The organism is Streptomyces sp. NPDC053076, assembly GCF_044546845.1.
Classification (GTDB): Bacteria; Actinomycetota; Actinomycetes; order Streptomycetales; family Streptomycetaceae; genus Streptomyces.
Genome location: NZ_JBITZL010000002.1, coordinates 765,198 through 960,445, shown reverse-complemented (window position 1 = coordinate 960,445; position 195,248 = coordinate 765,198). Strand labels below are relative to the sequence as shown.

Sequence of the window (195,248 nt, the reverse complement as noted above, 5' to 3'; positions counted from 1 at the left end):
CCGGCTGAGCACCTTCGCGGCGAAAAAAGACCAAGCACCGCCCGATCACACCGGACCGGTTGGGGGGACGTCACGGCCGGAGGAGAGCCGGGGCCGCGCGGATCGTGGTGGGGCGGCTGGGGGCCGTCAGGGCGGGACAAGGTCAAGCGGCGGACGGGCCGGGTGGGGGCCGTTGCGGGCGGTGACGGGGCCGGGGGCGGTGGCGGGCGGTGGCGTCGGCTGACGGAAAAGTGTGGTTCGCCGGGGCCGCCGCCATATGATCCTGCTCCATGGGAGATGCCCGAATTGCCGTGGAACAGCGAGTCGAGGCTGAGCGGACGGGCGGACGGGCGCGGTGGTCCGCCGGGGCTTCCCGGAGGGCCGCCGCCTTCGCCGTCTGGTACCTGCGCACCGTCGCCTTCATCAACTTCCTCAGCGCGGTGTGGGTCTCGCTCGGCCAGGACGTGCGCCGGCACAACCAGGACGACTTCTTCACGCCGTACCTGCTGACGGCCGGCTTCGCCTCCGGTGTGTTCACCGCCTTCCTGGCTATCACCATGCGGCGCCGGAAACGGGCCGCGTGGATCCTCAACCTCGTGATGAGCGGCCTCTTCCTGGCCCTGTTCACGTTCGCCATGGCGTTCCCGGAGATCCGGCGGTACGGGCAGAACTGGATCTCCCTGGCGCTGACGGCCGCCTTCGTGGGCGCGCTGCTCGTCGGCCGCCGGGAGTTCTACGCCAAGGGCGACCGGTCCAACCCCCGGCTCGCGGCCACCGTGGCCGTCGGCGGCGGCCTGGCCGCGAGCCTGCTGGCCGGGGTGCTGGTGACGGTCACCAACCAGGCCCCGGACGCAGCCCGCTCCACGTTCGTGGAGCGCTGGCACTACGGCACCCTGCGCCTGGTCTCCGTCGCGGCCGAGGAGTCCCACTTCCCGGCGATCGCCCCGCCCAACTGGGCCAACGTCGCCGTCAACGTGCTCAGCACGGTCCTCGTCCTCGCCGTCCTCTACGCCGCCTTCCGCTCCCGGCGGGCCGTCGACCCGCTCACCGTGGACGACGAGAAGCGGCTGCGGGCGCTGCTGGAGCGGCACGGCGACCGCGACTCGCTCGGCTACTTCGCGCTGCGCCGGGAGAAGAGCGTGGTGTGGTCACCGACCGGGAAGGCCGCCGTCGCCTACCGCGTCGTCGGCGGGGTGAGCCTGGCGTCCGGGGATCCGCTCGGCGACCCGGAGGCATGGCCGGGGGCGATCGCGCCCTGGCTGGCCGAGGCGCGGGCGCACGGATGGATCCCTGCGGTGATGGGAGCGAGCGAGGAGGCCGGGACGGTGTACGCCCGGCACGGGCTGGACGCGCTGGAACTCGGGGACGAGGCGATCGTCGAGGTCTCCGAGTTCACCCTGGAGGGTCGGGCGATGCGCACCGTCCGGCAGGCGTACAACCGGGTGAGACGGGCCGGGTACGAGGTGCGCGTCCGGCGCCACGAGGACGTCCCGGCGGACCGGATGGCGTACCTCGTCGAGCGCGCCGACGACTGGCGGGACGGCGCCACCGAGCGCGGCTTCAGCATGGCGCTCGGCCGGCTCGGGGACCCCGAGGACGGCCGGTGCGTGATGCTGGAGTGCACGGACGCCGAGGGCCGGCTGCGAGCGCTGCTGTCCTTCGTGCCGTGGGGCCCGCACGGGCTGTCCCTGGACCTCATGCGACGGGACCGGGACTCCGACAACGGGCTGATGGAGTTCATGGTCATCGAGCTGCTGCGGCGGGCCCGCGAGATCGGGATCACGCAGGTCTCGCTGAACTTCGCGATGTTCAGGTCGGTCTTCGAACGTGGCGCGCGCCTCGGTGCCGGACCGGTGCTGAGGCTGTGGCGGTCGCTGCTCAGCTTCTTCTCCCGCTGGTGGCAGATCGAGTCGCTGTACCGCGCCAACGCAAAGTACCGGCCCATCTGGGAGCCGCGGTTCCTGCTCTTCGAGAAGAGCGCGGACCTGCCGCGCATCGGCCTCGCCTCGGCCCGCGCGGAGGGCTTCCTGGAGGCGCCGGGACTGCCGAAGTGGCTGCACCGCAGGCACCTGGACATGTCGATGACCGTACGGGGATGAGGAACGCTTGATGGGAACGCTCGCCCGCTGGGCCCGCGCCGAGTGGGGGCCGCTGTACGTCAGCGTGCGCGAGCCCCTGAGCCGACGGGGGCTGCCGGCGATCCCGATGACGGTCACGGCGGTCGCCCTGACGGCCCTCCTCCAGTACGTGCAGAACCAGCCGTGGGGCTACCGGCCCGTGCAGGACCTGGGCGCGGTACGGGCCGCGGACCCGCTGTGGCCGGCCCTGCTGCGCACCCCCCTGTCGCTGTTCGTGCCCGCGCTGGACCTGCCGGTGTGGGGGGCGTTGGCGCAGGTCCTGCTGGTGTTCGGGATCGCCGAACTGTGCCTGGGCTGGTGGCGGACGCTGGCCATCGCCTACGTCGCCACGCTCGCCGGGACCCTGTACGCGCGCCTCGGGATCACCCTCGGCCCGCATGCCCCGTTCGGGCTGCCGTGGACCGACGCGCAGGTGGTGGACACCGGCCCGTCGGCGGCGGTCGTGGGGCTCGCGGTGTTCGTGAGCTGGCGGTACGGCGCCTATGTGACGGCGGGCGCGGTGACCGCCGCGATGGTCGTCGAGGTGCTGCTGAAGGAGAACCTGGCGGGCAAGGAGCACCTGGCCGCGCTGATGGCCGTGGGGCTGCTGTGTCTGCTGGCGGCGCTACGGCACCGGAGCCGGAGCCGGCCCGGCCCCACCCGCTCTCACCGGTGGTCGGGCAGACGCGCCGGGCCGGGGTCGGGTTTGCCGCCGATCCAGTCCTGAACGGCACGGCGCGGCCGGGCCCAGCGGCGGTCGTGCCGGTAGGCGCGCAGGGCGGACTTGGCGCGGGCGCGGGGGCGGCGGCCGTAGAAACGGCGGGACCACAGAGAACCGGGGCGGGCGAGCCGGGCCGCGCCGACGAGCGCGACCAGCGGCACGATCACCCCGAACACCGCGATGCGGGCCTTGCCCTTGCTCAGGGCGATGAGGGAGAAGACGAAGTTGGCGGCGATGTTGGAGATGACCGTGCCGCGGTCGGCCAGCTCCTGCTGGGACAGGTCGTTGACCCCGAACGGGGCGAACCCGGCGAGCAGCAGGCCGACGAGGGCGGCGGTGAGCACGACGACCTCGACGCTCTTGCGGCCCTCCTCGCTCCAGTAGACGTCGTCGAGGTGCAGGAGCAGCGCGAACTCGTCCAGGACGAGACCCGCGCCCATGCCGAAGAGCACGGCCGAGAGGACCGCGGCGGCGCCGTGCCGGTCGCTGGCGACCGCGCCGAAGCCGCCGACGACGGTGAGGACGACCCCGGGGACGACGTGGTGGATGTGCAGCCCGCCCGCCTTGACGTTGCCGAACGGTCCCTTGCCGGCCCGGATCAGGCGGGTGATGACCCGGGTGACGACGAAGGTCACGACGAAGGCGCCTAGGGCGACCAGCAGCGGGAGCTTGCCCGGCTCGACGATGTTCCGCTCCCACCAGTGCCCCATATGCGCACCTTATCCCCGGGGGTGGGAGGGGGCCCGGGAACCGCCGGGTAACCTGCGCCGGTGCTCAAGTCCTCCCCTCACGACGGTTTCCGCTTCGCCTTCGGGACGCTCACCGTGCTGCCCGTCCGGGTGCACCGCTGGGACCGGGAGGCCGCGCGCGCCGGGATGCTGTGCGCCCCGGCGGCCGGACTGGCCGTCGGCGGCTGCGCGGCCGGGCTCGGCCTGCTGCTGCTCCTCCTCGGCGCCGGTCCGCTGCTCGCCGCGGTCGCCTCGGTCGCCGTACCCGCCGCGCTCACCCGCGGGCTGCATCTCGACGGGCTCGCCGACACCGCCGACGGGCTGGGCAGCGGCAAGCCCGCCGAGGACGCGCTCAGGATCATGAAGCAGTCGGACATCGGGCCGTTCGGGGTGCTCACCCTCGTCCTGGTGCTGCTGGCCCAGGTCGCCGTGCTGGCGCAGCTCTACGGCACCTCCTGGACGCGGGGTGCCGTGGCCGCCGTGGTCTCGGCGGTCGCGGCCCGGCTCGCGCTCACCCTGGCCGCCCGTGCCGGAGTGCCGGCCGCCCGGCCGGAAGGGCTGGGGGCGGCCGTGGCCGGGGTGGTGCCGAAGGCCGCCGCGCTGGGTCTGACGGCCGGTGCGGTGGTGGCGGGCGGTGCGGCGGGTGCCTGCCTCGGGGGGTACGACGGGGTGCGGACCGCTTGCGCGGTGGCCGCCGCCGTCGGTGTCGCCGAACTGCTGCTGCGCCGGTGTGTCCGCCGGTTCGGCGGGGTCACCGGGGACGTGTTCGGCGCGCTCGCGGAGGCCGCCGCGACCACCGCGCTCGTCCTGCTGTCGCTCGGCCGCTGACCGGCTGGGGCCGCCCCGGGGGTCTCCGTACCCCGGTGACGTGCGCCCTTGGGGTGGCCGAACCCCCGTGACGTGCCTTCCTGTCGATGACGTGCCCGTCTTCGCGGGTGGCGCGCCGGGGGTGCGGACCGGCCGCCGGGTGACGGTCCGTCGTGGCCGGTCGCGCAGTTCCCCGCGCCCCTTCCGGAGCGGCTCGTCCCCGCAATGCCCACCGGCCGCCGGGACACGCACCTTCACGGCCGGACACGCAGTTCCCCGCGCCCCTTCCCGACCGGCTCGTCCCCGCAATGCCCACCGGCCGCCGGGACACGCACCCTCGCGGCCGGACACGCAGTTCCCCGCGCCCCTTCCCGACCGGCTCGTCCCCGCAATGCCCACCGGCCGCCGGGACACGCACCCTCACGGCCGGACACGCAGTTCCCCGCGCCCCTTCCCGACCGGCTCGTCCCCGCAATGCCCACCGGCCGCCGGGACACGCACCCTCACGGCCGGTCGCGCAGTTCCCCGCGCCCCTTCCCGAGCGGTTCGCCCTCGGCGCGGTGCAGCGGCGGGGCGGAGTGTTCTCCGGGCTGTCGGCCTATGGCAGTTTCAGGGTGAGTGCCGTCTGGAGCAGGCCCGGCGTCGACCAGGCGGAGCGCTTGCCGGCGTAGGCCGTGCCGAACGTGGTCGTGCCCAGCACCTGCTGCTGCCTCGTTCCCTCCGGAGCGGTCACCGGGATCTTCGTCCCGGACGGGGCGGTGACCGTCACGGTGTCGCCGATCCGGTAGGCCGTGACCTTGCCGGCGTCGAGCCCGGCCTGCCACTTCGCCCGGTTCTGCAGCTCGGCGCCGATGGCGCTCTGACGCAGGTTGACGATCGGCGTGTCGTCGGCGAACAGGGCCTGATAGTCGGCCAGGACACGGTCCAGCACCGGATACAGGATGCGGTCCTCGGCCAGGTTGGACTGGTGGACGTAGTGGGGACGCGGGTCGTTGCCCAGCACGTGCCCGAGGTCGGTGTGCGCCTCGTTCGGCACGATGTGGTCCAGGTAGCCGGTGGCGGTGTCCAGCGGCTCGGCCAGACACGTGGAGGTCGGGTTGTCCTCGCAGATCCCGCTGCCGCCGTCCGCCTTGGACGTGTAGATCCAGTTGTACTCGTCGGCCATCTCGGCCTTGGTGCCGGCGTTGTAGTACACGTTCATCGGGTAACGCGGCACGGTGAGCGTGCTGCTGCCCACGGCCCGCTGCTCGGATTCGCGGGAGTTGTCCGAGGCGGTCCACTTCACGCCGTTCAGGGCGAGGGCGGGGCCGAGCTCGGGGTTGTCCTGCGGCTGCTGCGGCAGGGTCTTCAGGCCCGAGTGCTCTCCGGTGACCAGCTCGCCGCGGTCGACGGAGAGCCCGTGCAGCAGCGCCCAGTCGTAGTTGTCGGCGATCTCCCCGGAGATGTCGGAGCGGCTCACCCACTTGGTCGAGCCGTCGGCGTTCTTCACGCAGCTCCACGGCACGGTCGTCACGTCCTGGACGCAGCCGAGGAACAGGTGGGTGTAGGTGTGGTTGACCCAGCGGTACCTGGCCTTGTCCTTCAGCAGCTGGTCCGCCAGCGGGTCCTGGCCGCCGTTGTCGCTCTTCCACTCCTCGCCGGCGCCCGCGTTGAACACCATGTCCAGCGTGAAGCCGTGACTCTGCTGCCAGGAGGCCAGGTACTGGGCGTCGGCCGGGGTCATGCGGATCGGTGTCCCGGTGTCGTCACCGCCGCCCGCGCAGTCGATGTCGCCGGGGGTGCAGTTGCGCGCGGCGTCCCAGCGGGCGTCCGGCGCGAAGACGTCGTCGACGTGGACCGCGAAGTAGTTGCGGGCCTGTCCGAGGTGCACGCCCTGGGTCAGCCACTCGACCATGCCGCGGGCCAGCACCCGGAACTGCTGCTGGTACTGGTTGTAGGCGAAGGTCACCACCAGCTCGCGGCGGCCGTCGTGGGCGTACTCGCCGAGCAGGCTGCCGGTGCCGGTGCCGCCGGGCACGGGCGTGTCGGCATAGCTGGTGAAGCCGGTGCGGGGCTGGGCGACGTAGCCGTAGCTCTCGTCCACCGAGGGCGAGTTGTCCTCGAAGGAGAAGGAGCCCTTCAGGTAGCCGAAGGGTCCCGCCCGGCCGGCCGGGGTGACGTTCGCCGGGCGTCCGTCGAGCGGGCCGGCGTAGCCGTTGCTGTCGGTGTAGTCGAGCCCGACCTCGGGGTGGGCCCAGGTGTAGGCGTCGAGCTGCGGGATGCCGTACGTCCTCTCGTAGGTCTCCAGCGCCGCCTGCTCGGCCGAGCCCGCGCCGAACGGGGCCTCGTCCGGCAGGACCACACCCTGGAACTTCGCCCGCGGCCGGCCGCCGACGGTGTCGCTCAGAAAGGCGCTGGTGATCGCGGGCCGCCCGGAGTCGTCCAGGTCGACGGTGGTGTACGGGACGCCCTCGCTCTTCAGCTGGGCGGTGATCGCACCGACGGGGCCTATGCCGTCGTCGACGACCAGCACCCTGAGGTCGACGCGCGGCTCGGCCGCCGCCGACGCTTCCGGCGCGGCGAGCCCGAGTGTGATCAGCCCCGCTGCGGTGACGGTGACGCCGGCCGCTCTCCAGCGGCGTGCGCGGTGGGCCATGGCTGGTTCCTCCCCCAGAGGATTCCCCGTGGTGACTCCGCGGAGAATCAGTGGAAATCATGCGAACCGGTGGCTCAGCGGCACACCGGAACCCGACGAGTGTGACTCAGGTCACTGGTATGCAGGGGGAGAAATGGCCTCGACGCCACGCCCGGGTGAACGCCCGAAGGAATGAGCGAAGACACACACGCGCGTAGTCTCGTCCCGGGTGTTCGCCGACAGGGTGAGGGCCCCGGTTGCCACCTGTCCCCGGGCCTGGACCTAGGGTCGGCTCTCGGGCCCGGTCGACCCACCCCACATCGGCCACAGCAACTTCACATCGGAAGCGAGAACTCACCACCGTGACTGCTCTGACTCTCAGCACCTCCGCGGCGCCCGGCCTGCGAGCCGACGCGATCGTGATCGGTGTCGCCAAGGGTGCCCAGGGGCCCGTCGTCGCGCCGGGCGCCGAGGCCGTGGACAAGGCGTACGACGGCAAGCTGGCCGGCGTCCTGGAGACCCTCGGCGCCTCGGGTGCCGAGGGCGAGCTGACGAAGCTGCCCGCGCCGGCCGGCTTCAAGGCCCCGCTCGTAGTGGCGGTGGGCCTCGGCCCGAAGCCCGACGACAAGGACGAGGACGCCGGATTCGACGCCGAGGCGCTGCGCAGGGCCGCCGGCGTGGCCGCGCGCGCGCTCACCGGGTCCCGCAAGGCCGCGTTCGCGCTGCCCGTGGACGGCCCCGGCGCGATCGGCGCGATCGGCGAGGGCGTCCTGCTCGGCGCCTACTCCTTCGACACCTACAAGGGCAACGCCCAGGACGCCGGGAACGGCAAGGCCAAGAACGGCAGGGCGCCGCTGGCCGAGGCCACGCTGCTCGGCGGCAAGCCGCGCGACGCCGCCCACAAGGGCGCGGTCGCCCGCGCGACCGCGGTCGCCGAGGAGCTGAACCGCGCCCGCGACCTGATCAACATGCCGCCCAACGACCTCACCCCCGCCGTCTTCGCCGGGATCGCCCAGACCGCGGCCAAGGAGCACGGCCTCAAGATCCAGGTGCTCGACGACAAGGCCCTGGTCAAGGGCGGCTACGGCGGCATCCTCGGCGTCGGCGGCGGCTCGGCGGCCACCCCGCGCCTGGTGAAGCTGTCGTACAAGCACCCGAAGGCGGACAAGCACCTGGCCTTCGTCGGCAAGGGCATCACCTACGACTCGGGCGGCATCTCGCTGAAGCCCGCCGGTCACAACGAGACGATGAAGTGCGACATGAGCGGTGCCGCCGCCGTGTTCGCCGCGGTCGTCGCCGCCGCCCGTCTCGGCCTGGAGGTCAACGTCACCGGCTGGCTGGCGCTGGCCGAGAACATGCCGTCCGGCTCCGCCGTGCGCCCGGGTGACGTGCTGCGGATGTACAGCGGCAAGACGGTCGAGGTGCTCAACACCGACGCCGAGGGCCGGCTGGTCCTCGCCGACGCCCTGTGGGCGGCCTCGCAGGAGAACCCCGACGCGATCGTGGACGTCGCCACGCTGACCGGCGCGATGATGCTGGCGCTGGGCAGCCGGACGTTCGGCGTCATGGCCAACGACGACGCGTTCCGCTCCGCGGTCCACGAGGCGGCGGAGGAGGTCGGCGAGCCGGCCTGGCCGATGCCGCTGCCGGAGCACCTGCGCAAGGGCATGGATTCGTCCGTGGCCGACATCGCGAACATGGGCGAGCGGTGGGGCGGCGGGCTGGTCGCCGGCCTCTTCCTGCGCGAGTTCGTGGGCGACGGGATCACCTGGGCGCACCTGGACATCGCCGGCCCGGCGTTCAACGAGGGCGGCCCGTTCGGTTACACCCCCAAGGGCGGGACCGGCTCCGCGGTGCGCACGCTCGTCCGGCTGGCCGAGCTGACCGCCGAGGGTGACCTGGGCTGACGGCCGGCCGCCGGCCGGGTTCCGTCCGCCGCGGGACGACCGCAGGGGGCGTGGGGGCTGTTCGCGCGGTTCCCCGCCCCTTCGGGTCGCCCGCCGCCCGCCGTCCCCGCAGGTGAACCCCCGAGGGCCGGTCGCGCCCGCGCCGTGGAGCCGTCCGCGGCACCGCCCCGTGGTCCTCAGGGGCCGTCCAGTGGGGTGTCTCACACTCCATCCCGGCGTCTCGTCCGCCTCGAACAAGTGCAAAGATGGAGCCCGGCAGGACAGGGCCCCCACCGAAGGGCCGAAGCATCAAGCGGCCGGACACCAGCCGCCTGCCGGTCATCGCCGACCGGCGTACGGCGCACATGCATGGAGGAACGTGACGTGGCGAACGACGCCAGCACTGTTTTCGACCTAGTGATCCTCGGCGGTGGCAGCGGTGGTTACGCCGCGGCCCTGCGCGGGGCGCAGCTGGGCCTGGACGTCGCCCTGATCGAGAAGGGCAAGGTCGGCGGCACCTGCCTGCACAACGGCTGCATCCCCACCAAGGCCCTGCTGCACGCCGGCGAGATCGCCGACCAGGCCCGCGAGAGCGACCAGTTCGGTGTGAAGGCCACCTTCGAGGGCATCGACATGGCGGCCGTCCACAAGTACAAGGACGACGTGATCGCCGGCCTGTACAAGGGCCTGCAGGGTCTGATCGCCTCCCGCAAGGTCACCTACATCGAGGGTGAGGGCCGGCTGTCCTCCCCCACCTCCGTGGACGTGAACGGCCAGCGCATCCAGGGCCGCCACATCCTGCTGGCGACCGGCTCCGTGCCGAAGTCGCTGCCCGGCCTGGAGATCGACGGCAACCGCATCATCTCCTCCGACCACGCCCTCGTCCTGGACCGCGTGCCGAAGTCCGCGATCATCCTGGGCGGCGGTGTCATCGGCGTCGAGTTCGCCTCGGCGTGGAAGTCCTTCGGCGCGGACGTCACGGTCGTCGAGGGCCTGAAGCACCTCGTCCCGGTCGAGGACGAGAACTCCTCGAAGCTTCTCGAGCGCGCCTTCCGCAAGCGCGGCATCAAGTTCAGCCTGGGCACCTTCTTCCAGAAGGCCGAGTACACCCAGGACGGTGTGAAGGTCGTCCTGGCGGACGGCAAGGAGTTCGAGGCCGAGGTCCTGCTCGTCGCCGTCGGCCGCGGTCCGGTCTCCCAGGGCCTGGGCTACGAGGAGCAGGGCGTCGCGATGGACCGCGGCTACGTCCTCGTGGACGAGTACATGCGCACCAACGTCCCGACCATCTCCGCCGTCGGTGACCTCGTTCCCACGCTCCAGCTCGCGCACGTCGGCTTCGCCGAGGGCATCCTGGTGGCGGAGCGGCTGGCCGGTCTCAAGGTCGTTCCGATCGACTACGACGGTGTCCCGCGGGTGACGTACTGCCACCCGGAGGTCGCCTCCGTCGGCATCACGGAGGCCAAGGCCAAGGAGGTCTACGGCGCGGACAAGGTCGTCTCCATCAAGTTCCCGCTCGGTGGCAACGGCAAGAGCCGGATCCTGAAGACCGCGGGCGAGATCAAGCTCGTCCAGGTCAAGGACGGCGCCGTGGTCGGCGTCCACATGGTCGGCGACCGCATGGGCGAGCAGGTCGGCGAGGCTCAGCTGATCTACAACTGGGAGGCGCTGCCGTCGGAGGTGGCCCAGCTCATCCACGCCCACCCGACGCAGAACGAGGCGCTCGGGGAGGCCCACCTGGCGCTGGCCGGCAAGCCCCTCCACATGCACGACTGACGCCTTCCGTCTTCGGGCGCGACGACACAGACTTCCGCAATTCGTAAGGAGCAACCGAAACCATGGCGGTTTCCGTAACCCTTCCGGCGCTCGGCGAGAGCGTCACCGAGGGCACTGTCACCCGCTGGCTGAAGGCCGAGGGCGAGCGCGTCGAGGCCGACGAGCCGCTGCTGGAGGTGTCGACCGACAAGGTCGACACCGAGATCCCCTCGCCCGCCGCCGGTGTGCTGGCCTCCATCAAGGTCGCCGAGGACGAGACCGTCGAGGTCGGCGCCGAGCTGGCCGTGATCGACGACGGCAGCGGTGCCCCCGCGGCGGCCCCGGCTCCCGCCGAGGCCGAGGCCCCGGCCGAGGCTCCGGCCCCCGAGCCGGCCCCGCAGCAGGCCGCCCCCTCCACCGAGCAGGCCGCCCCCGCCCCGGCCCCGACCGCCGAGGCCGCCTCCGGCGGCGGTTCCGCCGAGGGCACGGACGTGGTCCTGCCCGCGCTCGGCGAGTCCGTCACCGAGGGCACCGTCACCCGCTGGCTGAAGTCGGTGGGCGACTCCGTCGAGGCCGACGAGCCGCTGCTCGAGGTCTCCACGGACAAGGTCGACACCGAGATCCCGGCGCCCACCGCCGGCGTCCTGCTGGAGATCGTGGTCGGCGAGGACGAGACCGCCGAGGTCGGTGCCAAGCTCGCCGTCATCGGCGCTCCGGGTGCCGCCCCGGCCGCCGCCCCGGCTCCGGCCGCCCCGGCCCCGGCTCCCGCCGCCGCCCCGGCCGCCCCGGCTCCCGCCCCGGCCCCGGCTCCCGCCCCGGCCCCGGCTCCTGCCCCGGCCGCCCAGGCTCCCGCCGCTCCGGCCGCGCCCGCCGCCGCCCCGGCACCGGTCCAGCCCGCGGCTCCGGCGCCCGCCCCGGCACCGGTGACCCCGGCCACCGCGCCGACCTCCCCGACCGCCACCCAGGCGACCGACGAGGGCGCGTACGTGACCCCGCTGGTGCGCAAGCTCGCCGCCGAGAACGGCGTCGACCTGGCCGGCGTCAAGGGCACCGGCGTCGGCGGTCGTATCCGCAAGCAGGACGTGCTCGCCGCCGCCGAGGCCGCGAAGGCCGCCACCGCCGCTCCGGCCCCGGCCGCCGCCGCTGCCCCGGCCGCCGCAAGGAAGGCCCCGGCGCTGGAGGTCTCCCCGCTGCGCGGCCAGACCGTGAAGATGCCCCGCATCCGCAAGGTCATCGGCGACAACATGGTCAAGGCGCTGCACGAGCAGGCCCAGCTGTCGTCGGTCGTCGAGGTCGACGTCACCCGCCTGATGAAGCTGCGTGCCCGGGCGAAGGACTCCTTCGCGGCTCGCGAGGGCGTCAAGCTCTCCCCGATGCCGTTCTTCGTCAAGGCCGCCGCACAGGCGCTGAAGGCCCACCCGGTCATCAACGCCAAGATCAACGAGGCCGAGGGCACGATCACCTACTTCGACTCCGAGAACGTCGGAATCGCGGTGGACTCCGAGAAGGGCCTGATGACCCCGGTCATCAAGCGCGCCGGCGACCTCAACATCGCGGGCATCGCGAAGGCCACGGCGGAGCTGGCGGGCAAGGTCCGCGCCAACAAGATCACCCCGGACGAGCTGTCCGGCGCGACCTTCACCATCTCCAACACCGGTTCGCGCGGCGCGCTGTTCGACACGATCATCGTGCCGCCGGGCCAGGTCGCGATCCTCGGCATCGGTGCCACGGTCAAGCGTCCGGCCGTCATCGAGACCGAGGAGGGCACGGTCATCGGCGTCCGCGACATGACCTACCTGACCCTCTCCTACGACCACCGGCTGGTCGACGGCGCCGACGCGGCCCGTTACCTGACGACGGTCAAGGCGATCCTGGAGGCGGGCGAGTTCGAGGTCGAGCTGGGTCTCTGACCCGGTCCGACGACCCCGGCGACGAGCCGGGTCCCGGCCCGAGACGTCCCTGAGGGGCAGACGGCACCCCGTCCGGAGCTTTCCGGGCGGGGTGTTCGTGTTTGTCTGGGTGCTCGGCGTGTAAGGCTCGTCTCACCTGCGCAAAAGCACACCCATGCGCCCTGCCCGCACAGCGAACCGGCCGTATTGTCTAAACGTCGACCCCGGGGGGCCCGCCCGTCGTCCGACCACCACCGATCAACGAGGCCCTACGGGCCGCTGCATAGGATTCCGAGCCTCTCCCTAAAGGAGCCCTCATGACCGCGCCCGTCGTCCACTCGCTGCGCGAGCAGATCCGCGAGCACATCGTGGAGGGAATCGTCAGCGGGCGCTGGCAGCCGGGCGAGCGCATCGTGGAGCGCCGGATCGCCACCGAGCTGGAGGTCAGCCAGACCCCGGTCCGCGAGGCCCTGCGTGAGCTGGAGTCCCTGCGGCTGATCGAGTCGGCCCCGAACAAGGGCGTCCGCGTGCGCAACCTGACCGCGGCCGACCTGGAGGAGAGCTACCCGGTCCGGGCCGGTCTTGAGGCGATCGCGGCCGAGCTGGCGGCGGAGCGTCTCGCGGAGGACTGCTCGGCGCTGGAGCCGCACGTCATGGCCCTGTACGAGGCCGACCGGAACGCGGACGGCACGGCCCAGGTGCGGCACACGGTCGGTTTCCACCGGGAGCTGGTCCGCGCGGCCCGCAACTCGGTGCTGCTGCACACCTGGGAAGGTCTCGGCATCGAGGTCTTCACGGCGCTGTCGATCCGCTGGCTGGGCACGGTCCAGCAGTCGTACGCGGAGGAGCACGAGGAACTCGTGCAGGCGTTCAAGCGGCGCGATCCGCGCATCCCCGAGCTGGTGAAGGCGCACGTCCTGGGCTGCGCTCCGCGGGCCTGACAGCACCCGAGCTCCCCTTCGCTCACCTGCGAAAACACGGCTGAACGACGTCACCCGGTGCCATCGCCCAGGGCACCGCGTGCCTACTTTCCTCAAATCAAGAGGTTTTCGCCCTCCACCCTTTGATCGATCATCGATCAGGGAGTTACAGTCACCGACGGACTTCCACCGAAGTCCCTGCCCTGTCCTGCCAAAGACCAAGGGCACCCCCGAACCCTTACCGATGAGGGAACCCCCTTCGACTGAGGAAGGCGGCGACATGACCGACCCCCACGCCATCCAGCCGAGCGCGCTCGACCAGCTCCCGGACCGCGACCCGGAGGAGACCGCCGAATGGCGGGCCTCCCTCGACGCCGTCGCACGGGAGGCAGGGCCGCACCGCGCCGCGTACCTGATGCGGCGCACGCTGGAGCGCGCCGAGGCGGGCGGCATCGCGCTGCCGAAGCTCCTCGAGACGGACTACGTCAACACCATCCCCACCTCCGCCGAGCCGGGCCTGCCCGGTGACCCGGCGATGGAAGCCCGGATCACGGCCTGGAACCGCTGGAACGCGGCCGCGATGGTGAGCCGCGGCGCGAAGCACGGCGTCGGCGGCCACATCGCCACCTTCGCCTCCGCGGCCTGGCTGTACGAGACCGGCTTCAACCACTTCTTCAAGGGCAAGGAGGGCGACGGCTCCGGCGACCAGCTGTACATCCAGGGCCACGCCTCCCCCGGCATCTACGCCCGTGCCTTCCTCGACGGCCGGCTCAACGAGCACCACCTGGACAACTTCCGCCAGGAGTCCGGCGGCAACGGCCTGCCGTCGTACCCGCACCCGCGCCGGCTGCCCTGGATGTGGGAGTTCCCCACCGTCTCCATGGGCCTCGGCCCGCTGTCGGCGATCTACCAGGCACGGTTCAACCGCTACCTGACCAACCGCAGCATCAAGGACGTCTCCGCCTCCCACGTCTGGGCCTTCCTGGGCGACGGCGAGATGGACGAGCCGGAGTCGACGGCGGCCCTCGCGCTCGCCGCCCGTGAGGAGCTGGACAACCTCACCTTCGTCATCAACTGCAACCTTCAGCGCCTCGACGGCCCGGTGCGCGCCAACTTCAAGATCGTGCAGGAGCTGGAGGCCCAGTTCCGCGGCGCGGGCTGGAACGTCATCAAGACGCTGTGGGGCACCGCCTGGGACGAGCTGTTCCAGCTGGACACCACCGGCGCGCTGGTACGCCGCCTGCGCGAGGTACCGGACGCGCAGATCCAGACGTACCAGACCCGCGGTGCCGCCTACATCCGCGAGGACTTCTTCGGCGCGGACCCGGCGCTCGCCGAGATGGCGAAGCTGCTGAGCGACGACAAGATCCTGGAGTGTTTCCACCTTTCGCGCGGTGGTCACGAGGCCCGCAAGGTCTACGCCGCGTACAAGGCCGCCGTCGAGCACAAGGGCGCGCCGACCGTGATCCTGGCCCAGACGGTCAAGGGCCACACCCTGGGCGAGGGCTTCGCGTCGAAGAACGCCAACCACCAGATGAAGAAGCTCTCGGTGGACGAGTTCAAGACGATGCGGGACCTGCTGGAGCTGCCGATCAAGGACAGCGACTTCATCGACGGTGTGGTCCCCTACGGCCACCCGGGCGCCGACTCCCCCGAGGTCCGCTACCTCCAGGAGCGCCGCGCGGCGCTCGGCGGCCCGGCCCCGGCCCGCCGTACCCACGCTCTGGCCCCGCTGCCGGCCCCGGCGGAGAAGGCGTTCGCCTCCTTCGACAAGGGCTCCGGCTCGCAGAACGTGGCCACCACCATGGCCTTCGTCCGCCTGATCAAGGACCTGGTCCGCGACAAGGAGACCGGCAAGCGCTGGGTGCCGATCGTCCCCGACGAGGCGCGCACCTTCGGCATGGAGTCGCTGTTCCCGTCGCTCGGGATCTACTCCCCCAAGGGCCAGACGTACGAGCCGGTCGACCGCGACCAGCTGATGTACTACAAGGAGGCCCAGAACGGCCAGATCCTCAACGAGGGGATCACCGAGGCCGGTTCGATGGCCGACTTCATCGCCGCGTCCACCGCGTACGCGACGCACGGCGAGGCGATGATCCCGTTCTACATCTTCTACTCGATGTTCGGCTGGCAGCGCACCGCCGACCAGATGTGGCAGCTCGGCGACCAGCTCGGCCGCGGCTTCCTCGTCGGCGCGACCGCCGGTCGTACCACCCTGACGGGTGAGGGCCTCCAGCACGCCGACGGCCACTCCCCGGTCATCGCCGCGACCAACCCGGCCGCGCTGACCTACGACCCGGCGTTCGCGTACGAGGTCGCGGCCATCGTCCGTGAGGGTCTGCGCCGGATGTACGGCGAGGCCAAGCCGGGCGAGGACCAGAACGTCTTCTACTACCTGACGGTCTACAACGAGCCGCTGCCGCAGCCGGCCAAGCCGCAGGGTCTCGGTATCGACGAGGGCATCGTCAAGGGCCTGTACCGCTTCAACACGGCGGAGTCGGCGGGCGTGTCCGCCCCGGCCAACGCCCCGCGCATCCAGCTGCTGGGTTCGGGTACGGCGATCCACTGGGCCCTCCAGGCGCAGCAGCTGCTCGCCGAGGAGTGGGGTGTGGCCGCCGACGTGTGGTCCGCCACCTCCTGGAGCGAGCTGCGCCGGGACGCGATGGACGCCGACGCCGCCCTGCTGCGCGGCGAGGAGCGCGTGCCGTTCGTCCGTCAGGCGCTCCAGGGCGCCGAGGGCCCGGTGCTGGCCGTCTCCGACTACATGCGGCAGGTCCCGGACCAGATCGCGCAGTGGGTCGAGCAGGACTGGTCCTCGCTGGGTGCCGACGGCTTCGGCCTGTCGGACACCCGTGAGGCCGCCCGCCGCTACTTCGGCGTCGACGCCCAGTCGATCGTCGTCGCGGCCCTGGCCCAGCTCGCCCGGCGCGGCGAGGTGAAGGCCACGGCGGTCAAGGAGGCCCGGGAGAAGTACGGCCTGTAACAGAGCGGTACGGGTTGCAGGAGAGCAGACCAATAGACCGATGAGGCCCCCGCCGGCGCGGGGGCCTCATTGCATGATGGCCGTATGCGTGCTGCCCGTCTGATCAAAATGGTGCTGCTGCTCCAGTCCCGGCCCGCCATGACCGCCGCCGAACTCGCGCGGGAGCTGGAGGTGTCGGAGCGGACCGTGACGCGGGACGCGCAGGCCCTGTCGGAGGCGGGGGTGCCGGTGTACGCCGACCGGGGGCGGGCCGGCGGGTACCGGCTGGTCGGCGGTTACCGGACGCGGCTCACCGGGCTGGCCAGGAGCGAGGCCGAGGCGCTGTTCCTGAGCGGGGTGCCGGGGGCGCTGCGGGAGATGGGGCTGGCGGACGTGGCCTCGGCGGCCCGGCTGAAGGTCTCCGCCGCGCTGCTGCCCTCGCTGCGGGACGCCCCGGACACGGCCGCCCAGCGGTTCCACCTGGACGCGCCCGCCTGGTTCCGGGAGCCGGAGACGCCGGCGCTGCTGCCGGTGCTCGCCGAGGCGGTGTGGGCGGACAGCCGTGTCCTCGCCCGTTACCGGCGCGAGGACCGTGAGGTGGAACGGCGGCTGGAACCGTACGGGCTCGTGCTGAAGGCGGGCGTCTGGTACCTGTGCGCGCGTGTGGCCGAAAGCGGCTCCTTCCGGACCTACCGGATCGACCGGTTCGGCGCCGCCGACGCCCTCGGAGAACCCTTCGACCGCGACCCCGACTTCGATCTGCCCGGCTTCTGGGCGGACCAGGCCGAGCGGTTCGCCCGGTCGATCCTGCGCGCCGAGGTCGTCCTGCGGCTCTCCCCGGACGGCCTGCGCCGGCTGCCGCACGCCGTCGATCCGCTCGGCGCGCGGGAGGCGCTGGACGGTGCGGGCGCGCCGGACGCCGAGGGCTGGGTGACGGTGACGCTGCCGGTGGAGTCGGAGGAGGTCGCGCACAGCCAGCTGACGGCGCTCGGGCCGGAGGCGGAGGTGCTGGCGCCCGCCCGGCTGCGGGAGCGGTTCGCGGCGGACGTGGCGCGGTCCGCCGCGCGGTACCGCCGCAGGGACGGCTGACGACGATCCGCCCGCCGTACTCCGCGTGCGCCCCACCGGCCGAGGCCCGATGCTGGTGCCGTGATGGACGAGACGGAGTTCTGGGAGCTGATCGACGCCACCCGCGAGGCCGCCGAGGGCGATCCCGAGGAGCAGGCCGACGTGCTGGTGGACCGGCTGCTGCAGCTGGACCCGGAGCTGGTCCTGGACTTCGCCCGTCATTTCGAGGCCCGCTACAACCGCGCCTACCGCTGGGATCTGTGGGGTGCCGCCTGGCTGCTGCTGGACGGGTGCAGCGACGACGCGTTCGACTTCTTCCGGTGCTGGCTGATCGGCCAGGGCCGGGAGGTCTACGAGGGTGCCCTGCACGACCCGGACGCGCTGGCCGACCTGCTCGGCGACTTCGACGAGGAGATCGACGGCGACGGTGAGGAGCTGGGGTACGCGGCGGACGAGGCGTACGAGCAGCTGACCGGGACCGTCGCGCCCGACCTGGGCATCGCCCCGGCGCGGGCCGAGCCGGAGGGCACACCGCTGGACCTGGAGAGCGACCGGACGCTGGCGCAGCGGTATCCCCGCCTGTGGGAGCGGTTCAAGACCTGACGCCGGGCCCCGGCCGCCGGTTCGTACGCGGCCGGTCGCCCGCGGGTGCCCGGGGAACCCCGCCGCCTGCGTTCGGTCCGTGCCGACTCATCCACGGCACGACCGCGGGAGCGGGGGCACGACCGTCGGGGCGGGGCTCGGGGCCGGCTGCGTGCGGCCTACGGCTTCCCCGCGCCCGCGGCCTTGTCGGCGCCCGACGGCTTCCCCGTGCCCGTCGGCTTCCCGGTGCCGGTCGGCTTCCCGGTGCCGGTCGGCTTCCCCGTGCCGCTCGGTTTCCCTGTGCCGCTCGGTTTCCCTGTGCCGCTCGGCTTCCCCGTGCCCGTCGGCTTCCCCGTGCCCGTCGGCTTCCCCGTGCCCGTCGGCTTCCCCGTGGCCGTGTGGTCCGGTGTGGGGGTTCGGCCCTGTAGCAGGGCGGCCCGTTCCCGGATCTTCGGGAGGCTGGCGGTGAGGGCCGATCCGGGGCAGTCGGTCCGGTAGCCGTCCTGGTGGCCGGCGAGGACGGGCAGGGTGGCGGCGGTGCCCGCCTTGTAGCGGCTGAGGCCGCTGCTGGAGACCAGCCGGGTACGGCCGCGGGGGTCGACGTCGGCCAGGCCGAGCTTCCAGGCGGCCACCGCGGCGATCGCGTCGGTCATGGCCCGGGGCACGGGGACGCCGGCGGTGAAGGTGCCGAGGGCGGCGATGCCGGCGGTGCGGTGGTTGAAGCCCTGGGCGTGGGCGCCGGTGACGGGCCGGTCGACGCCACCCGCGCGGCCCTCGTAGACGGTGCCGCAGCGGTCGACGACGAAGTTGTAGCCGATGTCGTCCCAGCCGCGGGTGCCGGTCTGGCCGGCGTACAGGTGGCGGATGATGCGGGGCGCCTCGGCGCACTGGTAGTCGTTGGGCGAGTCCGTGTGGTGGAGGAAGACGGCGACGACCTTGTCGTCGTAGCGCGGGGGCGGCTGGCTCTGTCCGGTGGTGCGGTCCAGCCACGCGGAGCGCGGCACGATGCGCGGCCGGGCGGCACGGTGGAGGGTGGGCGGCCGGGCCGCTGCGGCGGGACGGCCGTGGCCGGGCACGGTGGCCCGCTCGACGCCGCGGGCGCACAGCGCCAGCGCGACCACGGCCAGCGCCCCGGGCAGGCACCCGAGCAGCACGCGCGCTGCGCGGAGTGTCCGTGCGGTACGCGGCTTCCGGGCCTTCCGGGCTCTTCGGGCGACACGCATGATCCCACTCTCGGACCGTTGTGGTGTGCCCGCGATGTGCGCTGTGCCACCTGGTGGAACCATCGTCCCGGTCCGGGTCGTTTCTGGAGGGTACACACGTACGTGACCGGTTCCGCCTCCGGTGGGCGCGGCGGCGTGCGTGGCTGATCATCGGACCGGTCCCGTCCGTACTGAGGGGTCCGAGAGAAAGGCGGCTCCGTGGACCTGCTCGATCTGGTGCTTGCGCTGGTGGTCGTCGTCTACGCGGTGTCCGGGTACCGGCGCGGGCTGGTGGCCGGTTGTGTCTCGCTGGCCGGGTTCGTGGGCGGCGCGGTCGTCGGTGTGTGGGTGCTGCCGTGGGTCACGGGCCAGGTGGAGCGGGGTTCGGCGGCGGCGACAGTGCTCGCGGTGCTGACCGTGCTGGTGCCGGCGGCGGTGGGGCACGAGCTGGCGGGCAGGCTGGCGCTGCGGTTGCGCGGGGAGCTGGACCGGGGCCCGCTGCGGGTGGCGGACGGGGTAGGGGGCGCGGCGGCGAACTCGGTCGCGGTGCTGGTGGTGGCCTGGGTGGCGGCGAGTGTGCTGGCCGCTGCCCCGTCGGGGACCCTGACGACGGCGATACGGAACTCGGCTCTGCTGGGCGCGGTGCAGGAGGCGATGCCGCAGACCACGCCCGCGTGGTTCTCCCGGGCCACGTCGGCGCTCACCGAGGCGGGTTTCCCGCAGGTGTTCAATCCGTTCGAGAACGAGTCGACGGCCCGGGTGGCCCGGCCGACCGGTGACAGCGTCACCCCGGCGGCGACGAACGCGGCCAGGCTGAGCACGGTGAAGATCGAGGGCGCCGCGGGCGCCGAGGGCCGCGAGGGCAGCGGGTTCGTCTACGCGGCTCGGCACGTGATGACCAACGCCCACGTGGTGGCCGGCATCGACGACCCGAGCGTGCGCATCGGCGGGGTCGGGCGGTCGTACGAGGCCCGGGTGGTGCTCTTCGACCCGGACCGGGACGTGGCGGTGCTGTACGTGCCCGGGCTGCGCGCCCCGGTGCTGCGCTTCGACACCGCCGCGGTGCGCGGGGACTCGGCGGTGGTGGCGGGTTATCCGCAGGACGGGGGCCTGAACCTGCAGGCGGCGACGGTCGCGAACCGGGTGCGGGCGACCGGCCTGAACATCTACAACGACCGCACGGTCACCCGGGAGGTCTACTCGATCCGCTCCACGGTCCGGCCGGGCAACTCGGGCGGCCCGCTGCTGACCACGGGCGGCCGGGTGTTCGGGGTGGTCTTCGCCCGCTCCACCTCGGACGCCGAGACGGGGTACGCGCTGACGGCGGCCGAGGTCGCGGACGACGCGGCGCGCGCGGCCACGGCGACGGCGCCGGTGGGCACGGGCGAGCTGGTCGACGCCTAGGGCCGTCGTCCGGGGTCAGGCCGGCGCCAGGGCCCGTGACGGCGGCCGGATCCGGAGGGCGGGCCATGGGCGGGCGGGCCGGGGGTTCACACGCCGCGGCCCATGAGGACGTCGTCGACGTAGGCGCCGTCGAGGTGGAACTCCTCGGGCAGCACACCCTCGACGGCGAACCCCTCGGACTCGTACAGCTTGCGGGCCGGGGTGTTGTGCCCGAGGACGCGCAGGGTGAGGCGCCGCGCACCGCGCTCCCGTGCCTCCGCCACGGCGGCCCGGATCAGCGCGCGCCCGACGCCCCGCCCGCGCGCCCGCTCGGCGACGACGAAGCCCTGGATCGCCAGGACGTGCGCGTTCGAGGCGAGCGGGGTCGGGTGGGTGATGCGGACGTAGCCGAGCAGGCGCCCGTCGGCCACGGCGACGAGGTAGTCCGAGGGGCCGTGCCGTTCGTCGAAGAACGGCTCGTAGGGCGGCTCGGGCTCCGGCCCCACCGCGTGCAGGGTGGACCAGGCGGCCCGGTCGAGGAGGGCCAGTTCCCCGTCGTCCTCGGGGCGGGCGTGACGTATGGACAGCTCCGGCATGACGGTCACCCTACGGCGTACGGTCCGGGCGTCCCACCGGGTTTCCGACCGGCCCCACCGGCATGCTGGAGACCATGGAACGTTCACGCATCGCGGTGGCCGGCGCGTCCGGCCTCATCGGCAGCGCTCTGGTGCGGTCCCTGACCGCCGACGGGCACGAGGTGGTACGGCTGGTGCGCCGTGCGCCCCGGGGCCCGGACGAGGTGTGCTGGGACCCCGGGCGGCAGTACGTCGACGCGGCCGGGCTGGCCGGGTGTGACGTCGTGGTCAACCTGGCGGGGGCCGGGGTGGGCGACCGGCGCTGGACCCCGGAGTACAAGCGGCTGCTGCGGGACAGCCGGGTGCTGGGCACGGCCGCGCTCGCCGAGGCGGCGGTCTCGCTGCCCCGGCCGCCGCGGGCGTTCCTGAACGGCAGCGCGATCGGCTTCTACGGCGAGACCGGCGACCGGGTGGTGGACGAGGACGCGCCGCCGGGCGACGGCTTCCTGTCCCGGCTGTGCGTGGAGTGGGAGGAGGCGGCGGCACCCGTGGAGGAGGCGGGGGTGCGGACGGTGTTCCTGCGGACGGGGCTGGTGGTGGCCCGGGGCGGCGGGGCCTGGGGGCGGTTGTTCCCGCTGTTCCGGGCCGGGCTCGGTGGGCGGCTGGGCGACGGACGGCAGTACTGGTCGTACATCGCGCTGCACGACGAGGTCGCCGCGATCCGGCACCTCATCGACGGGGAGGCACTGTCGGGGCCGTTCAACCTGACGGCTCCACAGCCGCTGCCGAACCGTGAGATCACGGCGGCGATGGGGCGGGTGCTGCACCGGCCGACCGTGTTCGCGGTGCCCGCTCCGGCGCTGCGGACGGTGCTCGGGGAGATGGCCGGGGATGTGCTGGGCAGCCAGCGGGTGGTGCCGAAACGGCTGCTGGAGTCGGGGTTCCGGTTCGCGTTTCCGGGCATCGACGAGGCGATCGGTGCGGCGGGGTGAGCCGGATGACAACACCGGCGAACGAAAGTGACCGTATGCGACCTCCATGCGACCGTGCCCTGTCGGTGCGCGACTGTAGTTGACCGATCGTGGCCCTACCCTCGACGCGAACTCGGGTATTCCCGGGGCCAGTTGGGGGCATGACGTCTCCACCGGCCGCGCAACCACAGGAGGGGCCTCGTGCTTGAGCCCGCGTACCAGGTGGACGTCGTCATCGTCGGAGCCGGAATCGCCGGCCTCTCGGCGGCCCATCGGCTGACCAGCGCAGGAGTCACCACCGCGATCCTGGAGGCCGCCCCGTACGTCGGCGGACGCATGTCGACGGAGAAGGTCGACGGCTTCCGGCTCGACCGCATCGGACAACTGCTGTCCACCTCCTACCCCGAACTCCGGCTCACACCGGGCCTGGACGCCCTGACCGTGCGCCGCTTCGCACCAGGCGTCCTGCTGCACCGCGACGGGTGCACCCAGCGCGCGCTCCCGCCGGCGGTCGGCGGGAGCGCAAGGGGCGCACGGGGCGCACTCCATGTGGTGCGCGCTCTCGCGGGCGCCCCGAGGAGTGTGACGGCCGCGCCGGGGCGGGCAGCCGCTCCGGTCGGCGGCGCGGTGGACCAGGCCCGGCTGGGCGCCGCGCTCGGCCGGATCGCGGCCACGCCCGTCGAACGCATCCTGGCCCGTCCCGAGATGCCGGCCGCCCTGGCGCTCGCCCAGCGCGGGGTACCGGCGCGGACCATCGACGGCTTCCTGCGCCCGCTGCTCGCCGCGCTGCTGTGCGATCCGGAGCTGACCTCGTCCAGCCGGTGCGCCGACCTGGCGCTGCGCGCCTTCGCGAGCGGCCGGCTGTGCGTGCCGGAGGGCGGGGCGGAGATGCTGCCGGAGATGCTGGCGCGGGCGCTGCCACCGGGCACCGTGCACACCGGGGTACGGGTCACCTCCGTGTCCACCACCTCGGTGGCCACCGCCGAGCACGGGGAGATCCGCTGCCGGGCGGTGCTGCTGGCCACCGACGCGCGGGCCGCGGCGGAGCTGCTGCCGGGGCTGAGGGTGCCGGAGTTCCATCCGGTGACCGTGGTGCATCACACCACCGACGACCCCGCGGTGGCCTTCCCGACCGGTGCCTCGCTGCTGCTGGACGCCGACCGGGGCGGGCCCGTGGCGCACACGGCGGTGCTCAGCAACGTGGACCCGAGCCGGGCGCCGGCCGGCCGGGTGCTGATCTCCTCGACGGTGCTGGGCCCCCCACCGGAGGGCGTCGACACCGCCGTGCGCATCCACCTCTCGCGGCTCTACGGCACCTCGACGCGCCGCTGGGAGACGCTGGCCGTGCACCACACCCCGGAGGCGGTCCCGGCGATGCGCCCGCCGCACGACCTGCGCCGGCCGGTACGGCTGCTGGCCGGTCTGTACGTCTGCGGCGACCACCGGGACACCAGCACCGTGCAGGGCGCCCTGCACTCGGCCCACCGGGCGGCTTCGGCGATCCTCTGCGACCTGGGCGCGGCCGGCTCGCTCCACACCGCCGACCCGGCCCCCACGCTGCCGCGGGCGGCCTAGGCCGGGGCGGGTGCGGCGAGTTCGGCACCGCCGCGCCACCGCCGTGGTCACTCGCCGTCGCGGCGGAAACAGGCCGGCGATGACCGGTTTCCGCCGAGACGGCGCTCGGGCACGGCGGACACGACCGGCGGTGCCGGGCCGCACTCCGTCGCGGTCAGCCCAGCGCCGCGACCTTCTCCCGGTAGCCCCGCACCGGAGCCGCGTCCCGGTAGGGCTCCAGTCGACGCTCGAAGTCCCGCACGTACTCGATCGCGCGGGCGGACCGCATCTCGGCGGCCTGGCCCGCCGCCTCCGCGGCCAGCGCGCACGCCTGGTCGAGTTCGCCGAGGCCGAGCCGGGCGGTGGCGAGGACGACCCGGCAGAACAGGCGGCTGCGGGCGTAGCCGGCCGCCCGCAGCTGAAGGGCGCGCTCCGCGTGCTGCGCGGCGGCCCGGTACTGCTGGAGGTCCCGGTGGCAGTGCCCGAACTCGTCGGCGAGCTGCGCCTCGTCGAAGAAGGCGGCCCAGTACGGCACCTCGTCCCCGGGCCGGGCCGCCTCGAGCGCGCGCTCGGCCCGGACCAGCGCCGCGGTGCACGCCCGCACCTCACCCAGGACACCGTGGGCCCGTGCCTCGGACGCGTGCAGCAGCGCCTGGACGACGGGCGGGGCGCCGGTGCCGACGCCCTGCTGGGCGACCCGCGCCAGCTGCACGGCCTCCCTGCCGTGGCCGAGGTAGACGGCCTGGCGGCTCATGGTGACCAGGACGTAGGAGCCGTACGCCCGGTCGCCGGCCGCCTGGGCGAGCCGCAGGGCCTGCACGAAGTAGCGCTGTGCGAGCCCGTGCGCGGCGATGTCGTACGACGTCCAGCCCGCGAGCCGGGTCAGATCGGCGGCGGCGCCGAACAGCCGGCGACCGGTCTGCTCGTCGTAGCTGCCGCGGAGCATCGGCTCGCACTCGTGCTCCAGGTAGCGCACCAGCGCCTGGCGGGCGTGGCCGCCGCCGAAGCGGTCGTCGAGCGTGCGGAACAGCTCACCGACCGAGCGCAGCGCGGCGATGTCACCGCCGCTGACCCGGTGGCCGGGAACGCGCTCGGCGTGCCCGCGCACCCGGGGCACGGCCGGCACCCCCTGCCGCGGCTGGGACCTGGCCGCACCGGGCCGGCCCTGGGGCGGCACCCGGGGCGCCGGTTCGCGGGCCACCCGGTCGTCGGGCTTGCCGATCAGCCAGTCCCGGCTGGGCACGACCAGCCCCGCCGGGGTGAAGGCGATCTTGCGCAGCTCGGCGTGGCTGCCGGAGTCCTTGCGCCACAGCCCGCTGACGATGTCGACGGCCTCCTCCGGGCCGGCCGCGAACTCCAGACCGGCGTACACCGGCGCACAGGCGTCCAGGCCGAGGTCCTGGGCGGTGAGCCGGCGGCCGAGCCGACGGGTGAACACCTCGGCGATGAGGGCGGGCGTCGTACCCCGCGGCTGCTGTCCGCGCAGCCAGCGGGTGACGGAGGTCTTGTCGTATCTGAGGTCCAGCCCGTGCTCCAGGCCGAGCTGGTCGACGCGACGGGCCAGACCCGCGTTGGAGAACCCCGCTTCTGCGATGAGCGCGGCGAGCTGGCGGTTGGGGGTGCGCTGCGCGGGTCGGTCCGTCATCTGCGGTGCGGTCTCCTGCCTTCCGGGCCTGTCGACGTGCCCGGATTGCCTTTGAGCAGCCCTTATGGCCTCACGAACGGCGCGAATGTAGCGGAGAGTGAGCAGGTGATCGCACACTTCGCCGTGTATTCATCCGATCGTGTGAGGAACGCCCGCAGGGCTGACGTACTCCGGTCGGACGTACAGTGGCGTGGGCGCTTTACGTGCCTGACACACCGGTTCGCTGAGGGAGGCGCTTGCCGTGAGTGAGTTGCGGTTCGTCCGCATGGGGTTCGGTGCGGATGCCGTCGATTACCAGGTGGCCTGGGACGAGCAGCGCCGGGTGCACGCGGCCCGGTTCGCCGACGAGGCCCCCGACACGGTGATCCTTCTGGAGCACCCGCCGGTGTACACGGCGGGCCGGCGCACCGAGGACAGCGAGCGCCCGCTGGACGGCACCCCGGTCATCGACGTGGACCGCGGCGGCAAGATCACCTGGCACGGCCCGGGCCAGCTGGTGGGCTACCCGATCCAGAAACTGCCCCGCCCGGTGGACGTGGTCGCGCACGTGCGGCGGCTGGAGGAGGCGATCATCCGCGTCTGCGCCGAGTTCGGTCTGGAGACCAGCCGGGTCGAGGGCCGCAGCGGGGTGTGGGTTCTCGGCGACCCGGTCGAGCAGCGGCCGGCCTGGAGGTCCCCCGGGCCGGAGGCCGGGGGCGGGCTCTCCCTCGACCTCGACCTCGACCTCGACCCGCGGCTGACCGACGAGGAGTTCGACCCCCGCCTCAACGGCCCGGAGTACGCGCCCTCCAACGCCGGCCAGCGGCGCGAGGACCGCAAGATCGCCGCGATCGGCATCCGTGTCGCCAAGGGCGTCACGATGCACGGCTTCGCCCTCAACGTGAACCCGGACAACAAGTGGTTCGACCGGATCATCCCCTGCGGGATCCGGGACGCGGGTGTCGCCTCCCTCGCGGCCGAGCTGGGCCGGGACGTCACGATCGAGGAGGTCCTGCCGGTGATGGAGAAGCACCTGCGGGACGTCCTGGAGAACGCGGACCTCAAGCCCCGGCCGATCGAGAAGGCATCCGCCTGATCCGCCCGGCCGTCCGGGAATGCGCCCTGCGACCGTGAGGTCGGCCTCAGCGGCAGGGCGCGATGAGCACGGGCGTACTCTGGTGTACGCCGAAGAATCGAAGCTACAGGGAGCCGATGTGTCCGCAGTCGCACCCGACGGACGCAAGATGCTGCGCCTGGAGGTCCGCAACAGCCAGACCCCCATCGAGCGCAAGCCCGAGTGGATCAAGACCCGGGCGAAAATGGGTCCCGAGTACACGAAGATGCAGAACCTCGTGAAGAGCGAGGGCCTGCACACGGTCTGCCAGGAAGCCGGCTGTCCCAACATCTACGAGTGCTGGGAGGACCGCGAGGCGACCTTCCTCATCGGCGGCGACCAGTGCACCCGGCGCTGCGACTTCTGCCAGATCGACACCGGCAAGCCCGAGGCCCTCGACCGCGACGAGCCGCGCCGCGTGGGCGAGTCCGTGGTCACCATGGACCTGAACTACGCCACCATCACCGGCGTCGCCCGCGACGACCTGGCGGACGGCGGCGCCTGGCTGTACGCCGAGACCGTGCGCCAGATCCACCAGCAGACGGCGGACCGGGAGGGCGGCCGCACCAAGGTGGAGCTGCTGGCGCCCGACTTCAACGCGGTCCCCGAGCAGCTCGCCGAGGTCTTCTCCGCCCGTCCCGAGGTCTTCGCGCACAACGTCGAGACCGTGCCCCGGATCTTCAAGCGCATCCGTCCCGGCTTCCGCTACGAGCGTTCTTTGAAGGTCATCACCGAGGCCCGCGACTTCGGCCTGGTGACCAAGTCCAACCTGATCCTCGGCATGGGCGAGACCCGTGAGGAGGTCAGCGAGGCGCTCAAGCAGCTGCACGCCGCGGGCTGCGAGCTGATCACCATCACCCAGTACCTGCGCCCCTCCGTCCGGCACCACCCGGTCGAGCGCTGGGTGAAGCCGCAGGAGTTCGTGGAGCTGAAGGAGGAGGCCGAGCAGATCGGCTTCTCCGGTGTGATGTCCGGTCCGCTGGTCCGGTCGTCGTACCGCGCCGGGCGCCTCTACCGGATGGCGATCGAACAGCGTCATTCCGCCGCTCCGCGGCAGGACGACAGCCAAGTGGCCGCCCCGGCCGTGTGAACTCCCGCACAAGTAATTACTGGCCAGTAATGGCCGATCCGACGCGGTCCTGACCGTCCTCGCTGATGAGGCGGCCGTCAGGGCCGCGTCGGCGTTCCGGCTCCTCGCATCAAGCTTTCATCGGTGTTTGACCGGCCGGACATGCCCTGGTAACACCAATCAGTGACTCTGGTATCACACCCCGTATCTCCACCGCTCCGAGGGGGACCTCGATCATGCAGGCCGCGCCCGTTCGCGCCACCGCCATCCCGTCTTTCACCGACGCCCTCCGCGCCGTCGAATCCCTGCTGATGAGCGGCGGACAGCGCACCGCCCGCCGCAACGCCTGGACCTCCGTCCTGGAGGACCGCCGCCGTGCCAAGGACCGGGTCGAGACCCAGCGGGTCCTCGAACAGGCCGCCACCCGCCCGTGACGCCCGCCGTGCCGGGCACTGCCGTCGTACGCGCTCCCTGGGGCACGTAGACTTCGTGGCATGGCGAGGAAGGAACCCGCGGCGGACGCCGCGAATGCCGGGCGACTGAAGCAGATCGCCCTCACATACAAGATGACCCGCAAGGCCGACAAGATGATCGGCCTTGTACTCGCGGCCGTGGGCCTCGGCACCCTCGGTGTCTTCCTCGCGATCGGCTTTCTGCTCGGCCATCCGGTCTATCTGGGCATCTTCGGCCTGCTGGTCGCCCTGCTGGCGACGGCGGTCGTGTTCGGCCGCCGGGCCGAGCGGGCCGCCTTCGGGCAGATGGAGGGCCAGCCGGGTGCGGCCGCCGCGGTACTGGACAACGTCGGCCGGGGCTGGACGACCACTCCGGCGGTGGCGATGAACCGCAGCCAGGACGTGGTGCACCGGGCGGTCGGCAAGGCGGGCATCGTGCTGGTCGCCGAGGGCAACCCGAACCGGGTCAAGAGCCTGCTGGCCGCCGAGAAGAAGAAGATGAACCGCATCGTCGCGGACGTGCCGGTGCACGATCTGATCGTCGGCACCGGCGACGGCCAGGTCGAGCTGAAGAAGCTCCGCACGACCATGCTGAAGCTCCCGCGCGTGCTCACCGGCCCCCAGGTGACGGCCACCAACGACCGGCTGCGGGCCATGGGCGACCTGATGAGCAACATGCCACTGCCGAAGGGGCCCATGCCCAAGGGCATGAAGCTGCCGAAGGGCGGCCCGCGGGGCCGCTGAGCGATCCGCGGTGCCGCTGAGCGGTCCACCACGACACGGCCGAGCGCCCCTGCGGGGGCGCTTCGGCGTTTCCGGCCCCTCTGACACGCCGCCGAACGGAGTATCCAGCGGGTAATCAGCTCATGCACTCCTAGCCTTCGGAGTGTGACAAAACGCCATATTACGTACTTCACGTGCACCACGGTCCTCGCCGGTGCGTTCCTCGGCGCCACCCCGGCGTCGGCCGCCCACCAGACCCTCGTGGTGCGTCCGGGTGAGTCGATCCAGAAGGCGGTGAACGCCGCCCGGCCCGGAGACACCGTGCTCCTGCTGGCCGGCACCTACCGCGAGAGCGTCACGGTCAAGACGCCGGGACTGACCCTGCGCGGCATGGGCCGGAGAACCGTCGTCCAGCCGCCCGGCAAGACCAAGGCCGCGCCGCACGGGAAGAAGGGCTCCGTCACCTGCCACGAGGCCGGCAACGGCATCTGTGTGATCGGCGGGAAGAACAAGGCCGTCCCGGACGTCACCGTCGCCGACCTGAGGGTCACCGGCTTCCCCAAGACGGGCGTGTGGTCCATGGGCACCGACCGGCTGACCGTGGAGCGGGTGACCGCCGACGACAACGGCCAGTGGGGCATCGCCCAGGAGCACTCCACCCGCGGGGTGTTCCGGGGCGACACCGCCCGGGGCAACGGGGACGCGGGGCTGTTCCTCGCCAACAGCGTGAAGGCCGAGCAAGGCGCCCGCGACACCAAGGGCACGCTGGTCACGGGGAACCACCTGGAGAACAACCGGATCGGCCTCACCGTCCGCCGGCTGCGCAACCTCTCGGTCACGTACAACCACGTCAACGGCAACTGCGCGGGCGTGTTCGTCGTCGGCGACGAGAACAAGCCGAAGACGGGCGCGCTGACCGTCAGCCACAACATCGTCGAGCGGAACAACAAGTACTGCCCGAAGACCGCCCGGCTGCCCTACCTCCAGGGCTCGGGCATCGTCCTGACCGGCACCGAGAAGGCGCTGGTGACGTGGAACGCCGTCACCGGACATTCCGGCAGGTCCCCGCTGTCGGGCGGCATCGTCCTGTTCAAGAGCTTCGTGGGCGTCACGAGCGAGCGGAACCGGATCACCGGCAACTACCTCGGCGGCAACTCCCCCGCGGACCTCGTCAACCAGGAAGCCACCAAGAGCGGCAACGCCTTCGACGGCAACTCCTGCCGGGCCTCCAAGCCCGCGGGCCTGTGCTGACCGGACGGCCGTACTCGACCCACCCAAGGAAGGAAGACGGCACATGACCGCTCCATCCCCCGCGCTCTCGGCTCCGACGGAACCGGGCGCGCCCCCCTCTCCCCTGCCGTCGATGCGGCTGCGCGAGCTGGTGTTCGGGGCCGCCTGCGCCGCCGCCGTCCGCGCCGCCTCCCGGCTCGGCGTCGCCGACGCGCTCGGGGACGCCCCCATGACCGTGGACAGCCTGGCGACCGCGGTGCGCGCCGAGCCGAAGCCACTGCGCCGGCTGCTGCGCACCCTGTCCTGCTACGGCGTCTTCGCCGAGCGGCCCGACGGGACGTTCGCCCACACCGAGATGTCCCGGCTGCTGCGCGAGGACGACCCGAACAGCCTGCGTGACATCTCCCTGTGGTGCACCGAGCCCTGGACCTGGGACGCCTGGCCCAAGCTGGACCAGGCGGTGCGCACCGGCCGGAACGTCATCGAGGAGCTGTACGGCAAGGAGTTCTTCGTCTACCTGAACGAGGACGCCCCGGAGTCGGCCGACGTCTTCAACCGGGCGATGACGACGTCCAGCGAGCAGTCGGCGCGCGACGTCGCCGCTCTGCTGGACCTGTCCGCCAGCAGGTCGGTCGCGGACCTCGGCGGCGGGCAGGGGCACGTGGTGGCCTGCCTGCTGGACAAGTACCCGGCGATGCGGGGCTATCTGCTGGACCTGCCGCGGGTGGTGGAGAACGCCCTGCCGCGGCTGCGCGAGGGCGGCGACCTGGCCGACCGGGCGTACATCGTGCCGGGCGACATCCGCGAGGCCGTTCCGGTCGAGGCCGACGTCTACATCATCAAGAACATCCTGGAGTGGGACGACGAGTCCACCACCCGGCTGCTGCGCAACGTGGTCGAGGCGGGCGGACCCGGCGCCCGGGTCGTGGTGATCGAGAACCTCGTCGACGACACCCCGTCGATGCGGTTCAGCACCGCCATGGACCTGCTGCTGCTCCTGAACGTCGGCGGGGCCAAGCACACCACCGACAGCATGACCGGCCGGCTCGGCGCGGCGGGCCTGGAGGTCGGCGACGTCCGGCCGGTCAACCCCTACCTGCACGCGTTCGACTGCAAGGTCTCCGGGTGAGCGCACCCCCTTCGCAGCACACCGGTGCCGGGTCCGCGTCCGACGCGGGCCCGGCACCGGTGGTCCGGACGGGGGATCAGCCGCCGGCGTCGCGCTCCCACAGGTAGAAGCGCTGTGCCATGGCGTCCTTGGGGGACCGCCAGGTCTCCGGGTCGTACGCACTGACGTACGCCGACAGCCGCTCGCTGACCTCCGCGAACTCCGGGTGCGAGGTGACCTTGGCGATGGCCGGCCCGGGCTCGCGCTCGGACTCGATGAGGTGCATGTACACATCGCCGAACTGGAAGAGGCTGCGCCGGACGACACCGACGAGGTGCGGCAGCTCTCCCCGGTCGGACTCAGCGAACACCTTGGCGATGTCGGAGGCGGAGCCCGGGGCCATGCGGGCGACGATCAGGGCCTGGTGCACGGTCGTCTCCTGTCGTCCGGCTCAGTCGGCCAGGGCCGGGGCGGGCCGGTGGCCGGCTGCCGCCTTCTCGATCTTGTCCCGGATCAGGGCCATCTGGACCTTGGAGTTCTTGTTGATGTTGTCGGTCATCCAGTCGTCGTCGACGGGGGCGTCCGGCTTCATCTCGAAGTCCTGGGTCCAGACCATCCGGGTGCCGGCGGGGACCTCCTCGTAGCGCCAGTGGATGTTCATGTGGGCGAAGGGGCCGGTCTCCACCCGGCGCGCCTTGACGGTGAGGGACTCGCGGTGCGGCTCACGCTCGGAGACCCAGCTCCAGACGGTGCCGTTCTCGTCCGGGTGCATGGTCAGCCGGAACGTCGTCTTCTCGCCCTCCCGCTTGAGGACCTCCACCGACGCGTACTCGCTGAACAGCTGCGGCCAGCGCTCCAGGTCGTTGGTCATGTCCCAGACCAGGTCCAGCGGGGCGGCGATGGTGATCTCGTTCTGGGTGTGTCCTGCCATCTCAGGCTCCTGCCATCAGGGTGGTGTTGACGAGGTTGAGGAACTGCTGCGGCGTCTTGCAGCGCTCCGCGTCGACCGGCATCGGGGTGCCGTGCGTGTTCTCCAGCTCGCCGACGATGCCGAGCAGGCCCAGCGAGTCGACGCCGAGGACGTCGAAACCGGTCTCCGGCTTGTCGATGAGCTGCTGTGGGCTGACGGTGACCCCGGCAGCCTTCTTCATCAGTGCGGCGAGTTCTTCCACGGTGATCTGAGGCATGTGCCTTCCTCCTTTGCTGTACTCACTGCGCGGTGCCGCGTCGCAGCACCAGCGCCGAGTTCGACCCCATGAGTCCGCGGCTGAGGACCAGTGCCGTCCGCAGTTCGGCGACGCGGGCGCGGCCCGTCACGAGGTCGAGTTCGTGGCAGACGTCGAAGACGTTCGGCGTCGGCGGGATCAGGCCGTGCTCCATCGCCAGCACGGCCGCCGCGGTGTCCAGCACGGGGGCCGCGCAGTAGCCGCGGCCGATCCCGGTCTTCGGGGCGGTGACCGGCACCCGGGTGCCGTGCTCGCCGAGGGCGTCGGCGAGCGCCAGGGCCTCGGCCCGGTCCGCCTCCGGTACCCCGAGGGCGTCGGCGAAGACGACGTCGATCTCGTCGGGGGCGCAGCCGGCCTCCCGCAGTGCCTGCCGGATGGCCTGGGCGAGGCCCGCCCGGGAGTCCGTCCAGCGGGAGGCGCCGGTGAAGGTGGCCCCGTGACCCGCCACGACGGCCCGGATGGCGGCGCCGCGCTCCCGCGCGGCGTCCGCCGCCTCCACGACGAGCATCGCGCCGCCCTCGGCCGGCACGAACCCGCACGCCCCGTCCGTGAACGGGCGGTAGGCCCGGGCCGGGTCGTCCTCGTGGCTCAGCTCCGGGTATCCGAGCTGGCAGACCATCGAGTACGGCGCGAGCGGCGCCTCGGTGGAGCCGGCCACGATCACGTCGGTGCCGCGCCGCACCGCCCGCGCCGCGTGGGCGAGGGCGTCCAGGCCGCCGGCCTCGTCGGAGGCGACCACCGAGCAGGGCCCCTTGAAGCCACGGCGGATGGACACCTGGCCGGTGCTCGCGGCGTAGAACCAGGCGATGGACTGGTACGGCCCGACGAACCGGCTGCCCTTGCCCCACAGTTGCTGCAGTTCGCGCTGGCCGAACTCACCGCCGCCGGAGCCGGCGGCGGTGACCACGCCGATGGAGTACGGCGCGTCGGGGATGCTGGCCTGCCCGAGCCGGGCGTCGTCCAGCGCGAAGTCGGCCGCGGCCATGGCGTAGTGCGTGAACCGGTCGGTCTGGACGAGGAAGCGCTCCTCGATCGTCGCCGCCGGGTCGAAGGCGCGGACCTCACCGGCCACCTTGAGGGGAAGGTGCTCGCAGCCCTCGCGGGTGACCCGGTCGAGGACGCTGAGGCCCTCCTGGGTCGCCTTCCAGAAGGTGTCGGTGCTGGTGCCGTTGGGCGCGACCACCCCGATGCCGGTGACGGCCGCTTGCCGGTCCTTCGGTTCGCTCATCGTGTCCTCACTCCCTCGGCCGGGTCAGGATCACCGCGGACTGGAAGCCGCCGAATCCGCTGCCCACGGACAGCACGCTGGCCAGCTTCCGTTCGCGGGCCACGCGCGGGACGTAGTCCAGGTCGCACTCGGGGTCGGGGATCTCGTAGTTCGCGGTCGGTGGTACGACCTGCTTGGTGAGGGCCAGCACACAGGCGACCAGTTCGATGGCGCCGATCGCCCCGAGGGAGTGCCCCACCATGGACTTGATGGAGCTCATCGGGGTGTCGTAGGCGTGGTGGCCGAGCGCCCGCTTCACGGCCGCCGTCTCGTGCCGGTCGTTCTGCCGGGTGCCGGAGCCGTGCGCGTTGACGTAGTCGATCGCCGTCGGGTCGAGCCGCGCCTGGTCCAGGGCGTTCTCGACGGCTCGCGCCATCTCCAGGCCCTCCTTGGTCAGACCGGTCATGTGGTAGGCGTTGCCGAAGGTGGCGTAGCCGCCGAACTCGCAGTACACGTGGGCACCGCGGGCCCGGGCGTGCTCCAGTTCCTCCAGGACGAGCACCGCGCCGCCCTCGCCCATGACGAAGCCGTCACGGTTGTTGTCGAAGGGCCGGGAGGCGTGTGCGGGGTCGTCGTTGTTCGGCGACGTGGCCTTGATCGCGTCGAAGCAGGCCATGGTGATCGGGGATATCGGAGAGTCCGAGGCACCCGCGATGCATATGTCCGCCCGGCCTTCCTGGACGGTGTGGAAGGCGTATCCGACGGCGTCCAGTCCCGAGGTGCAGCCCGTGGACACGGTCTGCACCGGACCCTGGGCGCCGAAACGTTCCGCCACCGCGGAGGCCACGGTGCTCGGCGAGAACGCCCGGTGCAGCTGGGGCTCCGCCCCGGCCGGGTCCACGTCCCAGCGCTGACCGCGATGGCTGACCAGGACGTAGTCGTGCTCCAGACGGGTGGTGCCGCCGACGGCGGTGCCCAGGGAGACACCGACCCGCCAGGGGTCCTCGCCGGCGAGGTCGAGACCGGAGTCCTTGACCGCCTCCTCGCCGGCGACCAGGGCGAACTGTATGTACCGGTCCGCCCGCTGGACCTGCTCGGCGTCCAGGCCGTGCGCGGCGGGGTCGAAGTCGCATTCGGCGGCGATCCGGGACCTGAGCCCGGCCGGGTCGAAGAACGTGATGCCCCGCGTCGCGGTACGGCCTTCGGCGAGCAGGTCCCAGAACGCCGGTACGCCGATCCCGCCCGGGGCGACGACACCTATGCCGGTGACCGCCACGCGCCGGTTCATGAGCGGACCTGTTCCCGCTCGGCCGGCTCCGCGGCGACGGCGGCGCACCCCGTCTCCTCCGTGTCCACGTGGCCGAGGGCCGGCCGCGGGGCCAGCGGACCCAGGTGGAAGACGATCCGCGCCTCCACGTTGCCGACGTTGCGGAAACGGTGCCGCATGTTCATGGGGATCATCAGCCCCTGCTCGGGCCGCAGCGGGTGCGGCTTCCCGTCCAGGTCCACCTCCAGCTGGCCGCAGACGACATAGACGAACTCCTCGGAGTACGGGTGGTAGTGCTCACCGATGCGGTCGCCGGGCCGCACGATGGCGACACCCATGAATCCGCTGGTGGAGCCCACCGTCGCCGGGGTGAGCATGGCGCGCAGATCCCCGCCGCGCCGGGTGTTGGGCTCGACCTCGCTGAGGTCCACGATCTTCGGAAGGGGTTGGATCACGGCGTTCCTCCGTTGGTGTGCTGGGCCGACCGGGGTCAGGCGTCGGGTGAACGGCGGTCGGTGACGAGGTCCATGCCGACGGGCTCGCCGTCCAGCAGGGCGCTCAGCGCGGCCTGCCGTCCGGGCTCCGGCAGGACGGCGTTCCCGCCCGCGCCGGGCCGTACGTCGATCAGCCGTACGACGACGTCGTCACGGTGGAAGATCGTGCTGCGCAGGACCGGGCTGTCCGGGTCGTCGGCCGCCGCCTCGTCCTGCTGGGCGAGCAGCTCCGCCAGCCGCATCCCGCAGTCCGGCCGGGCCGGGTAGTACAGGGCCTGCCGCTCGCCCTCGGTGAGTTCGTCCGCGGTGAGGTGGTGCACGGCGGGCAGCGCCGCCCGGGTGAAGAACACCCGTGCGGACTCCTGGTCGTTGAGGTCCCGCTCCTGCTCCAGATACGGGTTGATGGCCTCCTCGACGGCCCGCACCTCGGGCTGCTGGGAGACGTGCCGCAGCGCCGCGAGCAGGTCGCCGCGCACCTCGATGGCCCGCACCACCCGGTTGCCGTGCATGAAAAGGGAGGTGCGGCACAGCCGGGTGGTCTCGTCGACCCGCGCCTGCGGCGAGGCGTAGTCGGCGAGGATCCGCGCGACCTCCCGCTCGCTGCCCGGTTTGACCGTGAAGGTCAGCGCGTGCCGGATCACGCCGTCGCCGATCCGCGGGGACGCCTGGAGCCGGCGGCGCGACGCGGAGTCGGCGGCCTCCTCGCCGCCCGTCTCACGGACGATGTGGAAGCGCAGCGACCGGGTGTCCCGGACGCAGGAGTGCAGCGGTTCCACCATCCGCACGTGCTCCTCGCTGTTCACCCAGGTGAGGAACGGCGGGGCGCTCTCCCACTCGCTCGTGATGAGCCATTGGGAGGGGTTCTCGATCGACTGGCACAGCTGGTCGCTGACGTGGCCGGGTACCTGAGCCACCTGGTTGCACAGCTGCTCGTACGCCTCCAGGAACTGCTGCTGGGCACCGTCGTAGACGTCCACGAGGAGGACGACCCGGAGGCGGGAGCCGTCGAACACGGACTGGGAGACCCGTTTCGACTGGCGCGTCAACTGGTCCGAAAGCTTTTCCGACATGGTGGTCATGCTGCGCACATCTCCTTCACGGGGGCAGAGGCGAACGCCGGCGGCCGAATGACGCGACGTCAGCGCTTCTTGATCCTGTGCCTCTTCCCCCGGTGCGCGCGACTCGCGTGAACCACGTGGGTGATTGCGCACGCGAAAGCTCTCCCAGAGGGCACAGAAACACCAATGCGCCCCACATCCCGACCTCTGCCCCTGGAGCCCTGATGCAGCAGAAAGCCGATCACCAGGTGCCCGTCCTCGTCGTGGGCGGCTCTCTGGTGGGCCTGTCCCTCTCCCTGTTCCTGGGCCGTCTCGGCGTACCGCACATGCTCGTCGAGCGGCATTCGGGGACCTCGATCCACCCGCGTGGCCGCGGTAACAACCTGCGCACGATGGAGCTGTTCCGGGTGGCCGGCATCGAGCCGGACATCAAGGCGGCGGCGTCGCTGCTCGCGGACAACCACGGCATCCTCCAGACCCCCACCCTGGTCGGCGACGCCGGCGAATGGCTGTTCAGGCACATCGACCCGGGCGGCGGACTCGCCAGGTTCAGCCCCACGGCGTGGTGTCTGTGCAGCCAGAACGACCTCGAGCCGGTCCTCCTGAACGGGGCCCGCGCGCTCGGCGGCGACCTGCGCTACTTCCACGAGATGGAGTCCTTCTCCCAGGACCCCGAAGGAGTGACGGCGTTCGTCCGCGACCGTGACAGCGACGAGCTGTACACCGTCCGGGCGGACTACCTGGTCGCCTGCGACGGCCCGCGCAGCCCCGTCCGGCGCCGGCTCGGCATCGGGCAGAGCGGCCACGGCGACCTCTTCGCGAACGTGAGCATCACCTTCCGCTCCAAGCTGCTCGCCGAGACCGTGGGCGACCGGCACTTCATCTGCTGCTACCTCACCAGCCCCGAGGCCGACGGTGCCCTGCTGCCGGTCGACAACAAGGAGCACTGGGTCTTCCACGCCCCCTGGCACCCGGAACACGGCGAGACGCTGGAGGAGTTCACCGAGGAACGGCTCCAGCGGCACATCCGGCTGGCGGTCGGCGTCCCCGACCTCGACGTCGAGGTCACCGGCAAGGCGTCCTGGCGTGCCGCGGAGCGCGTCGCCGAGCGGTACACGGCCGGCCGGGTCCTGCTCGCCGGCGACTCGGCGCACGAGATGTCCCCGACCGGCGCCTTCGGTTCGAACACCGGCATCCAGGACGCCCACAACCTGGCCTGGAAGCTGGCCGCCGTCCTCGACGGCTGGGCCGGCCCCGACCTGCTGGAGACCTACGACACCGAGCGCCGGCCGGTCGCCCTGGCCACCAGCGCCCGCGCCTCGGCCCGCTCCGTGGAGCACAGCCACCCCGGCTTCGCCCCGACCCCGGGCGTCGGCGCCGGGCCGCGCAGCGGCATCCTCCCCGTCGTCCTGTGCTACCGCTACCTGGAGGGCGCCGTCCTGGGTGCCGACCCCGCGCAGCCGGTCGTACCGGACGGCGTACGGCTGACCGGGGACCCGGGCAGCCGGGCCCCGCACCTGTGGCTGCGCCGGGCGGGCGAGCGGCTCTCCACGATCGACCTCTACGAGCGGTCACTGGTGCTGCTCAGCGACGCGGAATCGGCCGCGGGCAGGGCCTGGCACGCCGCCGCCCGGCACATCGCCGGCACGGACGGAGTCCGGCTGGAGGCGTACCGGATCGGTGCGGGGGCGGACGCCGACCTGACGTACGACGGCGACGGACCCGCGGGCGGCGGCGAGGGACCCGCGGGCGGCGGGGACTGGGCGGCCGTCCACGGCACGACGGCCGACGGGGCGGTGCTGGTACGGCCGGACGGGTTCGTGGCCTGGCGCGCCACGGACGCGGCGGCGGATCCGGAGGCCGAGCTGCGGGAGGTCCTGGAGACGGTGCTGTGCCGGCGCTGAGAGCGGCATGAAAACACGCAGGCCACTCGCACCGGGCGGTGCGGGCGGCCTGCGTGCCGTACGGCGGAACGTCAGATGCGGACCTCGACCGTCTTCGCGAGCCGGTCGTGCAGGCCGCGGCCGTCGCGGTCCCAGATCAGGGCCGGGACGGCGAGGAAGAACAGGACCGTGCGCAGGAGGGCGCGCGGGGGGCTGACGCGACCGGTCTCCAGCGCGACCACCCGCAGCCCGAAGAGGCGCTTACCCGGAGTGAAGCCGACCGTGCCCAGGGTGAGGACCAGCAGGACGAACAGAACGAGCGGCGCCCACACCTGGGCCGCGTCGTGGTAGCTGTCCGCGATGAGGCCGTATGCGATCAGCAGGCAGAGCCCCCAGTCCACGGCCAGTGCGCCGATCCGCCGGCCGGGCCGGGCGATCGAGTTCGGCCCCTCCTCGGGGAGGCCGAGCTGCTCGCCCCGGTATCCGAAGTCGGCGCCCGCCTCTTCCATGGCCGCGCGGGGCCCGGAGAGCCACGATCCGATTGCCTGCCTGTTGTCCACGCGTCCACGGTACTGTGCCCGGTTTCGGGCACTACGCGCAGGGGTGTGTCGGGGCTACGGTGGACAGGTGGCCGGTTAACTTCTGCGAAACAAACGGGTCACGCCCGAGAAATCACCCGTCCCTAGGGTCGAGACCAGCGTGTGCCACCGCACTGGCCGCACGAACGATCTACCACCCCGGCGTCGACGGTCGGGAGTAGGAGGAGCTGGATGTTCCAGAACGCCGACGAGGCCAAGAAGTTCATCGCGGACGAGGACGTCAAGTTCGTCGACGTCCGGTTCTGCGACCTGCCGGGCGTCATGCAGCACTTCACGGTGCCCGTTGAGGCGTTCGACCCGGACGAGGAGCTGGCCTTCGACGGATCGTCGATCCGCGGTTTCCAGGCCATCCACGAGTCCGACATGGCTCTGCGTGCCGACCTGTCCACCGCCCGTGTGGACCCGTTCCGGCGCGACAAGACCCTCAACGTCAACTTCTTCATCCACGACCCGATCACGGGCGAGCAGTACTCCCGTGACCCGCGCAACGTGGCGAAGAAGGCCGAGGCGTACCTCGCGTCGACCGGCATCGCCGACACGGCGTACTTCGGCCCCGAGGCCGAGTTCTACGTCTTCGACAGCGTCCGCTTCGCCACCTCGGCGAACGAGTCCTTCTACCACATCGACTCCGAGGCCGGCGCCTGGAACACCGGCGCCCTGGAGAACAACCGTGGGTACAAGGTCCGCTACAAGGGCGGTTACTTCCCGGTCCCGCCGGTCGACCACTTCGCCGATCTGCGCGCCGAGATCTCCCTCGAGCTGGACAAGCAGGGCCTGAAGGTCGAGCGCCAGCACCACGAGGTGGGCACCGCCGGGCAGGCGGAGATCAACTACAAGTTCAACACCCTGCTCGCCGCCGCCGACGACCTGCAGCTCTTCAAGTACATCGTGAAGAACGTCGCCTGGCGCAACGGCAAGACGGCGACCTTCATGCCGAAGCCGATCTTCGGCGACAACGGCTCGGGCATGCACGTGCACCAGTCGCTGTGGAGCAACGGCGACCCGCTGTTCTACGACGAGGCCGGTTACGCGGGCCTGTCGGACATGGCCCGCTACTACATCGGCGGCATCCTCAAGCACGCCCCGTCGCTGCTGGCCTTCACCAACCCGACGGTGAACTCGTACCACCGTCTGGTGCCGGGCTTCGAGGCGCCGATCAACCTGGTGTACTCGCAGCGCAACCGCTCGGCCGCGATGCGTATCCCGATCACCGGCTCGAACCCGAAGGCCAAGCGCGTCGAGTTCCGTGCCCCGGACTCCTCCGGCAACCCGTACCTGGCCTTCTCCGCCCTGCTCCTCGCGGGCCTGGACGGCATCAAGAACAAGATCGAGCCGGCCGAGCCGATCGACAAGGACCTGTACGAGCTGGCTCCCGAGGAGCACGCCAACGTCGCCCAGGTCCCGACCTCGCTGAACGCCGTTCTCGACGCCCTCGAGGCCGACCACGAGTTCCTCCTCCAGGGAGACGTCTTCACGTCCGACCTGATCGAGACGTGGATCGACTTCAAGCGCACCAACGAGATCGCCCCGCTCCAGCTGCGCCCGCACCCGCACGAGTTCGAGCTGTACTTCGACGTGTGATATCGCCCCAGGTCAGAGCGGATTTCCGCTCTCCTGGGCCGACTGTGGGCCGTCGGCCGGCTTTCCCAGCACGGGAGAGCCGGCCGACGGCTTTCCGGCTCCGGCTTCCGGGGCCGGCGCAAGCTGACCGGGCACTGCCGCCAGGCCCTCGGCTGTCGGATCGGGCCCGTCCGCGGGCCGTCCCTCGACATGTGCCGGACGCCCCGAAGCGCCGCCGGGGCCCCGCCGTGGCCCTGGGAGCGGCGGGGCCTCTGCCCTCTGCCGTGCCGGCTCTCCGGTGGCGCCGTGGGGGCGGCGATCACGCGGTGAGCCGTGCCGTCCTGGATGGCGGTGACATCGTGTAACTTGCAGATCCGGACACGCGGAGGGGCGTCGGCCCCACGCCGGCGGCCGAGGGGGAGAGCACATGAGCGGGCTTCGGCGGTTCATCGTCGTCATGCTGTTCGAGGGCGTCGATCTGCTGGACGTCACCGGGCCGCCGGAGGTGTTCGCCCTGCTGCGGCGGGAGACCGACGACGAGACCGGTTACGAGGTGGTCCTGGCCGCCGAGACCATGGATCCCGTCACCACCGCCGCCGGCGTCCGCGTCCTGCCCGACCTCACCTTCGCGGAGGCGTCCCGGAGGGCGATCGACACCCTGCTGGTGCCCGGGTCGGTCGACGTCGACGAGCAGCGCCGGGTGCACGCCCTGACCGATCCGGCCGTCGTCGGCTGGGTGAAGACCCTCGCCGGCCGGACCCGGCGCATCGCCTCCGTGTGCGTGGGCGCCCATCTGCTCGCCGCCGCCGGTCTGCTGGACGGCAGGCGGGCCACCACCCACTGGTCGACCGCGCAGCAGCTCGCCGCCGACCATCCCTCGGTCGAGGTCGACGCCGACCCGATCTTCATCCGCGACGGCGGGGTGTGGACCGGCGCGGGCATCACCGCCTGCCTGGATCTGTCCCTCGCGCTCGTCGCCGAGGACTTCGGGGAGGCCGTCGCACTGCGGGTCGCCCGCCAGCTGGTCATGTACCTGAAGCGGCCGAGCGGGCAGAGCCAGTTCAGCGTGCCCGTCGAGCCCGTCTCCACCACCCGGCGCATGGCGGAACTGCGCCACTTCGTCACCGAGCACATCGCCGGGCCACTGACCGTCGCCGACCTGGCCGGGCACGCCCATGTCAGCGAGCGCCAGCTCACCCGGATCTTCAAGACGGAACTCGGGATGACCCCGGCCGCCTACATCGAGGCGGCCCGCGTCGAGGTGGCCCGGAACCGGCTGGAGACCTCGGACGACACCCTGGAACGGGTCGCGTCCGCGTGCGGGTTCGGCACCTCCGACACGCTCATCCGGGCGTTCCGCCGCAAACTCGGCACCACGCCCACGGAGTACCGCAGCCGTTTCCGCCGCTCCGGCTGACCGGCTCCCCCCTGTGCAACCTTTCCCGCTTCCCAGACTTCCTATTGTCGGGGGATCATCCTCCCGGACCGTGTCGGACGAGAGAGGTTGAACGGGGATGTCGCAACAGGACGACTGGGAGCGCGAGTTCGATCACCGATGGGCGAACTCGGCCGAGCACAAGGAGCCCTCCGCCCGGGCCCGGATGCTCGCCGCCCGCTGGAAGGAGAACCCGCCGGAGCCGGCGCCCTTCCGTGCCGACCCGGACCGGTTCGCGCCGCGCCGGTCGTCATGGGTGTCGACGACCGTGGTACTCGGCTGCGTGGCCGTGGTGATCGTGCTGCTGGGATACGCCCAGATGCGTTCCCCGTACTAGTCACCGGGGCCGTTCACCGCCGGGGGCGTTCGATCGACGGGGCGGCCGGGCGCCTGGGCAGGGACACGAGCAGGAGGCGGGCGGCCGTCGCGCTGCTCGGTGATCCCGACGAACGGCTGCGCGGGCGGGCGGTGCCGGTGGTGCGCGGTGCGCTGCTGTGGGGGGGGCGGAACCGGGCGGAGCCGGCGGTCGCCGCGTTGCTCGACCGGGGCCGTGCCCTGCTGGGCTGATCCGCGGCGGTCCGCCGGTGGCGCACCTGTCTTTTGCCGCACCTGTCTTTTGCCGCTCCTGGGGCCGTTCGGAACCACTTCATGGGGACCGGCAGGTGCACACTGGACAGCGGGACGAGTGCCTGACTGGGGTGATGCAAGATGCAGAGCCGGTTCCGGAGCGATCGGCGGCTGACCGTGCGCATGGGTCTCACGCTGTTCCTGCTCGGGCTGCTGTACGTGGGCTTCGTCGCCGCCCTGATCGTGCTGCTGAAGTCCTGGTTGCTGGTCGTCGTCCTGATCGGGGCGATGTTCGTGGCGCAGTTCTGGTTCTCCGACAAGATCGCCATGTTCGCGATGCACGGCCGGGTGGTGGAGCGCGAGGAGTACCCCGAGCTGCACGCGGTCGTCGACCGGCTGTGCGCGATCGCCGACATGCCCAAGCCGGTGGTCGCCGTGTCCCGGATGGACATGCCGAACGCGTTCGCGACCGGGCGCGATCCCGACCACGCCGTGGTCTGTGTGACCACCGGTCTGCTGCGGCGGCTGGAGCCGGCGGAGCTGGAGGGCGTCCTCGCGCACGAGCTGTCGCACGTGGCGCACAAGGACGTCGCCGTGATCACGATCGCGTCCTTCCTCGGGGTGATCGCCGGACTGATCGTGCGGTTCGCCCTGTACTCGCAGATCTTCGGCGGGCGCAGGGACCAGAACACCGCCGCCGTCTTCGCCGTCGTGCTGGGCGTCTCGGCGGCCGTGTACGCGATCAGCTTCCTGCTGATCCGGGCCCTGTCCCGGTACCGGGAGCTGGCGGCCGACCGCGCGGCGGCGCACCTGACCGGCCGGCCCTCGGCGCTGGCGGCGGCGCTCACCAAGGTCTCCGGGGAGATCGCCCGCATCCCGACCAAGGACCTGCGTACGGCGCAGGCGTTCAACGCGTTCTACTTCACCCCGGCGACCGGCCGGGAGCCCGGCATCGAGCGCTTCTTCTCCACCCACCCGAGCCTGGAGCAGCGGCTGGAGCAGCTGGGCCGGATCTCGGCGGAACTGGGTGAGGCCGCCGCCCCCGGCAAGGCGGGTTGACCGGTGGGGCTGCTGGACATCCTGCTGGGCCGTACCAAACCGGTCGCGCCCGATCTGGACCGGCTGTTCGCACTGCCGTCGGCGGCGGTGACGCTGGAGGCGGCGGCCGGCTTCACCCCGACCGGCGGCGGGGCGGTGTGCTTCGCCACGGTGGAGGGCGCGGCCTTCGAGCAGACGCACCGTGAGGTGCAGGCACTGCTGGACGCGGACGCCGACCGCACCGGCCCGCCGGTGGAGCTGCGCCGGGACGGCTACGGCTACTCCTGGCTGGTGTCCCAGCGCTCCCCCGACCAGCTGCCCCAGCTGGTCAACGACCTGCACGCGGTGAACAGCTCACTGGAGCTCAACGGCTTCGGTCCTCAACTGCTGTGCTCCCTGGCCTCTTTCACGGACGGCACCGGCCGGAGACTGGCGCTCGTGTACCTCTACAAGCGCGGCACCTTCTATCCGTTCGCCCCGCTGCCCGGTGCCACCGAGCGGCGGGACACCGCGCTGGAGTTGCAGCTGAGCTCGGCGCTCGGTGACGACCTGCGGATCGAGCAGGACCTGGGCCGCTGGTTCCCGGTGTGGGACGCCCCCGGCCTGTGACGGCCGGGGGCGTCCCGCTCAGCGTGCCTTCTCCCGCTGCTGCCGGCGGCCCTCGAAGGGCCGCTCGCGGCGGTAGCGGCGCTCCCACTTGGCCTGCCGGTCCCGGCGCTCCCGGTACGCCCGGTAGCTGTCGGGCGGGGTGCCGGGGGCGGCGGGCGGGGTCGGGCCGGGCGCGTCACGCCCCTGCGTCGCGTACAGGTACAGCAGCGCGACGGCGGCGAGCCACCAGAGATGGTCTCCGATTCCGAGGATCACCAGGACGAGGGTCCCGGTCGCGAGAATGCCACGCATGACGGACCTCCGTGGGGTGAGTGGGGTGAGGGAGAAGAGGCGCGGTGTCTGTTTCGCCTCCGTTCGCTCAGCGTAGGGAGGGTGTGACCGCCGGTGCATCCTGTTTTCCGGCCCGCGGGGCGGCCGTGAGTGAATGACCCGCATGGACGAACTCACCGGTTTTGCTCACACGTACGACGGCGAACGGCTCAGCGGGGCGAGCACCGGCCCGGCCGGCCGGGCCACGGCGGTGCTGCTGCACGGCGCGGGCAACGGCAGCAAGGAACGGCTCCTGCCGTTCCTCACCGACTTCGCCGCCCAGGGCTGCCGGGCCCTGGCGTTCGACTTCTCCGGGCACGGCGACAGCACGGGCGCGCTCGCGGAGCTGAGCCTGCGCCGGCGCTACGAGCAGGCGGTGGCGGTGCTCGACGCGCACGCCCCGGCGGACGATCCGCTGGTGCTGGTCGGCTTCAGCATGAGCGGCCAGACGGTCGCGGACCTGGTCCGCCACTACGGGCGGCGGGTGGCGGCGGTGGGCCTGTGCGCGCCCGCCGTCTACGCGCCCGAGGCGTGGGAGGTCCCGTTCGGCACCGGCGAGGGCCGCTTCTCCGAGCTGATCCGCACCCCCGACAGCTGGCGGCGCTCCCCCGCCCTGGAGGCGCTCCGGTCGTACGGGGGCCGGGCGGTGCTGGCGGTGCCGGGCAACGACACGGTCATCCCGCCGGCGGTGACGGAGGCCGTGCAGGAGGCGCTGTCGGCCCGCGGCCGGCCGACGTGCTTCGAACTCCCGGAGGCGGACCACTTCCTGGGCCTGTGGTTCCGTGACCACGCCGAGGACCGGCGGGCGTTCGTGACGGCGCTGCTGGGCGGGCAGCTCCCGGCGCAGGCCCCTGCTGTCAGTGGCATCGGCGACCATACCGGCAAGGCATCGTGAGTCGTGGGGAGGCCGGCATGACGGACGGACGGCGGCACATCGACACGGCGGAGCGGCGGGCCCGGCTGGGTCTGCGGCACCGCCTCGCGGGTACGGCGCGGGCGGCGACGCCCGAGGAGGTCGCGGCCTCCCTGGTGGCCCTGCACGGCACGGACCCGGCGACGGTGCACCTGGCGGTCGGCGCCCGGCTGGCCGACCCCGCGAAGGCGGTGCCGGAGACGGAACGGGCGCTGTACGAGGACGGCACCCTGGTGCGGATGCACGGCATGCGGCACACGGTGTTCGTGTTCCCCGCGGAGCTGACGGCCGTCGTCCACGCCTCGACGGGTCTGGCGGTGGCCGCCCGCGAGCGCGCGAGCCTGGTCAAGGACATGGCGAGCGCGGGAGCCCCGGACGCGGCCTGGCTGGCGGAGGTGGAGGAGGCGACGCTCGCCGCGCTGGTCCGGCGCGGTCAGGCGACGGCGGCGGAGCTGGCGGTGGACGAACCGCGCCTGCGCGAGCAGTTCGTGTACGCGGCCGGGAAGAGCTACGAGGGCGTCCACACGGTCTCGACGCGCCTGCTGCGCGTACTGGGCGTGGAGGGCAAGGTGGTGCGGGGCCGGCCGCTCGGCTCCTGGACGTCCAGCCAGTTCCGCTGGGCACCGGCGCCCGCCCACCCCGGGCTGGACGTGGCCGAGGCCCAGGCCGGTCTGCTCGGCCGCTGGCTGCGGGTGTGCGGCCCGGCGACCGAGGCGGACCTGAAGTGGTGGACCGGCTGGCGGGTGACGGAGGTCCGCCGGGCGCTGTCCGCGATCGGCGCCCAGGAGGTCGCCCTGGACGAGGGCACGGGGTATGTCGCCGAGGGGGACACGGCGCCGGTGCGGGCCCCCGCGGAACCCTGGGCGGCGTTGCTGCCCGCTCTGGACCCGACGGCCATGGCCTGGCAGCAGCGCGACTGGTACCTGGACCCGGCGCTGCGTCCGCTGCTCTTCGACCGCAGCGGCAACGTGGGCCCGACGGTGTGGTGGAACGGCCGGGTGGTGGGCGGCTGGGCCCAGCGCGCGGACGGCGAGATCGTCTGGCGGATCCCGGAGGAGAGCGTCCGCCGGGAGGCCGCGGCCGAGGTCGCCGCGGAGGCCGGGCGGCTGGGCGGCGCGCTGGGTACGGCCCGGGTCACGCCGCGCTTCCGGACGCCGCTGGAGCGGGAGTTGACGGCATGACGGTGCCGGGTGCCCCGCCCGGGCGGCAGGGCACCCGGCACCCGGCCCACTCAGCGCGAGTAACGCATCAGCGCCCGCACCATGTGGCAGGTGGTGTCGGACGGGGGCCGCATCCCGATCCGCTCGGCCGCGCCGTGGATCGTCTCGTTCCCGGCCTGGTTCGGCAGGTAGACCCCGGAGTCGAGCAGGGCTATGGCGAGGCGCATGGCCTTCAGGCGCCGGTTGTGCGAGACGTACCACTCGCGCGGCCGTCCGGCCGGCAGCGGTCGCTTCACCACGGGCTCGTAGGGCGAGTCGAACAGCACGGAACGGTTGGCGGTGGACTGGGTGGGCAACGGCTTCGGCTTCAGAGCGGCAGCGGGCACGGGCATCCTCCTGTCGCGGGCAGGACGGACACCGGAGGCCCGGCGCCCACCCTCGAACACTGCTTCCAGTCTACCGGTGGGCACTGACAATCGGGGGTCCGCGGGAGCGGGCAAAACCCCAGGTGGGATCAGGAATTGGCACCTCGTCACAGGCGATGAGGATGAGGCTGCCGAGGTGTCGTGAATTCGAACAAGGGCAATGCCGCGTACGGTGTTCCACATGGAGATCTGGATCAACCCCGCCTGTTCCAAGTGCCGCAGCGCGATCAGCCTGCTCGACGCCGAGGGGGCCGAATACACCGTCCGGCGGTATCTGGAGGACGTGCCGAGCGCGGACGAGATCAGGGCCGTGCTCGACCGGCTGAACCTCGAACCGTGGGACATCACGCGCACCCAGGAGGCGGTCGCCAAGGAGCTGGGGCTCAAGGAGTGGCCGCGGGACGAGGGCGCCCGGGACCGGTGGATCACCGCGCTCGCCGAGCACCCCAAGCTGATCCAGCGCCCGATCATCACGGCGGACGACGGCACGACGCTGGTCGCCCGCAGCGAGGACGCCGTACGCGAGGCCATCTCCCGCAACAAGAGCTGACCTTTCGTCACTTTCAGTGTGGCGCAGGTTACTTCAGCGGCAGCCGTGACCACTGAGTAATCCCGTTCGGTATCTCGTACATAGCGACGTACGCTCCCCTACCTCTTCAGGAGGCGCGCATGTCGCGCAGGCGAACTCTCGGCACGAAGAAGAAGATCGCGCTGCTCGTCAGTGCCGCGGCGGTGGCGGGCGGCGGGGCCTTCGCCCTGGCGGCCACCTCGAACGCCGCGCAGAGCCCGCAGAACGGCAGGACACTGTCCGCGGACTCGACGGTCTGCCAGGGTCTGGCCACCGCCCTCGGCAACAACCAGAAGTTCATCGAGGGGCAGAAGGCGAATCCGGACGCGCAGTCGGCGGCCCGGATCGCCAACCGCGAGGCGGTCATCCAGCAGATCAAGGTCCAGCAGAAGGCGGCCGGCTGCACCGTTGGGGAGTCGGCTCAGGACTCCCAGGCGGGGCAGGGCGGCGACGCCCAGCAAGGGGCCGAGGCGTCGGGCGGCGCCCAGCAGAGCGCGCAGCCTTCGCAGACCGGTGCCGCCGGAGCCGGCGGGGGCGGCGCGGCGGCCTCCGGCCAGCAGGTGTGCAAGGGCTCCACCGTGACGCTCTCGGGCGAGGGCGGCGCCCCGGCGGCGTCCAGCAACCAGTTCCCGGCGGGGACGACCCTGAAGGTGACCAACCTGGACAACAACAAGTCCACCACGGTGAAGGTGACGTCCGTCTCCGGCAGCTGCGTCCTGCTCAACAACGCCGCCTTCGAACAGGTCCGGGAACCGGGCAAGTTCCTCATCCGGCGCGCGGTGATCGAGAAGGTGGGGTGAGGCTCGGGAAACCGGCAGGGAATCCATGAGGCGGCGGGCCAGGGCGTCCGGCGCCGCCTGGGGCAGCGTGTGGTGCCAAGACATCCGGCACGTCGGCACTCTCCCCGCGCGGCAGCAGGCCGGCGGCCCGCCGCACCACCTCGGTGGGGTCATGGGTGCTGCTGTTCGCGGCCACGGACAGCAGCACCGCGCGCCCGCGGTCCGCACCGCGCGTCCACCACGGGTACGCCGCCTTGGACCCGGCGAGATGCCGGGCCGGGTCCAGGAGGAACAGGCGGCGCACCCGGTCGGGCGTGCGGTGCGGACCGCCGGCCGGTGAAGACAGCGGTCGTGGGAGTCGGCTCCGGGCGTGCGGTGCGGACCGCGGGCGTGCGGTGCGGATCGCGGGTGCGGTGCGGACTGGCGGGCGGTCCAGGCGTCGCAGGGGTGCCCGCCGACGTCGGCCACGGTGAGCCGACGCCGTCCAGGACGGCGTCCAGCCGGTCGGCCCGGCCGGCGACCGCTACGGGGGTGGCGGTCGCCGGCCGGGACGCGGCCCGCTCATACCCCGCCCGGCGGCGCGGCGCCATGTGACTCGCCGCACAGAACGGCCAGGTAACACGGGGTTCACATACGAGCAATGATCGGGAAACGGCCTGTTGACAGGCTGCCCGGCAGATCGAGCGGCTCCCCAGTGCCGCAGCGCCGCGGCACCCACGCAGTCGGGTGCGCCGACCCACCCCCTAAGGATGTGGCCCCCGTGACCTTCAAGGCTGAGTACATCTGGATCGACGGCACCGCGCCGACGGCCAAGCTCCGTTCCAAGACGAAGATCATCACGGGTTCCGACGCCGGTCTCGACACGCTCCCGGTCTGGGGCTTCGACGGCTCCTCCACCAACCAGGCCGAGGGCCACGCCTCGGACCGCGTGCTCAAGCCGGTCTTCACCTGCCCGGACCCGATCCGCGGCGGCGACGACATCCTGGTGCTGTGCGAGGTCCTCGACATCGACATGACCCCGCACCGGTCCAACACGCGTGCCGCGTTGGCCGAGGTCGCCGAGCGGTTCGCCGCCCAGGAGCCGATCTTCGGCATCGAGCAGGAGTACACCTTCTTCGACGGCTCGCGTCCGCTGGGCTTCCCCGAGAACGGCTTCCCGGCCCCGCAGGGCGGCTACTACTGCGGTGTCGGCTCCGACGAGATCTTCGGCCGTGACGTCGTCGAGGCCCACCTGGACAACTGCCTGAAGGCGGGCCTCGGCATCTCCGGCATCAACGCCGAGGTCATGCCCGGCCAGTGGGAGTTCCAGGTCGGCCCGCTCGCCCCGCTGGAGGTCTCCGACCAGCTGTGGGTGGCCCGCTGGCTGCTGTACCGCACCGCCGAGGACTTCGGCGTCTCCGCCACGCTCGACCCGAAGCCGGTGAAGGGCGACTGGAACGGCGCGGGCGCGCACACCAACTTCTCCACCAAGGCCATGCGCGAGGGCTACGACGCGATCATCACCGCGTGCGAGTCGCTCGGTGAGGGCTCCAAGCCGCTGGACCACGTCAAGAACTACGGCGCCGGCATCGACGAGCGCCTGACGGGCCTGCACGAGACCGCCCCGTGGGACGAGTACTCCTACGGCGTCTCCGACCGTGGCGCCTCGGTCCGCATCCCGTGGCAGGTCGAGAAGGACGGCAAGGGCTACATCGAGGACCGCCGCCCGAACGCCAACGTCGACCCGTACGTGGTGACCCGCCTGCTGGTGGACACCTGCTGCGCCGCGCTGGAGAAGGCCGGCCAGGTCTGATCCGCAGAGCTTCACCGAGGGGCGCCCGCCGTCACGGCGGGCGCCCCTCGCTGCGTGTCGTGCACCGCCGTGGAGACCGACGCAGCGAAGCCCTCCGTACGCGCCGCCCCCCTCCGGCGAACTGCCCGACAGAGCCCCGCTGTCCGGATACCGAGACGGCCCGCAGATCGCGCCGGACCCCCGACAGGCCGCTGACCAGGGCAGAAAGCCGAGTTGCCGGGGACGGGCCACAGGGGTGTCACACCCGGGATGCGTCCAAGCAGTGAGAGAAGTCTCCTGCGCGCCGCGCGCCTCTGCTTCAATGGGCCCATGGCCGGCTTCCAGCAGATCACCGCGACGGGTCGTTACGACCTTCAGCCGTTCTGGCCTTCCCGTCAGCACCACGACTTCGACCGGGTGTGTTGCCGCGCGACGAACGCGCGGGCCCTCTAAAGCCGTACACCCCGGCCTTCGGCCAGCGCGAAACGACGTACGTCCTCCGGCGCGCCCGACCACGAATCGCGGCCGTCGCCCTGCCCGACGAACTCCTCGCGCGAAAGAGCTGACCTCACATGGCGACCACCCGTACCCTCTCCACCGCCACCCTGCCCACCCCCGTCCCGCACGGCACGCGGCACCGACTGCGTGCCGTCGACCGGGACGAGGTGGCCGACGTCACCGACCTGCTGCCGCCGGGCGCCACTTGGCTGCCCGCGCCGCAGCACACCCTGCCCACCCTGCCGGGACAGCCGCCGATGGTCGGCTATCTGGTGCTGGTCCCGGCCGACCAGCGGCCCCCCTTCCTGCCGGTCGCGGTCCCCGACCGGCCGGAGACCGGGACCGGCCCCGGCACCGACCCGCTGGTGCGGATCGACCCCGTGCGGCGCGCCGCCAGCGTCGACGGCCACGAACTCGACCTCACCTACCTGGAGTTCGAGCTGCTCGCCCACCTGGTGGCACACCCGCACCGGGTGCACACCCGCGACCAGCTGGTCACCACGGTGTGGGGCTACGGCCATGTCGGCGACGGCCGCACCGTCGACGTGCACATCGCCCGGCTGCGCCGCAAGCTGGGCGCCCAGCACCGCCAGACGATCCAGACGGTGCGCCGGGTCGGCTACAAGTACATCCCGCCCGTCGGCCGCTGACCTCCGGCTCTGCCCTCGGCAGAGTCCGTGCCGGTCCGCGCCCGCGGCGGGCAGGATCACCGGCATGAGACTTCTGGTGCTGGGCGGTACGGAGTTCGTGGGGCGGGCCGTCGTGGAGGCCGCGCTCGGACGCGGCTGGGAGGTGACCGTCTTCCACCGGGGACGGCACCGGCCCCCGCCCGGGGTGCGGTCGTTGCACGGCGACCGCACCGCGCCCGGCGGTCTCGCCGCGCTGGCGGCGGACGGCGGCGAATGGGACGCCGTGGCCGACACCTGGTCGGCCGCCCCGCGCGCGGTCCACGAGGCGGCCCGGCTGCTGCGCGGCCGGGCCGGGCGGTACGCGTACGTCTCCAGCCGGTCGGTGTACGCCTGGCCGTGGCCGCGCGGGGGCGCGCAGGACGCCGCGCTGGTCGAGGGCGCCGCCGACGCCGAGGCCACGGACTACGCGCGGGACAAGCGCGGCGGCGAACTGGCCGCCGTCGGGGCCTTCGGTGCGGCGCGCTCGCTGCTGGTCCGGGCCGGGCTGATCCTCGGCCCGTACGAGAACGTCGGCCGGCTGCCCTGGTGGCTGACCCGGATCGCCCGCGGCGGCCCGGTCCTGGCCCCCGGCCCGAGCGAGCTGCCGCTCCAGTACATCGACGTGCGCGATCTCGCCGACTGGCTGCTCGGCGCGGTGGAGCGCGGCCTGAGCGGGCCGTACGACCTGGTGAGTCCGCCCGGCCACACCACCATGGGCGAGCTGCTCCGGGCGTGCCTGCGGGTCACCGGCGCGGACGCGGAACTGCGCTGGACCGCCCCGGAGGTGATCCTGGACGCCGGGATCGAGCCGTGGACCGAGCTTCCGGTGTGGGTGCCGCCGGGCGGCGAGATGTACGACTCCGTGCACGGCGCGGACGTGTCGCGGGCGCTCGCGACGGGGCTGGTGTGCCGGCCGGCGGGCGAGACCGTCGCGGACACCTGGCGGTGGCTGACGGGGATCGGCGGCGTGGCTCCCCGGCGGCCGGACCGCACCGGCAAGGGGCTGGACCCCGAGGTGGAGGCGGAGGTGCTGGCCGGGGCCCGGGGTGTAGCTGACACCACCCTCCACAAGGGGGCCTCGGACGACTGACTCGCGCGGGGGTGTCGGCAAGACTGGCGGCATGAACAGCGATACGACGAGAGACGATTTCCGCACCGTGGCCAGGGAAGCCCTGCTGGCCGCCGTGCAGGGCCTGGTGCTGGCCATCGTGGTGCTGCCCTGCGGCGTGGCGTTTCTCGTACTGACCCTCGTCTCCGTCGCCTTCGTCCCGCTCGGCATCGGGCTCGTCACGACTCCGCCGGTCCTCACCGCCGTACGGGCCCTGGCGGACGCCCGCAGGAGGCTCGCCGCGCAGTGGTGCGGGATACGGATCCCGGCGGTGTACCGGCCGGTGCCCCCGGGCGCCGGCCCCTGGACGCGCACCGTCACCCTGCTCCGGGACCCGCAGGTCCGGCGGGACGTGCTCTGGCTGCCGGTGGACATGACCGCGGGCTTCTTCACCGCGCTGCTGCCGGCCCTGCTGGTGTTCTACCCGGTCCAGGGGATCATGCTGGCCGCCGGAGTGTGGCGGGCCTATGTGCATCAGCCGGGCGACACCTACTGGTACGCCTTCGTGCCCGTGACCGGCCAGGCGACGGCCTTCGGCGCCGCCGCGCTCGGCGCAGCGGTCCTCGCCGTCGCCTGGCGCGTCACCCCTCGCCTGCTGACCACACACTTCCGGCTCACGCGGGCCGTGCTCGGCGGCGACGCCGAACTCGCCGAACGGGTCCGGGTGCTGACCGAGACCCGGCAGGAGGCCGTGGACACCTCGGCCGCCGAACTGCGCCGGATCGAACGGGACCTGCACGACGGCGCGCAGGCCCGGCTGGTCGCCATGGGCATGGACCTCGGCACCGTCGAGATGCTGGTCGAACGGGACCCGGCGCAGGCGAAGAAGCTGATCGCCCAGGCCCGCAAGAACTCCGCCGAGGCCCTGGAGGAGCTGCGCGACCTGGTGCGCGGCATCCATCCGCCGGTCCTCGCCGAACGCGGTCTCGGTGACGCCGTACGGGCGTTGGCGTTGCGCCTGCCGCTGCCCACGGAGGTGGTAGTGGAGCTGCCCGGCCGTGCGGAAGCGCCCGTCGAGTCGGCCGCCTACTTCGCGGTCAGCGAGGTGCTGACCAACGCCGTCAAACACTCCGGCGCCGAACGGGTCTGGGTCGACGTGCACCACACCGACGGCCGGCTGCGGATCAGCGTCACCGACAACGGCAGGGGCGGCGCCCTGGTCGGCGCCGGGTCGGGCCTCGCCGGGGTCGAGCGCCGGCTCGGTACATTCGACGGCGTCCTGGCCGTCAGCAGCCCCGCCGGCGGCCCCACCATGGTGACCATGGAGATCCCGTGCGTGTTGTCCTAGCCGAAGACCTCTTCCTGCTGCGCGACGGGCTGGTGAGGATGCTGGACGCCTTCGGCTTCGAGATCGCGGCCGCCGTCGAGTCGGGCCCCGAACTCACCCGCGCCCTGGCAGAGTTGAACCCCGATGTGGCCGTGGTCGACGTACGTCTGCCGCCCACGCACACCGACGAGGGCCTGCAGTGCGCGCTCGCGGCCCGCCGGGCGCGGCCCGGGCTGCCGGTGCTGGTCCTCTCCCAGCACGTGGAGCAGCTGTACGCGCGCGAACTGCTCGCCGACGGCGACGGCGGGATCGGCTATCTGCTGAAGGACCGGGTGTTCGACGCGGAGCAGTTCATCGACGCCGTACGACGGGTGGCGGCGGGTGGTACGGCGATGGACCCGCAGGTGATCCAGCAGCTGCTGTCCCGGCGGTCGGTGGACGACCGGCCGCTCGGCCGTCTCACCCCGCGCGAGCGGGAGGTGCTGGAGCTGATGGCGCAGGGCCGGTCCAACGCGGGCATCGCGGCACAGCTGGTGGTGACGGAGCGGGCGATCGCCAAGCACACCTCCAACATCTTCGCCAAACTGGGTCTGGAGGTGTCGGACGACGACAACCGGCGCGTCCTGGCGGTGATCGCCTACCTCGACCGCGACCGCTGAGCTGCCAACTCGCCTGTTTCCGCAAGTAATTTGTGAAACCTGTGAACACCTCTGGGGCGGCGTCCGTATGAATGGGCGCCGCTTCACTCCTGTCGGGCGCCTCGATGCTGCCCCGCAAGGAAGTCAGAGGAGTTCCATGGGACGCAACACACGAAAACGCCGTACGCCGCTGGCCACCAAGGCCATAGCCGCATCGGCGGCCCTAGCGCTCGGTGGGGGCGGGCTGATCTGGGCGAACTTCTACGCCTCGGCACACGAGTCGAACCACCAGACGTGGGGAGGCAACCAGACGAAGGCCGCGACGGCGCAGGTCGCGACCATTTCCTGCCCGGACGTCGGCCAGAAGCTGACGAACGTGCCCGGCCCGGCCCGCCAGGGCGTGGCGACGGAGCTGGCGAACCTCGACAAGCAGATCACCGAGGCATACACCCGGCTCGCCTCGACGCGTGACACGCAGGCCAAGGACCCGAGCTTCGTGCAGAACGCGATCGTCGGCCCGCTCAAGGAGAAGCGGTCGGCGACGATCGACCGGATCCGGATCGACATCCAGCGGGTCGGCGGCTCCTTCGACAACGCGCTGAAGCAGCTCGCCGCCTGTACGACGCAGGCCGCCAACCAGACCAACGCCGGCGGCCAGCAGAACAACGGCGGCCAGCAACAGAACGGTGGCCAGCAGCAGAACGGTGGCCAGCAGAACAACGGCGGCCAGCAGCAGGGCGGCCAGCAGCAGGGCAACAACGGCCAGCAGGGCAACATCGGCGGGCAGGCCGGCAACGGCCCGGTCGCGGCCGACTACGTGGACATCACCAAGGTCGCGCCGAACGTCCAGGGCAAGCCGCGCCGGCTCCGCAACGCCTCGACGGGTACGTTCACCACGCGCTGCGGTGTGAACGCCAACAAGAACCACAACACGGACAACGTGATCGTGGCGCCCGGCGTGGCCAACGGCGCGCACCACCTGCACGACTACACCGGCAACCAGAAGGTCAACGCCTTCTCCAGCAACCAGACGTTCCTGCAGGGCGGCACCAGCTGCCAGAACCGCAGCGACCTGTCGTCGTACTACTGGCCGGTCGTCCGCGTCCAGGACGGCACGCAGGACTTCGACCAGAACGCAGACGGCGGTGGCAAGGAAGGCAACGTCGGCAAGATCCTGACCCCGGTCCAGGCGGAGATCAAGTACGTCGGCAGCCCGGCGAGCAAGGTCGTCGCGATGCCCCAGTTCCTGCGCATCATCACCGGTGACGCCAAGACCACCACCAACGGTCTGGCCAACGCCAACGCGCACTGGAGCTGCACCGGCTTCGAGAACAAGGTCCAGCTGACCGAGCAGTACCCGATCTGCCCGCAGGGCAGCAAGGTGGTGCGCTCGTTCGCCTTCCAGAGCTGCTGGGACGGGCAGAACATCGACAGCGCCAACCACCGCACGCACGTCGCCTTCGCCGACCCGGCAAGCGGTGTCTGCCCGAACGGCTTCAGGGCGATCCCGCAGCTGACGATGCGGCTCGTATACAACATCACGCCGCCGACCGTCCAGAACGGCCAGCTGAAGAACGCCTTCGCCGTGGACGGGTTCCCCGAACAGCTGCACAAGCCGGCCACGGACCACGACGACTTCATCAGCGTCACGAAGAACGGCCTGGCCAACAAGATCGCCAACTGCATCAACCGCGGTCAGAACTGCGCCTGACCCCGTAACCGGGGCAGGACAGAAGGCCGGTGACGAATCCCCCTCCCGTCACCGGCCTTCGCCGCGCCCGCAGACCGTACGCACGCGCCGTACCCGCGAACCGCGCCCGGCGTGCGTCCGTAAGCCGCGCCCAGCGTGCGTCCGTGAACCGCGCCCAGCGTGTGCCCGCGAGCCGGGTCTGACGTGTGCCCGCGAGCCGGCGTACACGCCGCGCCCGCGAGCCGTGTGTACGACGGTGTCAGCCGCTGTGCGCGTGATGGTCGGCGCCGGCCTCCAGATCGCCGCCGAGCGTGCCGCGCAGCGCCTTGACCACACCGTCCTCGCCGACGGCGACCCACTTGCGGCCGACCAGGTAGTGACCGCCGTAGTCCTTCGCGTCGTTGATCCACTCGCGCTGGCCGCGGTCGGTGGCGAAGGTGGCGAGGATGAACTTGCCGTCGCCGTTGCGGCAGATGGCCTGGCGGATCTCGTCGGCGTCGGTCTGCATGTTCGGCCGGCACTTCACCTCGGCGGCCAGCCGCTCCAGGCTGCCGGTCGCGGTGGGCGGCACCGAATCGGTGTCCCCGCCCGCGCCGCAGCCCGCGAGCGTCACGATGGCCGCGGCGCCGAGCAGCAGTCCTGTCAACCTCATCTGTTCCTCCGGTCCTGGTGTGCCAAGCATGCCCCAGCTCCTTCGGATACGGCTCCCGCCCGCGCTGCGCTCAAATCCGCTGCACAGACGCGCACGGGTGTGCGAGGGTGACCCGATGAACCAGAGCTGGGAAGATCGCGTGGCCGCCGCCTGGGCCACTTTCGGCGACTATCCGGAAGAGCGCGCGCACGAGTTCCGCGCGCTGATCGACGCCCTCGCCTCCGAGGTGCCGGACGACAGCCCGCTGGGCTCCTTCGAGCGGGCCTGCGCCTGGGACTCGACCGGGCACTCGGACAAGGCGGTGCCGCTGTACCGGGAGGCGCTGGAGCGGGGCCTGAGCGACCTGAGCCGGTACAAGGGGCGCCGGGCCAAGATCCAGTTGTCGAGTTCGCTGCGCAACATCGGGCAGGCGGAGGAGGGCGTCAAGCTCCTCACGCCCGAACTGGTGGCGCCCTCGGACGAGTTGGACGACGCGGTCCGGGCATGCCTCGCGCTGTGCCTGTCCAGCCTCGGCCGCGACCGCGAGGGCCTGGCGCTCGTGCTCGGCGCGCTGGCACCCCATCTGCCGCGCTACCAGCGGTCGATGGCCAACTACGCGCGCGCCCTGGTCGAGCCGGAGGCGTGAACCACTCGCCCGGCGGTGACCAAGTCACGGCCGGCTCGTTCTCCCGGGCGTGCCGTCACAGGATGTAGCCCACCGTCACGCACCCGTCTCCGGCCCGGTCGACGTCGAGCAGGCCGAGGCCGCGCTCGTCGAGCACTACCCCCGGCTGGCCCGGCTCGCCTATCTGGTGCTCCCGCCGGGCCTCGGCCGCAGCCGCCGCGTGCTGACCGCACACGCCCTCGTCCAGCGCGCCCTGCCCCGGGGCCGCCGGCAGGCGCCCGCCATCTTGGCCCAGTCCCTGGGCCGGGAGGCCGACCCCGGGTACGCCTACCTGCGCGAGCGGGTCCTGCGCACGGCTCTGGAGGCGGCGCGTCGCCGCAAGGGACGGCCCCGGCTCTCCCAGCTGCCGCCGCTGCTGCCCCAGGTGTGGGGTCTGCGACTGTTCCCGCGCTCGGGCGGGGCCGACGAACTCGCGCTGGATCAGCGGCTGTCCGCCCTGTCCGGACCGGCCCGCGCCGCCTACGTCCTGCGCGACCTGGAGGAACTGTCCGACGCGGGCGTCCGCGAACTCCTGGAGAACGCCGGGGTGGCCGACCCCGGCGGCGCGCTGGCCTCGGCGAACAGCGTGCCCGCACAGCCGGGTCTGCTCACCTCCGCCGAGTTCGACCCGTGTTCGCTGCAGGCCCGGCCCACCGATCTGATGCGTCGCCGTCAGCACACCAAGGCCGCCCTCGCCGCCGCCGTCGCGCTCGCGGTGTGCGGCGCGCTGGTCGCCCTGCCGGGCGGCGGCTGGGGCCCCGACGGCGCCGCCGCGCCCGTCTACGCCGAGAACCCGGCGGCCGAGGCCGCCCTCGACCCCGGCAGGCTGACCCGGGTCTCCCCCACCGCCTGGCGGACCTCGGCGCGTACCGACTTCGCCGTGTGGCCCGCGCGCGGCCCGCTCACCGACGACAAGGCCCTGCTGCGCCGCGCCCTCGCCGTCTGGGCCCGCCCCGGACAACAGGTCCGGGTCTCGGCGACCCCCGGCACCCAGACCGGCGGCCCGGCCGGTCCGCCCCAGCTGCTGTACGCGGGTGAGGTGGACGCCGCCCATGTGGTGATCCTCTACGACGGCCTGCGCATCGCCCGGTACGCCGAGCCGAAGAGCGGCACGCAGGGGGCGGCCCTGGACTTCGCCCGGATCGACGGCGCGACGGACGCCGGGGCGAGCGCGCTGGTGCTGGACCGCTCCGACGGCAACGTCCGCTATCTGCTCGCCCCCTGGGTGACGAAGGCGGCTCAGCGGGACCTGGCGAAGCCGGACTCGGCGGCCACACCGCTCACCCTCGCCGGCGGTGTCACCGCTCCGTTGGCCAGTTCCGCCATGCGGCCGGGCACCTGCACCTCGTGGACCGCGCTCCAGCTGACCGACGCCTCCGGGACCCGGCTCGCCACCGACCTCGGCGAGCTGGTCCCGGCCCACCTCACGGCCGGCCGTCCCGGCTCGCCCGACGAGGCGTCCGGCGCGGAGGGGCTGCGCACCTGGGCCCCGTTCGCCTGCTCCCTGGCGGCCGAGCGCTCGGCGGGCGTCAGCAGCGTCAACGCCTGGACCTACGCCGAGCAGCCGCTGCCCGACGGCAGCGGATCCGGCGCGTGGGTGTGCACCCGGGCGGAGACCTGGCGCGGTGCCGGCACGCTCACGCTGGCCCAGTTCCGCACGCCGGGCGGGGCGGTCGGGACGGCCGTCGCCAAGGCCACGGACGTGCCGGCCTGCGGGCCGCGTGCCCCCCAGGTGCTGGCCGGGGTGCTGTGGAAGTCGGCGGCCGGGAGCTGGTACCTGCTGGCGGCGGGCGGCTCGGACACGGCCTCGATCCGGGCCACGGGCGGGGTCACGGCGTCCGGGCAGGGGCCGCTGCTGGCGGTCCGGGCCAGGCAGGGGGTACGGGCCGACCTCACGGGCACCCTGGCGGACGGACGGAAGGTCAGCGGCCTGCGGTAGCAGTTGTTGACGTCCGCGTAAACAAGCTGCGCCCGAGGGCTTCTCAGGCGTCTTACCCGCCAGTACATTGACGCCATGTCTCATAAGCAGCCTCGGCCGGTGGAGTACGAGCGCATCGCGCTCAAGGCCCGCAACGTGTCCTTCTCGTGGGAGGCCACGCCGCTGCACTGGGTGCCCGGCGATCCGTTCACCACGCACACCATCAACGTGCTGCACCTGCTGCTGCCCGCCGGTGAGCGGTGGTTCGTGCACGTGTACAAGCAGGCGCTGCCGCTGATCCGGGACGACCGGCTCCGCGAGGACGTCGTCGGGTTCATCGGCCAGGAGGCCATGCACTCCCAGGCCCACGACGAGGTGCTGCCGCACCTGCGCGAGCAGGGTCTCGACCCGACGCCGTACACCGCCCAGGTCGACTGGTTCTTCGAGAAGCTGCTCGGTGACCGCACCCTGCCGCCGGGCCGGGCCCGCCGCTGGTGGCTGCTGGAGCGACTGGCCCTCATCGCGGCCATCGAGCACTACACCGCGTTCCTCGGCGACTGGGTGCTCAACGCCGCCGAGCTGGACCGGCGCGGCGCCGACCCGACCATGCTGGACCTGCTGCGCTGGCACGGCGCCGAGGAGGTCGAGCACCGGTCCGTGGCCTTCGACCTGTTCCAGCACGTCGACGGCGGCTACCGGCGCCGGGTGCGCACCTGGGCGACGGCCTTCTCGGCCCTGGTGTTCCTGTGGCAGCGCGGCATCCGTTTCTTCCTGGAGAACGACCCGACCCTCACCGACGCCAAGGGCTCCCTCAAGGACTTCTATCTGCGCGGCCGGCAGGGCACGCTGCCCGCCACCGGGGACATGCTGAAGTCCATCCCGCGCTACCTCGGCCGCGCCTACCACCCCTCCCAGGAGTGCTCCACCGTCCAGGCCGTGGCGTATCTGGCCGGCTCCCCGGCCGCGCTCGCCGCCGAGAAGAGGGAGGCGGCGTGACACCGAAGCTGCGGACCGTCGCCCTCGTCGGGGGCGTCGCCCTGCTCACCCGGCGGGCCCTGCGCCGCCGCGTCCGGCGCTCCCCGCTGTGGCCGTTGCCCGCCCTGGACCCGCCGGTCTCCGGCCGGCCGCGTTCGCGGGCCCTGAAGCTGCTGGTCACCGCCCACGAGACGATCGCCGACGACGTCGTGCGACTCCGCCTGGAAGGGCCCGCGCTGCCGCGCTGGGAGCCGGGGGCCCACCTCGACCTGGTGCTGCCGTCGGGGCTCGTGCGGCAGTACTCCCTGTGCGGGGACCCCGAGGACACCGCCGCCTACACGGTCGCCACGCGGCTCGTGGCGGACGGCCGGGGCGGCTCCCGCGAGGTGCACGAGCAGCTCGCCGAGGGCATGGAGCTGGAGGTGCGCGGCCCCCGCAACCGCTTCCCGCTGGTCGACGCGCCCGCGTACGTGTTCGTCGCCGGCGGCATCGGCATCACCCCGGTCCTGCCGATGCTGCGGGCCCTGCCGGAGGGCACCGAGTGGCGGCTGCTGTACGGCGGGCGGACGCGGGCGTCGATGCCGTTCCTCAAGGAGGTGCGGGCTCTGGCCGGAGACCGGCTGACCGTGGTGGCCGAGGACGAGGACGGGCGGCCGGACCTGGCCACCCTGTTCGCTCACACGGCAGCGGGAACGGCGGTGTACTGCTGCGGTCCGGAGGGCCTGATGGCGGCCGTGGAGGAGGCGCTGCCCGAGGGTGCCACCCTGCACCTGGAGCGGTTCGCCCCGCGCACCGGCGCGGACGGTGACACGGAGTTCGAGCTGGAACTGCGTCGTAGCGGACACACGTTGACGGTGCCGCCCGACTCCACGGTCCTGGCCGCCGTACGCCGTGCGCTGCCGGACACCGCGTACTCCTGCGAACAGGGTTTCTGCGGGACCTGCCAACAGCGGGTGCTGGCCGGGGAGGTCGATCACCGGGACGAGCTGCTGACGGACGCGGAACGGCACGACTCCATGCTGATCTGCGTCTCCCGGGCCCGGAACGATCGCCTGGTGCTCGACATGTGAACACAGGCGGCCGAATCCGATCGGTAAGGTGTTCGTATGAGTACCGGGGTTCGCCGCAGGATGGGCGTCGAGGAGCGGCGGCAGCAGTTGATCGGTGTCGCTCTCGACCTGTTCAGCCGACGCTCGCCCGACGAGGTCTCCATCGACGAGATAGCCACGGCGGCGGGCATCTCGCGCCCGCTCGTCTACCACTACTTTCCGGGCAAACTCAGTCTCTACGAAGCCGCGTTGAAGCGTGCCTCGGAGGATCTCGCGAGCCGTTTCACCGAGCCGCACGAGGGCCCGCTCGGGGCCCGGCTGCTGCGTGTGATGCGCCGCTTCTTCGACTTCGTGGACGACCACGGCCCCGGTTTCTCGGCGCTGATGCGCGGCGGCCCGGCCGTGTCCGCGGACGGAGCGGGCTCGCAGGATCATGTCTCGGCCACCCATGCGCTGATCGACTCCGTACGGCAGGCCGCCTACGAACAGATGCTGTCGCACCTGGGGGTGACCGAGGCGTCACCGCGTCTGGAGCTGGTGATCCGCTCGTGGATCTCGCTCGTCGAGTCCACGGCGCTGATCTGGCTGGACGGCCGGCGCATCCCGCGCGCCGAGCTGGAGGTCCAGCTCGTGCACGACTTCGCCGCGCTGGCCGCCGTCAGCGCCGCCTACGACGCGGACATGGCCGAACTGCTGCGCACCATGGTCAAGGACGAACCGGCCGACGGCCCCTTCGGGGAACTGGTCGGCCGGCTCATCGCCCTGGGTTCCTAACGGTCGAACTTCCGGTACGACGGGTCGAGGTCGCGGACCTCGGCGGAGGCGTGCAGGGTGCGGGCCGCGTCCGCCACATGCCCGCGGAGCAGCTCCAGGGCCGTCTCCGCGAGCTTCGCCTTCGTCTCCTCGCTCCGCCCGGCGAGGAGCCCGATCGTCACGTGCACGACGGTGTGCCCGCGCGCCCCGGGGTCCTCGTACCCGAACGCCGTGTACGCGCTCGGCCGGAACTGCGTCTTGCATGCCTCCGGCTTCGCCGCCGCGATCTCCACGGTCGCCTCGTGCAGCGCCCGCGCGAAGCCCTCGCGGTCGAAGGCTTTCTCCATGGTGTCGGAGTAATCGATGGTGATCTGCGGCATGCGCACTCCCGTTCTACGGCAACGGCCTCACCCTAGTTCTTCGCCCGGGTGAACACCGCCGCCGTCCGCGCCGGCACGGTGAACGTGCCCGAGCCGGCCGTGTAGGCGGAGGTCTTCACCACCGGGTCCGAACCCGTCGCCTGCACCGGGTGCAGCCGGTAGTGGGTGCCGGCCAGGCCGTCGATCCTCTGCTCCTGCTGCCGCGGGGTGGCGTTGAGGACCACGACCAGGTCACCCAGCTTCATGGTGATCACGCCGGGTGTCTCGTCCTGCCCGGACAGCGGGAAGGAGAGCCGGTCCTGCACCTGGGCGGCCGTACCGAGCGAGAACGCCCCCTCGGCCGTGCGGATCCTCAGCAGGTCCTGGTACGCGGCCGAGGCGCCGGTGATCTGCGGGCAGCCGACCTCGACCGAGCCCAGCAGCGGCTTGGCGTAGTCCCACTTGGACCGGTTGTCGGCCGCCGGGGGCAGCCCGCGCCCGAAACCGTTGCCGTCGGCGCAGTTCCAGTGGATGGCGTTGAACCAGTCACCGCTGTCGAAGGAGTTGCGGTCGAGGGACTTCGAGCGCAACAGGTCGGTGCCCGCCTGGGAGAGGGAGGGCCCCTGCGAGAGGACGGCCGTGGCCATCGCCAGGACCTGCATCCGGGCCCGGTCGGCTGCGGACGTGTCCTTCGGGAGCTTGTAGGCGAGGGCGTCGAACAGCGACTCGTTGTCGTGCGCGTCCACGTAGGCGAGGGCGTCGCCGGGCGCGTCCGCGTAACCGGCGGGCGAGCCGTTGTAGTCCACCTCGGCGCCCGTCACCTCCTTGCCGCCGGTGTCCGTGAAGCGGAACTTCGCGAGGTTGCCGGTCAGACCGACCTTGATCAGGTCCTGGTAGTGCAGCAGCCGGGCCTTCTGCTCCGCGGACGTGCCGTTCGCCGTCGAACCGTTGGGGTCGGTGTACAGGCCGGACGCGAAGCCCTGGACGCCGGGGTCGGTGTCGAAGGGGCCGCCGCCGCGCACCGCGTCGCGGGCGCGGTCGGAGAAGGTGGCGATGCCGGTGCCGGCCATGTTCGCCTGTGTGGCCTGCACGAACCGGGCGTCGTCCGCGACCTCGCCGAAGTTCCAGCCCTCGCCGTACAGGATGATCTTCTTGCCGTCGACGCCGTCCTTCTGCACGGTCAGTGCGTCCAGGGCCTTGCGCACGGCCAGGATGTTGGCCTTCGGGTGGTGGCCCATGAGATCGAAGCGGAACCCATCGACCTTGTACTGCCTGGCCCAGGTGACGAGGGAGTCCACGACCAGCTTGCCCATCATCGCGTTCTCCGGCGCGGTGTTGGCACAGCAGGTGCTGCTCGCCACCGAGCCGTCGGCGAGGAGCCGCTGGTAGTAGCCGGGCACGATCCTGTCGAGCACGGAGGTGTCCGCCTGGCCGCTCGCCGCGGTGTGGTTGTAGACGACGTCCATGACGACCCGCAGACCGTCCTGGTTCAGCGCCTGGACCATCTTGCGGAACTCCACGGTGCGGGCCGTGCCGTCGGGGTCGGTGGCGTAGGAGCCCTCGGGCACCGTGTAGTGGTACGGGTCGTAGCCCCAGTTGTAGGCGTCCTTCGCGGCGATCTTCGCCGCGCACTCCTGCTGCTTGTCGGAGTCGGCCGGGTAGGAGGCCAGCGGGCAGCCGGTTCTCGCCTGGTCGGCCTTCTTCTCGGGGATGGTGGCGATGTCGAAGGCCGGCAGGAGGTGCACGTACGACGTCCCGGACTTCGCCAGCGCCTTCAGGTGCCGGGAGCCGTCACTGTCCCTGTCGGTGAAGGCCAGATAGGTGCCCGGGTGCTTCGCGGTGCGGTCCTCGACCGAGAAGTCCCGGATGTGCAGCTCCTGGATCTGCGCGTCCTTCAGCGGTACGGCCCTGGGCTTGCGCAGCGCCGACCAGCCGCCCGGAGCGAGGGACTTGTCGTTCAGGTCGACGACGAGGCTGCGCTCGGAGTTCGCGGTCAGGGCGACCGAGTACGGGTCGGTGACCTCGTTGGTGACCATCTTGCGGACGCTGGGCGCCCAGACCCGCACGACGTACCGGTACGGCTTGCCCTTCCAGGACGCGGGTCCGGTGACGGACCAGACGCCGGTGGTGGCGTCGCGGTGCATGGCGACGATACGGCCGTCGAGGTCGAGCTGCACGGACCGGGCCGTGGGTGCCCAGACGGCGAGGGTGGGCCTGCCGTCGTGGAAGACCGGGCCGAGCGCGGCCTCCGTCGCACCCGGGTAGAGGTCGTCCAGCACGCCCGCGGTCTGCACGCCGGTCGCGGCGAGCACCGCCCCGTTCGCCGCCCGTTGCGAGGCGACCAGCTGGCCCCGGAGCGCAGTGCGCACCCGGTCCCGGTCGCGCGGGTCCACGGACCAGGCGGTGTAGTCCTTCAGATGCGGGAACTTCGCCTTCTGGGCGTCGGTGAGGGTGGTCTTCGCCAGACGCAGCCAGCGCTCGTCGTCGCTGGTCAGCGAGGAGTCCCTGGTGGCGATGGAGCCGTCCTCGGAGTACAGCAGCTGGGTGGAGGCGGCGCCGTCGACGCCGTTCCAGGCGACGGTGTCCCGGTCGATCCAGACCGCCTTGGAGGTGGTCAGGTCGAGGGCGGCCGCACTGCCCGCCGGCTGCGGAAGCAGGTACTTCTCCTGGCCGTTCAACAGCCACACCTCGTAGCCGTTCGCCTTGAGGTCCAGGGACTGGTCGACCGGGAGATCCTTGTCGTCGCCCTTGTGGAGGATGTAGCTGAGGCTGGTGGCACCCTCGGTGAGGGGTACCTCGAAGACCGCGCCATAGGCATCAGTCTTCACCGGCTTCAGGGGGTTCGACCAGTCGGTGGGGTGCGCGGCACCCGTCCAGACGTGCAGGCCCCAGCCGTCGTAGTCCCCGTCGGCACGGTGGTAGTGGATGACCGCCCTGGTCGTGTCCTGGGCGGGACGGTCGGGCCTTTCCGTGAGGACGTCGGCCTTGCCCTGCTCGATCCACACCTCACCCGTCCGGGTGACGTCGATGGACCGGTCGGCGGAGACGTCCTTGTCGCCGTCCTTGTCGATGACCAGGAAGCCGACGCTCGAGGCACCGGGCTTGAGCTTGACGTAGGCGAAGGCGCCGTAGGCGTCCCGGCCGGTGAAGGGGTGACTGGCCGGCCAGTCGGTGGCCTCGCCGTCGGCGAGGTCGCCCCAGGCGTACAGGCCCCAGTCGGCGTAGTCGCCGTCGGTGCGCTTGTAGTGCACGATCGCGTAGTCGCGGGAGGAGGCCGTGGGGACCTCTTCGGCGGGCGGGGTGCCGGTGGTGCTGCTCGCCGTGGCGCTCGCGGTGTGCCCGGCCGAGTCGATCACCACGGCCTTGTAGCGCAGGGCGGTGCCGGCCGGCACGTCCTTGCCGATGGTCTGGGTGACCTTGTAGGGGGCGTGGTCGGCGGAGCCGAGGACGCGCCACCTGCCGTTGCCGACCTGGGCGGCGAACACCACGCGGTTGAGCTGACCGTGCTCGACACCGGCCGTGACGTCCACGGTCCCGGTGGCTCCCGCGGCCGGCGCCTTCAGGGTGAGGGACGGCTCGGCGGCGGGCTCGGCGAGGGCACCGGACGCCTGGTAGACGACGGCGGTGCCGGCCGGGACGGTGAGGGTGATCTCGCGGTCGCCGTCGGACGTCACGGAGCCGGTGGCCCCGTGGATCCCCCGGTACGACATGTCCGCCGAGCCGGTCGGGAAGGTCGCCGTCTTCGGCTCGCCCGCGTTGTTGAACGCGACGACGTACTCCTGGCCGGTTTCGGCGTCCGTACGGGTGAAGGCGTAGACGCCGGCGCCGTCGGCGGCGTACCGCTCCGTCTGGACGCCGTCCGTGAGGGCCGGGTTGGCCTTGCGGAGCCTGGAGAGGGCGGCGATCTCCCGGTAGAGCGGTGCCTTCGGGTCGTAGGCGGCGCTCGCGTGGGTGCGACCGGTGCCGATCTCGTCGTCGTCCAGGTAGTCGGCGACCTTCGAGGCGAACATGGTCTGGCGGGCGTCCTTGTCGCCGCCGGAGCCGGTGAAGCCCTGCTCGTCGCCGTAGTAGACGACCGGGTTGCCGCGGCTGAGGAACATCAGCTCGTTGGCGAGCCGGTCCTTGGCCAGGATCTCGGCGTCGGTGGCCTTGGGGTTGTCCTGCTTCAGGAAGTACCCGATGCGGCCCATGTCGTGGTTGCCGAGGAAGGTGACCTGCTCGTACGCGTTGGCCTTGTCGGTCGTGTACCTGTAGTCGTCACCGAGGACGCCCGCCAGTTTCCTCGCGCTGCCGCCCTGGGAGGCGTAGGCGCGGGCCGCGTCCTGGAAGGGGAAGTCGAGGGTGGCGTCGAGCCTGCCCTGGGTGACGTACGGGGAGGTGACCGAGGTGTCGGCGGAGTACACCTCGCCGAACATGAAGAAGTTCTTCCGGCCGTGCGCGGCGGCGTACTTGTCCAGCGCCGTGGCCCACCGGGTCCAGAACTCCATGTTCACGTGCTTGACGGTGTCGATCCGGAAGCCGTCGACATCGAAGTCCCGCACCCAGCGCTGGTAGATCCTCTCCATGCCGGTGACGACCTCGGGACGCTCGGTCCACAGGTCGTCCAGCCCGGAGAAGTCGCCGTAGGTGGCGGACTCGCCGGCGTAGGTCGAGTCGCCCCGGTTGTGGTACATGGCCGGGTCGTCGAGCCAGGCGGGGACCTTGTCGTGGCTGGTGGCCCGTGGCGTGCGCGGGAAGGAGCCGGCGTCGACGGCCGGGAACCTCTTCCCGCCGGCCGCGTAGCCGGCGTCGTCGAAGGGCCGTCCGTCCTCGGTCAGATAGGGGAAGGCGCCCTTGGAGAGGTAGTCGTAGGACTTCTCCTCGTAGTCGACGACGTCGGCGGTGTGGTTGGTGATGACGTCGAAGAAGACCTTCATGCCCTTGGCGTGCGCCCGGGAGATGAGGGTGGAGAGGTCCTGGTTGGTGCCGAAGTGCGGGTCGACCTGGGTGAAGTCGGTGATCCAGTAACCGTGGTAGCCGGCCGAGGCGTTGGCGCCGGAGCCCTGCACCGGGCGGTTCTTGAAGATCGGCGCCATCCAGATGGCCGTGGTGCCGAGCCCCTTGATGTAGTCCAGCTTCTTCGTCAGGCCCTTCAGGTCGCCGCCCTGGTAGAACCCCTTGTCGGTGGGGTCGTAGCCGGTACTGAGGCGCGAGCCGGTCAGGCCGCCCCGGTCGTTGGACCTGTCCCCGTTGGCGAAACGATCCGGCATGACGAAGTAGAACTGCTCGCGGGTGTCGTCGTGCCGGGCGGGCTGGGCCGCGAGGACCGCGTCCGACGGGGGTGCGGGCGGGGTGGCCGCCCGGGCGGCCAGTGGCTGGACCACTGCGGCGGCGAGGGCGACGGCGGTGACGGCCGCTGCCCGTCTGACGTGGGCGGTACGGCGCCTGCGGGGCGCCGGCCATCTGGGTATCACAGGCGGGAACTCCTTGCGATTACGGCTCATTCGGGTCCGACCCCTACGCCCGCGGCACGGCTGCGCTGCCGGGCGCCCGCGCGACCGTACCGCCGGCGAAAGGTTTACAGCAAGACTTGTGAAACCTGAAGAAAGAGGTTTCACATATCGTGGGCAGCCGTGCTCAGCAGCTCGACTTGCCGGCGTAGAGCGCCAGGGCCGTGTCGGCGCCCAGGGTGGCGGTGAACTGACCGCTGGAGTTCACGCTCACCGGGGTGTTGTTCTGGACGTTGCAGTACGTGCCGGCGGGGAGGGACGTCTGGTACGTCCGGGTCATGCTGCCCGACTCGTGGTTGATGGCCACGTATCCCTTGCCGCCGCGGCCGAAGGCGATCCAGTCGTTGCCGTTGTCCCACCAGTTGGTGACCGCCTGGCCGCGGGTGGCGTTGCGGAAGGCCACCATGGATGTGATCTCCGGCCAGGCGTGCTGGCATTTCCAGCCGTCCTGCCAGCACGCGGGGACCGTGCCCCCGTCGGGCGGGCCGGCGTCGGCGTCCGTCCACTCGTAGCCGGAGTTGATGTCGGGGGAGCCGTAGGGCCAGGCCAGCATGAAGACGTTGGCCAGGGTGTAGTTCGCGCCGGACTTGTAGTTCAGCGTGCTGCCGTTGCGCTCGGTGTCGTGGTTGTCCACGAAGACGCCCGCGGCCGAGCTGCTCAGGTAGCCCCAGCCCTCACCGTAGTTGGCCAGGTAGGCCAGCTTCTCGCCGGTGAAGACGCGCTTGAGGTCGTAGGCGTACCGGAACTCCTGGACGTCTCCGTTGCCGGTGTACTCGGAGGGCTGGACGGCCTCGCCCGCGCCGTAGATGACCTCCTGCTTCCAGTAGACGGAGGGGCTGGTCAGGCGGCTCTTGACGGCGGCCAGGTCCTCGGCCGGGATGTGTTTGGCCGCGTCGATGCGGAAGCCGTCCACGCCGAGGGCGAGGAGGTCGTTCAGGTAGCCGGCGACCGTCTTGCGGACGTACTCCTCACCGGTGTCCAGGTCGGCCAGACCGACGAGTTCGCAGTGCTGGACGTTCCAGCGGTCGGAGTAGTTCGTCACCTGGGAGGTGCAGTCGTCGAAGTCGTGGCTCGAATACAGGGCGGGGTAGTCGTACTTCGTGTACGACGAGCCGCCGGTGCCCGTGCCCGATCCCGCGGCCATGTGGTTGACGACGGTGTCGACGACGACCTTCACACCGGCCGCGTGGCAGGTGTTCACCATGTTACGGAACGCCGTGCGGTCGCCGAGGCGGCCCGCGATCCGGTACGACACCGGCTGGTACGACGTCCACCACTGCGCGCCCTGTATGTGTTCGGCAGGCGGGGAGACCTGCACGTACCCATAGCCGGCGGGGCCGAGGGTGCCGGCGCACTCCTTGGCCACCGAGTCGTACTTCCACTCGAAGAGGACGGCGGTGACGTCCTTGACGCCGGGCGGGGAGGCCGCGGCGGTGGTCGGGTTCATGCCAACCAGAGCGGCGGTCGTGAGGGCGACCGCCGTGGGGAGGATTCTGCGTGCCATGTGGGGTTCCTTCGACGTTGAAGGCAAAGGGACCGCTGAAGGCGCTTGCTGCAATGTTTCAGCAAACTTGCGGTGACGCAGATGTTAAAGGCCCGCTGTCCGAAAGACAGCGGGCCGTTGTGAAGTTGATGCAAGAACTTTCAGCTGGGCCGTCAGGCGAGCTTCGTCCACCACACGGTGGTGTCGGCCGGCACCTTCGCCTCGCCGTCGGCCTCGGTCACCTCGCCGCTGGTGAGCAGGACGCGGCCGTACGCCGGTGTGGTCACCGACTCCCCGGTGGTGTTCGCGACGCACACGAACTCGCCCCGCCGGAAGGCCACGACGCCCTCGGGCGCCCGCAGCCACTCCACGGCGTCGCCCGCGCCCAGGTCCGGCTGGGACCGGCGCACGCGCAGCGCCGAGCGGTACAGCTCCAGCGTCGAGCCGGGGGTCCCCGTCTGCGCCTCCACGCTCAGCCCGGCCCAGGCCGGCGGCTGGGGCAGCCAGCTGCCCCCGCTGCCGAAGCCGTACGAACTGCCCGTGCGGGTCCATGGGATCGGCACCCGGCAGCCGTCCCGGAAGCCGTCCTGGCCGGCGCCCCGGAAGTACGCCGGGTCCTGGCGCACCTCGTCGGGCAGGTCCACGACGTCCGGCAGGCCCAGTTCCTCACCCTGGTAGATGTACGCCGAGCCGGGCAGGGCGAGCATCAGCAGGGTGGCCGCCCGGGCGCGGCGCAGGCCCAGTTCGCGGTCGCCGGCCGTGCGGATCTGGGTGCCCAGGCCGGGCGGGTTGGCGAAGCGGGTGGCGTGCCGGGTGACGTCGTGGTTGGACAGCACCCAGGTGGCGGGGGCGCCCACCGGACGCATCGCCTCCAGCGTGCGGTCGATGACCGTGCGCAGCTCCTTCGCGTCCCACTCCGTGCTCAGGTACTGGAAGTTGAACGCCTGGTGCAGTTCGTCCGGGCGGACGTAGTTGGCGGTGCGCTCGACGGTCGGGGTCCATGCCTCCGCGACGAAGATCCGCCCGCCCGTCTCCCACCACCGCCCTTCCGCCGAAGGGCCTTCGGGCCCCCTCCGGTCCGCGTACTCGTCGAGGATCGTCCGCCACTGCCGGTAGATGTCGTGCACACCGTCCTGGTCGAAGAACGGCATGACATCGTTGCCCAGCAGCTTGAGCTGGTCGTGGTCGCCGAGGTCGGGCAGGCCCTCCGCCTTCACCAGGCCGTGGGCGACGTCGATGCGGAAGCCGTCCACACCCATGTCCAGCCAGAAGCGCAGGATGGAACGGAACTCGTCGCCGACGGCCGGGTGGTCCCAGTTGAAGTCGGGCTGCTCGGGGGCGAAGAGATGCAGGTACCACTCGCCGGGCGTGCCGTCCGGCTCGGTCACCCGGGTCCAGGCCGGGCCACCGAAGATCGACTCCCAGTCGTTGGGCGGGAGTTCGCCGTCCTTCCCGTTGCCGGGGCGGAAGTGGTAGCGCTCCCGGAGCGGGGATCCGGGGCCCTCGGCGAGGGCTCGCTTGAACCACTCGTGCTGGTCGGAGGAGTGGTTGGGCACGAGGTCGACGATGACCCGCAGGCCGTGCGTGTGGGCGTCGCGGATGAGCGCGTCCGCGTCCAGCAGGGAGCCGAACATGGGGTCGACGGCCCGGTAGTCGGCGACGTCGTAGCCGGCGTCGGCCTGCGGGGAGGCGTAGAAGGGGCTCAGCCACACGGCGTCGACGCCGAGGTCGCGCAGATAGGGCAGGCGGGAGCGTACGCCTTCCAGGTCGCCCATGCCGTCGCCGTTGCTGTCGGCGAAACTGCGCGGGTAGACCTGGTAGATGACCGCGTCCCGCCACCAGTCGCGGCGGTCGGCGACGGTGGCGACGGAGAAGTGGCGGGCCGGTGCGGCGGAGTGCTGCTGGCTCATGGCGTCCTTGATACGTGACTGGGGCATGGTGGACGGACGGTGGTGCGGCGACGGGCCGGGCGGGGCGGAGACGGGTGCGAGGCGGGCCGCGGTGACAGCGGGGTCGGATGGACACCGCGGCCCGCCTACCCGCGCGGTGAGGCGCGCGGGAGTCCTGTCCCGGCGGGCGGTCAGCCCTTGGTGCCGCCGGCGGTGAGGCCGGTGACGAGGTTCTTCTGCACGAGGTAGAAGAACACGGTCACGGGTATCGCGATCAGCACCGCGGTGGCGGCCATGTAGTTCCACTGGGCGTCGTGCTCGCTGACGTAGGTCTGCAGGCCGACGGCGAAGGTGTACTTGGAGTCGTCCAGCAGGAAGGTGGTCGCGAAGGCGACCTCGCCGACGGCGGTGATGAAGTTGTAGAAGGCGGCCACGGCCAGGCCCGGGCGGGCCAGCGGCAGGATGAGCCGGAAGAAGGTGCCGAAGGGGCTGAGCCCGTCCACCCGTCCGGCCTCGTCGATCTCGAAGGGGATGGTGTCGAAGTACCCCTTGAGCAGCCAGGCGCTGTACGGCACGGCGGTGGAGCAGTTGATGATGATCAGCGACCAGTACGTGTCGATGAGACCGAGGTCGCTGAAGATCTCGTACATCGGCACGATCAGGATGGCGATCGGGAACGCCTGCGTGAGCAGCAGGACCCACATCAGCTGCTTGTAGCCGGGGAAGCGCATGCGGGAGACCGCGTAGCCGGTGGTGGCGGCGACGAAGACACCGATGAAGGTGGTGCCGAGGGCCACGATCATCGTCGACTTGAACCAGTCGAAGAACCCGGTGTGCTCCAGCACGAAGCTGTAGTTGGAGAAGGTCAGCTTGCCCGCGATCTCACCCGGGTGGAGGTAGTCCTCCTTGTCCGGGCCGAGGGACAGGTAGCACAGCCAGGCCACCGGGGCCAGGGCGATGAGGCTCGCGACGACGAGGCCGCCGTGCAGCAGGGCGGCGCCGAGCGGGCCGCGCTCGCCGCGCCGGCGCACGCGGCGCCGGGGCTCGCCGCCCGGGGCGGGGGCCGGTGCGGCGTCGGTCTTGTCCAGGGTCGTGGTGCTCATGGCGGCTCCTGCGGCGTCAGACGGCGAGCTGGTCATTGCGCTTCAGCCAGCGGAAGTAGAAGGAGGTGAAGACGGTCAGGATCGACAGCAGCAGCACGCCGTAGGCGGCGGACTGGGCGAAGTCGCGCGGCTGCTGGCCGAAGCCCAGCGCGTAGGCCCAGGTGACGAGGATCTGGGCGTCGGGGGCGGAGTTCTTGCCGAACAGCAGGAAGATGATGACGAACTGGTTGAAGGTCCAGATGATGCCGAGCAGCACGACGGTGGAGCTGACCGAGCGCAGACCGGGCAGGGTGACGTGCCGGAAGCGCTGCCAGGCGCTGGCGCCGTCCATCTCCGCGGCCTCGTAGAGCGTGGAGTCGATGGACTGCAGGCCGCCGAGCAGGGACAGCATCATGAACGGCACACCGCACCAGGTGTTCACCATGATCGCGGCGAACCGCTGCCAGAAGGTGTCCTCCAGCCACTCCGGCTGGGGCAGGTGGAGCGCGCCGAGGAGCTGGTTGAACACGCCGGAGTCGGCGAGCATGATCCGCCAGGAGAAGACGGTGACGAAGGTCGGCACGGCCCAGGGCAGCACGAGCAGCAGCCGGTAGACGGTACGGCCGCGCAGCCTCTGGTTGAGCATGAGCGCCAGGCCCAGGCCGATGGAGTAGTGCAGGGCCACGCAGGCGGCCGTCCAGACGACGGTCCACAGGAAGTGCGACCAGAACCGGTCGTAGGCCGTCGGGCCGAACAGGATGTCCTGGTAGTTGTCCAGGCCGATGAACGTGTAGGTGGCGTCGATGTGGTTGACGCCGATCGTGCGCGCCGAGTTGAGGCTGTTGGCGTCGGTGAGGGTGAGGTAGAGGCCCCGCACCAGCGGATAGCCCACGAGGACGCCGAGCACGACGACCACCGGGGCGATCATCGCGTAGGCGTACCAGTATTTCTGGAGGCCGTTCTTGATGCGCTGCCCCAGCCCGGGCCGAGGCGCGCGGTCACCGCGGCGCTTGCCGGTCGCGCGGTCGATGGCGACTGTCATGGTTCGACACCTTCAAAGGATCAAGGAGTTGGGCTGGGCGCAGGCGGTGGCCGCCGGATCCCTCCCCCTTCTCATACAGGGAGGATCCGACGGCCACGCGGGCTCACTTGCTGAAGTCCTGCACGAGCTTGGAGATCGCCAGCTCGGCGTTGCCCAGGCCCTTGTCCAGCGACTCCTTGCCGCTGGCGACCTTGGGCAGCTCGGTGTCGAGCGGACCCCACAGGGAGCTGTACTCGGGCAGCGCCGGGCGGGGCTGGGCGGCGGACAGGACACCCTGGTAGCCGGCGATGCCGGGGTCGGCCTTGACCTTCGCGGTGTAGGCGTCGGAGCGGGTGGGCAGGGTGGAGTTCTTCAGGGCGATGGTCTCCTGGGCCTGCGCCGAGGTCATGAACTTCACGAACTTCAGGGCCGCGTCCTGGTGGGCCTTGTCGGAGCCGGCGTAGACCGAGAGGTTGTGGCCGCCGGTGGGGGCGCCCGCCTTGCCGGTGGAGCCGGCCGGGACGGTGGCGATGCCGAGGTTGTTCTTGTCCTTGAAGGCGCTGCCCTTGTAGAAGTTCGTGATCTCCCAGGGTCCCTGGAGGATCGCGGCGACCTTGCCGTTGACGAACGCGTCCTGGATGTGGGCGTAGGCGTCGGCGGTGGCGTCGGCCTTGTGCAGGCCCTTGCCGGAGAACAGGCTCAGCCAGGTGCCGTAGCCCTTCTTGGCGGCGGCGGAGTTCACGGTGATCTTCTTGGCACCGGCGTCGACGGTGTCGGTGCCCTCGCCGTAGAGGAAGCTCTGGGCGTAGTACGCCTGGGTGGAGCCCCAGTAACCGTCGACCTCGGCCTTGCCCTTGATCTTGGCGGCGTCGGCCCTCAGCTCGTCCCAGGTCTTGGGGGCCTCGGTGATGCCGGCCTTCTTGAACAGGGCCTTGTTGTAGACCAGGGCGAGGGTGTCGGTGACCAGCGGGACGCCGTAGGTCTTGCCCTCGTACTGGGCCTGCTTGATCAGGTTCGGCTCGAACTTGGCCTGGTCGGCGAGGGCCTCGGTGCCGTCCAGGGGCAGGAAGAAGCCCTTCTTGGCGAAGGCCGGGGTCCAGCCGACCTCGGAGCGCAGCACGTCCGGTGCGCCCTTGGCGCCGGCCGCGGTGTCGAACTTGTTCTGCGCCTGGTCGAAGGGGACGTCGACGTACTTGACCTTGATGTCCTTGTTGGCGGCCTCGAACTGCTGGACCAGGGCCTTGTACGTCGGCGCCTCGTTGGTGGCGTTGGAGGTGTCCCACCAGGTGATGGTGACCGGGCCGTCCGACTTCCCGCTGTCGCTGTCGCTCCCGTTGCACGCCGTCGCCGTCAGGGCGAGGGACGCCACCAGCGCGGAGGCCGCTATGCCACGCCGCATGAGTTCTCCTTGAGGGTTAAGCCCGAGTGGTACAGAAGGCGGTCCCGTCCGCCCCTGCGAACTTGCCGACTGCGCCGTTGCCGCGGCCGGGCGACCAGGAACGTAACAGCGATGTAAGCGCCGCGAAAGACCTTGCAGAAAAAAAGTGCAAGAGGACACGATGGTTACCCGGCCGTGACCGGCCGTCGACCGCCGCGCAACCCGTTGATGCAGGGGTTGAGCGGCGAAGACGACACTTGTGCAAGACTCTGCAAGCTCTTGCCAGCGTGAATCCGAGGGAGCGCGATGACGCAGCAACCCACGGCAGGCCGTGCGCCCGCCCGTGCCCGGCGACCGGCCGGTGTGCAAGGGGAGATACGACCGGTACAGTCCAGTGGCGTGACCACACGGCTAGCCGACATCGCTGCGCAGGCGGGGGTGAGTGAAGCGACGGTCAGCCGGGTCCTCAACGGGAAACCGGGCGTCGCCGCCACCACCCGCCAGTCCGTGCTCGCCGCACTGGACGTACTGGGCTACGAGCGCCCGGTACGGCTGCGGCAGCGCAGCGAGGGCCTGGTGGGACTGATCACGCCGGAGCTGGAGAACCCGATATTCCCCGCCCTGGCCCAGGTCATCGGCCAGGCGCTGACCCGCCAGGGCTACACGCCGGTGCTCGCCACGCAGACCCCGGGCGGGTCGACCGAGGACGAGCTGACCGAGATGCTGGTGGACCGTGGGGTCGCCGGGATCATCTACGTCTCCGGACTGCACGCGGACACCACCGCCGACATGCAGCGCTACGAGCGGCTGCGGGCGCAGGGCGTGCCGTTCGTGCTGGTGGACGGGTTCTCGCCGAAGGTGCAGGCGCCGTTCATCTCCCCCGACGACCGGGCGGCGATGGCGCTCGCGGTGACGCATCTGGCGTCGCTGGGGCACACCAGGATCGGGCTCGCGCTCGGGCCCAGGCGGTTCGTACCCGTGCAGCGCAAGATCGAGGGTTTCGTCCGGGCGATGCAGGACCAGCTGGGGCTGGCCGCGGACACCGTCGAGACCGAGCTGGTCCAGCACTCGCTGTACACGCTGGAGGGCGGGCAGGCCGCGGCGACCGCGCTGATCGAGCGCGACTGCACGGCGGTGGTCTGCGCCAGCGACATGATGGCGCTGGGCGCGATACGGGCGGCCCGGCAGCGGGGCCTGGAAGTGCCCCGGGACGTGTCGGTGGTCGGGTTCGACGACTCCCCGCTCATCGCCTTCACCGACCCGCCGCTGACCACGGTCCGCAAGCCGGTCCCGGCGATGGGGCAGGCGGCGGTGCGCACGCTGCTGGAGGAGATCGGCGGGACACCGGCGCCGCACAGCGAATTCGTGTTCATGCCGGAGCTGGTGGTACGCGGTTCCACCGCTTCCGCGCCGAATGTCCTCCGTACGTCGTAGAAGGTGCGCTGCGGACCCAACCTTGGGATGATCGGCCGAAGAAGCCTTTTCTGGCAGACTCTGTACCTATGAGTGACTCGACCGTGACAGAGCCGGAAGGTCGCGAGGAGGTGGCCGTTCCGCGGGCCGTCACGGGCGAGGGCAGACAGGGTCCGCTGGGCCGGCTGCGACGCCCGCGGCGGCCCCGGCTGTGGTTCGAGATCCTTCTGATCGCGGTGAGTTACTGGACGTACTCGCTGACCCGCAACGCCGTCCCGGAGCAGCGGGCCGCGGCGCTGCGCAACGCGGACTGGATCTGGCGCGTCGAGCACGCGCTGGGCGTCGGCGTCGAGCAGTCGGTCAACCACGCCGTGAACTCGGTGAATTGGCTCATCGTAGGGATGAACTACTACTACGCCACACTGCACTTCGTCATCACGCTCGGTGTGCTGGTGTGGCTGTACCGGTGGCATCCCGGCCGGTACGCGGCGACCCGGCTGGTGCTGTTCGCGACCACGGGCGTGGCCCTGCTCGGTTACTATCTGTTCCCGCTCGCGCCGCCCCGGCTGATGGGCGGCGGGTATTTCGTGGACACCGTGTCGGCGCACCACACGTGGGGCTCGATGGCCTCCGGGGACCTCAAGCACATGTCGAACCAGTACGCGGCGATGCCGTCGATGCACATCGGCTGGTCGCTGTGGTGCGGGCTGACGATCTTCGCGCTGGCGTCGGTGCCCTGGGCGCGGGTGCTGGGGCTGCTGTACCCGGCGGCCACCCTCCTGGTGATCGTTGCCACGGCCAACCACTTCTGGCTGGACGCGGTGGGCGGCGCGCTCTGCATCGGCTTCGGGTTCGCGCTGGCCCGGGCCTGGTACGGCAGCCGGCCGTACGCGCTGCCCCGGCTGGTCCCGGCGCCCGCCGGCCGGCCGCTCGCGTCCGCTCAGTCCGCGTAGAACAGCTCCTCCACGACCGCGCGCGCCCTGCGGGCGGTACGACGGTAGGCGTCCAGCATGTCCCCGGCGTGCCCGGCGCCGTAGCCCAGGTAGCGGCCGACGGCGGCCAGCTCGCGCGGCTCGGTGGGGAAGGTGTCCCCGGCCCGGCCGCGCACCAGCATGACCGCGTTGCGCACCCGGGTGGCCAGCACCCACGCCTCGTCCAGGGTCTCCGTGTGCTCGGCGGACAGCAGCCCGGCCTCGCGGGCGGCGGCCAGGGCCTGACGGGTGCGGGTGGTGCGCAGGCCCGCCTCGCGGTGGCCGTGGCGCAGCTGGAGCAGCTGGACGGTCCACTCGACGTCGGACAGGCCGCCGGGGCCGAGCTTGGTGTGCAGCTTGGGGTCGGCGCCGCGTGGCAGCCGCTCGGACTCCATCCGGGCCTTCAGCCGGCGGATCTCGCGGACCGACTCGTCCGTGAGACCGGCGGCCGGATGGCGCAGGGGGTCGATCAGCTCGATGAAGCGCCGGCCCAGGTCCTCGTCGCCGGCCACCGGCTCGGCCCGCAGCAGCGCCTGGGACTCCCAGACCAGGGACCAGCGGCGGTAGTACGCCTCGTACGACTTCAGGGTGCGCACCAGCGGGCCCGTCTTGCCCTCGGGGCGCAGGTCGGCGTCGATGAGCAGCGGCGGGTCGGCGCTGGGCAGCTGGAGCAGCCGGCGCATCTCGGCGACGACCTTGTTGGCGGCGGCTGACGCCTCGTGCTCGTCCACGCCGTCCTGGGGCTCGTGCACGAAAAGGACGTCGGCGTCGGAGCCGTAGCCCAGCTCGTGTCCGCCGAAGCGGCCCATCCCGATGATCGCGAACCGGGTGGGCAGGGTGTCGCCCCAGCCGTCCCGGACGACCGCGCTCAGGGTGCCGGCGAGGGTGGCCTTGGTGAGGTCGGAGACGGCCGCGCCGACCCGGTCCACCAGGGCGCCCTGGTCGGCCTCGGCGGGGTTGGTCTCGGTGCCGTAGGAGCCGACGATGTCGGCGGCCGCGGTGCGGAACAGCTCGCGGCGGCGCACGCCACGGGCCGCGGTGACGCCCTGCGCGGCGCTCCCCGCCCGGCCCACGGCCGCCACGATCTCCTGCTCCAGGGCGGTGCGCGAGCGCGGTGCGAGACCGCCGCCGTCGCCGTCGCCCAGCAGGGCCACCGCCTCGGGGGCACGCATCAGCAGGTCCGGGGCGAGGCGGCCCGCCGACAGGACGCGGGCGAGGTTCTCCGCCGCCGCGCCCTCGTCGCGCAGCAGCCGCAGATACCAGGGGGTCTTGCCGAGCGCGTCGGAGACCTTGCGGAAGTTCAGCAGGCCGGCGTCCGGGTCGGCGGAGTCGGCGAACCAGCCGAGGAGGACCGGGAGCAGGGTGCGCTGGATGGCCGCCTTGCGGGTCACGCCGGAGGCCAGGGCCTCCAGGTGGCGCAGGGCGGCGGCCGGGTCGGCGTAACCGAGCGCCACCATGCGTTCGCGGGCCGCCTCGGGGCTCAGCCGGGCCTCGCCCGGGGCGAGCTGGGCGACCGCGTCGAGGAGCGGGCGGTAGAAGAGCTTCTCGTGCAGCCGGCGTACGACGCCGGTGTGCCGCCGCCACTCGCGGTTCAGGCCGTCCACCGGGTCGGTGCGCAGCCCCAGGGAGCGGCCGAGGCGGCGCTGGTCCGCCTCCGCCTCGGGGACGAGGTGGGTGCGGCGCAGGCGGAACAGCTGGATGCGGTGCTCCAGGGAGCGCAGGAAGCGGTACGCCTCGGCCAGGCGGGCCGCGTCCTCACGGCCGACGTAGCCGCCGGCGGCGAGGGCCTGGAGAGCGTCCAGGGTGCTGCCGCTGCGCAGGGCGGCGTCGGTGCGGCCGTGCACCAACTGGAGGAGCTGGACGGCGAATTCGACGTCCCGGAGGCCGCCGGGGCCGAGTTTGAGTTCGCGGTCGATCTCGGCTGCGGGGATGTTCTCCACCACACGGCGGCGCATCTTCTGGACGTCCGTCACGAAGTTCTCGCGTTCGGCCGCCTTCCAGACCAGGGGTTCGAGCGCGTCGATGTACGCCCGGCCGAGGTCCGCGTCGCCGGCCACCGGCCGGGCCTTGAGGAGGGCCTGGAACTCCCAGGTCTTCGCCCAGCGTTGGTAGTAGGCGAGGTGGCTGCTGAGGGTGCGGACGAGCGGGCCGTTGCGGCCCTCGGGGCGGAGGTTGGCGTCCACCGGCCAGATGGAGCCCTCGACGGTCGTCTCGGAGCAGATCCGCATCAGGTGCGAGGCCAGTCTCGTCGCGGATCCGAGTGCTTTGGGTTCGGGGGTGCCTTCGGTCGGTTCCGCCACGAAGATCACGTCCACGTCCGAGACGTAGTTCAGCTCGTGGCCGCCGCACTTGCCCATCGCGATCACCGCGAGGCGGCAGGCGGCGGCGTCCTCGGGGGCGTCGCGTTCGGCGAGGGCCAGGGCCGCGCGGAGGGTGGCGGTGGCCAGGTCGGCGAGTTCCGCGGCGGTCTCGGCGACGTCCGTGGTGCCGCAGACGTCGCGGGCGGCGATGGAGAGCAGGCAGCGGCGGTAGGCGACGCGGAGGGAGATCGGGTCGGTGGCCTCGGCCAGGCCGCGTTCGAACTCCGCGACGCCCGGGTGGAGGTCGTGCGGCTCGTAGGTGACCAGGGCCTGCCAGTCACTGGGGTGGCGGGCCAGGTGGTCGGCGAGGGCGGTGGAGGCGCCGAGGATGCCGAGGAGGCGGTCGCGCAGGGGCTTGGCCGCGATGAGGGTGTCCAGCAGTTCGCGGTGGGCGGTGGGGCCGTCCTGGGCCTCCAGGAGCCGGGCCAGGCCCAGCAGGGCGAGGTCGGGGTCGGCGGTGGCGCCCAGGGCTTCCAGGAGGACCGGGTCGTCGCGGACGGGGGCCAGCTCGGGGCCGTCGAGCAGGCGCTCGGCGGCGGAGGGGTCGGTGAAGCCGTGTCGCAGCAGACGGGTGAAGGTACTGCTCCTGCGCCCCGGCGTCATCTCCGTGGCCTCCCCTCGGGTGCTCGGGTGTCCTGGCCAGAGCCTAACCGGAGAGGCCGGGTGCGGCTTCGCCCGCCGGTGGGTGCGGGCCCTTGTGGTCTGCCCCGGCGGCCGTCCCCCCGGGTACGCGGTGGCTGTGGTGCGTGTCTGTCCCGCCGTGCCCGGGTACGGGCCGCCCCGGGCTCGGGTCGGGCGGGGGCGGGGCCGGCGTCTGCGGTGCTTCGGCCGGGCCGCCGTCACCGACCTGTCCGGACGGCACGCCTGGTGACCTGAATCCCCGCTTCAGGCCACTAGTTCTGCTCGGCCCGTTCCGTCTGGCGAGGGTGGCCGGTCGCGGCCGCGTACGCGCCGGTCAGCCAGAGCGCCACGGCCAGGAGGGCGGCCGAGGTGGCGGAAGCCGGGTGCAGGGACCAGGCCCAGGGCTGCGGGGTGTTGTCGCTGCGCACGCCGATGAGCAGCGTCGGCCCGAACATGCCCAGTGGCAGCAGCCAGGCGAGACCGCTGCCGAACAGGCGGGCGCTGATCATGGCGAGGCCGAGGTAGCCGACGACGTTGCGGGCGGCCGAGACGGTCACCTCCCGCGTGGCGCCGGCGAGCAGCGGAAGCGCGCTCAGGGCCAGCGCCAGGACGAGCAGTCCCACCAGGTACACGGCCCGGTGACGCCGCATCGGCTGGGCGGACGTCCGCTCCAGGTCGGCCATGGGCGAGAAGAGGGTGGTGGCCAGGATCACGGCGTAGGCGAGCGGTACGACCTCGGCCACCGGGACGCTGAAGTCGACCAGGTACCGGAACTGCGGCAGGGCCACGCGCTGCCCGGCGAACGCGGTGGCCGCCAGGGCGACGAGCAGGGCCGGCCCGACGGCCCGGGGCAGGCCCCGGCAGCGCAGAAAGGCGACGGCGGCGCTGTGCCGGGGGCTGCGTACCGGGCTCATGCGAGGTGACTCCACAGGATCCGCCGCGGGGTTCACCGCGGAAGCGGGGGTACGGGCTCGCAGGCGCGGATCCGCTTGGCCGCCTGCTCGATCCAGGCGTCCTGTGCGGCACGCGGGGCGCTGGTGACCCGGGTGAGGGCGCGGCCGAACTTCTCGCCGAAGTAGTCGCCGGGCGCACCGACGCGGTCACGTACGACGGCCTCGAAGAGGAAGGTGTCGGGGTAGCCGCCGATCTCCTGGAGGATGTGGGGCGCGCAGTCCGGCGACGTGGGCTGGGGCAGCGCCGCGGCGAACATGGCGGCGGTCAGGTCGGCCTGACTCTCGGCCGGCGACATCACGGACAGTGCGGCGGTGTCGCCCGCCGGACGCTTCAGGCCGTCGGCGTAGAAGCGGCGGTTGAACCCGTCCAGCGAGCCGAGCCGCGAGTCCACGGTCCGCACCGCGGCGCGCGCCTGCGGCAGGAGGTGGCGGTCCTCGGGCCACAGGCACAACGTGGTGCCACCGCTGCCGGCGCAGAGCGGATGCGCGGGCTGCGCCTTGCGGACCGCCCAGTACGAGTCGGGTGCGGGGGTGCGGAACGCCACGAGGGTGCCGCCGGCGACCAGGGCGACGAGGGCGAGCGCCCCCAGGGCCACGGGCCGCGGCGTGAGGGCCGCGCGGCGCCGCAGCGCGGGCAGCGCGAGCAGCAGCAGGCCGAGGGGCAGACACCAGGCGACCGCGGTGAGCATGCGGGTGGTGTTCGGCTCGAACTCCGAGCTCCAGAACTCGTCGATGGCCGGGAACAGCTTGTCGAGGGCGGTGCCGGGCACGAACGCGACGACGACGAAGAGGCCGTACCAGAGGATTCCGGCGAAGGGCGCGATCACCCGCGACGGGAGCGCCGAGCCGATGGCGACCCCGAGGGCGATCTGCAGGCCCATCATGCTCGCGCCGAGCAGCAGCGGTGTCCACGCGGGTTCGGTGACGTCACTGACCGCCGCCGTGCGCGAGAAGGCGATGACGACGAACAGGACGTAGGCGATCAGGGCCCACAGCCATGCCGCGAGCCACAGCAGCAAAGCCTGTGACCATCCGTCCCTGGCGGCGGTGTCGGCCCAGGGGCGGGTGCGGTGGCGGAAGGCACGGCCCGCTCCCCAGGCGCCCGCCGCGCTCATCACCGAGCCCATGACGATCACCGAGAAGAGCTGGACCTGGAGGCTGGTCTGGGTCCACCAGCCGATCCAGTCGCTGTCGCCGGGGCTCTCGGCCGTGAAGTAGTAGACGCCGACGGCTCCCATGAGGGCGGCGGCCCACTTGGCCTCTCCCCGCCGCATCTCGGTCAGCAGGATGCGCATCAGATCGCCGCCGCTTCCGTGCCGGCCAGGTGCAGGTAGCCGGCTTCCACGGCCGTACCGTCGACTTCGGTGTCCCCGGCGCCGGGGTCCGCGGGGGACGCGTCGCGGGCCGGCAGGGCGCACAGTTCGGCGACCGTACCGGTGAAGCGGACCGTGCCGTCGAGCAGGACGGCGACCCGGTCGCACACGTGCGCGACGTCCTCGGCCAGGTGGGTGCTCATGACGACGGCGCAGCGGTCGCCCAACTCCCTGATGAGGCTTCGGAAGCCGACCCGCTGGGCCGGGTCGAGTCCGACCGTCGGCTCGTCGAGGAGGACCAGGGAGGGTTCGTTCACCATGGCCTGGGCGATGCCGACGCGGCGCAGCATGCCGCCGGACAGCGCACCCATCCTGCGGCCGGCGTGCTGGTCCATCTGCACCAGGCGGAGGGCTTCGACGGCCCGTTGCCGTCGCCGGGCGGCCGGGACCTTGCGCAGCCATGCCGCGTACTCGGTGAACTCGAGGACGGTGAAGCGGGGGTAGAAGCCGAAGGACTGCGGGAGCACTCCGGTCCGCTGCCTGAGCCGTTGCACGCGGGCCCGTCCCGTCGCCTGCTCCCCCAGGAGGGTGACGGTCCCGGACCTGGGCGTGCGAGCCGTGCTCAGCAGCGACAGCAACGTGCTCTTCCCCGCTCCGTTGGGACCGAGCAGACCGGTGACCCCGGGGGGGAAGGCGAGGGAGACATCGTCGAGGGCGATCGTCGTTCCGTACCGCACGGTGACGCCCGCGACCGCCGCGACCGGCTGGGAGCCGGTCGCGGCGGTGCTGTGGTGAGTGGTCACGTGGTTCCTGAGTTCGGATCAGTTTTCGGCGCTGGCGTAACCATAGGCCCGGCTGCCGGGGATACCGGCCCAGCTGGCCTTGGTGTAGTACTTGCCGCCGGTGCTCGTGCCCTTGTACGAGCCGCAGCCGTAGCCCTGCTTGTAGCTGCGGGACGTGCTGGCGATCTGCGGGTCGGGGCGCAGGCTCTTGTCCTGGTAGATGTAGACGCTGAAGGTCCTGGTGTCGTTCACCGGTACGTCGCCGCACGGCTTGGCGTGGCCGCTGCCGCTGCCCTTCCAGCGGTCGCCGTCCTCCGCGCTGCCCGCGGTGGCGATGGAGAACGGAAGCCTACTGGTGTTGATCTCGGCCGCGACCGCGGTCACCGCGGGTACGCCGATGGCGACGGCGGTCAGCGTCCCCACGACCGCGAGCTTGCGCTTCCCCGTAAGGCTCTTACGCATGAATCCCCCTGAGAACAGGCTTACTTGGTCGATGACCACCCTAGGCGGAAGACCTGACGGATCGCTCGCCAATTAGTTCGACTATGCCAATGATCACCTTTACTGCGGGGTCCTTGCGGATGCGCTATGGATGCGTCTGAGCCAGCAGATCGGTCATCGTCCCCGCCGCCTTGACCGCCGCGTCGGCGCAGCAGTTGTTGAAGAGCAGGTGGACTTCCTTGGTCCGCGCGGCCAGTGGCCGGATGCGGGGCAGCCACTCGGCGAGTTCCCGCTCGGTGTAGGCGTGCCGGAAGCGCTCCTCCTTCGTGCCCGTTCGCCAGAGCGGGCTGCGGCCGTGGAAGCGGACCACGGCCAGGTGGGGAGTGGTGACGGGGGCCTGCTGCAGGCCCTCGTGGGTGTCCGTGGCCACGGCCGTGGCGTCCAGGTCCGTGAGGAAGGACGCCGTGCGGTCGCTCTCCCACCAGGCGGGGTTGCGGAACTCCACGGCGAACGGCCAGTCGTGGGCGCGTTCCCGGGCGGTGCGGATGAAGGACTCGGCCCGCGGACCCGGCGTGAGGGAGGGCGGGTACTGGAAGAGGAGGGTGCCCAGGCGGCCGGCGTCCCGGAGGGGGGTCAGGGCTTCGGCGTAGCGGCTCCAGATCTCGGCGCGCAGGGTCTCGTCCCGGGGGTGGCCGCGGAGGTCCGGGGGGAGCGCGGCGGGGCGGGTGGGGTGACCGGTGAGGAGGGAGAACGCCTTGACGTCGAAGCGGAAACCGGGGGGCGTGCGGTCCGCCCAGAGGGCTGTGGTGCGGGCGGTGGGCAGGGCGTAGTACGGGGAGTCGGCTTCCGCCAGCGGGAACCGGGTCGCGTAGTGGCGCAGACGCTTTTCCGCGTCACGGTGGCCGGGTGGGTACCAGCCGCTGCGGAGCAGCGCCGGGTCGGTCCAGCCGCAGGTGCCGATGAGGATGTCCGCCATGGGAGCGCCAGTACCCGCCGTTCATCCGGTCTTCACCCGTGAGGTTGGCCGCCGTGGGCCACGGGAATATTGGCGTGAGCATGCTCTGTCCGCACCGCCAGCCGTCCATCCCATCCCGGAGGTTGATGTGTCCGGCAGTTCCGTGTTCCGCCGTGCCCGTACCGTCGTGGCGTCCGCGGCGGCCCTCGCCGCGGCCGCGGTCGGGCTGTGGACCGGGCTCGGCCAGGAGTCCGCGCACGCCGCGGGCGCCGTCCCCAGCCCGGACCACGTGGTCGTCGTGGTCTTCGAGAACCATGCGTACAGCCAGGTCATCGGGTCCTCCAGCGCGCCGTACATCAACTCGCTGAAGGCAGGCGGCGCCAATCTGACCCAGTCGTACGCCGAGACCCACCCGAGCCAGCCCAACTACTTCGCGATGTTCTCCGGTTCCACGCAGGGCATCACCGACGACAGCTGCTACACCCCGGGCTTCTCCTCGGCGCCCAACCTCGCGTCCGAGCTGATCGCCGCCGGCCGCAGCTGGGCCAGCTACAACGAGACCCTGCCCAGCCAGGGGTCCACGACCTGTAGCAGCGGCACGTACGCGCGCAAGCACAACCCCTGGTTCGGGTTCAGCAACGTGCCGACGTCGAGCGCCAAGACCTTCGCGCAGTTCCCGACGGACTACTCGACGCTGCCGAAGCTGTCGTACGTGGTACCGAACCTGTGCAGCGACATGCACGACTGCTCGGTGTCCAGCGGTGACACCTGGCTGAAGAACAACCTGGGCGCCTACGCGACCTGGGCCAAGACCCACAACAGCCTGCTCGTCGTCACCTTCGACGAGGACAACCGGCTGAGCGGGAACAAGATCCCCACCGTGTTCTACGGGCAGCCCGTGGCCGCCGGGTCCAGCTCCGCCACCACGTACAACCACTACGACCTGCTGCGCACCCTGGAGGACACCCAGGGCCTGACCACGCACGCGGGCAACGCGGCCGCCGCCAAGGACATCACCGGCATCTGGGCGTCCTGACGTGTACGTAGCGGACAGCCGTGCCAGTACGTCCGCTCCCGGTTCCGCCCGGCCGCAGGCCGGGCGGAACCGTGCCGCGGTCGCGCCGACCGTCCTCGCGCTGGGGGCGGTGAGCCTGGTCACCGACGTGTCGTCGGAGATGGTCACGGCGGTGCTGCCGCTGTACCTGGTGACCGGACTCGGCCTGTCCCCCCTGGGCTTCGGACTGCTGGACGGCATCTACAACGGTTTCTCGGCCCTCGTACGCCTCGTCGGCGGGCACCTCGCCGACCGGGGCGGCGGGCGGCACAAGTGGGTCGCCGGGCTGGGGTACGGCGTCTCGGCCGTGTGCAAGCCCCTGTTGCTGATGGCGCACTCGCTCACCCCGATCGGGTTGGTGCTCGCCGCCGACCGCACGGGCAAGGGCCTGCGGACGGCTCCGCGCGACGCGCTGATCTCCCTGTCCAGCACACCGGAGACACGGGGGCGCGCCTTCGGAGTGCACCGGGCGATGGACACGGCCGGGGCCCTGCTGGGGCCACTGGCGGCGTTCCTGATCCTGCGGGCCACCGTGGACGGCTACGACGCGGTGTTCACCGTGAGCTTCTGCGTGGCCGTGCTGGGCGTGCTGGTGCTCGTGCTCTTCGTGCCGGGCGGGCGCGCTACGGCGGCCGTGGCTCAGCGGCCGACCCTGCGGGCGGCGGTGGGGCTGCTGCGCGGCCGGGACCTGCGCCGGATCACCGTCTGCGCGCTGCTGCTGGGTCTCGCCACGGTCAGCGACTCCTTCGTCTACCTGCTCCTCCAGCGCCGCCTGGGCGTCCCCGACCGCTGGTTCGCGCTGCTGCCCCTGGGCACGGCCGCCGCGTTCCTGCTGCTGGCCGTGCCGCTCGGCCGGCTCGCGGACCGGGTGGGCCGGTGGACGGTGTTCCTGGCCGGGCACGGCGCCCTGCTCCTCGCCTATCTCCTGCTGCTGACCTCGTGGCACGGCGCGGGTCTGCCGTACCTCGTCCTCGCCCTGCACGGCGCCTTCTACGCGGCGACCGACGGGGTGCTGATGGCGGCGGCCTCGGACAGCGTGCCGGAGGCGCTGCGCTCGTCGGGGCTGGCCGTCGTGCAGACGGGGCAGGCGCTGACCCGGTTCGCCTGCTCGCTGCTGTTCGGCGCCGCCTGGACGGTGTGGGGCGACCGGGCGGCGCTGGCCGGGGCGGCGGCGGCGCTGGCCGTGTGCGCCGCCTTCTCCCTCACGCTGCGCCCGAAGGGAACGGTTCCGGCATGACCGTACGCAACCGTGTCCTGATCCTGGTGGCGGCCGTCGCCGTGCTGGCGGCGGTCGCGCTGGCGTCCGTGCTGCACGCCTCCGCGCGGGCGGACCGCCGCAACCACACGCAGGCGGGCGGCCCACGGGTCACCTCCGGCGCGGTGACGCTGAACGGGTCAGGTCGCCTGGTGTTCCGGAACATGGCCTGGGGACCGCACCGCGACGAGCTGACGAGCGTCCCGGCCGCCGACCCGGCCGCGCCGCGTACCGCCTCGGGCGTCAAGTGCCTGCGGTTCTACGCCGCTTCGGGAACCGGGGTGTGCCTTCAGGCCGTGCACGGGCCGGTCTCGGACACCTATCGCGCGCTGATCCTGGACGCGCGCCTGCACACCGTGGACCGCTACGACGTGCCGGGCATCCCGTCCCGGGCGCGGGTCTCCCCCACCGGACACCTCGCCGCCTGGACCGCGTTCGTGGGCGGTGACTCGTACGCCGGTACGAACTTCTCCACGCGGGCGGCCATCGTGGACACCCGCAGCGGGAAACTCATCCCGTCCCTGGAGACCTTCCGGATCGTCAAGGACGGGCATCCGTACCGGGCGGCGGACGCCAACTTCTGGGGCGTGACGTTCGCGGCGGACGACCGCACGTTCTACGCGACGCTGGCGACCGGGGGGCGCACGTACCTGGTCCGCGGCGATCTGCGCCGCCGTACGGTCACCACGCTGCACACCAATGTGGAGTGCCCGTCCCTGTCGCCCGACGGCACCCGGATCGCGTACAAGAAGCGGGTCGCGGGGCTGCCGAAGGACGCGCCCTGGCGGCTGTACGTCCTGGACCTGCGGACCATGCGGGAGACCCCGCTCGCCGAGCCGCGCAGCGTGGACGACCAGGCGGTGTGGAAGGACGCGCACACGGTCGTGTACGCGCTGCCCGGGGACTACGGCGCCGATCTGTACGAGGTCCCGGCGGACGGGTCGGGGCAGCCGCGCCGGATCAGCCCGGCCGCGGTGTCCCCGGCGTACCTGTCCTGAGGTCCGCCACTCAGGTGCAGACCAGCAGCGCCGACGAGGGCAGTTCGGCGGCGCCTCGCACGCGGTCGCGGCCGGCCGTGACGCGGACGAGGCGCAGCCCGGGCAGGGCCGCGAGCGGCGCTACGTCGATGTCTCCTTCCGCGCTCATGTCCCCGGTGAGCGTGCACTCGGCCACGGCGGGGAACGCCCGGGGCAGCCGGTGCACCGCCGCCTGCAGCGTCCGCTCGCCGCCGCCACCGAACAGGGTGAGCGAGGTGACGTGCGCCAGGACCGTGGCCGGCGGCAGTGTCTCCAGCGAGGAGGCGTCGAGCGCGATGTCCCGCAGAGCGGGCATCCGGCCGAGCTCCTCCCAGTCCTCGGCCGAGGCCGGGTTCGACGCGGAGTTGAGGCCGAGCGTCCGCAGGGTGCGCAGACCGGCCAGACCCCGCAGGCCGTTCGCCGGCCTCATCCCGCCCTCCAGCCACAGTCCGCGCAGCGAGCCCGCGGGCAGGTCTTCCGCGGACCACACCGCGCCTGGACGGCCGCGAAGCGTCGCAATGCCCAGTTGCGGCAGCCGGGACAGCGGGCGCAGGTCGAGATCGGGCCCCGAGCACGTCAGGGAGAGGACTTCCAGCGGGAGTCCGGCGAGCGCGGACAGATCCGCCAGCGCCGGGCAGTCCTCGACGACGAGCAGCCTCAGGTCCCGCTGCCCGGCCAGGAAGCCCAGATCGCGCGCGGCGGCGCTGGCGAGGATCAGCTCGGTGAGCCTGTTGCGGGAGGTGTACGCGACGACGGCCTCCAGGGAGACGCCGGTGCGCAGGTCCAGGCGGTCCGGCCGCAGCCCCAGACGGTCCAGCTCCCGCATCTGCGCGTCGGACTGGATCGTGTGGTCGAGCCCCGCCGGATCGAGGCGCGCGATGACCTCGTCGGCGTACCGGGTGCAGTCGAAACGCGGCCATGCCCACATGAGCTGGGCGCGGACGGCCTGGTACGGGTGGCCGGCGAACCGGGCCAGGAAGGGCAGAGCGGCGTCGGACTTGACGTGGGAAGCGGCGACGACCACGTGGAAGGCGGCCTCGTCGCTCAGCTTCTCCGGCTCGGGCAGCAGGCCGAGGATCAGCGGCCCCACCTCCGCCAGGGCTCGGGCCTCCTCCGGGCTCTCCGGCGGGATGAGCGTGGCGGTGCGCTGTTCCACGGCCTCCCGGACGGACGGCGCCAGGGAAGTGGCGTGCTCCAGGCAGGCGGCCGCGAGCAGGTAGACGCGCGCCTGGGTGCGTTTGTCGGAGGCCCTGTCACCGAGAGCCAGCAGGGCCTGGAAGAGGGTCTCCCGTTCGCGGGGGCGGGCCAGCGCCACGGCCATGCCGATGACGTCCTCCCACTGGTCGTCGGCCGCGTGGCCGGCGAGCAGGCCGAAGTCGTTCTCCTCCACGGCGGCCCGGGCACCCAGGAAGTCCTGGAAGGTGCGGTGGACGAAGTCCACGCTGCCGGGGACCGGTTCGCGCAGCAGGCCGCTCCGGTTGAGGAAGTAGGCGAAGACGGCCGACGCGTCGCCGAGGGCCGCCGCCTCGGCGACCGCGGGCAGGGCCCGGCCGATGATGGTCTCGGCGCGTGACCGGTCCATCTCCGTGCGGCCGTTCTTGATGAGCCAGTAGGCGAGCCGCTGCAACAGGTCGAGCTGCGGTTCCTCCCTCAGATCCGGTACGTCCATGTCGCGTTCGCGGTCGCGGCGGCTCAGCAGCATCGACAGCGCGGCCTCGTAGAGGTCCTTGCGGCCCTGCGGAAGGTAGCCGTGCCGGTCGCGGTGCAGTGCGCAGATCAACCCGCACATCAGGGGGTTGGTCGCCAGCCGGCCCAGGTCCGGTTTGGTGCGGATGGCCGTCAGGAGCTGCCGCTCGTACCGGTCGTCACCGGCGTCGCCGTCGGTGCCGACGCGTGCGGCCCGGTGCCACCGCTCGACGAAGGTCGCGATGTCGGCGGGGCTCATCGGGGACAGCGTCAGCTCCGTGAAGCCTTCCTCGGCGAGCCAGTTCTCGGCCACGGCGGGCGGCCGGGAGGTGACCAGCCAGCGGTTGCCGCCGTCGTAGGTCTCGACCAGGTCCCGCAGCCAGGTGCGGGTGCGTTCGCGTTCGGCGTCGGGGACCTCGTCGATGCCGTCGACCAGGATGAGGCCCCGGCCCGCGGTGAGGACGCGGTGCTCCCATCCGGCGGGCTGGCTGCCGGCCAGCGGGCTGCCGACGGCGGCCAGGAAGTCCTTCGGCGCGGGCAACGCCTCTCCGTGCCGGGTGAGGGTGCGCAGCGGCAGGACGAACGGTATCCGGTCCTGGAGGTACGCCGCGTGCTCGGGGACGTCGTGCCGGGCGGCCGTGACGGCCAGCCACTGCACCAGGGTGCTCTTCCCCGAACCGGCCTCGCCGCGCAGCAGGATGCGGGGGCTGTCGGCCAGTGCCTGGTCGGCGGGCCGGTGGTCGGGCGCTTCGGACGGCAGCCGGTCGGGGATGCCGTGGACTGCGGTGGCGGCGGCCACGGCGTCGCGGTACGACGCCGTCATCAGCAGTCGGCGCGCCCTGTCCGGCGGCAACCGGTCCCCTGTCGTGCGAGCGCTGTTCGTGTCGCCGTGGACACCGCGGGGGTCCGGCGGCGTCAGGACATTGTCGGGGGTCAGGTCGGAGTGGGTCGGCAGGGCTTCGATGAGCCACCGGCTCGCCACGCGGTAGGCGGTCTCCGGCGACGTCGCCTCCAGACTCAGGTACGCGACGTCCAGCGGCCATCGTCTCGGCGTGTGGTTGAGGTCGAGGCCGTAGATGGTGAGCTTGCCGTGCTTCTTGGCCACGTGCGGGAGGTATTCCCGCTCGAAGGCGGCGTCCTCGCCCCCGGGCGGCGGGGTGCGCCGGACCAGCTCGTCGACCTTGGCGGTGAGCGAGTCGAGCGCGCGTGTCTGCTCGACCAGCGTGTGGGCGACGAAGGTCGAGCGCTGGGTGAAGAAGTGCAGGATGTGCAGGCACGCCGAGTCGAGCAGGCGCTCGTGGAAGTGGGCCGCGTCCGCGGAGAGTTCCCGCTCGGGGTGGCGGGCGGCGCGCCGGAGTTCACCGGCGAAGGCCCGGTGGCCGAGGCGCACGGCGTCGAGGTCGGTGAGGGTGAGGTCGCCGAGAGCGCGCAGAGTGCGGAAGAGGGCTTCGGTGACGGCGTCCCGCTCGTCGTCGGCGATCGCCGGTTCGCCGCTGCGCAGGGCCTGCTCGACCAGCTTGGCGGCGAGGCCACGGAGGTCGGACGCGGTGAGGCGGCGTTTCTCGCCCGTGAAGGAGACGTATCCGGAGAGCCGGATCGGTTTGTCGACCAGGCCGGCGCCGGGACCTTCGGTGACGAACAGCTTCCTTACCAGGGGGCCGATGACGGCCGACGCGAGGCGGGTTCCGATGGTTGCGGGTTCCACTTGTCCCCTTCTCGCTGCGACTTCCCGTCGTCTCGGTGATCGTAGGCGTCCCGGTCGCGGCCGGGTGCCGGTTCGGGTCAACGCGGCAACCGGGTTTTCCGTCGTCGCGGTGGTTTGCCGTCGCCGCTCCCCGGCGGCCCGGCCGGCCGCCCCGAGACTTTCCGGGGCGGTGGCCGGATGGCCGCCGGGAAAGGGCGAGGGTACGGATGGCCGACAGCAGGATTCTGGTCGCGGTACCGCAGCATCCGCGCGCCGAGGGCGCCGGGGCCGAGCAGCTGCGGAAGATCCGGGAGGCGGTGGAGGCGGACGGCTTCGGGGTGCGCTGGGCGGTCACCGCCGGGGACGCGGACGCGGTGCTGCGGACCGAGGCGGGCCTGGCGGCGGCCCTGGTCGCCTGGGACCTGCCCGGAGACGGGGCCCGGCGCGGCGGTGACGGTCCCGGGGCCGCGCTCGCCCCGCCGGCCGGCGGCGTCGGGGCGGAACCGGGCGGGGCCGCCGTACTGCGCCGGATCGGGCGGCGCTTCCGGGATCTGCCGGTGTTCCTGGTCATGGCCGAGGAAGGCGTACGGGAGCTGCCGCTGTGGGTGTCGGAGACGGTCGTCGGGTACGTGTGGCCGCTGGAGGACACCCCGGGTTTCATCGCGGGCCGGATCACCAGCGCCGCCCGCGCCTACCGGGAGGACGTGCTGCCGCCGTTCTTCCGGGCGCTGCGCCGCTTCCACGACGCCCACGAGTACTCCTGGCACACCCCCGCCCACTCCGGTGGCGTGGCCTTCCTCAAGTCGCCCGCGGGGCGCGCCTTCCACGACTACTTCGGCGAGCGGCTGCTGCGCTCCGACCTGTCGATCTCGGTGGAGGCACTGGGCTCGCTGTTCGAGCACACCGGCCCGATCGGCGAGGCCGAACGCAACGCGGCCCGCGTGTTCGGCGCCGACCTCACGTACTTCGTGCTGCACGGCGACTCCACCTGCAACCGGCTGGTGGGCCACTTCAGCGTCACCCGGGACGAACTGGCGCTGGTGGACCGCAACTGCCACAAGTCGGTGCTGCACGGGCTGGTGGTCTCCGGGGCCCGGCCCGTCTACCTGGTGCCCACGCGCAACGGCTACGGTCTCGCCGGGCCGCTGCCCCCGGCCGAACTGGCGGCGGAGTCGGTCGCGGCCCGGATCGCCGCGCACCCGCTCGCCGAGGGCGCCGTGTCGCGGGATCCCCAGTACGCGGTGTTCACCAACTCCACCTACGACGGCCTGTGTTACGCAGCCGTACCGGCCGCGAGGGCACTCGCGGCCAGCACCCCCCGGGTGCACTTCGACGAGGCGTGGTTCGCGTACGCCCGCTTCCATCCGCTGTACCGGGGCCGCTACGGCATGTCGGTGGACGCGGACGCCTTCCCCGGCCCGGACCGGCCGACGGTCTTCGCGACCCAGTCCACGCACAAGCTGCTGGCCGCGCTGTCCCAGTCGGCGATGGTGCACGTACGGCCGGCACCCCGGGCACCCGTGGAGCACGACCGCTTCAACGAGGCGCTGATGATGCACGGCACCACCTCGCCCCTCTACCCGATGATCGCCTCGCTGGACGTGGCGACGGCCATGATGGACGGGCCGCAGGGCGAGTGGCTGCTGGACGAGGCGGTGACCGAGGCGATCCGCTTCCGGCAGGAGATGGTGCGGCTGGGGCGGCGGGTGGCGAGCGCCGGGGACCGGCCGCCGTGGTTCTTCGGCGTCTGGCAGCCGGAGGAGGTCACCGACCCGGCGACGGGCGAACGGCTGTCCTTCGCGGACGCCCCGCCCGAGCTGCTGCGCACCGAGCAGTCCTGCTGGCTGCTGGAGCCGGGCGCCGCCTGGCACGGCTTCCCCGGGCTGACCGAGGGCCACTGCATGCTGGACCCGGTCAAGGTCACGCTGACCTGCCCGGGCATCACCGCCACCGGGGAGATGGCCGAGGAGGGCATCCCGGCCCGCGTCCTCACCGCGTATCTGGCCACCCGGAACATCGTGGTCGAGAAGACCGACAGCTACACCACGCTGATCCTGTTCTCCATGGGCATCACCAAGGGCAAGTGGGGCACGCTGCTGGACGCCCTGATGGACTTCAAGGCCCTGTACGACTCCGACGCCCCGCTGGACCGGGTCCTGCCCGAGGCGGTGGCCGCGCACCCTCGCCGCTACGCCGGCCTGACCCTGCGCGAACTGTGCCGGCAGATGCACGACCAGCTGCGCTCGGCCCGCCTGGTGGACCTCCTGGACACCGCGTTCCAGCAGCTCCCGGAGCCGGTCTTCCCGCCCCAGCACTGCTACCAGCGGCTGGTGCGGGGCGGCACGGAACGCATCCGCATCGCCGACGCGGCGCACCGGGTGGCGGCGGCGATGGTCACGGTCACCCCGCCCGGCATCCCGGTCCTCATGCCGGGCGAGTCCACCGGCATCCCCCACGGTCCCCTCCTGCGCTACCTCACCGCCCTGGAGACCTTCGACCGCCGCTTCCCCGGCTTCCGCAGCGAGACCCACGGCGTGACGATCGACGAGGACACGGGTGACTACGAGATCGAGGTGCTGCGCCGGGAGTGACCCGGGTTCCGGCCGGCGTCCTCTCAGGCCGAGAACGCGTCGCCTAATATCCCAACAAACGTGTTAAACACGGACAAATGGCCACTCGAAGCGGGACGGACGGCCCCGTGCGGTGCCCGGCGCGGGCTCGCGGCCCACGCCGGCGGCGCACGCGCGGGACCACACGCGAACCCATCCGACGAGGAGAAGTCGCCGATGAGTGAGTCCATACAGACCGGCACCGGGGCCACCGGGGAGAAGGTCATGACGGAGGCCACCGCGACCGCCGGCCAGGCCAAGCAGGCGGCGACCGAGGTCGCCGGGACCGCGGCGGAACAGACCAGGGCGGTCGTAGGAGAGGCGCGGCAGCAGGTGGGGACCGTCATCGACCAGGTATGCAGCCGTGTGGCGGACGAGGCCGAGGGACAGACCAGGCGTGCGGCCGACGCGCTGCGGCAGTGGTCGCAGGACCTGTCCGGGATCGCCGAGAACGCCCAGCAGGACTCCCCGGCCCGCAGTCTGGCGGCCCAGGCAGCCGACAAGGGCCACCGGGCCGCCGACTATCTGGAGAAGCAGGGGGCCCAGGGCGTCGTCTCCGACCTCCAGCAGTTCGCGCGTCGGCGTCCCGGCGCCTTCCTGGGCGGCGCGCTGCTGGCCGGACTCGCGGTGGGACGCCTGGCGAAGGCGGCGGGGACCGCCTCCCGGTCCGATGGATCCGGGCGGGAGCAGGCCGCAGCCCGGCCGGAGCGAGCGGTGACGAACGCGGCGGCTCCCGAGGCACTGCCGCCCACCGCCGCGGAGCCCGAGCCCGGGACCTCCGCGCAGCCGTTCCCCGCGTCCACCGCGGCGCCCGCCTCGGCAACACCGCCGACACCGCCCGTCGTTCCCCCGGCGGCGCCCGCCCCCGGAACCCCCGCGCAGACACCGCCGGCGCCCCCCGAGCCCGGCACGGGAGCGGCGGTGCCGCCACCACCGCAGGTCCCGCCGGTCGTCGGCACGCCGCCGGAGGACACCCCGGGCCGGACCTCCCCGGAGGTGTGAGATGTCCACCGCCTCGCCCACGCCCGGCGTGCCCCGGCCGCCGGAGCGGGACGCCTCCGTGGGACAGCTCCTGTCCGAGGTGACCTCGGACCTGCAGACGCTCTTCCGTCAGGAGGTGAAGCTGGCCAAAGCCGAGATCAGGGAGGAGGGGACCCGAGCGGGCAAGGCCGCCGGCATGTACGGCGGAGCCGGGTTCGCCGGCTACATGGTCCTGCTGTTCCTGTCGCTGGCCGCCGTGCTCGGCCTGTCCAACGTGCTGGACGGGGGATGGGCCGCCCTCATCGTCGCCGCGGTGTGGGCGGTCGTCGCGGCCGTGCTCTACCAGCGGGGCCGGGACCGGATGCGCGCCGTCTCCCCGAAACCCGAGCGAACCGTCGAGACCTTGAAGGAGAACGCGGAATGGGCACGTCACCCGACCAGGTGAGGGCTGAGATCGAGGCCACGCGCGACCGGCTGTCCTCGGACGTGGACCGGCTCGCCGACCGGACCAGTCCCCGGCGCGTGGTCCGCCGTCGCACGCAGCGCATGCGTGGCGCGGTGTCCGGCATCCGTGAGCGGGTCATGGGCAGCGCGTCCCAGAGCGCGCAGAGCGTGACGGACACCGCGCAGTCGGCGGCCGGCTCGCTGCAGGAGGGCACCGGACGCGCGGTCGACGCCGCACGCGACGCGGCCGGCGAGGCGGGGCAGGCCGTCCAGCGGGCGCCCGAGCTGGCCCGGAGCCAGACGCGGGGCAACCCGCTGGCCGCCGGGCTGATCGCCTTCGGCGTCGGCGCCCTGGCGTCCTCGCTGCTGCCTGCGACGCAGGCCGAGCAGCAGGCGGCGTCCGATCTTCTGCAGAGCGAAGCCATGGAACCGGTCAAGCAGGCCGCCGTCGAGTCCGCGCAGAACCTGAAGGAAGGCGCCCGGGAGGTGGCGCAGAACGCGGCCTCGGAGATACAGGACAGCGCGGCCCAGGCGGCCCGTGTCACCCAGGAGGAGGCGCGCGACCGGACCGGCGAGGTCGCCGAGCAAGCACGTGAGTCCGGCCGGCATCTGACGGACGAGACGCCCTGAGGACGGGTCACGGCGCTGCCCGGCACGGCAGCGCCCCGGGGCCACGGAGGCGCGGGGCGCTGCCGGCAGGGTGTCCGGGCGGACGGTCAGCGACTGAAGATCATGATCAGGACGACGGTCGCCACCCCGCTGACGAGCACCGAGCCGAGGCATCCGATCCGGTTGCCGAAGAAGAAGAACACGCGTCCCCGGTACCCCGATCCGCCCGGACCGCCGCCTACAGCACCGGCAGGTTCTTGCGCAGCTCGAACGCGGTGACCTCGGAGCGGTACTCGTGCCATTCGGCGCGCTTGTTGCGCAGGAAGAAGTCGAAGACGTGCTCGCCGAGGGTTTCGGCGACCAGGTCGCTGCGCTCCATCAGGGTCAGGGCCTCACCGAGGTTCTGCGGGAGGGGCTCGATGCCCATCGCGCGGCGTTCGGCGTCGGAGAGGGCCCAGACGTCGTCCTCGGCGCCCGGCGGGAGTTCGTAGCCCTCCTCGATGCCCTTCAGGCCGGCGGCCAGCAGGACGGCGTAGGCCAGGTACGGGTTCGTGCCGGCGTCGATGGAGCGGACCTCCACCCGGGCGGAGCCGGTCTTGCCGGGCTTGTACATCGGGACGCGGACCAGGGCGCTGCGGTTGTTGTGGCCCCAGCAGATGTACGAGGGGGCCTCGCCGCCGGCGCCGGCCGTGCGCTCGGAGCCGCCCCAGATGCGCTTGTAGGAGTTCACCCACTGGTTGGTGACCGCGGAGATCTCGGCGGCGTGCTTGAGCAGGCCCGCGATGAAGGAGCGGCCGACCTTGGAGAGCTGGTACTCGGCGCCGGACTCGTAGAACGCGTTGCGGTCGCCCTCGAAGAGGGACAGGTGGGTGTGCATGCCGGAGCCGGGGTGCTCGGAGAAAGGCTTCGGCATGAATGTCGCCTGGACGCCCTGTTCCAGTGCCACCTGCTTCATGACCAGGCGGAAGGTCATGATGTTGTCGGCCGTGGAGAGCGCGTCGGCGTACCGCAGGTCGATCTCCTGCTGGCCGGGGGCGCCCTCGTGGTGGGAGAACTCCACCGAGATGCCCATCGACTCCAGCATGGTGATCGCCTGGCGGCGGAAGTCCATGCCGACGTTGGTCGGGGTGTGGTCGAAGTAGCCCGAGTTGTCGGCGGGGGTCGGGCGGGTGCCGTCCAGCGGGCGGTCCTTCAGCAGGAAGAACTCGATCTCCGGGTGGGTGTAGAAGGTGAAGCCCAGGTCGGAGGTGCGGGCGAGGGCCCGCTTGAGGACATAGCGCGGGTCGGCGAAGGAGGGGGAGCCGTCCGGCATGAGGATGTCGCAGAACATGCGGGCGGTGCCGGGGGTCTCGGCGCGCCACGGCAGGACCTGGAAGGTGGAGGGGTCCGGCTTGGCGATCATGTCGGACTCGTAGACCCGGGCGAAGCCCTCGATGGCGGACCCGTCGAAGCCGATGCCCTCGTCGAAAGCCTGCTCCAGTTCGGCCGGGGCCACGGCGACGGACTTCAGGAAGCCCAGCACGTCCGTGAACCACAGGCGTACGAACCGGATGTCACGCTCCTCCAAGGTCCGGAGCACGAACTCCTGCTGCTTGTCCATCTTCCGCTTCCCCATCCTTGCTGGTCAGGCCGCCTGTCCCTGGCAACACGGGAGACGGTCGGGCACCTGAGCATCCCACCACAACACCATTTCACGCGCGTTGCGGACCTTGATCGCCCGAGCGTCCGCGTGCTGAACGCCTCTCGTACGGCAGGTGTACTGCGCTCTCGCCCCATCTTGCCTGCTCGCACTGGCATCCGTCATGGGCGGACCGGCCGCACCCCCCTGCCCTCCAGCGTCGAACGTTCATCCGAATAACTGTTCCCTTCCGCGCCGCGCCGGAGCCGCCGGCGTCCGCGCCCACCCCACGGCGGCCACGCCCACGCCCACGCCCACGCCCACGCCCACGCCCACGCCCACGCCCACGCCCACGCCCACGCCCACGGGGACGAGCCGAGCGAAATCCCGACGGTTCCCCGCGCCTCCCCTACGGAAGCGCCTCCCTCTCCCCTTACGATCAGCTGGCCTCACCTTCCACATCCACGCCCCTTTCCTCAGAAGGACACCTCATGGGTTCCGGCAACAACAGCAGCACCGAGGCGCGCAAGGCGCGCATAGAGGAGATGCGGCGCTCCGAGCGCGCCAAGGAACGCCGTAACCGGATCCTCGTCATCGCCGCCAGCGTGGTGGTCGTCGCCGGTCTCGTCGTCGGCGGCGTGGTCCTGGTGAACTCGCAGACGGACGAGGACAAGAAGGACACGGCCGCGAGTGACGACGGCAAGGGCTCCGGGGACTCCGGGGGCTTCACCACCGGCAAGGACGGGGTGAAGACCTGGTCGGGCAAGCTGTCCCGGACGCATGTGACGGCCAAGGTGTCGTACCCGATGCACCCGCCGGTCGGCGGCAACCACAACCCGGTCTGGCTGAACTGCAACGGCGACGTCTACACCGAGCCGGTCCAGGACGAGAACGCCGTGCACGCGCTGGAGCACGGCGCGGTCTGGGTGACGTACACCGGCAAGGCGCAGAAGGCCGACGTCGACGCGCTCGCGGCGAAGGTGAAGAAGACGCCGTACTCGCTGATGAGCCCGTACGAGAACCAGGACGCCCCGCTGATCCTGTCGGCCTGGGGCCACCAGGTGGCGGTGAAGAGCGCGAAGGATCCGGAAGTGGACAAGTTCTTCGCCACCTACGTGCAGGGCCGGCAGACGCCCGAGCCGGGCGCCTCGTGCACCGGCGGGGTCATGAAGTGACCCGGCGGTACGTCGGCTGGGTCGCCGGGTCGGCGGCGGCGGTGCTCGTCGCCGCCGGCGCGATCACCTACGCGGTCGCCGAGGAGTCCGGCGGACCGGCCACGAAGACACCGGGCGCGGAGTCGGCCGACGCCGGCTTCGCGCGGGACATGTCCGTCCACCACCAGCAGGCCGTCGAGATGTCGTACATCGTGCGGGACCGCACGAAGAACGAGGAGGTGCGGCGGCTCGCGTACGACATCGCGCAGACGCAGGCCAACCAGCGCGGCATGATGCTGGGCTGGCTCGACCTGTGGGAGCTGCCGAAGGTGTCGGCCGAGCCGCCGATGACCTGGATGGGCATGCGCGACATGGCCTCCGGCAAGGACGGCGCGCTGATGCCGGGCATGGCGACCGACACCGAGCTGAGGAAGCTGCAGTCGCTGAACGGCAAGCAGGCGGAGATCCTCTACCTCCAGCTCATGACGGCCCATCACAAGGGGGGCATCCACATGGCCGAGGGCTGTGTCGCCAAGTGCACCGTCGACGTGGAGAAGCGACTCGCGCAGGGCATGGTCGACGCGCAGCAGTCGGAGGTCGAGCTGATGGCCGGGATGCTCAAGGAGCGGGGTGCGCAACCCCGTCCTTGACCAGGCGCCAGGCCGTTCCGTTACGCGACCGTGAGGAATGAAAGCCGCAATTCACCCTGTCTGACCGCCACTTGAGCTTCTCTTGACTTTTACGTTCCCCTGGCATGAACGGTTCATCGAAAGAGTGGCCCCCGTCGTGTGATCCATTCGCCGGCCGAACCGCCGCGGGCCTGCGCGCAGATCGCATGACGTACCAGCCACTACATGCATGCGAACCGCATCGCAGGGGGTTCTATGAGATCCAACCGCGCCACCATGCGCGCAGGTGTGAGCATGGCAGCGACACTGCCCATGATCGCCGGCGCGCTGGCGCTGGGCATACCCGCGGCACACGCCGCGGACAGCCCCGCCCGTGACGTACTGAAGGGCAGCAAGCCGCTCTGGGCCACGGCCAAGGCGGACAAGGGGGCGACCTCCGACAGCGCCCAGGTCAAGGCCCGCGTCTACCTGGCCGGCAAGGACGCGGCCGGGCTCGCGGCCTACGCCAAGGCCGTGTCCGACCCGAGCTCGCCGCTGTACGGCAAGTACCTGAGCGCCAAGAAGGTGCAGGCCCGCTTCGGCGCCACCGAGGCCCAGGTCGCCGCGGTCAAGTCCTGGCTGAAGTCGGCCGGTCTGACCGTCACCGAGGTCACCCCGCACTACGTCTCCGTCTCCGGTGACGTGGCCGCCGCCGAGAAGGCGTTCGGCACCCAGCTGCACAACTTCGCCAAGGGCTCGAAGACGTACCGCGCCCCGGCGCGGACCGCGTCCGTGCCGGCCGCCCTGCGGGGCGCCGTCCTGACCGTCACCGGCCTGGACAACGCCCCGCACAAGGCCAACCACGACGACCAGCTGCCGCCGCCGGACGCCGTGTTCAGGAACGCCGGGCCGTTCTCCTCGTACTACGGCTCGAACGTCGCGACCACGCTGCCGGACGCCTACGGCCAGAAGATCCCGTACGCGGTCAAGGGCTACACCGGCAAGCAGCTGCGCGCCGCCTACGGCGCGGGCGAGTACACCGGCAAGAAGGTCCGGATCGCGATCACGGACGCCTACGCCTCGCCCACCATCGCCTTCGACGCGGGCACCTACGCGAAGAAGCACGGCGACGCGGCCTGGAAGACCGGCCAGCTGCACCAGGTGCTGCCGAAGAACTACACCAGGACCGAGGAGTGCGGCGCGGCCGGCTGGTACGGCGAGGAGACCCTCGACGTCCAGGCCGTGCACGCGGTCGCGCCGGCCGCGGACGTCACGTACGTGGGCGCGGCCTCCTGCTACGACGACGACCTGCTGGACTCCCTCAGCAAGATCGTCGACAACCACCTGGCCGACATCGTCTCCAACTCCTGGGGCGACATCGAGGCCAACCAGACGCCGGACCTCGCGGCCGCCTACGACCAGGTCTTCCAGCTGGGCGCGGTGCAGGGCATCGGCTTCTACTTCTCCTCCGGTGACGACGGCGACCAGGCCGCGGCCTCCGGTGCCAAGCAGGTCGACACCCCGGCCAACTCGGCGTGGGTGACCGCGGTCGGCGGCACCTCGCTGGCCGTCGGCAAGGGCGACACGTACCAGTGGGAGACCGGCTGGGGCACCGAGAAGGCGACCCTGTCGGCCGACGGCAAGAGCTGGGCCGGCTTCCCCGGCGCGTTCACCTCGGGCGCGGGTGGCGGCACCAGCAAGACGGTCGCCGCGCCGTACTACCAGAAGGGCGTCGTCCCGGACACGCTCGCCAAGGCCAACAACGCCGCCGGCAACCGCGTCGTCCCGGACATCGCGGCCATCGCCGACCCGAACACCGGCTTCCTGGTCGGCCAGACCCAGACCTTCCCCGACGGCACGGAGAAGTACAGCGAGTACCGCATCGGCGGCACCTCGCTGGCCGCTCCGGTGATCGCGGCGGTCCAGGCCCTGGCCCAGGAGGCGCGCGGCGGCAAGGCGCTCGGCTTCGCCAACCCGGCGATCTACGCCAAGTACGGCAAGCAGGGCGTCTACCACGACGTCACGGACAACCCGACCGGCTCCGGCCTCGCGGTCGCCCGCGTGGACTTCGCCAACGGCCTCGACGCCTCCGGCGGCCTGCTGTACTCGGTCCGCAGCCTCGGCAAGGACAGCTCGCTGTCCGCGGTGAAGGGCTACGACGACGTGACGGGCGTGGGCTCACCGGCCAACGGCTACGTGCAGTCGTACGCCAAGAAGCACTGACGCACTGACGCTCCGCTGAGCGGTGAGGGGGCGTGGGGTCCAGGTGACCTCACGCCCCTTCGCATGACCGGACCAGTTCGTCTCCCGCACGACCGGGCCAGTCCGTCCCCCGCACGACCGGCTCAGCCCGTCCGCACGACCGGCTCAGCCCGTCCCCCGCACGACCAGGTCAGTTCGTCCCGCGCCGCCGGCGGTCCAGCACGAGGAACGCCAGCAGGCCGGCCGCGACCAACAGGGCGCCGCCGACCAGGAACGGCACCGGGGTGTACTCGTCGGTGCAGCTCAGCCCGGTCGCCGTGGTGCGGCACACGCTCCCGGGGCCGCCCCGGTTCAGGTAGGCGAGGTAGAAGAGGGGCAGGGCCAGGCCCGCGAGAGACCCGACCACGGCGGTCCGGTGCCCCTTACGGAACAGGAACACGGCGGCCGGCGCGGCCAGAACCACCAGGACCACGCCGACCGACAGCAGAGCGGCCAGCCCCAGGGCGAGACACCCGCCGACCGCGAGCCATGCCAGGAACCAGCCCCACTCGGGACTGCGTCGCTCCTGGGCCGGGACGATACTGCTTTGCACGGTGCCTCCCATGGAAGGTGAGACTGCGCGAGCTGTCGATGTGATCACCGTACACCTCGCTTCCCTCCGCACCCGGCACCGCCCAAGTCGGGTATTCCTACAGGGACTTGAGCGAGGCGATAAAGGGAGCCCAGGCGGTGAGGGTGAGGATGAGGGCGGGGCCGTCGGGAGCCTTGGAGTCCCGGACGGGGACGAGACCGGGGAGGTTGTCGGCGACTTCGACACAGTGGCCGCCGTCACCGTTGCTGTAGCTCGACTTGCGCCAGAGGGCTGCGCCGGGGAAGTCGTGCGCCACTTCGACGCAGTCGCCGCCACCCGCGTTGCCGTAGCTGCTCTTGAACCAGAGCGCGTCACTCAAATCGATCCGGCTGCTTGCCACTTCGGCAATCCTCTGACGCTGACTTGATCATGGCCAGGGACGCCTTAGGCGATAGCGCGACGGCCCTGAGCTGATCGTACGACCAGCGGTACTGCGCCACGAGTGCCGGATCTTCGATGGTGTCACCGCTGTGCAGCGCCTCCGTAGAGAAGAGCGGCGCGCAGCCACCGACCGCCGCGCCCTCCGCTCGCCGTGTCGGTTCAGCGGCGCAGCGCCTGCGACTCCTCCGGTACGTGCGAGGTGACCACCCGGCCCGCCGACGGAGTCTCCCGGCGGCGGTCGACCGCGTAGGCCACGCTCGCCACGCCCAGGCCCAGTACCGCCAGGGCCGCGCCCGCGAGGGCCGGGGACGTCGGGCCGAGGCCCGCCGCGAGGGTCAGGCCGCCGATCCAGGCGCCGCCGGCGTTGGCCATGTTGAAGGCCGCCTGGTTGGCCGAGGAGGCGAGGGAGGGAGCCGCCGCGGCCTTCTCCATCACCATCAGCTGGAGCGGGGAGCCGGTGATGAACGCGGCCATGCCGAGGAGGGCCACCGCCAGGGCCGCGCTCCACTCCGCGCGCATGAGGAGGGGGAAGAACGCCAGGACCGCCGCCAGGGCGGCCAGGCCGCCGAAGAGGGTGCCGCGCAGGGAGTGGTCCGCGAGGCGCCCGCCCAGGAGGTTGCCCGCGGTGGCACCGACGCCGAACAGCGCCAGGAGCAGGGTCACGTTCGTCTCGGCGAAGCCGGCCGCGTCCGTCAGCATCGGCGTCACGTAGCTGTACGCCGCGAAGAGCGCGCCGAAGCCCGCCACCGTGGTGCCCAGGGCCAGCCAGACCGGCAGCGACGTCAGGGCGGCCAGTTCGCCGCGCAGGCCCGTCGAGGACGCCGCGTGCTCGCGGTCCCGCGGGATGAGGAGGGCGAGCGAGGCGATCGCGGCCAGGCCGATCGCGCTCACGGCGAGGAACGTCGCCCGCCAGCCGAGGTGCTGCCCCATGAGGGTGGCGGCGGGCACGCCGGCGATGTTGGCGACGGTCAGGCCGAGGAACATCAGGGACACCGAGCGGGCCTTGCGCTCCGGCGGGACCATCGCCGTGGCGACGACCGCGCCCACGCCGAAGAAGGCGCCGTGCGGCAGACCGCTGAGGAAGCGTGCGGCCAGCAGGGAGCCGTTGCCGGGGGCGAGCGCGGAGAGTGCGTTGCCCACCACGAACAGGCCCATGAGGGCCATCAGGACCGTGCGGCGGGACATGCGCGCGGTCACGGCGGCCAGCAGCGGGGCGCCGATGACGACACCCAGCGCGTACGCCGAGACCAGGTGCCCGGCGCTGGGGATCGAGATGTGCAGGTCGTCCGCGACGTCGGGGAGCAGCCCCATCATCACGAACTCGGTCGTGCCGATGCCGAAGGCGCCCACGGCGAGGGCGAGCAGGGCCAGGGGCATGAAGGACCTTTCAGAGCGGAGTGCCGTACAGGTTCGAGTCTCGCAGTAAGTTCCCGTACGGAACAAATGCTCTCAGGCCCAGAATTCCAGCGGATCAAGAAGCTGTGTCGAGCTTCACACGGGCCGCCACCGGCAGGTGGTCGCTGTTCGTGCGCGGGAGCGTCCAGGAACTCTCCGGCTCGACGCCCTTGACCATGATCTGGTCGATCCGCGCCATCGGGAACGACGCCGGCCAGCTGAAGCCGAATCCGCTGCCCGCCGCGCCCTGCGTGGAGCGCAGCTGCGAGGTGACGCCGTTGAGCGAGCGGTCGTTCATCGTGCCGTTGAGGTCGCCGAGCAGGACCACGCGCCCCAAAGTCTCGTGGGCGATCGCCTCACCGAGCGCGTCGGCGCTCTTGTCCCGCTGGCGGGCGGTGAAGCCGGCCTCCATCTTGACCCGCACCGAGGGCATGTGCGCGACGTAGACCGCGACCGGGCCCCGCGGGGTCGTCACGGTGGCGCGCATCGCCCGCTTCCAGCCCAGCTTGATGTCGACGGCGCGGACGTCGGTCATCGGGTACTTGCTCCACAGACCGACCGTGCCGACCACCGCGTGGTACTGGTACGTCGGCCCGAGCGCCTTCTCGTAGACCGGGACGGAGGAGGCGGGCAGTTCCTCCAGGGCCAGCAGGTCGGCGCCGGAACCGGCCACGTCCTCGGCGGTCGCGGCCGGGTCGGGATTGTCGGCGTTGACGTTGTGGGTGGCCACCATGAGGTCGCCGCCGCTGCCCGACTTGTCGGTCAGCAGTCCGCCGAAGAGGTTCAGCCACACGATCGCCGGGAGCAGGACGGCGATGAGCGCGGTCGCCGACTTCCGGACCAGACCGAGCACCAGCAGTACCGGGATGGCCAGGCCCACCCAGGGCAGAAACGTCTCGGTGAGACTGCCGAGGTTGCCCACCCGGTTCGGGATGTGCGCGTGGACGAGCATCACCAGGGCGAGCAGCAGGGCCAGCACGGCGAGGACGAGGCCGCGGCGCCAGACGCGCGGATCGCCCCGCCAGCCGGAGAACGCGCGGTGCGCGAGACGCCGGAGCCGGGACCCCGGTCGCTCGGGCCCCGAGCCGCCGTCCGCCGTCTCCGTCCTGTACGCCTGCTGCGCCATACCGTCTGCCTCACTGCCTGCCGTGCACACCGTTCGTCCCCCGTTCACTTCCGACCCTAGGGGATGATCGGCTCCGTTCCCCGCCGTCCCATGACGGCCGTACGGAAGACGAGGACGAGCGAGCCGGGGCCGGGAGTTCCGGTTACCCCCGGGGCGGACGGGGTCTGTGACGAAACGCGCACATTAGTGCTGCGGGACTGTCGAACTGACGGGCCGTAGGCCGGCCAGGACGGTGTCGACGATGTCCTCGGCCAGACCCTCGGGCAGGTCGGCGTCGGGACGCAGTACGGAGCGGACGAGGACCGGACCGACGAACAGGTCGTTGGCCAGTTCCACGTCGACGTCCGGCCGGAGTTCACCGTTGAGCTGCCCGCGGCGCAGCACGTCGAGGACGAGGTCGCGCCGGGGCGCTATGACGTTCTCGTGGTACGCCGCCCAGATCCTGGGGTTGGACTTCATCTGGGCGTGCACGTTGTGCAGAAGCGCCGAGGAACGGCTGGCCAGTCCGCGCTGGCGCAGGTTCTCCAGCAGGACGAGGAGGTCGTCGCGCATGGACGTGCCGGGGAGTTCGGGTTCGGGTGGCTCGGCCGCGCGGACCACGTCGACGAAGAGTTCCTCCTTGCCGCTCCAGCGGCGGTAGATGGTGGCCTTGCCGACCCCGGCGGTGCGGGCGATGCGCTCGATGGAGAGCTCGGCGAGGGGCACGCCCTCCTCCATGAGCTTCATCACGCCCTCCAGGATGGCGCGTTCCGCGGCTTCGCTGCGCGGCCGTCCTCGCGCGGGTGTGTCCGGCCGTGGTCGGCTGTCGGCAAGGCTCACGTGAGTTCCGTCCTCTCGATGTCCTGCGGGGATTGTCCCGCAGTCGCCTCCCTCCCCCGTGGAACCGTTCGTCGAATCAGTCCGCCGCCGTGATCAACTCCGGCTCCCTCTCGCCGTCCTGACCGGCGGGCGGCCTGCCCGGCAGGAACAGCGCGGTCACCACGGCGCCGATCAGCGCGACGCCCGTCCCGCACAGGGCGGTGACGTGCATGGCGTGCAGGAACGCGTCGTTGGCGGGGGCCACCAGGGCCCTGCCCTGTGGGCCGAGCTTCTCGGCGACGCCGAGCGTGGCCTCGATGGACTCGGCGGCGGTGTCCCGCAGGCCGGGCGGCAGCAGGCCGAGCTCGCCCTCGATGCCGTTGCGGTAGGAGGTGGCGAGGACCGAGCCGAGGACGGCGATGCCCAGGGCGCCGCCGACCTGGCGGAAGGTGTTGCTGAGCGCGGAGGCGGAGCCGGCCTTCTCACGGGGCAGCGCCTGCATGATGACGACGGAGGTCGGCGTCATGATGTGCGCCATGCCGGTGCCCATGAGGAAGAAGACGACCTCCAGCAGCCAGATCGGCGTGTCGGCCTCGAAGGTGGCGAACGCGGCCAGCGTGGCGGCGATCAGCACCAGGCCGCCGGTGGTGGTGGCCCTGTTGCCGAACCGGTCGACCAGCAGCCGGGCGCGCGGCGCGAAGATCAGCTGGGCGGCGGCGAGCGGCAGCATCAGCACACCGGACTCCAGCGGGGAGTAGCCGCGCACGCTCTGGGTGTAGAAGACGCCGAAGAAGGTGACGCCCATCAGCGCGAAGAAGACCAGCGCGATGGCGCTCATGGCGGCCGAGAAGACCTTGTTCTTGAAGTAGGAGACGTCGAGCGAGGGGTGGTCGCTGCGCTTCTCGAAGACGACGAAGCCGGCCAGGACGACGACACCGGCGACGATCGTGCCCAGCACCTTGAGGTCGGTGAAGTCGGCCAGCTCACCGCCCTTGATGATGCCGTAGACCAGCAGCACCAGACCGACGACGGACAGGACCACGCCGATGGGGTCGAGGCGGCCGGGACGCGGGTCGCGGGAGTCGGGCACCAGCCAGGTCATCAGCACGAGCGCGACGATCACGATGGGCACGTTGATGAGGAAGACCGAGCCCCACCAGAAGTGGTCGAGGAGCGCGCCACCGGTGATCGGGCCGATGGCGATGGCGAGGCCGACGCCGCCGGCCCAGATGCCGATGGCCTTGGGCTGCTCCTCGCGCTCGAAGACGTTCATGAGGACGGCGAGGGTGGCGGGCATGACGAAGGCGGCACCGAGGGCCATCAGCGCGCGGAAGGCGATCAGCTGGCCCGGGGAGCCGGACTCGGCGGCGAGCGCCGAGCCGATGCCGAACAGGGCGATGCCGCCGAGCAGCACCTTCTTGCGGCCGAGCCGGTCGCCGACCAGTCCGGCGGTGAACAGCAGGCCGGCGAAGACGAGTGTGTAGGAGTTGATCGCCCACTCGATCTCGCTCTGGGTGGCGCCGAGACCGGTCGGGGCCGGGGTCGCGATGGTCTTGATGGCGACGTTCAGGATCGAGTTGTCGAGCACCACGATGAGCAGGCTCAGCATCAGGACGCCGAGAATCGCCCAGCGCCGCCGGTGCACCGCTTCGGGTATTCGGGAGGCAGGGACGGAACGTGTCATGCGTCCGAGGCTACGATCATTTCGATACGGTACCGTCTCGTATCTTATTTCTTTTACCAAGGTCTTACACAGCCGGGCCCCGGCAGGGGCGGGTACCAGCCATGGGCGGGGATCACAGGGGGTCCCCCTGGCCCTGGTCGGCACGAGGTGCCACCATGGAGGCGATCCGGGGACGCCGTCAGGGCGCCTCGAGATGACTGAAGGAGCCGTTGCCATGACGCAGCTTTCGGCTGCCCAGAACAAGCCTTCCGACGGCAGCAAGGCGCTGTACGGGGGGAAGGGCACCCGCCGCATCACGGTCCGCGACATCACCCTCGCCAAGGAACGCGGCGAGAAGTGGCCCATGCTCACCGCCTACGACGCGATGACCGCGTCCGTCTTCGACGAGGCCGGCATCCCGGTGATCCTGGTCGGCGACTCGGCGGGCAACTGCCACCTCGGGTACGAGACCACCGTGCCCGTCACCCTCGACGAGATGACCATGCTCTCGGCGGCCGTCGTCCGCGGTACGACCCGCTCCCTGATCGTCGGCGACCTGCCCTTCGGCTCCTACCAGGAGGGTCCGGTGCAGGCACTGCGCTCGGCGACCCGGCTGGTGAAGGAGGCCGGGGTCGGCGCGGTCAAGCTGGAGGGCGGCGAGCGCTCGCACGAGCAGATCCGGCTGCTGGTGGAGTCCGGTATCCCGGTGATGGCCCACATCGGCCTGACCCCGCAGTCCGTCAACGCGATGGGCTACCGCGTGCAGGGCCGCGGCGAGGAGGCCGCGCAGCAGCTGCTGCGGGACGCGAAGGCCGTGCAGGACGCGGGCGCGTTCGCGGTGGTGCTGGAGCTGGTGCCGGCGGAGCTGGCGGCCGAGGTGACCCGGGTGCTGCACATCCCGACTGTCGGTATCGGCGCCGGGCCGGAGACGGACGCGCAGGTGCTGGTGTGGACCGACATGCTGGGGCTGACGTCCGGCCGGGTGCCGAAGTTCGTCAAGAAGTACGCGAACCTGCGTGAGGTCATGGGCAACGCGGTGAAGGAGTTCGCGGAGGACGTCGTCGGCGGGAACTTCCCGCTGGAGGAGCACTCCGTCCACTAGACCACCCCCGGCACACCCGGCAGCCCCGCTGATCTTCCCCCGTCAGCGGGGCTGCCGCTTTCGCGGGCCGGGGCGCGGCCAGGATGCGCGGGACCGAAGTGCTCTTGGGACTCGCGGGCCGAGGCGCCTGCCGGGGACCACGGACCGCGGAGGCTGCCGGGGATCCCCGGCCGAGGTGCTCCCGGGTACGCGGGCAGGGGCGCTGTCGGGGATCTGTCGGTGGTGTCGGCGGCCTGTCGGTCGTTTGTCGGTGGGCCCTGGCATTGTCGTCGGCATGACACGCATCGACGACACCCCCGCCGGCGGACGCTCCGCCGTGACCGTACGGGGGCTGGTCAAGCACTACGGCGAGACCAAGGCACTGGACGGTGTCGACCTGGACGTGCGCGAGGGCACCGTGATGGGTGTGCTCGGGCCGAACGGCGCCGGCAAGACCACCCTCGTACGGATCCTGTCCACCCTGATCACCCCGGACGCGGGCCAGGCCACCGTCGCCGGGTACGACGTCGTACGCCAGCCCCGGCAGCTGCGCCGGGTCATAGGACTCACCGGCCAGTACGCCTCGGTGGACGAGAAGCTCCCGGGCTGGGAGAACCTGTACCTGATCGGCCGGCTGCTGGACCTGTCCCGCAAGGACGCCCGGGCCCGCGCCGACGAGCTGCTGGAGCGGTTCTCGCTGACGGAGGCCGCCCGGCGCCCGGCGAGCACCTACTCCGGCGGTATGCGGCGCCGGCTGGACCTGGCCGCCTCCATGATCGGCCGGCCGGCCGTGCTGTACCTGGACGAACCGACCACCGGCCTCGACCCGCGCACCCGCAACGAGGTGTGGGACGAGGTGAAGGCGATGGTCGGCGACGGCGTCACCGTGCTGCTCACCACCCAGTACATGGAGGAGGCCGAGCAGCTCGCCACCGAACTGACCGTGGTGGACCGGGGCAAGGTCATCGCCAAGGGCGGCATCGAGGAGCTGAAGGCCCGCGTCGGCGGGCGCACGCTGCGGGTGCGGCCGGTCGACCCGCTGGAGCTGCGCCCGCTCGCCGGGATGCTGGACGAGCTGGGCATCACCGGGCTCGCGGCCACCACCGTGGACACCCGGAGCGGGACCCTGCTGGTGCCGATCCTGAGCGACGAGCAGCTGACCGCCGTGGTCGGCGCGGTCACCGCGCGCGGCATCACGGTCTCCTCCATCACCACCGAACTGCCCAGCCTGGACGAGGTGTTCCTGTCCCTCACCGGCCACCGCGCCAGTGCTCCGCAGGACACCGTGCCCGCCGACGACCGCCAGGAGGTCGCCGTATGAGTTCCGCCACCCTGTCCCCGGCCGCCGCGAAGGCCGACACGCCGATCTCGGTCCGGGCCCATCTGCGGCACACCGGCGCGCTGATCCGCCGCAACCTGCTGTGGATCCGGCAGGACCCGGAGTCGATGTTCGACGCCATCCTGTTCCCGGTCATCTTCACCCTGCTGTTCGTGTACGTCTTCGGCGGCTCCATCGGGCAGTCGCTGGGCGGCGGCCAGGACCAGTACGTGCAGTACGTGATCCCCGGCCTGCTGGCCATGATGGGCATGAACATGGCCCAGGGCGTGGGCACCGGCTTCAACACGGACTTCAACTCCGGTGTGATGGACCGCTTCCGCTCGCTGCCCATCGGGCGCGGCTCGGTGCTCTTCGCGAAGATCGCGGTGGAGCTGCTGCGCATGCTGTTCGCGACCCTGGTGCTGCTGGTGGTCGCCCTGCTCGTGGGCTACGACGTGCACAGCTGGAGCGGTCTGGTGGCCTCCGTGGCGCTGTCCGCGGTCTTCGGCTCGGCGCTGATGTGGGTGTTCCTGACCCTCGGCGTGGTGATGAAGAGCGCCCAGTCGGTGCAGGCGATGGGCTTCCTGGTGCTGATGCCGCTCCAGTTCGGTTCGTCGATCTTCGCGCCGACCGCGTCGATGCCGGGCTGGCTCCAGGCGTTCACCGACTACAACCCGCTCTCCGCGCTGGCCGACAGCGCGCGCGGGCTGATGGAGGGCGGCGCGGTCGCCCGCCCGCTGTGGGTGACGCTGATCTGGTCGGTGGGACTCACCGCGATCATGGCGCCGGTCGCCGTCCACAAGTTCCGCACCAAGAGCTGACCGTACGCGTCGGATCAGACCAGGGCGGTGGCCTCCGCGAAGGAGAGGCCACCGCCCTCGGTGTACGCGGCCGCGTAGCCGGGTCCGTCGAGGCTCTCGCGGATCCGGGCCTCGGTCAGGTCGAACATCCGGCGCTCCATGCCGGAGTACACATGGCCGGGCGGCAGCAGAGCCTCGGCGGCGGCCAGGCAGCGGGCGGCGTCGGCGGCGCGGCCGTCGACGCGGGCCAGGGCCGTCGCCGCCACGGTGAGGCAGATGGAGTCCAGGTGCGGGATGATCGCCCGGGACAGCGGATCGGTGGCCAGCTCCAGCGCCCTGCGCGTGCGGGTCAGCGCCTCCTCGGTCCGCTCCTCCAGAGCGTCGACGAACGCCTCCTGGATGACGAGCAGGGCGTCGAAGACGACGAAGTGCGCGATCCGGAACTCCTCGCGCAGCAACCGCAGTTGCTCGCGGGCCTCGCCGGTACGGCCGGTGAGGGCGAGCCAGGAGGACAGGAAGAGCCGGGCGGCGGGCATCGCCTCGCTGTGCGTGCCCTGCTGGTCGGCGATGACCTCACGCAGCATCCGCTCGCCGCGCTCGGTGTCGCCCGCCTCCATCAGCACGCTGCCCAGGCGCGAGCGCAGGACGGCCACCTGGGCGCGGGCGCCGAGCCGTTCGGCGTGCTCGATGGCGGCCCGGTAGTCGGCGGCGGCCTCCCGGTAGGCGCCCTTGCGTTCACGGGCCTCGCCGCGCGCGGACAGCGCCTCGGCGGTCCCCCACGCGTCGCCGATCCGGCGGAAGATCTCCAGCGCCTCGTCGGCGTCCCGGGCGGCGTCGCCGGCCCAGGCGGTGCGGTTGGCCAGCAGGTTGGCGCGCATCTGGAGGGCGCCGGCCAGCTCCCACTCGTAGCCCGGGGTGGCCCGGCAGGTCCGTACGGCGGCCTCGACGATGGGCCGCAGGCGGTCCGCACCGCCCGTCAGCATCTCGGCGAAGAACCACAGCATGCCCGGGGCCCGGCAGACCTGGGGCAGACCGGGCTCGTACACCTGCGTCACGACACGCAGCTTCGCCTTCGCCTCCGGGGTCTGCCAGGACTCCAGGTCGGTGTCCATGACCGCGAGATGGCTGAGGTGGACACCGCGCCGCGCCTCCAGCAGCACCTCGCCCCGGTACGGCGGCGGGGCGGCGTTCAAACGCTGCCACACCGGTCGGGCCCGGCGGACCGGCTCGGCGAACGGGTCGGGGCCGAGCGCCATCACCTCCTGGCACCAGGTGCGCACCTCGGTCTCCTGGTTGCGCATCTGCCAGAACCACTGGAGGGACAGCACCAGGCACAGTGCCTCCGACTCGTCGCGCACGGCGACGGCGTGGCGCAGGGCGGTGCGCAGGTTCTCGTACTCCAGCTGGAGCCGGTCGATGGCGGCACGCTGTTCGGGGCCGCGCAGCAACGGGTCGGTGGTGCGGGCGAGTTCGCGGTAGTACGACAGGTGGGCGCGCTGGGCGGCGGCCCGGTGCCCGGTCTCCGCCAGCCGTTCGGCGGCGTACTCGGCGACCGTCTCCAGCAGCCGGTAGCGCATTCCGCCGTCGGCGGCCGGGGCCGCGACCACCAGGGACTTGTCGACCAGGGAGCCGAGCGCGTCCAGGGCGACGGGCCCGCACACGGCCTCGGCGGCGGCCAGGTCGCAGCCGCCGGCGAAGACCGACAGCCGGGCGAGGACGTCCCGTTCGTCGGCGTCCAGCAGGTCCCAGGACCAGTCCACGACGGCTCTGAGGGTCTGCTGGCGGGGCAGCACGGTCCGGCTGCCGGAGGTGAGCAGCCGGAAGCGGTCGTCCAGCCGGTCGGCTATCTGCCGGGGTGACAGCATGCGCAGCCGGGCCGCCGCCAGCTCGATGGCGAGCGGGAGCCCGTCCAGGCGGCGGCAGATCTCGGCGCACGCCTCGGGGTCGTCGTCGGTCCGGAAGCCGGGGCGGGCCGCCGCGCCACGGTCGGCGAGCAGCCGGAGCGCGACCGGCTCGGGCAGCGGCTCCACGGGCCGCACCAGCTCCCCCGGCACCCCGAGCGGTTCGCGGCTGGTGGCGAGGACGGTCAGCTCCGGGCAGCGGGCCAGCAGGCCCTCGGTGAGCCGGGCGGCGGCGTCGACGACGTGCTCGCAGTTGTCCAGGATGATCAGCATCCGGCGCCGGGCGCAGTGCTCCACGAGCCGTTCGAGGGGGTCGCCGTGCCGGTCGGCGACCGCGCGGATGGTCTCCACGCCGGCGCCGTGCAGCACCGTCTCGCGGGCGCCGATCGCGGTGAGCACGGCCTGCGGTACGGCGTCCGGGTCGTCCACGGGGGCCAGCTCGGCGAGCCACACCCCGTCCCGGAGGGTGTGCCGTACCGCCTCGGCGGCCTCCTGGGACAGCCGGGTCTTGCCGGCGCCGCCGGGCCCGAGCAGGGTGACCAGCCGGGCCCCGGCGAGATCGGCGCCGATGGCCCGGATGTCGGCTTCCCGGCCGACGAAGGAGGTGAGCCGGGCGGGCAGGTTGCCCGGTCGCGTCGCGGGCCGGGGGCTCGCCGGTTCCTCCCGCAGCAGCTCGGCGTGCAGGGCGCGCAGCTCGGGCCCGGGGGCGGAGCCGAGCCGGTCCGCGAGCAGGTGTCGTACGTCCTCGTAGGCGGCGAGCGCCTGGGCCGGACGGCCGGCGTCGCGCAGGGCGCGCAGCCGCAGTGCCTGGAGTGGTTCGTCCAGCGGGTGGTCGTCGCACAGGGCGGTCAGTTCGGGCAGTGCTTGCTCGGCCTGGCCGAGGGCGAGGGCGGCGGTGTGCCGGGCGCGCAGGGCGTCGAGGCGGCGGGTCTCCCAGCGGGCCGCCTCGGCGGTGCGGTCGGGCAGGTCGGCGAGGGCGGGCCCGTGCCACAGGGCGAGGGCGTCGTCGAGGACGGCGGCGGCCTTGGCCGGGTCACCGTCGGCGAGGGCGGCGAGGCCGTCGCCGGCCAGCCGCTCGAAGCGGATGACGTCGACGTCGTCGGGTGCGGCGGTGAGCCGGTAGCCGCCGTCGGCGGAGGCGACGGCGGAGGCGCCGAGGGCCCGCCGGAGCCGGCCGACGAGCGCCTGGAGCGCGCCGGTGGCGTCGGCGGGCGGGTCGGCGCCCCACACCTCGTCCACCAGCAGGGCCGCCGGCACCGGCCGGCCGGCCCGGAGGGCGAGCACGCTCAGCAGGGCACGCAGGCGCGCCCCGCCGACCGGGACGGTCGTGCCGTCGGGGCGGATTGCCTGGGTGGTGCCGAGCAGCCGATAACGCACGGGGTCCATTGTCTCCGGAGGGATCAGCGGGGGTCACGGGACTGGCGCGGTGTGCCGTCCGGGACGTCCAGGGTGACGAGGGCGCCGACGGCGCGGCGGACCCGGAAGGGCACCTGCCGCGGCGGCGGCTCCTCGTCCTCGAACGCGTCGAACCACTTCGGGCAGCCGTCGACGGACTCCAGGGTATGCGCGCCGGGCACCATCTCCAGGCGGCGCCCCGCAGCCATGAGGACCACCTCCCCGGGTTCCGCGGGGGGCGGCTCGACGGCGCGCGGATCGTGGTGGGCCAGGTACTCCTGGTGCACCAGGTCGATGCCGCGGACCCGGCCGGCGGTCCGGTGGTCGGGTCCGCCGTGGTTCTCCACCCACGCCCCGGCACCGTAGTACTCGCCCTGCGGGGCCGCGGCGTCGACGGCGACCAGCCGCCAGCCGACCTCGTCGCCGACGGCGAACGGTGTGCCGCAGCACTCCATCTGCCAGTGCTCGTAGAACACCCTCGTCCGTGCCATTCCCCCACCCTCCTGGAACCGGACGGCCACCGCGAGACGTTTTCCCCTCGTGTCGGCGGCCGGTACGGTCGCAGTTCCCGACCATCCCGGCCGTACAGGAGTCCGACCATGACCACCGCCACCACCCGTCACGGCGACCGCCAGGTCAGTCCCGTGTTCGTCGGCATCCTCGCCGTGACGGCGGTGACCGGCTGGGCCACCTGGTCCGGGTTCGCCGCGCAGCCGGGCATCGCGGTGTTCCTGTTCGTGACGGCGGCCTGGATCGTCTCCCTGTGTCTGCACGAGTACGCGCACGCGCGCACCGCCCTGCACGGCGGGGACATCACGGTCGGCGCGAAGGGCTATCTCACGCTGAATCCGCTGAAGTACACGCACGCGCTGCTGAGCATCGTGCTCCCGGTGCTTTTCGTGATCATGGGCGGGATCGGTCTGCCCGGCGGCGCGGTGTTCATCGAGCGGAACCGGATCAAGGGCCGCTGGCGGCACAGCCTGATCTCGGCGGCGGGCCCGCTGACGAACGTGCTGTTCGCCGCGGTGTGCACGGCCCCGTTCTGGCTGCACGCCCTGGACGGCGTGCCCGCGGACTTCCGGTTCGCGCTGGCGTTCCTGGCGCTGCTCCAGGTGACGGCGGCGATCCTGAACTTCCTGCCGGTGCCGGGCCTGGACGGCTACGGCGTGATCGAGCCGTGGCTGTCGTACAAGGTGAAGCGGCAGGTGGAGCCGTTCGCCCCGTTCGGGCTGCTGTTCGTGTTCGCGCTGCTGTGGCTGCCCGCCGTCAACGGCGCCTTCTTCGACGTGATCGACGCGATCATGCGCGCGCTGAACGTGGACTACTTCTCGCAGTACTGCGGACAGGACCTGTACCGGTTCTGGCAGGGCGCCAACGAGTACTGCTCGGTCAGCCCGTGACGGATCCGCTCCGGGTGACCTTGGCCCGCTTCACGTAGTACCAGGTCATGTTGGACGACAGACCGGCCAGCAGCACCCAGACGATCCCCAGCCAGCTGCCCTGGGCGAAGGAGACGACCGCCGCGGCGACGGCGAGCACGCAGACGGCGAGGGTGTACAGGGCGATGCGGGGCATGGGGCTCGGCTCCTTGCGGGGGGACACTGCTACGAGAACCAGTGTCCCCCATGGCCCCCGCGTGGCTCACACGTCGGTGACGCGCAGCCCGGCGTGTGCCTTGTACCGGCGGTTGACGGAGATCAGGTTCGCGACCAGCGACTCGACCTGGTGGGCGTTGCGCAGGCGGCCCGCGAAGACGCCGCGCATACCGGGGATGCGCCCGGCCAGCGCCTGCACGATCTCCACGTCGGCGCGCTCCTCGCCGAGCACCATCACATCGGTGTCGATCTGCTCGATCTCGGGATCCTGGAGCAGGACGGCCGACAGGTGGTGGAAGGCGGCGGTGACCCGGGAGTCCGGCAGCAGGGCGGCGGCCTGCTCGGCGGCGCTGCCCTCCTCCGGCTTGAGGGCGTAGGCGCCCTTCTTGTCGAAGCCGAGCGGGTTGACGCAGTCCACGACGAGCTTGCCGGCCAGGTCCTCGCGCAGGGACTTCAGGGTGTCGCCGTGGCCGTCCCACGGTACGGCGACGATCACGATGTCGCTGCGGCGCGCGGTCTCGGCGTTGTCGGCGCCCTCGACGCCGTGGCCGAGTTCACCGGCGGCGGCCCGCGCGCGCTCGGCGGCCCGGGAGCCGATGATCACCTTCTGGCCGGCCCTGGCGAGCCGGTAGGCGAGGCCCTTGCCCTGCGGTCCGGTGCCGCCGAGCACGCCGACGACGTACCCGGAGACGTCGGGCAGGTCCCAGGGGTCCTTGGCGGGGGCCTTCTGTGCGCTGTCGGTAGAGGTCATGGCCCGACTCTACGTCCGTGACCGTCAGGGCACCGGCTCAGGTCAGCCGGTGCACGGGCACCCGGCGGAAGGTGATCGTCTCGTAGGTGCCGAAGTCGCCCGTCTCGTACAGCAGTCCGACCGTGTGCGGGTCGACGCGGACGAGGTCGGAGTAGGCGGCGGGCAGCCCGTCGACGGTGAACGCCGTGCGCCAGGTGGTGCCGCCGTCGCCGGAGGCGCGGATCGTCATCAGGGCGCGGGCGGCGGGGTCGGCCGGGGCGGAGAAGAGGAGCACGTCGGGGGCGCGGAGCTGGAGCACGGAGGCTTCGCAGACCGGCGCGGTCAGCCCGGCCTGCGGCCGGAAGGGCTTCACGAGTGTCCTGCCGCCGTCCGTGGAGTGGGCGTCGGCCCGGTTGCCGGGGGACGGCGAGTCGTTGCGGGTGTTCAGGTAGACGCGCCCGTCGGGGAGTTCGGCGGCGGTGGTCTCGTTGACGTTGACGTAGCCGTCGGTGTTCTCGTCCAGGTAGCCGAGGTACCAGGTCTCGCCGTGGTCGTCGCTGAGCAGGCAGTGCCCGCTGTTGTACCTGGCCTCGGCGCCGGTGTCGGTGCCGGTGGGCGGCACGGTGTGGTTGGCCGGGACGAGGACGCGGCCGGAGGAGAGCTGGAGGGCGTGGCCCGGTGCGGTGGCGTACCATCGCCAGCCGGGCTTCTTCACCTGCGCGGTGATCTCCTTCGGCGCGGACCAGCTGAGTCCGTCGTCGTCGCTGTGCTGCACCCAGACGCGGCGGCCGTCGGCGTCCTTGACCTGTCCGCGCAGGATGGCGGCTTCGGTGGCCAAGGCGGCGGCCCGGATGTGCACGAGCAGGATCCGGCCGGTGTCGAGGACGACGGGGGCGGGATTGCCGGCCAGGTTCGCCCCGTTGCTCGCGGCGACCTGGAGCGGGCCCCAGGTACGGCCGCCGTCCGTGGACCGCTTCTGCACGATGTCGATGTGCCCGTGGTCGGCCGCGGAGTCGGCCCGGCCCTCGCAGAAGGCGAGCAGTGTGCCGGGCCTGGGGGCGACGACCGCGGGGATGCGGAAACTGGCGTATCCCTCGTGGCCCGCGCGGAAGGGAACGGTCACGTCGGTCATCGGGCGGCTCCTCACGACCTGTGGCTGGGCCGAGACCATCCCCACGTCGGGCGAATTCGAGGTGAACTGCGGGTCACGACTGGCCGGTTGCGGCAGGATGCGGTCGCATGGACGCCGTACGGGTCGCATGGCTGAGGGAAGTGCTCGCCGGGACGGAGTGGCTGGGTGCCACCCGGAGGTTCGCGGGGGTGCTGCGCGGCTCGGTGGTGGCGCACGGGGGCGGGCTGCTGCTGGTGGGCACGCCCGAGTACGAGCCCTGGCACCTGGCGGCACACCTGGTGGACGAGGCGGCCTGGTCGGGCACGCCCGAGCTGGCGCCGACTCTGGTACGGCATCACGCGCGCCGCTCCGATCCCGCGCATCTGGCGGTCGGGCCGGGCCGGATCGCGGCGGCGCGGCGCGGGGAGACCCTGCTGGTCGTGGCGCCCGAGGAGCCGGCGCCGCTGCTGGAACGGGTCCACTCGGCGCGGCGGGCCGGGGTGACGGTGCTGGCCCTGGGCGCCGGCGGCGAGCTGGCCGCCATGGCGCACGACACGCTGGCGGTGCCGGACGGGGCGGAGCTGGACCTGGACACCGTGCAGCACCTGGTGAGCGCGGCGGCGGGCGAGAACGCGGGCTCGCCGAGGGTGCGACGGGGTTTCCGGGACCGGCTGTCCAGGCTGGCCGAAGCACTGATGGCACCGCCGCCGGCCCCTTGGTGACCTCGCCCGCGGGTGGCGCACGTCCACCGTGCCACACCGCCCGGAGGGACGAGCACGCGGTGCGATGCGCGAGCGGCGCGCCGCGGTCCGGGGCTCAGCGGCCTGGGGCTCAGCGGCAGGGGTCCGGTCAGCGGCCTGAGGCTCAGCGGCAGGGGTCCGGTCAGGTGTCTTCGGTGTCGCCGCCCGCGGGGGCGTCGTGCCAGCGCGGGTCGTTCTCCCACTGGAGGTTGCGCTCGGCGGCGGTCTCCATCGCGTGCCGGGCCTCGTCCGGGGAGGTGTACGGCCCGAAACGGTCCTTGCCCGGGCAGTCCGGGCCCTCCTCGACCTTCTTGTGTTCCAGGCAGTAGTACCACTCACCGGGCTTGCCGACGGTGCGCTTCTTGAACAAGGCCATGGGACAGCTCCTCTCGCCACCGACATGTTCCCCCATGTCCGCTGGATAGACTCGCTGGCATGTCTGGCCAGTCGCTGCTCGTACCAGGGGAGCTGTCCCCCATCCGTTCGGTTCCCGGAAACATCCGCCGCCCCGAGTACGTCGGCAAGCCCGCGCCGTCGCCGTACACCGGGCCGGAGGTGCAGAACCCCGAGACCATCGAGGCGATGCGGATCGCCGGCCGTATCGCCGCGCGGGCGATGGCGGAGGCCGCGAAGATCATCGCGCCCGGGGTCACCACGGACCGGCTGGACAAGGTCGCCCACGACTACATGTGCGACCACGGCGCCTACCCGTCCACGCTCGGCTACCGGGGCTTCCCGAAGTCGCTGTGCACCTCGGTCAACGAGGTCATCTGCCACGGCATCCCGGACTCGACGGTCCTCCGGGACGGTGACATCGTCAACCTGGACGTGACGGCGTACATCGGCGGGGTGCACGGCGACAACAACGCCACCTATCTGGTGGGTGACGTGGACGAGGAGTCGCGGCTGCTGGTGGAGCGCACCCGCGAGTCCCTCGACCGGGCGATCAAGGCCGTGAAGCCCGGCCGGCAGATCAATGTCATCGGCCGGGTCATCGAGTCGTACGCCAAGCGCTTCGGCTACGGCGTCGTCCGTGACTTCACCGGCCACGGCATCAGCTCGTCGTTCCACTCCGGGCTGATCGTCCCGCACTACGACAGTCCGCACGCGACGACGGTCATGCAGCCGGGCATGACGTTCACGATCGAGCCGATGCTGACGCTGGGCACCCACGAGTACGACATGTGGGAGGACGGCTGGACGGTCGTGACGAAGGACCGCCGGCGGACCGCGCAGTTCGAGCACACGCTGGTGGTGACGGACTCCGGCGCGGAGATCCTGACCCTCCCCTGATCCCCTCCCGGCCGCCCGGGCCCGCTCCCTGACGGGGGCGGGCTTTCTCTTGTACGCTTTTACCGACAGGCTGTCGGCAAAGTTGCCGACACGAGGTCGGCAAGGGCGTTGACTCAGGTGACGCTTTCCTTAAAGGACGGGCTCATGGACTCCTTCTCGTCCCTCATCCGGACCGCTTCGCACGAGCAGCACAGACAGGCGGAGACGTCGGCGTTCATGAGCGACCTGCTCGGCGGCCGGCTCGGCGTGGACGCCTACGCGCGCTACACCGAACAACTGTGGTTCGTCTACGACGCGCTCGAGAGCACGGCCGGGCGACTGGCGGAGGATCCGGTGGCCGGGCCGTTCATCCGGCCGGAGCTGTTCCGGCTGGCCGCGCTGGAGCGGGACCTGGCGCATCTGCGGGGACCGGACTGGCGGGCGGGGCTGACCGCCCTGCCCGCGGCCCGGGTCTACGCGGACCGGGTGCGGGAGTGCGCCGAGCGCTGGCCCGGCGGTTACGTCGCCCACCACTACACCCGCTACCTCGGCGACCTCTCCGGCGGCCAGATCATCCGGGACACGGCGGAGAGGACGTGGGGCTTCGCGAGGAAGGGCGACGGGGTCCGCTTCTACGTCTTCGAGCGGATCACCAACCCGGCCGCGTTCAAGCGGGATTACCGGGAGCTGCTGGACGGCATCGGCGCCGACGAGCTGGAGCGGCAGCGGATCGTCAGCGAGTGCAAGCGCGCGTTCGCCCTGAACACGGACGTCTTCCGCGCACTGGGCGAGGAGTTCCCGCTGAGCGCCTAGCGTTCGAGGATCACCCGGCCGCCGACCTCCACCCAGCCGTGCGGCTGCGGCGCGGTGAGGATCTGGGAGCCCCGGCCCTGGGTGATGTTGAGGGCCCGGCCCAGCCGGTCGGTGAGCAGCAGGGCCGCCGCGCCCGTGGCCTCGTCCTCGTCGATGCCGTCGTCACGGCCGGGGAAGGCACGCGCGCGGACGCGTCCGGCCGCCTCGTCCTCCCAGGCCCAGGCGTACATCCAGTCTCCGGACGGCGGCGCCGCCAGCGCGTCCACCTCGGCGGCGCTCGCGTACTGGCGCAGGGTGCGTGGCGGCACCCACTCCGCGCGGGCCTCGATCCAGCTGAACTCGCCGTCCAGCCGGGCCCCGACGACGCCGGCGGGCGTGACCAGTTCGGGCACGTCGAGCAGCCATGCCGTCCCGACGCAGGGGTGACCGGCGAAGGGCAGGCGCAGGGTGGGGGTGTAGATGTCGATCACGCCGCGCTCGGGGTCGTCCACGAACACGGTCTCGCTGAAGCCGAGTTTTGCCGCGAGCGCCTGCCGGTCGCTCCGCTCGGGCAGCACCGAACCGTCCCGGACGACACCCAGTTCGTTGCCGTAGCCGCCGTCCGGCCCGCAGAAGACGCGCAGTACGTCGTAGTCAGTCACCCGGGAATTGAAACATCGCGGCCCGCGCCGGACCGCAGCGCCGCCGGACACTCCCGGAGGGCGGAGGTGCACGAGCATCCGGTGGAGGCCCGGACGGGCGCGCCCGGGGTGCGGATGGAACGGCCTTGACTCCTGCTTTGCCGTCCCGTGACATCTGCTGGTGGGCATCGTGATCAAGCCGTGCCTGTGGTCGTTCCGTGAGAGCTGAATCACGAACCCCGCGGGTACGGGTGAGGTAAGCCTCATGTAAGTTAGGGCAGCCTCACTACCTCATGAGATCCGCTTGGAGCCTGCATGCGAGCCGCCCGACTCACCGTCACCGCCGCCGTCGCCACGGCAGCCCTGACCGCTCTGACGGCCTGCACCGCGAAGAGCGACGCCAAGGACGGCGACGCCATCCAGGTCACGGCCGCCGACTCCACGTGCGAGACCTCCGCGAAGTCCGTGCCGGCCGGCCAGGTCACGCTGAAGATCGAGAACAAGGGCTCGAAGGCCACCGAGGTCGAGATCCTCTTCCCGGACGACCGGATCGTCTCCGAGAAGGAGAACATCGGCCCGGGCACCAAGTACACGCTCACCGCCGAGGTGAAGGCCGGCTCCTACGAGATCGCCTGCCGCCCCGGCATGAAGGGCCACGGCGTCCGGCAGAAGCTCACCGTGAGCGGCACCGGTACGGCCGCCAAGCGGAACCCGAAGCTGGACCAGGCGGTCGCGGACTACCGTCAGTACGCCCAGGACCAGGCCGACGCCACCGTGCCGCTCACCGAGACGTTCGCCAAGGCGATCAAGGCCGGCGACCTCGACGCCGCCAGGAAGGCGTACGCCCCCTCCCGCCTCGGCTGGGAGCGCACCGAGCCGGTCGCCGAGTCCTTCGGCGACATCGACCCCAAGACGGACCTGCGCGCCGACGGCCTGGAGAAGGGCCAGAAGTGGACCGGCTGGCACCGGCTGGAGAAGGCCCTCTGGCAGGACAAGAAGATCGGCGCCGAGGAGAAGGCCCTCGCCGACCAGCTGGTGAGCGACCTGAAGGACTGGCAGAAGCGGGTCGGCAAGGCCGAGATCACCCCGACCTTCATGGCCAACGGCGCCAAGGAACTGCTCGACGAGGTCGCCACCGGCAAGGTCACCGGTGAGGAGGACCGCTACTCGCACACCGACCTGGCCGACTTCAAGGGCAACGTCGAGGGCGCGCAGAAGGCGTACGAGCTGCTGAAGCCGGTCGCCGCGAAGAACGACCCGGCGCTGGCCAAGGAGCTGGACAAGCAGTTCACGGCGGTGAACACCCTGCTCGACAAGTACCGCTCGGACACGACGTCCTACGACTTCGTCTCCTACGACAAGGTCACCAAGGAACAGCGCAAGGAACTGTCGGACGCGGTGAACGCGCTCGCCGAGCCGCTGTCCAAGTTGGCCGCCACGGTCGCGAAGTAACGCGGAGGGCAGGACGATGACCGAGAACCAGGGGACCGCTCCCTCCCGCCGGGCGCTGATCGGCTGGGGCGGGGCCGGGCTCGCGCTCGGTGCCGCCGCGGCCGGTGGCGCGGTGGCGATGACCAGGACGGGCGACGACATGGACCCGGCCGCCGCCGAGTCGGGTGGCGCCGTCGAGTTCCACGGCGTCCACCAGGCGGGCATCGCCACGCCCGTCCAGGACCGGCTGCACTTCGCGGCGTTCGACGTCAAGACCGACGACCGGGCCGAGTTCGTGCAGCTGCTGAAGGACTGGACGGCGGCGGCCCGGCGGATGACCGCCGGGAAGGCGGTCGGTGACGGCGCGTACGGCGGACTCGCCGAGGCGCCACCGGACGACACCGGTGAGGCGCTGGGCCTCAAGCCCTCGCGGCTGACCCTCACCATCGGGTTCGGGCCCTCGTTCTTCGAGAAGTTCGGCCTGCGCGACCGGCGGCCGGCGGCCCTCGCCGACCTGCCGCAGTTCCCCGGCGACAACCTGGACAGGTCCCGCACCGGCGGCGACCTGTGCGTCCAGGCTTGCGCCGACGACCCGCAGGTCGCCGTGCACGCCATCCGCAACCTGGCCCGGATCGGCTTCGGCAAGGTCGCCATCCGCTGGTCGCAGCTCGGCTTCGGCAAGACCTCCTCGACCACCCCGGACGCGCAGACCCCGCGCAACCTCATGGGCTTCAAGGACGGCACCCGCAACATCGCGGGCACCGAGACCGACCGGCTGAACAAGTTCGTGTGGGTCGGCGACGGTGACGGCGACGCCGGGACGGCCTGGATGACCGGGGGGTCGTACCTGGTCGCCCGGCGCATCCGGATGAACATCGAGACCTGGGACCGCACCTCGTTGCAGGAGCAGGAGGACGTGTTCGGCCGGGACAAGCGCGAGGGCGCCCCGGTCGGCAAGGCCAAGGAGCACGACCAGCCGTTCCTGAAGGCGATGAAGCCGGACGCGCACGTGCGGCTGGCGCACCCCGACTCCAACGGCGGGGTCACCATCCTGCGCCGGGGCTACTCCTTCACCGACGGCACCGACGGCCTGGGCCGGCTCGACGCGGGCCTGTTCTTCCTCGCCTACCAGCGGGACGTACGCAAGGGCTTCATCCCGTTGCAGCGCAAGCTGTCGGCGCAGGACGCGCTCAACGAGTACATCCAGCACGTGGGTTCGGCGGTCTTCGCGGTACCCCCGGGCGTCCGGGACTCCGGCGACTGGTGGGGCCGCACGCTGTTCTCGAAGGAGGCGTAGCCCGTGTTCTCCAACTACCTGATCGGCCTGCGCGAGGGGCTCGAGGCGTCGCTCGTCGTCTGCATCCTGATCGCCTACCTGGTCAAGACCGGCCGCAGGGACGCCCTGAAGCCGATCTGGACCGGCGTCGGTATCGCGATCGCCATCGCCATGGGCTTCGGCTGCGCCCTGGAGTTCGGCTCCCAGGAGATGACGTTCCAGGCGCAGGAGGCGCTCGGCGGCTCCCTGTCCATCCTCGCCGTGGGCCTGGTGACCTGGATGGTGTTCTGGATGCGGCGCACCGCCCGGCACCTGAAGGCGGAGCTGCACGGCAAGCTGGACGCGGCCCTCGCGCTGGGCACGGGCGCACTGGTCGCCACCGCGTTCCTCGCCGTCGGCCGGGAGGGCCTGGAGACCGCGCTGTTCGTGTGGGCGTCGGTGCACGCCGCCTCCGACGGCACCCCGCGCCCGCTGGTCGGGGTCGCCCTCGGCCTCGCCACGGCCGTTCTCCTCGGCTGGCTGTTCTACCGGGGCGCGTTGCGGATCAACCTCGCCAAGTTCTTCACCTGGACCGGCGGCATGCTGGTCGTGGTCGCGGCGGGCGTGCTCGCGTACGGCTTCCACGACCTCCAGGAGGCCGACTGGGTTCCCGGCCTGACCGACCTCGCCTTCGACATCAGCGGCGTCATCCCGCCGGACAGCTGGTACGGCACCCTGCTGAAGGGCGTCTTCAACTTCCAGCCGGATCCGACGGTCATCCAGATCACGGTGTGGGCGCTGTACCTGGTCCCGGTGCTCGCGCTGTTCCTCTCCCCGGTAGGGTTCGCCTCCGGGAAGGGGAAGGTGAAGGAGCCCGATGACCACGGAACGCAGCCGTCGACGGCTTCGCAGGCGTGAGCGAAACGCCCTCATAGCTGCCTCGCTGACCGCTTTGTCGGTGACGGCGAGCGGATGCGTGGTGGTGCACGGAGAGCGTGCGGTGCTCCCCGCCGCCACGCGGGCCGAGGCCGTCAAGGCGCTCACCGCGTTCACGGACGCGTACAACAAGGCCGACAAGACCTACGACAGCTCCGTGGACGCGCCCTACGTCACCGGCGCCCTCGCCGACATCGACTCCGCCCGGCTCAGGGCCGGGCACGTCAACAGCCCGTCCGGGAACGCGAACCACACCCCGCTGACGCTGACGGACGTACACATCACGATCCCCAAGAAGGCGGGCTGGCCCCGCTGGTTCGTCGCCGACGCCAAGGGCAACAAGGGCGGCGACTTCCGCTGGGTGCTGGTGTTCACCCGGGGCGACCTCGGCGAGCGGTGGCAGGTGGCGTATCTGACGCTCATGGCGCCGGGGGCGGTACCGGAGTTCACGACGGACAAGGACGGCTGGGCCGAGGCCGTACCGGCCGATTCCGCACAGCTGGCCGTCCCGCCCGAGGAGTTGAGCCGGCAGTACACGGCCTACCTGAAGAGCGGCGGCAAGGGCTTCGCGGACAACGGCAACACCAGCGGCCTGCGCGCGGATCGCAGCAAGGCGGCCAAAAGGCCCGGTCTGGTGCGGCAGTTCATCGACGCGCCGCTCACCCACGGCGACTACGCGCCGCTAGCGCTGCGCACCAGGGACGGCGGGGCGCTGGTGTTCTTCACCACGCACCACTACGAGAAGCAGACCGCCGCGACGGGCACCTCGGTACCGGCACCGAACAAGGACGTGCAGGCCCTGACCAAGGGCGAGGTGAAGCAGTCCCTGACACTGGAGTCGATCGCCAACCAGGCGGCCCTGGACCCGGCGCCGGGCAGCGGTCCGGTGCGGGTGCTGGCGCGCGTCCAGGGACTCACGGCCGCCCAGGGCGAGTGACCGCCGGCCGGCCTCAGTGGCGCGGCGGCCAGGCCGCGCCGGGCTGGTCGGCCTGCGCGCCGGCGTACCGGGCGCAGGCGTCGGTGAGCGTCTCCAGCAGGGTCAGCGGTTCGGGCAGCGGATGCTCGGGGCCGCGCACCCAGCGCACCCGCTGGTCGTCGCCGGGGAGCCGGGCGGGCGGTACGAGGACGTAGGACCCGCGGCAGTGCCAGCGCAGGCCGGGATGCTCGTCCATCGTCTCGGGGTGGCAGTCCAGTTCGCAGGGCCACCACTCGTCCTCGTCCTCGGGGGTGCCCCGGGTGAGGGTGAAGAACAGCATGCGGCCGTCGTCGCTCTCGGCGACCGGCCCGACCTCCACACCGGAGCCGAGCAGCCGGTCCAGGGCCTCGCTGCCGGCCTTCAGGGGCACGTCGAGGACGTCGTGCATCATCCCGGTGGCGGTGATGAAGTTGGCCTCCGGCTGGTGCCGGGCCCAGCGCTCGATCTGGGCGTGGTCGGTGGTCGACTGCGTCTGCCAGGCGAACGAGACCGGGTGCCGGGCCGGGGTGGGGCAGCCGACGCGGTCGCAGGAGCAGCGGTAGCCCGGCGCGGGGTGCGCGGCGGGGGCGAGCGGCAGGCCCGCGTCGGCGGCGGCGAGCAGCAGGGCCTCACGGCCGCCGTCGTCGGCGGCGGTCTCCTTCGGCCGGCGTCCGCGCAGCCATTGGGAGAGTTTGCCCTGCCGGCCGCTCCGGCCCCCGAACGTCGCGCTCATCTATCCCCTCGGGTTGGTGGTCGCCTCGCTGGTGTGCGGCCAGCATGCCTCATCGTCCCATCTTCGCGTGCTCCGGGGGGCCGCGGGACGGTTCAGGCGGAACCGGACGAGACGATCCTCACAGCCACCGAGCGCGGCCGGCCGAGGCCGGGCGGGACGTCAGCGCGGTGCGAGTCCGTGCAGGGCGTAGTCGACCAAGGTGTCCGTGTAGTCGTACGAGATCGGCCCGGTGCGTTGCAGCCAGCGCTGGGCGAGCGGCGAGACGAACAGCTCCAGCGCGATCCGGGGATCCACCTCCGGGCGTACGTCCCCGGCGCCCTGGGCGGAGCGCAACCGTTCGACGTACAGCTGAAGCTGCGGTTCGAGGAGCTTGCTCACGAATTCGCGGCCGAGCTGTTCGTTGACCAGCCCTTCCGCGGCCAGTGCCCGCGAGGGCACCTCGAAGCGCGGGTCGAGCAGCTCGTCCACGGTGGCCCGCAGGACCGCCTTGAGGTCGGCGGCCAGGTCACCGCTGTCCGGGATGGCGTACGGCTCCTGCCCCGCCGACCGGGCCACCTGCTCCCCGCGGTCCAGGAACGCCTCCAGCAGCACGTCCGCCTTGGACGACCACCACCGGTAGATGGTCTGTTTGCCGACCCCGGCCCGGGCGGCGATGCCCTCGACGGTGGTCTTGGGGTAGCCGACCTCGCCGACCAGGGCGAGGGCTGCGTCATAGATCGCCCGGCGGGACTTCTCGCTGCGGCGGGTGGCGTCGGGGGCGGGCTTGTCGACCATGGGGTCGAAAGTAACAAGCGGCGACAGCGGCTACGACACGGAGCCGTGCGGCGGCCAGGCGTCGCCCCAGTCGGCGTCCCGGGCGGCCTTGTACAGGTCGCCGTGGCGCTTGGTCACCGTCGTGCGGCGCAGCTGCTCCTCGGCCTCGCACAGATCGAGCAGCACCTGGCCCTTGCGGATCTGCGGGCGCCGGACCACCCGGGCGGGGGCCGGCTCGGCGGGCAGCCGGGTGGCGGCGACGTAGGAGAACTTCTCGTCCTCGTACGCCAGCGAGCCGCCCTTGACCTGGCGGTGCAGGGAGGAGCGGCCGACCCGGGCGGAGAAGTGGCACCAGTCCGTGCCGGGCACGATGGGGCAGGCGGCGCTGTGCGGGCAGGGAGCGGCGATCCGGAATCCGGCCCCGATCAGCCGGTCGCGGGCCTCGATGACGCGGTCGTAGCCGGCCGGGGTGCCGGCCTCGACGATGACGACGGCCTGCGCGGCGCCGGCGGCGGCGTCGACGAGGGCGGCCCGGTCGGCCGGGGAGAGCTCGTTGAGGACGTACGACACCGTGACCAGGTCGGTGGCGTCCAGGGTGAGGTCCGCGCCGATCCGGGCGCGCTGCCAGCGGGCGTCCCGCAGGTCCGGGTTGGCGGTGGCGATCTCCCGGCCGAGGGCGAGGGCGGGTTCGGCCCAGTCCAGCACGGTGACGCCGCGCTCGCCGGGCCAGGTGGCCGTGACGGCCCAGGTGGCGGCGCCGGTGCCGCCGCCGACGTCGACGTGGCTGCCGGGCGTCCAGCCGGGGACGGCCTCGGCGAACGCCTCCAGCGCGGAGCGGACCGCCTCGAAGGTGGCGGGCATGCGGTAGGCGGCGTACGCGGCGACGTCGGCGCGGTCACGGAGGATCGGCGCGTGGGTGGGGGTGGCTCCGCGGTAGTTGGCGATGAGCCGGTCCACGGCGGCGGTCATCTCCTTGGGGGGAAGACCGTCGAGCAGCTCGGCGAGTGCGGTGCGGAGGGGGTCGTTCACCCGGTGATTCTATGGCGCCGCGCGCCGGTACCGGCCCGCCCGGACGCGGTCCCCGGATCACCACCCTCACCACCGACCGCGCCTTCGGCTGACGCGGGCCCCGAGCACCACCCTCGCCGCCCAAGCACCACCCTCGCCGCCCACCGCACCCCGGCTGACGCGGGCCCCCGATCACCGCCCCCACCGCCGACCGCACCTTCGGCTGACGCGGGTCTCAGACCACCGCCCGTGCCAGCCTCGTCGCCAGCCGCGCCCTCGGCCCGCTGTCGGGCGTCCGGCGTCTCGGGTGGACGGTGTTGGCCAGCAGGATCAGGAAGGTGTCCGTCGCCGGGTCCAGCACCAGGGAGGTGCCGGTGAAGCCGGTGTGGCCCGCCGCGCCGCGGCCCGCCAGCTCGCCCATGAACCACGGCTGGTCCAGGGCGAAGCCCAGGCCGGGCGGGGTGAACAGCAGTTCCACGAAGTCGGGGCCGAGGATGCGCGCGGGGCCGTAGGAGCCGCCGCAGAGCAGGGCGCGGCAGAACACGGCGAGGTCGGGCGCGGTGGAGAACAGACCCGCGTGGCCGGCGACGCCGCCGAGCGCCCAGGCGTTCTCGTCGTGGACCACGCCCCGCAGCATGCCCCGGTCGGCCTTGGCCCACGGCCGCCGCTGGTCCTCGGTGGCCGCGGCGCCGGGGCAGGGCCCGAAGGCGGTGTCGGTCATGCCGAGCGGCCGGGTGATGCCGTCCTGGACGAGCACGTCGAGTGCGCGCCCGGTGCTGCGCTCCAGCACGAACTGGAGCAGAAGCAGGTTCAGGTCCGAGTACACGCGGTGGCCCGGCTCGGTGGCCGGTGACTCGGCGCGCAGCAGTCTCAGCCGGGCGGCGTCGTCCGGGCAGTCGTACAGCGGGAGTTCGGGGCGCAGCCCGGAGGTGTGGGTGAGCAGCTGCCGTACCGTGACGCGGTGCGCGGCGGCGGCGTAGAAATCGGGCAGGTAGTCGCCGACGCGGGCGTCCATGCCGAGGGTGCCGCGCTCGATCTGCTGCACGGCGGCGACGGACGTGAACAGCTTGGTGAGCGAGGCCAGGTCGAAGGGGGTGCCGACGGTGGCCGGGACCCGGGCGGCGGGTGGCAGTTCGACGCCGGTGCCGGTCTCGGGGTCGTAGGAGGCGTAGCGCACCGCCCAGCCCGCGGCCTCGGCCACGGCGATCACGGGTCCGCGGCCGGCCAGCACGACGGCGCCGGGCGCCCAGGGGCGGTCACCGGCGGTGAGGGCGTGCACCTCGGCGACCAGGTGTCCGAGCTCGACGGGGTCGAGCCCGGCCCGTTCCGGTGTGCCGGCGCGCAGTCTCGGTGCGCTCAGCTCTCGTCTCCCTCCGAGCCCGCACGGGTGGTCCCCCGTGTCGTCCAGGGACGGCACAGTCCCACGAAGCACGCCGCCGCGACCAGTGCTCCGGCCAGTTGGACGACGGCCATGGGGACGGCGGTGTGCTCTCCGGCGACACCGACGAGCGGGGAGGCGACCGCGCCGACGAGGAAGGAGGTGGTGCCGAGCAGCGCGGAGGCGGAGCCGGCGGCGTGCCGGGTGCGCAGCAGGGCGAGGGACTGGGCGTTGGGGAGCGTGATGCCCATGGCGGACATCAGCACGAACAGGGCGGCGGCGACCGGGGGGAGGCCGACCTCGCCGAAGGCGCCCGCGGACAGCAGCAGCAGGGCGGTCGCCGCGAGCACGATCACCGCAAGGCCGACCGCGAGGACCTTGTCCAGGCTCACCCGGCCCACCAGCACCTTGCCGTTGACCTGCCCCGCGATCATCAGGCCGACGGAGTTGACGCCGAACAGCAGGCTGAAGGTCTGCGGGGAGGCGCCGTAGATCTCCTGGATCACGAACGGTGAGGCGGATATGTAGGCGAAGAGCGCGGCGAAGGCGAAGCCGCCGGCCAGCGTGTAGCCGGTGAAGGGCAGGTCGGCGAGGAGGCCGCGCATCGCGTGCAGGGCCTGGCCGACTCCGCCGCCGTGCCGGTCGGCGGGCGGCAGCGTCTCGGGCAGTCGCCGCCAGACGACGGCGGCGAGCAGGGCTCCGACGACGGTGAGGACCACGAACACGCCCCGCCAGTCCGTCACCCGGAGGATCTGTCCGCCGATCAGCGGGGCCACGATCGGGGCGACCCCGGAGATCAGCATGAGGGTGGAGAAGAAGCGGGCCATGGCCACGCCGTCGTACAGGTCGCGTACGACGGCCCGGGCGATGACGATGCCGGCCGCTCCGGCGAGGCCCTGGGCCAGCCGGAAGGCGACCAGCGTCTCGACGTTCGGTGCGACGGCGCACAGGGCGGTGGCGAGGATGTAGACGGCGAGGCCGGCCAGGAGCGGGCGGCGCCGGCCCCAGCGGTCGCTCATGGGGCCCACGACCAGCTGCCCGAGCGCCATGCCGGCCAGGCAGGCGGTGAGGGTGAGCTGGACGGTGGCGGCGGGGGCGTGCAGGGAGCGGGTGACCTCCGGCAGGGACGGGAGGTACATGTCCATGGCGAGAGGGGGCGTGGCGGTGAGGCCGCCGAGCACGAGGGTGACGAGCAGGCCGGCACGGCGGGTGCCGGCCTGGTGCCGGGCGGTGGACGGGTGTTCCGTCTCCGGTGTCGGTGCCGCCGCGTGCTCGGGCATGTGTCCCTCCCTCTCGTGCTGAACAGGCACCTATGCTCTCAGCTCGTACACACTGCCGAGGCACACATGAGCGAGGGCGGGGCGGCGATGGCGGAGCGGAACGTGCGGTGGGGGATCCTGGCGACCGGCGGGATCGCGGCGGCGTTCGCCGCGGACCTCGTCGATCTGCCGGACGCGGAGATCGTGGCGGTGGCCTCACGGCGGCGGGAGTCGGCGGAGGCGTTCGCGGACCGGTTCGGGGCGGAGCGGGCGTACGGCGACTGGGAGTCGCTGGCGGCGGACGAGGACGTCGACGTCGTGTACGTGGCCACTCCGCACGTGGCGCACCGGGCGGCGGCCGGGCTGTGTCTGGAGGCGGGGCGCAACGTGCTGTGCGAGAAGCCGTTCACGCTGAACCTGCGCGAGGCGGAGCAGCTCGTCGCGCTGGCCCGGGAGAACGGCCGCTTCCTGATGGAGGCGATGTGGATGTACTGCAATCCGCTGGTCCGGCGGCTGAAGGCGCTGGTGGCGGACGGGGCGATCGGCGAGGTGCGGACCGTGCACGCCGACTTCGGGCTGGCCGGCCCCTTCCCGGCGGCGCACCGGCTGCGGGACCGGGCGCTGGGCGGCGGCGCGCTGCTGGACCTGGGGGTGTATCCGGTGTCGTTCGCGCAGCTGCTGCTGGGCGAGCCGGACGCCGTCGCCGCGAGTGCGGTGCTGTCTCCGGAGGGCGTCGACCTCCAGACCGGTGCCCTGCTGTCCTGGGAGAGCGGCGCGCTGGCCTCGGTGCACTGCTCGATCGTCGGCGGTACGGCGGTCACCGCTTCGGTCACCGGTTCGCGCGGCCGGATCGACGTCCCGGCGGGCTTCTTCCACCCCGACCGGTTCGTGCTGCACCGGGACGGCCGGGAGCCCGAGGAGTTCGCCGCCGACCCGGCCGACGGGCCGCGGACCAGCCTCCGGCACGAGGCGCTGGAGGTGATGCGGGCGCTGCGGGCGGGTGAGAAGGAGTCGCCGCTGGTGCCGCTGGAGGGCACGCTCGCGGTGATGCGCACGCTGGACGCGGTGCGGGAGCGGGTCGGGGTGCGCTATCCCGGGGAAGAGCCGACCGCGGTCACCGGATAACCGTATGGCGGACATCGGATTCCGCATGACGGACTGCGCGCCTAGGCTGCGGAACCATGACTGACAGGCAATCGAAGATCGCGGTGGTCACCGGCGCCGGCTCCGGCATCGGGCGGGCCGTCGCCGTGGAGCTGCTGCGCCACGGCTGGTCGGTGGCGCTGGCGGGCCGGCGCACCGAGACGCTGGCGGAGACGGCGGCCCTGGTTCCGGAGGCCGCCTCGCTCGCCGTGCGCACCGACGTGTCCCGGCCCGAGGACGTGGCGGCGCTGTTCGCGGCGACCGTGGAACGGTTCGGCCGGGTGGACCTGCTGTTCAACAACGCGGGCACGTTCGGTCCGGGCGGGGTGCCCGTGGAGGACCTGCCGTACGACGCCTGGCGGCATGTGGTGGACACCAACCTCAACGGGGCGTTCCTGTGTGCCCAGGCGGCCTACCGGCGGATGAAGGAGCAGGACCCGCAGGGCGGCCGGATCATCAACAACGGTTCCATCTCGGCCCACGCGCCCCGCCCGCACTCGGTCGCCTACACCGCGACCAAGCACGCGCTGACCGGTCTGACCAAGTCGCTGTCCCTGGACGGGCGGCCGTACCGCATCGCGGTCGGCCAGCTCGACATCGGCAACGCGGCAACCGACATGACGACCCGGATGCAGACCGGCGCGCTCCAGGCGAACGGGGAGGTAACCCCGGAACCGGTGATGGACGTGGCCGATGTGGCGCGCACGGTACGGCACATGGCCGAGTTGCCGCTGGAGGCGAACGTGCAGTTCGCGACGGTATTGGCGACGACGATGCCCTACATCGGGCGAGGTTGAGCCGCACCCCTCCACGCGCACAAGCGGAATACCGACATCCGCGGTATTGCGACCGGTCGCGGGCGTATGCTCAACTTTCCTCCACGAGAGCTTCACAGTTGGAGCACGGGAGTTCCGCAGCCACTCCGAGGGGGGAGGCGGCAGCCGTTCCACCGGACCGGGGTCGGGGGCGCCTCGCGGCGACGACCGCGAGCCGCACGCCGGTGGGTGGAACGGCCGCCGCACACATCACCGACGGCCACGACCGCGGGCGCGAAGCGGCGGATGGAACGGCGCCGCACCCGACGCCGGCAGCCACGAATGCGGGCGGCGAAGCGGTACATGGAACGACCGCCACACCCGACGCCCGCAGCCACCACCGCAAACGCGAAGCGGTACATGGAACGACCGCCACACCCGACGCCCACAGCCACCACCGCAAACGCGAAGCGGTACATGGAACGACCGCCACACCCGACACCCGCAGCCACCACCGCGAACGCGAAGCGGTACATGGAACGACCACCGCACCCGACGCCCACAGCCACCACCGCGAACGCGAAGCGGCGGATCGCACGAGCGCCGTACCCGGCGCCCGTCCGCTCAGCTCCGGTCGCCGGTCCCGTCCTCGCCCTCGCCCTCGCCGCCGGGCGTCGTCCGTGCCGTGCGCCGGCGCAGGGCCCAAACCCCGGCACCCAGCAGGGCGACCGCCCCGGCCGCGCCCTCCGCCAGATGCCATGGCGAGCCGCCCCCGGCCGCGGAGCCGGGCGCGCCGGCCGACGCGCGCGCGGCCTTCCGCGCGGCCGCCGTGCCCGAGCGCGCCCCACCCGCACTGATCGGTTCGACCAGCGTGCCCACCGCCTGGGCCGAACGCCCGTGGGTGAAGCCCCAGTCGAGCAGCGCGGCGGTCTGCTCGTAGACGGTGTTGCCGCCGGCGTCGGGGTGCATCACGGTGACCAGGAGCGTGCGCCCGCCCCGGGTGGCCGCGCCGGTGAAGGTGTTGCCGGCGTGGCTGGTGTAGCCGTTCTTCACGCCGATCAGGCCGTCGTACGTCTTCAGGCCCCACGCCCCGGTCAGCAGCCGGTCGGTGTTCTGGATCTGGAAGGTCTTCCTGCCGCCCGCCGGGAAGTCGGCGGTCCGCATGCCGCAGTAGCCGCGGAACTCGGCGTCCTTCAGGCCGTGTCGGGCGAAGAGCGTGAGGTCGTACGCCGAGGAGAGCTGCCCCTTGTGGTCGAAGCCGTCGGGGCTGACCACATGGGTGTCGAGGGCCCGCAGGTCCTCGGCCTTGGCCTGCATCTCGGCAACCGTCCTGGCGATGCCGCCGTTCATGTGGGACAGCACGTGCACAGCGTCGTTGCCGGAGCGCAGGAACACGCCCTGCCACAACTGCTCGACCGTGTAGGTGATACCCGGCTTGATGCCGACGAGGCTGGAGCCCGCCGGGACGTCGGCGAGGTCCGCGTCGGTGACCCGGTACCGCTCGGCCCGGCCGAACTTCTTCAGGACGGTGTCCGCGAACAGCATCTTCAGCGTGGACGCGGGCGCGAGCCGCCGGTGCGCAGCGAAGGAGGCGAGTACCTCCCCGCTCGCGCAGTCGGCGACCAGCCATGAGCGGGCCGTCAGCTTCTGGGGCAGTCCGGAGGCACCACGCACCTGGACACCGCTGCGGGCCAGACGCTCGCCGCCGACGACAGTCGTCGCGGCGGCCTCGGTGGCCGTGGACAGGGGAAGCGCGGCGACCGCCAGCCCGAGGGCGGCACGCCGGCTGAGCCGGGAACATTCACGCACCCGGGGACCGTACACCGCGTCGAGCAGGGGTTTCGCGAGCGAAGGCGCGGAACGGCAGGGAATTTGCCGCGTCATGAAAATCCGATGAGTCCTCCCCGGTTTCACCACCCGCGGACATCAAGGACCTTCTGCGGGCGGGAGGTTCGGCGCTGCCCTGAGGGGACCTGCCGGCCCCCACGCTCCGACGCCGGGAGTCGAAGCCTGCGCGAACGCCCGCCCCGGGGGCCTGGTCGACCGGTTCACGCCTGTCCGGTCTCGAACCGCGAGATCCGCCCGTCGTCCTCGACGGTGAAGGACCACCTCGTACGCATCTCGCCCCAGGTGTCGTTGCGGTAGCGCGCCAGCAGGGTACGGCCGCCGTCGGACTCGTTGTCGACGTCCATGTGCCCGCGGGAGGAGAAGATCTCCCGGTCGATCCACTCGGCGAGGTCCCGGTCGGAACCGTCGTCGGCCATGGTCGCATCCGGCGCGAGCAGGGCCATGAGGCTTTCGCGGTCGTGGGAGTTGACGGCGTGGACGAAGGCCCGTACGGCCGGATCGCTGAGCCTGGTCGGCTGAATCGTCATGGCGCCAGGCTCACACCGCTTCTCCCGGGCCGCCACCCGAACGGCGGCCGGGACGGGCCGGGTGGCCCCATCGGTGCGAGGGTGGGCCACGAGAGGGACCTGTCCGCCTGTCTGCCGGGAGTCACCGTGAGCTGTTACGACCGACGCGATCTGGGCCTGCTGCTGCTCCGGCTGAGCACCGGCGGGATACTGGCGGCCCACGGCGCGCAGAAGCTGTTCGGCTGGTTCGGCGGGCACGGCCTGGAGGGCACCGGCCAGTTCATGGAGTCCGTCGGCTACGCGCCCGGCAGGGCGAGCGCCACAGCGGCGGGTCTGGCGGAGGCGGGCGGCGGCGCGCTGCTGACGCTGGGCCTCGCGACCCCGGCGGCGGGCGCGGCGGCGGCCGGCGCGATGGCGGGGGCGGCGACGGTGCACGCGCCCAACGGCTTCTTCGCCCAGGAGGGCGGCTACGAGCACGCGGCGAGCCTGGGTCTGGCGGCGGTCGGCCTCGCCGTCGCCGGCCCGGGCCGGCTCTCCCTCGACCATGCCCTCGGGCACGTCTTCGACCGCGGCTGGATGGTCCCGGCCGCCCTCGGTGTGACGGCGGCGGCGACGGCCGTGGTGGTGGGGGCGCGCAACCGGCGGGTGCGGCGGCAGACGGCGGGCGAGCAGGAGGCACTGTTCGAGGAGTGAGTGTCTTTGCTGGGCGGAGACTTAAGCGGCAGACGAGTCGGGCTGTACGCCGGGGAGAGCTACCGCAACGCCATGACCTGCGCAAACGCGCAGGGAGGGCGCTTCTGTGGCTACCTTGATGGGTACGTGAGGAGACGCCCCCGCCCCGGAGCGGCCCGGACGGGGGCTTCGTCGTTCTCAGGGTTCAGACGGTCTGCTCGATGCGCTCGAAGATGTCCGAGTCCGTCTCCTGCTGCCAGGTCGGCAGGTCATCCCAGTCGGCGACGTATCCAGGCTTCGGGTCCTCGAAATGCTTGAACATCTGGGCGGTCCAGCAGATCGCGACGAAGCGGCCCTTCTGCTCGCGGGTGAGCCGTGTGGCGTGCCCTGCGCTGATCCCGATGAAGTCACGCACCTGTCCGTATACTGCGGCGGCAGCCTCGCGCTCCCACTCGGGCGTCTCGTCCCACGGAGTGACGTAGCCGGGCTTCGGCTCACCGGGGTAGTGCTTGTTCACACCGGCGATCCATGCCTCGCGGAAGATCCGACCGTCACTCATGCACGTGTCCCTCTCGTCATGCGGTGCGCGAAAGCGCCGCGATTCGGTGATCCAGATCCGAGACTCGACCATCGGACATGAGCGGAGCAAGACGCCCCCGAAGTCCGTCCAGCTTCTTGCCGATGAATCCCGAGTTCGACCGGTCGGCCAGACCAAGCACTGCCTCCGCGTACTGCACGACCTGATCGATGTCACCCCGGTGGGCCCCGAGGACGGCAAGGTCGCTCAGTACGGCGGCGCGACGGCGCAGGGACAGCGGTTGGGCGAGGGCTGCGGTGAGGGCATCTTCCGCGAGGTCGGGACGGCCGAGCTGGAGGTAGCAGGCCCCTCGTTCCTCGGGGAGGCGGGAACCGTCGAAGCGGAGCCAGCCGCCGTTGTGGGAGTGGCCGTCGAGGGAGTGCACCTTCTCGGCTTCGTCTAGGGCCCGGACGCAGCCGTCGATGTCGCCCATGGCCGCGCACACCTGGGCCTGGACGGCGGCGACCCAGTGGCGGGTGGACAGTGCACTGTCGCCCCGCCGGGCGATCCGGGAGGCCACCGCCAGCAGGGGCTGGGCAGCGGGCGCACGGCGCGCGTACAGCTCGACGTAGGCGTGGCGGGTCATGGCACAGGCCCAGAGGTCGTGGTCACCACCAGCATGAGCAGCGTTGGCAGCCAGCGTGTAGCACTGGGCGGCGTCGGTGTACCGGTTGGCGTCGAAGAAGAGTTCGCCGGCGAGCTGGTAGAGGTCGGCCGTCATCGTGCACAGCGGGGCCCGGTCCGCTGCGGTACGCGCCTCGGCCAGGCCCTTCGTCAGGACGTCGAGCTGCTTGCGGACCGCCGGGAAGACGGTCGGCTTGGAGTCCGAGAGAGTGAAGACCTGCCACAGGCTGCGGTGTAGCTCCTCCCCTGTCTCCAGCAGCGCCGCCACTGTGTGTCCTCGCGGAGCCTCGTCCGACCCGGGCAGGGTGACCAGCGCACCCGTGACGGCGAGCAGGCCCAGGACATCGCGGCGCTTCATATCGTCATCATCACCATGGAAGAGGGGTGGGTTGTCAGGAAGCACGGCGGTTTCGGCTGGCTGTTCTTCGAAGAGAAGCCCTTCCAGCTCGGAGAGGGTGGCTCCTAACAGGCTGGCGATCTTGGGCCGTTGGTGCGGTTGTGGGGTGGCGCGGCCACTTTCCCAACGAACCACGGTGGACGCGGCCACCGTAAGCGCTTCTGCGAATTCCTCCTGAGAGTAACCCTTTGCCACCCGCCGCTCGGCAAAGCGCCTACGCCTTAAAGCCATCGGACTCCCCTCACGAAGAGCGCCTTCCTCACTCGCAACACCCGACGCCCGGAAAACGCCTGGGCAATGCGCGGGGTCCGCTCTGGAAGACGGTAACGGATCGCCGTTCACTGGTCACACACCGCTCGGAGGTTGAAGGACCCCCCAGGCGGCTCCCCTAAGACAACGGGCCGCGCGCCCCGTCCCGTCCAGGCTGCGACCAGCTGCTGCCCCATCAGAGAGGAGCGACCGCGTGACAACCTCCGAACTGCCCCGCAGGAACCCTGGCGCCAGCGGCCGTACGTACACGCCGTCGGAGCCCCAACCGGGTGCGCCGAGCCGGGCTCTGCGGGTACGGGCGGCCAGCGGCTGGGAGAAGTTCATGCGCCGCAGCGAGACGCGGCAGGAGACGGAGACGTGAACCCGGTCGGGCCCGACGGCTACGAGCAGCACCCGCTCCTGAACACGAACGTCCGCGACGTCGCCTCGCGCGGGGAGGGCGTTCTCGTCGCCGTCACGCACGAGCTCCACAGCCACGGCACTGTCCGGGTCGCGCACATCCGGCCCGAGAGTGGCGTCGAGTGGACGACCGCGGCCGACAACATCCAGGCGGCTCGCCCCTGAGGCCGTGTCCACGGATCGCCGTCCGCACCGTACCGGCGCGGGCGGAGAACAGTGCCGGATCCCTCCCCACCCCCAGCTCAGGGAGAGCCAGGGGGAGAACAGCCAGCTCTGCCCCCGTAGGAGCAGACGTTCAAGCCCCGCTCACCCCTATCAGGCCCTTGCCTGCGGGGACGTCCCGCGTCTGGGTGAGCGACTTCCTGCGCCACTCCACTTTCAACCCAAGGAGTCCCATGACCGCCTCCGTCGCATTCCCCGCCCCCACGCGGCCGTGGGGTGTGGGCCGACTCGCGCCCTACCCGACGACCATCCGCCGGCCCCACGCCACGGTCGCCATCGACGCCACGACGCAACTCGGGGTGTTCCGCGACCGCGCCGGCCAGGTGGTCGAGATGGGCAAGCACGGCACCAGCTCCGGAACCGAGACCTCCACGACGACGAACTCGGACTCCAAGAACGATCAGGGTCACGATCAGGACAGCAGCCAGGACTGATGACCATGACCGAGGAGAGGCCGGTTCTGGTGGCCACCGAGGCGGACGACATCACCGCCGACATGGTGATCACCGAGCTCAACCGGCGCGATGTGCCGGTGGTCCGGTTCAACCTCGCCGACATCGGCGAGGGCCTTACGGTCTCGGCTCGGTTCGGCACCTGCCCGGCCCCTGTGGTCGGGCAGGTGCGCACCCCGTCGAGAACCGCCGACCTGACCCGCGTCCGATCGGTGTACTGGCGCCGCCCGGAGTGGCCGTCGTTCCCCCACCTGTCCCCGGACGACTCCCGTTTCGCGGCGGCGCAGGTCCGCTACGGGCTCGGGGGCACGCTCTATGCCTTGGACGGCCCGCTCTGGGTCAACCACCCGTTACGCATCGCCGCGGCCGACTACAAACCCGCTCAGCTCGCCCTCGCCCAGCAGCTCGGCTTCACCGTCCCGTCCGCCCTCGTCACCAACGACCCCGCCGAGGCACGCGAGTTCATCCGCACTCAAGGAGACACGATCTTCAAGACGCTGCGGTGGACCCGGTACGCGCGCGACGGCGTGCCGGTGACCGGTTGGGCCGACCCCGTCACCGCCGACGAGATCGACGACAGCGTTCGCATCACCCCGCACCTGTTCCAGGCCCGCGTGGACAAGGTCGCCGACCTCCGCGTCCTGATCGTGGGCCCGCACACCTTCGCCGTACGTATCGACTCCGAACTGCTGGACTGGCGCAAGGACTACAGCGTCCTGACATACACCGTCGAACACCTCCCCGACAGCGTGGACAAGGCACTGCACGCCTACCTGGACCGTCTGGAGCTGGTATCGGGGAGCTTCGACCTCGCGGTGGACCGGGCGGGGGTCTACTGGTGGCTGGAGCTGAACCCCAACGGACAGTGGGGGTGGCTGGAGAAGGAGATCGGCCTCCCGATGTCCGCCGCCTTCGCCGACCTACTCGTGCAAGGAGACCGCCGATGACCGACCCGGCATCCGAGCAGCGCCGCATGGTGGCCGTGCTCGCGAACAAGGGCGTCCTGAAGTCCCCCTGGCTGCGCGGGGCCGTCGAGACCATCCCCCGCGAGCGGTTCCTCCATCCTGGAGTCTTCCTCGACGAGGGGCGGACCTGGCGGCCCGTCACCGCCCTCGGTACCGCCCCGGACGAGTGGCTGAAGATCGCGTACAGCGTCGACACCCTCACCACCCAGCTCGACGGCCACCTCACCGCCGACCGGGCCAGCGAACCCGTCGTGGGCGTGCCCACGTCGTCCTCGACCGACCCGACCACCGTCATCGGCATGATGGAGGCCCTGGACCTCACGGCGGGACACCGCGTCCTGGAGATCGGCACGGGCACCGGCTACTCCACGGCTCTGATGTGCCACTACCTCGGCGAGGACAACGTCACCACGGTCGAGGTCGACTCGCAGGTGGCGGCACGCGCCGATGCCGCCCTGGAATCCGTCGGCTACTCGACGTGGACGGTGACGGGCGACGGGCTTCTCGGCCATCCGCACCGGGCACCGTACGACCGGGTCATCGCCACCTGCGCGGTGCGTCGCATCCCGTACACATGGGTCCGGCAGACGAAGCCCGGTGGCATCGTCCTCAGCACGGTCGGCTCCTGGCCCTGGGGAACCGGTCTCGCAAAGGTCACCGTTGGCGATAACGGCACCGCCGAGGGTGCGATCATCGGACGCTCCTCCTTCATGCAGGCGCGGTCCCAGGCAGTGACCCCCTTGGCCGGCGACCTCTCTGCCCGCACCGCCTACGCAGACAGTAAGCGGCCCGCGCTGGTGTCTCCCCTCGTCCTAGAGGAGTGGATGCCCGCATTCCTCGCGCAGCTCGCCGCACCCGGTGCGCAGTTCGTCCGCGGCGCCCGCAGCGACGGCTCGCCCTTGCGGTACCTCTTCGATCCGGAGCGAGAATCGTTCGTCGAGTTCATCTCCGACGGCGAGAGCTGGACCGTCCGCCAAGGCGGCCCCGTGGCCCTGTGGGACGACATCGAACGCTCCCTTGTCGCCTGGCAGAACGCCGGGGCTCCGGATATCGATGCGGTGCGACTCCGCGTCACCGACCAGTCCCACGTGTACTGGATCGACGACTGCCCGTCGCTGCGCTTGGAACACCGGCTCGCCTGAACCGCTACCCTCCGAGGGAGCCGCCCCCCAGCCCGTAGGAAGCACGATGGACGACGAACCGCTCTCCGAATGGGTCAAGCGCCGTGACATGAAGATGGGACAGCTCCGCGCGGCCCCTCTCGTCCCTGGCGAAGGCCTGCAGGGGGCGCATCTGAATCCTGACGCACCCCGCGTGATCGAGCGATGGAACGGGCACATCTGGGAGTTCTACGGCTGCGCGGTGAACCTCGCCGAGGCACAGCGCATCCTGTACCCCGATAACAAGGTCGCCCCAGCCTCGGGGTCGGCGCCGAAGCTCGGTCCCGGAACCGGCAGGCACCGGAAGCCTCAGACACCGCGATAGTCCCGGCAACGAGTAATAGTCAGAACATCAATGGATCACTCGGGAAGGTACGCCCTTCGCGTCCTCCCCGGACCCGATCCACAGGTCTTGAGCATTGCTCCCCGGCAACGAGCTTCATCCGCAATCCAGAAAGATCCCCGGCCAGGAGAAACACGTGACCAGGGGTCTTTCCCACCGCGCCGACAGCCGACTCGAGCCAAACGCATCTGAAAATCGCTTCCGCCTAATGGCGGACGAACGCCACAATGACGCCCGTGAGCGACGACGTATCTCGGGACCTCTGGGCACAGAGGGTCTACCTGACCTGGCTGGCACGCGATGCCGCTATGCACTGGCAGCTCTGGAAGCCCTGGTCGAGCTCGCCCGAAGTGCTCCGGTACCGCCGACCGCTTGGATCTGCTTCGAGGACCTCCTCAGCTTCACCGGCAAGGTTTCCAGGATGTTGTGGCCCGTTAAGAAGAAAGGCAAGGGGCAGACCGACGAAGGCTTGCGGTGGCGGAAGGCCCGGGGCGCATATCTGCGAGATGCACTCGCCGTGGAGGACGAGTCTCCTTTGGCGGCTCGGGAGGTTCGAAACGGTAGCGAACACTTTGATGAGCGCCTGGACGAATGGATCGTCCACCTTCCCCGCCCAACACTTGAGGATCTGCAGGCTGGCGCTGTAACGGGGTTCCCTGCGCCTCCCATGCGTCTTGTCGATGCGCAGGCGGGGACGATTGCGGTGGACGGGGCCACGCTGGACCTGAAGGCCATGGATGAGGAGCTTCACCGCATTCTGGCCAGAATCGAGGAGCTTGAGCCTTCTGTGGCCGCGTTGCCGAATCCCGAGCTGGCCGCAGCATTGGCCAGCCTTTCGCCCGTCCCACTCATCCCGTTTGACGCTCCGGCCCAAAAGTTTGACGGTATCGAAGCGTGGCTGGACGAGCGCAAGCGGACCGATTCGCCGCCACAAGATCGCCGCCCAGAACCTGGAGAAACACAGGCGTAGCCATAAAGAGTGAGCACGCCGCTCGCTGCGCCGCAAAAGGCCCGGGCCAGGTAAGCACCTGCCCGGGCTCCCCGACGCCACGAGGCATGGCTACCTTCGTGGCTACGTACGTAGTCGCACGGTCCCGTTTGAACCGGTGCGGACCAGGGTCCAGCGAGACCCGCCCATACATCGAAAAAAGCCTCTGCCCTGCGTTTTTACTGGTCAGAAGCCCTAAGCGGCAGACGAGTCGGGCTGTACGCCGGGTTCTGTTCCCCGGTGTCCTCGCGGACGCCGGGGCGACGGCCATCCATCTAGGGCCGGCGTTGCCGCCGGCCTCGTGCGGTCTACCCGCGGACTCGGGCGGGCAGCCCTCGAACGTCCGCGCAGGGCGCTTTTCACGGCGCCCCTCTTGACCTTGCTCCGGGTGGGGTTTACCTAGCTGCCCAGGTCACCCTGGGCACTGGTGGTCTCTTACACCACCGTTTCACCCTTACCGAGAGCCGTCCTCTTCAAAAGAGCACAGCCTCGGCGGTCTGCTTTCTGTGGCACTGTCCCGCGGGTCACCCCGGGTGGCCGTTAGCCACCACCCTGCCCTGTGGAGCCCGGACGTTCCTCGGGAAGCCCCCTAGGGGGACTCCACGCGGCCGTCCGCCCGGCTCGTCTGCCGTGCCGACCATGGTACCGGGCGATCGGCTCGCCGTGGACCGGCGGCCGTGGCCAGGACCGAGCCGGTCAGGATGAGCGCGAAGGCGGCCAGCACCGTGGGGGTCAGCGGCTCGGACAGGAACAGTGCGCCCGCGGCGACCGCCACCGCCGGATTGACGTAGGTGATCACCGTGGCCCGGGTGGGACCGGCCTCCCTGATCAGCTCCAGGAACGCCACGAAGGCCACGGCGGTGCAGACCACGCCCAGCCCGGCGAGCGCGGCCAGCACGGTGGGCGAGGGCAGCGCGGACGGGCGGGTCAGGGCGGCGGCGGGGGCGTAGACCAGGGCGGCCAGGGTCAGGCAGGCGGTCGTCAGGTGGAGGGACGGGACCTCCTTGAGATGGCGGGCCGCGATCAGCGGGGCGGTGGCGTAGCCCAGGATCGTCAGCAGGACCTCCGCCAGCGAACGCGCGTCTCCGCCGGTCAGGTGCGGAAGGGTGAGGACGGCCACGCCGGCGAGGCCCAGCGACAGGCCCGCCACCCGGCGGACGCCGAGTTGTTCCGTGTCGCCCAGGAACCGGGCCAGGACCACGCCGACGATCGGCACCCCGGCGATCAGCAGGCCCGCCGTCGAGCTGGACAGGTGCCGTTCGGCGTCGGTGAGGGTGAACCAGGGGATCATGATCTCCAGGACCGCGAAGGCCAGCAGGGGACGCCAGTGGGTCCGTATCGCCGTGCCGAAGCCGCCTTGGCGCAGGGCGAACGGGAGCAGCAGGAGCGCGCCGAGCGCACACCGCGTGAACACCACCACCGGCGGGGACACCGCGTCCACCGCCACCTTGATCATCAGATAGGGGATGCCCCAGACCACTCCCATCAGGGAGAACAGGAACCAGCCGCGTGCAGTCATGCGGCCGAGTGTCTGCCTCCCGGTCCCGGGCTGTCTTGAACGCTGTTGCGATAGGCCGCGGGGGTCACCCCGAGCACCCGGCGGAACCAGCGGGTCAGGTGCGCCTGGTCGGCGAAGCCGACGAGGGGGGCCACCTCGGCGGGGCGCAGGCCGCTCTCCAGCAGGGCCCGCGCCTTGGCCACCCGGTGCTGGGCGAGCCAGGCGTAGGGGGGTATGCCCATCGTCGTCCGGAAGGCGCGCAGCAGCTGGTAGCGGGAGAGGCCGAGGTCGGTGGCGAGCAGGGCGAGGGACGGCGGGTCGGTGAGTTCGTCGGCGAGGCGGTCGCGGACCGTGCGGGCCACGGCGCCGGCGCCGGGGACGCGGCCGGGGGCCGGTCTCGCGGTGGAGTGGCGCTGGGCGAGGGCGGTCAGCAGCCAGGGCAGGACGGACTCGGCCTGCAGGGCGTCGGGGCAGGCGCTCAGTTCCGTGTGGGCGGTGCGCAGGGCCGCGGCCAGCGCGGGGTCGTCGAGGAGGGGTTCGCGGAAGTGCGGCAGGCCGCCGAGGGTGCCGTCGGCCAGCAGGGACGGCTCGGCGTACAGGGCCCGGTAGGCGTAGCCGTCGGTGGTGTTCCCGGGGCCGCCGGTGTGCATCTCGCCGGGTTCGAGGACGACGATCCGGCCCGGGCCGGTGCGGATGTGGCCGCCCCGGTAGTCGATGATCTCGGAGCCGCCGACGCAGACCCCGATGGTGTACTCGTCGTGGGCGTGCGGGGCGTAGACGTGCCGGCGGAAGCTCGCGGTGAGCAGGTCGAGCGGGGGCCCGCAGCGGCCCAGTCTGGCCCGTGTCCACCGTGCCTGCTCCCCCATGGGCCTGTCCCTCCGCCGTACACCCGTCAGCGATGCAACACCGGAAGGCCCCGCTTCCATGCCGCGTCCAGGTCGGCGTCAGCCGTCATGGGTCACCGTGTGGGGAGCCGCTCGACGCTGCCGCGACGTCGGCGTCCGAGCTCGACGGGCACCTGGTCCGGGGGCGTCGGTCCGGAGCGCCGGCAGCGGCTCGCTGCCGCGACGTCGGCGTCCGAGCTCGACGGGCACCTGGTCCGGCAGGGGGCGTCGGTCCGGGAGCGCCGGCAGCGGCTGGGTGCACTCCTGGACGCCGACGGGCCGGCCGCCGACGACTCCGCCTTCCTCGTCCGGGCCCTCGCCCGGTGACGCGGAGCTCGCGGCGGGCGGACGGCGAGCGCGGGCCGGGGCCGGGTGGGCGGTACGCCGTACCCTGGCGCGGAGGTCTACGTAAGGAGTACGTGTTGCTGGTCCTGCTGCCGCCCTCCGAAGGCAAGGCGAACTCGGGCGAGGGTGCCCCGCTGGAGCTTCGGTCGCTGTCCCTGCCGGGGCTCACCGCCGCGCGGGAGGCCGTGCTCGGGGAGTTGGTGGAGCTGTGCTCCGGCGACGAGGAGAAGGCCCGTGAGGTGCTCGGGCTGAGCGAGGGCCTGCGGGGCGAGGTCGCGAAGAACGCCGGGCTGCGCACGGCCGCCGCCCGCCCCGCCGGGGAGATCTACACCGGTGTCCTCTACGACGCCCTGGGCCTGGGCACGCTGGACGCGGACGCGCGGCGGCGCGCGGCGGACTCGCTGCTGGTGTTCTCCGGACTGTGGGGCGCCGTGCCGGTGACGGACCGGATCCCCTCCTACCGCTGCTCGATGGGCGTGAAGCTGCCGGGGCTGGGCGCGCTGGCCGGGCACTGGCGGGCACCGATGGCCGAGGTGCTGCCGGAGGCGGCCGGGGCGGGGCTGGTCCTGGACCTGCGGTCCTCGGCGTACGCGGCGGCCTGGCGGCCGAAGGGCGAGGTGGCCGGGCGGACGGCGACGGTACGGGTGCTGCACGCGCCGACCCGGAAGGTCGTCAGCCACTTCAACAAGGCGACCAAGGGCCGGATCGTCCGCAGCCTGCTGACCGCCGGGGCCGTGCCGGAGGATCCCGCCGAGCTGGTGGCGGCGCTGCGGGACCTGGGGTACGCCGTGGAGGCGGAGGCGCCCGGGAAGGCGGGCAAGGCGTGGGCGCTGGATGTGCTGGTGGAGGAGATCCACTAGGCCACCCCCGCTCGCGTTGCAGCATATGCAACGCCCATTGCGCGTGATGCAGCCGCTGGGCACGATGAGGGCATGACCCCGCCGCTGCCCTCCTCCTCGGCTGCCTCCGTCCTGGATCTCGCCCCCGTCGTGCCCGTCGTGGTGCTCGCCGACGCCGCCGACGCCGTACCGCTCGCGCGGGCACTGGTGGCGGGCGGGCTGCCGGCGATCGAGGTGACCCTGCGGACCCCGGCCGCGCTGGACGCGATCCGGGCGATCACCGCCGAGGTCCCGCAGGCCGTGGTCGGGGCGGGCACCGTGCTCACCCCGGAACAGGTGGAGGCGTGCACGGCGGCCGGGGCGGGATTCCTGGTCAGCCCGGGCTGGACCGAGGTGCTGCTGGAGGCGATGCGCGGTGCCGGGGTGCCGTTCCTGCCGGGGGTGTCGACCACCTCGGAGGTCGTGGCGCTGCTGGAGCGCGGGGTACGGGAGATGAAGTTCTTCCCGGCGCAGGCGGCGGGCGGTACGCCGTATTTGAGGTCGCTGGCCGGGCCGTTGCCGCAGGCCCGCTTCTGTCCGACCGGCGGGATCGGCCGGGCCACCGCGCCGGAGTATCTGGCCCTGCCCAACGTCGGCTGCGTCGGCGGCAGCTGGATGGTCCCGGCGGACGCGGTGGCCGCCGGGGACTGGGGCCGGGTCGAGGAGCTGGCGCGGACCGCGGCCGGACTCAGGGACGCAGATGGGACGTGTCGTTGAACAGCCGTACGCTCGCGTTGCCGTCCGCGTAGTACGCCACCGCCGACAGGGAGGCCGCCGAGAGTTCCATGCGGAACAGCGACTCGGGCGGGGCGCCGAGGGCGAGCCGCACGAAGGTCTTGATCGGGGTGACGTGGGTGACCAGCAGGACCGTGCGGCCCGCGTGGGCCGCGACCAGCTCGTCCCGGGTGGCGGCGATCCGGGCGGCCGTCTCGGCGAAGCTCTCGCCGCCGCCGGTGGGGCGGGCCTGCGGGTCGGCGAGCCAGGCGTTCAGGTCCTCCGGGTGGCGCTCGCGGACCTCGCCGAAGGTCAGGCCCTCCCAGGCGCCGAAGTCCGTCTCGCGCAGGCCGTCTTCGACCGTGACGTCCAGGCCCAGGCGGGCGGCGACGATGCCGGCGGTCTCGCGGGTGCGGGCGAGCGGGGAGGCCAGGACGGTCTGAATGGTGCCGCGCCTGGCCAGAGCCTCGGCCACGCGCTGGGCCTGCGCACGGCCGGCGTCGGACAGGGAGGGGTCGGTGCCGCCGCTGCCGGAGAAGCGCTTCTGGGGGGTGAGCGGGGTTTCACCGTGGCGGAGGAGCACGAAGGTGGCGGGGGCGCCGAGGTCGGGGGCGGCGCTCCAGCCGGGACGCTGCTCGCGGGAGGCGGCCAGGGGTGCTTCCCCACCGGAACCGGAGGGCGCCTGCCCACCGGAGACGGACGGGCGCTGCTCATCGGAGACCGACGGGCCCCGCTCACCGGAGACCGACGGGCCCTGCTCACCGGAGACGGGCAGGCCCTGCTCACCGGGGACCGACGGGCCCTGCTCACCGGGGGCCGAGGGGCGCTGCTCACCGGGGGCCGAGGGGCGCTGCTCACCGGGGGCCGAGGGGCGCTGCTCACCGGAGACGGGCAGGCGCTGCTCGTCGTCAGCCGGCGTCGTCTGCTGGGCGGGCGCCGGCCCGGCGGAGCGGCCTTCCGCAGCCGCGTCGCCCTTCACCAGTGCCGCCCGCACCCGCGCCGCACCCGCCGTCGCGTCCCCGGGCGGGCCCGAGGGCTCCGGTACGGCGGACGGGGTGTCCAGGTCGGCCCGGGACGACGAGGGCGACCACTGCCGCCCCTTCGCCCCCGCGTCCATCGCCTCGTTGGCCAGGCGGTCCGCGTGCTTGTTGCGGTCGCGGGGGATCCACTCGTAGGTGACCCGATCCGGCGGGAAGACCGACCTGGCCTGGGTGGCCAGCGGCTTCATGCCGGGGTGTTTGATCTTCCAGCGGCCCGACATCTGCTCGACGACGAGCTTGGAGTCCATACGCACGTGGACCGACGCGGACGGGTCGAGGGCGTGGGCGGCACGCAGACCGGCCAGCAGGCCGCGGTACTCGGCGACGTTGTTCGTGGCGACGCCGATGTACTCGGCCGCCTCCGCCAGCGTCTCCCCCGTCGCCGCGTCACTCACCACGGCGCCGTAGCCCGCCGGCCCCGGGTTGCCCCGGGACCCGCCGTCGGCCTCGACGATGAACTCCCTCACCCCTGAAGCCCCTTACAGACCCGACTCCGCCGTGCGCACCAGGATGCGGCGGCAGTTCTCGCAGCGGACCACCGTGTCCGGCGCCGCAGTGCGGATCTCGTTCAGCTCGGTGATGGCCAGCTCCTGCCGGCAGCCCTGGCAGGTGCGGGCGTACAGCTTGGCCGCGCCGATGCCGCCCTGCTGCCCGCGCAGCTTGTCGTAGAGCTTGAGCAGGTCCGCGGGGACGGACCCGGCGACGATCTCGCGCTCCTTGGTCACCGACGCGGCCTCGGCGTCGATCTCACCGAAGGCCGTGTCCCGGCGTCCGGTGGCGTCGTCGATCTTCGACTGCACGGAGGAGACCCGCTCGGTCAGCTCGCTCACCCGCTCCTGCGCGGACTCGCGGCGCTCCATGACCTCCAGGACCACGTCCTCCAGGTCGCCCTGCCGCTTGGCGAGGGAGGCGATCTCGTGCTGGAGGTTGGACAGGTCCTTCGGCGAGGTGACCGCGCCGGAGTCCAGCCGCTGCTGGTCGCGGGCGGCGCGCTGGCGCACCTGGTCCACGTCCTGCTCGGCCTTGGTCTGCTCGCGGGCGGTGTCGCTCTCCTCGGTCTGCGCGGCCACCAGCAGGTCGCGCAGCTGCGTGAGGTCCTTGGTCAGCGACTCGATCTCGGCGTGCTCGGGCAGGGACCTCCGCTTGTGCGCGAGCTGCTGCAGGCGGACGTCGAGGGCCTGGACGTCGAGGAGTCGGATCTGGTCGGCGGGCGCGGCGTTCAGTTGGGGGCTCCCGTTAGCTAGAGGTGGTGATGGACGCCGCGTGGGCGGTCCAGGGGTCGGTGACCGTCTTGGAGACGTGGACGCGCAGGTCCCAGCCATGGCGGTCGGAGATCTCGTCGAGCTGGCTCGCGGCCAGCTCGCACCAGGGCCACTCGGTGGCCCAGTGCGCCGCGTCGAGCAGCGCGAGGGGACTGTGGGCCACCGCTTCCGAGGCAGGGTGGTGGCGCAGGTCGGCGGTGAGGAAGGCGTCGACGCCGGCCGCACGGACCTGGTCGAAGAGGCTGTCGCCGGAACCGCCGCTGACGGCGACCGTCCGGACGACGGCCTCGGGGTCGCCGGCCACCCGGATGCCCTGCGCGGTGGCGGGCAGCCGCTCGGCGGCGCGGGCGGCCAGTTCGCGGACGGTGAGCGGGTGGTCCAGTTCGCAGACGCGTCCGAGGCCCCGGCACCCGTGCGGATCGGTGGGGTCCGGCACGAGGGGTCGTAGGACCCGGAGGTCCAGCGCCCCGGCGAGCGCGTCGGAGACTCCCGGGTCGGCGGTGTCGGCGTTGGTGTGGGCGACGTGCAGCGCGATGTCGTTCTTGATCAGCGTGTGCACGACGCGGCCCTTGAAGTGCGTGGCCGCGACCGTGGTCGTACCGCGCAGATAGAGCGGGTGGTGGGTGACCAGCAGGTCGGCGCCGAGCTTCACCGCCTCGTCGACGATCTCCTGGACGGGGTCGACGGCGAACAGGACCCGGGTGACCTCCTGGTCGGGGTCGCCCACGACCGTGCCGACCGCGTCCCAGGACTCGGCCCGCTCGGCGGGCCACAGGGTCTCCAGCGCGGCGATGACTTCAGACAGACGGGGCACGGGGCAAGGCTACCTGGCTGTTCGACGGGGCTGTACCGCATGCGTCCGCTCTGTCCCCGCTCAGCACAGACGCCCCGGTTTCTTCAGGTGAATCGCTTCTGCGCCACCCGTACGTGTGAAGCGGCCGCCGGTGGATCCCACCCTTGCGCGTGCGAAAACTAACTTCGTCGCCGGAGGTGACCGAACGATGACGGCCTGTGCGATCGAACCCCCGTCGACGGGCGCGGAGGACGGCGGGACGAGGTGCGCCATCACGGCGGACGGTACGTACGCCGCCCGGCTCGCGCCGGCCGGTGACTCCTGGTTCCCGGAGCGCTGGACCCTGGACGGCCCCGAGCCGTACGCCGTGCCGCTGCCGGGCAACCAGCCGGAGGAGCCGGGCACCGGGGTGCAGCCGATGGGTGACGGCAGGGTGCTGATCCACCGGCTGGTGGCCGAGCGGCACGCCTTCTCGCTGCTGTACCCGACCGGCCCCGGCACCGGCGAACTGCCGCTGGGCGCGGTGGAGTGCCCCGAGCCCGGCACCCGGCTCGCGCTGCTGCCGCCGGCACCGGGGGGCATGCGGGCGTACGCCCTCGCCGTCGGCCCGCGCTCCAGCGTGGTGTGGCTGGTGGCGGGCGGGGCGTTCGGTCCGGAGCGGCTCGCCGAGGTGCCGGGGCGCTGCTCGGGCGGGGTCTGGCTGGACCGCGGCGGACGGCTGCTCGCGCTCGACCGGGAGCTGGGCGGGCACACCAAGACGGTGGTGGTGGACCTGGAGCGCGCCGGCGAGGTCTCGCCGCTGCTCCAGATCGCGGACGGCAGCGACGACCGGCTGCTGCTCGCCGACCCCGACAGCGGACTGCTGCTGATCTCCTCGGACGCGCCCTCCCCCGGGCAGGAACGATTGGGCTGGGGAGTGCTCGGCAGCACCCTGCCGGTGCGGTTCCCCCAGTGCCTGCGGCTGCCGGAGTGCGCGGTGACGCCGTTCGCGATCCAGCCGGGGCAGGTGCTGACGCCGGAGAACTGCGCGGTGGCGCTGCGCGTGGACGGGGCGTTGGGCACCTGGGTGGGCATCTGGCGGCCGGCCGAGCGGCAGGTCCGGCACCTGCCCGCGCCGCAGGGTTGGCTGGCGGGGGCCGGGCTGTGGACGGAGGACGGCGTGCTGCGGCTGCCGTACGCGACGGAGGTGACTCCGTGCGGTGTGGCGGCTCTGACGGCACCGCGGACCGGGCCGCCGGAGCAGGCCCGAGGGACGGCGGAACCGGAGCCCGCGGCGGTGGAACCGGAGCCCGCGGCGGCGGTGGCGACCCGTCCGGTGCCGTTGCAACAGGCGCCTCTGGGACGTCTTGTAACGAAGTAGTGGCGGTTGGCGTGTGCGCCTGGATTCGGCCCGTCGCGCGCCGGTTAAAATCGCCCGGCTGTACGAAAGATCATGTTGACGGGGTGAATACGTCCGATGAGCGACACCAGCACAACTGAACAGTTGTCTGCCGACTCCTACGAGACCGTCGGCCACGGCCGGCACCGGGGCCCGCTCTCGGCCCAGGAGAGCGAGACGGTTCCGCACGGCCGGCACCGCAAGCCGGTCCACGAGTCGGCCGAGGCGGCTGCCTGACGGCAGTGCGGAAGAGGGGGCGCCCGAACGGGAGCCCCCTCTTTTCTGTTCCAGCGGTGCGCACCGTTTCCTCCGTCAGCCCTCCCGCCGCCCCTGTGGGTTCACCCGCGCCTGAGTCCCAGCACCTCCGCCGCCGCGAAGGTCTCCCCCGGCGGCCGGTCCGCGTAGTGCGGGGTGAGCAGGGCGTCGAGTTCGTCGTACGTGAAGGTGTCCTGCTCGCTGTCGAACCTGGCCCGCACCCGGGGCCGTTCGACGATCGCGACCATGCCGCCGTGCACGACGAGCAGCTGGCCGTTGACCTGGGCGGCGGCCGGCGAGGCCAGATAGCCGACGAGGGGGGCGACATGCTCGGGGGCGAGCGGGTCCAGACCCTCGTCCGGTCGCCCGAAGCCCGCGAAGACGTCCTCGGTCATCCGGGTCCGGGCGCGCGGGCAGATGGCGTTGGCCGTGACGCCGTACTTGGCGAGGGCGAGGGCGGTGGAGGTGGTCAGGCCGACGACTCCGCCTTTCGCCGCCGCGTAGTTGGGCTGGCCGGCGGACCCGGCGAGGAACGCCTCCGAGGAGGTGTTCACGATCCGCCCGTACACCGCCGCCCCGGCCGCCTTGGACCGCTCCCGCCAGTGCGCGGCGGCGAAGCGGGTGGTGTTGAAGTGTCCCTTGAGGTGGACGCGGATCACCGAGTCCCACTCGTCCTCCGCCATGGAGAAGACCATGCGGTCGCGCAGGATGCCGGCGTTGTTGACGAGGATGTCCAGCTTTCCGAACTCGGCGACGGCCAGGTGGACGAGTTCACCGGCCTGTGTGAAGTCGGCGATGTCTCCGCAGTGCGCGAGGGCCTCGCCGCCGGCCGCGCGGATCTCCTCCGCGACCTGCTCCGCGGGCCCCGCCGACGCTTCGCCCGACCCGTCCCGGCCCGGTCGCCCCTGGTCGTTGACGACGACGGCCGCGCCGAGCCGGGCGAGTTCCAGGGCCTCGGCCCGGCCGAGGCCGCGTCCGGCGCCGGTGACGATCGCGGAGAGTCCCTCCAGTGGCAGTGACATGGGCCCGTCCTCAGATCTCGATGCAGGTACGCAGGGCGGTCCCGGTGCGCATCTGGTCCAGCGCGTCGTTGATCTCCGCGAGCGGCACCTGGTGGGTGATCAGGCCGGCCAGGTCGACCCGGCCGGCCCGCCACAGGGCGATCGTGCGCTCGTAGGAGCGCAGTATGTCGCCGCCGCCGTACATGGACGGCAGGATCCGCTTCTCGTCGAAGAACAGCTCGAACATGTTGAGCCGGAGGAAGTCGTCCATGGCGCCGGCGCCGACCACGACGAGGGTGCCGCCGCGCCGGGTGTTCTCGTAGGCGGTGCGGGCGGTGGCGGACCTGCCGACGACCTCGAAGACGTAGTCGAAGCCCTCACCGCCGGTGACCTGCTGCCTGGCGTCGGCCAGTTCCTCCGGTGAGACGGCCTTGGTGGCACCGAACTTCAGGGCGGACTCGCGCCGGGAGGCCACCGGGTCCACGGCCACGATCTCGGCGGCGCCCTTCAGCCGCGCCCCTTGGACGGCCGAGATGCCGACGCCCCCGCAGCCGATCACGGCGACCGAGGAACCGGGCGCCACGTCAGCGGTGTTGAGGGCGGCACCGAGACCGGTGGTCACCCCGCAGCCGATCAGCGCGGCGATGTCGAAGGGCACGTCCTCGGGGAGGGGCACGGCGCAGCCCGCGTCGACCACCACCTCCTCGGCGAAGGTGCCGGTGCCCGCGAAGCCGAAGAGGTCGCCGCGGGTGCGCCGGAAGTTGGGGGTGCCCGCGTTCATGAATCCGGCCAGGCACAGCTGGGTCTGCCCGCGGGTGCAGGCCGGACAGGCCCCGCAGGCCGGCAGCCAGCACAGGACGACCCGGTCACCGGGTTTCACGTGCCGTACGCCGTCCCCGACTTCGAGGATCTCACCGGCACCCTCGTGGCCGGGCACGAAGGGGGCCGGCTGGGGCAGCACCCCGCTCATCGCGGACAGGTCGGAGTGGCACAGGCCGGTGGCGCGTACCCGGATCCTGACCTTGCCGGGGCCGAAGCCCACCGCCTCGACGTCGTCGAGGACCTCCAGCTTTTCCTGACCGGTCTCGTGCAGTACGGCTGCGCGCATGGTGCGGCTCCCCTCGGAGGCTGTTTCCGGCGTGCTGTCAGGAGTGCTGAACGACGGTGTCGGCGAGCACCGGAGCGTCGTCCCGCTCCACGGCACTCACCGTGACCCGCACCCGCCCCTGCTCGCGCCACATGCACACGCGCAGGGTCTCCCCCGGGTACACGACCCCGGCGAACCGGGTGCCGTAGCCGCGGACCCGGGTCACGTCACCGCCGAGCAGGGTGTCCACGACCGCCTTGAGCGTGATGCCGTAGGTGCACAGCCCGTGCAGGATGGGCCGTTCGAAGCCGGCGCGCTTGGCGAAGTCGGGGTCGGCGTGCAGTGGGTTCCAGTCGCCGGAGAGCCGGTAGAGCAGGGCCTGGTCCTCGTCGACCGGGCACTCGACGGTCCGGTCGGGATCGCCGGTGGGCGGGTCGGTGGCGCGGCTGGGGCCGCGGTCGCCGCCCCAGCCGCCCTCCCCCCGTACGAAGATCTGGGCGTCGTTGGTCCACAGCGGGCCCTCGGCGTCGGCGACCTCGGTGCGCATGACCAGGACGGCCGCCTTGCCCTTGTCGTACACGGCGGCGATGCGGCCGGTGGCGGTGGCGGTGCCCGCCGCCGGGATGGGGCGGTGGAGGCGGAGGGTCTGCCCGCCGTGCAGGACGCGCGCCAGGTCGACCTCGACCCCCGGCATGGACAGCCCGCTGATCACTCCGGGCGAGCCGTTGCCCGCGACGGTGGCGAAGCTCGGCAGGACGTGCAGCCGGGACTCCAGCGTGTAGCGCAGCTCGTCGGGGTCGGTGGCGGGCCGGCCGGCTCCGATGCCGAGGTGGTAGAGCAGCACGTCCTTGTGGGTCCAGGTGATCTCGCCGGTCCGGGGTTCGGCCGCGAGGGCCTTCGCTGCGTCGATGGGCATGGGGCTCCTGAAACAGTGACGGCGAAAGACCCCGGCGCGGACGTCCGCACCGTCGGCCGCACCGGGGTCGCTGCGGGCCGTTCTAGAACGCGTTCCAGTCCGGCGCCCTCTGTATAGCCGAGCACTCCGCAGTTGTGAAGGCTCCTGACGCCGCGTCAGCCGAGGACGGCACCCGTGACATTCGTACTGCCCGGATCCGTACATGCGCATCTGCCGGAGCGGGGGTCCGGCTCCGTAATGTTCGGTTCGTACGCTGCGCGGTCGAACCGCCGCGGGGCGGAGACCGGCTGATCGGGGGAGACAAGGACATGACGGGGCGAGACAGACTTCGGTGCCAGGTGCGGAACTGGCAGGCGGCACGGCGCGAGTGGAAGGCGGAGCACGAGCGTTTCAAGGCCGCGCGGCGGGCCGCCGGGGGGAAGCACGGGTTCGCGGACGTCGACCATCCGGGGCCGCCCCCGACCGGCTTCGCCCTGCTGCCCTGGCTGCTGATGGGCCTGGGGTCCTTCTCCAACCTGCTCCAGGGCCGGACCCCGAACCCGTGGGTCGGTGGTCTGGGCCTGCTCGTCTTCAACTCCCTGTACATCTACGTCACCTTCCGCTCCTTCGACCGGGCCAAGCGCGGGTCGGTGTCCACCCGGGTGGCGCTGGGCCTGCTCGGCCTGGTGACGACGGGACTCGCCCTCGGGTACGGCGGCAACTGGCTGATGTTCTTCCCGCTGCTGGGCCTCGCCGCCGGTGCCACCCTGCGCGGGCCGTGGCTGGGCCGTGTCGGCCTGCTGCTCACGGCTTACGCGGGGGCCGTCTCCTGGGTGCGCGGCGGCTGGGACGACGCATCGAACATCGCCTACGCCACCTTCCTGTCCAGCATGGTGACCGCCGCGATCCTCGGCCTGTCCGAGGCCGTCCGGGAACTGCGGGCCGCCCGCGAGGAGCTGGCCCGGCGCGCGGTGGAGAAGGAGCGGCTGCGGTTCTCCCGCGACCTGCACGACCTGCTGGGGCACACGCTGTCCGTGGTCGTGGTGAAGTCGGAGGCGGCCCGCCGGCTGGCCCCGCGCGACATGGACGCGGCGCTGGCCCAGATCTCGGACATCGAGTCGGTGGGCCGGCAGGCGCTCACCGAGATCCGCGAGGCGGTGACCGGCTACCGCGAGGGCAGCCTGGCCACCGAGCTGACCCGGGCCCGGTCGGCGCTGTCCGCGGCGAGCGTGGAACCGGTGTTCCGCCAGTCCGGGACGCCGCTCGACCCGCAGACCGAGGCGCTGCTCGGCTGGGTGGTGCGCGAGTCGGTCACCAACGTGGTCCGGCACAGCCGCGCGAGCCGCTGCGAGATCACCGTGGAGGGATTCGCCGAACGGGTCCGGCTGACGGTCGCGGACGACGGCACGGCAACCGGCACGGGCGCCCGCGGGGGCGTCGGCGGCACCGGGCTGAAGGGGCTGACCGAGCGCCTCGCGGCCGCGGGCGGCTCCCTCACGGCCGGCCCGGCGCCACGCGGCGGCTTCACGGTCACCGCCGACCTTCCGGTCACCGCCGACCTTCCGGTCGGCGTCGACGAGCGGGCAGCGGCGACTACGGCACCCAGGGCGCGCTGACCGCCCAGCTGACGTCGTTCGGCCAGGACGCGAGGGAGCCGCCGCCCGGGTGTGGCGCAGCGCAGGAGCCGCAGGACTCGAAGGGGCCGCAGGAGCCGCAGGAGCCGCAGGAGCCGCAGGACTCGAAGGGGCCGCAGGAGCCGCAGGAGCCGCAGGACTCGAAGGGGCCGCAGGAGCCGCAGGAGCCGCAGGAGCCGCAGGCGGGACCGCGGCGGACGGTCCAGGGTTTTCTCGAAGTCTCGAGATCTCGAAGGGCGGACGCGATTGTTCGGGCGCCGTAAGAAACCGTCACGCCCCGCCGCACCGGGCCATGCCGAGTCTTTGACCGACGGGTGTCGGCGCGGTGAGCGTCAGCCGGAAGCCCTGCCGGATCCGGGGCCGGCCGGAGGTGGCGCGCGCGGTCGCCGCCGTAATCTGAGGCCATGAACGAGATGTCCCGGGGCCGTCGGCCCGCCAAGTGCATCCGGGTACTGCTCGCCGAGGACCAGGGCATGATGCGCGGCGCCCTCGCCCTGTTACTCGGCATGGAGGAGGACATCGAGGTCGTGGCCCAGCTGGGCTCGGGGGACGGCATCGTGGACGCCGTGCTCGCGCACCGGCCGGACGTGGCCCTGCTGGACATCGAACTGCCGGGCAGGAGCGGACTGGACGCCGCGGCCGAGCTGCGCGTCCAGGCGCCCTACTGCCGGGTGCTGATCCTCACCACCTTCGGCCGGCCGGGCTATCTGCGCCGGGCCATGGAGGCAGGTGCGGCCGGCTTCCTCGTCAAGGACGGACCGGTGGAGGAACTGGCCGCGGCGATCCGGCGTGTGCTCACCGGCGAGACCGTCGTCGACCCGGCGCTGGCCGCCGCCGCGCTCAGTGCCGGGCCGAATCCGCTGACGGCCCGGGAGTGCGAGGTGCTGAAGGCGTCGGTGGACGGGGCGACCGTCGCCGACATCGCCGGCAGGCTCCATCTGTCCGAGTCCACCGTCCGCAACTACCTCTCCTCGGCGATCGGCAAGACCGGCACCCGCAACCGGGCCGAGGCGGTGCGGGAGGCCCGTCAGCAGGGGTGGCTGTGAGCGGGGCCGCCCCCGCGGCGGGTCACTTCGTCACCTCGGCCTCCTTGAGGGCCGTCCCTTCCGGGGCGACGCACACGAACCAGTTCCCTCCCGGGTAGCCGGCCACCGGGCGGATCAGCGAGCTGCCGTGGTGGGCGGCGGGCGCGCGGCCCTCCGGCACGGCCACGGTGGATCTGCCGTCCTTCCAGCGGCAGGTGACCTCCCGGGCGGTCTTCGCCACATGACCGACCACCAGCCGGAAGGGGCCCTTGGCGTCGGCCTCCTCCAGGTTGACGGCGGCTGCCTGGAGATCGGTGCCCGAGAGACGGTCGATCCGCTTGGTCGTGTCGAACATGACCACCACAGGATGGTCGTCGCCGTAGGACCGGACGGAGAAGAACGACGTCTTGCCGACCAGGTCGGCGGCCTTGTCCACCGCCGGCCCCAGACCCATTCGCCGCATGGCGTCGAACTGCCGGTCCGCCTCCCGCGCGTCACGCGGCGCGCCCCACACCTGGACCCGGACCTCCCACTCCTTGCCGTGCTCGGTCCCCCGCGCCAGCTCCGTCTGCTGCGGGTCGTACACATGCCGCTCCTCGGCGGACGCCGGTCCGGGCGCCATCGGCGCCACCCGGTCCCCGTGCTCCCCGGGCAGCCCGGCAAACGCCAGCGTCACCCCCGTGGACCCCGCCAGCACCAGGGTCGTGGCCGCCGCCACCGCCCAGCGCCGCGCCCGCCGGCGCCGGCCGCCGCGCACGACGGCCTGGACCGGGGCTATACCGATCTCGGCCTCGTCCGCCGCGTGCGCGAGCAGGAGCGCGATGTCCGTCTGCGTCATGTCGTGGTTCTCCCGGTCCCCGCTCATCACTTCCGCCCTCCGTGCGTCACCGTCTCCGCCAGTTCCGGTATGGCGCGGAGTTTCGCGATCCCCTTGGCCGTGTTGCTCTTCACCGTGCCGACCGAGCAGCCCATGGCCTCCGCCGCCTGGGTCTCCGTCAGGTCCTCCCAGTAGCGCAGGACGACCGCCGCCCGCTGGCGCGGTGGCAGTTGCGCGAGCGCCGTCAGCAGGGCACCGCGGTCATCGGCCTGGGCGATCCGGTCGCCCGTGTCGGCCCTCTCGCGCACCAGGCCGGAGTCGTCCTTCGGCGCCAGGAACTCCCGGAGCTTCCTGCGATGTCTGCGCGCATGCGCGTTGATCATCACGCGCCGTACGTACGCCTCCGGATCGTCGGCCGCACCTACCCGGCGCCAGGCCACATAGACCTGTTCGAGCGTCGACTGGACCAGGTCCTCGGCCGCGTGCTGCTCCCCCGTGAGGAGAAATGCCGTACGCATCAGCCGCGGCCAGCGGCCGACCACGAAGCTCTGGAACTCCTCGTTCCGAGTCTGCTTCCCGTCCCCCATGGGCACCTCCTAGATGTCTGAAGGAGGCCATGAGGCACCCGGACCGTTGCCTCGATCGGCGGAACCCGACAGATTCTTCTCCTGGGGTGCTCGGTCCTCGGTCCTCGGGTGCTCGAGTCCTCGGGTCCTCGAGTCCTCGGGTCCTCGGGTTCGGCTACACCGCCCGCAGCACCGTCACCACCGCCGCGCCACCCAGGCCGATGTTGTGCGCGAGCCCCACCCGGGCGCCCGGCACCTGCCGCTCCCCCGCCTCGCCGCGCAGCTGCCACACCAGCTCGGCGGTCTGCGCCAGCCCGGTCGCGCCCAGCGGATGGCCCTTGGAGATCAGCCCGCCGGACGGGTTCACCACCCACCGGCCGCCGTACGTCGTCGCACCCGACTCGGCCAGCCCGCCCGACTCCCCCGGCGCGCACATGCCGAGCGCCTCGTACGTCAGCAGCTCGTTGACGGAGAAGCAGTCGTGCAGCTCGATCACGTCGACGTCCTCGACGCCGAGCCCGGCCCGCTCGTACGCCTGCCGGGCCGCCGCCCGGGACAGCGGCTGTCCCACGACGTCGACGCAGGAGCCGGAGGCGAAGGACTCCTCGGTGTCGGTGGTCATGGCCTGTCCGGCGATCTCGGCCAGACCGGTCAGGGACCGCTGCTGCGCGAACCGCTCCGAGACGACCACGGCCGCCGCGGCGCCGTCCGAGGTGGGCGAGCACTGGAGCTTGGTGAGCGGGTGGTGCACCGTGCGTGCGGCGAGGATGTCCTCGACGTCGTACACGTCCCGGAACTGGGCGTAGGGGTTGTGCGCGGAGTGCCGGTGGTTCTTGGCGGCGACCGCGGCGAGCTGCGCCTCGGTGGTGCCGTACTTCTCCATGTGCTCGCGGGCGGCGGCGGCGAAGATCTGCGCGGTCGGCGGGGCCGCCGCGAAGCCGTGCCGGGCGGCCATGATCCCGTAGTGCCGGGCGACGGGGGACGCGGCGAAGTCCCCTCCGCCGGCCCCGCCGCCGAGCGCGCCCTTCTTCATCCTCTCGAAGCCCAGCGCCAGCACGCAGTCGCAGGCGCCGCCCTCGACGAGCTGGCGGGCCAGCATCAGGGCGGTGGCACCGGTCGCGCAGTTGTTGTTGACGTTGTAGACGGGGACGCCGGTCAGGCCGAGTTCGTAGACGGCGCGCTGACCGGCGGTGGAGGGCTGGAAGCAGTAGCCGATGGGAACCTGTTCCACATCCTCGTACGCGATCCCGGCGTCGGCGAGCGCCGCACCGCCCGCCTCCCGCACCATGTCCCAGTACTGCCATTCACGCGTCTCGGGCTTCTCGAACCTGGTCATTCCGACCCCGGCCACATAGGACTTCATGGCCCGTCAGATTAGAACGTGTTCCACCAAGGCGCCAGGCTCCTGACGCCGCATCAGAAACCCATGGATGGGTCAAGGATTCATTAGAGGCCCGAAGCAACGGAATAGTTGCCTGTGCATACGAGGTTTACCCGGCACTTATGACACGCGGAAGGCCTCACTCCATGACAGACACGACGACCGAACAGCCCACCCGCACAGCGGGCGGCGCGGTGGTCCCGGTGCTCGCCTTCGCGGGCATCGTCGTCGCGGTGATGCAGACGCTGCTCGTGCCGGTCATCAAGGACCTGCCGCAGCTGCTGGACACCGCCCCGAGCAACGCCACCTGGGTCCTCACCTCGACCCTGCTGTCGGGCGCCGTGGCCACCCCGATCATGGGCCGGCTCGGCGACCTCTACGGCAAGCGGCGCATGCTCATCCTGAGTCTCGCCGTGATGGTGGGTGGTGCCCTGGTCAGCGCGCTCACCAGCCAGCTCCTCACCATGATCGTGGGCCGGACCCTGCAGGGCTTCGCCATGGGCGCGATCCCGCTGGGCATCGGCCTGATGCGGGACATGCTGCCGCGCGAGCGGCTCGGCTCAGCCATGGCCCTGATGAGCTCCTCGATCGGCGTCGGCGGCGGCCTCGCCCTGCCCGCCGCGGCCCTGGTCGCCCAGCACACGAACTGGCACGCCCTGTTCTACGGCGCCGCCGGCCTCGGCGTGCTCGCCATCCTGCTCACCCTGCTCGTCGTCCCCGAGTCGCCGATGCGCGCCGAGGGCTCCTTCGACCTGCCCGGCGCACTCGGCCTGTCCACCGGTCTGGTGCTGCTCCTGCTGCCCATCACCAAGGGCAGCGACTGGGGCTGGTCCTCCGGCACCACGCTCGGTCTGTTCGCCGCGTCCGTCGCCGTGCTCCTCCTGTGGGGGCTGTTCGAGCTGCGCGTCCAGGCACCCCTGGTCGACCTGCGCACCACCGCCCGTCCGGCCGTCCTCTTCACCAACCTCGCGTCGATCATGGTCGGCGTGGCGTTCTACGTCGTCTCGCTCGTCCTGCCCCAGTTGCTCCAGCTGCCCGCCGCGACCGGATACGGCCTCGGCCGGTCGATGGTCGTCGCGGGCCTGTGCGTGGCCCCGCTGGGCCTGACGATGATGTTCACGGCGCCGGTGTACGCCCGCCTGTCGGCCCGCTACGGCCCCAAGGTCACCCTGATCATCGGCCTGCTGATCATCGCGGTCGGCTACGGCGGCGGCCTCGGCCTGATGGACGCGGCCTGGCAGACGGTCGTCACGTCCGTGATCCTCGGCGCCGGCATCGGCCTCGCCTACTCCTCGCTGCCCGCGCTGATCGTCGGCGCGGTCCCGGCCTCGGAGACCGGCGCGGCCAACGGCCTGAACACCCTGATGCGGTCCATCGGCACGTCGGTGTCGAGCGCCGTCATCGGCATGGTGCTGGCCAACACCGCGAACGACGTGGGCGGCGTCGCGATCCCGACCATGCACGGCTTCCGGGTGTCCTTCCTGATCGCCACGGCCGCGGTGGCCGTCGGCCTGCTGCTCGCGCTCTTCCTGCCCAAGGCCGGCCGCCCGGCCCAGCAGCACACGCAGCTGCGGGCGAGCAGCGAGGAGGACGCGGTGCTGGAGCGGGCCGAGGAGGTGCTGCGCGGCTTCCGCGGCCGGGTCCTCGGCGCCGACGGCGCTCCGGTGGCCCGGGCCAAGGTCACCCTGATAGACCGGCGGGGCCGTCAGGCGGGCGCGACCGTCTCCGACGAGGACGGCGCCTACGCGCTCGCCGTTCCGGCACGGGGCGCGTACGTGCTCGCCGCGCGGGCCTCGGGCCACGGGCCGCTCGCCTCGTCGGCGACGCATTCGGGTGACGAGCGGACGGTGGACGTGGACCTTCCGCTGCCCGGGGAGACCGTGCGCGCCTAGCTGTATCGACCTGGAGCGTTGTTGACGCGGCTGATCGGCGGGTGGCCGCCGCGTGCGGTGTGGCAGCGGTGGTGGTCGTCGGTGTGCGGGAAGTCCGCCAGGGCCGCGGTGCGTTACCCCTAGCGCCCGGGGGAACCGGCCGGCCGGCGGGCGCCAGGGGGGCGGTGCGTTACCCCTAGCGCCCGCCGGCCGGCCGGCGGCTGCGGGCCCGCCGTGGCCGGTCGCGGCCAGGCGGCGCGGCCGCACACCGGATACGGCCCCGCGCCCCTTCGGGCGTTGCCGCACCCCCGGTCACCCCGGTGACCGGGGGTGCGGCAGCATGGGCGTCCGCAACAGCCGTACGACCGGAAGGCGCCCCATGCCCGCCCCAGCCCCCAAGCCCGAGATCCTGGCCGCGTTCGAGGCGGCGAAGGGGTTCATGCCCGTGGACGAGGGGCTGGCGCTGTACGCGGCGGCGGTGGCGGCCGGACGGCTGGGGCTGCCGCTGCTGGAGGTCGGTACGTACTGCGGGCGCTCCACGGTCCTGCTCGCCGACGCGGCCCGCGCGGCCGGGGTCACGGCGCTCACCGTCGACCACCACCGGGGCAGCGAGGAGCAGCAGCCCGGCTGGGACTACCACGACCCGGAGACGGTCGACCCGGAGATCGGCCTCATGGACACGCTCCCGGCCTTCCGCCGCACGCTGTTCAAGGCCGGCCTGGAGGAGCACGTGGTCGCCGTCGTCGGGCGCTCCCCGCAGATCGCGAAGATCTGGAACTCCCCGCTCGGCTTCGTCTTCGTCGACGGCGGCCACACCGACGAGCACGCCGGCGCCGACTACGAGGGCTGGGCGCCGCACGTCGCCGAGGGCGGCCTGCTGGTCATCCACGACGTCTTCCCACACCCCGAGGACGAGTTCACGGGCCAGGCGCCGTACCGCGTGTACCTGCGGGCCCTCGGCTCCGGGGCGTTCACGGAGGTCTCGGCGACCGGCTCGCTGCGTGTCCTGCGGCGAACGGGGGCGGGGATCTGAGGCCCCGGTTAGAGTCGCAGACGTGTCGTACACAGGCCCGGACTTCGATCCTCCGCAGCCCCGCCGGCCCCGGCGCGGCCCGCTGACCATCGCGCTCGCCGCACTGGTGCCCGGTGCGCTGCTCGGCTGGATGGTGTACGAGGCGGTGGGCGGCAGCGGGCCGGGCGGCGAGGACCGCACGGCCTCCCCCGCGCCGGCCCCGCGCATCTCCGCGGCGTCCTCCGCCCCGGCGGACCCGGCCTCCTCCCCGGGCGACGACGGCAAGCCGTCCACCGCGCCCTCCGGCCGGCCGGGCTCCTCCGGCCCGCTCGAGGGAAAGGTCGTCGTCGTCGACCCCGGGCACAATCCCGGGAACTTCCGGCACACCGCCGAGATCAACCGCCCGGTGGACATCGGAACGAACCGCAAGGAGTGCGACACCACCGGGACGTCCACCAACGACGGTTACACCGAGGCGCGGTTCAGCCTCGACCTCGCGCACCGGCTGCGAACGCTGCTGGAACGGCAGGGCGCCACGGTGAAGCTGACCCATGACGGCGACAGCCCGGCCTGGGGGCCGTGCGTGGACGAGCGGGCCCGGATCGGGAACACCGCGCACGCGGACGCGGCGATCTCCCTGCACGCCGACGGCTCCGCCGCCGGCAACCGCGGCTTCCACGTCATCCTGCCGGGGTCCGTGCACGCCGGTGCCGCCGACACCCGTGCCATCGTCGGACCCTCCCACGACCTCGGGGTGCGGATCGCGGGCAACTTCCTCCGCGAGACCGGCGAGCCGCCCTCCAACTACCTTGGCGAAGGTACCGGTCTCGTCACGCGGACGGACCTGGGTGGTCTCAATCTGTCAACGGTTCCCAAGGTGTTCATCGAGTGCGGCAACATGCGCGATAGCAAGGACGCGGCACTGCTCACCAGCGGCGCCTGGCGGCAGCAGGCCGCGCAGGGGATCTCTGAGGGAATCGTGAGTTTCCTGCGCGGGTCCTGACCGGCGGGCGGAACCGGCCGGACAGCCGGATCTTGCGGACGGTAGTGTCTACCGACGACGAGACGACCTACGAAGGACCTGAAGTGAATATCCGCTCCCTCACTAGAGGCGACGGCGTGGTGATCGGAGCAGCGGTGGTGCTGTTCATCGCGTCGTTCCTCAGCACGTTCGACAGCGACGGCAATGACATCCCCAACGCCTGGGACAACCTGGGCCTGGTGATGAGCATGTACGTCGGTGGCATCGTCGGCGCGGTCCTGATCGTCCTCGCTCGCGCCCTCCCGCAGCCCCGCAAGGTCGCCGGCCTGGAGCTCGGACAGATCGGCGTCGCCCTGACGCTCTTCGCCGCGTGGACGTCGTTCTGGACGATCATCGACCCGCTGGGCGCCTTCGACCAGTTCGACCAGTTCCACGTCGGTGCCGGGTCCGGTCTGATCCTGGGTCTCATCGCCGCGCTGCTGCTGGCCGCCGCCGCCATCGCCACGCCCCTGCTGCCCGCGCTCCAGGGCTCGCTGGTGCCGGCCGCCAAGCCGGCCGCCCCGCAGCCCTACGGCGCCCAGCCGCCCGGTGGTTACGGCTACCCCGGTGCCCAGCCCCAGCAGCCGTACGGCGCCCAGCCGCAGCCGGGTCAGCCGTTCGGTCAGCCGCAGCCGGCCGGCCCGGGGGCTCCGGCGCAGGCCGCCCCGGCGGCGCAGCCTCCGGCCGGGGACTTCTCCCCGTTCTGGTTCGCCGTGCCGGTGCCGCGCCAGCTGTTCGGGGAGGACGGCGCACCGACCCCGATCGCCGAACTGGCGCCGGGTACCTGGTACCTGGCCGTCGAGCAGCGCGGTGCCGCGCTGGTCGCGCAGACCCAGGACGGCCGCCGTGGCGTGCTCCAGGACACCTCCGGCATCCAGCGCGGCTGAGCCCCGCACACCGCCGTACCGGCCCCTCGCCCTTCCGGGCGGGGGGCCGTTGTCGTACAGTCGCCTCCCGGCTGGTATCTGACGGAACGTCAGGAGGCAGGCGCATGCGGCTCGGTCTCGCTCTCGGCTACTGGGGACGCGGCCCGGACGCCGGTCATGTGCCGCTCGCCCGGGAGGCGGAACGGCTCGGCTACGACTCGGTGTGGACGGCCGAGTCCTGGGGCTCGGACGCCTTCACCGCGCTGACCTGGATCGCCGCGCGGACATCGACGATCAAGCTGGGGACGGCGGTCGCCCAGATGGCCGCGCGGTCACCGGCCGCCACCGCGATGCACGCGCTCACCCTGGACCACCTCTCCGGCGGACGCGTGCTGCTCGGGCTCGGGCTCTCCGGGCCACAGGTGGTGGAGGGCTGGTACGGCCGCCCGTTCCCGAAGTCGCCGCTGACCGCGACCCGGGAGTACGTGGACGTCGTACGGCAGGTGCTGCGCCGGGACGGGCCGGTCACGGTGGACGGGCGGTTCCATCCCCTCCCCTACCGGGGGCCGGACGGCACCGGCCTCGGCAGGCCGCTGAAGCCGATCACCCATCCGCTGCGCCGCGACCTCCCCGTCCTGCTCGGTGCCGAGGGACCGAAGAACGTCGCCCAGACCACCCGCATCGCCGACGGCTGGCTGCCGCTGTACTGGGCGCCGAGCCGGCCAGAGGTGTACGGGGACGTGCTGCGGGAGTTGCCCGAGGGATTCCTGGTGGCTCCGATGGCCCGGGTGAAGGTGTGTGACGACGTGGCCGAGGGGCTGCTGCCCGTCAAGGCCATGCTCGGCTTCTACATCGGCGGGATGGGGCACGCGGCCCGCAACTTCCACGCCGACCTGATGGGCCGCATGGGCTACGAGCGGGAGGCCCGCCGCGTCCAGGAGCTGTTCCTGGCCGGGCGCCGGGAGGAAGCCGTGCTGGCCGTCCCCGACGCCTTCGCTGACGAGATCTCCCTGGTCGGCCCGCGCGAACGCATCGCCGCGCGGCTGGAGTCGTGGCGGGCGGGCCCGGTGACGGACCTGCTGGCTCTGTCACCGGACCCGCACACGCTCAGGGTGCTGGCGGAGCTGAACTCCTAGCCCTTGGAGAGCTGGGAGGCCGAGGGCACCTGGTTCTTGACCGGGGCACCGGCGTCCTGACCCGCGCCCTTCACCTGGTTGATGATGTCGTCGAAGGAGCCCGCGGAATTCTCATCACCCTTGCGGAGCTTGGACGGCAGGTTCTTCAGGGCGTCGATGCCCGCGCTGAGCGGCGCGATGGCCTTGGACAGCAGCGGATCGCCCTGGGCGTTCTTCTGGGCCGCCTTGAGCCGGTTGTATGCGAAGGCGCCGGCGAGGCCGGCCTTGACCAGGGCCAGCTTGCGGCCCTTGGCGCCCTTCTTGAACTTGCCGGCCTTCCAGGGCTTGACGATCCACTGGTAGGTCGCGCCGGCGGCGAGGCCCGCGTTCGCCACGAACCGGGTCTTGGCGAGCTTCTGGTGTTCGGCGGACGCGGTCGGGGTCGAGGTGGGTGAGTCGGCCGCCGGCACGGCTTGCGCCGCCGCGGATTGCTTCGTACTGCTCTTCTCGCTGCCACAGGCGGTGGCACCGGCCACCAGGGCACAGCACAGGGTGAGCGCCACGAAGAGGCGCCGGATCGGTATGGGCACGTGGTCCTCCGGACGTGTCCTCCCCGAGCGGTCTGTTTCCTCCGGCAGCCTCACCCGAGGCGGCGGGGTGCGCCACTCGGGGGACGCCGTCCGGGTGCCCGGCCCCGTTTCACCGCGCCGGAAACGGCAATCCGAAGAACATGTCTCGATATCGCACGGGAGCGAATCAGGCGGGGACGGTCATCGCGGTCGTCGCCGACATCATGGCCCTCATACTGGGCCTGTGGATTCTGATGTACCTGCTGGACGCGAACCGGGCGAACAGCCTGGTCCAGTTCGTCCATGACGCGGCCTCCTGGCTGGCCGGCTGGTCGCACGATCTGTTCACCTTCGACGAGGCATGGGCCCGGGTGGTCGCCGGCTACGGCCTCGCCGCCGTGGTCTACCTGTTCGTCGGCCACGCCATCGCCAACCGGATGCACCGGCACTGACTCCCACGGCGCGCGGCGGTGTCCGCGCGCCGTGGAACGCCGTGGGCCGGCGCCTCTCGTCTGGATCATGCCGGGCTCACGGCCTGGTCCAGACGAAAGACCCTAGGCGCAGCAGTCCGGGTCGAGGCCGGTCGGCAGGCGGTCGCCGCCGAACACCGCGCAGGTGGCCTCGTGGCCGCCCAGCGCGGCCACGGCCAGGAGCAGGGAGCCCGCCGTCCAGGTGGTCAGCTCGCGGGGCCAGATCGCGTCGTCCTCGAAGACGTAGCCCGTCCAGTACAGGCCGGTCGCGGGGTCGCGCAGGTGCTGGATGGACTGGAGGATCTCCAGTGCCCGGTCGGACTCGCCCACCGCCCACAGGGCGAGGGCGAGTTCGGCGGACTCGCCGCCGGTCACCCAGGGGTTGGGGACCACGCAGCGCACACCGAGGCCGGGGACGACGAACCGGTCCCAGGACTCCTCGATGCGGGCCTTGGCCTCGGTGCCGGTCAGGGCGCCGCCGAGGACCGGGTAGTACCAGTCCATCGAGTAACGGTCCTTGTCGAGGAAGCGCTCGGGGTGCCGGCGGATCGCATGGCGCAGCGCTCCCGCGGCCAACTCCCAGTCCGGCTGCGGCTCTTCGCGCTGCTCGGCGATGGCGAGGGCACAGCGCAGCGCGTGGTGCACGGAGGAGCTGCCGGTCAGCAGGGCGTCGGCGGTGGGCGCGCCGTCGTCCTCGCGGCGCCAGCCGATCTGCCCGCCGGGCTGTTGCAGCCGCAGCACCCATTCGACGGCCGCGTAAACGGTCGGCCACATGCGGTCCAGGAACATGTCGTCGCCCGTGGACAGGTAGTGGTGCCAGACGCCGACGGCTATGTAGGCGACGAAGTTGGACTCGCGGGCGCGGTCGGTGACGTCGTCGTGGGCGCCGTCGGCGTAGGCGGCGTACCAGGAGCCGTCCTCGTTCTGGTGCCGGGCGAGCCAGGTGTAGGCGCGTTCGGCGGCCTCGTGTTCGCCGGCCGCGTCCAGGGCCATGGCGGCCTCGGTGTGGTCCCAGGGGTCCAGGTGGTGTCCGCGGAACCACGGGATCGCGCCGTCCTCCCGCTGCACGGCGAGGATGCCGGTGACGGTCGCGGCGGCCTGCTCGGCGGTGAGGACCCCGGGCAGGACGAGGTGTTCTGTCCGGGGGGTGGTCACTTGGCGGCCACCTCGTCGCAGACACGGGGCAGGTGCGGCTTGGTCGCGTAGACCACGAAGCTCTTGCCGATCAGCGGGTTCAGCGCCTGCTCGGCGACCCGGGTGGCGAGCGGCTTCTTCATGATGTCCCAGACCAGCAGCTTGTGGTACGCCCGCACCGGCAGGGCCTTGTCGTTGTCGACGCCGAACGCGCACTTCAGCCACCAGTACGGCGAGTGCAGGGCGTGCGCGTGGTGGCTGCCGTACGGCTTCAGGCCCGCCTCACGGACCTTCGCGACCAGCTCGTCGGCCTTGTAGATGCGGATGTGGCCGCCCTCGACCTCGTGGTAGGCGTCGGACAGCGCCCAGCAGACCTTCTCGGGGCCGTAGCGCGGCACGGTGATCGCGATGCGCCCGCCCGGCTTGAGCACGCGGACCATCTCCGCCAGCACGCCCTTGTCGTCGGGGATGTGCTCCATCACCTCGGAGATGATGACGACGTCGAAGGACTCGTCCGGGAACGGCAGGGCGAGGGCGTCGCCCTCCATGGCGGTGGCCGTGGCACCCTCGGGCGCCTCCCCCGCCTCCTTCATCGCCGCGAACCACTTGGCGACCTCGCGGATCTCCTCGGCGTTCTGGTCCAGGGCCACCACCTGGGCGCCGCGCCGGTAGCACTCGAAGGCGTGCCGGCCGGCTCCGCAACCGAGGTCCAGGACGCGGTCGCCCGGGGCGAGCGGGAACCGGGAGAAGTCGACGGTCAGCACGTGGCCCTGCTTTCGGAGGAGACGCCTGCAACACTTGCCGGGGCCGCGGAGCGGCTGGGGGTCCGGGCCGGGGGGCGGCCCGGTGACGGGGCCTTGGCGCGGTGGGGGCCCGCGGAGCGGGCGATGGCCTCGCGGTAGTGGGCCACCGTTCCCTCCGCGGCGCGGGCCCAGGTGAACTTGTCCAGCACCCGCGCGCGGCCGGCCCGGCCGAGCCGCGCGCGCAGCTCCGGGTCGCCCAGCAGCCGGCTCAGGCCGGCGGCCAGCGCGCCCGCGTCGCCGGGCGGTACGGCCAGACAGGTCTCGCCGTCACGGCCGGCGACCTCGGGGATGGCGCCGCCGGTGGTGGCGACCAGCGGGGTGCCGGTGGCCATGGCCTCGGCGGCGGGCAGCGAGAAGCCCTCGTAGAGGGAGGGCACGCAGGCCACCTCGGCGGAGCGGATCAGGTCGACCAGTTCGGCGTCGGAGATGCCCTTGACGAAGTCGACGGCGCCTTCGAGGCCGTACCGCTCGATCGCCTGCGCGACCGGGCCCTCCTGGGGCCGCTTGCCGACGACGACGAGGTGGGCGGCCGGGTGCTCGGCGCGCACCTTGGCGAGTGCCTCCACGAGGAACACCAGGCCCTTGAGCGGCACGTCCGCACTGGAGGTGGTGACGATCCGGCCCGGTACCTCGGGGACGGCGGGATTCGGCGCGAACAGGTCGGTGTCGGCGCCGATGTGGACAACATGGATCCGGTCGTCGCGGACGCCGAGGTGGTCCACGATCTCCTGGCGGGAGCTGCCGGAGACGGTGAGGATCGAGGGCAGCCGGCGGGCGACGCGCTTCTGCATCCGTGTGAAGGCGTACCAGCGGCGCACCGAGTAGCGGCGCTGCCAGGTGCCGGCCGCGTCCAGCTCCAGCTGCCGGTCCACGGTGATCGGGTGGTGGACGGTGGTGACCAGGGGCGCGCCGATGTCACCCAACAGCCCGTAGCCCAGGGTCTGGTTGTCGTGGACGACGTCGAACTCGCCGCGCCGGGCGCGCAGATGGTGGCGGGCGCGCAGCGAGAAGGTCAGCGGCTCGGGGAAGCCGCCGGTCCACATGGTCGCGACCTCCAGGGCGTCGACCCAGTCCCGGTACTCGTCCCGCTTCGGAGTGCGGAAGGGGTCGGGCTGGCGGTAGAGGTCGAGGCTGGGCAGCTCGGTGAGGGTGAGGCTCGGGTAGCCCTCGTCCAGGACCGGATACGGCTGGGAGCCGATGACCTCCACCCGGTGACCGAGGCGGGCCAGCTCGCGCGAGAGGTGCCGTACGTAGACACCCTGCCCCCCGCAGAACGGGTTCCCCTTATAGGTGAGGAGCGCGATGTCGAGCGGTCGCCCGCCGTCGGCAGCGGGTTCCTGGTCGGCACCCGCTTCCCGGGCCTCAGCGGTCACTCCGGTGCCCCCTTCTGCCTGCACTCCCGCGAGACTACGACGGGACGCTAATCTAGAACAAGTTTCAGACTTGATCGTTCAAGAGGCTCTGAATCTACCGGCAGGTAGGGGCACTGTGAGCAGTGGATCAGGTGATTCGCGCCACGGCGCGCGGCCCTGCCATGCTGGTTGATCACGAGCCCTACAGACGCCCTCACCGACTGTCACGGAACGGGACCCATGCCTGCGGAAGCCAGTACGTCGCGTCCGGCCACCCCGCCCCTCACCGAGCGGCAGGAGGCCCGCCGCCGCAGGATCCTGCACGCCAGCGCCCAGCTGGCCAGCCGGGGCGGGTTCGACGCCGTGCAGATGCGTGAGGTCGCCGAGTCCTCCCAGGTGGCCCTCGGCACGCTGTACCGCTACTTCCCGTCCAAGGTGCATCTGCTGGTCGCCACCATGCAGGACCAGTTGGAGCACATGCACGGCACCCTGCGGAAGAAGCCGCCTGCGGGTGACACGGCGGCCGAACGGGTGGCGGAGACGTTGATGCGCGCCTTCCGGGCGCTCCAGCGGGAGCCGCACCTGGCCGACGCGATGGTCCGCGCCCTCACCTTCGCCGACCGCAGCGTCTCGCCCGAGGTCGACCAGGTCTCCCGGCAGACCACGGCGATCATCCTGGACGCGGTGGGTCTGGAGAACCCCACCGCCGAGCAGCTGTCGGCGGTCCGGGTCATCGAGCACACCTGGCACTCGGCCCTCATCACCTGGCTCTCCGGCCGCGCCTCCATCGCCCAGGTGAAGATCGACATCGAGACGGTGTGCCGCCTGATCGACCTGACCGAGCCGGCCCCGCGCGGATGACCTGCCGCGCGCGCACGGAGAACGCGCACCCCCGCGCGGATGACCCGCCGCGCGCGCACGGAGGAAGCGCCCGACAGGACGCGGAAAGACCTACGAGACGGGTTCCCTTCGCCGGCATGGTCCGGATCAGGTCTAGGGGTCGCCGTCCGGCCTGACTGCTGCTTTCCGGCCTCTCAGCCCCACCGTCGCTGTCGGCCCGGGCGGATGCTCGCGCGTCTCGCCTGAGTCGGCTACTCCGGTTGGACTCCCTCACTCGCCTCGTAGGCTGATACCAGCATAGACCCGGGCAGGGCCGACGGAACCCCCCATTTCGTACCAATTTCCCACCACGCTGTCGACGGCCGCCCCCGTCGGGCCTGCCCCTCGGTCTGCCGGCTCCAGCCCGCTCCGGCTCCGTGCCCGCGGCAGCGTGGGTCTCGCCGACCAGCCGCTCGGCCTCTGACGAGGGCACGCGCTCCCCGCCCCGTCGGAATGCCACCGGAGCCCCCGCGGCCGCCGCATCGCTACTCCTCCGGCGGGAACACCGCCTCCCCGCTGTCCAGGAGGGTGATCGTGATGGCTTCCACCGGGCAGCTCTCCGCCGCTTCCAGGATGCGTTCGCTCGCGTCCGTGTCCGGCTCGGCGGGGTGGGACTGGCGGGCCGAGTCGAGGCGGAAGCCGTCGGGGGCGTGGTGGAGGCACTGGGCCGAGCCGATACAGACGGAGCGGTCGACCTCGACGTGCCAGCGGTCGCCCATTCTCACGCTCCCGCCGGGAGGTGGATCATCTTGTGCTCCAGGTACTCGCCGTAGCCCTCCGGACCGAACTCCCGCCCCAGGCCCGACTTCTTGTAGCCGCCGAACGGACCGAGCATGTCCAGGCTGAAGGTGTTGACGGAGTACGTGCCGGTGCGGACCTGCCGGGCGATGTCGGTGCCGCGCTCGACGTCGGCCGTCCACACGCTGCCGGAGAGGCCGTAGTCGGAGTCGTTGGCGATGCGCACGGCCTCCCGCTCGTCGCCGTAGGGGAGGAGGCAGATCACCGGGCCGAAGATCTCCTCGCGGGCGATGCACATGGAGTTGTCGACGTCGCCGAAGAGGGTCGGCTCGACGTACCAGCCCTGGTCCAGGTCCGCCGGACGGCCGCCGCCGGTGAGGATCTTGGCGCCCTCCTCCTGGCCCAGGCGGATGTAGTCCAGGTTGCGCTGCTGCTGGCGGCGGGCGACCAGCGGGCCGACCTGGGTGGCCGGGTCGAGCGGGTCGCCGACCTTGAGCGCGCTCGCCGCCTGCGCGAAGGCGTCGGCGAACTCGGCGTAGCGGGCGCGCGGCACGAGGATGCGGGTCTGGGCCACGCACGCCTGGCCGTTGTTCATCCAGGCCGCCGGGACGATCCCGGAGACGGCCGCCCCCAGGTCCGCGTCCGGCAGCACCAGCGCCGCCGACTTGCCGCCCAGCTCCAGGGTGACCCGGGTCAGGTTGCGGGCGGCGACCTCCATCACCCGCCTGCCGGCCGCGACCGAGCCGGTGAAGGAGACCTTGTCGACGCCGGGGTGGCCGACCAGGTACTCGCTGACCTCCCGGTCGGCGGGGAGGATGGAGAGGACCCCCTCCGGCAGGCCCGCCTCGCGGGCGATCTCGCCGAGGAGGTAGGCGTCCAGCGGGGACTCCGGGGACGGCTTGAGGACGACCGGGCACCCGGTCAGCAGGGCCGGCGCGAGCTTGGCGGCGGCGACGAACTGCGGGACGTTCCAGGGGACGACGGCGGCGACGACGCCGACCGGCTCGCGGCGGACCAGGATCGGGCCGAGGGCTCCGTCCCGGCGCTCCTCGTAGGTGAAGTCCCGGGCGACCCGGATCGCCGCGTCCCACACCATCATCGCGCCCAGCGCCTGGGCGAGGACGCTCCAGGAGTACGGGGAGCCGTTCTCGGACGAGATCACGCGGGCAATCTCCTCGTGCCGGGCAGCGATCCCGTCCTTGATGCGGGTGACGACCTCGATCCGCTCCGCCGGTGTGGCGCGCGGCCAGGGGCCCTCGTCGAAGGCGCGGCGTGCCACGGCGACCGCCCGGTCCACGTCCTCCCGGGAGGCGTGCGGCACCCGGCCGATGACCTCCTCGGTGTGCGGGGAGATCACCTCGATGACGTCCCGGCCCAGCGGGTCGGTCAACTCCCCGCCGATGAACAGCTGTCCGTGTTCCACGAGCTCGGTCATGGCCGACTGCCTCCCGCCGCACCGCGCACATCTGACGCGGTTTCAGAACTGATACCAGTTCTAGTTATCGGGGGCAATGGCCGAAGCCGGGCGGGGCCGCACCGGCGGGTGCTCCGCCAGTGCGGCCCTGATCACGAGGAGTTGCGCGGCCTCAGTCGCAGTACCGGTTGTAGGCCGAGTTGTAGCCCTGGTTGTAGCCGTCGACGTAACCGTGCGCCCACGAGGAGTCATGGCCTCTCGAGTAGCCGGACCCGTAGCCGTCGCGGTCGCAGTCGGAGCGCGCGTCGGAGAAGCCGTCACGGAAGCCCTGCCGGAAGCCCTGCCGGTAGTGGTCCTGTTCCGGGACAACCTTCGTGGAACTCACGTGTGTTGCAGGAGGGGACGCGAACGCCGGCTGGACGCTCAACGGCATGAGGGCGACACCGGTCGCCACCAGGGCGGAACTGAGGGCGGCAGCCCTCTTGATGGTCCTTCGCTGCATGAGCTCTCCCCAGATCGCTCATCGCTCATATGGGATATGTCCACTCTAATAGGCCGAAAGCGGGACGCAACTCCTGGGCGGTCGGCCCGCTCGGCAGCTTCGCCCGACTCATCTGACGTGACGTCAGGTCTGGTTATAGTGGGCACGGTCGGAGGCTGCGGGCGGCGGGGCGGAGGAGCCGGATGGCGGAGACGTTCGATCACGGCGGGGGCGTACGGTCCGTTCAGGTACCCATCCCGGACAATCCTCTCGGCCACACGCTGGTGTACGTGGTGGACACCGACCGGGGCCCGGTGCTGATCGACACCGGCTGGGACGACCCCACCTCCTGGGAGACGCTCGCGGCCGGGCTGGCGGAGTGCGGTACGGCGGTCCGGGAGGTCTACGGCGTGGTCGTCACGCATCACCACCCGGACCACCACGGGCTGTCGGCGCGGGTGCGCGAGGCCGCCGGCGCCTGGGTGGCGCTGCACGCGGCCGACGCGGCGATCGTGCGCCGGGCCAGGGAGAGCCGGCCGGAGCGGTGGTTCGCGTACATGGCCGCCAAGCTGACCGCGGCCGGGGCTCCCGAGGAGCACGTCGCTCCGCTGCGGGCGCCCCGCGGCCGGACGCTGCCCGGGCTCTCGCCCGCCCTGCCGGACCGGGACATCGTCCCGGGCGAGCTGCTCGACCTGCCGGGCCGCCGGCTGCGCGCCATCTGGACCCCGGGACACACGCCCGGCCATGTCTGCCTGCACCTTCAGGAGGAGCACCCGGCCCGGCTCCCCGGCCACGGCCGCCTGTTCAGCGGTGACCACCTGCTCCCCGGGATCACCCCGCACATCGGCCTGTACGAGGACCCGGACGACGCGACCGTGACCGATCCTCTCGGCGACTACCTCGACTCCCTGGAGCGGATCGGCCGGCTCTCCCCCGCCGAGATCCTCCCGGCCCACCAGCACGCCTTCACCGACGCCCCGGGGCGCGTGCGGGCGTTGCTCGGCCACCACGAGAGCCGCCTGTCCAACCTCCTCGCCCTGCTCGCCGAGCCCCTCACCCCCTGGCAGCTCGCCGAACGCATGGAGTGGAACCGTCCCTGGGCCGACCTCCCCTACGGATCGAGGAACATCGCGGTCTCGGAGGCCGAGTCGCACCTGCGGCGGCTGGTGAAGCAGGGACGCGCGGAACCGGTACCGGGGAGCGGACCGGTGGCGTACGTGGCGGTGTGAGAAACGGCTGCCCCACCGGGCACGGGTCGATCACGGCCGGCCGCCGTCCGTCCCCGTCGGTCAGGGGCGGCCCGTACAGGTGGCCACCGCGGTGACCGGTGCCGGCCGTGCCGCCGCCGATGAGCGGCGCGGTACGGCGGGCGGCGAGGAGGAGCGGCGCGGTACGGCGGGCGGCGGGGAGGTCAGACGCGTGAGCCGAGTCCTTCCGTGGCGACCGCCTGCCGGCGGAACCTCTCGACGGCCGGCGCGTGGAACTTCAACGCGTGCGCGACGGACTCCAGTTCATTGTCGGGCACACAGACGAACCGCCGCCGGCCGTCCGCCGGCAGCGCACGGTCGCGGTCGTCGGGCGGCGCGTGCAGCATCCCGGCCGCGATCCGGATGTCCACCGCCGCCGCGATGCCCCGCGCGACGGACTCGGGGTAGCCCGCCGCCGCCGTCACCTGCCGCAGCCGCTCCCGCCGGACCGCGCACAGGTGCGGGGCCAGCTTGAGGAGGCCGTCGTTGATGGCGGCCCGGCGCAGTTCCAGACGGAGGGCGGCACCGCTGACCCGCCCGGTCGCGGGCGCCGCCGGCGCGGTGACCGTCAGCATGGTCTGCCACAGCGGCTTCAGGCGCCGGTGGGCGCGCACCAGCCGCCGGCGTTCCGCCAGCAGCGGACCGGCCTGGCCGGCGATGAAGGCCACGGCCACCAGGACCGCCTCGACGATGGCGAACGGGGGCGCGACGTACGTCGACAGCCAGTCCCAGTCCCGGCCGCTCCACCGGGCCCCGATGGCCGCGAGTTTGGCGATGTCGAAGACGAGCCCGAGGGCGTACGCCTCCTGGAGGAAGATCACCGCCCGGCGCAGCCAGGTGTCCTCCAGCTCCCGGTACCAGGCCCACAGAAGACCGGCCGCGACCAGCGCGGACACCAGGTGGGCCAGGAGGTAGAGCAGCACGAACTCGCGCATCCAGGGCGTGTCGGCGTAGTAGGTGTCGAGGTCGCGCAGCCGCTCCGCGTGGTGGTCGCCGAGCAGGAACGTCGTCCACAGGCCGACGATGATCACGGCGTACGCCATCCAGACCAGGCGGGTGCGCCGACGGCGCGCGGCGGACGGCGGCTCGCGCCAGGTGATGATGAGCCACAGGCAGGCGCCGCAGTACGCGGTCAGCAGTGAATACACCCACATGCTGGCGAAGTTGGGGATGCCGACGAGCCGGTTGATGCGGTGCAGATTGGCCGGCGGCAGCGAGGCGAAGACGACCGTGCCGATGCCGAGCAGCAGAGCGGTGGCCCGCAGGATCGGGTCCTGCCAGGCGCGCCGCAGCAACGGCAGTTTGATCACGAAGGCCACGGCGAGCAGGGCCGCCGGTACGACATAGCCGGTGAGGGAGCCGGAGATGTCCCAGCGCATCAGGGGCCGCCGATGTTGCCCAGGGAGGAGGAGAGCCGGTCGGTGAGGGTGTCCTGGGTCATCCGGCCGGCCGCGCCCGGGCCGACGACCTTGGAGAACTTCGCCGCGAGGCGCAGCCCGCACTCCTCGGCCTCCCACTCGGCCTCGGCCGCCGCGGCGGCGGACGAGCGGGCGGCCATGGCGACCACCCGTTCCCAGGGGATGTCCTCATCGGCGCGGGACAGCAGCCGGCGGGCGGCGGCGGGCAGGCCGGCCGGATGGTGCACGTCCATCGTGCCGTAATGGATGTGGCCGATCTCGTGTCCGGTGATGACGAACTTGTGCGGGTCCGGAGCCCGCTCCTCCACCACGACGATGTAGTCCTCCTCCCGGGCGAGGGTGACTCCGGAGATGTCCAGGCCGGGCGGGAAGGCGACGAACCTCAGCCGGACCGGGCGGCCCACCTGCGGGCCGAGCGTGGCGCACAGCGCGTGCAGGAACGCCTCCGGGGAGGTCGGCGGGGTGAGGGTCCGGACGGTCTCGCGCACGAGCCGGTCGAGGAAGCGCTTGGGGGACTTACCGTGCTTCGCGGACGGCGCCGGCCGCGGATGCTTCGGCTCGGCGGAGTGTTCAGGCACGACCGGTGTCCCCCGCCCGCTCCGAGGTGATGATCATCTCGGCCAGGTCGGCCAGGGTGGCGAGTTGCCGGGCGTTCATCTTCGGGGCCCGGGCGGCCAGCCGTACCAGCCCGCTCTCGCGCAGCCGCAGCAGCGGGTCCGCCTGCGCCTCCAGGTCCTGCAGCACCGGTTGCAGCGCCTCGTGCAGCGCCTCCGGCTCGTCCGCCGTGAAGAAGCCCGCGGGCAGACCGAAGAACCGGCGCAACCGGTCCACGTGCTCCAGGCCCGGCATCCCGCTCTTGCGCCACTCGCTCAGCCACTGCCGGCTGGTTCCGGCGATCCTGGCCAGCTCGTCCAGCGAGTACCGCTTGCCGTCCGGCCGGCGCCGGCTCTCCCGGATGAAGTCCAGCCGCTGGCGCACCCGTTGGGCCAGACAGGTCTCGGCGGCCCGGCCCCCGGAGAGCAGTTCGACGACGGTGCCGACGGGGATGCCGGTGCGGTACGACAGGCCGGCCACGTCGAGAGCCTCCGGCAGCCGACCGGGCCGGCCGGTCAGCTCGCCGAGCCGGTCCAGGACTTCGACCAGCGCGGCGTGGGCGTCACTCACCGAGTCCCCCCTGGGCGTGTCATCCGTTCGGTGGCTGGGCGCGAGGCTACCCGCTCGCCCGTTCGGCGACCAGACGTGACAACAGCCCCTGCCTAATTACGCAGCAATCGTTGACAGTTGAGGGGGTGGTGGGTGAGGATCACTGCACGGAGAGCAAGATCCGGACCCGCCCCGGGTGCCGCCTATGGGGGAGCGGCACCGGGGGCGTTCTCTCGACCCTCCCCCCGCGGAAGGTCGAGGCACCATGGCGCAGCCCGTCGTCCTTCTCGGGGCCGGCCGCAAGGACTGCGGCGGCGAGTTCTCGCTGGCGCGGATCGCCGCGGCCGGCCCGGTGCTTCTGGTCGACCCGGATCCGCCCGCCTGGGCGCACCCGTATCTGACCGGCCATCTCGCGGCCGACCCGGCCGGGGAGAGACGGACGGCCGAGGCGCTGCTGCGGTACACGGCCGGGGACCCGGTCGGTGGTGTGCTGACCTGGTCCGGGGAACTGCTGGTCAGCGCCGCGCGGATCGCCGGCCGACTGGGGTTGCCGGGCCTGCCGTACGAGACGGCCGCGGTGTGCGCCGACCCCGTCGCGTTGCGGACGCTGCTGGTGCGGCACGGGGTGCCGACGGCCGGGCCCGAGGACTCCGGGGCCGACTCCCAGGCCACGGAGGGGCCGCTGGTGTCCGCCGAGGCCGTCGTCCTGGACGACGAGATCCGCATCGTCGCGCTCACCCGTACGACCCCCAGCCCGCCGCCCGCCCGCCGCCCGCTGCGGCACTGTGTCCACGCCCACGACGGACTGCTGCACAACCGGTTCCTGCGCCAGTGCGTCGAGCGGACCGTACGCGCCCTCGGCCTCACCCACACGGTCGCGCACCTCACCCTGCGGCTGACCGCCCGCGGCCCCCGCGTCCTGGGTGTGGCCCCGCATCTGCCCGGCGACCTGATCCCGCTGCTGGTGGAACGGGCCACCGGGGTCGACCTGGCCGGGGCCGCCGCCGCGCTGGCCACCGGCCGGCTCCCGGACGTGACCCCCACCCGGCAGCGGGCCGCCGCCGTCCAGTTCGCCTACCCGGCCATGTCCGGCCGTCTGGCCCACCTGCGGCTGGACCCCGCCGCCGAACACGAGCCGGCCGCCGAGCGCATGGTCCTCACCCGGCGGACCGGTGACCCGGTGACGGCGGCCCCGCACGCGGACCTCAGCGACCGTCTGGCCCACTGGGTGGCGACGGGCGAGGACGCCGCGGAGTGCGAGGAGACCCTGCGCCGCATGGCCCGCCATCTGACGGCGACGGTGACGCCGGCGGCCGGGACGTGCGCGGCCTGAGCACCCGCCCGCACGGCCGTGACCCCGGTCACCGCGCCCGTGTGCCCACGGCCACCCCTCGGCCCGCGAAGAGCGGCCGGTAAAGTGGCCCGAGTCGTCATCACACCCGTACGGGGGGAAGCCGGTGCAATTCCGGCGCAGCCCCTTCCCCAGGTTCCCGGCTTCGCTCGAACAGGGGATGCCCCGGTCCGTACAGCGGCCCGGCCTCCGGACGGTGCGCCGGACCCTCTCGGACGGGACGTTGACCGGCTCACGTGCGTCGGCGGTCCGCCGCGCACCGCATCGTCGAGGTTCACGGAGCCGAGCCGCCCGGGGTCACCCGTGCGCTGCCCGGCTCCCCGCAGGAGAGGCAGTCGCCGACCATGAACGTCCGCCGCAGTGCCGCGGCTCTCGCCGCCGTAGGCGTGCTGGCCGCCGCCGCGCCCGCCACGGCCGCCGGCCCGTCCCCGTCCCCGAAGGTGACGGTCCCGTCCGGGCTGTACGGCAAGGGGGACCCGACGTACGACGCCGTGTGGCGGCAGTCGCTGACCCTGCTCGCCCAGCGGACGCTCGGCTACCGGCCGGCCACCGAGGCCGTCGACTGGCTCACCGGCCAGCAGTGCGCCAACGGCTCCTTCACCGCCTTCCGCGCCGCCCCCGCGAAGCCCTGCGACGCCAAGGCCAAGGCCGACACCAACAGCACGGCCGCCGCCGTGCAGGCCCTGGCCGCCACCGGCGGGCACGGCGGTGCCGTCACCAAGGCCGTGAACTGGCTGAAGTCCGTGCAGAACGAGGACGGCGGCTGGAGCTACTACCCGGGCGACCCCAGCGACACCAACTCCACCTCCGTCGTCATCGGCGCGCTGAGCGCGGCCGGTTCGGACCCGGCGGACGTCCGCAAGTCCGGCAAGTCGCCGTACGACGCGCTGCCCGCCTGGTCCATCCCCTGCGACCAGGACGGCGGCGGCGCCCTCGCCTACCAGCCGGACAAGAAGAGCGAGCTGCGCGCCAACGCGGACGCGACCGCGGCCGGTCTGCTGGGCGCGCTGGGCAAGGGCTTCGTGGCGGAGGCCGGCAAGGCCCCGGCGAAGGACGCCTGCGCCGGGGCCGGTCACCTCACCCGGGAGCAGGTGGCCGACAACGCCGGCGCGTACCTGGCGGCGGTCGTCACGAAGACCGGCCACCTCCAGTCCACCCTGCCTGGCGCCAAGGACCAGCCCGACTTCGGCAACACCGCGGACGCCGTCGTCGCGCTCGCCGCGGACGGCCGGACCGAGCCCGCGAAGAAGGCGTACGCCTGGCTGGAGAAGAACGCCGGCCAGTGGGCGACGCAGAGCGGTCCGGCCGCGTACGCCCAGCTGATCCTCGCCGCGCACGCGATCGGCGAGCAGCCGGGTGACTTCGACGGCACCAGCCTGGTCAGCTCCCTCAACGCGCTGGGCCCGGCCCCGCACATGGACTCCGGCGAGCACAAGGCGGCCTCGGAGAAGGAGGATTCGACGGCCGGCGTCTGGTGGACCGTCGGCGTCTGTCTCGTCGCCGGCATCGGCATCGGCTTCCTGATCAGCGGCCGGAAGAAGCGGCAGCCGTGACCGTCGTCCGCCGTGCCGTGCCGGCACTGGTCGCCGCGCTGCTGCTCCTCGGCTCCGCCGGGCCGGCCGGTGCCGCCGGCTACCGCTACTGGTCCTTCTGGGAGAGCACCGGTGGCCACTGGACCTACGCCACGCAGGGTCCGTCGTCGGCGCGGCCCGACGACGGCACCGTCCAGGGCTTCCGGTTCGCGGTGAGCGAGGACTCCGCGGACGCCAGCCGGCCGCGTGGTACGGCGGACTTCGACATGGTCTGTGCGGGTACGCCCGCGAAGTCCGGGACGAAGCGGGTGGCTCTGGTCCTCGACTTCGGCACGAGCGCGGACGCGCCGTCCGGCGAGACACCGCCGGGCCGGCGTACGGCGTGCGCGCGGGTGCCGTCCGACGCGACGAGCGCGGATGCGCTGGCCGCCGTGGCCAAGCCGCTCCGCTACGACACCAACGCCCTGCTGTGCGCGATCGCCGGGTATCCGGAGAAGGGGTGCGGGGAGCAGGTCTCCGCGACGGGTGCCGCGACGGGTGCCGCGAAGGGCAAGAGCGAGCCGGACGACAGCGGCCCCTCGCTGGGCTTGCCGATCGGCGCGGGCGCGGTCGCCCTCCTGGCGGCCGCTGCGGCATGGCAGGCCAGGCGGCGCCGCGATGCGTCGGACTGAACCCGGGCGCGGGCGACCGGGTGGGTGTGAGTGCGGGTGCGGGCAGCCGGATGAGTGTGGGTGCGTGCGGCCGGGGGCGTGTGGACGCGGGCGGTCGGATGAGTGTGGGTGCGCGCCGTCGGGTGAGTGCGCGTGCGCGCGGTCGGACGAGTGTGGGTGCGCGCCGTCGGGTGAGTGTGCGTGCGTCGTGGCCGGTCGCGCAGTTCCCCGCGCCCCTGGGGGGTTGCAGCGGCCGGAACTGAGGGTGCGCCGCAGGTGGTCTCCGACCGGTGGGCGCGCGCCGTCGGGTGAGTGTGGGTGCGCGCCGTCGGATGAGTGTGCGTGCGCGCCGTCGGGTGAGTCCGGGCGCGCGCGGTCGGGTGGGTGTGGGGGTGTGGTGGCCGGTCGCGCAGTTCCCCGCGCCCCTGGGGGGTTGCAGCGGCCGGAACTGAGGGTGCGCCGCAGGTGGTCTCCGACCGGTGGGCGCGAGCCGTCGGGTGAGTGTGGGTGCGCGCCGTCGGATGAGTGTGCGTGCGCGCCGTCGGATGAGTGTGCGTGCGCGCCGTCGGGTGAGTCCGGGCGCGCGCGGTCGGGTGGGTGTGGGGGTGTTGTGGCCGGTCGTATGGGTGCCCGTGTCGCTGGGGGGCCGCGGCTGGAGGGGGAGCGTGATGGGGGCGAGCGTGGTTCGGGGCGGTTCACCGTGCACCCCGGGGCCTGGTGGCTGTGGGCCCTTTCCCTCGGTACCGCCGCCACCCGCACCACCAATCCGCTCCTCCTCGCCCTCCTCATAGCCGCCTCCGGCTACGTCGTGGCGACGCACCGCTCCCCCGCCCCCTGGTCCCGCTCCTACTCCGCCTTCGCCCGGCTCGCCCTCGCCGTCATCCTCATCCGCGTCCTGTTCGCGGTGGCCCTCGGCTCCCCCATCCCCGGCACGCACACCCTCCTCACCCTCCCCGAAGTCCCGCTGCCGCACTGGGCGCAGGGCATCCGGCTGGGCGGCAGGGTGACCGCCGAGGCGGTCCTCTTCGCCGCCTACGACGGACTGAAGCTCGCCACCCTCCTGATCTGTGTCGGCGCGGCGAATGCCCTGGCCAGCCCCACCCGGCTGCTCAAGTCCCTGCCCGGCGCGCTGTACGAGACGGGGGTGGCCGTGGTCGTCGCCCTCACCTTCGCGCCCCACCTGATAGCCGACGTCCAGCGGCTGCGCGCGGCCCGCCGGCTGCGCGGCCGTCCGGACCGGGGCGTACGGGGCCTGCTCCAGGTCGGACTGCCGGTGCTGGAGGGCGCGCTGGAACGCTCGGTGGCGCTGGCCGCCGCGATGGAGGCCCGCGGTTACGGCCGTACCGCCGAGGTGCCCGCCCCCGTCCGCCGCACGACGGCCGCGCTCACCCTGGGCGGCCTGCTCGGGGTGTGCGCGGGAACGTACGGGCTGCTGACGGCGGAAGGGGGCGTGTACGGCGTTCCCCTGCTGCTCGCCGGAGTCGTCGCCGCGCTCGCGGGGCTGCGGCTGGGCGGGAGGCGTTCGCTGCGGACGCGGTACCGCCCGGACCCGTGGGACCTGCGCGCATGGCTGGTCACGGGCTCGGGGATCGCGGTGGCCGCGCTGCTGGCGCTCGCCTCCGTCCGCGATCCGCAAGGGCTGCATCCCGGCGTCGTACCCCTCGTCGCCCCGACGCTCCCGATCCGGCCCGCCGCGGCCGTCCTGCTCGCCCTGCTGCCCGCCTTCGTCGTCCCCAAGCCCAGTCCCAGGTCGAGCCCCAGACCCAGTCCCAGGCCCGGTTCCAGGCCCGGTCCCAGGTCGAGTCCCAGGCCCGGTCCCAGGTCGAGTCCCAGGCCCGGTCCCAGGTCGAGTCCCGAGCCCGACCCCATTCCCGAGCCCAGCCCCGAGCCCGGCTCCAAGCCCAGCCCCGAGCCCGGCCCCGAGCCCGGCTCCAAGCCCAGTCCCGAGCCCAGCCCCGAGCCCGGCTTCAAGCCCAGTCCCAAGTCCGTCCACAGGGAGCACTCGTGATCCGCTTCGAGGATGTCAGCGTGACGTACGAGGGCGCTGCCGAACCCAGCGTCACCGGCGTCGATCTCGAGGTGTCCGAGGGTGAACTGGTGCTGCTGGCCGGTCCGTCCGGGGTCGGCAAGTCGACCGTGCTGGGCGCGGTCAGCGGGCTCGTCCCGCACTTCACCGGCGGCACCCTGCGCGGACGCGTCACGGTGGCCGGCCGGGACACCCGTACCCACCAGCCGCGGGAACTCGCCGACGTGGTCGGCACGGTGGGCCAGGATCCGCTCGCGCACTTCGTGACGGACACCGTGGAGGACGAACTCGCCTACGGCATGGAGTCGCTGGGGCTCGCCCCGGAGGTGATGCGGCGCCGGGTCGAGGAGACCCTCGACCTGCTGGGCCTCGCCGGACTGCGCGACCGTCCGATCGCCACCCTCTCCGGCGGGCAGCGCCAGCGGGTCGCGATCGGCTCGGTGCTCACCCCGCACCCGCGGGTGCTGGTCCTGGACGAGCCGACCTCGGCGCTGGACCCGGCCGCCGCGGAGGAGGTGCTGGCCGTGCTGCAACGGCTGGTGCACGACCTGGGCACGACGGTCCTGATGGCCGAGCACCGCCTGGAGCGGGTGATCCAGTACGCCGACCGCGTCATCCTGCTGCCCGCCCCCGGCGCCGCCCCGGTCACCGGCGCCCCGGCCGAGGTGATGGCCGTCTCCCCGGTGTACCCCCCGGTGGTGGCCCTGGGCCGGCTGGCCGGCTGGTCCCCCCTGCCGCTGACTGTCCGCGACGCCCGCCGCCGCGCCGCCGGCCTGCGGGAACGCCTGGCAGCACGGACCCCTCACAGCGCCGCCGCGCCCTCGGAGAGTGCCGCCGCATTCGCGAGGAGTGCCGCCGCAGCCGTGGAGAGCCACCCTCCGGCCGGGGGTGGCGATGCCTTTGGGGCCGCGCCCGACCGGACCCGGCGAGCGGCCCCGGTCCCGGCCGGCACCGGCACCGGCACTGGCACTGGCACTGGCACCGGGCGCCGCTCCCTCTTCCGGCGCCGCTCCCCCGCCGCCGGCCCCGGGCCCGTGGCGCACACCGCCGAGGTCCGCTCCCTCTCCGTCCGCCGTGACCGCGTCCAGGCCCTCCGCCAGGTGGAGCTGACCGTGGCACCCGGCGAGACCATCGCCCTCATGGGCCGCAACGGCGCCGGGAAGTCCACCCTGCTCGGCTCGCTCGTCGGACTGGTGGAGCCGTCGGCCGGGACCGTCCTGGTCGGCGGTCTGGTTCCCCACCGCACCCCGCCCGGGGACCTCGTACGCCGGGTCGGTCTCGTCCCGCAGGATCCCCGCGAGCTGCTGTACGCCGACACGGTGGCCGCCGAGTGCGCCGCCGCCGACCGGGACGCGGGCGCCGCGCCCGGCACCTGCCGGGCCCTGGTGTCCGGGCTCCTGCCGGGCATCGCGGACGACACCCACCCCCGGGACCTGTCCGAGGGCCAGTGCCTGACGCTCGCGCTGGCCGTGGTCCTGACCGCCCGCCCTCCCCTCCTCCTGCTGGACGAGCCGACCCGCGGCCTGGACTACGCGGCCAAGGGCCGCCTGATCGCCGTACTGCGTGAGCTGGCCGCCGAGGGGCACGCGATCGTACTGGCCACGCATGACGTGGAGCTGGCCGCCGAGCTGGTCCACCGGGTGGTGCTGCTGGCCGAGGGCGAGGTGATCGCCGACGGCCCGACGGACGACATCGTGGTGTCCTCGCCGTCCTTCGCGCCGCAGGTGACGAAGATCCTGGCCCCGCAGCGGTGGCTGACCGTGGCCGAGGTGCGGGAGGCGCTGGCATGAGCCGCACCGCACGGGTGCGGGCCGTCCGGCTCGGCCCGCGCTCGCTCGCCGCCCTGGCGCTGACCAGCGCGGTGGGGGTGGTCGCCTTCTGCTGGCCCTTCCTCGCCCCGCCGTCCTCGCAGCTGAGCGCCCACGCCCAGGACGCGCCCTGGCTCTTCGCGGGTCTGCTGGTGCTGCTGGTGGCGGTCGTGGCGGCGACGATCTCGGAGTCGGCGCTCGGGCCGAAGGCCGTGGCCATGTTGGGTGTGCTGGCCGCGACGGGGGCGGCGCTACGGCCGATCGGGGCGGGCACGGCGGGGATCGAGCCGATGTTCTTCCTGATGGTGCTCAGCGGGCGGGTGCTCGGCCCCGGCTTCGGGTTCGCGCTGGGCTCGGTGACGATGTTCGCGTCGGCGCTGCTCACCGGCGGGGTCGGGCCCTGGCTGCCGTTCCAGATGCTGTCGATGGGCTGGTTCGCCATGGGCGCGGGTCTGCTGCCGGGCGGGACGGGGGCGCCCGCTCGCGCGGAGCCTGGACGCCGGGGGAGGCCGCGCGGCCGGGGCGAGCTGCTGCTGCTCGCCGGCTACGGCTTCCTCGCGGCGTTCGCCTACGGCACGGTCATGAACCTGGCCGGCTGGCCGTTCCTGTCCACCGCGGCCTCGAACATCTCCTTCGACGCCGGAGCCCCGGTCGGCACCAACCTGGCCCGCTTCGTCGCGTACTGCGTGGCCACCTCGCTCGGCTGGGACCTGGGCCGGGCCGTCTGCACGGTCGTGCTGACCCTGGCCCTCGGCCCGACGCTGCTGCGGGCCCTGCGCCGGGCCACGCGGCGGGCCGCCTTCGAGACCGCGGTCACATTCGACGGTCCCGGAGGGTGAGGCGGCGTGTGCGCGGTGTGAGCGGGCCGGTGAAGCGGCCCACATGACCCACGTCACCTACGACGCGGGGCCGTAGACATCTTTGTCCGATATGTCCCAGCGTGCACCCCTTCTGACCTGCGCATTGAGACCCACGCCACAGAGCGGACGTTCCTCGCTGATCCGGCCACAACTAGTAAAGGGGGTCATTGCGGACAGGTTCCGAGCCTGCTTGTCTGGACGACGTCGCCAGGCGCCACAGCCCACACGGGCCGCGGCGCCGACGCATGCGGCCACAGCGCGTGGCCCGTCCCATGCGGGCGATCCCCCGTCCCCGACGCAAGAGGTTCTCCGTGTCCGTCTCCTTCATCCGCCGCATCGCTTCCCCGAAGAAGGCCCTCACCACCGTCGCCGTGGCCGCCGCCACCGCCGGTATGGCTCTGAGCGCGGCGCCCGCCCAGGCCGCCACCACGTCGGCCTCCTCCGCTCAGGCGATCGCGCACAAGATGATCCCGGACGCCGCGCAGTTCACCGCGTTCAGCAAGATCGTCTCGCACGAGAGCGGCTGGAACCCCGCCGCCACCAACAGCTCCTCCGGCGCCTACGGCCTGGTCCAGGCCCTGCCGGGTTCGAAGATGTCCGCCGCCGGCGCCGACTGGAAGACCAACCCGGCCACCCAGATCAAGTGGGGCCTGGACTACATGAACTCCCGCTACGGCAGCCCGGCCAAGGCCTGGAACTTCTGGCAGGCCAACGGCTGGTACTGAGCCGCCCCGGCACCGGGCCGCGCCACCGCCGCACCAGCAGCAGCACCCGCACCCTCGCCCCGCACCGGGCGAGGGTGCGCGCGCACGTCCGGGCGCTTGCCGGCCGGCCATGACCCCCGGCCCCCGCCGCCTCTCGCGGACCGGCCCGCGCCGCCATGACCGCCGACCCCCGCGGACCGGCCCGCGCCGCCGGCCGGCCGTGACCGTCGCGCCCCCGCGGACGGGTGACCGGGCGGCTTCGCGGGGCCGGCCGGGACCGCGGCCCCTCCGGGTGGGCCGACCGGGCTGCTTCGCCACCGTTTCGGCGTGTCCTGTGTCACGCCCCGGGCGCTCCGGACGCAGGCTGCGCCGGGACACCTTCGGAGGAGCGATGCCGACGCCGACGCCGACGCCGATGCGGGATGCGGAGACGCGCGGGCTGCGGCTGGTGGCCGTGCTGCTGGTGCTGACCGTGGTCAGCGGGCTGATCGACGCCGTCAGCTATCTGGGCCTGGGCCGGGTCTTCACCGCCAACATGACCGGCAACGTCGTCGTCCTCGGCTTCGCCGCGGCCGGCGCCCCCGGTTTCTCCGTGCCCCACACGGCCACATCCCTGGTCTGCTTCCTGCTGGGCGCGGTGACCGGCGGCCGGTTGACGGCCCGCCACGGACGGGGCTCCCGGCGCAGCTGGGCCCGGCTGACCCTGGCGGCGGAGACGGTGCTGGTCGGCGCGTCGGCCGCCGTGGCCTTCGCCTGGCCGGACGCCGTCGGCACCCAGTACGCCCTGATCGCCCTCACGGCCCTCGCGATGGGCATGCGCAACGCCACGGTCCGCAAACTGGGCGTGCCCGACCTCACCACCACGGTCCTGACCATGACCCTGACCGCTCTGGCCGCCGAGTCCCGCCTCGGCGACGGTACCGGTCACCGTTCCCCGCGCCGCACGGCCGCGGCGTTCGCGATGGCCGGCGGCGCCTGTCTGGGCGCGTGGCTGGTCCTGCACCACGGCCTGGGCATCCCGCTGCTGATCGCGGCGCTGGCCTCGGCCGTACTGGCGCTGGTGGCGTCGGGCCGGGAGTGAGCGGCGCCGGGGTTCACTCGGCGACGACCCTCAGCTCCTTCACCCCGTTGATCCAGGCCGAGCGCAGGCGGCGGGGGTCGCCCGACAGGCGCAGCCCGGGCATCGCGTCGGCTATCGCGTGGAAGATCAGGTCGATCTCCAGGACGGCCAGGGACTTGCCGAGGCAGTAGTGGGGGCCGCCTCCGCCGAAGCCCAGATGGGGATTGGGATCGCGGGTGATGTCGAAGGTGTCGGGGTCGGTGAAGACCTCGGGGTCGTGATTGGCGGAGGCGTAGAACAGGCCGACCCGGTCGCCCTTCTTGATCAGCACGCCGCCCAGTTCCGTGTCCTGGGTCGCCGTCCGCTGGAAGGCGTTGACCGGAGTCGCCCAGCGGACGATCTCCTCGGCCGTGGTCGGGGGGCGCTCATGGGTGAAGAGGTCCCACTGGTCGGGGTGGGTGAGGAAGGCGTGCATGCCGTGGGTGATCGCGTTCCGGGTCGTCTCGTTGCCGGCCACCGACAGCATGAGCACGAAGAAGCCGAACTCGTCGGAGTTCAGATTGCCCTCGTCCTCCGCCGCCACCAGGGTCGTCACGATGTCGTGGGCCGGGCACCGCTTGCGGTCGACGGCCATGTTCATGGCGTAGGCGATGATCTCGGCGGCCGACCGGGCGCCGACCTCCTCGGTGATGGCGTATTCGGGATCGTCGTACGCGATCATCTTGTTGGACCAGTCGAAGATCTTGGACCGGTCCTCCTGCGGGACGCCGATCAGCTCGGCGATGGCCTGGAGGGGCAGTTCGCAGGCGACCTCGGCGACGAAGTCGAAGGGCCCGGAGCGGGCGCGGGCGGCGGCCACGATCGCCTCGGCGCGGGCGCGCAGCCGGTCCTCCAGCGCGCGGATGGAGCGTGGCGTGAACCCGCGCTGCACTATCTGGCGCACCCGCGTATGTTCCGGTGGATCCATGTTGAGCAGGATGAGCCGCTGCGCGTCGATCGCGTCGCGCCGGATGTGCTCGTTGAAGCGGATGATCGCGGTGTTGAGGGAGGAGGAGAAGAGTTCCGGGTGTGTGGAGACGTGCTTGACGTCGGCGTGCCGGGTGACGGCCCAGTAGCCGGTGTCGGCGAAGCCCGCGACGCCGTGCGGCTGCGGGATCCAGCGGACCGGTTCGGTCCGGCGCAGTTCGGCGAACTCCGGGAGGGGCACGCGGTGGTGCAGCAGGTCGGGGTCGGTGAGGTCGAACCCGTCGGGCAGCGCTGGACAGGGCATCGGCGTCTCCAGCCATCTGACGGACCATCAGCGGGTGCCGTGAAGGTAGTAACCGGTTCTACAAGTCGCAAGGGGTACGACATCCCCGATCGGTGCGGAAGTCGCACAGATCGCACCCTCGGCACCTGCAAGACCCTTGCGGTGATGGACGTCACGTCAGCAGACTGCTGAACAGAACTAGAACGCGTACTAGTTCTGGAGGAGAGCCCTCTCGGAGAGGACCCGCACCCATGGCCGCCGAACCCGTGATCGTCGAAGCCGTCCGCACCCCGATCGGCAAGCGCGGCGGCGCGCTCGCCAACCTGCACCCCGCCTACCTGCTGGGCGAGACCTACCGTGAACTCCTCGGCCGCACCGGCATCCCCGCCGACGCGGTCGAGCAGATCGTCGGCGGCACGGTGACGCACGCCGGTGAGCAGTCCATGAACCCCGCGCGCACGGCCTGGCTGACCATGGGCCTGCCCTACGAGACGGCGGCGACGACGGTCGACTGCCAGTGCGGGTCCTCGCAGCAGGCGTCCCACATGGTGGCCAACATGGTCGCGGCGGGCGTGATCGACGTGGGGATCAGCTGCGGCGTCGAGGCGATGTCCCGGGTCCCGCTGGGCTCCGGTTCCAAGCACGGTCCCGGCAAGCCGTTCCCCGACGAGTGGAACGTCGACCTGCCCAACCAGTTCGAGGCGGCCGAGCGCATCGCCCGGCACCGGGGCCTGACCCGGGAGAACGTCGACGCCCTGGGCCTTCGGTCCCAGGAGCGGGCGGCCCACGCCTGGGCGGAGGAACGTTTCAAGCGGGAGACGTTCGCCGTGCAGGTGCCCACGACCGAGGAGGAGCAGCAGGCCGGACAGGGCATGTGGCGGCTGGTCGACCGGGACGAGGGCCTGCGGGACACGTCCCCGGAGGCGCTGGCGGGCCTGAAGGCCGTGATGCCGATGGCCATCCACACGGCGGGCAACTCGTCCCAGATCTCCGACGGCGCGGCGGCGATCATGTGGGCGTCCAAGCGGATGGCCCGCGCCCTGAAGCTGAAGCCGAGGGCACGCATCGTCGCGCAGGCCCTCGTCGGCGCCGACCCGCACTTCCACCTGGACGGACCCGTGGACGCGACGCGCGCGGTGCTGGGCAAGGCGGGCATGTCCCTGAGGGACATCGACCTCGTGGAGATCAACGAGGCGTTCGCGTCGGTCGTGCTGAGCTGGGCTCAGGTCTTCGAACAGAGCCTGGACAAGGTCAACGTCAACGGTGGTGCGATCGCCCTGGGCCACCCGGTCGGGGCGACGGGCGCCCGCCTGATCACCACCGCCCTGCACGAACTGGAGCGCACGGACAAGGAGTTCGCGCTCATCACCATGTGCGCGGGCGGTGGACTGGCGACCGGGACGATCATCCAGCGGCTGTAGCGGCCCAGTTCCCGAAGGCGGTGAAGACGGCGGGGCCGAGGGTGAGGACCGGTCCCGCGGGGGTCTTGGAGCCGCGGACGGCGATGGTGGCGCAGAGGGATTCGGGGACTTCGACGCAGCCGGCAGGAAGGCGGCCGGGGCCTGGCCCTGCTCGATGCCGTGGCCGGCGCCCGGGAGGTGTCAGCGGGTGTCGGCGGCGGGAAGACCGTGTGGTGCGAGTGCCGCGTCGCCGGTCCCCAGGACTCGGGCGGTGAACCGCGCCAGGCGGGCCCGCAGTTCGTCACGCGGCACGCCGGCCGGTCCGGCCAGGTGTTCCACGAGGTCGGCCCGGACGGCGGCGAGCAGTGCGTGCGCGGTGAAGTCGCCGTCGGCGGCGAGGCCGGGGACCCGCTCCAGCACACCTCGCAGGAGGGCGTGCCACCGCTCGTAGTGTGCGGCGCCGTGGACGCCGCCGCTCCCGCCTTCCTCCAGGGCCAGGGCGAGACGGCGGTTGTCGAGCTTGAAGCACAGGAGGGCGTCGAGCAGGGCGAGCACCCGACGCGCCGGGGGTGTCGTGGGGCCCAGCGGGGGCGGCCCCGTCTCGACGGCCTCCCGGACCGGTTCGAGCCGGGCCTCGTACAGGGCGCGCAGCAGTCCGGTGCGGTCACCGAAGGCGCGGAAGAGGGTTCCCTTGCCGACCCCGGCCGCCGCCGCGACGTCGGCCATCGTGACGTCCTCGGGTGACTCGCGGCGGGCGAAGAGGTCGTCGGCCGCCGCGAGGACGGCCTCACGGTTGCGGGTGGCGTCCTTGCGGGGCTTGCGCTCGGGCACGCGTTCTCCTCCGATTGCAAAGCGGACCACGGGTCCGTATCGTCGGGACTCCTGAAAGCGGACCCTGGGTCCGGTTCTCTGGAAGGAGCATACCCATGCCCGCACCGACTTCTCCGGCGGACCTCTTCCGCCGCGGCCTGCGACTGCTGCTGGACAAGGACATCGCCGCCTGGGTCGGGCTGTGGTCCGACGACGGCGTCATGGAGTTCCCCTTCGCCCCTCCGGGCTGGCCCTCGCGCCTGGCGGGCAAGGAGGCCGTCGCCGCCTACATGCGCGACTACCCCGACCACATCGATCTGCGGGACTTCCCCGACCTGAAGATCCATGAGACGACCGAGCCGGAGACCATCGTGGTCGAGATGCGCGGCACGGGGCGCCTGGTGAGGACCGGCGACCCCTTCGACATGACCTACATAGCCGTCGTGACCGTGCGGGACGGGCGGATCTGCGCCTACCGCGACTACTGGAACCCCCTCGCCGTCCTCGAACCGGGCGCCGACTTCACCCGGAGCGGCCGATGAGCACCACCGGAACCACGCTGGTGACCGGCGCCACCGGCACCACCGGCAGCCGCACGGCTGCACGGCTGGCGGCGGCCGGTCACCTGGTCAGGGCGGCGAGCCGGCACGCGGCACCCGTCCCGGGCGCGCGGCCGGTCGCCTTCGACTGGCACACGCCGGACACCCACGCCGCCGCGCTCGACGGAGTGGACCGCGTCTACCTGGTACCGCCACCGGGCGACCCGGAACCGGCGGCGGTCATCCTGCCGTTCCTGGAGCGCGCCCGCCGGGCCGGGGTGCGCCGCGCGGTGCTCCTCAGCTCCTCGGCGATCGCCGAGGGCGACCCGGTGACCGGGGTGGTGCACCAGGCACTGCCCGGCCTGATCGAGCAGTGGGCGGTGCTGCGCCCCTCCTGGTTCATGCAGAACTTCACCGGCACCCACCCGCACGCGCACAGCGTCCGGGCCGAGGGCGTCCTGCGCAGCGCCACCGGGGACGGCCGGGTCGGCTTCGTCGACGCCGAGGACATCGCGGCGGTCGCCGCCCGCGCACTGACCGACGAGCACGCCCCGAACGCCGATCTGGTCCTGACCGGGCCGGAGGCGCTGTCGTACGACGATGTCGCCGCGCTGCTCACGGAGGCCACCGGCCGGCCCGTGGTCCACCACCGGCTCTCCTACGAGCAGCTGCGCGACCGCCTCGCCGCACAGCTACCGGCGGAGTTCGCCGCGCTGCTGGCCGGGATGGACCGGGACATCGCGGCCGGCGCCGAGGACCGCGTCACCGACATCGTGCGGGCCGTCACCGGACGGCCCGCCCGCTCTCTGCGCACGCACCTGGCGGCGGCGCTGGGCACCGGCGGTGGCTGACGGTCACCGGTCGGCGGCGGCCACCACACCCTCGGAACCGGCGGGTGCCGCCTTCGCCGTGCCGATCCGGCTGCCGGCCCGCACGGCGGCCCGTGGCCCCTGGAAGAGGTAGGACAGGCCGAAGCCCGCGCTCACCACCACCGCGCCGCCGACCGCGTCCAGCACCCAGTGGTTGCCGGTGGCCACGATGGCCGAGACGGTGAACAGGGGGTGGAGCAGTCCCAGGGCCTTCATCCACCACTTCGGGGCGATGACCGCGATGACCACCCCGCACCACAGGGCCCAGCCGAAGTGCAGCGACGGCATCGCCGCGTACTGGTTGGTCAGGGCGGTGAGGGTGCCGTAGTCCGGCTTGGCGAAGTCCTGGACGCCGTGGACGGTGTCGATCATCCCGAGGGTCGGCATCAGACGCGGCGGGGCCAGCGGGAAGAGCCAGAAGCCGATCAGGGCGAGGAAGGTGGCGAAGCCGAGGGAGGCGCGTGCCCAGCGGTAGTCGACCGGGCGGCGCCAGTACAGGACGCCGAGGACGGTCAGCGGGACGACGAAGTGGAAGGACTCGTAGTAGAAGTCGAAGAAGTTCCGCAGCCAGTCGATCCTCACCACGGCGTGGTTGACCGCGCGTTCGATGTCTATGTGGAGGAAGCGCTCCAGGTCGAGGACCAGATGGCCGTGGCGCTCGGCCGCGGCCCGGCCCGCGGAGTTGCTGCCGCCGGTCGCGGCGAGACGCACCTGCTGGTAGGCCGCGTACACGACGCGGAGGAGGAGCAGCTCCAGCAGGAGGTTGGGGCGGGTGAGGACCCGGCGCAGGAACGGCAGCAGCGGGACGCGGCCGAAACGGGCCGGCACCGGCGCCGCGCACTCCGTCGCGATCGGCGTCCGGTAGTACGGCGAGGACCGGGACAGGAAGGGTACGGCCGTGGCGGCGGCCAGCGCCGCGAGCAGCACCAGGTTGTCCCGCAGCGCGTACAGCACCGCCATGTTCGGCAGCATCATCTGCGCCGGGAGCATCGTGACGAGGACGACCGCGACCGGCCAGACGTAGCGGTCCGAGGCCCGCTTGCCGACCCGGCCGACCACGGCGAGCAGCACCCACAGCAGCTGGTGCTGCCAGGTGGTGGGCGAGACGGCGACGGCGGCGCACCCGGTGACGGCGACCGCCAGCAGGAGCTGGCCGTCGTGGGCGTAGCGGACCGCGCGGCGCAGCGCGAGCGTGGCGACGGCGGCGCCGAGCAGCAGGAAGAGGGCGACCTCCAGGGAGCCGGTGAGGCCCGCGCGCAGCAGGGCGCCGTGCAGGGACTGGTTGGCGAGGGCGTCGGCCGCGCCGCCGAGGCCCGCGCCGGCCATGTGGTGCACCCAGTAGGTGTGCGAGTCGTGCGGCAGCGCCGCCCAGGCGAGCGCGGTGCAGGCGGCGAAGGTGCCGGCCGTGGTGCGGGCGGCCCGGCGGCGGCCGGTGAACCACAGCAGCGGGGCGAAGAGCAGGACGGTCGGCTGGAGGGCGGCCGCCAGCCCCATGCACAGGCCGCTCGCGCGTTCCCCGCGTACGGTGAAGCAGCCGAGCAGGACGAGCAGCACCGGCATGATGCTGGTCTGGCCGAGCCACAGGGTGTCGCGGACCGGCAGCGACAGCATGAGCAGGCTGACGGCGACCGGGGCGGCCAGCAGCGAGGTGCGCCGGCTGACCGGCTTGGGCAGCGCGCGGGCGGCCACCAGGCCGAGGGCGGCGACCAGCAGCAGGGTGCCGAAGGTCCAGCCCCAGCCGAGGGCGGCCTCCGCCGCGCGGGTGAGGGGTCTGAGGACCAGACCGCCGAAGGGCGTGCCGGTGAACCGCGTCGAGTCGTAGATCGAGCCCTTCACGTGCAGGACGCCTTCGGGGCCGACCCAGGTCTCCAGGTCGGTGAGCCGCTCGCTGCTGGGGGTGGTCGCGAGGACGGCCACCTGCCGTACGGCGAGGATCGTGGCCACCGCCCACAGGGCGAGCCGGGTCGCGCGCAACCGCGCCCCGATCCCCTGCCCGCCGAAGACCTCCGCCGGTCGCCCGCTGTGCTCCACGTTCGCCACGCCTCGTCGGCCTCCCGCCCCGTCCGTCCCGCCCGCCCTCGCGCGTCGGGTTTCCCTCCGCGCTTCCCATGAGGCTCGCAGACCCCCCGAAGAAGGACGCGGGCAACCCCTCATTCACCTGACATCCGTCTCTTTTTGGCCGGAAGGCGATCGTCGCCCGCGCCTCCGGTTGCATGCCGGGAGCGCGAGAAGGATCACATCGAGCAGGAGGAATGGCGCTGTGTGAACGGGCAGACGTACCTGCGTATCCACGGTTTAGCTGCACTCTGCAGGTAACCGCATACAGCACGTAAAGGGCGCAAGAGCCCCTATGGTCGTTTTTCGGCCCGGCGTACGTCACCGCCGCCGTCTCGGGCCCGTCTCTGTCCCCGTCGAAAGGTAGGCGAGCCCCGTTTTGGCGACCGCCACTGCCGTCACCCCGCATCTGAAGACCCGGCGGGCCACCACGGCCCGCGACGTCACCGTCACCGACCCCGCGCTGGTCAAGCGCGCCGTCAAGGCGGCGGCGCTGGGCAACGCGATGGAATGGTTCGACTTCGGTGTCTACAGCTACATCGCGGTCACGCTGGGCAAGGTGTTCTTCCCGTCCGGCAACCCGACCGCACAGCTGCTGTCGACGTTCGGCGCCTTCGCGGCGGCCTTCCTGGTCCGCCCGCTCGGCGGCATGGTCTTCGGCCCGCTGGGCGACCGTGTCGGCCGCCAGAAGGTCCTCGCCGTCACCATGATCATGATGGCGGCGGGCACGTTCGCGATCGGTCTGATCCCGTCCTACGCGACGATCGGCGTCGGCGCGCCGATCCTGCTGCTGGCCGCCCGTCTGGTGCAGGGCTTCTCCACCGGCGGCGAGTACGCGGGCGCGTCCACCTTCATCGCCGAGTACGCGCCGGACAAGAAGCGCGGCTTCTTCGGCAGCTGGCTGGAGTTCGGCACGCTCGCCGGTTACATCGGCGGGGCCGGCCTGGTCACGCTCATGACGGCCTTCCTCTCCTCCGACGACCTGCTCTCCTGGGGCTGGCGCGTCCCGTTCCTGATCGCCGGCCCGATGGGCATCATCGGCCTGTACCTGCGGATGCGGCTGGAGGAGACCCCGGCCTTCGCGGCAGAGGTCGAGAAGGCCGAGGCCGCCCGGCCCAAGGTGCCGCTGCGCGAGATGGTCACGGGCCAGTGGAGGACGCTGCTGCTGTGCATGGGCCTGGTGCTGGTCTTCAACGTCACCGACTACATGCTGCTGTCGTACATGCCGAGCTACCTCACCAGTGAGCTGAAGTACGACGAGACGCACGGTCTGCTGGTCGTGCTCGCCGTGATGGTCCTGATGATGGTCGTCCAGCCGTTCGCCGGTGCCCTGACCGACCGGGTCGGCCGTCGTCCGGTGATCGCGGCGGGCTGTGCGGGGTTCCTGCTGCTGTCCGTCCCCGCCCTGCTGCTGATCCGTGAGGGCAGTCTGCTGGCGGTGGGCCTGGGCATGGGCGCGCTGGGCCTGCTCCTGGTGTGCTTCACGGCGGCCATGCCGGCCGCGCTGCCCGCCCTCTTCCCGACCCGGGTGCGCTACGGCTCCCTGTCGATCGGCTTCAACGTGTCCGTGTCGCTGTTCGGCGGGACGACCCCGCTGGTCGTGACCGCGCTGATCGGGGCGACGGGCAACATGATGATGCCCGCGTACTACATGATGGCCGCGGCCGTCGTGGGTGGTGTCGCGGTGTGGCGGATGTCCGAGTGCGCCGGACGCCCGCTGCCGGGTTCCGCACCGTCCGTGGAAGCCCGGTAAGCACCGCAGG

The 195,248-nt window shown here is 72.2% G+C and carries 175 protein-coding genes, 1 other RNA gene and 6 pseudogenes; 100 read left to right on the top strand and 82 right to left on the bottom strand.

What is annotated here, in order from left to right; translation table 11 throughout:
• The first annotated feature begins 269 nt into the window (after nt 1-269).
• Both ACIGYR_RS11565 and ACIGYR_RS11560 read left to right on the top strand, forming a co-directional pair.
• Complete coding sequence (locus tag ACIGYR_RS11565; protein ID WP_399595567.1) at nt 270-2,078, top strand: phosphatidylglycerol lysyltransferase domain-containing protein; 1,809 nt, start codon at nt 270-272, stop codon at nt 2,076-2,078.
• A gap of 10 nt (nt 2,079-2,088) precedes the next feature.
• Entirely contained in the window at nt 2,089-2,823 is a 735-nt protein-coding gene (locus ACIGYR_RS11560; protein WP_391839016.1) for a hypothetical protein, read from the top strand.
• Here ACIGYR_RS11560 and ACIGYR_RS11555 read toward each other — a convergent pair.
• A complete protein-coding gene (locus tag ACIGYR_RS11555) occupies nt 2,763-3,527 on the bottom strand; it encodes a hypothetical protein (protein ID WP_399595569.1) in 765 nt (254 codons plus the stop codon). The two genes, ACIGYR_RS11560 and ACIGYR_RS11555, sit on opposite strands and share 61 nt — an antisense overlap.
• Before the next feature lie 60 nt (nt 3,528-3,587).
• On the opposite strand from ACIGYR_RS11555, the gene ACIGYR_RS11550 reads away from it, so the two are divergent.
• Entirely contained in the window at nt 3,588-4,373 is a 786-nt protein-coding gene (locus tag ACIGYR_RS11550; protein WP_391839012.1) for an adenosylcobinamide-GDP ribazoletransferase, read from the top strand.
• Nucleotides 4,374-4,950: 577 nt separating this feature from the next.
• On the opposite strand, the gene ACIGYR_RS11545 is transcribed toward ACIGYR_RS11550, so the two are convergent.
• On the bottom strand, nt 4,951-6,987 hold the full coding sequence (locus ACIGYR_RS11545) for a hypothetical protein (protein ID WP_399595572.1): 2,037 nt from the start codon (nt 6,985-6,987) through the stop codon (nt 4,951-4,953).
• A 341-nt stretch (nt 6,988-7,328) separates the two neighbouring features.
• Between ACIGYR_RS11545 and ACIGYR_RS11540 the strand changes: the two genes are divergently transcribed.
• From ACIGYR_RS11540 to ACIGYR_RS11510, 7 genes are all read left to right on the top strand, one after another.
• Complete coding sequence (locus tag ACIGYR_RS11540; RefSeq protein WP_399595574.1) at nt 7,329-8,873, top strand: leucyl aminopeptidase; 1,545 nt, start codon at nt 7,329-7,331, stop codon at nt 8,871-8,873.
• A 363-nt stretch (nt 8,874-9,236) separates the two neighbouring features.
• Nucleotides 9,237-10,625: a dihydrolipoyl dehydrogenase gene (gene lpdA, locus ACIGYR_RS11535; RefSeq protein ID WP_391839006.1), complete on the top strand. Its 1,389-nt coding sequence runs from the start codon at nt 9,237-9,239 to the stop codon at nt 10,623-10,625.
• 62 nt (nt 10,626-10,687) lie between these two features.
• Nucleotides 10,688-12,514 carry a 2-oxoglutarate dehydrogenase, E2 component, dihydrolipoamide succinyltransferase gene (gene sucB / locus ACIGYR_RS11530; protein ID WP_399595577.1) on the top strand — a complete coding sequence of 609 codons (1,827 nt, stop codon included), beginning with the start codon at nt 10,688-10,690 and terminating at the stop codon, nt 12,512-12,514.
• 296 nt (nt 12,515-12,810) lie between these two features.
• Nucleotides 12,811-13,434: a GntR family transcriptional regulator gene (locus ACIGYR_RS11525; RefSeq protein WP_391839002.1), complete on the top strand. Its 624-nt coding sequence runs from the start codon at nt 12,811-12,813 to the stop codon at nt 13,432-13,434.
• Between the two features lie 259 nt (nt 13,435-13,693).
• Complete coding sequence (gene aceE, locus ACIGYR_RS11520; protein WP_399595579.1) at nt 13,694-16,396, top strand: pyruvate dehydrogenase (acetyl-transferring), homodimeric type; 2,703 nt, start codon at nt 13,694-13,696, stop codon at nt 16,394-16,396.
• 84 nt (nt 16,397-16,480) lie between these two features.
• Complete coding sequence (locus ACIGYR_RS11515; RefSeq protein WP_399595581.1) at nt 16,481-17,464, top strand: helix-turn-helix transcriptional regulator; 984 nt, start codon at nt 16,481-16,483, stop codon at nt 17,462-17,464.
• Between the two features lie 63 nt (nt 17,465-17,527).
• Nucleotides 17,528-18,046 (top strand): DUF4240 domain-containing protein, encoded by a 519-nt coding sequence (locus ACIGYR_RS11510; protein WP_391838997.1) that lies wholly within the window; start codon nt 17,528-17,530, stop codon nt 18,044-18,046.
• 395 nt (nt 18,047-18,441) lie between these two features.
• Here ACIGYR_RS11510 and ACIGYR_RS11505 read toward each other — a convergent pair.
• Nucleotides 18,442-19,179, bottom strand: a pseudogene (locus tag ACIGYR_RS11505) (peptidoglycan recognition protein); the annotation flags it as partial.
• 267 nt (nt 19,180-19,446) lie between these two features.
• Here ACIGYR_RS11505 and ACIGYR_RS11500 point away from each other — a divergent pair.
• Nucleotides 19,447-20,631: a MarP family serine protease gene (locus ACIGYR_RS11500; protein WP_399595583.1), complete on the top strand. Its 1,185-nt coding sequence runs from the start codon at nt 19,447-19,449 to the stop codon at nt 20,629-20,631.
• Between the two features lie 86 nt (nt 20,632-20,717).
• On the opposite strand, the gene ACIGYR_RS11495 is transcribed toward ACIGYR_RS11500, so the two are convergent.
• Nucleotides 20,718-21,206 carry a GNAT family N-acetyltransferase gene (locus tag ACIGYR_RS11495; protein WP_391838994.1) on the bottom strand — a complete coding sequence of 163 codons (489 nt, stop codon included), beginning with the start codon at nt 21,204-21,206 and terminating at the stop codon, nt 20,718-20,720.
• 74 nt (nt 21,207-21,280) lie between these two features.
• Here ACIGYR_RS11495 and ACIGYR_RS11490 point away from each other — a divergent pair, with 74 nt between their 5' ends.
• A complete protein-coding gene (locus ACIGYR_RS11490) occupies nt 21,281-22,177 on the top strand; it encodes a TIGR01777 family oxidoreductase (protein ID WP_399595586.1) in 897 nt (298 codons plus the stop codon).
• Nucleotides 22,178-22,357: 180 nt separating this feature from the next.
• Nucleotides 22,358-23,731, top strand: a complete 1,374-nt coding sequence (locus ACIGYR_RS11485) for an NAD(P)/FAD-dependent oxidoreductase (RefSeq protein WP_399595588.1) — start codon at nt 22,358-22,360, stop codon at nt 23,729-23,731.
• 154 nt (nt 23,732-23,885) lie between these two features.
• On the opposite strand, the gene ACIGYR_RS11480 is transcribed toward ACIGYR_RS11485, so the two are convergent.
• Nucleotides 23,886-25,355 (bottom strand): regulator, encoded by a 1,470-nt coding sequence (locus ACIGYR_RS11480; protein ID WP_399595590.1) that lies wholly within the window; start codon nt 25,353-25,355, stop codon nt 23,886-23,888.
• A 241-nt stretch (nt 25,356-25,596) separates the two neighbouring features.
• Here ACIGYR_RS11480 and lipB point away from each other — a divergent pair, with 241 nt between their 5' ends.
• From lipB to ACIGYR_RS11450, 6 genes are all read left to right on the top strand, one after another.
• Nucleotides 25,597-26,430 carry a lipoyl(octanoyl) transferase LipB gene (gene lipB, locus ACIGYR_RS11475; protein WP_399595591.1) on the top strand — a complete coding sequence of 278 codons (834 nt, stop codon included), beginning with the start codon at nt 25,597-25,599 and terminating at the stop codon, nt 26,428-26,430.
• 118 nt (nt 26,431-26,548) lie between these two features.
• The gene (lipA, locus tag ACIGYR_RS11470) at nt 26,549-27,538 is read left to right on the top strand and encodes a lipoyl synthase (RefSeq protein WP_399595593.1); all 990 of its coding nucleotides are present in this window, start codon (nt 26,549-26,551) and stop codon (nt 27,536-27,538) included.
• A gap of 215 nt (nt 27,539-27,753) precedes the next feature.
• On the top strand, nt 27,754-27,951 hold the full coding sequence (locus tag ACIGYR_RS11465) for a hypothetical protein (protein WP_391838982.1): 198 nt from the start codon (nt 27,754-27,756) through the stop codon (nt 27,949-27,951).
• A 60-nt stretch (nt 27,952-28,011) separates the two neighbouring features.
• Nucleotides 28,012-28,713 carry a DUF4191 domain-containing protein gene (locus ACIGYR_RS11460; RefSeq protein ID WP_391838981.1) on the top strand — a complete coding sequence of 234 codons (702 nt, stop codon included), beginning with the start codon at nt 28,012-28,014 and terminating at the stop codon, nt 28,711-28,713.
• A gap of 144 nt (nt 28,714-28,857) precedes the next feature.
• Nucleotides 28,858-29,943, top strand: a complete 1,086-nt coding sequence (locus ACIGYR_RS11455; RefSeq protein WP_399595595.1) for a nitrous oxide reductase family maturation protein NosD — start codon at nt 28,858-28,860, stop codon at nt 29,941-29,943.
• Nucleotides 29,944-29,986: 43 nt separating this feature from the next.
• A complete protein-coding gene (locus ACIGYR_RS11450; protein WP_399595597.1) occupies nt 29,987-31,051 on the top strand; it encodes a methyltransferase in 1,065 nt (354 codons plus the stop codon).
• 76 nt (nt 31,052-31,127) lie between these two features.
• Here ACIGYR_RS11450 and ACIGYR_RS11445 read toward each other — a convergent pair whose 3' ends face one another.
• From ACIGYR_RS11445 to ACIGYR_RS11415, 7 genes are read right to left on the bottom strand one after another with little or no spacing between them, the layout of a single operon-like run.
• On the bottom strand, nt 31,128-31,460 hold the full coding sequence (locus ACIGYR_RS11445) for a TcmI family type II polyketide cyclase (protein ID WP_399595599.1): 333 nt from the start codon (nt 31,458-31,460) through the stop codon (nt 31,128-31,130).
• Nucleotides 31,461-31,481: 21 nt separating this feature from the next.
• On the bottom strand, nt 31,482-31,961 hold the full coding sequence (locus tag ACIGYR_RS11440; protein WP_391838973.1) for an SRPBCC family protein: 480 nt from the start codon (nt 31,959-31,961) through the stop codon (nt 31,482-31,484).
• A 1-nt stretch (nt 31,962) separates the two neighbouring features.
• Entirely contained in the window at nt 31,963-32,217 is a 255-nt protein-coding gene (locus ACIGYR_RS11435; RefSeq protein ID WP_391838971.1) for an acyl carrier protein, read from the bottom strand.
• Nucleotides 32,218-32,239: 22 nt separating this feature from the next.
• Nucleotides 32,240-33,484 carry a ketosynthase chain-length factor gene (locus ACIGYR_RS11430; protein ID WP_399595601.1) on the bottom strand — a complete coding sequence of 415 codons (1,245 nt, stop codon included), beginning with the start codon at nt 33,482-33,484 and terminating at the stop codon, nt 32,240-32,242.
• 7 nt (nt 33,485-33,491) lie between these two features.
• Nucleotides 33,492-34,751 (bottom strand): beta-ketoacyl-[acyl-carrier-protein] synthase family protein, encoded by a 1,260-nt coding sequence (locus tag ACIGYR_RS11425; protein WP_399595603.1) that lies wholly within the window; start codon nt 34,749-34,751, stop codon nt 33,492-33,494.
• Complete coding sequence (locus ACIGYR_RS11420; protein WP_391838965.1) at nt 34,748-35,185, bottom strand: cupin domain-containing protein; 438 nt, start codon at nt 35,183-35,185, stop codon at nt 34,748-34,750. Before ACIGYR_RS11420 ends, ACIGYR_RS11425 begins: the two co-directional genes overlap by 4 nt.
• A gap of 35 nt (nt 35,186-35,220) precedes the next feature.
• On the bottom strand, nt 35,221-36,303 hold the full coding sequence (locus tag ACIGYR_RS11415) for a SchA/CurD-like domain-containing protein (protein WP_399595605.1): 1,083 nt from the start codon (nt 36,301-36,303) through the stop codon (nt 35,221-35,223).
• A gap of 203 nt (nt 36,304-36,506) precedes the next feature.
• On the opposite strand from ACIGYR_RS11415, the gene ACIGYR_RS11410 reads away from it, so the two are divergent.
• Entirely contained in the window at nt 36,507-38,186 is a 1,680-nt protein-coding gene (locus tag ACIGYR_RS11410; protein ID WP_399595607.1) for an FAD-dependent oxidoreductase, read from the top strand.
• A 71-nt stretch (nt 38,187-38,257) separates the two neighbouring features.
• Here ACIGYR_RS11410 and ACIGYR_RS11405 read toward each other — a convergent pair whose 3' ends face one another.
• Nucleotides 38,258-38,725, bottom strand: coding sequence for an RDD family protein (locus ACIGYR_RS11405; protein ID WP_391838959.1), 468 nt, complete (start codon nt 38,723-38,725; stop codon nt 38,258-38,260).
• A gap of 210 nt (nt 38,726-38,935) precedes the next feature.
• Here ACIGYR_RS11405 and glnA point away from each other — a divergent pair, with 210 nt between their 5' ends.
• The 5 genes from glnA to ACIGYR_RS11380 all read left to right on the top strand — a co-directional run bounded on the left by glnA (nt 38,936) and on the right by ACIGYR_RS11380 (nt 43,973).
• Nucleotides 38,936-40,345, top strand: a complete 1,410-nt coding sequence (glnA, locus tag ACIGYR_RS11400) for a type I glutamate--ammonia ligase (protein ID WP_391838958.1) — start codon at nt 38,936-38,938, stop codon at nt 40,343-40,345.
• A 406-nt stretch (nt 40,346-40,751) separates the two neighbouring features.
• Nucleotides 40,752-41,741, top strand: a complete 990-nt coding sequence (locus ACIGYR_RS11395; RefSeq protein ID WP_391838956.1) for a GlxA family transcriptional regulator — start codon at nt 40,752-40,754, stop codon at nt 41,739-41,741.
• Nucleotides 41,742-41,838: 97 nt separating this feature from the next.
• On the top strand, nt 41,839-42,096 hold the full coding sequence (locus ACIGYR_RS11390) for a hypothetical protein (protein ID WP_399595610.1): 258 nt from the start codon (nt 41,839-41,841) through the stop codon (nt 42,094-42,096).
• Nucleotides 42,097-42,467: 371 nt separating this feature from the next.
• Complete coding sequence (gene htpX / locus ACIGYR_RS11385; RefSeq protein WP_399595612.1) at nt 42,468-43,385, top strand: zinc metalloprotease HtpX; 918 nt, start codon at nt 42,468-42,470, stop codon at nt 43,383-43,385.
• Between the two features lie 3 nt (nt 43,386-43,388).
• Complete coding sequence (locus ACIGYR_RS11380; protein ID WP_399595614.1) at nt 43,389-43,973, top strand: hypothetical protein; 585 nt, start codon at nt 43,389-43,391, stop codon at nt 43,971-43,973.
• An 18-nt stretch (nt 43,974-43,991) separates the two neighbouring features.
• On the opposite strand, the gene ACIGYR_RS11375 is transcribed toward ACIGYR_RS11380, so the two are convergent.
• Nucleotides 43,992-44,264 (bottom strand): hypothetical protein, encoded by a 273-nt coding sequence (locus ACIGYR_RS11375; protein ID WP_391838946.1) that lies wholly within the window; start codon nt 44,262-44,264, stop codon nt 43,992-43,994.
• A gap of 133 nt (nt 44,265-44,397) precedes the next feature.
• Here ACIGYR_RS11375 and ACIGYR_RS11370 point away from each other — a divergent pair, with 133 nt between their 5' ends.
• Nucleotides 44,398-45,177 carry an alpha/beta hydrolase gene (locus ACIGYR_RS11370; RefSeq protein WP_400014193.1) on the top strand — a complete coding sequence of 260 codons (780 nt, stop codon included), beginning with the start codon at nt 44,398-44,400 and terminating at the stop codon, nt 45,175-45,177.
• A gap of 17 nt (nt 45,178-45,194) precedes the next feature.
• Nucleotides 45,195-46,376: a winged helix DNA-binding domain-containing protein gene (locus ACIGYR_RS11365; RefSeq protein ID WP_399595618.1), complete on the top strand. Its 1,182-nt coding sequence runs from the start codon at nt 45,195-45,197 to the stop codon at nt 46,374-46,376.
• A 50-nt stretch (nt 46,377-46,426) separates the two neighbouring features.
• Here ACIGYR_RS11365 and ACIGYR_RS11360 read toward each other — a convergent pair whose 3' ends face one another.
• Nucleotides 46,427-46,741 (bottom strand): hypothetical protein, encoded by a 315-nt coding sequence (locus ACIGYR_RS11360; RefSeq protein ID WP_391838940.1) that lies wholly within the window; start codon nt 46,739-46,741, stop codon nt 46,427-46,429.
• Between the two features lie 220 nt (nt 46,742-46,961).
• On the opposite strand from ACIGYR_RS11360, the gene ACIGYR_RS11355 reads away from it, so the two are divergent.
• From ACIGYR_RS11355 to ACIGYR_RS11320, 8 genes are all read left to right on the top strand, one after another.
• The gene (locus ACIGYR_RS11355) at nt 46,962-47,330 is read left to right on the top strand and encodes an ArsC/Spx/MgsR family protein (RefSeq protein WP_391838938.1); all 369 of its coding nucleotides are present in this window, start codon (nt 46,962-46,964) and stop codon (nt 47,328-47,330) included.
• 119 nt (nt 47,331-47,449) lie between these two features.
• A complete protein-coding gene (locus ACIGYR_RS11350) occupies nt 47,450-48,148 on the top strand; it encodes a hypothetical protein (RefSeq protein ID WP_399595620.1) in 699 nt (232 codons plus the stop codon).
• Nucleotides 48,149-48,887: 739 nt separating this feature from the next.
• Entirely contained in the window at nt 48,888-49,919 is a 1,032-nt protein-coding gene (glnII, locus tag ACIGYR_RS11345; RefSeq protein WP_399595622.1) for a glutamine synthetase, read from the top strand.
• A 551-nt stretch (nt 49,920-50,470) separates the two neighbouring features.
• On the top strand, nt 50,471-51,046 hold the full coding sequence (locus ACIGYR_RS11340; protein ID WP_399595624.1) for a winged helix-turn-helix domain-containing protein: 576 nt from the start codon (nt 50,471-50,473) through the stop codon (nt 51,044-51,046).
• Between the two features lie 64 nt (nt 51,047-51,110).
• Complete coding sequence (locus tag ACIGYR_RS11335; RefSeq protein WP_399595626.1) at nt 51,111-52,154, top strand: NAD-dependent epimerase/dehydratase family protein; 1,044 nt, start codon at nt 51,111-51,113, stop codon at nt 52,152-52,154.
• Between the two features lie 31 nt (nt 52,155-52,185).
• On the top strand, nt 52,186-53,460 hold the full coding sequence (locus ACIGYR_RS11330) for a sensor histidine kinase (RefSeq protein ID WP_399595628.1): 1,275 nt from the start codon (nt 52,186-52,188) through the stop codon (nt 53,458-53,460).
• Nucleotides 53,445-54,098, top strand: a complete 654-nt coding sequence (locus ACIGYR_RS11325) for a LuxR C-terminal-related transcriptional regulator (RefSeq protein WP_391838926.1) — start codon at nt 53,445-53,447, stop codon at nt 54,096-54,098. Before ACIGYR_RS11330 ends, ACIGYR_RS11325 begins: the two co-directional genes overlap by 16 nt.
• Before the next feature lie 136 nt (nt 54,099-54,234).
• Nucleotides 54,235-55,788, top strand: a complete 1,554-nt coding sequence (locus tag ACIGYR_RS11320; RefSeq protein ID WP_399595629.1) for a DUF1996 domain-containing protein — start codon at nt 54,235-54,237, stop codon at nt 55,786-55,788.
• A gap of 238 nt (nt 55,789-56,026) precedes the next feature.
• On the opposite strand, the gene ACIGYR_RS11315 is transcribed toward ACIGYR_RS11320, so the two are convergent.
• Nucleotides 56,027-56,419, bottom strand: a complete 393-nt coding sequence (locus tag ACIGYR_RS11315; protein ID WP_391838922.1) for a hypothetical protein — start codon at nt 56,417-56,419, stop codon at nt 56,027-56,029.
• Between the two features lie 115 nt (nt 56,420-56,534).
• On the opposite strand from ACIGYR_RS11315, the gene ACIGYR_RS11310 reads away from it, so the two are divergent.
• The 5 genes from ACIGYR_RS11310 (at nt 56,535) to ACIGYR_RS11290 (ending at nt 61,778) form a co-directional block, all read left to right on the top strand.
• Complete coding sequence (locus ACIGYR_RS11310; RefSeq protein ID WP_399595632.1) at nt 56,535-57,044, top strand: tetratricopeptide repeat protein; 510 nt, start codon at nt 56,535-56,537, stop codon at nt 57,042-57,044.
• Nucleotides 57,045-57,093: 49 nt separating this feature from the next.
• Entirely contained in the window at nt 57,094-59,001 is a 1,908-nt protein-coding gene (locus ACIGYR_RS11305) for a hypothetical protein (RefSeq protein ID WP_399595634.1), read from the top strand.
• Between the two features lie 75 nt (nt 59,002-59,076).
• Nucleotides 59,077-59,976 carry a metal-dependent hydrolase gene (locus ACIGYR_RS11300; protein ID WP_399595635.1) on the top strand — a complete coding sequence of 300 codons (900 nt, stop codon included), beginning with the start codon at nt 59,077-59,079 and terminating at the stop codon, nt 59,974-59,976.
• A complete protein-coding gene (locus ACIGYR_RS11295; RefSeq protein ID WP_391838917.1) occupies nt 59,973-61,025 on the top strand; it encodes a PDR/VanB family oxidoreductase in 1,053 nt (350 codons plus the stop codon). The genes ACIGYR_RS11300 and ACIGYR_RS11295 overlap by 4 nt, the downstream gene beginning before the upstream one ends.
• Nucleotides 61,026-61,061: 36 nt before the next feature.
• Nucleotides 61,062-61,778, top strand: coding sequence for a TetR/AcrR family transcriptional regulator (locus ACIGYR_RS11290; protein ID WP_391838916.1), 717 nt, complete (start codon nt 61,062-61,064; stop codon nt 61,776-61,778).
• On the opposite strand, the gene ACIGYR_RS11285 is transcribed toward ACIGYR_RS11290, so the two are convergent.
• From ACIGYR_RS11285 to ACIGYR_RS11255, 7 genes are all read right to left on the bottom strand, one after another.
• Entirely contained in the window at nt 61,775-62,137 is a 363-nt protein-coding gene (locus ACIGYR_RS11285) for a 5-carboxymethyl-2-hydroxymuconate Delta-isomerase (RefSeq protein WP_391838914.1), read from the bottom strand. The genes ACIGYR_RS11290 and ACIGYR_RS11285 overlap by 4 nt on opposite strands.
• A gap of 32 nt (nt 62,138-62,169) precedes the next feature.
• Nucleotides 62,170-67,569, bottom strand: coding sequence for a pullulanase-type alpha-1,6-glucosidase (pulA, locus tag ACIGYR_RS11280; RefSeq protein WP_399595639.1), 5,400 nt, complete (start codon nt 67,567-67,569; stop codon nt 62,170-62,172).
• 163 nt (nt 67,570-67,732) lie between these two features.
• Nucleotides 67,733-69,109, bottom strand: coding sequence for an alpha-amylase family protein (locus tag ACIGYR_RS11275; protein ID WP_399595640.1), 1,377 nt, complete (start codon nt 69,107-69,109; stop codon nt 67,733-67,735).
• Between the two features lie 152 nt (nt 69,110-69,261).
• Nucleotides 69,262-70,998: a glycoside hydrolase family 13 protein gene (locus ACIGYR_RS11270; RefSeq protein ID WP_399596502.1), complete on the bottom strand. Its 1,737-nt coding sequence runs from the start codon at nt 70,996-70,998 to the stop codon at nt 69,262-69,264.
• Between the two features lie 170 nt (nt 70,999-71,168).
• Nucleotides 71,169-72,080 carry a sugar ABC transporter permease gene (locus ACIGYR_RS11265; protein WP_391838906.1) on the bottom strand — a complete coding sequence of 304 codons (912 nt, stop codon included), beginning with the start codon at nt 72,078-72,080 and terminating at the stop codon, nt 71,169-71,171.
• Between the two features lie 16 nt (nt 72,081-72,096).
• Nucleotides 72,097-73,101, bottom strand: a complete 1,005-nt coding sequence (locus ACIGYR_RS11260; protein WP_391838904.1) for a carbohydrate ABC transporter permease — start codon at nt 73,099-73,101, stop codon at nt 72,097-72,099.
• A gap of 103 nt (nt 73,102-73,204) precedes the next feature.
• The gene (locus tag ACIGYR_RS11255) at nt 73,205-74,479 is read right to left on the bottom strand and encodes an extracellular solute-binding protein (protein ID WP_391838903.1); all 1,275 of its coding nucleotides are present in this window, start codon (nt 74,477-74,479) and stop codon (nt 73,205-73,207) included.
• A 378-nt stretch (nt 74,480-74,857) separates the two neighbouring features.
• Here ACIGYR_RS11255 and ACIGYR_RS11250 point away from each other — a divergent pair, with 378 nt between their 5' ends.
• Both ACIGYR_RS11250 and ACIGYR_RS11245 read left to right on the top strand, forming a co-directional pair.
• Nucleotides 74,858-75,892, top strand: a complete 1,035-nt coding sequence (locus ACIGYR_RS11250; RefSeq protein ID WP_391838901.1) for a LacI family DNA-binding transcriptional regulator — start codon at nt 74,858-74,860, stop codon at nt 75,890-75,892.
• A gap of 68 nt (nt 75,893-75,960) precedes the next feature.
• The gene (locus tag ACIGYR_RS11245; RefSeq protein WP_391838899.1) at nt 75,961-76,824 is read left to right on the top strand and encodes a phosphatase PAP2 family protein; all 864 of its coding nucleotides are present in this window, start codon (nt 75,961-75,963) and stop codon (nt 76,822-76,824) included.
• On the opposite strand, the gene ACIGYR_RS11240 is transcribed toward ACIGYR_RS11245, so the two are convergent.
• The 6 genes from ACIGYR_RS11240 to ACIGYR_RS11215 form a co-directional block, all read right to left on the bottom strand.
• Complete coding sequence (locus ACIGYR_RS11240; RefSeq protein ID WP_399595644.1) at nt 76,812-79,805, bottom strand: bifunctional [glutamine synthetase] adenylyltransferase/[glutamine synthetase]-adenylyl-L-tyrosine phosphorylase; 2,994 nt, start codon at nt 79,803-79,805, stop codon at nt 76,812-76,814. The two genes, ACIGYR_RS11245 and ACIGYR_RS11240, sit on opposite strands and share 13 nt — an antisense overlap.
• A 290-nt stretch (nt 79,806-80,095) precedes the next feature.
• Nucleotides 80,096-80,737: a hypothetical protein gene (locus tag ACIGYR_RS11235; RefSeq protein WP_399595645.1), complete on the bottom strand. Its 642-nt coding sequence runs from the start codon at nt 80,735-80,737 to the stop codon at nt 80,096-80,098.
• A 32-nt stretch (nt 80,738-80,769) separates the two neighbouring features.
• Complete coding sequence (locus tag ACIGYR_RS11230) at nt 80,770-82,071, bottom strand: hypothetical protein (RefSeq protein ID WP_399595647.1); 1,302 nt, start codon at nt 82,069-82,071, stop codon at nt 80,770-80,772.
• Nucleotides 82,071-82,892: an ATP-binding cassette domain-containing protein gene (locus tag ACIGYR_RS11225; RefSeq protein WP_399595649.1), complete on the bottom strand. Its 822-nt coding sequence runs from the start codon at nt 82,890-82,892 to the stop codon at nt 82,071-82,073. Before ACIGYR_RS11225 ends, ACIGYR_RS11230 begins: the two co-directional genes overlap by 1 nt.
• 18 nt (nt 82,893-82,910) lie before the next feature.
• A complete protein-coding gene (locus ACIGYR_RS11220) occupies nt 82,911-83,333 on the bottom strand; it encodes a hypothetical protein (protein WP_399595650.1) in 423 nt (140 codons plus the stop codon).
• Nucleotides 83,334-83,457: 124 nt separating this feature from the next.
• Nucleotides 83,458-84,288 (bottom strand): DUF72 domain-containing protein, encoded by an 831-nt coding sequence (locus ACIGYR_RS11215; protein ID WP_399595652.1) that lies wholly within the window; start codon nt 84,286-84,288, stop codon nt 83,458-83,460.
• A gap of 127 nt (nt 84,289-84,415) precedes the next feature.
• On the opposite strand from ACIGYR_RS11215, the gene ACIGYR_RS11210 reads away from it, so the two are divergent.
• From ACIGYR_RS11210 to ACIGYR_RS11200, 3 genes are read left to right on the top strand one after another with little or no spacing between them, the layout of a single operon-like run.
• Nucleotides 84,416-85,303, top strand: a complete 888-nt coding sequence (locus tag ACIGYR_RS11210) for an alkaline phosphatase family protein (RefSeq protein ID WP_399595653.1) — start codon at nt 84,416-84,418, stop codon at nt 85,301-85,303.
• Between the two features lies 1 nt (nt 85,304).
• Complete coding sequence (locus ACIGYR_RS11205; RefSeq protein ID WP_399595655.1) at nt 85,305-86,558, top strand: MFS transporter; 1,254 nt, start codon at nt 85,305-85,307, stop codon at nt 86,556-86,558.
• The gene (locus tag ACIGYR_RS11200; protein WP_399595657.1) at nt 86,555-87,574 is read left to right on the top strand and encodes a TolB family protein; all 1,020 of its coding nucleotides are present in this window, start codon (nt 86,555-86,557) and stop codon (nt 87,572-87,574) included. Before ACIGYR_RS11205 ends, ACIGYR_RS11200 begins: the two co-directional genes overlap by 4 nt.
• Before the next feature lie 10 nt (nt 87,575-87,584).
• On the opposite strand, the gene ACIGYR_RS11195 is transcribed toward ACIGYR_RS11200, so the two are convergent.
• A complete protein-coding gene (locus ACIGYR_RS11195) occupies nt 87,585-90,983 on the bottom strand; it encodes an NACHT domain-containing protein (protein WP_399595658.1) in 3,399 nt (1,132 codons plus the stop codon).
• Nucleotides 90,984-91,189: 206 nt separating this feature from the next.
• Here ACIGYR_RS11195 and ACIGYR_RS11190 point away from each other — a divergent pair, with 206 nt between their 5' ends.
• The 4 genes from ACIGYR_RS11190 (at nt 91,190) to ACIGYR_RS11175 (ending at nt 95,626) form a co-directional block, all read left to right on the top strand.
• Nucleotides 91,190-93,553 (top strand): Orn/Lys/Arg decarboxylase N-terminal domain-containing protein, encoded by a 2,364-nt coding sequence (locus ACIGYR_RS11190; RefSeq protein ID WP_399595659.1) that lies wholly within the window; start codon nt 91,190-91,192, stop codon nt 93,551-93,553.
• Nucleotides 93,554-93,748: 195 nt separating this feature from the next.
• On the top strand, nt 93,749-94,573 hold the full coding sequence (locus ACIGYR_RS11185) for a hypothetical protein (protein ID WP_399595661.1): 825 nt from the start codon (nt 93,749-93,751) through the stop codon (nt 94,571-94,573).
• Between the two features lies 1 nt (nt 94,574).
• Entirely contained in the window at nt 94,575-94,997 is a 423-nt protein-coding gene (locus ACIGYR_RS11180; protein ID WP_399595662.1) for a phage holin family protein, read from the top strand.
• Nucleotides 94,973-95,626, top strand: a complete 654-nt coding sequence (locus ACIGYR_RS11175) for a DUF3618 domain-containing protein (RefSeq protein WP_399595664.1) — start codon at nt 94,973-94,975, stop codon at nt 95,624-95,626. The genes ACIGYR_RS11180 and ACIGYR_RS11175 overlap by 25 nt, the downstream gene beginning before the upstream one ends.
• A 217-nt stretch (nt 95,627-95,843) precedes the next feature.
• On the opposite strand, the gene ACIGYR_RS11170 is transcribed toward ACIGYR_RS11175, so the two are convergent.
• Nucleotides 95,844-97,205, bottom strand: a complete 1,362-nt coding sequence (locus tag ACIGYR_RS11170; protein WP_391838869.1) for a glutamine synthetase family protein — start codon at nt 97,203-97,205, stop codon at nt 95,844-95,846.
• A 509-nt stretch (nt 97,206-97,714) separates the two neighbouring features.
• On the opposite strand from ACIGYR_RS11170, the gene ACIGYR_RS11165 reads away from it, so the two are divergent.
• The 3 genes from ACIGYR_RS11165 to ACIGYR_RS11155 all read left to right on the top strand — a co-directional run bounded on the left by ACIGYR_RS11165 (nt 97,715) and on the right by ACIGYR_RS11155 (nt 101,208).
• Nucleotides 97,715-98,398, top strand: a complete 684-nt coding sequence (locus ACIGYR_RS11165) for a DUF3105 domain-containing protein (RefSeq protein WP_399595666.1) — start codon at nt 97,715-97,717, stop codon at nt 98,396-98,398.
• Nucleotides 98,395-99,027, top strand: a complete 633-nt coding sequence (locus tag ACIGYR_RS11160; RefSeq protein WP_399595667.1) for a DUF305 domain-containing protein — start codon at nt 98,395-98,397, stop codon at nt 99,025-99,027. The genes ACIGYR_RS11165 and ACIGYR_RS11160 overlap by 4 nt, the downstream gene beginning before the upstream one ends.
• A gap of 234 nt (nt 99,028-99,261) precedes the next feature.
• Complete coding sequence (locus ACIGYR_RS11155) at nt 99,262-101,208, top strand: protease pro-enzyme activation domain-containing protein (protein ID WP_399595668.1); 1,947 nt, start codon at nt 99,262-99,264, stop codon at nt 101,206-101,208.
• A 169-nt stretch (nt 101,209-101,377) separates the two neighbouring features.
• Here the strand turns inward: ACIGYR_RS11155 and ACIGYR_RS11150 are convergent, their stop codons facing one another.
• The 7 genes and pseudogenes from ACIGYR_RS11150 to ACIGYR_RS11120 form a co-directional block, all read right to left on the bottom strand.
• Nucleotides 101,378-101,779: a hypothetical protein gene (locus ACIGYR_RS11150; protein WP_399595670.1), complete on the bottom strand. Its 402-nt coding sequence runs from the start codon at nt 101,777-101,779 to the stop codon at nt 101,378-101,380.
• Nucleotides 101,780-101,876: 97 nt separating this feature from the next.
• Entirely contained in the window at nt 101,877-102,158 is a 282-nt protein-coding gene (locus ACIGYR_RS11145; protein WP_399595672.1) for a DUF397 domain-containing protein, read from the bottom strand.
• Nucleotides 102,130-102,315: pseudogene (locus ACIGYR_RS11140) on the bottom strand (Scr1 family TA system antitoxin-like transcriptional regulator); the annotation flags it as partial. The gene ACIGYR_RS11145 and the pseudogene ACIGYR_RS11140, both read right to left, overlap by 29 nt.
• Before the next feature lie 43 nt (nt 102,316-102,358).
• Entirely contained in the window at nt 102,359-103,576 is a 1,218-nt protein-coding gene (locus ACIGYR_RS11135; protein WP_399595674.1) for an MFS transporter, read from the bottom strand.
• 94 nt (nt 103,577-103,670) lie between these two features.
• A pseudogene (locus tag ACIGYR_RS11130) lies at nt 103,671-104,619 on the bottom strand (endonuclease/exonuclease/phosphatase family protein).
• Nucleotides 104,620-104,903: 284 nt separating this feature from the next.
• On the bottom strand, nt 104,904-105,539 hold the full coding sequence (locus ACIGYR_RS11125; protein ID WP_399595676.1) for a TetR/AcrR family transcriptional regulator: 636 nt from the start codon (nt 105,537-105,539) through the stop codon (nt 104,904-104,906).
• 76 nt (nt 105,540-105,615) lie between these two features.
• Nucleotides 105,616-107,202 (bottom strand): MFS transporter, encoded by a 1,587-nt coding sequence (locus tag ACIGYR_RS11120; RefSeq protein WP_399595677.1) that lies wholly within the window; start codon nt 107,200-107,202, stop codon nt 105,616-105,618.
• Nucleotides 107,203-107,416: 214 nt separating this feature from the next.
• Between ACIGYR_RS11120 and panB the strand changes: the two genes are divergently transcribed.
• The 3 genes from panB to ACIGYR_RS11105 all read left to right on the top strand — a co-directional run bounded on the left by panB (nt 107,417) and on the right by ACIGYR_RS11105 (nt 110,401).
• Nucleotides 107,417-108,283: a 3-methyl-2-oxobutanoate hydroxymethyltransferase gene (panB, locus tag ACIGYR_RS11115; RefSeq protein WP_399595678.1), complete on the top strand. Its 867-nt coding sequence runs from the start codon at nt 107,417-107,419 to the stop codon at nt 108,281-108,283.
• Nucleotides 108,284-108,557: 274 nt separating this feature from the next.
• Nucleotides 108,558-109,583 carry an ATP-binding cassette domain-containing protein gene (locus ACIGYR_RS11110; protein ID WP_399595679.1) on the top strand — a complete coding sequence of 342 codons (1,026 nt, stop codon included), beginning with the start codon at nt 108,558-108,560 and terminating at the stop codon, nt 109,581-109,583.
• Nucleotides 109,580-110,401 (top strand): ABC transporter permease, encoded by an 822-nt coding sequence (locus ACIGYR_RS11105; RefSeq protein WP_399595680.1) that lies wholly within the window; start codon nt 109,580-109,582, stop codon nt 110,399-110,401. Before ACIGYR_RS11110 ends, ACIGYR_RS11105 begins: the two co-directional genes overlap by 4 nt.
• 14 nt (nt 110,402-110,415) lie before the next feature.
• On the opposite strand, the gene ACIGYR_RS11100 is transcribed toward ACIGYR_RS11105, so the two are convergent.
• Both ACIGYR_RS11100 and ACIGYR_RS11095 read right to left on the bottom strand, forming a co-directional pair.
• The gene (locus tag ACIGYR_RS11100) at nt 110,416-113,667 is read right to left on the bottom strand and encodes a BTAD domain-containing putative transcriptional regulator (RefSeq protein ID WP_399595681.1); all 3,252 of its coding nucleotides are present in this window, start codon (nt 113,665-113,667) and stop codon (nt 110,416-110,418) included.
• Between the two features lie 14 nt (nt 113,668-113,681).
• The gene (locus tag ACIGYR_RS11095) at nt 113,682-114,167 is read right to left on the bottom strand and encodes a DUF6578 domain-containing protein (RefSeq protein WP_399595682.1); all 486 of its coding nucleotides are present in this window, start codon (nt 114,165-114,167) and stop codon (nt 113,682-113,684) included.
• Nucleotides 114,168-114,275: 108 nt separating this feature from the next.
• On the opposite strand from ACIGYR_RS11095, the gene ACIGYR_RS11090 reads away from it, so the two are divergent.
• Nucleotides 114,276-115,076, top strand: coding sequence for a site-2 protease family protein (locus ACIGYR_RS11090; RefSeq protein ID WP_391838844.1), 801 nt, complete (start codon nt 114,276-114,278; stop codon nt 115,074-115,076).
• Here ACIGYR_RS11090 and ACIGYR_RS11085 read toward each other — a convergent pair.
• From ACIGYR_RS11085 to ACIGYR_RS11075, 3 genes are all read right to left on the bottom strand, one after another.
• Entirely contained in the window at nt 115,066-115,251 is a 186-nt protein-coding gene (locus ACIGYR_RS11085) for a hypothetical protein (protein ID WP_399595684.1), read from the bottom strand. The genes ACIGYR_RS11090 and ACIGYR_RS11085 overlap by 11 nt on opposite strands.
• A gap of 66 nt (nt 115,252-115,317) precedes the next feature.
• Nucleotides 115,318-116,022, bottom strand: coding sequence for an NADPH-dependent F420 reductase (gene npdG / locus ACIGYR_RS11080; protein ID WP_391838841.1), 705 nt, complete (start codon nt 116,020-116,022; stop codon nt 115,318-115,320).
• A gap of 37 nt (nt 116,023-116,059) precedes the next feature.
• Nucleotides 116,060-117,133, bottom strand: coding sequence for an exo-alpha-sialidase (locus tag ACIGYR_RS11075; RefSeq protein WP_399595687.1), 1,074 nt, complete (start codon nt 117,131-117,133; stop codon nt 116,060-116,062).
• Nucleotides 117,134-117,240: 107 nt separating this feature from the next.
• Here ACIGYR_RS11075 and ACIGYR_RS11070 point away from each other — a divergent pair, with 107 nt between their 5' ends.
• Complete coding sequence (locus ACIGYR_RS11070; protein WP_391838837.1) at nt 117,241-117,834, top strand: hypothetical protein; 594 nt, start codon at nt 117,241-117,243, stop codon at nt 117,832-117,834.
• A 160-nt stretch (nt 117,835-117,994) separates the two neighbouring features.
• On the opposite strand, the gene ACIGYR_RS11065 is transcribed toward ACIGYR_RS11070, so the two are convergent.
• Nucleotides 117,995-118,228: a hypothetical protein gene (locus ACIGYR_RS11065; RefSeq protein WP_399595688.1), complete on the bottom strand. Its 234-nt coding sequence runs from the start codon at nt 118,226-118,228 to the stop codon at nt 117,995-117,997.
• Between the two features lie 59 nt (nt 118,229-118,287).
• Here ACIGYR_RS11065 and map point away from each other — a divergent pair, with 59 nt between their 5' ends.
• Nucleotides 118,288-119,145 carry a type I methionyl aminopeptidase gene (gene map / locus ACIGYR_RS11060; RefSeq protein ID WP_391838834.1) on the top strand — a complete coding sequence of 286 codons (858 nt, stop codon included), beginning with the start codon at nt 118,288-118,290 and terminating at the stop codon, nt 119,143-119,145.
• 144 nt (nt 119,146-119,289) lie between these two features.
• The gene (locus ACIGYR_RS11055) at nt 119,290-119,937 is read left to right on the top strand and encodes a heme oxygenase (biliverdin-producing) (RefSeq protein WP_399595689.1); all 648 of its coding nucleotides are present in this window, start codon (nt 119,290-119,292) and stop codon (nt 119,935-119,937) included.
• On the opposite strand, the gene ACIGYR_RS11050 is transcribed toward ACIGYR_RS11055, so the two are convergent.
• On the bottom strand, nt 119,934-120,578 hold the full coding sequence (locus ACIGYR_RS11050) for a PhzF family phenazine biosynthesis protein (protein ID WP_399595691.1): 645 nt from the start codon (nt 120,576-120,578) through the stop codon (nt 119,934-119,936). The genes ACIGYR_RS11055 and ACIGYR_RS11050 overlap by 4 nt on opposite strands.
• 294 nt (nt 120,579-120,872) lie before the next feature.
• Here ACIGYR_RS11050 and efeO point away from each other — a divergent pair, with 294 nt between their 5' ends.
• From efeO to ACIGYR_RS11030, 4 genes are read left to right on the top strand one after another with little or no spacing between them, the layout of a single operon-like run.
• On the top strand, nt 120,873-122,009 hold the full coding sequence (efeO, locus tag ACIGYR_RS11045) for an iron uptake system protein EfeO (protein WP_391838828.1): 1,137 nt from the start codon (nt 120,873-120,875) through the stop codon (nt 122,007-122,009).
• A 16-nt stretch (nt 122,010-122,025) separates the two neighbouring features.
• The gene (efeB, locus tag ACIGYR_RS11040; protein ID WP_391838826.1) at nt 122,026-123,285 is read left to right on the top strand and encodes an iron uptake transporter deferrochelatase/peroxidase subunit; all 1,260 of its coding nucleotides are present in this window, start codon (nt 122,026-122,028) and stop codon (nt 123,283-123,285) included.
• 3 nt (nt 123,286-123,288) lie between these two features.
• The gene (gene efeU, locus ACIGYR_RS11035; RefSeq protein WP_399595693.1) at nt 123,289-124,161 is read left to right on the top strand and encodes an iron uptake transporter permease EfeU; all 873 of its coding nucleotides are present in this window, start codon (nt 123,289-123,291) and stop codon (nt 124,159-124,161) included.
• Complete coding sequence (locus ACIGYR_RS11030; protein WP_399595695.1) at nt 124,121-125,116, top strand: hypothetical protein; 996 nt, start codon at nt 124,121-124,123, stop codon at nt 125,114-125,116. The genes efeU and ACIGYR_RS11030 overlap by 41 nt, the downstream gene beginning before the upstream one ends.
• A gap of 13 nt (nt 125,117-125,129) precedes the next feature.
• On the opposite strand, the gene ACIGYR_RS11025 is transcribed toward ACIGYR_RS11030, so the two are convergent.
• From ACIGYR_RS11025 to ACIGYR_RS11005, 5 genes are all read right to left on the bottom strand, one after another.
• A complete protein-coding gene (locus ACIGYR_RS11025) occupies nt 125,130-125,867 on the bottom strand; it encodes a bifunctional DNA primase/polymerase (RefSeq protein WP_399595696.1) in 738 nt (245 codons plus the stop codon).
• A 159-nt stretch (nt 125,868-126,026) separates the two neighbouring features.
• Complete coding sequence (locus ACIGYR_RS11020; protein ID WP_391838820.1) at nt 126,027-126,641, bottom strand: TetR/AcrR family transcriptional regulator; 615 nt, start codon at nt 126,639-126,641, stop codon at nt 126,027-126,029.
• 30 nt (nt 126,642-126,671) lie between these two features.
• Nucleotides 126,672-127,589: a small ribosomal subunit Rsm22 family protein gene (locus tag ACIGYR_RS11015; protein ID WP_399596503.1), complete on the bottom strand. Its 918-nt coding sequence runs from the start codon at nt 127,587-127,589 to the stop codon at nt 126,672-126,674.
• Nucleotides 127,590-127,863: 274 nt separating this feature from the next.
• Nucleotides 127,864-129,045 carry a serine hydrolase domain-containing protein gene (locus tag ACIGYR_RS11010; RefSeq protein WP_399595699.1) on the bottom strand — a complete coding sequence of 394 codons (1,182 nt, stop codon included), beginning with the start codon at nt 129,043-129,045 and terminating at the stop codon, nt 127,864-127,866.
• On the bottom strand, nt 128,985-130,286 hold the full coding sequence (locus tag ACIGYR_RS11005) for a multidrug effflux MFS transporter (protein ID WP_391838816.1): 1,302 nt from the start codon (nt 130,284-130,286) through the stop codon (nt 128,985-128,987). Before ACIGYR_RS11005 ends, ACIGYR_RS11010 begins: the two co-directional genes overlap by 61 nt.
• An 87-nt stretch (nt 130,287-130,373) precedes the next feature.
• Between ACIGYR_RS11005 and ACIGYR_RS11000 the strand changes: the two genes are divergently transcribed.
• Together ACIGYR_RS11000 and ACIGYR_RS10995 are read left to right on the top strand one after the other, a co-directional pair.
• On the top strand, nt 130,374-131,390 hold the full coding sequence (locus ACIGYR_RS11000; protein ID WP_391839717.1) for a Gfo/Idh/MocA family protein: 1,017 nt from the start codon (nt 130,374-130,376) through the stop codon (nt 131,388-131,390).
• A 56-nt stretch (nt 131,391-131,446) separates the two neighbouring features.
• Nucleotides 131,447-132,205, top strand: a complete 759-nt coding sequence (locus tag ACIGYR_RS10995) for an SDR family oxidoreductase (RefSeq protein WP_399595701.1) — start codon at nt 131,447-131,449, stop codon at nt 132,203-132,205.
• A 582-nt stretch (nt 132,206-132,787) separates the two neighbouring features.
• Here ACIGYR_RS10995 and ACIGYR_RS10990 read toward each other — a convergent pair.
• Complete coding sequence (locus ACIGYR_RS10990; RefSeq protein ID WP_399595702.1) at nt 132,788-133,972, bottom strand: D-alanyl-D-alanine carboxypeptidase family protein; 1,185 nt, start codon at nt 133,970-133,972, stop codon at nt 132,788-132,790.
• 239 nt (nt 133,973-134,211) lie between these two features.
• On the bottom strand, nt 134,212-134,538 hold the full coding sequence (locus tag ACIGYR_RS10985; RefSeq protein WP_391838811.1) for a nuclear transport factor 2 family protein: 327 nt from the start codon (nt 134,536-134,538) through the stop codon (nt 134,212-134,214).
• A gap of 126 nt (nt 134,539-134,664) precedes the next feature.
• Between ACIGYR_RS10985 and ACIGYR_RS10980 the strand changes: the two genes are divergently transcribed.
• Nucleotides 134,665-135,210 carry a DoxX family protein gene (locus tag ACIGYR_RS10980; RefSeq protein WP_399595704.1) on the top strand — a complete coding sequence of 182 codons (546 nt, stop codon included), beginning with the start codon at nt 134,665-134,667 and terminating at the stop codon, nt 135,208-135,210.
• Nucleotides 135,211-135,394: 184 nt separating this feature from the next.
• On the opposite strand, the gene ACIGYR_RS10975 is transcribed toward ACIGYR_RS10980, so the two are convergent.
• From ACIGYR_RS10975 to ACIGYR_RS10965, 3 genes and pseudogenes are all read right to left on the bottom strand, one after another.
• Nucleotides 135,395-135,748: a hypothetical protein gene (locus ACIGYR_RS10975; protein ID WP_399595705.1), complete on the bottom strand. Its 354-nt coding sequence runs from the start codon at nt 135,746-135,748 to the stop codon at nt 135,395-135,397.
• A 16-nt stretch (nt 135,749-135,764) separates the two neighbouring features.
• Complete coding sequence (locus tag ACIGYR_RS10970) at nt 135,765-136,748, bottom strand: hypothetical protein (protein ID WP_399596505.1); 984 nt, start codon at nt 136,746-136,748, stop codon at nt 135,765-135,767.
• Nucleotides 136,749-136,841: 93 nt separating this feature from the next.
• A pseudogene (locus tag ACIGYR_RS10965) lies at nt 136,842-137,018 on the bottom strand (multiprotein-bridging factor 1 family protein); the annotation flags it as partial.
• A gap of 232 nt (nt 137,019-137,250) precedes the next feature.
• Here ACIGYR_RS10965 and ACIGYR_RS10960 point away from each other — a divergent pair.
• The 7 genes from ACIGYR_RS10960 to ACIGYR_RS10930 all read left to right on the top strand — a co-directional run bounded on the left by ACIGYR_RS10960 (nt 137,251) and on the right by ACIGYR_RS10930 (nt 141,568).
• Nucleotides 137,251-137,418 (top strand): hypothetical protein, encoded by a 168-nt coding sequence (locus ACIGYR_RS10960; RefSeq protein ID WP_399595707.1) that lies wholly within the window; start codon nt 137,251-137,253, stop codon nt 137,416-137,418.
• Nucleotides 137,415-137,621, top strand: coding sequence for a hypothetical protein (locus tag ACIGYR_RS10955; RefSeq protein ID WP_399595708.1), 207 nt, complete (start codon nt 137,415-137,417; stop codon nt 137,619-137,621). The genes ACIGYR_RS10960 and ACIGYR_RS10955 overlap by 4 nt, the downstream gene beginning before the upstream one ends.
• Before the next feature lie 230 nt (nt 137,622-137,851).
• Nucleotides 137,852-138,112 (top strand): putative ATP-grasp-modified RiPP, encoded by a 261-nt coding sequence (tgmA, locus tag ACIGYR_RS10950; protein ID WP_399595710.1) that lies wholly within the window; start codon nt 137,852-137,854, stop codon nt 138,110-138,112.
• 5 nt (nt 138,113-138,117) lie between these two features.
• Entirely contained in the window at nt 138,118-139,077 is a 960-nt protein-coding gene (tgmB, locus tag ACIGYR_RS10945; RefSeq protein ID WP_399595711.1) for an ATP-grasp ribosomal peptide maturase, read from the top strand.
• A complete protein-coding gene (tgmC, locus tag ACIGYR_RS10940) occupies nt 139,074-140,237 on the top strand; it encodes an ATP-grasp peptide maturase system methyltransferase (RefSeq protein WP_399595712.1) in 1,164 nt (387 codons plus the stop codon). Before tgmB ends, tgmC begins: the two co-directional genes overlap by 4 nt.
• 46 nt (nt 140,238-140,283) lie before the next feature.
• The gene (locus ACIGYR_RS10935) at nt 140,284-140,580 is read left to right on the top strand and encodes a DUF6087 family protein (protein WP_399595714.1); all 297 of its coding nucleotides are present in this window, start codon (nt 140,284-140,286) and stop codon (nt 140,578-140,580) included.
• 154 nt (nt 140,581-140,734) lie between these two features.
• Nucleotides 140,735-141,568, top strand: a complete 834-nt coding sequence (locus ACIGYR_RS10930; protein ID WP_399595716.1) for a hypothetical protein — start codon at nt 140,735-140,737, stop codon at nt 141,566-141,568.
• A gap of 221 nt (nt 141,569-141,789) precedes the next feature.
• Here ACIGYR_RS10930 and rnpB read toward each other — a convergent pair.
• The 3 genes and pseudogenes from rnpB to ACIGYR_RS10915 form a co-directional block, all read right to left on the bottom strand.
• Nucleotides 141,790-142,210, bottom strand: an RNA gene (rnpB, locus tag ACIGYR_RS10925) — RNase P RNA component class A.
• Nucleotides 142,211-142,325: 115 nt separating this feature from the next.
• Nucleotides 142,326-143,042 (bottom strand): annotated as a pseudogene (locus ACIGYR_RS10920) (DMT family transporter); the annotation flags it as partial.
• Between the two features lie 59 nt (nt 143,043-143,101).
• Nucleotides 143,102-143,950: an AraC family transcriptional regulator gene (locus tag ACIGYR_RS10915; protein ID WP_399595718.1), complete on the bottom strand. Its 849-nt coding sequence runs from the start codon at nt 143,948-143,950 to the stop codon at nt 143,102-143,104.
• A gap of 99 nt (nt 143,951-144,049) precedes the next feature.
• Between ACIGYR_RS10915 and ACIGYR_RS10910 the strand changes: the two genes are divergently transcribed.
• The 3 genes from ACIGYR_RS10910 (at nt 144,050) to eda (ending at nt 145,908) form a co-directional block, all read left to right on the top strand.
• Nucleotides 144,050-144,295, top strand: a complete 246-nt coding sequence (locus ACIGYR_RS10910) for a hypothetical protein (RefSeq protein ID WP_400014190.1) — start codon at nt 144,050-144,052, stop codon at nt 144,293-144,295.
• Nucleotides 144,296-144,390: 95 nt separating this feature from the next.
• Nucleotides 144,391-145,173 (top strand): peroxide stress protein YaaA, encoded by a 783-nt coding sequence (gene yaaA / locus ACIGYR_RS10905; RefSeq protein WP_399595720.1) that lies wholly within the window; start codon nt 144,391-144,393, stop codon nt 145,171-145,173.
• Nucleotides 145,174-145,245: 72 nt separating this feature from the next.
• Entirely contained in the window at nt 145,246-145,908 is a 663-nt protein-coding gene (eda, locus tag ACIGYR_RS10900) for a bifunctional 4-hydroxy-2-oxoglutarate aldolase/2-dehydro-3-deoxy-phosphogluconate aldolase (protein ID WP_399595722.1), read from the top strand.
• Here eda and ACIGYR_RS10895 read toward each other — a convergent pair.
• Genes ACIGYR_RS10895 through ACIGYR_RS10885 form a run of 3 tightly spaced genes read right to left on the bottom strand, consistent with a single transcriptional unit; the run spans nt 145,880 to nt 149,021 of the window.
• Nucleotides 145,880-147,412, bottom strand: coding sequence for a bifunctional RNase H/acid phosphatase (locus tag ACIGYR_RS10895; protein WP_399595724.1), 1,533 nt, complete (start codon nt 147,410-147,412; stop codon nt 145,880-145,882). The two genes, eda and ACIGYR_RS10895, sit on opposite strands and share 29 nt — an antisense overlap.
• A gap of 12 nt (nt 147,413-147,424) precedes the next feature.
• On the bottom strand, nt 147,425-148,168 hold the full coding sequence (locus ACIGYR_RS10890) for a zinc ribbon domain-containing protein (RefSeq protein ID WP_399596506.1): 744 nt from the start codon (nt 148,166-148,168) through the stop codon (nt 147,425-147,427).
• A gap of 13 nt (nt 148,169-148,181) precedes the next feature.
• Complete coding sequence (locus ACIGYR_RS10885) at nt 148,182-149,021, bottom strand: Nif3-like dinuclear metal center hexameric protein (protein WP_399595726.1); 840 nt, start codon at nt 149,019-149,021, stop codon at nt 148,182-148,184.
• A gap of 187 nt (nt 149,022-149,208) precedes the next feature.
• Here ACIGYR_RS10885 and ACIGYR_RS10880 point away from each other — a divergent pair, with 187 nt between their 5' ends.
• Nucleotides 149,209-150,360 (top strand): hypothetical protein, encoded by a 1,152-nt coding sequence (locus ACIGYR_RS10880; protein WP_399595728.1) that lies wholly within the window; start codon nt 149,209-149,211, stop codon nt 150,358-150,360.
• A 96-nt stretch (nt 150,361-150,456) separates the two neighbouring features.
• Nucleotides 150,457-150,615, top strand: coding sequence for a hypothetical protein (locus tag ACIGYR_RS10875; RefSeq protein WP_399595729.1), 159 nt, complete (start codon nt 150,457-150,459; stop codon nt 150,613-150,615).
• 101 nt (nt 150,616-150,716) lie between these two features.
• On the opposite strand, the gene ACIGYR_RS10870 is transcribed toward ACIGYR_RS10875, so the two are convergent.
• Genes ACIGYR_RS10870 through ACIGYR_RS10860 form a run of 3 tightly spaced genes read right to left on the bottom strand, consistent with a single transcriptional unit; the run spans nt 150,717 to nt 153,637 of the window.
• Nucleotides 150,717-151,655 carry a 3-oxoacyl-ACP reductase gene (locus tag ACIGYR_RS10870; protein ID WP_391838776.1) on the bottom strand — a complete coding sequence of 313 codons (939 nt, stop codon included), beginning with the start codon at nt 151,653-151,655 and terminating at the stop codon, nt 150,717-150,719.
• A gap of 10 nt (nt 151,656-151,665) precedes the next feature.
• Nucleotides 151,666-152,742: a Zn-dependent alcohol dehydrogenase gene (locus ACIGYR_RS10865; RefSeq protein ID WP_399595730.1), complete on the bottom strand. Its 1,077-nt coding sequence runs from the start codon at nt 152,740-152,742 to the stop codon at nt 151,666-151,668.
• A gap of 37 nt (nt 152,743-152,779) precedes the next feature.
• A complete protein-coding gene (locus tag ACIGYR_RS10860; protein ID WP_399595732.1) occupies nt 152,780-153,637 on the bottom strand; it encodes a MaoC/PaaZ C-terminal domain-containing protein in 858 nt (285 codons plus the stop codon).
• 308 nt (nt 153,638-153,945) lie between these two features.
• Between ACIGYR_RS10860 and ACIGYR_RS10855 the strand changes: the two genes are divergently transcribed.
• Both ACIGYR_RS10855 and ACIGYR_RS10850 read left to right on the top strand, forming a co-directional pair.
• Complete coding sequence (locus ACIGYR_RS10855) at nt 153,946-155,232, top strand: sensor histidine kinase (RefSeq protein WP_399595733.1); 1,287 nt, start codon at nt 153,946-153,948, stop codon at nt 155,230-155,232.
• A gap of 422 nt (nt 155,233-155,654) precedes the next feature.
• Nucleotides 155,655-156,296, top strand: a complete 642-nt coding sequence (locus ACIGYR_RS10850; protein WP_391838768.1) for a response regulator — start codon at nt 155,655-155,657, stop codon at nt 156,294-156,296.
• A 22-nt stretch (nt 156,297-156,318) separates the two neighbouring features.
• Here ACIGYR_RS10850 and ACIGYR_RS10845 read toward each other — a convergent pair whose 3' ends face one another.
• The 3 genes from ACIGYR_RS10845 to ACIGYR_RS10835 all read right to left on the bottom strand — a co-directional run bounded on the left by ACIGYR_RS10845 (nt 156,319) and on the right by ACIGYR_RS10835 (nt 159,021).
• On the bottom strand, nt 156,319-157,140 hold the full coding sequence (locus ACIGYR_RS10845) for a hypothetical protein (RefSeq protein ID WP_399595735.1): 822 nt from the start codon (nt 157,138-157,140) through the stop codon (nt 156,319-156,321).
• Nucleotides 157,140-157,679 carry a SigE family RNA polymerase sigma factor gene (locus ACIGYR_RS10840; protein ID WP_399595737.1) on the bottom strand — a complete coding sequence of 180 codons (540 nt, stop codon included), beginning with the start codon at nt 157,677-157,679 and terminating at the stop codon, nt 157,140-157,142. The genes ACIGYR_RS10845 and ACIGYR_RS10840 overlap by 1 nt, the downstream gene beginning before the upstream one ends.
• Before the next feature lie 154 nt (nt 157,680-157,833).
• The gene (locus ACIGYR_RS10835) at nt 157,834-159,021 is read right to left on the bottom strand and encodes a thiolase C-terminal domain-containing protein (RefSeq protein WP_399595739.1); all 1,188 of its coding nucleotides are present in this window, start codon (nt 159,019-159,021) and stop codon (nt 157,834-157,836) included.
• 164 nt (nt 159,022-159,185) lie between these two features.
• Between ACIGYR_RS10835 and ACIGYR_RS10830 the strand changes: the two genes are divergently transcribed.
• Nucleotides 159,186-160,931, top strand: coding sequence for an MFS transporter (locus ACIGYR_RS10830; RefSeq protein WP_399595741.1), 1,746 nt, complete (start codon nt 159,186-159,188; stop codon nt 160,929-160,931).
• On the opposite strand, the pseudogene ACIGYR_RS10825 reads toward ACIGYR_RS10830, so the two are convergent.
• A pseudogene (locus ACIGYR_RS10825) lies at nt 160,928-161,044 on the bottom strand (IS481 family transposase); the annotation flags it as partial. The gene ACIGYR_RS10830 and the pseudogene ACIGYR_RS10825 overlap by 4 nt on opposite strands.
• A 245-nt stretch (nt 161,045-161,289) precedes the next feature.
• Between ACIGYR_RS10825 and ACIGYR_RS10820 the strand changes: the two are divergent.
• The 4 genes from ACIGYR_RS10820 to ACIGYR_RS10805 all read left to right on the top strand — a co-directional run bounded on the left by ACIGYR_RS10820 (nt 161,290) and on the right by ACIGYR_RS10805 (nt 164,945).
• Complete coding sequence (locus ACIGYR_RS10820) at nt 161,290-161,943, top strand: class I SAM-dependent methyltransferase (protein ID WP_391838758.1); 654 nt, start codon at nt 161,290-161,292, stop codon at nt 161,941-161,943.
• 22 nt (nt 161,944-161,965) lie between these two features.
• Nucleotides 161,966-162,925: an N-acetylmuramoyl-L-alanine amidase gene (locus ACIGYR_RS10815; protein WP_399595742.1), complete on the top strand. Its 960-nt coding sequence runs from the start codon at nt 161,966-161,968 to the stop codon at nt 162,923-162,925.
• Between the two features lie 83 nt (nt 162,926-163,008).
• Nucleotides 163,009-163,830 (top strand): hypothetical protein, encoded by an 822-nt coding sequence (locus ACIGYR_RS10810; RefSeq protein WP_391838754.1) that lies wholly within the window; start codon nt 163,009-163,011, stop codon nt 163,828-163,830.
• A gap of 104 nt (nt 163,831-163,934) precedes the next feature.
• Nucleotides 163,935-164,945: an LLM class F420-dependent oxidoreductase gene (locus ACIGYR_RS10805; protein WP_399595744.1), complete on the top strand. Its 1,011-nt coding sequence runs from the start codon at nt 163,935-163,937 to the stop codon at nt 164,943-164,945.
• On the opposite strand, the gene ACIGYR_RS10800 is transcribed toward ACIGYR_RS10805, so the two are convergent.
• On the bottom strand, nt 164,942-165,514 hold the full coding sequence (locus ACIGYR_RS10800) for a hypothetical protein (RefSeq protein WP_399595746.1): 573 nt from the start codon (nt 165,512-165,514) through the stop codon (nt 164,942-164,944). The two genes, ACIGYR_RS10805 and ACIGYR_RS10800, sit on opposite strands and share 4 nt — an antisense overlap.
• Nucleotides 165,515-165,654: 140 nt before the next feature.
• On the opposite strand from ACIGYR_RS10800, the gene ACIGYR_RS10795 reads away from it, so the two are divergent.
• Nucleotides 165,655-165,945 carry a hypothetical protein gene (locus ACIGYR_RS10795; RefSeq protein ID WP_345046988.1) on the top strand — a complete coding sequence of 97 codons (291 nt, stop codon included), beginning with the start codon at nt 165,655-165,657 and terminating at the stop codon, nt 165,943-165,945.
• Nucleotides 165,946-166,047: 102 nt separating this feature from the next.
• On the opposite strand, the gene ACIGYR_RS10790 is transcribed toward ACIGYR_RS10795, so the two are convergent.
• The 3 genes from ACIGYR_RS10790 to ACIGYR_RS10780 are packed head-to-tail and all read right to left on the bottom strand — an operon-like array spanning nt 166,048 to nt 169,273.
• Entirely contained in the window at nt 166,048-167,118 is a 1,071-nt protein-coding gene (locus tag ACIGYR_RS10790; protein WP_399595748.1) for a prenyltransferase/squalene oxidase repeat-containing protein, read from the bottom strand.
• The gene (locus tag ACIGYR_RS10785) at nt 167,115-167,861 is read right to left on the bottom strand and encodes a class I SAM-dependent methyltransferase (protein ID WP_391838746.1); all 747 of its coding nucleotides are present in this window, start codon (nt 167,859-167,861) and stop codon (nt 167,115-167,117) included. The genes ACIGYR_RS10790 and ACIGYR_RS10785 overlap by 4 nt, the downstream gene beginning before the upstream one ends.
• Nucleotides 167,855-169,273 (bottom strand): glycosyltransferase family 4 protein, encoded by a 1,419-nt coding sequence (locus ACIGYR_RS10780; RefSeq protein WP_399595750.1) that lies wholly within the window; start codon nt 169,271-169,273, stop codon nt 167,855-167,857. Before ACIGYR_RS10780 ends, ACIGYR_RS10785 begins: the two co-directional genes overlap by 7 nt.
• A 219-nt stretch (nt 169,274-169,492) precedes the next feature.
• Here ACIGYR_RS10780 and ACIGYR_RS10775 point away from each other — a divergent pair, with 219 nt between their 5' ends.
• Nucleotides 169,493-170,113 (top strand): TetR family transcriptional regulator, encoded by a 621-nt coding sequence (locus ACIGYR_RS10775; protein ID WP_391838742.1) that lies wholly within the window; start codon nt 169,493-169,495, stop codon nt 170,111-170,113.
• 503 nt (nt 170,114-170,616) lie between these two features.
• Here ACIGYR_RS10775 and ACIGYR_RS10770 read toward each other — a convergent pair.
• The 3 genes from ACIGYR_RS10770 to ACIGYR_RS10760 all read right to left on the bottom strand — a co-directional run bounded on the left by ACIGYR_RS10770 (nt 170,617) and on the right by ACIGYR_RS10760 (nt 172,785).
• The gene (locus ACIGYR_RS10770) at nt 170,617-170,850 is read right to left on the bottom strand and encodes a ferredoxin (RefSeq protein WP_391838740.1); all 234 of its coding nucleotides are present in this window, start codon (nt 170,848-170,850) and stop codon (nt 170,617-170,619) included.
• A gap of 2 nt (nt 170,851-170,852) precedes the next feature.
• Nucleotides 170,853-172,304, bottom strand: a complete 1,452-nt coding sequence (locus ACIGYR_RS10765) for an aldehyde dehydrogenase (protein WP_399595752.1) — start codon at nt 172,302-172,304, stop codon at nt 170,853-170,855.
• A gap of 151 nt (nt 172,305-172,455) precedes the next feature.
• Entirely contained in the window at nt 172,456-172,785 is a 330-nt protein-coding gene (locus tag ACIGYR_RS10760; protein ID WP_399595754.1) for a hypothetical protein, read from the bottom strand.
• 182 nt (nt 172,786-172,967) lie between these two features.
• Between ACIGYR_RS10760 and ACIGYR_RS10755 the strand changes: the two genes are divergently transcribed.
• Nucleotides 172,968-173,993: an MBL fold metallo-hydrolase gene (locus tag ACIGYR_RS10755; protein ID WP_399595756.1), complete on the top strand. Its 1,026-nt coding sequence runs from the start codon at nt 172,968-172,970 to the stop codon at nt 173,991-173,993.
• 182 nt (nt 173,994-174,175) lie between these two features.
• On the opposite strand, the gene ACIGYR_RS10750 is transcribed toward ACIGYR_RS10755, so the two are convergent.
• From ACIGYR_RS10750 to ACIGYR_RS10740, 3 genes are read right to left on the bottom strand one after another with little or no spacing between them, the layout of a single operon-like run.
• Complete coding sequence (locus ACIGYR_RS10750; protein WP_399595757.1) at nt 174,176-175,390, bottom strand: MAB_1171c family putative transporter; 1,215 nt, start codon at nt 175,388-175,390, stop codon at nt 174,176-174,178.
• Entirely contained in the window at nt 175,390-176,007 is a 618-nt protein-coding gene (locus ACIGYR_RS10745; RefSeq protein ID WP_391838730.1) for a hypothetical protein, read from the bottom strand. The genes ACIGYR_RS10750 and ACIGYR_RS10745 overlap by 1 nt, the downstream gene beginning before the upstream one ends.
• Nucleotides 176,000-176,593, bottom strand: a complete 594-nt coding sequence (locus ACIGYR_RS10740; RefSeq protein WP_391838728.1) for a helix-turn-helix domain-containing protein — start codon at nt 176,591-176,593, stop codon at nt 176,000-176,002. The genes ACIGYR_RS10745 and ACIGYR_RS10740 overlap by 8 nt, the downstream gene beginning before the upstream one ends.
• Before the next feature lie 244 nt (nt 176,594-176,837).
• Here ACIGYR_RS10740 and ACIGYR_RS10735 point away from each other — a divergent pair, with 244 nt between their 5' ends.
• The 8 genes from ACIGYR_RS10735 (at nt 176,838) to ACIGYR_RS10700 (ending at nt 186,584) form a co-directional block, all read left to right on the top strand.
• Nucleotides 176,838-177,905 (top strand): hypothetical protein, encoded by a 1,068-nt coding sequence (locus ACIGYR_RS10735; RefSeq protein ID WP_399595759.1) that lies wholly within the window; start codon nt 176,838-176,840, stop codon nt 177,903-177,905.
• 362 nt (nt 177,906-178,267) lie between these two features.
• The gene (locus ACIGYR_RS10730; protein WP_399596508.1) at nt 178,268-179,476 is read left to right on the top strand and encodes a prenyltransferase/squalene oxidase repeat-containing protein; all 1,209 of its coding nucleotides are present in this window, start codon (nt 178,268-178,270) and stop codon (nt 179,474-179,476) included.
• Nucleotides 179,473-180,126 (top strand): SCO2322 family protein, encoded by a 654-nt coding sequence (locus tag ACIGYR_RS10725; protein WP_399595760.1) that lies wholly within the window; start codon nt 179,473-179,475, stop codon nt 180,124-180,126. Before ACIGYR_RS10730 ends, ACIGYR_RS10725 begins: the two co-directional genes overlap by 4 nt.
• A 679-nt stretch (nt 180,127-180,805) precedes the next feature.
• The gene (locus ACIGYR_RS10720; RefSeq protein ID WP_399595762.1) at nt 180,806-182,113 is read left to right on the top strand and encodes an energy-coupling factor transporter transmembrane component T; all 1,308 of its coding nucleotides are present in this window, start codon (nt 180,806-180,808) and stop codon (nt 182,111-182,113) included.
• A complete protein-coding gene (locus ACIGYR_RS10715) occupies nt 182,110-183,921 on the top strand; it encodes an ABC transporter ATP-binding protein (protein WP_399595763.1) in 1,812 nt (603 codons plus the stop codon). The genes ACIGYR_RS10720 and ACIGYR_RS10715 overlap by 4 nt, the downstream gene beginning before the upstream one ends.
• A complete protein-coding gene (locus ACIGYR_RS10710; RefSeq protein WP_399595765.1) occupies nt 183,918-184,778 on the top strand; it encodes an ECF transporter S component in 861 nt (286 codons plus the stop codon). The genes ACIGYR_RS10715 and ACIGYR_RS10710 overlap by 4 nt, the downstream gene beginning before the upstream one ends.
• 332 nt (nt 184,779-185,110) lie before the next feature.
• Entirely contained in the window at nt 185,111-185,524 is a 414-nt protein-coding gene (locus ACIGYR_RS10705) for a transglycosylase SLT domain-containing protein (protein WP_391838714.1), read from the top strand.
• A 370-nt stretch (nt 185,525-185,894) separates the two neighbouring features.
• On the top strand, nt 185,895-186,584 hold the full coding sequence (locus tag ACIGYR_RS10700) for a YoaK family protein (RefSeq protein WP_399595767.1): 690 nt from the start codon (nt 185,895-185,897) through the stop codon (nt 186,582-186,584).
• 13 nt (nt 186,585-186,597) lie between these two features.
• Here ACIGYR_RS10700 and ACIGYR_RS10695 read toward each other — a convergent pair whose 3' ends face one another.
• Nucleotides 186,598-187,833 (bottom strand): cytochrome P450, encoded by a 1,236-nt coding sequence (locus ACIGYR_RS10695; protein ID WP_399595769.1) that lies wholly within the window; start codon nt 187,831-187,833, stop codon nt 186,598-186,600.
• A 230-nt stretch (nt 187,834-188,063) separates the two neighbouring features.
• Between ACIGYR_RS10695 and ACIGYR_RS10690 the strand changes: the two genes are divergently transcribed.
• Nucleotides 188,064-189,233, top strand: a complete 1,170-nt coding sequence (locus tag ACIGYR_RS10690) for a steroid 3-ketoacyl-CoA thiolase (RefSeq protein ID WP_399595770.1) — start codon at nt 188,064-188,066, stop codon at nt 189,231-189,233.
• On the opposite strand, the gene ACIGYR_RS10685 is transcribed toward ACIGYR_RS10690, so the two are convergent.
• Both ACIGYR_RS10685 and ACIGYR_RS10680 read right to left on the bottom strand, forming a co-directional pair.
• Complete coding sequence (locus ACIGYR_RS10685) at nt 189,217-189,417, bottom strand: DUF397 domain-containing protein (protein ID WP_399596509.1); 201 nt, start codon at nt 189,415-189,417, stop codon at nt 189,217-189,219. The genes ACIGYR_RS10690 and ACIGYR_RS10685 overlap by 17 nt on opposite strands.
• Complete coding sequence (locus ACIGYR_RS10680; RefSeq protein WP_391838706.1) at nt 189,414-190,043, bottom strand: TetR/AcrR family transcriptional regulator; 630 nt, start codon at nt 190,041-190,043, stop codon at nt 189,414-189,416. The genes ACIGYR_RS10685 and ACIGYR_RS10680 overlap by 4 nt, the downstream gene beginning before the upstream one ends.
• Before the next feature lie 95 nt (nt 190,044-190,138).
• Between ACIGYR_RS10680 and ACIGYR_RS10675 the strand changes: the two genes are divergently transcribed.
• Together ACIGYR_RS10675 and ACIGYR_RS10670 are read left to right on the top strand one after the other, a co-directional pair.
• Nucleotides 190,139-190,564, top strand: a complete 426-nt coding sequence (locus ACIGYR_RS10675) for a nuclear transport factor 2 family protein (protein ID WP_399595771.1) — start codon at nt 190,139-190,141, stop codon at nt 190,562-190,564.
• Complete coding sequence (locus ACIGYR_RS10670; RefSeq protein ID WP_399595772.1) at nt 190,561-191,412, top strand: NAD(P)H-binding protein; 852 nt, start codon at nt 190,561-190,563, stop codon at nt 191,410-191,412. Before ACIGYR_RS10675 ends, ACIGYR_RS10670 begins: the two co-directional genes overlap by 4 nt.
• Nucleotides 191,413-191,415: 3 nt before the next feature.
• Here the strand turns inward: ACIGYR_RS10670 and ACIGYR_RS10665 are convergent, their stop codons facing one another.
• Nucleotides 191,416-193,470, bottom strand: a complete 2,055-nt coding sequence (locus tag ACIGYR_RS10665; protein WP_399595774.1) for a bifunctional glycosyltransferase 87/phosphatase PAP2 family protein — start codon at nt 193,468-193,470, stop codon at nt 191,416-191,418.
• A gap of 394 nt (nt 193,471-193,864) precedes the next feature.
• On the opposite strand from ACIGYR_RS10665, the gene proP reads away from it, so the two are divergent.
• Nucleotides 193,865-195,238, top strand: a complete 1,374-nt coding sequence (proP, locus tag ACIGYR_RS10660; protein WP_391838698.1) for a glycine betaine/L-proline transporter ProP — start codon at nt 193,865-193,867, stop codon at nt 195,236-195,238.
• Nucleotides 195,239-195,248: the final 10 nt, after the last annotated feature.

Bases quoted from the DNA above. Each gene is read 5' to 3' on its own strand.
- ACIGYR_RS11565 (WP_399595567.1), top strand. From the start codon at position 270: ATGGGAGATGCCCGAATTGCCGTGGAACAGCGAGTCGAGGCTGAGCGG.
- ACIGYR_RS11560 (WP_391839016.1), top strand. From the start codon at position 2,089: ATGGGAACGCTCGCCCGCTGGGCCCGCGCCGAGTGGGGGCCGCTGTAC.
- ACIGYR_RS11555 (WP_399595569.1), bottom strand. From the start codon at position 3,527: ATGGGGCACTGGTGGGAGCGGAACATCGTCGAGCCGGGCAAGCTCCCG.
- ACIGYR_RS11545 (WP_399595572.1), bottom strand. From the start codon at position 6,987: ATGGCCCACCGCGCACGCCGCTGGAGAGCGGCCGGCGTCACCGTCACC.
- sucB (WP_399595577.1), top strand. From the start codon at position 10,688: ATGGCGGTTTCCGTAACCCTTCCGGCGCTCGGCGAGAGCGTCACCGAG.
- ACIGYR_RS11525 (WP_391839002.1), top strand. From the start codon at position 12,811: ATGACCGCGCCCGTCGTCCACTCGCTGCGCGAGCAGATCCGCGAGCAC.
- aceE (WP_399595579.1), top strand. From the start codon at position 13,694: ATGACCGACCCCCACGCCATCCAGCCGAGCGCGCTCGACCAGCTCCCG.
- ACIGYR_RS11515 (WP_399595581.1), top strand. From the start codon at position 16,481: ATGCGTGCTGCCCGTCTGATCAAAATGGTGCTGCTGCTCCAGTCCCGG.
- ACIGYR_RS11510 (WP_391838997.1), top strand. From the start codon at position 17,528: ATGGACGAGACGGAGTTCTGGGAGCTGATCGACGCCACCCGCGAGGCC.
- ACIGYR_RS11495 (WP_391838994.1), bottom strand. From the start codon at position 21,206: ATGCCGGAGCTGTCCATACGTCACGCCCGCCCCGAGGACGACGGGGAA.
- ACIGYR_RS11490 (WP_399595586.1), top strand. From the start codon at position 21,281: ATGGAACGTTCACGCATCGCGGTGGCCGGCGCGTCCGGCCTCATCGGC.
- ACIGYR_RS11480 (WP_399595590.1), bottom strand. From the start codon at position 25,355: ATGACGGACCGACCCGCGCAGCGCACCCCCAACCGCCAGCTCGCCGCG.
- ACIGYR_RS11465 (WP_391838982.1), top strand. From the start codon at position 27,754: ATGCAGGCCGCGCCCGTTCGCGCCACCGCCATCCCGTCTTTCACCGAC.
- ACIGYR_RS11460 (WP_391838981.1), top strand. From the start codon at position 28,012: ATGGCGAGGAAGGAACCCGCGGCGGACGCCGCGAATGCCGGGCGACTG.
- ACIGYR_RS11450 (WP_399595597.1), top strand. From the start codon at position 29,987: ATGACCGCTCCATCCCCCGCGCTCTCGGCTCCGACGGAACCGGGCGCG.
- ACIGYR_RS11440 (WP_391838973.1), bottom strand. From the start codon at position 31,961: ATGGCAGGACACACCCAGAACGAGATCACCATCGCCGCCCCGCTGGAC.
- ACIGYR_RS11435 (WP_391838971.1), bottom strand. From the start codon at position 32,217: ATGCCTCAGATCACCGTGGAAGAACTCGCCGCACTGATGAAGAAGGCT.
- ACIGYR_RS11430 (WP_399595601.1), bottom strand. From the start codon at position 33,484: ATGAGCGAACCGAAGGACCGGCAAGCGGCCGTCACCGGCATCGGGGTG.
- ACIGYR_RS11425 (WP_399595603.1), bottom strand. From the start codon at position 34,751: ATGAACCGGCGCGTGGCGGTCACCGGCATAGGTGTCGTCGCCCCGGGC.
- ACIGYR_RS11415 (WP_399595605.1), bottom strand. From the start codon at position 36,303: ATGACCACCATGTCGGAAAAGCTTTCGGACCAGTTGACGCGCCAGTCG.
- ACIGYR_RS11410 (WP_399595607.1), top strand. From the start codon at position 36,507: ATGCAGCAGAAAGCCGATCACCAGGTGCCCGTCCTCGTCGTGGGCGGC.
- glnA (WP_391838958.1), top strand. From the start codon at position 38,936: ATGTTCCAGAACGCCGACGAGGCCAAGAAGTTCATCGCGGACGAGGAC.
- ACIGYR_RS11395 (WP_391838956.1), top strand. From the start codon at position 40,752: ATGAGCGGGCTTCGGCGGTTCATCGTCGTCATGCTGTTCGAGGGCGTC.
- ACIGYR_RS11390 (WP_399595610.1), top strand. From the start codon at position 41,839: ATGTCGCAACAGGACGACTGGGAGCGCGAGTTCGATCACCGATGGGCG.
- htpX (WP_399595612.1), top strand. From the start codon at position 42,468: ATGCAGAGCCGGTTCCGGAGCGATCGGCGGCTGACCGTGCGCATGGGT.
- ACIGYR_RS11375 (WP_391838946.1), bottom strand. From the start codon at position 44,264: ATGCGTGGCATTCTCGCGACCGGGACCCTCGTCCTGGTGATCCTCGGA.
- ACIGYR_RS11370 (WP_400014193.1), top strand. From the start codon at position 44,398: ATGACCCGCATGGACGAACTCACCGGTTTTGCTCACACGTACGACGGC.
- ACIGYR_RS11365 (WP_399595618.1), top strand. From the start codon at position 45,195: ATGACGGACGGACGGCGGCACATCGACACGGCGGAGCGGCGGGCCCGG.
- ACIGYR_RS11355 (WP_391838938.1), top strand. From the start codon at position 46,962: ATGGAGATCTGGATCAACCCCGCCTGTTCCAAGTGCCGCAGCGCGATC.
- ACIGYR_RS11350 (WP_399595620.1), top strand. From the start codon at position 47,450: ATGTCGCGCAGGCGAACTCTCGGCACGAAGAAGAAGATCGCGCTGCTC.
- ACIGYR_RS11340 (WP_399595624.1), top strand. From the start codon at position 50,471: ATGGCGACCACCCGTACCCTCTCCACCGCCACCCTGCCCACCCCCGTC.
- ACIGYR_RS11335 (WP_399595626.1), top strand. From the start codon at position 51,111: ATGAGACTTCTGGTGCTGGGCGGTACGGAGTTCGTGGGGCGGGCCGTC.
- ACIGYR_RS11330 (WP_399595628.1), top strand. From the start codon at position 52,186: ATGAACAGCGATACGACGAGAGACGATTTCCGCACCGTGGCCAGGGAA.
- ACIGYR_RS11320 (WP_399595629.1), top strand. From the start codon at position 54,235: ATGGGACGCAACACACGAAAACGCCGTACGCCGCTGGCCACCAAGGCC.
- ACIGYR_RS11315 (WP_391838922.1), bottom strand. From the start codon at position 56,419: ATGAGGTTGACAGGACTGCTGCTCGGCGCCGCGGCCATCGTGACGCTC.
- ACIGYR_RS11310 (WP_399595632.1), top strand. From the start codon at position 56,535: ATGAACCAGAGCTGGGAAGATCGCGTGGCCGCCGCCTGGGCCACTTTC.
- ACIGYR_RS11300 (WP_399595635.1), top strand. From the start codon at position 59,077: ATGTCTCATAAGCAGCCTCGGCCGGTGGAGTACGAGCGCATCGCGCTC.
- ACIGYR_RS11290 (WP_391838916.1), top strand. From the start codon at position 61,062: ATGAGTACCGGGGTTCGCCGCAGGATGGGCGTCGAGGAGCGGCGGCAG.
- ACIGYR_RS11285 (WP_391838914.1), bottom strand. From the start codon at position 62,137: ATGCCGCAGATCACCATCGATTACTCCGACACCATGGAGAAAGCCTTC.
- ACIGYR_RS11275 (WP_399595640.1), bottom strand. From the start codon at position 69,109: ATGGCACGCAGAATCCTCCCCACGGCGGTCGCCCTCACGACCGCCGCT.
- ACIGYR_RS11270 (WP_399596502.1), bottom strand. From the start codon at position 70,998: ATGAGCCAGCAGCACTCCGCCGCACCGGCCCGCCACTTCTCCGTCGCC.
- ACIGYR_RS11265 (WP_391838906.1), bottom strand. From the start codon at position 72,080: ATGAGCACCACGACCCTGGACAAGACCGACGCCGCACCGGCCCCCGCC.
- ACIGYR_RS11260 (WP_391838904.1), bottom strand. From the start codon at position 73,101: ATGACAGTCGCCATCGACCGCGCGACCGGCAAGCGCCGCGGTGACCGC.
- ACIGYR_RS11255 (WP_391838903.1), bottom strand. From the start codon at position 74,479: ATGCGGCGTGGCATAGCGGCCTCCGCGCTGGTGGCGTCCCTCGCCCTG.
- ACIGYR_RS11245 (WP_391838899.1), top strand. From the start codon at position 75,961: ATGAGTGACTCGACCGTGACAGAGCCGGAAGGTCGCGAGGAGGTGGCC.
- ACIGYR_RS11240 (WP_399595644.1), bottom strand. From the start codon at position 79,805: ATGACGCCGGGGCGCAGGAGCAGTACCTTCACCCGTCTGCTGCGACAC.
- ACIGYR_RS11235 (WP_399595645.1), bottom strand. From the start codon at position 80,737: ATGAGCCCGGTACGCAGCCCCCGGCACAGCGCCGCCGTCGCCTTTCTG.
- ACIGYR_RS11230 (WP_399595647.1), bottom strand. From the start codon at position 82,071: ATGCGCATCCTGCTGACCGAGATGCGGCGGGGAGAGGCCAAGTGGGCC.
- ACIGYR_RS11220 (WP_399595650.1), bottom strand. From the start codon at position 83,333: ATGCGTAAGAGCCTTACGGGGAAGCGCAAGCTCGCGGTCGTGGGGACG.
- ACIGYR_RS11215 (WP_399595652.1), bottom strand. From the start codon at position 84,288: ATGGCGGACATCCTCATCGGCACCTGCGGCTGGACCGACCCGGCGCTG.
- ACIGYR_RS11200 (WP_399595657.1), top strand. From the start codon at position 86,555: ATGACCGTACGCAACCGTGTCCTGATCCTGGTGGCGGCCGTCGCCGTG.
- ACIGYR_RS11190 (WP_399595659.1), top strand. From the start codon at position 91,190: ATGGCCGACAGCAGGATTCTGGTCGCGGTACCGCAGCATCCGCGCGCC.
- ACIGYR_RS11185 (WP_399595661.1), top strand. From the start codon at position 93,749: ATGAGTGAGTCCATACAGACCGGCACCGGGGCCACCGGGGAGAAGGTC.
- ACIGYR_RS11180 (WP_399595662.1), top strand. From the start codon at position 94,575: ATGTCCACCGCCTCGCCCACGCCCGGCGTGCCCCGGCCGCCGGAGCGG.
- ACIGYR_RS11175 (WP_399595664.1), top strand. From the start codon at position 94,973: ATGGGCACGTCACCCGACCAGGTGAGGGCTGAGATCGAGGCCACGCGC.
- ACIGYR_RS11170 (WP_391838869.1), bottom strand. From the start codon at position 97,205: ATGGACAAGCAGCAGGAGTTCGTGCTCCGGACCTTGGAGGAGCGTGAC.
- ACIGYR_RS11165 (WP_399595666.1), top strand. From the start codon at position 97,715: ATGGGTTCCGGCAACAACAGCAGCACCGAGGCGCGCAAGGCGCGCATA.
- ACIGYR_RS11155 (WP_399595668.1), top strand. From the start codon at position 99,262: ATGAGATCCAACCGCGCCACCATGCGCGCAGGTGTGAGCATGGCAGCG.
- ACIGYR_RS11135 (WP_399595674.1), bottom strand. From the start codon at position 103,576: ATGCCCCTGGCCCTGCTCGCCCTCGCCGTGGGCGCCTTCGGCATCGGC.
- ACIGYR_RS11120 (WP_399595677.1), bottom strand. From the start codon at position 107,202: ATGACACGTTCCGTCCCTGCCTCCCGAATACCCGAAGCGGTGCACCGG.
- panB (WP_399595678.1), top strand. From the start codon at position 107,417: ATGACGCAGCTTTCGGCTGCCCAGAACAAGCCTTCCGACGGCAGCAAG.
- ACIGYR_RS11110 (WP_399595679.1), top strand. From the start codon at position 108,558: ATGACACGCATCGACGACACCCCCGCCGGCGGACGCTCCGCCGTGACC.
- ACIGYR_RS11105 (WP_399595680.1), top strand. From the start codon at position 109,580: ATGAGTTCCGCCACCCTGTCCCCGGCCGCCGCGAAGGCCGACACGCCG.
- ACIGYR_RS11100 (WP_399595681.1), bottom strand. From the start codon at position 113,667: ATGGACCCCGTGCGTTATCGGCTGCTCGGCACCACCCAGGCAATCCGC.
- ACIGYR_RS11095 (WP_399595682.1), bottom strand. From the start codon at position 114,167: ATGGCACGGACGAGGGTGTTCTACGAGCACTGGCAGATGGAGTGCTGC.
- ACIGYR_RS11090 (WP_391838844.1), top strand. From the start codon at position 114,276: ATGACCACCGCCACCACCCGTCACGGCGACCGCCAGGTCAGTCCCGTG.
- ACIGYR_RS11085 (WP_399595684.1), bottom strand. From the start codon at position 115,251: ATGCCCCGCATCGCCCTGTACACCCTCGCCGTCTGCGTGCTCGCCGTC.
- npdG (WP_391838841.1), bottom strand. From the start codon at position 116,022: ATGACCTCTACCGACAGCGCACAGAAGGCCCCCGCCAAGGACCCCTGG.
- ACIGYR_RS11075 (WP_399595687.1), bottom strand. From the start codon at position 117,133: ATGACCGACGTGACCGTTCCCTTCCGCGCGGGCCACGAGGGATACGCC.
- ACIGYR_RS11070 (WP_391838837.1), top strand. From the start codon at position 117,241: ATGGACGCCGTACGGGTCGCATGGCTGAGGGAAGTGCTCGCCGGGACG.
- ACIGYR_RS11065 (WP_399595688.1), bottom strand. From the start codon at position 118,228: ATGGCCTTGTTCAAGAAGCGCACCGTCGGCAAGCCCGGTGAGTGGTAC.
- map (WP_391838834.1), top strand. From the start codon at position 118,288: ATGTCTGGCCAGTCGCTGCTCGTACCAGGGGAGCTGTCCCCCATCCGT.
- ACIGYR_RS11055 (WP_399595689.1), top strand. From the start codon at position 119,290: ATGGACTCCTTCTCGTCCCTCATCCGGACCGCTTCGCACGAGCAGCAC.
- efeO (WP_391838828.1), top strand. From the start codon at position 120,873: ATGCGAGCCGCCCGACTCACCGTCACCGCCGCCGTCGCCACGGCAGCC.
- efeB (WP_391838826.1), top strand. From the start codon at position 122,026: ATGACCGAGAACCAGGGGACCGCTCCCTCCCGCCGGGCGCTGATCGGC.
- ACIGYR_RS11030 (WP_399595695.1), top strand. From the start codon at position 124,121: ATGACCACGGAACGCAGCCGTCGACGGCTTCGCAGGCGTGAGCGAAAC.
- ACIGYR_RS11025 (WP_399595696.1), bottom strand. From the start codon at position 125,867: ATGAGCGCGACGTTCGGGGGCCGGAGCGGCCGGCAGGGCAAACTCTCC.
- ACIGYR_RS11020 (WP_391838820.1), bottom strand. From the start codon at position 126,641: ATGGTCGACAAGCCCGCCCCCGACGCCACCCGCCGCAGCGAGAAGTCC.
- ACIGYR_RS11015 (WP_399596503.1), bottom strand. From the start codon at position 127,589: ATGACCGCCGCCGTGGACCGGCTCATCGCCAACTACCGCGGAGCCACC.
- ACIGYR_RS11005 (WP_391838816.1), bottom strand. From the start codon at position 130,286: ATGCCCGAGCACGCGGCGGCACCGACACCGGAGACGGAACACCCGTCC.
- ACIGYR_RS11000 (WP_391839717.1), top strand. From the start codon at position 130,374: ATGGCGGAGCGGAACGTGCGGTGGGGGATCCTGGCGACCGGCGGGATC.
- ACIGYR_RS10995 (WP_399595701.1), top strand. From the start codon at position 131,447: ATGACTGACAGGCAATCGAAGATCGCGGTGGTCACCGGCGCCGGCTCC.
- ACIGYR_RS10985 (WP_391838811.1), bottom strand. From the start codon at position 134,538: ATGACGATTCAGCCGACCAGGCTCAGCGATCCGGCCGTACGGGCCTTC.
- ACIGYR_RS10975 (WP_399595705.1), bottom strand. From the start codon at position 135,748: ATGAGTGACGGTCGGATCTTCCGCGAGGCATGGATCGCCGGTGTGAAC.
- ACIGYR_RS10970 (WP_399596505.1), bottom strand. From the start codon at position 136,748: ATGAAGCGCCGCGATGTCCTGGGCCTGCTCGCCGTCACGGGTGCGCTG.
- tgmA (WP_399595710.1), top strand. From the start codon at position 137,852: ATGACCGCCTCCGTCGCATTCCCCGCCCCCACGCGGCCGTGGGGTGTG.
- tgmB (WP_399595711.1), top strand. From the start codon at position 138,118: ATGACCGAGGAGAGGCCGGTTCTGGTGGCCACCGAGGCGGACGACATC.
- tgmC (WP_399595712.1), top strand. From the start codon at position 139,074: ATGACCGACCCGGCATCCGAGCAGCGCCGCATGGTGGCCGTGCTCGCG.
- ACIGYR_RS10935 (WP_399595714.1), top strand. From the start codon at position 140,284: ATGGACGACGAACCGCTCTCCGAATGGGTCAAGCGCCGTGACATGAAG.
- ACIGYR_RS10915 (WP_399595718.1), bottom strand. From the start codon at position 143,950: ATGGGGGAGCAGGCACGGTGGACACGGGCCAGACTGGGCCGCTGCGGG.
- eda (WP_399595722.1), top strand. From the start codon at position 145,246: ATGACCCCGCCGCTGCCCTCCTCCTCGGCTGCCTCCGTCCTGGATCTC.
- ACIGYR_RS10880 (WP_399595728.1), top strand. From the start codon at position 149,209: ATGACGGCCTGTGCGATCGAACCCCCGTCGACGGGCGCGGAGGACGGC.
- ACIGYR_RS10875 (WP_399595729.1), top strand. From the start codon at position 150,457: ATGAGCGACACCAGCACAACTGAACAGTTGTCTGCCGACTCCTACGAG.
- ACIGYR_RS10870 (WP_391838776.1), bottom strand. From the start codon at position 151,655: ATGTCACTGCCACTGGAGGGACTCTCCGCGATCGTCACCGGCGCCGGA.
- ACIGYR_RS10865 (WP_399595730.1), bottom strand. From the start codon at position 152,742: ATGCGCGCAGCCGTACTGCACGAGACCGGTCAGGAAAAGCTGGAGGTC.
- ACIGYR_RS10860 (WP_399595732.1), bottom strand. From the start codon at position 153,637: ATGCCCATCGACGCAGCGAAGGCCCTCGCGGCCGAACCCCGGACCGGC.
- ACIGYR_RS10855 (WP_399595733.1), top strand. From the start codon at position 153,946: ATGACGGGGCGAGACAGACTTCGGTGCCAGGTGCGGAACTGGCAGGCG.
- ACIGYR_RS10850 (WP_391838768.1), top strand. From the start codon at position 155,655: ATGAACGAGATGTCCCGGGGCCGTCGGCCCGCCAAGTGCATCCGGGTA.
- ACIGYR_RS10845 (WP_399595735.1), bottom strand. From the start codon at position 157,140: ATGAGCGGGGACCGGGAGAACCACGACATGACGCAGACGGACATCGCG.
- ACIGYR_RS10840 (WP_399595737.1), bottom strand. From the start codon at position 157,679: ATGGGGGACGGGAAGCAGACTCGGAACGAGGAGTTCCAGAGCTTCGTG.
- ACIGYR_RS10835 (WP_399595739.1), bottom strand. From the start codon at position 159,021: ATGAAGTCCTATGTGGCCGGGGTCGGAATGACCAGGTTCGAGAAGCCC.
- ACIGYR_RS10830 (WP_399595741.1), top strand. From the start codon at position 159,186: ATGACAGACACGACGACCGAACAGCCCACCCGCACAGCGGGCGGCGCG.
- ACIGYR_RS10820 (WP_391838758.1), top strand. From the start codon at position 161,290: ATGCCCGCCCCAGCCCCCAAGCCCGAGATCCTGGCCGCGTTCGAGGCG.
- ACIGYR_RS10805 (WP_399595744.1), top strand. From the start codon at position 163,935: ATGCGGCTCGGTCTCGCTCTCGGCTACTGGGGACGCGGCCCGGACGCC.
- ACIGYR_RS10795 (WP_345046988.1), top strand. From the start codon at position 165,655: ATGTCTCGATATCGCACGGGAGCGAATCAGGCGGGGACGGTCATCGCG.
- ACIGYR_RS10775 (WP_391838742.1), top strand. From the start codon at position 169,493: ATGCCTGCGGAAGCCAGTACGTCGCGTCCGGCCACCCCGCCCCTCACC.
- ACIGYR_RS10770 (WP_391838740.1), bottom strand. From the start codon at position 170,850: ATGGGCGACCGCTGGCACGTCGAGGTCGACCGCTCCGTCTGTATCGGC.
- ACIGYR_RS10765 (WP_399595752.1), bottom strand. From the start codon at position 172,304: ATGACCGAGCTCGTGGAACACGGACAGCTGTTCATCGGCGGGGAGTTG.
- ACIGYR_RS10760 (WP_399595754.1), bottom strand. From the start codon at position 172,785: ATGCAGCGAAGGACCATCAAGAGGGCTGCCGCCCTCAGTTCCGCCCTG.
- ACIGYR_RS10755 (WP_399595756.1), top strand. From the start codon at position 172,968: ATGGCGGAGACGTTCGATCACGGCGGGGGCGTACGGTCCGTTCAGGTA.
- ACIGYR_RS10750 (WP_399595757.1), bottom strand. From the start codon at position 175,390: ATGCGCTGGGACATCTCCGGCTCCCTCACCGGCTATGTCGTACCGGCG.
- ACIGYR_RS10735 (WP_399595759.1), top strand. From the start codon at position 176,838: ATGGCGCAGCCCGTCGTCCTTCTCGGGGCCGGCCGCAAGGACTGCGGC.
- ACIGYR_RS10730 (WP_399596508.1), top strand. From the start codon at position 178,268: ATGAACGTCCGCCGCAGTGCCGCGGCTCTCGCCGCCGTAGGCGTGCTG.
- ACIGYR_RS10710 (WP_399595765.1), top strand. From the start codon at position 183,918: ATGAGCCGCACCGCACGGGTGCGGGCCGTCCGGCTCGGCCCGCGCTCG.
- ACIGYR_RS10700 (WP_399595767.1), top strand. From the start codon at position 185,895: ATGCCGACGCCGACGCCGACGCCGATGCGGGATGCGGAGACGCGCGGG.
- ACIGYR_RS10695 (WP_399595769.1), bottom strand. From the start codon at position 187,833: ATGCCCTGTCCAGCGCTGCCCGACGGGTTCGACCTCACCGACCCCGAC.
- ACIGYR_RS10690 (WP_399595770.1), top strand. From the start codon at position 188,064: ATGGCCGCCGAACCCGTGATCGTCGAAGCCGTCCGCACCCCGATCGGC.
- ACIGYR_RS10675 (WP_399595771.1), top strand. From the start codon at position 190,139: ATGCCCGCACCGACTTCTCCGGCGGACCTCTTCCGCCGCGGCCTGCGA.
- ACIGYR_RS10670 (WP_399595772.1), top strand. From the start codon at position 190,561: ATGAGCACCACCGGAACCACGCTGGTGACCGGCGCCACCGGCACCACC.